Source organism: Gordonia phthalatica, assembly GCF_001305675.1.
Taxonomy (GTDB): domain Bacteria; phylum Actinomycetota; class Actinomycetes; order Mycobacteriales; family Mycobacteriaceae; genus Gordonia; species Gordonia phthalatica.
On record NZ_CP011853.1, the window covers coordinates 3,428,907 to 3,654,085 of the forward strand.

The window sequence follows — 225,179 nt, forward strand, 5'->3', positions numbered from 1 at the left end:
CGCTGGTCGCCGGTGGTGACGTCGAGGACGTCGCGCAGGTAGTCGTTCGCGCGAGCGGGATCGGCGGTCAGCATGGTGACGACGGCGCCTTCGGCGGCGGACTGCGCGGCACTCTGGTCGGCGAGCGTGGAGGCGAGGTCGTCGGCGGAGTTGTGGGCCCACCAGCCGATCGCCCCGAGGACCAGAGCTGCGACCAGCGCGGCGACGACGGCCAGTCGCACCATCGCGGCGCGACGCTGCGACCGCCGGAACCGTGCCGGTTCGGCGTCGGTCCGCGCCTGCGCTTCGGCGGCGACGGCGGCGGCGTACCGCTCGCGGGCCTGCTGCAGTCGCTTCGTGGCCTGCGGGTCGAGTGCCTGCGCGTCCGGTGTCGGCTGCGGTTCGGTCACTGCAGTTCCTCCAATCCGCTGAGGAGCCACTGGTCGCCTGAGCGGGTGAACGACGCCTGCACCGACTTGACGCGGCTCTCGCTGAGTCCGCTGCGGGAGGTCACGGTGACGCGCACGATGATCAGCGCTTCACCGCCGGAGTCGTCGGCCCAGGTGACGGCGACGTTCTGCGGCACCCAGTTCACCGAAGTCGCGCCGGCGGGCGGTGGACCGCTGAGGGCCTTGCTGGACGCGACCGACAGGGGCGGCGCCACCAGGGTGCGGGCCGTCTCCCGATCGCTGGTCCAGGAGCGGGCGTCGACGGAGAAGACGTCGGAGACGATGGCACCGGCCTTGTCCTGCAGGGCGGCGCGCGCGTCGAGGGTGCGGGAGTCGGTGTCGCGGGCGTCGAGGCTCGTCACGCAGAAGGTGACGGCGACGGCGAAGACGACCAGGGCCAGTACCAGACGGACGGTTCCGCCGAGTCCGCCCATCGGCTTCTCCAGGTAGGTGACGATGCGCTTCTTCACGGGACCAGCACCAGCCCGTCGATCTTGAGCTCCCCGCCGTCGGGGACCATGCTGACCACCAGGCGGAGACTGCGGATCGGGTTGTCGGCGTCGTCGCCGGACGCCGAGTTGCTGACCTGCACGCTGGCCGCGATGAGGATGGACGCGCCGTCGCTGGTACGCCATTGGACGGCGGCGGCGTCGACGGTGCCCTCACCGTGTGCGCCGGAGTCCTTGACGAAGGTGGAGTAGGAGTCCGCGGACTGGCCGAAGGCGTCGTAGAACGAGCCGGTGGCACCGGCGAGGATCTTCTTGGCGCGGTCGGGGTCGTCGGCATCGACGTTCAGCAGCAGCTTCACCTTGCTGGTGGCGGCTTTGAGGTAGTCGTCGTCGGAGAACCGCTGGGGTGCGGACGCGGCGTACCAGATGCCGACGCCGGCCACGATCAGGAGGACGGCGGCGAGCGCGGGCAGCACCAGGCGGGCGCGTCGGCCCATGGTTCGTCGCACGCCGGCCGATGCTTCGGCGTCGGCGAGCGCGTCGCGCGCGGCACGCACCTCGCGGCGGGCGTCGCGCCACTGTTTCAGTCGGTCGTCCGATCCTCGTGGCCCCACCCGGTCGACCTTAGTGGAACCGCTACTGGCCGATCCTTCTGCTGTAGTCAGATCGTGACTCGGAATCGGGGTTCAGGAAGATCTCCCCCGATCCGGTGGTCCGCAGGATGGCCCGTTTCAGCGGTTGCGGCAGGACCGGATACAGGTTCACCCAGCCCATCGACCGGGGTGCGGCCACGCGGACGCGGACGTCGGCGATCGACGCGAGCACTTCGCGGGCGACGACGTCGGTGTCGACCGAGGTGACCATCGCATTGGTCGCGAGACCGTCGATGAGGCCGGTGTTGGTGAACGTCGGCATCACCGTGGACACCCGGACGCCGCTGCCGGTCAGTTCGGAGTTCAGGGCCTCGGAGAATTCGATCACCCCTGCTTTCGCTGCGTTGTACACGGTGAGGCCGGGTGTCGGGAGGCGGCCGGCGACCGAGGAGATGTTGAGGATCTGTCCCGAACCGCGCGGCACCATGCGCGCGGCCGCCGCCTGGCTGCCGAGGATCACGCCGAGCAGGTCGATGTTCACCGTCGCGCGGATCAGCGATTCGCGGTAGTCCAGGAACGGTCCGACGGGCATGATCCCCGCATTGTTGATGAGGACGTCGACGGGTCCGACGCGCTCGGCGACGGTGTCGAGGAAGTGCTCGAACGACGCCTTGTCGGTGACGTCGAGCTCGATCCCCTCCACGCCCAGGTCAGCGGCGGCCTTGCCGAGTGCGTCGGCGTCGATGTCGCCGATCGCGACCCGCGCGCCGGCGTCGAGCAGCTCGGTCGCGATCTCGAAGCCGATGCCGCGGGCGCCGCCGGTGATGGCGACGACCTTGCCCGAGACCCCCGCTCGGATCCGCGCGTGCCGGTCGGCGGCCCGCCGCCCCGGGGAGAGAATGCTGGTCAATGACATTGCGTGGGGCGCTCCGGTCGGGTCAGTGGATCATCGGCGCCAGGTGGCGCGTGGCGAGGTGGCGGGCGTATTCAGGGGTGGCGCGGTCGGGGTCGCTGGCCGGGACCTCCAGGTAGCTCATCACCAGTCGAACCAGAAGTTCGACGGCTTCGAGGAGCTCGTCGTCGGGCATGGTGGTGCCGCCCTCGCGGAGGGTGCCGGCCACGCGCGCGGTGACGACTTCGATGAACAACCCGCCGATGCCGCCGAGGGCGTCGCGCACCGAGTAGTCCTCCAGCACGACGCGCCGCAGCAGCGGGTTGGTCTGCACCATCTCGGCGCCCAGCGCGAAGCCCTCGATGACGGCGTCGCGCGGCGGGAGTCCGGCGGTCGCGTCCTCGAGTCGGGTCAGCCCGGTCTCGAAGGTCTCCATCGCGACCGCTTGGAACAGCGCCTCCTTGTTGGGGAAGCGGCGGTACAGGGTGGAGCGGCTGACGCCTGCGGCGCGGGCCACCTCGTCCATGCTGGCCTTCCGCAGGCCGACGGCGGCGAACTCGTCGGCGGCCGCGGCGACGATCCCCTGCTCCTGCTCGGAGACCGACGCAGTGATCCGCGGTTTGCGGGTGGTGGGCACTACCGCCGCCGCATCTGCACCGGCAGCTTGTCCTTCGGCACCGGCAGCGCGCTGTAGTCCATCGGCATCGTGTAGCGGTCGGGCACCGACCACTCGTAGCTGCGAAGCAGGTGGTGCATCACCGTCTTGATCTGCATTTGCGCGAAGTAGAGGCCGATGCACTTGTGGACGCCGCCGCCGAACGGGGTCCACGCCATCCGGTGTCCCTTATCCTCCGCCCTTTCGGGCGAGAAGCGCTCGGGGTCGAAGACCTCGGGGTGCGAGTAGTACTGCGGGTCGCGGTGATTGATCAGTTGCGGGATCGACACCATGGTGCCCTTGGGGATGTAGAAGCCCTGCACCTGCGTGTCCTTGACCGCCATCCGGGGCTGCGCGGGGACCGGCGGGCACAGTCGCAGCGACTCCCGCATGATCAAGTCGATCACCGTCAGTTTTGCGAGGTCGGCGTACTCCAGGGTCTCGCCGAACTCGAAGGACTGGGCCCGCGCCTTCTCCTGCCATTCCGGATGCTTGGCCATCCAGTACGACATCTGCGTCATGGTGATGGTGGTGGTGTCGTGCGCGGCCATGAGAACGAAGATCATGTGGTTGACGACGTCCTCGTCGGTGAACCGCGCGCCGTCCTCACCCTCCGCGTGGCAGAGCACCGAGAACAGGTCGGGCGTCGCCTCCGCACGCTTGGCGGCGATGTGGTCGTAGAAGAACTCCTCCAGGATCTTGCGCGACCGGACGCCCTTCCACCAGCGCCCGCCGGGAATGGGCTTGCGGACGTAGGCGACGCCGGCGCGGACCGTCTCGATGAACGCCTTGTTGAGGCGGTCGGCTTCGGCCTGCTCCAGTTCCAGCCCGAGGAACACTTCGAGGGCGACGTCGAGCGTCAGCTTCTTGAACTCGGCCAGCATCTTGACGCGGCCGGTCGGGAATCGGGTCATGCGTTCGGCGACCATCGGTTGCAGTTCGTCGAGGTAGCCCTGCAGGACGCGCGGGGTGAACGCCTGCTGCAGGATGTGCCGGTGGTCGCGGTGCTCGTCGAAGTCGAGGAGCATGATGCCGCGGTTGAAGAACGGTCCGATGAAGTAGCTCCAGGCCGGACCGTTGGCGAAGGCGCGGTCCTTGTTCATCAGGATCTCGCTGGCCGCCGCCGCGCCCGAGCAGGTGACGAACGTGGTGCCGAACGCGTTCATCCCGGACACGTCGCCGAACTTCAGTCGTTTGCGGTCGGCGAAGCCGAACGGGTCGCGGCGCATCGTCAGGATCTCGAGCACCCCGTTGCGCTCGCTCATCGGAACCGCCTTGAGATCGCTGCCGGCCTCCGGCTGCGCAAGTAGTACCACCATCGTTGCTCCTCGAGTCGCGCCGCATCGATGTGATGCGACCCATACTTCGATTGAAACAAACTAATCGATGTGTGTCTACGGGTTCTGGGACGGAAACTTAAATTTGTCGCAACGGGATGGTCAGCGCCGCACCAGCTGGGCGTGGCAGCGACGCAGGCGGTCGTGCCACCACTGCGTGCGCTCCGCCGACGCGAGCGGCAGGTCGATGCCCGGCTCCACGCGACGCGGCTTCACCACACCGCCCTCGATCCGGAACGACGGGGCCACGTCGCGGCTGAACAACTCCCCCGTCCCGAGGCCGCACGCGCGGTGCAGGTTCGGCAGGGCGGCGGCCGCGTTGACGCCGGCGGCGATCCCGATCGCGGTGTCGAGCGCACTGGAGACGACGACGTCCATCGGCAGCTTGTGCGCCAGGTTGAGCAGCGCGCGCATGCCGCCCAGCGGCGCCACCTTGAGGACGGCGATGTCGGCGGCGTCGAGCTGGGCGACGCGCAGCGGATCGCCCGACCGCCGGATCGACTCGTCGGCTGCGATCGGCACCGACACGGCCTTGCGAACCTCGGCCAACTCCTCGGCGGTACGGCACGGCTGCTCCACGTATTCAACGTCGCCGATGGCAGTGATCGCTTCGATCGCCTGCGCCACCGACCAAGCGCCGTTGGCGTCGATGCGGACGGTCTCGACGAGGTCGCGGGCGGCGGCGACGCGCTCGACGTCGTCCTCCAGGCTCTGACCCGGTTCGGCGACCTTCACCTTCACCGTGTCGACGCCCGGGTAGCGCCCGATGAGCGCTGCCACCTGGTCGGCGGGCACCGCGGGGACGGTCGCGTTGACGCGCACCGAATCGCGAGTGGGGTCGGGCGCGCCGAGGTAGGCGGCCTCGATACCCGCGGCCAGCCACATCTTGGCCTCGGCGTCGTCGTACTCGACGAAGGGCGCGAACTCGCCCCATCCGGCGGGCCCCTGAAACACGAGGGCCTCGCGGACCTTGACCCCCCGGAAGCGGATGTGCATCGGGAGGGCCACGACCTTCGCGGTGTCGAGGAGGTCGTCGACGGTCGGCATCTTCGGTGGAGGCGGCGGCCCCTTGGGCTGCAGCCGGAAGGTCGGGATGGGCTTCTTGCGATCGTCGGTGGTGCCGAAGAGCGACTGCTTATTGCGTCCGGAGGGCTGCGAGAAGACCATGCGGCCAGGGTAGCCCGGAGCACTCGACACCCGAGTCGGCGCCGAACCTCCGCCTTGGAACAAATCTTTACATCTGTGTCATGGCGGGGTTAGAGTCGCTCCCATGACCACAGCGAACTTCGAGTCCGGCATCCGCGAGGCCGAACCCGCGTGCGTCGACCTCGACGTCGACTCCATCGATCTCCGACTCGGCGCCGACTCCCTGGTGTGGAAGTTCTACGGCGACGTCCGCGGCGTGCTCGGCTTCCAGCGTCTGGCGGGCACGGAGAACTGCATCGAGCAGTTGGCGCAGGGGGTGGAGGACCACTCGGTGATCTTCTCCGATTTCCTCGGCCGCGCCCGTCGTTCGGGTCCGCCGATCATGCGGACCGTGTACTCCGACCACCCGCACGAGTGGGGCCGCCGCGTCCGCGACTTCCACCGCGACATCAAGGGCACCATCAGCGACGGCTCGCGCTATCACGCGCTCAATCCGGAGCTGTACTACTGGGCGCACGCCACCTTCGTCGACCAGGTCCTGTTCATCACCGACACCTTCATCCGCCGGCTTTCGTACGAGGAGAAGGTGCAGATCTTCGAAGAGAGCAAGACCTGGTATCAGCTGTACGGGGTGTCGGCGCGGAGTCAGCCGCAGACCTACGAGGAGTTCTGCGAGTACTGGGAGTCGATGTGCGACAAGTTCGTTCCGACGCGGACGATCGTGTACGCGACCGGCTACCTCCGGAAGGGGATCCCGGGACCGAAGTGGATGCCGAAGCCGGCGTGGCGGGTGGTCGCGGCACCCCTGAACGGATTCCTGCAGACGGTGATCGTCGGGACACTGCCGCCGCAGATGCGCGAGGTGTGCGAGCTCGACTGGACCGAGACCAAGCAGCGTCGCTTCGATCGCTTCGCAGGCTTCATGCGCGCCGTCAACCCGATCATCAATCGGCTGCCGATTCGAATGCTGTACGTGCCGTGGGCAGCCGAAGGGTGGCAGCGCACGGGCGTCGATCCCCGCCCGCTGCACAACGCTCCCGCCGAGAGGACCGCATGACCGTTCCCACCGCCGACGACCTCCGCGCCGGACTGTCGCGCGCCGATGCCGAGCAGCTCTTCGACGCGTTGCCGACCGTCGCCGTCACCGAGACGCTCGGCCGCTGGCACGGCAGCGAGGTCCCCACCGGACATCCGATGGACGGGCTGCTGGCGATCTCCGGCTGGTACGGCAAGCAGTTCGACGACGCCGACCACGTCCACCCGCTGCTGTTCGGTGCGCCCGGCGCGTTCTACGCGGTGAACCCGAGACTGATCCCGATGTCAGCGCTGAACGCCGTGGGCCCCAAACTGCCGAAGCGACGGCTGCCCGGCGCCGACGTCGCCTTTCGCGGGCTGCGCACCCGGAAGCACCGCGCCCGGGCGCGCGTCGTCGAATATCGGGGGAAGGTCAGCGCAGCAATGGTCTACGACGACCTCCCGATCATCGACCACTTCCGCAGCCTCGACGACGACTGCGTGTTCGGTGCCATGGACCTCCGCGACTCCCCCGCCCCGTATTTCTTCCTGCTGGAACGGGACTGACGCGTTCGGCTGGCGGGCCGGGTCAGAATCTTGTCGTTCTACTGGGCGCCACGCCCAGTAGAACAACACTTTTCCAGGGTAGCTATCTCGTCAGCCCCAGCAACTCCGCCCCTCGCAATGCGAGGAACAGTTCCGCGGACGCGATCGGGTCGGTGACGTCGCGGCCGGTGAGGTCGCGGACCTTGCGGAGGCGGTAGCGGACGGTGTTGCGGTGGCAGTGCAGGCGGTCGGCGACGTCGGCGGCCGCGCCTGCGCACTCGTACCAGGCGGACAGAACCGAGAGCAGGTCGTCGCGTTCGGGCGCGGGCAGCGTCAGCACCGGGCCGAGGATCTGGCGCGCCATCGACGCGCCCGCCTCCGGAACGGTCGCGAGGAGGTGCGCGGTGGGGTCGGAGCCGTAACGGACCAGGCGATCGACGCCGGGCACGATGCTGCGCGCGGCGAGCCTGGCCTCGGCGAGGGCAGCGGGGATCCGGGCCGGGTTGGTGAATGCTGTGCTGACGCCGATGCGGCCGTCGACCAGTTCGCCGAGCCGGTCCACCGACCGGTCGGACTCGCGGATCGATGCGGTGCGCAGGAGTCCGACGTGCACGTCCACCTGCCCGTCCCAGACGGGGAGTGCACCGGTGTCGCGGAGCGCCACGTCGAGGCCGACGGGGAGGGCGGCTCCCGCCTCCGGCGGCACGATCATCACGACGACGAACACCCCGTCTTCAGGAATGCCGAGGGTACGCATCGCGGTGAACGGCCGGATGGGGCTGTCGGCATGGTCGTCGAAGAGGGTGCGAATGAGTCGGTAGCGCGCCTGCGCGTCGGAGTGCACGAGCAGGGACTCGGTGTCGCGGTACGACTGCACCGCGGCGTCGGAGTAGGTGTCGATCAGGTCCCACTGTCGTGCGACGAGATCGAGCAACTCGGGATCGGACGGCCCGTCCGCGAGGTCGGTCAGCTGCTCCCAGATCAGGCGACCGCCGAGCCGGAAGGCGTGCAGGAGGGACGAGATCGGAACTCCGCGTTCAGCTTTGAGCCGGCCGACCGCGTACGCGGGCTGCAGGTTCGGCTCGTCACCGGCCAGCGCGTGGATGATCTCGGTGAGATTCGCCCGGCATGCCTCGCGCAGTTCCTCCTCGGTGATCGGACCGGATTCGGTGTACGCCGAGTCAGCGGCGGCGATTCGCGCGGCGAGGACGCCGGCCACTTCATCGACATCGCTGCGGAGTCGGACCGCCAACGATGCCGCCACCGGTGCACTCACCTGTCGACTCCTCACCCCGGAACGATCTGCCGGATGTGACCCACGCTACCGGCCGTTTGTGCCCGCGCACAAACATCGTCCTGCAGACCCTGTGCCGCAGTCCGGTGCGCAAACCGTGCGCGGCGTCACACAATGGAGTCACTGATCGCCGCTGTCTGTCTGCGGCACCGTGGGAATGGAGCAATCGTGCAAGATCTGGATGTCCGAGCCGTCGACGTCGCCGTGAACGAACTCGTCGAAGGCGAGAAGCGCTGGGGTGCCACGACGCTCCCGCAGCGCCGCGATCTGTTGTTGAAGACCCGCGACCTCACCGCGAAGCACGCGCAGGAATGGGTCGACGCCGCAGTCGAACTCAAGAAGCTCGATCCGTCCTCGCCGCTCGTCGGCGAGGAGTGGCTGTCGGGCCCGTATGTGCTGGCGAACAGTCTCACCGCGCTCGCCGAGACCATCGATCGCCTGTCGAAGGGCCGCAGCCCGCTCGACGGCGCCAAGTTCCACGACGTCGGCAATCAGGTGGTGGTCGATGTCCTCCCCACCAGCATCTACGACGACCTCCTCCTCAGCGGCTTCAGCGCCCAGGTGTGGCTCCAGCGCGGCGTCAGCCGGGCCGCGGCGAAGGCCGACGCCGGGCTGGCGCAGCTGACGCCGTCGAAGACCGGCGGCATCGGTGTGGTGCTGGGCGCGGGCAACATCATGTCGATCGCTCCGCTCGACGTCCTGTACGAGCTCTTCGCCCACAACCGCGTCGTCGCGCTGAAGCTGAATCCGATCACCGATCTGCTGTTCCCGGTGCTCAACAAGGTCCTGGCGCCGTTCATCGAGGTCGGCGCGCTCCGCATCCTGAAGGGCGGCGCCGAGGTCGGCGGCGCACTGGTGAACCACGAGCTGGTTGACCACGTGCACATGACCGGCAGCGCCTTGACGCACGACGCGATCGTCTGGGGCGTCGGCGACGAGGCCGCCACCCGCAAGAGCGCGAAGGATCCGAAGCTGACCAAGCCGGTCACCAGCGAGCTCGGTGGCGTCTCCCCCACCATCGTCGTGCCGGGTGAGTGGAGCGACGCCGACCTCAAGTTCCAGGCCGAACACGTCGCCACCCAGCGCCTCCACAACGGCGGCTACAACTGCGTGGCGTCGCAGGCGCTGATCGTGTCGTCGGACTGGAAGCAGAAGGACGCCTTCCTGAACGAGCTGCGCAAGGCGATCGCCGCCGCGCCGGCCCGCACGCCCTACTATCCGGGCAGCGACAGCCGCGTCGCCACCGCGGAGAAGCAGTACCCGCACGCCGAGAAGCTGGGGCCGAACGGCGGTCGTCTCCTGATCGCCGACCTCAAGGCGTCGTCCGACGAGCCCGCCCTGAGCGGCGAGTACTTCGCTCCCGTCTACGGCGTGGTCGAGATCCCGGGCGTCGGCGCCGACTTCGCCGTCGACGCCACCCGCACCGCCAACGAGGAGTTCGCGGGCACGCTGGGCGTCAACATCATCGCGGATCCGTCGGACATCTCCGCGCTCGGCGACGCCTTCGACGAGATGATCGAGAAGCTGCGCTACGGCACCATCGCCGTCAACGCCTGGACCGGAGTCGGGTTCCTGACGCCGACCGCGTCGTGGGGCGCGTTCCCCGGCCACACCATCGACGACGTCCAGTCCGGCATCGGCGTGGTGCACAACGCGTGGCTGATGGACCGCATCGAACGGACCGTCGTGCGCGGACCGTTCCGTCCGTCGCCGCGGTCGGTGCTGAAGGGTGAGAAGTCCATCTCGCCGAAGCCACCGTGGTTCGTCGACAACGCGACCGCCGCCACCACCGGTCGTCGCCTGACCGCCTTCGCCGGCGATCACAACCCGCTCCGCCTGCCCGCCATCTTCGCCTCCGCCCTGCGCGGCTGAGCCCAGAGAGGAATCCATGAGCAACACTGAAGCCGATTACGTCGTCGTCGGAACCGGGTCGGCGGGTGCGGTCATCGCCGCCCGACTGTCCGAGCAGTCCGGCACCTCGGTGATCGCCCTCGAGGCGGGCGGCGAGGACAAGAGCCAGAACATCCACATCCCGGCCGCGTTCTCCAAGCAGTTCCAGACCGAGTTGGACTGGAACTACCTCACCGAGCCGCAGCCGAACCTCGGCGACCGCCGCATCTTCTATCCGCGCGGCAAGACGCTCGGCGGGTCGTCGTCGATGAACGCGATGATGTGGGTCCGCGGCTATGCCGCCGACTACGACGAGTGGGCCCGCCTGGCGGGCGACGGCTGGGGATTCGCGGACGCGGTCAAGTACTTCCAGCGCATCGAGAACGTCGAGGGCGCGTCCGAGGACGGCGAGGGACGCAGCGGCCCGCTGAATGTGTCGAAGCAGCGGAGCCCCCGCACCTGGACCGAGGACTTCCTCGAGTCCGCGGAGCATGCCGGGTTCAAGCGCGAGCGCGCGAACCTGCCGCAGCCCGAGGGCTTCACCCAGACCATGGTGAACCAGCGCGACGGTTCCCGCTGCAGCACGGCGGTCGCCTACCTGAAGCCGGCCCGCTCACGCAGCAACCTGACGATCCTCACCGGCGCGCAGGCCACCCGCGTACTGCTGGAGGGGACCCGAGCCGTCGGCGTCGAGTACCTGTCCGACGGCGTCAAGCGGACGGTCCGGGCCCGCAAGGAGGTCATCCTCTCCGGCGGCGCCATCAACACTCCGCAGCTGCTGATGCTGTCGGGCATCGGCGACGAGGCGCAGCTGCGCGAGCACGGGATCGGCGTGGTCCACCACCTGCCTGAAGTGGGCCAGAACCTCAGCGACCACCTGGTGTCGTTGATCGGCTTCGCCGTCGACGGCGGCACGCTGTTCGACGCCGAGAAGCCCCTGGAGCTCGTGAACTACCTGACCCGCAAGCGCGGCATGCTGACGTCGAACGTCGGTGAGGCGTACGGATTCATCCGCAGCCGGCCGGATCTGGAGCTGCCCGACATCGAGATCATCTTCGGCCCGGCCCCGTTCTTCGACGAGGGCATCGGCGAGGCCACCGGCAACGCGATCGGCCTCGGTCCGATCCTCGTCGACCCGCGCAGCCGCGGAACGGTGTCCCTCAAGTCCGCGGATCCGACTGCCAAGGCGCTCGTCGACCCGATGTACCTGTCCGATCCGGACGGGGTGGACCGCGAGGCCATGCTGTCGGGCCTGCGCGCGGCGTACAGCATCGCGTCGGCGCAGCCGCTCGCCGGGAAGATCGGCCGGTTCATGCAGCCCAAGCGGGAGCTGCCGACCATCGAGGAGACCCTCGAGGACGCGCTGACCTGGTACTCGCACACGCTGTACCACCCGACCGGCACCTGCCGGATGGGCTTGGACGACGCGAGCGTCGTCGCCCCGGACCTCACGGTGCGCGGCATCGACGGCCTGCGGGTCGCGGACGCGTCGGTGATGCCGAAGATCATTCGCGGGCACACGCACGCGCCGAGCGTGTTCATCGGTGAGAAGGCCGCGGACCTGATCAAGGGGTTGTAGTCGACCGTACGAACATTTGCGTCCCCGTGAGCACCCGCCGAGGGCTATTTGCCCTCGGACCCCGCTCACGGGGACGCATTTGTCGACAGTGCCGTTAGCGTTGTCGGTATGACACGCATCGGCGCCCCGAAGACAGCCCTGCTCGTGGCCCTAGCACTGCCATCACTCGCCGCGTGCGGCTCCGAGCCATCGGACCGGGACCTGCCCCAGGCAGACACCACCGTCGCGTACACCTACGTCGGGCCCGCGACCGCGCCGAACTACCACGACGAGTACGTCATCCAGTTCGCCGGGCAGCAGGCCACCGCACGCATCGGCGGCTACGGCGTCGTGAAGGGCGACGCCGAACCGGCACGGACCACCAGCAGCCGCGTCAGCCCCGAGCAGTGGAAACAGTTGGTCGACGGCCTCGATGCGCTCGACGACCTTAAGCCTCCGGCCGCGGGCTGCGTCGGCGGATCCACCTACGGCATCCACGTGAACAGCGGCGGCCGGTCGGTCGTCGACCGCACCGACGTCGCGTGCGGACCGACCGCGACCGAGGTCGCCGATCGGTACCGAGCGCTGATCGCCTCGATCGCGCCGGTGTTGCAGCTGCCGGGGTGACCCAGCTCGCGGCGGTTTCGACGCGCTCGTCCCTCGCTTGCTCAACCAACGTGAGAGGCGGCGGTTTCGACGCGCTCGTTCCTCGCTTGCTCAACCAACGTGAGAGGCATGCTCAACCAACGTGGGGTGCTACGCCGGCAGCGGATCCCGGATGATCGGGCAGGTCATGCAGTGGCCGCCGCCGCGACCGCGACCCAGTTCGGCGCCGACGATCGTGATGACCTCGATGCCCTCCTTGCGCAGCAGTGCATTGGTGTAGGTGTTGCGATCGTAGGCGAAGACAACGCCGGGTTCGACGGCAACGAGGTTGTTGCCGCTGTCCCACTGCTGCCGCTCGGACGCGTACTCCGAGCCGCCGGCCTCCACCACGCGCAGCACGTCCAGATCGAGCGCCTTGCGGACCACCTCGATGAAGTGCTCGGACTCCTCGATCACCTCCAGGCCCGGCTTCTTGTCCGACGGGACGATCGTGAACGGCTTGATCGCGTCGACGATCCGCGGGTACACGGTCACCACGTCGCGGTCGGCGAAGGTGAAGACGGTGTCCAAGTGCATGGCCGACCGCAGCTTCGGCATGCCGGCGACGATCACCTTCTGGACGTCGCCCGCCTCGAACAGCTTCAGCGCCACCTGGGTGATGGCCTGCCGCGACGTCCGCTCGCTCATGCCGATCAAGACCACACCGTTGCCGGGGACCATCACGTCGCCACTCTCGATGGTCGACTGTCCCCATGCCTGCTCCGGGTCGCCCCAGCGGACGGGTGAGCCGACGAAGTCGGGGTGGAACTCGTAGATCGCCTTCATGAGCAGGGTCTCGTCGTGCCGTGCGGGCCAGTACAGCGGGTTCAGCGTCAGACCGCCGTACACCCAGCAGGTGGTGTCGCGGGTGTAAAGGGTGTTCGGCAGCGGCGGCATCAGGTATTCGTTGACGCCGGTCGATTCGCGCGCGAGCGACATGTACGACGGCCGCAGCTCCTTGGGCAGGTCGCGGGTCGACATGCCGCCGATCAACAACTCCGCCAGTTCACGCGACGACAGCTCCTGCAGGTACCCGCGGGTCGCGTCGACCAGCCCGACGCCGACGTCGTTGGTCACGATCTTGCGGTCCAGCAGCCACGACCGCGCCGCCGGGTCGTCCATGGTCTCGGCGAGCACGTTGTGCAGTTCGACGACGTCGACGCCGCGGTCGCGCATCTTGGTGATGAAGTCGAAGTGGTCGCGCTTGGCGTTCTGTACCCAGAGGACGTCGTCGAACAGGAGGTCGTCGGAGTTTGTGGGCGTCAGCCGCTCGTGAGCGAGGCCGGGCGCGCAGACCAGCACCTTGTGCAGCTTGCCGACTTCGGAGTGGACGCCGTATGCGGCGGAGGGGCGGTCTGTCATGGGGAGGGTTCCTCTCGGTCGGAGACGGAGTCGTCAGTGAGGGCGGTCAGTCGACGGGGTCGGTGACGTAATAGGAGTGACGTTCCTGCTCGGGATGGTCGTAGATGTGCTCGCTGCCGGTCACGAGGTAGATGATTCCGGCGACGGCGCCCACGGCGATCACCCCGAAGATCACCGCCTCGAAGGGCTTGAACACTTTGAGGCCCTGTTCGCGGCGTGCGATGACGAACAGGATGGTGCCGAGCGCGTAGAGGACGCAGGCCAGCAGCAGCTTGTCGAGGCCCGCGGCGTAGGCGAGGAACGCGGTGTACAGGACCGCGAGTCCGGCGATCACCATGTCGCGGTTGTGGGCGCGGTCGTCGCCGTCGTAGGTCTCGCGTTTGATGACCAGGCGTAGCATGTACGCCGCGGACAGGAAGTACGGGACCAGGGCGAGGGCCGCGGTGAGGTCGAGCATGAAGTCGAGCGCGTCGTCGACGAAGAGCAGCAGGAGCAGCATGGCCTGCACCAGCGTGCTGGCGAGGATGAGCGCATTGATCGGGGCGCCCGCCTTGTTGGTGCGCTGCAGGAACTTCGGCATGTCCTTGGCGCGCGCCGGGATGTACAGGAGCTCGGCGGCCATCAGTGTCCACGCGAGGTAGGCGCCGAGGACCGAGACGATGACGCCGATCCGGATGAACACCGAGCCCCAGTCGCCGACGAGGTGGGCCAGGACCGACGCGACGGACGGCTGGTCGGCGGTCGCGAGGTCGCCCTGCGACATGGCGCCGTACGACACCAGCGTCACGAGCGAGAAGACGCCCAAGACGCCGAGGAAGCCGAACACGGTGGCGTTGCCGACGTCCTCGCGCTTGCGCGCGAACCGGGAGTACATGCTCGCACCCTCGATGCCCATGAACACGAACACGTGATGAGCATGGTGCCGGTGACCTGGTCCCAGAGTGAGCCGACCTCGATGCCGTTACCGCCCCAGAAGTTGTCGGAGAAGTAGCCGGCGTCGAACATGATCACCGCGAGCACGATGAAGACGATCAGCGGCACCACCTTGGCGATGGTCGCGATACGGTTGATGATCGCGGCCTGTTTGACGTCGCGGCTGATCAGGAAGTGGAACAGCCACACGCCGACCGACGAGAGCGCAACGGGGAAGGAAGGTGGAGCCGTCGCCGAGGTCGGGGAACAGCGCACTGGTGGTGGCCATGATGAGCACCCAGTACGACGTGTTGCCCGCGCAGGCCGACGCCCAGAAGCCGATGGCCGAGTTGAAGCCGATGTAATCGCCGAAGCCGTCCTTCGCGTAGGCGTACAGGCCGGCGTCGAGGTCGGGTTTGCGGGTGGCGAGCCGCTGGAAGACGAACGCCAGCATCAGCATGCCCGCGCCCGCGACCGTCCAGGCGATGATGGCGCCGAACGCGCCGGTCTCGGTGCCGAATCGCCGCGGGAGGAGGAAGACCCCCGATCCGACGACCATCGCGGTCAGTGTCGGAAGGCTGACTTTCTCGGTCTTCTCTGCGGCTTCCGCCACGTGTCACATCCTCTGCGTCGCCCCGCGTGTCGTGCTTTGCGAAGTTGACGCTACTCGGCGCATCCGCCTCGCGCGTGACCGCCGTCGGATTCAGTCGTCGAGGTGTGCGAGGAGTGCCGAGAGGAACTCCGGGCTCGCGTCACGGTGCACGCTGTGACCGGCTTCGATCCGGACGAAATCCGCGTTCGGCAACGCCTCCGCCACCGACCGGAGGTGATGCGCCGGCAGAAAACTGCGGGCGCCGCCGGAGACCACGAGGGTCGGTGCGCTGACATTCCGGAGCGACGCCCACCACTGCGGATCGGGCGTCTGGAATTGGGTCATCACCGGTTCGCCGAGTGCGCGGTCGTAGCGGAGGAAGGGCCCCGGGTTGGCGAGCAACGCGCCGAAACCGCGGATCCGCTCGCCGAACGACGCGGTCGGCGCGATGTCCTCGGCAGCATCGGCGTCGTCGCGCGGCATCGGCGGCACCTCTTCCAGGACGAGGCGACGCACGCGCGCGGGGCTGGTCATGGCGTAGCGGAGGGCGGCGTGTGCGCCGAGCGAGTGGCCGACGAGGTCGAATCGGGCGAGCTTCAACCCGCCGACCACGCGGTCGATGTCGGCGGCGAAGTCGTCGAGCCGGTAACTGTCGGAGCGGCCGCTGCGACCGTGCCCGCGGAGGTCGACGGCGACGGTCGGGCGACACGTGGCGCGGAGCGTACGGACGGTCGGTCCCCACGTGGTGTGGTCGCCGCCCATGCCGTGAACCAGGACCACCGGTGTCTGTCCGGTCAGGCAGCCGGAGACGTCGACGGCGAGGTCGGGAGCAGACGCATCAACCGAACGGATGAAATTCACCCCGCCAGCGTAACGCCGTCGGCGGAGAACCTGCAGGGTGGCCTGGGTTCGATCCAACGACACCACCCCCGACGAGGACCTACCGAATAGGAATACAAAGTGATCCCCTGCATACTCCTATGCGGAAGTAATCTACTTCACTTTCCATCGAGATCTCCCTCCCACTCGAAAGGTATCTTCATGTCAGGACTCGGCAGTCTCCTCGGCGGCGGCAGCAGCGACAGCAGTAGCGATCCCACCTCGGCAATCCTCGGACTCCTCGGCGGAGTCCTGGGCGCCGGCAGCAGTGACCCGGGAAGCTCCCTCGGGGGCTCGAACCCAGCCCCGTAGCTTCGGTTCACGCGGGAGGGCACGTCACGAAAACACGCGCCCTCCCGCCATCCCCTCAGACACCGAGCGGCCCGACCACGTGAACATCCTGCACGTCCTCGATGCTCACGTAATCCCTTCAGATGACACCTGAACACCCACGTCAGACCTATGTTGTGTGCTTTGCGGCAAATTCGCGCCTTAGGTGGAAATGTGTCGTGTTGTAATGCATACTTGACCGCGGACGTTAGGCCAATCACTTCCAGTCGGAAGTGCCCTCTCCCCCTTCGAAAGGACTACCCATGTCTTCAGTCGGCAACTCCATCTCCAGCGCCATCAACACCGCCATCGGCGACGCCGTCGGCACGCTGACCGCCGGAATCCTGAACGCCGGAAGCTCGGCAGGCAGCTCCAAGTAGCCGACCACGGCATCACTTCGTTCGAGAGGGCACGCGGCATCGTCCGCCTGTCCTCTCGAATCGGTTTCATGACCCTCCACACACGCAATCTGCGCACCGCCGACCTCGGCGAGGCGGTCGAACTCGTCATCGCCGCCATACCGGAGATCCCCCTCTACACCTGGGCCCTCGGCGACTCCGCCGACGACCCCGGCGTCATCGACTGGCTGGCTCGAGCGCTCCTTCGAGGCCATCTCGCGAACGGCACCGCCGTCGGCGCGTTCGCCGACGATTCACTCGTCGGTGTCGTGACGTGGGCCGCCGCCGAACGCGCCACCCCGCCGGTCGACGCCGACGCCGCCGCCCACGACGTCGCGGTGTTGAAGGCCCACCTCGACATGGCCAAGCGCCTCGCACTGACGATGCAGATGGAACGCGAGTCGCTGATGCATCCGGACCCCGAAGCGGTCCACGTCGAGATCGCCGCCGTTCGCGCAGACCACCGTCAGCGCGGTGCGCTGATGGCTCTCATGCTTCCGATCCAGACCATGTGCCGCGACGAGAATCGCCGGTTCACATGCGTGACCGGGAGCGCGACCCTCCGCCGCGTCTTCGCCGCCTCCTTGAACATGACCGAGTACCGCACGACCGCCATCGGCGACGTTCCCCTGTACTGCCTGACGTCAGCGGTTCCGCCGGTCGTGCGCCCGCGTAACCGCTGATTGTCGCGACCGATATCCTCTGGCGAATGCACTCTTCCACCGGTCGAAGCATCAGCACCGGCCTGATCTTCGCCGTCGTCTCCGCGATCTCGTTCGGCATGTCGGGCCCGTTCGCCCGCGGGCTTCAGGACGTCGGATGGTCTTCCGGTGCCGCGGTCACCGCGCGCATCGCCCTCGGTGCAGTCGCGCTCCTCGGCCCGGCCGCGTACGCGATGCGCGGACGGTGGGCGCTCCTCGCGAACGGTCGAACGCAGTGGACGTTGCTGGCGTACGGCCTCGTCGCCGTCACCGTCCCGCAGCTCTGTTACTTCTACGCGGTGTCGACGCTCGACGTCGGCGTCGCGCTGTTGATCGAGTACACCTCGCCGCTGGCGGTGGTCGGCTGGATGTGGTTCCGCTACGGGCAGGTCCCGACCCGCCTCACGTTCGTCGGCACGCTCATCGCGGCGGCCGGGCTGGTCCTGGTGCTGCAGTTGTTCGGCACCGTCTCACTCGACGCCGCGGGCATCGCGTGGGCCCTCGGAGCCATGGCGGGCAACGCCGGATACTTCGTCATGTCGGGCCGGTCGGGCACCGACCTGCCCGCGATCGCGATGGCCGCGATCGGCCTCCTCTACGCAGCGGTCCTGCTCGGCGTCGCCGGGCTGGTCGGGGTGCTGCCGATGACCGCGTCGCTCGACGACGTGACGCTGGCCGACCACCGGTTGGCGTGGTGGATCCCGGTCGTCGCGCTGGGTCTCATCACGGCGGCCTTCGCCTACGCGACCGGGATCGCGGCGGTGCGCCGCCTGGAGCCTCGACTGGCCTCGTTCGTCGCGCTCACCGAGTTGCTCGCCGCAATCGTCGCCGCGTGGCTGATGCTGGATCAGGTGCCCGACCGCATCCAACTGGTCGGTGGCGCCCTGGTGCTGGCGGGTGTGATCGTCGTGAAGCTCGGGGAACGTCCCACACCAGAGACCGAGATCCCTGTCCCGGGCTGACTCTCGCGGACTAGCGTTAGGTCATGTCCGATTCCCCGCGCGATGTCCTCGGTCCCCTCGCTCCGTTCGCCGGCCTCTGGCGCGGCCAGGGCGCCGGTCACTACGCCACCATCGACAGCTTCACCTACGACGAGGAGATCGAGCTGGCGCCGAGCGGCCGGCCGTTCCTCTTCTACCGTTCCAAGACGCGGGCGCCGGGCGGCGGTCGTGCGATGCACACCGAGACCGGATTCCTCCGCCTCGCGGGCCCGAACCACATCGAACTGCTGGTCGCCCAGCCCACCGGGTTCGTCGAACTGCAGCGCGCCGAGGTGGACGGGCCGTCGCTCCTGTTCACCCAGCACACCCTGGGCGTCTCCCCCGACGCGAAGCAGGTGCACAGCGTTCGACGGCGCTTTCAGATCAGCGGGGACACCCTGGTCTACGACCTCTGGATGTCGTACGCCGACGTCCCCGTCTCCCACCACCTGCGGGCCGAACTGCAGCGCGTGTAGCGACGTCGACCCGCTTCCCACATGAGGCGTTGCTTCCCGCTACATGTCGGACGTGTAGCGAGAAGCAACGCCTCATGTGGGAACGGTTACCCGGTGCGGGAGTGGTTACCCGGTGCAGGAATCCACAGCACGACGTCGAATCGCAGACCTGTGGACAACGGATGCGACAAACCGCCCGCTGATGGGTTCACTGAAGCCATGTGGCCCACAGACTCCATCGGACTGGTCCGACGCAGCAGAGCACTCGACGTCGGCATCACAGATCTCCAGTTGAAGCAGGCGTTGCGCGACGGCGAACTGACTGTCGCGGATCGGGGCAAGTACGCGATAACAGCTCTCCTCCCACCCGTCGACATCCTGGGCAGTGCCAGGTTCGACGACGAGCTGTACCGGCTCAAATGCATCGCCGCGGCCCTCGACGACCAATGCCGCCTCGCACTGAGCCATGAGTCCGCGGCCGCAGTACTGGGGATGGCCACTCTGCGGCCGAGTCGGGATGTCGTCCACTTCAGCAGTCCGGCATCAACCGGCGGCCGTAAGCTCCGCACCCGGCATGTTCACACCGGGCTTCCCGCCGGATCGACGATGGTCGTCGCCGGCATCGAGGTCACGACGCCTGCCCGCACTGCGATCGACATCGCTGCCGCCCGCGGATTCGCCGCGGGACTGGCCGCCTGCGACAGTGCCCTGCGCATGGGAGTGACGGTCGACGAACTGCTCGACGAACTGGGCAAGCGCCGCGTGCGCGGGGCCGCCGATGCCCGCGCCGCGATTCAGTACGCCGACGGTCGTTCAGCCAACCCGTACGAGTCGTGGGGCCGAGCGCAGATCATTCGAGCAGGACTCCCGGTACCAGACCTGCAGACGCACTTCGTCCTCCCCGACGGGTCGAACGCCTACTGCGACTACTCCTGGGACCGGAAGGTGGTCGCCGAATACGACGGCAAGCGCAAGTACTGGCGCGACCTCCGTCCCGGCGACGACCCCGGCGACGTCGTCTACCGCGAGAAGAAGCGCGAGGACGGCCTCCGCGCTCTGAAACTCGCCGTCGCGCGGTGGATCACCGACGACCTCCACGCCGAAACCGTCGTCACCAAGGTCCGTGAGGCATTGCTCGACGAACGCTTGATCTGACGTCGACTCGCTTCCCACATGAGGCGTTGGTTCCCGCTACATGTCAGACGTGTAGCGGGAACCAACGCCTCATGTGGGAACGGTTACCCGGTGCGGGAACGCCCCCCGCCGACAGCAGAACGCCCGCCCCGCCGAAGCGGGACGGGCGTTCAAAAAGCCGTCAGGCTAGATCATCACTTGATGATCTTGGTGACGCGGCCGGCACCGACGGTGCGGCCACCCTCGCGGATAGCGAAGCGCAGGCCCTCGTCCATGGCGACCGGCTGGATCAGCTTGACGCTCATCTCGGTGTTGTCGCCCGGCATGACCATCTCGGTGCCCTCGGGGAGGGTCACGACGCCGGTCACGTCCGTGGTGCGGAAGTAGAACTGCGGACGGTAGTTGTTGAAGAACGGGGTGTGACGGCCGCCCTCGTCCTTCGACAGGATGTACGCCTGGCCCTCGAACTCGGTGTGCGGGGTCGTGGTGCCGGGGGCAACGATGACCTGGCCGCGCTCGACGTCCTCGCGCTTCAGACCGCGGAGCAGCAGGCCGGCGTTGTCGCCAGCCTGAGCCGAGTCGAGGAGCTTGTGGAACATCTCGATGCCGGTGACGGTGGTCTTCTGCGACTTCTCGCGGATACCGACGATCTCGACCTCAGCGTTGACGTTGATCTCACCGCGCTCGACGCGACCGGTGACGACGGTGCCACGACCGGTGATCGTGAAGACGTCCTCGACGGGCATCAGGAACGGCTTGTCGGTCTCGCGGACCGGGTCCGGGATCGACTCGTCGACAGCAGCCATCAGCTTCTGGACCGACTCAACCCACTTCGGGTCGCCCTCGAGCGCCTTCAGTGCCGAGATCGGAACGACCGGAGCGTCCTCGTCGAACTCCTGGGCGGCCAGCAGTTCGCGGACCTCCATCTCGACGAGCTCCATGATCTCTTCGTCGTCGACCATGTCGGCCTTGTTCAGTGCGACGAGGATGTAGGGAACGCCGACCTGGCGGGCCAGGAGGACGTGCTCGCGAGTCTGCGGCATCGGGCCGTCGGTGGCGGCCACGACCAGGATCGCACCGTCCATCTGAGCAGCGCCGGTGATCATGTTCTTGATGTAGTCGGCGTGACCCGGAGCGTCGACGTGAGCGTAGTGACGCTTCTCCGTCTGGTACTCGACGTGGGAGATGTTGATCGTGATACCACGAGCCTTCTCCTCAGGCGCCTTGTCGATCTGATCGAAAGCGAAGCTCTCGTTCAGGTCCGGGTACTGGTCCGCCAGCACCTTGGTGATGGCAGCCGTCGTGGTGGTCTTGCCGTGGTCGACGTGACCGATGGTGCCGATGTTCACGTGCGGCTTGGTCCGCTCGAACTTCGCCTTCGCCACTGTGTGTCCTCCTGGACTGTTGTCGCTGCCGGGTGGTTCCCGACAGTGGGTTTGTTACTTCCTGCCGTCGGCAGGAGCAGTTTGGTGATTCGGTGTCAGACCGAAACCCGATTCTCATCGGGTCTGGCCGTCCACCTTATTCTCTTGTGCGCTCGGATTCGATACCCGCCTCCGACGCGAGGTCCGCCAATACGGCGAGCGAGACTACTCGCCCGTCGCCTTCGCGATGATCTCCTTCGAGACGTTCGCCGGAACCTCAGCGTACGAATCGAAAACCATGGAGTAGTTTGCTCGGCCCTGAGTCTTCGACCGCAGGTCTCCGATGTAGCCGAACATCTCCGACAGCGGGACCTGAGCCTTGACGACTCGTGCACCGCTGCGCTCCTCCATGGCCTGGATCTGGCCACGGCGGGAGTTCAGGTCGCCGATCACGTCGCCCATGTAGTCCTCCGGAGTCGTGACCTCGACGGCCATGATCGGCTCCAGGATGACCGGCGACGCCATCTTCGCAGCTTCCTTAAGGGCCTGCGAACCGGCGATCTTGAAGGCCATCTCCGAGGAGTCGACGTCGTGGTACTGACCGTCGAGGAGGGTGACCTTCAGGTTGACCAGCGGGTAGCCGGCCAGAACGCCGTACTGCATCGCGTCCTGCGCACCGGTATCCACCGAAGGGATGTACTCGCGCGGAACGCGACCACCGGTGACGGCGTTCGCGAACTCGTAGGTCGCGCCGTCCTCGGCGTCGACCAACGGCTCCAGCTTGATGATGACCTTGGCGAACTGGCCCGAGCCACCCGTCTGCTTCTTGTGGGTGAACTCGTGCTTCTCGACGGTCTTGCGGATGGTCTCGCGGTACGCGACCTGCGGCTTGCCGACGTTGGCCTCGACCTTGAACTCGCGCTTCATACGGTCGACCAGGATGTCGAGGTGGAGCTCGCCCATGCCGCCGATGACGGTCTGGCCGGTCTCCTCGTCGAGCTTGACCGAGAAGGTCGGGTCCTCTTCAGCGAGCTTCTGGATCGCGGTGCCCAGCTTCTCCTGGTCGGACTTGGTCTTCGGCTCGATCGAGACGTTGATGACCGGGTCCGGGAAGGTCATGGACTCGAGAACGATCGGGTTCGCGATGTCGCACAGGGTGTCACCGGTGGTGGTGTCCTTGAGGCCGATCATCGCGTAGATGTGGCCGGCCACCGCGTTGTCGACCGGGTTCTCCTTGTTGGCGTGCATCTGGAAGAGCTTGCCGATGCGCTCCTTCTTGCCCTTGACGGCATTCAGGACCTGGGTGCCCGGATCGACCTTGCCCGAGTAGACGCGGACGAAGGTCAGCTTGCCGAAGAACGGGTGCGCAGCGATCTTGAACGCCAGGGCCGAGAACGGTGCGTCCTGGTCCGGGTGGCGCTCGATGATCTCTTCTTCGTTGTCGACGACGTGGCCCTGGATCTCGCCGATGTCCAGCGGGTTCGGCAGGTAGTCGATGACAGCGTCGAGCATGGGCTGAACGCCCTTGTTCTTGAACGCGGAGCCACAGAGAACCGGGTAGATCTCCGAGTTGATCGTGAGCTTGCGGATGGCGCCCTTGATCTCCTCGATCGAGAGTTCCTCACCGGCGAAGTACTTCTCCATGAGGGCTTCGTCGGACTCGGCGACGGTCTCAAGCAGCTTCTCGCGGTACTCGGCGGCCTTGTCGGCGAGGTCGGCGGGGATCTCCTCGATGGTCGGCTCGGCGCCGATCTCGACGGTGCCGCGCCAGGTGATGGCCTTCATCTCGAGGAGGTCGACGACGCCGTCGAACTCGTCCTCGGCACCGATCGGAAGCTGCATGACGAGCGGCTTCGCGCCCAGGCGATCGATGATCGTCTGCACGGTGAAGTAGAAGTCCGCGCCCATCTTGTCCATCTTGTTGACGAAGCAGATGCGGGGGACGTCGTACTTGGTGGCCTGGCGCCAGACCTGCTCGGACTGGGGCTCGACGCCTTCCTTGCCGTCGAAGACGGCGACGGCGCCGTCGAGCACGCGGAGCGCGCGCTCAACCTCGACGGTGAAGTCGACGTGACCGGGGGTGTCGATGACGTTGATCTGGTTGTTGTTCCAGAAACAGGTCACGGCGGCGGAGGTGATGGTGATACCACGCTCCTTCTCCTGCTCCATCCAGTCGGTGGTCGATGCACCGTCGTGGGTCTCACCGATCTTGTAGTTCACACCGGTGTAGTAGAGGATGCGCTCGGTCGTGGTGGTCTTGCCGGCGTCGATGTGCGCCATGATGCCGATGTTGCGGACCTTGGTGAGGTCGGTGAGCACTTCCTGTGCCATCTAATCCCTCCGGGATTCTGTTCGCGCTTAAGTCTTGTTCAAAATGGGGGCCTACCGCCGAAACAGTAGTCCGAGTCGGGCGTCGGGGCTGGGTTTGCTTTCGCTCCCCCAGCCCGACGTCACGACCAGGCGCTCAGCCGCCCCCTTGAGGAACAGCCGTGCGCAGCAGTGCGGACTACCAGCGGTAGTGAGCGAAGGCGCGGTTGGCTTCAGCCATCTTGTGCGTGTCTTCGCGACGCTTGACCGAGGCACCGAGACCGTTCGAGGCGTCGAGGAGCTCGTTGGCCAGGCGCTCGACCATGGTCTTCTCGCGACGCTGGCGGCTGAAGGTGACCAGCCAGCGGAGAGCCAGGGTGTTGGCGCGACCGGGCTTGACCTCGATCGGCACCTGGTAGGTGGCGCCGCCGACGCGGCGGCTCTTGACCTCGAGGGTGGGCTTGACGTTGTCGAGCGCACGCTTGAGGGTGACGACCGGATCGGTGCCGGTCTTCTCGCGAGCCTGCTCGAGGGCTTCGTACACGATGCGCTCGGCGGTCGACTTCTTGCCGTCCAGCAGGATCTTGTTGACGAGCTGGGTGACCAGCGGCGAACCGTAGACGGGGTCGCTGATCAGCGGGCGCTTGGGAGCGGGTCCTTTACGTGGCATTTAGATCAGTTCCCCTTCTTGGCGCCGTAACGGCTGCGAGCCTGCTTGCGGTCCTTGACACCCTGGGTGTCGAGCGAGCCGCGGATGATGCGGTAACGAACACCCGGGAGGTCCTTCACGCGACCACCGCGGACGAGCACCATCGAGTGCTCCTGGAGGTTGTGGCCCTCACCGGGGATGTAGGCGGTGACCTCGACGCCACTGGTCAGGCGCACGCGGGCGACCTTACGCAGAGCGGAGTTCGGCTTCTTCGGGGTGGTGGTGTACACGCGGGTGCACACGCCACGACGCTGCGGGCTGCCCTTCAGGGCGGCCGTCTTCTTGGCGGACGTCTTGTCCTTGCGGCCCTTGCGGACCAGCTGGTTAATAGTTGGCACTGAGTTCTTTCTCGTTGCGGACCGGCTCTCGCCGGGCCTCGTTGTGTTCGTTGCGGTTTGTGCTCCGGGCAGGTAGATCACTGCGCTCACGCACAGAAATCGACTTCCGCAACCCGCCCCACCCACACATTTGTGCAGGTCAGGATTGAAACGTGCACCCGCTGTCGGGCGTGTCGCCCGCCGTATGCTTGAGCACGGTCCCACCACCGTTCGTCTCCGCGTGGGAACCGAACCGGTGAGCGGCGCCGAGCATGGCAAGGCACCGACGAAATACTTTACCGCCCCGATTTGGCTCGGTCAAAATCATTGACAGGCCTGAACGCGAGGCCTCCCGGCGGTGCCGAGCGGCTCTGCCCGACTACCTCTCGCCGACGCCCGCGAGCAGCGCGCGAGCCGCCCGTCGAGCACGGTCCGAATCGCCGTCGACGACGGCTTCCACGACCGCTGTGTGCTCCTGCTCGTACGAGAATCCCGGGCCGACGTCGTGCTGGCCGATCGAGTTCCGCAGGGCCGGCAGCAGCGAGTCGTAGAACTCGAGGTAGACGGCGTTGTGGCTCGCGGCCACCACCGCGCGGTGCAGCCGGGTGTCGTCTTCGATGGCGGCGTTCCGGCCGGTCTCGTCGACCGCGTCGTCGCGCCAGGACCGATTGCGCTGAGCCAGCAGTCTCCTCAAGGTCGCGATGTCGTCGGCGTCGCGACGCTTCGCGGCGAGCCCGGCCGCGGTGACCTCGAGCGCCTCGCGCAGTTCCAGGAGGTCTTGCCTGCGCGCGGCCGCGAAGAAGTCACCGAAGGCGACCTCCTGCTCGTCGACGGCGATCACATACGTGCCCGACCCCTGCCTACGCTCCAGCAGTCCCGCGTGCACCAGGGACTGCACGGCTTCGCGCACGGTGTTGCGGGCGGTGCCGGTCATCTCGCAGAGGGCGGGTTCGGTAGGGATCCGCTCCCCGACCGCCCAGCGGCCCGCGGAGATCTCGTCGCGCAGCTGTTGCGTGACCTGACCGATGAGCGTCTGCCGTTTGACCGTTTGCACGGCCGCAGTCTAAATCACTTTGCGCCGATACAACCATTCATCCTACGATTTCCTGTCATGACGGCCGAGACGACGACAGTTCGCGACATCACCCCACCGCGACCGACCCGCGGCGGCGAGTGGCGCGGGCGGATCATCGTGCTGGCCGCGATCATCATCTTCTCGCTGAGCCTGCGCACCGCGGTCACCTCGATCGCTCCACTGCTGACTCGGATCGGCGACGAGGTGGGCTTCGGGACGTCGATCATCGGCGTCATCGGGATGCTTCCGACGCTGATGTTCGGCGCCGCCGGCGTCTTCGCCCCCGCACTCGGCCGCCGTTTCGGCATCGAGCAGGTGACCCTCGCCGCCGTGGTCTTGACCGGTGTCGGCATCGCGACACGATCGTTGGTGCACGAGGTGTGGCCGTTCCTGATCCTCTCGTGTGTCGCCCTGTTCGGCATGGGTGTCGGCAACATCCTGATCCCGCCGCTGGTGAAGCGGTACTTCAGCGATCAGATCGCCGTGATCAGCACCGCCTACATCACGTTCGTGCAGCTCGGCACGGCCATTCCCGCGGCCATCGCGGTTCCCGTCGCCGACGCCGCGGGATGGCGGATGTCGCTGGCGATGTGGGCGCTGGTCCCGGCCGTCTCCCTGCTGCCGTGGGTCTGGGTGGTCCGCGAGCGTCGTCGTACCGTGCGCGCCGAAGCCGAGCTGCCTGCGGAGGCGCGCCCCGCGGCGGAGACCGCAGCACGACTGCCCGTCTGGCGCACTCCGATGGCGTGGGGCCTGACGCTGATGTTCGGTATGACCTCGCTGATGACCTACTCGCTGTTCACCTGGCTGCCGTCGGTCCTGAGCGACGCAGGCGGGTCGGAGGCGTTGGGCGGCGCGATGGTCGCGCTGTTCTCCGGTGTCGGCTTCGCGGGCACGCTGGTGGCACCGGTGCTGTGCACGCGGTTCGCGAATCCGTTCGGGTTCGCCGTCCTGTTCGCGGCGTCATGGCTGATCGGCTTCGCCGGTCTGCTGTGGGCGCCGCTGACCCTCACGTGGCTGTGGGTGATCTTGATCGGCATCGGCCCCACCACCTTCCCGATGGCGCTGACCCTGATCAATCTGCGCACCCGGACCAGTGCGGGCTCGGCGTCACTGTCGGGCTTCGGCCAGGGCGTCGGCTACCTGTTCGCCTGCTCGGGTCCGACGCTGTTCGGCATCCTGCACGACGCGACCGACTCGTGGGCGCTGCCGTTCGCGTTCCTCACGGTCACGGTCGGCGTCATGCTGATCGGCGCGTGGGCCATCTGCCGTCCGCGGTACCTGGAGGATCAGCTGAGCTGATCACGACAGCGGGAGCTCTGCCACCGGGGCCGAGATCATCTTGTCCGGAGTGGCCGAGTCGCCGACGGTGAACGCCACGGCCGTCGCCCCCCTCATGTCCGTGATCATCGCGGTGGTCGACGGTGAGACGTCGGCGTCCGACATGGTTCCCGCGAGCTTCGGCCCGCTCGGACCGATCAGCCACATCTGGTAGATGGTTCCGGGAGCCGGTCGCGGGACGTCGTTCATCACCAGGACACCCTCGCCCGTTGACGGGGAGTAGGTGACGGTCGCCTGACCGCCCGCGACCGTTCCGGTGGTCGTGCGGACGTCTGGCGCCGCGAAGATCTGTTCGGTCTGCGACGGTGCGGCCTGCTCGCCGCGTCCGGCGACCGTGTAGCCGATGACGCCGCCGGCGGCGAGCACGATCGCCGCGGCTGCCGCAGCGGCCACGAGTCTGAGTCGGCGACGATCGCGTACGGGCGATCCGACCGCATCATCCCGTGCGGACGGCTGTTCGTCGAGTCTCGACAGAACCCTGTCACGGAGCTGAGACGGCGGCTCGACGGCAGTCGCCTCGCTCATTCGCACGAGCGTCGCGCGCACTGCCTTCAGCTCGTCCTCGAATGCTCGGCGATCGGTCTCATCGGCCTGCGCCACCGCCTTCAGGATGCGCGCCCGCTCCACATCGTCCACCGCATCGAAGGCGATGAGCGGCGCGAGGTCGCGGAGGTCATCGTAGTCCTCACTCACTGCCCAAGCACCCCCTCAATCGCTTCAGACCGTCGCGGATGCGGCTCTTCACGGTGGGCAGCGCGACCGCCAACCGGTCGGCGACCTCGCGGTAGGTGAAGCCGTCGTAGTAGGCCATGCTCACCGCCTGTGCCTGCAAGTCGGTCAAGGTACCGAGGCAGTCGCGCACGCGACCGCCGGCTTCGCGCATCAGCACCTCGTCGTCGACACCTGCGACGACCTCGGCGAGCGACCGCAACCCGTACCGGTTCTCGCGAGCACTGGCAGAGCTCTCGGAACGCACCCGGTCGACGGCGCGCCGGTGCGCGATGGTCAGCAGCCACGACATGGCGCTGCCCTGCTCGGCGTCGAACCGACCGGCGTCCCGCCAGATCTGGAGATAGACGTCCTGCGTCACCTCTTCGCTGTACCCCGGGTCGCGGAGGACCCGCAGGACCATGCCGTATACGCGCGGCCCGGTGCGGTCGTACAGGTCTGCGAACGCTGCGCGATCGCCGGCCGCCACGAGTTCGAGCAGATGCTCCAGTCGATCCGCATCGACAGTCATCGGCCGCTCGCCCGCGGTTCGGAGGATGTCATCAGGTGACAGCCTAGCCGGAGCGAACGCGACGGTCATGACAGACGGTTCATCTACGGCACCGGCGGCTTCGTGAAGCCGAGCTGGTACACGTCCAGGTAGCCGGACCGGAAGCCGGCCTCGGAGTAGGCCAGGTAGAACGTCCACATCCGACGGAACACGGAGTCGAACCCGAGGTCGGCGATGACGGCGTCGCTACGAACGAACCGCTCGCGCCACAACCGCAGCGTCCGCGCGTAGTGGCATCCCATCGCCTTCTCATCGACCAGGTCGAGTCCGGTGTGGGCGGTCGTGACCTCGCGCAGCGCTTCGATCGAGGGGAGCTGGCCGCCGGGGAAGATGTACTTGTGCACCCAGGTGTACGTGCCCTCGGACGCCAGCATCCGCGCGTGCGGCATGGTGATCACCTGGACGGCGGCGCGACCACCGGGCACCAGCACCCGATCGAGCGTGCGGAAGTACGCCGGCCAGAATTCGCGACCGACCGCTTCGAGCATCTCCACCGAGACGATCGCGTCGTACTCGCCGTCGACGAGCCGGTAGTCCAGCAGGTCGACGCTGACCCGATCGGCGAAGCCGGCCGCGGCGACGCGCTCGAGCGCCAGCTCGCGTTGTTCGCTGGACAGGGTCAGCGATCGGACGTGCGCACCGCGCGCGGCAGCGCGGAGGCAGAGTTCGCCCCATCCGGTGCCGATCTCCAACAGCCGGGTTCCCTCGCCGACGCCCGCCTGGTCCAACAGGCGGTCGATCTTCGCGCGTTGCGCGTCGGCGAGCATCGACCAGTCCGCCGTCTCCGCAGCCGAATCCGAGCCGAAGTAGGCACTCGAATAGCTCAGCGTCTCGTCGAGGAAGGCTCCGAAGAGCTCGTTGGACAGGTCGTAGTGCCGGGCGATGTTGGACCGCGTGTTCGCGACGGTGTTCTGCTCGTCATCGGGGTGGCCAGGCAGCACCAGCGAACGGAGTCGCTGGAGCGGCGCGGGCACCAGTTCCGCGACGCGTTCGGCGAACGGGGTGAGCACGCCGACGAGGTCGTCGGTGGTCCAGTCCCCCGCCATGTACGCCTCACCGAATCCGATGAGCCCGGACGTGCCGAGCCGGTGGAACAACGACTCGGGGTCGCGCACGATCATCCGCGGAAGCACCGCGTCGGACGCGGCACCTCCCAGCCGTCCGTCGGGGTATTCGACCGAGATCGGGAGACGTCGAGTGGCGGCGGCGAAGAGTCGACCGGCGGCGAGGGCGCGGAGGCGGGACGTCGGTCGGTGTGCCACATCGGGCCACGCCCGAGGGTCCACGTGGATGTCGGCGGGCGAGTACGGGAGGCGGTGATCGGTGGTCATGTCACGAGTCCTTCGGTCGGCGAAGTGCATGCGGGGGGTCGGCGGGAATCGGGTCAGCGGGTCGATCGACGATGCGCAGGCCTCGCGCCCACAGCCACACACCGTGGATGCGGATGCGAGCGGCAACGAGCCACGGGGCGAGCGGGGCGGTGAGTTGCGCGGTGATCACCGCACCGACGGTGGCCGGTCGCGTTCGGCCGACGAGCGTCGCGGTGAACGGCGCCTGACCGGGCCTGTCCAGAATCACCGAGAGCCGGACGCGGCCCGCGGGATCCGGTTCGGGCAGCGCCAGACGGTAGCGGCCGGAGACGTCGTTGAACGGCGAGACGTAGAACTCCTTCTCCACCTCGGCACGACCGGCCGCGTCGGTGCGCACCAGGTAGCAGTGCCGACCGCCGTACGTGTTGTGCACTTCAGCGACGACGTACTGCAGGGCGCCCGCCGCGTCGTGGCACCAGAACACGGTCAGCGGATTGAAGACATAGCCGGCCACCCGCGGTGAGAGCAGCGCGGTCACCGCTCCGGTCGGGCGGGCGACGCCGACATCATCGAGGTGGGCGTCGAGACGACTGCGCAGGGTGTCGCCCGATTGCGCGGGCTGAGGGAAGTGGTCGGCCGCCCGGAAGCGCGCCGCCCAGCGCAGGGCTCGCGGGAGTTCCGGGAGCTCGTCGATGTCGACGAACCAACTCAGACTGCGGTGCGCGAACCGGTGGTCGACGGGCTCGCGCCGTACATGGTTGATCCGCGTCGCGACGAGTGACGGGGTCGAAGGCGCGGTCATCGCGCCGCCACCGCCTGGGTCTGCGTCGACGTGGGCCAGGTGCCGCCGAGGAGCTGCGCAGCGCGCGCCCCCGAGGCCGCGCCGTCCTCGTGGAAGCCCCACCCGTGGTAGGCGCCGGCGAAGACGACGGCCCGGGTGTCGATCTGCGACAGTCGCTGCTGCGCCGCCACCGAGTCGAGGTCGTAGATCGGATGCTCGTAGCGCATCTCCGCGAGGACCGTCGTCGGGTCGACCAGGTCGGTACGTCCCATCGTCACGAGGTGGCGTGGACCGTCGCCCGGCAGTCGCATCAGGCGGGTCATGTCGTAGGTGACGGCAATCCCGCTGCCGTCCGGCACGCTGTCGTCGCGGATCTGGTAGTTCCAGGACGCCCGCGCGTTCATCGCGACGGGGAGCAGGCTCTCGTCGGTGTGCAGGACCGCAGGCTTCTCGACGTAGCCGATGGCGCCCAGCACGTCGGCCTGCAGCGTCGTCGGCGCCCGGAGCATCGACAGCGCCTGGTGCGGGTGCGTCGCGACCACGGCGGCGTCGAACAGAGAGGTGGTTCCGCCGGCGGTCACCGCGACACCGGAGCCGATCTCGGCGAGGTCGTCGACGGGGGCGGACAGTCGGATCTCGCCGCCGTGCGCACGCACGTGGTCGGCGACCGCGCGAACATAGGTCGCCGAACCGCCGACCACTGTGCGCCACTCGGGTGAGCCGTGGACCGACAGCATCCCGTGATGGTCGAGGAAGGTGAAGAGATACCGGGCCGGATAGCGGGCGGCCGTCTGCTCATCGCACGACCACACGGCGGCCACCAGCGGCAACAGGAAGTTCTCGCGGAAGTAGCCCGACAGGCGGCTGCGGCGCACGAAGTCGTCGAGGGACTGGTCGTCGCCGGGATCGTCGAGCACGCGGCGCGCCAGCCGATGGAACCGACTGACCTCCGCCAGCATCAGCAGGTAGCGGCCGCGCACCAGATTTCGTGGGACAGGGAACAGACCCGACAGGCCGCGCGCGCCCGCGTACTCGAGACCGGTCAGTTCCGAACGGACCGACATCGACATGTCGGTGGCCTGGGTCGCGACGCCGAGGTCGTCGAAGAGTCGGCACAGGGTGGGATAGGTGCGGTCGTTGTGGACGATGAAGCCGGAGTCGACCGGCATCGGCGAGCCGTCGGCGGCGGTCACCTGGTGCGTGTGGGCGTGCCCGCCGAGGCGGTCATCGGCCTCAAAGATCGTCACCTGAGCGCTCGGTGCCAGGAGGTAGGCGGCCGTCAATCCGGCCACGCCGCCGCCGATCACCGCGACTCGTCGTGCCGTGGGCTGAAGGTCATTGGTTGCAGTCACGGAAGCCATTCGGAGCCACCTCGCGAGCGGATGGGTGGGCACACTGGAAACCATGAACTCAACGGCCATCGTCTGGTTTCGCCGCGATCTCCGCCTCTACGATCTGCCGTCGCTGTCGGCCGCGGCTGACCGCGCGGAGTCGGCGCTCGCCGTCTTCGTGCTCGACGACGCCCTGGTGCGTCCGTCGGGTGCACCGCGGACCACCTTCCTCGCCGGATGCCTGGAGGCTCTCGACGCCGATCTCGGCGGGCGGCTCCTGGTGGTGTCGGGCGATCCGGTTCAGGTGATCCCCGAGCTCGTCGACGTTCTGTCCGTCGACTCGGTGCATGTGAGTGAGGATTTCGGCCCGTACGGGCGTGCCCGGGACGAGGCGGTGGAGGCGGCCCTGCCGGCCTCGGTGCCGCTGATTCGGACCGGCTCCCCGTACGCGGTGTCGCCCGGGCGCGTCCGCACCAAGGCCGGTGGGCCCTACCGTGTCTTCACTCCGTTCAAGCGGGCGTGGCTCGACCACGGGTGGCATTCGCCCGCGCTGACGGGGCCGGACACCGTCGATTGGCTCGACCCCGATGCGGTTCTTCCGCGCGGCCGCATCGAACGTCTGGGGCGTGCCGCCGTCGCCGAGCTGCTGACCGAGGAGGCGAGTGATGCCGCGGCGTTGCCTGTCGCCGGGGAGAAGGCCGCGCTCGAGCGATGGCGCGCGTTCCGGGACGGCGGGACCAGCGAGCTGGATCGTTACGCTGACGACCGAGACCGGCCCGATCTCGACGCGACGTCACGCCTGTCGCCGTACCTGAAGTTCGGCTGCCTCCATCCGCGAACGATCCTGCACGATCTGCGGGCGCGGACCGACGACGGCGCAACCACCCTGCGCAGTGAGCTGGCCTGGCGCGACTTCTACGCGGATGTCCTCTTCCATCGCCCCGAGACTGCTCGCACCGGCGTCGACGCGAAGTTCGATCGGATGGAGTACGACAGCGGCCCGGACGCGGATGCGGCGTTCGACGCCTGGTGCCGCGGCCGCACCGGGTACCCGATCGTCGACGCCGGGATGCGCCAGCTGCTGGCGGAGGGCTGGATGCACAACCGGGCGAGGATGATCGTGGCGTCGTTTCTCACGAAGGATCTGCACCTGCCGTGGTGGCGCGGCGCGCGGTACTTCATGACGCACCTGGTCGACGGCGACCTCGCGTCCAACCAGCACGGCTGGCAGTGGACGGCCGGGTGCGGCACCGACGCCGCCCCGTACTTCCGGGTGTTCAATCCGGTGTCCCAGGGCGAACGCTTCGACCCGTCGGGCGACTACGTGCGCCGCTGGGTGCCCGAGCTTCGCGGCATCGCAGGCAAAGCCGTGCACCAGCCGTGGAAGCAGGCGGGCGGACGCACGGCCGAGCCCGCCCTGTTCGACGCCGCCGACGGCGACCGAGGCTACCCGCCGCCGATCGTCGACCACGCTGAGGAACGCGTGGTGGCCCTGGCTCGCTACCGCGATCTGTGACGCGCGACGCCCGTCATCCCAGGCGGGCGAGTACCTCCGGCAGACCGACGGCACCCCGCACCGCGGACCGACTTCCACTGCGTCGACGACAGGACCGGTGTTCTGGAGAGCACGAAGCCGGACGTCCGGGCGGGGTCGGTCACCAGCGCCCACGAGTAGTCCCTGCCGAGCGCCACGATCACACAGTTCGGCGGGTGGTGGCGACCGCGCTGCGGACGGTCACTCCACGCTGCTCCGACATCGTCTATTCTCCTGGTCTCCACAACGTTCCTGGTACGGACAGCATCGGCGCGCGGAGCGCACGCCCGCGGTGCGTCGTCCCGATCGAGACGACGCACCGCGTCGCCCGCTACCCCGCCGCCGATGCGCTCCTCACTTGTCGGCGGGCGGAGTGAGGACCTTGTCGATCAGGTAGACGGTCGCGTTGGCGGTGTGCACGCCACCGCAGATCACCCGCGCTCCGTCGACCGACAGATCATCGCCGCTGCCGGTGACCTCGACGGTCGCGCCCTCGACGGTCTTGTGCTTGCCGACGACCTGATCGGGACCGAGCTGACCGGAGACGACGTGATAGGTCAGCAGGGACTTGAGCGCGGGCGCGTCGGTCTTGAGCATGTCGAGAGTGCCCGGATCGACCTTGGCGAAGGCGTCGTCGACCGGCGCGAACACCGTGAACTCGCCGCCGTTGAGCGTGTCGACGAGGTTCACCTGGGGGTTGAGCTTGCCCGACAACGCATCGGTGAGCGTGGTCAGCATCGGGTTGTTCGACGCGGCCACGGCGACCGGTGACGTCGCCATGCCGGTCACCGAGCCCGGTCCGGTCGGCACCTTCTTGGCGTAGTCGGCGCAGCCCGGTCCCACCAGATCCGCGGCGGGGTCGGCGCTCATCGGCGACGAGTTCATGGCCGTGGTCGCCATCGGCGAGCTCGACGCCGCACTGTCCATGTCGTCACTCGAGCAGGCGGTCATCGACGCCGCGACAGCGAGGGCGAATCCCATCGCAGTCACCTTGACGGCCGTCTTTCTTCCTGCGCGCATCGTTCGTGTTCTCATCGGCTGCTCTCCCTTGTCGTGGACCGCGGCGGTTGCCTGGGTCATCAGCAGTGCCGTCAGTCATTCGGGGCCGTCGCGAAAACGGATGGGTCCGATGTCGACGCGTTCTCGGTCGAGCCTGCTAGACCCGACCGCGCGACCCATCCGGGACCGGTACCGCGCCGAATGACCTGCATGACCTCACTGATAGCGATCGGCTTCGTCGGCGGACTCATCACCGGGATCTCACCGTGCATCCTGCCGGTGCTGCCGGTCCTGTTCTTCTCGGGCGCCCAGAACGCGCGCACCGACGACGCAGACGGGAATGCCGAGGGTGTCGCCGAGGACGCAGGGGACGCGTCGACGCGACGGGACCGCCTCGCCGAGAGCTCCCGCCCCTACCGGGTCATCGCCGGCCTCGTGACGAGTTTCTCGCTCGTCACCCTGGTGGGGTCGAGTCTGCTGTCGCTGGTGCGCCTGCCCCAGGACAGCATCCGGTGGGCCGGTCTGGTGGTGCTGACCGCGATCGGGTTGGGACTGATCTTCCCGCGGATCGAGCAGCTCCTGGAGAAGCCCTTCGCACGACTGCCCCAGCGTTCGGTCGGTCGAGGTCGTTCCGGCTTCGGCCTGGGACTGGCGCTGGGCGTGCTGTACGTGCCGTGCGCGGGCCCGGTGCTCGCCGCGATCGTGGTCGCGGGCGCGACCGGTGAGATCGGGGCCCGCACCGTGGTCCTGACCTTGTCGTTCGCGATCGGCGCGACACTGCCCCTGCTGTTCTTCGCTCTCGCCGGGCGACGAGTCGCCGAGCGCGTCGGAGCGTTTCGCCGCAGGCAGCGCCTGATCCGCGTCGCAGGCGGCGTGGTGATGATCGCGTTGGCCGTCGGACTGGTCTTCGACGTTCCCGGCGCACTGCAACGCACGATCCCCGACTACACCGGAGCCTTGCAGAACTCCGTCGGCGGCGGCGATGATCTGAACCGCCGGCTCGATCTCGGCGGAATCGTGACCGACGAGAACCGACAGCTCAGCAACTGCACCGACGGCGCCGAGGAGTTGCAGAGCTGCGGCGCCGCACCCCGGTTGACGGGCATCACCGACTGGTTCAACACTCCCGACGGCCAGGCGCTGCCCCTGTCGCACCTTCGGGGGAAGGTGGTCTTGATCGACTTCTGGGCGTACTCGTGCATCAACTGCCAGCGAGCGATCCCGCACGTCGTGGACTGGTACCGCGCGTATCGCGACAGCGGTCTGGAGGTGATCGGCGTGCACACCCCGGAGTACGCATTCGAGAAGGTGCCGGCCAATGTCGTCACTGCCGCGCGGCGCCTGGGCATCGAGTACCCGATCGCGCTCGATCCGGCGTTCTCGACGTGGACGAATTATCGGAACAGCTACTGGCCGGCGCAGTACCTGATCGACGCGTCCGGGACCGTCCGGCACATCGACTTCGGCGAGGGCGGATACGAACAGTCCGAGCGGCTGATCCGAGAGCTGCTGACCGACGCGCATCCGGGGATCGATCTGCCCCGGCCCACCGAGCAGACAGACACCACGCCCACCGAGGCGACCACTCCCGAGACATATCTGGGAGTCGGCAAGGTCGTCAACTACGGCGGTTCCACGCCCTACCGTGCAGGCACCGCCGACTTCGAGTCGCCCCGCGAACTTCGCTCCGACACCTTCGCTCTCGGCGGTCGCTGGACGCTGGACTATCAGGGAGCGCGCGCCGACCACGACGCGACCATCACCCTCGACTACCGCGCGAAGGACGTCTACATCGTCGCGGGCGGCACCGGAACGATCAGCGTCACCGGCAGCGGCGGGACTGGCGACGGCGGGACTGTCGCCAGCGGGCCGGTCGCCTCGCTTCCGATCAGCGGACCGCCGACTCTGCACCGGATCGTGCACAGCTCGGCCGCCGAGCGCGGTCGCGTCGAGGTGTCGATCCCGGAGGGCATGACGGTCTTCTCGTTCACGTACGGGTGACGTCGGCCGGTCCGCGGTGCTCGCCGCGCCGCTCCCCTTCCCCGCTCGGCCGACGCCGATCATCCCAGGCGGGCAAGTTCCTCCGACAGACCGACGGCACCCTGTTCCAGCAGCCTGCGGACCGCGGGGCGCAGCAGCGGCGCAAGCAGGCCGAACACCCCGTGGAAGTCGAACTCCACCGCATAGGTGACGGCGGTGCCGTCCGGTCGCGGCTCGATCCGAATGGTGTCGACCGCGGTCACCGCGGGCTTCTCCCCGCGCAAGCGGATCAACATGTGCGGCTCCAGGTCGACGAGCCGGTAGTCGAGGTCGGTCTCGCGACCGGCGAACCGACTGGTGACGCGGTAGACGACGTCGCCGTTCGGCGTGCCGACGTCGTCGGACAGCCGAATCACCTTCACGGCGTTCGGGTCCCACTGTTCGGCGTTGGTGAAGTCCGCCAGGTAATCGAAGACGGCGACGGCCGGGGCGGTCGTCGTGACGGTGCGCTGCATGCTGATCATGGCTGTGTTCCTTCTCAGAGTCCGGCGGCCGCGAGGACGTCGTTCCAGACGGCGCGACGGTCGGCCTCGTTCGTTTCTCCCGACAGCAGTCGGTAGTTCATCGGGCGCGGGCGGCGGTCGTGCCAGAAGCGGCCGGTCGGAGGTCTCGGGGTGGTCGCCGCCAGCCAGATCGCGGTGTCAGCGCCCTGCTCTGCGGTGCGCAGCAGCGGACCCATCGCGCGGCCGAAGCGTGGCAGCGACTGGGCGACCCCGGGGGTGTCGACCCAGCCGGGATGCATGCCCGCCGTCATGACGCTCGCGTCGGCCCACCGCTCGGCGAGGATCGGCACCATCTCGGTCTGGATCCGTTTGCTCCGCGCGTAGGCCCGCGCGCCGCGGTATTCGCCGGACCGGTAGTCGATGTCACCGACCGGCAGCACCGCGGTGTACATGCCGCCGGACGACATGAAGATCACCCGCGCGTCCGAGCTCGCCGCGAGCTGCGGGAGCAGTCGTTCGGTGAGTCGGATCGGGCCGAGGACGTGGGTCGCCAGCGACAGTTCGTGCCCGTCCGGCGACTCGGTGCGGGTCCGGGGCATCACGCCCGCGTTGTGCACCACGACGTCGACGGAGTCTTCGGCGAGCCGGGCCGCGAGATCGTCGACGTCGTGGGGGTCCGACATGTCGCCGAGTTCGATACTGACCCGGGCATGTGGTCGTCGTGCCTCGAGGTCGGCGCGGACACGGTCGGCGCGTTCGCGATCTCGTCCCACCAGGATCACTCGACCGCCCAGCGCCAGCGCGCCGGCGGCGATGGCCGCGCCGATGCCGGAGGTCGCGCCCGTCACCACTACTGTCCTCCCGGTCAGCGCTTTCGATTGAGGATCGTCGTCGGGCCACGACGCCGCGCGCACCCGGTAGCCCACCCGCGAGTAGCCTGCGACCACCGCTCGGTCGAGTGCTGTGTCGAGCAGTTTCATCGGTGTTCCATGCCTTTCCGTTGTCCGAACACTGCAGTCATTCGGAGCGGTCGCCGATTCGGATCGGTCCGCGGTGTTCCAGGTGAATGACGTCAGGCGATCCGGGTGAGCATCGGCTCCGAATCACTCAACGTCATGACTCAGCGTCGAACCACCACTGGTAAGGAACCCAGATGAGCTTTGAGCACACCGCCCTTCTCGATGCCCCGATCGACGAGGTCTTCGCCTGGCACGAACGCCAGGGAGCACTGCTGCGGCTGCTCCCGCCGTGGCAGCCGATGCGGGCGGTCCGCGAGGCGTCGTCGATCGCCGACGGGCACGCGATCCTCGGTCTGCCCGGCGGATTGCGATGGCGCGCGCAGCATCTCGTCGATGAGTACGACCCGCCGCATCGGTTCGTCGACGAGCGGATCTCCGACGGGATCGCCACCCTTCCCGCCCTGCTGTCCGGTCCGTGGAGGCACGAGCACGAGTTCGCCGAAGAGAGCGCGACCACCACCCGCCTCACCGATCGGGTCCACACCGCCGTGCCCGCGACGCTGCTGCGGCCCACCTTCCGCTATCGGCACCGGCAGCTGGCCGACGACCTCGCCTCCCACACGTCGGCCCGCGCTGCGGGTCTGGCACCGTCGGTGGTGGCGGTCAGCGGCGCCTCCGGAATGGTCGGCTCCCAACTCTGCGCGTTCCTCACCACCGGCGGCCATCGGGTGATCCGCCTGGTTCGCCACGATCCGCGGAGCCGGGACGAACGTCGGTGGGACCCCGACGCCCCGGCCGCCGACCTGCTCGACGGAGTCGACGCGGTGATCCATCTCGCGGGAGCCCCGATCGCCGGCCGATTCACGGACCGGCACCGTGCCGCGGTGCGCGACAGCCGCGTCGGACCGACGCGCCGCCTCGCGGACGCGGCCGCCGGCGCCACGGACGGACCGACGGTGTTCATCAGCGCCTCGGCGATCGGCTTCTACGGGCACGAACGGCCTGACGAGACGCTCGACGAGAGCGCCGCCTCCGGCGACGACTTCCTCGCAGACGTTGTGCGGTCGTGGGAGGAGGCGACTGCGCCCGCAGCGCAGGGCGGTCTCCGGACCGTGCAGGTGCGGACCGGCATCGTCCAGAGCCCGCGCGGGGGCACCCTGCAGATCCAGCGTCCGCTGTTCACGGCGGGTCTCGGCGGTCGTCTGGGCAGCGGGAAGCAGGTGCTGTCGTGGATCGACCTGGACGACCTCGTCGACGTCTATCACCGCGCACTGTACGACGCCGAGCTGTCCGGCCCGGTGAACGCGACGGCTCCGGAACCCGTCGCCGGGACCGAGTACGCGAAGACTCTCGCATCGGTGTTGCGGCGGCCTGCGCTGCTGCCGACGCCCGCGCTCGGCCCACGGCTGATTCTCGGTGACCAGGGCGCCCGCGAGCTGGCGCTGGCCGACCAGCGCGCGGTGCCCGCAGCGCTCGCCGCCCGGGGACATCGGTTCCGCAGGGGATCGCTCGAGGCCTGCCTCCGGCACCAGTTGGGTCGCATGCACTGAGCCGCTGCACGCCGAGGTCGCCTTCACGACGACCTCGGCGTGCGACGGTCGGAGAGATCAGTCGCAGAGTCGGCGGATCTGCTCGAAGCCACCGGTCGTCGGCGACGTCAGATACAGGCAGTCGTCGTTGCCTGCTCGCGCGATGGCGCGTCGGACGGCGGACCATTGCTTCGAGGACAGCGACGGCGTACGGGAGAGGACGAACCCTGAGCCCCGGCGCGAATCGGTGACGTGCGCCCACGAGTAGTCCGGTCCCACTGCGGTCACGATGTAGTTGGCGCGCCCGCGATCCGGATTCGGGATGCCCGGGAAGCTCACATGCAGTCGTGCGTGGGTCTTCGTGTCCAGCACGGTGGCCGTGCCCTTGATCCGGTTCATCTGTCCGGTCCACGTGGTGCACGAATTGCGGACCGTGACATCGCCGCGCGGACTGAGCGAGTATCGCGCCTGGGTGTCACGTGCGCAGACCAGGTTGAACGCCTGCGGAACGGCCGCCAGCTGATGCCAGCTGCCCAGGTACTCCGACAGGTCGAACGCGGCGAACGGCGCGGGTGACGCCGCGTCTGCTGCCGCGGGGACGGCGGTCGCACAGGCGACGGCAGTGAGCATTATCGCGAGGGCGCGTCGTCTCACGCCGCCTCGGGCTCGACGAATGGTGACTGGTGCGGTCGGGGCTGACATGACGGTCTCCTGCTCCTGTGCTGCGGCATTTCCGTGGCGGCGTCGACGAAAACGAACGCCATCAAGGATTCGGAGACGGGTCTGATTCGGATGGGAGACGACTGCGCCGTCAGAGCTTCCCGAACGACACTCCCTTGTACGTCCACCCGGCGCCGGTCACGGCGTCCTGGATCGGCTCTTTGATCTCCCCGGTGCGGAACCGATAGTTGTACACCTGGCCGTACTGGCCCTGCTCGGTGAACGCGTACGCGGTCCCGAACGACGCCTCCACCTTCTGCCCGCGAAAGGCCTCGACCTTCATCGACAGCGACGGCACCCCCGCGCGCCATTCGACGGTCCACTCACGGTCGACGGCACGGACCTCGTTCTGCGCAGGATCCAGCTTCAGCAGGATCTGGAACACCGAGATCAGCGACGCTTTCGCGAAGACGTCGTACCAACGGGCGTCGACGATCCGCCATTCGGCGACGAAGTCGCAGCCCTCGTCGGGCCGGGCCGGTCGGATCTGGAAGGGCGCCGTCGGGCGGTTCACGGCCATGACGGCGTTCGCGACCTCCTGCGGACTGCGCGCCTGGGTTCCGGCGGCAGGTTTCTTGGTGCCGGTCAGCTTGTCGAAGAGTCCCATGGCCATGACCGTATCCACTGGTGACGGCTTTGGGCAGGGGTGTCGGACGACTGACCGACCAGCCGCTCAGTCGCCGATCGTGTGAGGCAGCTTCACCGAGCCTGCGGCAGGCTTCGACGGCCGCGACGGCGGCGGAACCACCGGCCCCACATCGCCGTCGGGTGCTACGTCCAGGTCGAGGAAGACCGGCGCATGGTCGCTGGGCTTGGTGCCCTTGCGCGCCTGCCGGTCCACCCACGACGCCTTCGCGCGCTCGGCCACCGAACCGCCGGCGAGGAGGAAGTCGATTCGCATGCCGAGGTCCTTGTGGAACATCCCCGCGCGGTAGTCCCAGTAGGTGTAGATCTGCTTGTCGGGCCAGTGGTCGCGCATCACGTCGTGCAGACCGAGAGCCTTGAGCGCCTCGAAGGCCTCCCGCTCCGCCGGCGTCACGTGGGTGTGGCCGACGAAGGCCTCCGGGTCGAAGCAGTCGGCCTCGGTCGGGATGATGTTGTAGTCGCCGCAGATGACGGTCGTATCGGCGTCGGGTTCGACGGCCAGCCGCAGCTTCTCCAGCCAGTTCAACTTGTAGTTGTAGTGGTCGGAGTCCACTTCGCGGCCGTTCGGCACGTACACCGAGTAGACGCGGACACCGTCGCACACCGCGGACACGGCACGCCCCTCCGGCTCGCCTGCGGGATCGGGGAAGCCCGGTGCGTCGGGGAAGGCGACGCGGACGTCGTCGAGCCCCACCTTGCTGAGGAGCGCGACGCCGTTCCACTGGCCCTGCCCGGCATGCGCGAACTCGTAGCCGCGGGCCGCGAGTTCGTCACCGAGTTCGGCGGCGAACGCCTCGTCGGACACCTTGGTCTCCTGCAGGCACACGACGTCGGGCTGACGGTCGTCCAACCAGGGCAGAAGTCGCGGTACCCGCTGCTTGACAGAGTTCACGTTCCAGGTCGCCAGGCGCATACCGGCAACCGTAGTCGTCCGGTCGGAGGAATCTGAACTCCGCAGGTCGAACACTCTTTTCACGGCGGCCGGACGGTGCTGGAATTGTTCATGACCACCATCCTGAAGCGTGCGGCCATCGCTCTCGCCGCGGTCGCCGTCACGCTCCCGGCTGTCGCCGCCGCACCCGCAGACGCAGCCACCACCAAGCAGTGGGCGGGATCGTATCGGTTCTCGATCCACGGTTCGCAGAAGACGGGGACCAGTCTCGCCGCGACCCAGCGCGAGGCGAACCAGTCCGCGGTCTTCCGGATGTCCAGCACCTGCACCACCGCGGCCGGGTGCAACGCCGTCGCCACGGGCCCCGCTCCGAGCAACCCGACGGTGCCCACCCCGCCGAAGTACAAATGGAACGGCACCTCCTGGGTCAACACCTTCTCGTGGCAGTGGGACTGCTACCAGGGCGCAGGCGTTCCGAAGGTCTGGGCGCCCGCTCAGTCGACGATGACCTACACGCCCAATCGCGACGGGATGTTCCGCGGCGTGTGGCAGACCACCATTGCCTCGGGCCCCTGCGCGGGCACCGTGACCATGCCGATCAGCGCAGTCGCGACCGTCGGGTTCCGCCGCTTCCTCGACGGGATACAAGCGGGCTGACCTGCTGGCACCGTCACGTAATCCGTGTCACAGTGAATGCGTGACCACCCAGCTCCCTCAGCGCGACGTGATCGCAGCATCGTGGCGACGCGTGCAGTCGTCGGGCCTGGAGCCCGACGATCGTCCCGTCCCGACGCTCTCCGACATCGCCGCCGCCGACCCGCTCCTCGACGCCGCGCGGCCCGTGCTCGCGCGCGCGGCCGAGGTCCTCGGCGGAACCAAGACGGCGCTACTGCTGGTCGACGACCAGAGTCGGATGGTGGCCCGGGTGTCCGCGGACACCACCCTGGAGCGGCATCTCGCCGACTCCGGTGCCGTCGATGGCGCCGCCTTCGACGAGGAGGCGATGGGCACGACCGCCCTCGGCACCACCGCGGAGGTCCGCGGCGACCTCGTCATCAACGGCGGCGAGCACTACCTGGAGCAGTTCCGGAAGCTGAGCTGCTTCGGCCGCCCGATCATCCACCCCGCCACCCGCCGCGTGGCGGGCGTGATCTGCATGACGGAGATCGCGCCCCGCATCAACCCGCTGTCGGTGCCGCTGGTCCGCGGGCTCGTCGACGACATCGCCGAGCGACTGCTGAACCGTTCCCACGCCGAGCACCGGGCGGTCGTCGCGGCGTTCGAGAAGGCCTCCCGGCGGCGCGACGTCGCGGTCGCCGCGGTGGGCGACGACCTGCAGCTCACCAACACTCTCGCGGCCGGTCTGCTGGGCCCGGGCGACTTCGGCACCCTGCGCATGATGGTCCACGAGGGTTCCACCCGCGACCGCACCATCACGCTCGTCTCCGGGATCGTCGCCGACGTCGCCGTCGACCGTCTCCCGGGTGTCCGGCACGCGGCCGTCTTCCGTCTGCGCCCGCGCTTGGATCACGACCAGGCTTCCGTCCTGGCGGCCCCCACGACCATCGACGTGGCGTCGATCGCGATCTGCGGCGAGCCGGGAACCGGTCGCAGTTCTCGCGCCGAGGCCCTGGTCCCCGCCGATCGAGTGCTGCTCGACGTCGCCGCCCGCCTGCTCGACGGCACCGTCCCGGACCTCGCCGGCGCGATCAGAGAAGCGCGTTCACGCGAGACCGGACTGGTGATCGACGGTGCCGACCTCCTCGACGACCGCTCGCTCCGTCTCCTCCAGACGGCGATCGCGACGTACGAGCCGGGCAGGCCGCCGATCGTCGTCATCTCGGAGCCGGCAACGGGCGGTTCGTCCTCCCTGGCCGCGGTGCTCGGCCGCTGCCGCAGCCGGATCACGCTGCCGCCGCTGCGCCAGCGGACCAGTGAGATCGCCGCCATCGGACAGCAACTCGTCGAGCGGATCGATTCCCAGCTGGAGCTCGGATCCGACGCCGCCGACGCCCTGGTCTGCCAGGAGTGGCCGGGCAACCTGACCGAGCTGTCGATCGTGCTCGACGAGGCCGCCGCGGCGGTCCTGGCGCGCGGCTCCCGCCTGGTGACCGCCGCCGACCTGCCCGCCGAGTACCGCGGATCCACCCGCGCCTCTCGACTGATGGGCATGGAGCAGGCGGAGCGGCAGGCGATCATCGACGCGCTCGACGCGTCGGCCGGCAACAAGTCGCACGCCGCGAAGGCCCTGGGCGTCTCCCGGACCACGCTGTACGCCCGCATCCGGGCGCTGGGCATCGGCCGCTGACCCGACCGTCCAGCACCGTCCACCCGCGCTGTTCAGTTTCTGCACACGCACACCCCCTGGAAACGGGCGATAAATGATGCACGCCGCGCAGTGGTCCACATCACAGGCGGCAGAACCATCACACGCGCACCAGGAGGGTCCCATGACCGCAACGCTCGACTCCGCCCTGCTTCCCGAAGTCGCCGACTTCGTCTCCCGCGACCGCCAGATGCTGATCGGCGGCCAGTGGGTCGACGCCGCATCCGGCCGCACGTTCGCCACGATCGACCCCGCCACCGGTCAGACCATCACCAACGTTCCGCACGGCGAGGCCGCCGACATCGACCGCGCCGTCGCCGCCGCCCGCGCCGCCTACGAGGGCCCGTGGGGTCGGATGAAGCCGAACGAGCGCGAGCGCCTGATCTGGCGCGTCGGCGACATCCTGTCCGAGCGCGCCGAGATCTTCGGTCAGCTCGAGGCCCTCGACAACGGCAAGTCCGTCGCCATCGCGACCGCCGTCGACGTCGGCTGGTCCGCCGACGTGTGGCGCTACAACGCCGGTCTGGCCACCAAGATCAAGGGCGCGTCGATCACCCCGTCGATGCCGTTCGCCGGCCCGGACGCCGAATTCCACGCCTACACCCGCCGCGAATCCCTCGGCGTGTGCGGGCAGATCGTTCCGTGGAACTTCCCGATCCTGATGGCCACCTGGAAGCTGGCTCCGGCCCTCGCCGCTGGCAACACCGTCGTGTTGAAGCCCGCCGAGCAGACGCCGCTCAGCGCCCTGATGCTGGCAGAGGTCTTCGAGGAGGCGGGCTTCCCGCCCGGCGTGGTGAACGTCGTCACCGGTTTCGGCGAGGCGGGCGCTGCGCTGTCGGCGCACATGGACGTCGACAAGGTGGCCTTCACCGGCTCCACCGAGGTCGGCAAGAAGATCGTCCAGGCCGCCACCGGCAACCTGAAGAAGGTCTCCCTCGAGCTCGGCGGCAAGAGCCCGAACATCGTGTACGCCGACGCCGACATCGAGGCCGCGGTCGCCGGCTCGGTGGCGGCGTGGATGTTCAACCACGGCCAGTGCTGCGTCGCGGGCACCCGACTGTTCGTGCAGCGCAGCATCTTCGACGAGTTCACGCAGGCCGTTGCCGACGCCGCGTCGCAGGCCAAGATCGGACCGGGACTCGATCCGACCACCGAGCTCGGCCCGCTGGTCTCGCAGGAACAGTTCGACCGCGTCTCCCGCTACATCAACGAGGGCCTCGCCGACGGCGCCCGCGCCCTCACCGGCGGCAAGCGCTGGGGCGATCAGGGCTTCTTCATCGAGCCGACCGTCTTCGTCGACGTGAAGCCCGAGTACTCCATCGTCGAGGAGGAGATCTTCGGACCCGTCGTCGCCGCGCTCCCGTTCGACGACGAGGACGACGTCGCCCGAGCCGCCAACAACTCGATCTACGGTCTCGCCGCAGGCATCTGGACCAAGGACATCTCGAAGGCCCACCGCACCGCCGCCCGGGTGAAGGCCGGTTCGGTGTGGGTCAACCAGTACAACGGCTTCGACACCGCACTCCCGTTCGGTGGCTTCAAGCAGTCGGGGTGGGGCCGCGAACTCGGCGACTCCGCGCTCGACCTCTACACCCAGTCCAAGTCCGTCAACATCGCTCTCTGATCAAAGGACCCCTCATGAAGACCAAAGCAGCAGTCCTCCTCGAGCCCGGCAAGCCCTTCGAGATCATGGAACTCGACCTCGACGGCCCCGGCCCCGGCGAAGTCCTGATCAAGTACACGGCCGCGGGCCTGTGCCACTCCGACCTGCATCTCACCGACGGCGACCTCCCGCCCCGCTACCCCATCGTCGGCGGTCACGAGGGCTCCGGAATCATCGAGGAGGTGGGCCCCGGCGTCACCAAGGTGAAGCCCGGCGATCACGTGGTGTGCAGCTTCATCCCGAACTGCGGCACCTGCCGGTACTGCTCCACCGGGCGGCAGAACCTGTGCGACATGGGTGCCACGATCCTCGAGGGCGCCATGCCCGACGGCACCTTCCGTTTCCACGGGAACGGCATGGACTTCGGTGCCATGTGCATGCTCGGCACCTTCTCCGAGCGCGCCACCATCAGCCAGCATTCGGTGGTCAAGGTCGACGACTGGCTGCCGTTGGAGACCGCCGTCCTGGTCGGCTGCGGCGTCCCCTCGGGGTGGGGCACCGCGGTCAACGCCGGTAACCTCCGCGCCGGCGACACCGCCGTCATCTACGGCATCGGCGGCCTCGGCATCAACGCCGTGCAGGGCGCCGTCTCAGCAGGCTGCAAGTACGTGGTCGTCGTCGACCCGATCGAGATGAAGCGCAACGAGGCTCTGAAGTTCGGTGCCACCCACGCCTTCGCGACCGCCGAGGAAGCGCAGGAGAAGGTCACCGAGCTCACCTGGGGCCAGGGCGCCGACGCCGCACTGATCCTGGTCGGCACCGTCGACGTCCCCGTGGTGCAGGCGGCGACGGCCGTGATCGGCAAGGGCGGCAAGGTGGTGATCACCGGTCTGGCGGATCCGGCCAAGCTGACTGTCCAGGTCTCCGGCGCCGACCTAACCCTGAATCAGAAGACGATCATGGGCACGCTGTTCGGCTCCATGAATCCGCAGTACGACATCGTCAAACTGCTCCGCCTCTACGACGCCGGCGAGCTGAAGCTCGACGAGCTCGTCACCCAGCGCTACTCGCTGGAGGATGTCAACCAGGGCTACCAGGACCTCCGTGACGGCAAGAACATCCGCGGCGTGATCATGCACGCCTGACCTCTCCAGACCCCGCGGGTCCGTCGGCGCAGTCCGCGTCGGCGGGCCCGCGGTTCCAAACGTCAGAGCGCCAAGAATCTCGGCCCCCGAATCCATCTGTGAGATGGATTCGGGGGCCGAAATCTTCAGTCCCAACGCCCTATGACGGATGACCGGGGGTCACGTCGTCCACATCGGCCAGACCGGCCCACGTTCCACGAGCTTCACGGCGATCGAGCACCTCACCGCCGTCGGGTTCGAGCAGGTAGCCGGTGTGGTCGCCGCCGAACTCGACACGGTCCACGACGCGACCCGCGAACCAGATCCCGGCGTCGGAGAGGATCGGCAGGCCGTGGGGTCCCTCGTGCCAGTCGCAGTGTGCGAACTTGTCGATCTCGTCGCCGGTCTCGCCGGCGAACAATCGCACCAGGTCCATGTGTTCTCGGCCGACGACGTGCACCGCCAGGTGATCGGCCGCTGCGGCGACCCCGTGCGTGTGGTTCGCCTTCGAGATCCCCACCAGGAAGCGTAGGGGTTCGATGCTGATCTGCGTGGCGAAGCCGACGAGACAGCCCGACCGCTCCCCTCCCGCAGCCGCCGTGACCAGGTAGACCGTCGAGTCGACGGAGTCCATCATGGCGTCGAACGCGTCGTGGTCGGTCATGCCGTGCCCCCGTTCGGTCAGTCAGCCCGTGCCGTCGTCAGCCCAGCGCCGTCTTCAACTGTTCCACCCACGCGGCGGCGACTCCAGCGCGACGCTTGGAGTCGTCGGTCAGGGTGTCGGCGAGGCCGAAGCCGCGGGCGAGGTCGAGCGTGATCTGTGCCAGGCGGTGCGCCTGCGGGCGGGTGCCGTCGGGGTCGAGTCCGGCGACGACGAACTTGTGGGCGGCCCGCCCGAGCTTCAACTCGAGCGGTCGGATGACGTCGCCGAGCGCGTCGTCCGACGCGGCGGCCGACCACACCTGCAGGGCCGCCTTGAAGGGCTTGCCGGTGTAGATCGCGATGGCCTGATCGACGACGACCGCGATGCGGTCGGAACCGGCGGGCACGTCGGCGAGGGCCTCGCCGGCCTCAGTCGTCATCGACTCGTACATCTCCTCGATGACCGCGGTGAACAGCGATTCCCGGGTCGGGAAGTGATGCTGCGCCGCCCCCCTCGAGACACCCGCCTCCTCCGCGACCCGCGCGACGGTCGTCGCCGCCCAGCCGCGGGTGGCGAGGAGGTCGACGGTCGCCGACAGGAGCCGCTCCCGAGTGGCGCGGGAGCGGTCCTGCTGCGGTTCGCGGACGGACGCGGTCATGCCCGGCTCGTGTCCCACTCGGGACGACGCTTGCTCAGGAAGGCGGTCATGCCTTCCTTCGCCTCATCGGACGCGAAGAGCTTCATGGACTCCTCGGCGCGGGCCGCGGCGGCCTCGTCGAAGCCGTCGAGCAGCGCAGCGGTGGTGAGCTTCTTGCTGACCGACAGACCCTGCGGCGAAGCCTTGCGGATGCCCTCCAGGACGCTGTCGAGCTCGGCGGCGAGCCCCTCCGCGGTGTCGGACGCCGCGGTGACGAGTCCGATCTGCTGGGCGACGTCGCCGCCGAACTTCTCGCCGGTCAGGAAGTAGCGACCGGCCGAGCGCGCGGTCATCTTCGCCAGCAGCGGGATCGAGATGATCGACGCGGCGAGGCCGAGTCGCGACTCGGTGAGCGCGAAGGTGGCGCCCGGGCCGACGAGCGCGATGTCGGCGGCGCCGACGAGCCCGGTGCCACCCGCGCGGACGTGGCCGTCGGCGACGACGATCACCGGCTTGTCGAGTTCGAGGATGGTGCGAATGAGCCCGACCATCGCCTTTCCGCCCTCGGCCGTCGCCTCCTCCGGGCTGAGTCCGCGCCGCAGCGCCTCACCGAGGTCGGCGCCCGCGCAGAACGTCCCGCCCGTGTGGGTGAGGACGACCGCGCGGATCGCCGCGTCGGCCGCCGAGTCGAACGCCTCCTGCAGCTGCCCGACGAGCGTCGAGCTGAGTGCGTTGCGGTTCGACGGCGAGTCGAGCGTGACCGTGAGAACGGACGCGTCGACCGCTGTCTTGACGAGGGTGTCGTCTGTCATGGGAACTCCTAGAACGATGGTGAATGCAGACCCAGCCCGCGGCGGTCTCGATACTCGTCGACGCTCACTCCGTTCGCGGCGTCGAACTCGACCAACCCGAAGGGCCGCCGCACCGAGCGAACGAATCTCAGTAGGACTTCGGGAGACCGAGGCAGGTTTGCGCCACGAAGTTCAAGATCATCTCGCGACTCACGGGGGCGATGCGCATCAGGCGGGAGAGCGGGAGCATCGCGGCCACGCCGTATTCGACGGTGAGGCCGTTGCCGCCGAGCGTCTGCACGGCCTGGTCGACGATCTTGGCGGCGGCTTCGCCGGCCGCGTACTTGGCCATGTTGGCGGGGACGGCGGCGCCCCAGTCGTCGCCGGCGTCGTACAGGGTAGCGGCCTTCTGCATCATCAGCTTGGCCATCTCGAGCTCGATCTTCCCCTGGGCCAGCGGGTGCGCGATGGCCTGGTGCGCGCCGATCGGCGTCTTCCAGACGGTGCGGTCGTTGGCGTACTCGACGGCGCGCTCGAGGGCGAAGCGGCCCATGCCGACGGCCGACGCGGACGCCATGATGCGCTCGGGGTTGAGACCGGCGAACAGCTGGGACAGGGCGGCGTCCTCGGAGCCGACGAGGGCGTCGGACGGGAGGCGGACGTCGTCGAGGAACAGGGTGAACTGCTTCTCGGGGTTCACCAGTTCCATGTCGATGACCTGGGCTTCGAATCCCTTGGTGTCGGTCGGGACGATGAACAGGGCGGGCTTGAGGCGACCGGTCTTGGCGTCCTCCATGCGGGCGACTATCAGGACGGCCTGCGCCTGGTCGACACCGGAGATGAAGACCTTGCGGCCGTTGAGGACCCACTCGTCACCGTCACGCGCGGCGGTGGTGGTGATCTGGTGGGAGTTGGAGCCGGCGTCGGGTTCGGTGATGCCGAAGGCCATGGTGATGGTGCCGTCGGCGAGACCCGGGATCCAGCGCTGCTTCTGCTCGTCGGTGCCGAAGCGGGCGATGATGTTGCCGCAGATGGCGGGCGACACGACCATCATCAGGAGTCCGCTGCCGCCGGCGGCGAGCTCTTCCATGACGATCGCGAGCTCGTACATGCCTGCCCCGCCGCCGCCGTACTGCTCGGGCAGGTTGACGCCGATGAAGCCGAGCTCACCGGCTTCCTTCCACAGTTCGTCGGTCTTGCGGCCCTGGCGCGCGCAGTCGGTGAAGTACTGCTGCCCGTACTTCTTGACGAGGGCGGCGACGGCTTCGCGGAGCGCTGTCTGTTCTTCGGTTTCGATGAAGCTCATGGGGGTCCTTCGGGTGGTGGGGTGGGTGCTACTCGGCCGGGGACTCTTCGTCCGTAATCACCGCGAGGACGTCGCCGACGGACAGCTGACGCCCCTCTTCGACGGCCAGGACGGAGACGATGCCGTCGGACGGAGCGGAGATGGTGTGCTCCATCTTCATGGCCTCCAGCCACAGCAGCGGCTGGCCGGCGGTGACGCGGTCGCCCTCGGCGACGGCCACGCGGATCACCGAGCCGGGCATCGGCGCGAGCAGGGAGCCCGGTCGTTGGACGGCGGCGGGGTCGACGAAGCGCGGCGCTCGGGTCAGGGTGACCGAGGCGCCCGGCCAGTCGACGAAGACCTGGTCGTCGACGATGCTGACCGTGTACCGGCGGGCGACGCCGTCGCGGACCAGGACCACCACGTCGGAGGTCACGGAGGCGACGTCGACGCCTTCGAGGTCGGGCAGTTCCACCGCTCCCCCGCGACCGACGCGGTAGCGCGCGGTGATCTCCGTGCCGTCGGCGGCGACGTACTGCTTGCTCTGGTAGTCGGAGAACAGGTTGCGCCAGCCGGACGGTGCGCCCGGGATCGCGGTGGCGGCGGCCCGGTTGCGGGCGGCCTGCGCGAGGGCGGCCGCGGTGGCCGCGACCAGATCGGCGCCGTCGCCCGCGAGCGGCTTCGACAGCTCCGCGACCCGCTCCTCGGACAGGTAGCTGGTGTCGGTGGCGCCCGCGAGGAAGTCCTTCTCCCGCAGGGTGTTCACCAGCATGTCGCGGTTGGTGACGAGGCCGTGGATCCGGGCGTCGGCGAGCGCGCGTGCCAGGATGGCGGCGGCCTGCGTGCGGTCCGGGGCCCAGGAGATCACCTTGGCGAGCATCGGGTCGTAGAAGGTGGAGATCTCGCTGCCGTCGACGATGCCGGAGTCGACGCGGATGCCGGGTCGTTCCAGCAGCCCGAACCGAGTCTTGGCGGGCAGGTCGATGTGCGCGACGACGCCGGACTGCGGCTGCCAGTCGTGCGCGGGGTCCTCCGCGTACAGGCGGACCTCGATGGCGTGACCGAAACCGCCCGCCTCGGCGGCGACCGGGGCCTCGCCGAGCGGCTGCCCCATGGCGACCAGGAGTTGCCATTCGACGAGGTCGACGCCGGTGGTGAGCTCGGTGACCGGATGCTCCACCTGCAGACGCGTGTTGGTCTCGAGGAAGAAGAACTTGCCGTTCTCGTCGGCGAGGAACTCGACGGTGCCCGCACCGCGGTACCCGATCGACTCGACGGCCTTGCGCGCGGCGGAGAACAGGCGTGCGCGCATGTCGCCGCCGACGCGTTCGACGAGCGGTGCGGGTGCCTCTTCGACGACCTTCTGGTGACGACGCTGGATGGAGCATTCGCGTTCGCCGACGGTCCAGACCTGGCCGTGCTCGTCGGCCATCACCTGCACCTCGATGTGGTGGCCGCGCTCGATGTACGGCTCGCAGAAGACGGTGGGATCGCCGAACGCGGACTCGGCTTCGCGGCGGGCCGCGGCGACGGCGTCGTCCAACTCACCGAGCTCGCGGACGATGCGCATGCCGCGTCCGCCGCCACCGGCGGAGGCCTTGATGAGCAGCGGGAGGTCGTCGGCGGTGACGGCGGCCGGGTCGATGTCCTTGAGGACGGGCACGCCCGCGGCGTCCATCAGCGCCTTGGCGTTGACCTTCGAGCCCATGGCGCGGATCGCGGCCGGCGGAGGTCCGATCCAGACCAGACCCGCGTCGGTGACGGCCTGCGCGAACTCGGCGTTCTCCGACAGGAAGCCGTAGCCGGGGTGGATGGCGTCGGCGCCGGCGGCCTGCGCGGCGGCGATGATCTTGTCGCCGCGCAGGTACGTCTCGGCGGAGGTGGAACCGGGCAGTCGGACCGCGGCGTCGGCGGCACGCACGTGCGGTGCGTCGGCGTCGGGATCGGAGTAGACGGCGACGGTGTTCAGGCCCATCGCCGCGCAGGTGGCGAAGACGCGACCGGCGATCTCGCCGCGGTTGGCGACGAGGACAGAAGTGATTGCGGAAGGCATAGCGGAATTCCTCGCTGTGATCATGTGTGACTCCGTCACATCCGGAAGACGCCGAAGTTGCTGGTGCCCTCGACCGGTGCCGACGCGATGGCCGACAGCGACTGGCCGAGCACCGCGCGGGTGTCGCGGGGGTCGATGACGCCGTCGTCGTAGAGCATCCCGGACAGGAACATCGGCACCGACTCGGCTTCGATCTGGGCTTCGATCATGGCGCGCATGCCGGCGTCGGCCTCTTCGTCGACGGTGCCGCCGCGCGCTTCGGTCGCGGCGCGGGAGACGATCGAGATGACGCCCGCCAGCTGCGCGGCGCCCATCACGGCGCTCTTGGCGCTGGGCCAGGCGAACAGGAAGCGCGGGTCGTAGGCGCGGCCGCACATGCCGTAGTGGCCCGCACCGTAGCTGGCGCCGACCAGCAGCGAGATGTGCGGGACCGTGGAGTTGGAGACCGCGTTGATCATCATCGCGCCGTGCTTGATGATGCCGCCCTGCTCGTACTCCTTGCCGACCATGTAGCCGGTGGTGTTGTGCAGGAACAGCAGCGGCGTGTTGCTGCGGTTGGCGAGCTGAATGAACTGCGTCGCCTTCTGCGCCTCCTGGGAGAACAGCACGCCCTGCGCGTTGGCGAGGATGCCGACCGGGTAGCCGTGGATGCGGGCCCAGCCGGTGCACAGCGAGGTGCCGTACTCGGGCTTGAACTCGTCGAAGTCGGAGTCGTCGACGACGCGGACGATCACCTCGCGCGGATCGAACGGGATCTTCAGATCCGGCGGCACGATGCCGAGGAGCTCCTCCTGGCTGTACCGCGGTTCGACGACCTCGGAGACGGGCGCGGGGCCGTCCTTGCGCCAGTTGAGTCGGGCGACGATCCGTCGGCCGATCCGCACGGCGTCCTGCTCGTCGGCGGCCAGGTAGTCACCGAGGCCGGAGACGCGGGCGTGCATCTTGGCGCCGCCGAGCTCCTCGTCGTCGCTCTCCTCGCCGGTCGCCATCTTGACCAGCGGCGGGCCGCCGAGGAACACCTTGGATCGGTCCTCGATCATCACGACGTGATCGCTCATGCCGGGGATGTAGGCGCCGCCCGCGGTGGAGTTGCCGAAGACCAGGGCGATGGTCGGGATACCCGCCGCCGACAGCCGCGTGAGGTCGCGGAACATCCGTCCGCCGGGAACGAAGACCTCCTTCTGCGTCGGGAGGTCGGCGCCGCCCGACTCGACGAGGGAGATCACCGGGAGCCGGTTCTGCATCGCGATGTCGTTGGCCCGCAGCACCTTGCGCAGCGTCCACGGGTTCGACGTGCCGCCCTTGACGGTCGGATCGTTGGCGACCACCAGGCATTCGGTGCCCTCGACGACGCCGATGCCGACGACCACCGACGCACCGACCTTGAACTGCGAGCCGAACGCCGCCAGCGGGCACAGCTCCAGGAACGGAGAGTCCTCATCGATGAGCAGTTCGATGCGTTCGCGCGCGGTCATCTTGCCGCGCTTGCGGTGGCGCTCCACGTACTTCTCGCCGCCGCCCTCGAGGACCTTCCGGAACTCGAGGTCCAGCTCGGCGAGCTTGGTGTTCATCGCCTCGACGTTGGCCGCGAACTCGTCGGACGACGTGTCGACGTTGCTGCGGAGGATGCTCATGACTGGTACCCCAATCGCTTGGCGGCGAGGCCGCTCAGAATCTCGTTGGTGCCGCCGCCGATGCCGATGAGCCGCATATCGCGGTACTGGCGTTCCACTTCGGACTCGCGCATGTAGCCCATGCCGCCGAACAGCTGGACGGCCTTGTTCGCGACCCACTCGCCGGTCTCGACGGCGGTGTTCTTGGCGAAGCAGATCTCGGCGATCATGTCGTCGTTCGAGTTCACCTTCCGCTCGACGACCGCGCGCGTGTAGGTGCGGGCGATGTCGATGCGGCGGGCCATCTCGGTGACCGAGTCCTGCACGGACTGGCGCTTGATGAGCGGCTTGCCGAAGGTCTTGCGGTTGCGGACCCACTCGAGAGTCAGGTCCAGGCAGCGCTGCGCGCTGGCGTAGGCGAGGATCGCGAGCGACGCGCGTTCAGTGACGAAGGCCTGCGCGATCTGCGCGAACCCGGAGTTCTCCGGGCCGACGAGGTTCTCGACCGGGACGCGGACGTCGGTGAACGACAGCTCCGCGGTGTCGGACGAGAGCCAGCCCATCTTGTCGAGCTTGCGCGCCACCTCGAAGCCGGGGGTGCCCTTCTCGATCACCAGCAGCGAGACGCCGGCGGCGCCGTCGCCCCCGGTGCGGACCGCGGCGACGATGAAGTCGGCGCGCACGCCGGAGGTGATGAAGGTCTTGGCGCCGTTGACGACGTAGTGGTCGCCGTCGCGCACGGCCTTGGTGGTCAGGTGTCCCACGTCGCTGCCGCCGCCGGGTTCGGTGATGGCGAGGCTGCCGATCTTCTCGCCCGCGAGGGTCGGCGTGACCCACTTCTCGATCTGCGCCGGGTCGTTCGCGGCGATCAGGTGCGGCAGGGCGATGCCGTGGGTGAACAGCGAGGCGAACACGCCGCCCGACGCGCCCTGGTAGGCGAGCTCCTCGGTGAGGATCGACGCGTCGATGAGGTCGCCGCCGGAGCCGCCGATCTCCTCGGGGACGCCGAGGCCGAAGAGACCGAGTTCGGCGGCGGCGCGGTGGGTCTCACGCGGGATCAGGCCGTCGCGCTCCCAGTCGTCCTGGAAAGGGAGGATGTGGCGCTGTGCGAAGCCGGCAACGGTGTTGCGGAGTTCGCGGCGTTCCGGGGAGTCCCAGATGTCACTGGCGATGGGCACGGGTCAGTTGCCTTTCTGGATGAGCGAGGCGGGGACGGCGACGACACGCGAGCGCAGCCATTCGCCGAGGCCCTTGGCCTGCGGGTCGAAGCGGACGTTCTCGGCGACGCCGCGGCCGAGGACCTCTTCGACGACGAAGTTGACGGCCCGCATGTTCGGCAGCGGGTAGCGGTGCACAGTGAGGTCGGCGACCTCGGGCAGCAGTTCCTTGAGCTTGTCGACGCTCATGGTCTCGTCGAGCCACGCGTACTCGGCGTCGCTGCGGACCCAGAGGCCGATGTTGGCGCTGCCGCCCTTGTCGCCGGAGCGGGCGCCGGCGAGGGTGCCGAGCGGCACGTCGACGGTCTCGCCCCAGTCGGTCGTCGAGGTCGACGACGGGACGCTCTCGTCGACGATCGGGTCGGTGCGCAGCGGCGACGGGTCGATGGACTCGGTGACGCCGGTCGGCTGGTTGACGCGGTGCGGCACCAGTGCGGCGTCCACGTAGCCGGGTTCGAAGACGCCGTACGGAGAGCCGTTCCCGGGAGGCGCGGTGAGGGTGAAGCCCGGGTAGCTGGCGAGGGCGAGTTCGACGGCGGTGCCGGTGAACTGGCGGCCGGCCTTCTTCGGGTCGGTGTCGCGGGCGACGCAGCGGAGCATGGCGCTGGCCTGCTCCTCGGTGTCGGCGTCGGCTCGGTCGAGACGGGCCAGCTCCCACGTGAGTTCGGCCGGGCGCTCGGGCAGCGCGGCCTCGAACTGCTTCTGGAACAGCTCCGCCTTCGCTTCGATGTCGAGGCCGGTGAGGACCACCTCGAACTCGTTGCGGATGCCGCCGAGGTGGTTCAGCGAGACCTTCAGGTTCTTCGGAGGGGCCTCCCCCTTCACCCCGCTGATGCGGACGCGGTCGACGCCCTCCTGCGTCAGCTCGACGGTGTCGAGGCGCGCGGTGGCGTCCGGGTTGTAGTAGCGCGGACCGCCGACCTCGTAGAGGAGCTGCGCGGTGACGGTGCCGACGAGGACGGCGCCGCCGGTGCCGTCGTGCTTGGTGATGACCGACGACCCGTCGGCCGCGACCTCGGCGATCGGGAAGCCGGGGCGGGCCATGTCCTCGATCTCGGTGAAGAACGAGTAGTTGCCGCCGGTGGCCTGCGCGCTGCACTCGATGACGTGTCCGGCGACCACGGCGCCGGCGAGCTGGTCGAGGTCGTCGTAGCCCCACCCGAAGCGCGACGCCGCGGTGCCCACCACCAGGGAGGCGTCGGTGACGCGGCCGGTGACGACGATGTCGGCGCCGGCGTCGAGCGCGGACTTGATACCGAAACCGCCCAGGTAGGCGTTGGCCGCGATCGGGGTGCCGAGGCCCAGTTCGGCGGCGCGACCGACGATGTCGTCGCCGTTGACGAAGGCGACGCTGCGGTCCACGCCGACCTTCTCGATCGCCGCGCGCAACGCGACGGCCAGGCCGTGCGGGTTGAGGCCGCCTGCGTTGACGACCACCTTGACGTCCTTCTCGGCGATGAGGCCGAGGTTCTGCTCCATCTGGCGCAGGAAGGTCTTGGCGTAGCCGAGGTCGGGGTTCTTGAGCCGGTCGCGGCCCAGGATCAGCATGGTCAGCTCGGCGAGGTAGTCGCCGACGATGACGTCGAGCTCGCCGCCCTCGAGCATCTCGCGGACCGCGCTGAAGCGGTCGCCGTAGAAGCCGGAGACGTTGCCGATCCGGATCGGTGTGTCAGACATGTTCTCCTCCAAGATCGTTGGCTGCCGGCTCCCGCCCGCCTCCGGGCGGACCGGCGAAGGCCTGCGCGATGGACGCCCACTGCTTCGCGTCGTCACCGATCACCTCGAGGGCGAGGTCGGCGATGTTGCGACGCTGGGTGATCAGCTCGCAGAAGTCGACGGCCGGACCGCGAACGATGTTGGTCGCCTCCTCGGGACCCCAGGTCCACAGTTCGCCGGACGGCGCGGTGATCTCGAAGCGGAACTCCTCGGCCGGCGCCTCCAGGCCGTTCACCATGTAGGCGAAGTTGCGGGTGCGGATGCCGAGGTGGACGACGTTCTTGATGCGATCCCCCACCGAGTGCGGCACGCCGAGCGCGTCGGCGATGTCGAGGCCGTGCGCCCACGACTCCATGAGTCGCGCCGTCGCCATCGACGCCGCCGACATGGGCGGGCCGAACCAGGTGAGCTTGGTGCCGTCGGGCACGGCCATGAGCGCACCGGCGAGCTTGGCACGGGTCTTGCGCCAGTCTGCGAGGAGCTCGGCGGGCGCCTTCGCTGCTTCGACCTCGGCCGCCTCGTCGACGAATCCGAGCGGGTTGGTCATGGCCGATGCGGCGAGTTCCTGGAAGCCGGCCGGATCGACGATCGACAGGAGCGAGACCTGATCGGTCCAGTGCAGGTGCCCGATCTGGTGCGCGATGGTCCACCCCTCGGCGGGCGTGGCCGTGGCCCACGCCTCCGCGGGCAGGTCCGCGACGAGATCGTCGACGGCATCGGATTCTTCCTGCAGGGCTTGAACGAGCTGGTCCACAATCGCCATGGGACCAGCCTCACACGGCCGCCGAAATAAATCAAGCGCGCATGATTGTTTTGATCGGGACGTGGTTCCGGTCTCACCTCCCCTTCGCAGCTACCGCCCATTCGGCCGCTGCTGATAGCAAGGAACGTATGACGACTTACGCCGAGTCCGACGCGACCACCGATCCGTTCACCGCCTTCGCGATCGGCCGCGAGCCCGGCGATCCGACGCCCGCCATGACCCAGCTGCTCGGCACCGACCTCACCGACCACCGCGGCCTGATCGAACTCCCCGCGCTCACCGTGCTCTTCGACGACCTCGGCGGACTGCCGTTCTTCCACGCCGATCCGGAGACGTCGTCGATGCAGGCACGGTTGTCGATGTCGATGCTGCACCGCCCCGCCGCCGACGACGTGCTGCGCGCGACCGCACGCCTCGCGATGTCCGACGCCGGATACGGCAGCACGACCGTCGAGATCACTCGCGGCGACGGCGCCGTCCTCTGCGTCGGCACCGCACGCAATGTGCGCGTGGGGCGGCCGATCGTCGACGCCACGGCCGCCGACGACTTCTCTCTGCCCGATCCGGTCGCGCCGAACACGCGACCCGTCGTCGCGCCGCCCGACCCGGAACTGTCGGGTGCGGAGGTCGTCGCCCGGTTGATCGACGGCACGCTGCCGCTCGGCCCGATCGCCGACCTCCTCGGCGCCTCCGTGGCGAGCACGGCCGACGACGGCACCGTGTCCGTGGAGTTCACGTCCGAACCGTGGATGGCGAATCTGATGGGCACCATGCACGGCGGCGTCATCGGCGCGATGCTCGCGCAGGCCTGCTCGTTCGGCGCGCAACGCAACGTCCGCGCGCACGGCGCGTACCAGTTGATCGACTTCACCTGCGAGTTCCACCGCTCCCCCGTCGTCGACGGCCGACGCGTCCGCGTCGAGGTGACACCGGTGAAGCTCGGTCGACGCCTGTCGATCTTCGACGCCCGCATGTACGACGGCGAGCAGCTGCTGGGCCGCGCGACGGCCGACGCGCGCTATGACGCCTGAGTGAACCCGCCCCGGCTCCACATCAGCACCGGAACGATCAGCATCGCGACCAGACCGCCGACCACGGCGAGGGTCCCGAAGCCTGCGGCCGAGGCCACCACTCCGGATGCCGCGCCCGCCCCGGCGCCGGCGAGCGCGATGAGCACGTCGACCGCGCCCTGAACGCGGGCCCGATCCGCGACCGCAGTGCCGTCGACGATGAGCGCCGTTCCCGCGATGAGGCCGAAGTTCCAGCCGAGTCCGAGCAGTGCCAAAGCCAGGATCAGGAGTGCCAGCGACTCCGGAGGCGCGAGCGCCGCGAGGATTCCGGCGGCGAGGAGCGTCACGCCGCCGCCGAGGGCCATCGCAGTGCGACCGATGCGGTCGACGAGTGTCCCGGTGACGAGGGACGGCAGGTACATGGCGCCGATGTGCACGCCGATGACGACGCCGACCTGGGCCAGCGAGTGGTCGTGGGCCAGCATGTGAACGGGCGTCATCGTCATGACCGCGACCATCATGATCTGCGTGAGGACCATGGCCGCGGCACCGGCGATCACGGTGCGCGACCGCCAGGGCGATCCCGTCGATTCGGTGCCGACGGCGTCGCGATGAGGCGCCAGTTCCTGGGCCAGCAGGTACGGGTCGGGCCGCAGGAGTGCGATGAGCACCGCGCCCGCACCGAGATACGCGACGGCCGCCAGGAGGAACGGACCGGCGAGGGCGGGTATCCCGATGTGGACTGCCAGCTTCCCGAGCGGGTCGATGAGGTTGGGCCCCGCCACCGCGCCGAGCGTCGTCGACACCAGGGCCACGCTGATGGCGCGTCCACGCTGTTCCGGCGAGGCCAGGTCAGCCCCGGCGTACCGCGCCTGCAGGTTGCTGGCGGTGCCCGCGCCGTAGACGACGAACGACGCGAACAGCAGCGGGACGTTGCCGATCACGGCCGCGACCACCACGCCGATCGCCCCGATGCCGCCGCCCGCGAAGCCGAGCCCGAGGCCGATCCGCCGTCCGCGCTGTTGAGTGAACCGCCCGATCAAATAGGCCGCGAACGCGGACCCGAGGGTGAACAGCGCCATCGGCAGACCGGCGAAGCCGTCGCTGCCGAGCATGTCCTTCGCCAGCAGCGCGCCCACCGCGACGCCTGCCGCCAGACCCGCTCCGCCGAGCACCTGGCTCGCCACGACGACCCGCAGGGTTCGCCGCTGCACGGCCTCGATCGATGTCATGGAAGGAGTTTACGGCTCGTAAATGAATCACCGAACGCCCGAAAAACGGGCCTTACCAGTCAGTAGACCTCGCCAGGGTGATTTATTTACGAGTCGAGCGCTACAGGACCGTCAGCGGCAGAGCCTTCGACGGCCCGCGGTCGGCGAAGGCGAACGTCGAGCCGGCGGAGAAGCGCACGATGGCGACCTCGCCGGCCTCGGGCTGCGGGTCGCCGCGCCGGATGGTGACGACGAGGTCGTCGCCGTCGACGACGCCCTCTCCCACCACCCAGGTGTCGTCGACCGCGCGGGCCGCCGCCTGCAGCGCGCTCAACCGCCCCTCGGCGAGCAGCCGCAGCCAGGCGCCGTCGTCGACGGCGGCGGAGTCGCGCGGAATCCGGACGCGCACGTGGTCGCCGACCACCTCGGCGACCACACCGGTGTACTGAACTGGCCCGAACACCGGGTGCACGGTGAGCACCGCGGCCAACGTCGCCGCGTCGCGGCCGCCGTCGAACAGCGCGGCTGCGAGCCGCTCGGCGGTGATGCCTGCGATGCCGATCAACTGCTTCTCGAGGATCTCGTCCGACTCCTCGGTGGAGGTCCGCCGCAACAGCGACAGCAGGAAGCCGAGCGCGAGGAACTGATGCTGCAGTGCGGTCTCCTCCGCGATCCGCCGCAGCGCGGACGATGAGAACTCACCGAACGCCAGGTCCTCCAGCAGCGGCCCGCGGTAGTCGCCGCGACCGCTCGAATCCGCCGGGTCGATGGGGCTCAGTGCGAGGTCGGCAGCCTGCGTCACCAGCATCGGCTCGGTGACCCGCGGCAGCGGCAGCTCTTCCCGATCTGGTTCGATCGTCACCGTCCACTCGCAGTGCGGTGTCCGATCCACCGGCGTGCGCGGAGGCCGGTGGACGGGTCGGATCCGCGCGCGGCGGTTGGTGGCGATGGCGGTCGCGTCGAAGGTCGGGTCCTCGATGTCGTGGCACATCGCGGTCACGTACTCGTCGCCCATCGGTTCCACGTCGAGCAGGGCGCCGCAGTGGTCGAGCACGAACGACCCGTGGTACCGGTCGACGATCGAGAAGCGGAAGTCCATGAACTGCGGCGGCGCACCGATGTCGAGTTGCAGACACTTGAACATGTCCTCGACGCCGTCGCCGTCGATGCCGAGCGCGGCCCGCATGCGCCGGGTGTAGATCGGGCTGGCGGCCATCCACTCCTCGATCGCCACCTCGGTCATGCCCTCGCGGCCGAACGCGCCGATCAGATGCGCCATGCCGGAGCGGTCGATCAGCTGCCCCGACAGCAGCGACTCGGGGACGATCGTGGCGAGCTGGTCGTGGTCCAGGTCGTGCAGGCTCACGGCAGTTTCCACAGCCCAACGGGCGACTTCCCGATGTCGTACCAGCCGGGCAGGGTGCCCGGTGCGGACCGTTCGATGCGCGCCAGCATCCCCTCGCTGCACGCCTGGTTCGTGAGCATCTCCAGGAACAGGCTCGAGACGTTCCCCATGTCGAAGAAGTCACGTTGCCAGCTGAACTGGAAGTCGCCGGCGTAGCGGAACCAGCTGCCGCCGAAACCGTGCACCGAGTACCGCGACCCGTCCGGGCGTTCAGCGTCGCTGATCTGCCGCCAGAATCCGATCATGTCGCCGGTCTGATCGTCGATCACCCACGCCAGATACGGGTAGGCCCACCCCTCGAGGCCCTCCATCTCCTGCCCGAGCGCGAGTTCGCGGATCTGTTCCCGCCCGACCGCCATGAAGTCCTTCTGCGGCCCGTAGTTCCAGCCGTAGGTGGCGTCCTCGGTGTAGAACGCGGCGAGCGGCTTCCAGTCGCCGACCTTCTCGGCCTCGGCATTGGCGTCGAGCCAACGCTGCTTCATCTCGTCCAGTTCGGAACGTTCGAACGGCATGTCAGTCCTCCACGATCGTCAGGGCTTGGGTGGGGCAGTAGCGAACGGCGGCCTCGACCTCGGCGCGCTGGGATTCGGGGAACTCCGGCTGCAGGATGGTGACGGAGTCCCGACCGGATTCGAAGACGTCGGGCGCCTCCATCTCGCACATCCCGTGGCCCTGGCACAGGTCGGGGTCGACGACGACGCGCATCAGTGCTCCCTTCTCCGGTAGGCGACGCGGCACGGCTGCTGCAGCTGCACCACCATCTTCGAGTGGTCGTTCCGGTAGCTGTCGGGGTCTTGCGCGAGCGAGAACTCATAGTTCCGCAGCAGCACCGAGAAGATGGCCTTGAGCTGCATCATCGCGAACTGCGCGCCGACGCACCGGTGCCGTCCGGCGCCGAACGGGATCCACGTCCATCGGTTGACGAGGTCCTCCTGGCGGGGTTCGTCGTAGCGTGCGGGGTCGAAGTCGTCGGGGTTGGGGAAGTCTTCGGGCAGTCGGTTGGAGACGGCGGGCGACACCGCGATCGACTGTCCCTTGCGGACGGTGACGCCGCCGACCTCGAAGTCCTCCTGAACCAGCCGCATCAGGATGATGAGCGGCGGATGCAGCCGCAACGCCTCCTTGATCGCGCCCTCCAGCTTCGGGATCTGCCGCATCGCCGCGAAGGAGTACTCGGTTCCATCCGAATAGAGGGTGTCCAGTTCGTCGACGACGTCCGCCAGGTACTCCGGGTGCTTGAGAAGCTCGATCAGCGTCCACGCCGCGGTGCCCGACGTGGTGTGGTGGCCGGCGAACATCATCGAGATGAAGATGCCGGTGACGGTGTCCGGACTGAACATCTGCGAGCCGTCGTCGCTGCGCAGCATCACCAGGACGTCGAGGAGGTCGCGGTCGTCCTTGTCCGCGGGCGGGTTCGCGATGCGCTTCTCGAGCACGCCGCCGATGAACTCCACCAGTTCCTCGCGCGCGGCGTCGCGGCGCCGGAAGCTCTCGATGTCGGCGTGCATGTCGACGTAGGCGATGGGATCGGTGCCCTGCTCCAGCTCGTGATAGAGGTGCGCGATGTGCCCGGACAGCTCCTCCCGGAACTTGCGGCCGATCAGGCATGACGACGAGGTGTAGAGGGTGAGTTCGGCGAAGAAGTCGAGCAGATCGATCTCCCCCTCGTCACCCCAGCCGGCGATCATCCGCTCCACCTCGTCCGGGATGGTCACGGCGTGCTGCTTCATGTGGGCGCCCTTGAGCGCCTGGTTGTGCAGCATCTCCGACCGCCGTTCGGGGCTGGTGTCGAAGACGACGCCCTCGCCGAAGATCGGTGTCATGAACGGATAGGCGGCGCCCTGGTCGAGGACCTCGTCGGGGGCGCGGAAGAACTCCTCGTTGGCGGCGGCGCCGCTGACGAGGACCACTTCGCGGTCGGCGAGCTGGAACATGCCGACTTCCCCGTGCTCGTCGCGGACGCGGCGGAAGAGTCCGATGGGGTCGGCGGCCAGCTCGTCCAGGTGGCCGTGCTCGCCGGTGCCGCCCGAGACGCGGGCCGCCGTGGTGTCGACGGTCATGCGGGAGCTCCTTCGGTCGGGACCGGTGCGGTCAGCTTTCCTTCGGCTTCGACGTCCACCGACCGCATGTGCGCGCCCGGCGGCATCGAGATCATCGCCATCACGGCGGCGGCCAGATTCTCGGGTCGCAGGAAGTGCCCGTGCCGCGCGAGGCCGAACTTGATCCAGTCGTTGAGCATGGCCTCGGTCTGCTTCTGGTCCAGGTTCATGCCCATCCCGGTGAGGGTCTGGCCGGGTCGGACGAGTCCGGTGCGGACGCCGGTCCCCTCCAGTTCCAGGCCGAGGGTCGCGGCGAGGCCCTCGATGCCGAACTTGGCGGCGACGTAGGCCGACGACCACGGCCGCGGATGCGCGACGACGTCGGAACTGATGAACACGATGTCGCCGCGCCGCCGCCCGATCATGGCGGGGGCGACGGTTCGGTAGACGCGGTAGGCGCCGACCAGGTGGACGTCGATCTGCGCGGCCCACTCCTCGACGGGCATCTCGTGGGCGAGACCGATCTGGAGATCCCCGGCACCGGTGACCACCACTTCCAGTGGTCCGAGCGACTCCTCCGCGGAGGCGACGGCGGCGCGGACGGAGTCGTCGTCGGTCACGTCCAGTGGGACGGCGACGGCCTCACCGCCGTCGGCGACGATCTGCGCGGCGATCTCCGCGCACTTCTCCTCCCGGCGGGCGCCGAGTGCGACGGGATGTCCCGCTGCGGCGAGCATGCGGGCGGTGGCCTCGCCGATGCCCGACGAGGCGCCGGCGACGAGGGCGGGTCGTCGGTCGGGGTGGGGTTGGAAGCGCATCACCGGGCCTGCACTCTCATCGGGAGCGAGGCGAAGCCCCGCACGTTCACCGAGTGGACACGGTCGGCGGCAGCCAGGTCGAGGTCGTAGTCGCGCACCGTGCGCACGAACTCGGCGAGGCCGACCTCCGCCTCGAGCCGCGCCAGGTGCGCGCCGAGACAGAAGTGGGTGCCGCGGCCGAACGAGAGGATGGTGCGCCGACTGTCGCGACCGATCCGATACCGGTCTGCGTCGGGCCCGAAGACCTCTTCGTCGCGGTTCGCGGATCCGATCAGGAGCAGCACGCGATCACCCGCGGGGATGGTGCGGTCGCCGACGTCGACGTCCTCGAGCACTCGCCGCAGCAGCATCTGGGTCGACGTGTCGTACCGGAGCGTCTCCTGCACCCAGTCCTGCACGCTCTCCCGCGGATCGGCGCCGTCGTGCACCGATGCGAGGATCGACGCCACCTGCTCGTGGTGGCGATGCCCCCAGTAGACGGAGTTGCCGAGGAGTTTGGTGGTGGTCTCGTTCCCGGCGACCACCATCAGCATCATGAAGCCGATGATCTCCTGGTCGGTGAGGCTGGTGAGTTCGCCGTCGTCGTCGCGGATCTCGGCGCCGATCAGCGCGGAGACGAGGTCGTCGGCGAGGTTCGCTCGCCGGTCGGCGAGCAGTGCGGTGTAGAAGGCGTGCAGTTCCAGATACGCGTTGATCGCCGCGTTCGGCACGTCTGTGACGCCCTCTTCGCGGTGGATCAGCAGGTCGGACTGCGCGCGCAGGTAGCGGCGGTCGTCGTGGCCGACGCCGAGGAGTTCGGAGACCACGTCCATCGGGAGCAGGCCCGCGTAGTCGTGGACGAAGTCGAACTCCCCCATCTCCAGGCACCGTTCCCAATGCCGCCGTGCCAGCTCCTCGATGCGGGGGCCGAGCTCACTGACCCGGCGCGGCGTGAAGCCGGTGGAGACCAGCTTCCGCAGTCGCATGTGCCGCGGATCGTCCATCGCCAGGAAGCTCATCGCGTATTCGGCGTTCTCGTTGTACGACGCCGCATCCATCGAGACGCCCCAGCTGTTGGAGAGCCGGACGTTGTCGCGGAAGGCCGCGTCCACATCGGCGTGCCGGGCGAGGGCCCAGAAGTCGCCGTCGTCGTTCCGGTAGACGGGGGCGTCGCGCCGCAGGCGCGCGTAGACGGGGTACGGGTCCTCGTGGAAGTCGTAGTCGTAGGGATCGAAAGGGATGCGGCCCTGCGTGCCGGGCGGCATGTCGGCGACGGTCATGACGGTCCCATCAGCAGTTGCGCGGCGGCGACGAGCCGCTCGGACGTGGCTTCGTAGGTCAGGTGGCCCATGCCCGCGGTCACCAGCCCGCCGGCGTAGAGCATCTGCAGTGCGTCGACCACCCGCTCGGCGTCGGGACGGTCGTGCCCGACCGCCGCGGTGAGCCGGTCGTGGATGAACCCGCCGATCCGCCACCGCAGATGTTCGGAGTCGGGGTCGTTGCCGAGTAGCGCGACGGTCACCGCGCCGCCGAGCTGTCCCTCCCCCGCGACCACCATCGAGACACCGCGCAGCACCTGCGCGACGCGATCGAACGGCGGGAGCGCCGGATCCGGCTCGGGCACCCCCGCGGCGAGCCGGCGCCAGAAGACCTCGGCCACCAGGTGGCTCTTGGAGCTGAAGTAGGTGTACGCGGTAGCGGGCGCGATGCCCGACCGCTTGGCGACGTCGCGGATGGTGAGGGCGTCGTACCCGCCCGCGGCGAGGATCTCGACGGCCACGTCGACCATCGTCGCGATCTTCTCGGCCTGCTGCGGACTCAGTCGACGACGCGTGGACTCCTGCGCGACTCCGGAAACGGCGGGGGTGGACATGTGACGCACGCTACTCTAGCGTTGAATCGAAGTCCAGACACTTGTCCAGATGGAGTTCCAAAGTATGGCTCAACCCCTCCCTCCGCTCCGCCCCGACACCGCCAGCAGGCTCCTCATCGACGGCACGCTGATACCCGGCTCCGGCGGCACCTTCGACGTTCTCAACCCCGCCACCGAAGAGGTCCTCGGCCGGGCCGCCGAAGCCACCGCGGCCGACATGGATCAGGCGATCGCCGCCGCCCGCCGCGCCTTCGACGCCACCGATTGGTCCCGCGATCACGCGTTCCGCGCCCGCTGCCTTCGTCAACTGCGCGACGCCCTCCTGCTCCACGCCGAAGAACTCCGCGAGTTGACCGTCGCCGAAGTCGGCTGCCCCACCTTCCTCACCCACGGCCCGCAGTTGATCGGGCCGATCACCGACCTCGGCTACTTCGCCGACCTGGCCGAGAACCACGACTGGACCGTCGATCTCGGCGAGGCCAGCCCCATGGGCATCAAGAACCGCCGCGAACTCCGGTCCGAGGCCGTCGGCGTCGTCGGCGCCATCACGCCGTGGAACTTCCCGCACCAGATCAACTTCGCCAAGATCGGTCCCGCCCTCGCCGCGGGCTGCACCGTGGTCCTGAAGCCCGCACCCGACACCCCGTGGTGCGCCGCGCTCGTCGGCCGGGTGATCGCGGAGGAGACCGACTTCCCGCCCGGTGTCGTCAACATCGTCACGTCCACCGACCACGGACTCGGCGAGCAACTGTGCACCGATCCGCGCGTCGACCTGATCTCGTTCACCGGCTCCACCGCCACCGGACGGAAGGTGATGGCCGCCGCCGCACCGACCCTCAAGAAGGTGTTCCTGGAACTCGGCGGCAAGTCGGCGTTCATCGTGCTCGACGACGCTGACCTCGGCGCCGCCTGCAGCATGGCCGCGTTCTCCGTCGTCACCCACGCCGGTCAGGGATGCGCCATCACCACCCGACTCGTGGTCCCGCGCGCGCAGTTCGACGACGCCGTCGCCGCCACCCGGAACGCGCTCTCCGGCCTGGCCGCCGACGACCCGACGAAGGCCGGCACGGTCTGCGGCCCGCTGATCTCCGCACGCCAGCGCGAACGCGTCGAGGGATACCTGCGGCTCGCCGTCGAGGAGGGCGGCACGATCGAGATCGGCGGCGGCAGACCGGCAGACAAGGAGAAGGGGTTCTACATCGAACCGACGCTCATCTCGGGCGTCGACAACTCCTCGCGGGTCGCTCAAGAGGAGATCTTCGGTCCCGTCTTGGTGATCCTCCCTCACGACGGCGACCAGGATGCGATCGACATCGCCAACGACTCCCCCTACGGGCTCTCCGGTGCCGTGTGGGGCACCGACCCGGGTCGCATCGACGCCGTCGTCAACGGCGTCCGCACCGGAACGATGAGCGTCAACGGAGGGATCTGGTACTCCGCCGACGTCCCCTTCGGCGGCTACAAGCAGAGCGGGATCGGGCGCGAAATGGGGGAGGCGGGTTTTTCCGAGTATCTCGAGATCAAGTCAGTTGCTCGTCCGGTGTGAGTCCTGAGGGTCGTATCCCGGGGTTGGGCGGGGACGTTGCTCCTCGACAGTCCTCGCTCCTCGGCTAGCGCCTCGTCACTGCGGAGAGCTCGTCGCAACCTCCCCGCCCAACCCCTGTCGCGTCGCTCCGCTCGTTCCAGCGCTGCACCCCCACCCGCTTACACGGACGGCTTGCCGCTATCGACCTTCCCGTTCCTCCACCCAGCGAAAGGATCGTCATGAATAAATTCGAAGACAAGACAGCCATCGTCACCGGTGCCGCCGGAGGCATCGGCGAAGCGTATGTGCGCGCTCTCGCGGCGGAGGGTGCGTACGTCGTCATCGCCGACGTCAACGACGAGGCGGGGCAGGCGGTCGCCGACTCCATCGGCGGCATGTACTGCCACACCGACGTCGCCGATCCCGACTCCGCCGCGGCGTTGGCGAAGGCGGTGGTCGACGAGCGAGGGCGGATCGACGCGCTGGTCAACAACGCCGCCATCTACGGCGGCATGAAACTCGACTTCCTCACCACCGTCCCGTGGGACTACTACAAGAAGTTCATGAGCGTGAACCTCGACGGCGCGCTCAACGTGACCCGCGCCTGCTACAAGCACATGCGGCACGGCGGCGCCATCGTCAACCAGTCGTCCACCGCGGCGTGGGTGTACAGCGGCTTCTACGGCCTGGCGAAGGTCGGCGTCAACGGTCTCACCCAGCAGCTGGCGGTCGAGCTCGGCGGGCAGCGGATCCGCATCAACGCCATCGCGCCCGGACCCATCGACACCGAGGCCACCCGCTCCACCACCCCGCCCGAGATGGTGAAGGACATGGTGTCCAAGCTGCCTCTCGGCCGGATGGGGACGCCGGACGACCTGGTCGGCATGTGCCTGTTCCTGTTGTCCGACGAGGCCTCGTGGATCACCGGCCAAATCTTCAACGTCGACGGCGGACAGGTCATCCGCTCATGAGCGAGACCCTCCGCCTCGGCTACGTCGGTCTCGGAAACATCGGCGGACCGATGGCCGCCCGCCTCGCCGCGGCCTCGCCGACGACCGTCTTCGACGTCTCGGACGACGCGGTCGCCCGCCTGGTCGACGCGGGCGCGACCGCCGCCGACACCCTCGCCGACCTGGCACAGCGCAGCGACCTCGTGAGCATCTGCGTGCGCGAAGACGCCCAGGTCCGCGACGTCGTCGCCGACCTGATCCCCCACCTTGCTCCCGGATCCCTGATCGCCGTCCACTCGACGATCGCCCCGGCGACCGCGTCCGAGCAGGCCGCACTGTGCGCCGAGCACGATGTGCTTCTCCTGGACGCCCCGATCTCCGGCGGCGCGCCGGGCGCCCAGCAGGGGCGCTTGGCGATCATGATCGGCGGCGACCGCGGCGCCTACGAGCGCGCGAAGGCGGCCCTCGCGCCGGCGGGCGACATGATCGTGCACGCCGGCCCGAACGCAGGCGACGGCACCCGCATGAAGCTGGCCCGCAACCTGCTGCACTTCGTCTCCTTCACCGCGACCGCCGAAGCCGCACGCCTGGCCGAGGCCGCGGGCATCGACATCGCGAAGCTGGGTCGGGTGGTCCGCCACACCGACGCCATCACCGGCGGCGCGGGTGCCATCATGCTGCGCGACACCACCGCCGCCATCGCCCCCGACGACTTCTGGTTCGACGTGTTCACGCACGTCCGCGATCTCGGCGAGAAGGACCTGAGCCTCGCACTCGACCTCGCCGACAGCCTCGGCGTCGACCTCCCGCTGGGCCGCCGCGCCCGCACCGACCTGGCCGCCGGACTCGGTGTGCCGCACACCGACTCCCAAGGAGACGAACGATGACCGATGACACCACCGCTCCCGAGATGACCGACCAGCGCCGCAAGGGCCTGCGCGTGATGTCGGAGGTGTACGGCTGGGAGATGTCCGACGGCCCCGGCGACTTCTTCGCGCACACCGCCGACCAGGTCTTCGGCGAGGTGTGGAGCCGCGAGGGCCTCACCCACCGCGACCGCCGACTGCTGCTGCTCGGCGCGCTGGCCGCGAACGGGCAGGTCGACATCGCTGAGATCCAGGCGGGCGCCGCCCTCGGCAACGGGGAGCTGACCCCGGAGGAGCTCAACGAGATCGGCCTGTTCCTCTGCTACTACGTCGGATGGCCGATGGGCACCAAGATGACGATGATGTTCGGCGAGCAGATCAAGAAGCACCGCCGATCCGGGAAGTGATCGCCCACTCGCCCCGTCGCAGGACTGCGACCTACCTAAGGTGACTCCATGGACTTCCGATTGACCGACATGACCGACGACGAGATCGCGCAGGAGCTCAGCGTCGTCGAACCGCTCACCGATTCGGTGCGCGACCTGATCGACGCGGTCATCCGCACCGAGGTGGACGACGACGTGCTGATCGCCGCCCGCGAGCAGATCGACGCCGTCGTCACCTCGCTGCGGGGGAATCAGAAGCCGGGCAGCTACGGAGTCCCGTTCACCAGGAAGCTGCACGGGATGCCGTACGGGAATGCGGCGGTCGGCAAGCGCAACGCGATCGCGCCGCCGCTGCGGGTGGAGCATCACGACGACGGCAGCGCCACCAGCGAGGTGGTGCTGGGCGCCGCGTACGAGGGGCCGGCGGGGCTGGTGCACGGCGGCATCTCCGCGATGCTCCTGGACCAGCTGCTCGGCGAGGTCGTCAGCGTGAGCCAGGGCGTCCCGTGCTTCACCGGGACGTTGACGGTGAAGTACCTGCGGCCGACGCCGCTCGGCCCGTTGAGTCTGCGCGCGGAGACCACCGGCAGCGAGGGCCGCAAGTTCTTCGTGCACGCCGAGATCAGTGATGCCGAGGGGCCTACCGTGACCGCCGAGGGCATCATGATCTCCCCCGCGAACATGCCGCGGCACGAGGAACTGAAGCGTCTGCGCGCCGAGCTGGCGGCCTCGGCCGAGTAGGAACATCCTCGACCGAGCGATCACTCGTTCGCATGTTCCGGGGACGCTCGAACCGCGCCCCGGTAGCGTCGAAGTCATGTGTGACGACCATGACCTGTTGCCCTTCTCGGCCGCCGAAGCCGAAGCGGTGCGCAACATCTGGCAGACGCTGGGCCTCCCCGGCCTGGTCGACGTCCACACCCATTTCATGCCGCGCCGCGTCATGGACAAGGTGTGGGCCTACTTCGACTCCGCCGGCCCGCTGGTCGGCCGCGAGTGGCCAATCGCCTACCGCGCCGACGAGGACACGCGCGTCGAGACGCTGCGCGGTTTCGGGGTCCGCGGGTACTCGTCGATGATCTACCCGCACAAGCCCGACATGGCGCAGTGGCTCAACGCGTGGGGCGCCGAGTTCGCCGCGGCGCACCCCGATTGCCTGCAGACTGCGACGTTCTATCCCGAAGAGGGCGCGGGAGAGTACGTCGGCGACGCGATCTCCGCGGGCGCGAAAGTTTTCAAGTCCCACGTCCAGGTGGGCGAATACTCGCCGATCGATCCGCTGCTCGACGACGTCTGGGGCCGGATCGCCGACGCCCAGGTGCCGGTCGTCATCCACTGCGGCTCGGGTCCCGCACCCGGCACCTTCACCGGTCCCGACCGGATCGCGACCCTCCTGGAGCGCTTCCCCACCCTGCCGTTGATCATCGCGCACATGGGCACCCCCGAGTACGAGGCCTTCCTCGATTTCGCCGAACGCTACGAGAACGTCCGCCTGGACACCACGATGTCATTCACCGACTTCTCCGAGGCGGACGCGCCGTACCCCAAGGAGTTGTACGGCCGAGTCCGCGACCTCGGCGGCAAGATCCTGTTCGGCAGCGACTTCCCGAACATCCCGTACGGCTACGAGCACGCTCTCGCGGCGTGCGTCCGCCTCGACTTCGGTGACGACTGGCTGCGCGGCGTGTTCCACGACAACGCCGCGAAACTGTTCGGCATCGGCTGACGCCCGTGCGGGTCGACACGACCATCGTCCGCGACCTCCGCGAGATGGGTGCGGCGGCGGCCGCCGCCGAGGCCGTCGGGTACGACGGCGTGTGGACGTTCGAGGGCGCGCACGACCCGTTCCTGCCGCTGCTGCTGGCGGCCGAGCACACCGAGCGCGTGCGACTGGGCACCTCGATCGCGGTGGCCTTCGCGCGCAACCCGCTGACCCTGGCGACGCTCGCCTGGGATCTGCAGGCCTACTCGCGGGGCCGGTTCGTCCTCGGTCTCGGCACGCAGATCAAGCCGCACATCGAGCGCCGCTACTCGATGCCATGGGGCAGGCCCGCCGACCGCATGCGCGACCTCGTCTCCGCGATCCGCGCCATCTGGAACAGCTGGGAGCACGGCGGTCGTCTGGATCATCGCGGCGAGTTCTATCAGCACACGCTGATGCCGCCGCTGTTCCGTCCGGACGCCACCGAGGTCGACGGCTTCGGTCCGCCGCCGATCTGGCTCGCCGGCGTCGGTCCGCGCATGACGGCGGTCGCGGGCGAGGTGGCCGACGGTTTCCTCTCCCATCCGCTGTGTCCACCGGAGTTCCTGCGCGGCACCACGATCCCCGCGCTGCGGGAGGGTGCCGCGCGCACCGGTCGACCGCTCACCGCGATCCACCACTCCGCCATGGTGATCGTCGGGCGAGACGACGCCGAGCGCGCCACCGCGCGGGAGGCCGTCAGGAAGCAGATCGCCTTCTACGGCTCGACGCCCGCCTACCACCCGGTCTTGGATTCGGTGGGCTTCGGCGGCCTCGGTCCACGGTTGCACGAGCTGTCGCGGTCGGGCGACTGGAACGGCATGACCCGCCTCGTCGGCGACGACCTCGTCGACGCGATCGCGGTGACGGTCGACGACGTCGATGCGGGAGCCGCCGAATTGCTCTCCCGGTACGGCGGACTCGTCGACCGGCTGGGCCTCAACACCCCGTACACCGCCGATCCGGATCTGCTCGCGGAGATCGCCGCCGCGATCCGCAGGCACTGACGAGACTTGCGTAGTGAAAACGACCCTGGAGCCACATTTCCGTACGCAAGTCTGCGGCGTACCTTTCATTCCGTGCCCACCCCCGCGAAACCGGTGCTCGTCGAGCCGCAGTGGCCGTCGTACGCGGCGCTGGCCCTGTACGGTCTGACAGTCCTCGCCGCGTTCGTACTGGCCCGCGACGCCGTCGACCGGTTCGGCCGCGGCTTCGGGGACTCCGACAGCGCGCTGCACACCTGGCTGCCGTTCCTCGGGATCGTCGCCGGGGCGGCCGCGATGCTGCTCTGCCACTTCGCGGCGCTCGGCGTCGCAGCCCTGATCCGTCGGCGCCTCCGCACGGTCGGCACGGTCTCCGACGGCACCGTCCACGAGATCAGCGCGGACCTTCGGAAGCCGCCGCGCGGTCCGGAGCGGCTGGTCGTGACGGTGACCGTCTGGTTCTCCGACGATCCGAAGAATCCATATCCGAGCGATCGCGCTCACGCCGCGCTGATGCGGTACTTCACGTTCCGACCGCGTGACACCGCACAGTCCGACGCCTTCCGCGATCGGTACCGGATCGGCACCGCGGTCCGCGTCTACCTGGGTCGGCGGCGGATCCTGTACACCACCGACCTGGACCCGACGCGGCTCGCGTGGTTCCAGCCGTGGTGAGTGCGCGTACATTCAGCCCGTGTCCAAGCGTCCCGAGCCCCGATTCGTGGAGCCTCGTTGGCCACGGGTCACGGCGGCGGTCGTCTTCGTCGCCGGCTGGCTCGTCACGGTCTTCGTCGGCTTCGGCGTGGGCATCGCGGGCGACTACGGGCTCGGGACGGCGTCCGGCCATCCGAACGGGGGCCTGTTCGGCACCTCGCTGGTGTTCGGCGGGCTGGTCGGCGGCGTCACCGGCGGCTTGGCGTATCGCCGCGCGACCCGATTCTGTGCCGCCGCCCTTCGCCGCCGACTCGCCCGCACCGGCCGGGTGTCACCCGGCACGGTGCGGTCCGCAGATCTCGACCACCGCTGCAACCCCCGCGGCCCGGACCGCATCGCGGTCACCGTGACCGTGTGGTTCCCCACCGACCCGGACGACCCGCGCCTGAGTTCCCGAGAGATCGCGGCATTGAAGCGGACGATGGCCGTCTTCGACTACGACCGCGACGAGGCCCTCGCCTACCGAGACCGATATCCGATCGGCACCCCGGTGCAGGTGTATCTCGGCCGACGCCGCATCCTGTACTCCACCGATCTGGATCCGACGCGATTCGCCTGGTATCAGTTCTGGTGAACCGAGATCACCCCTCCGACACCCGCACGACAGCCTTGCCGCGCACCCGCCCCTCGGCCAGGTCGGTCAGCGCCTGCGGCAGGTCCGCCAGCTCGTAGAGGTGATTGACCGGCGGACGCATGCCGTCGGCGACCAGCCGAACGATGTCGTCGTGCAGCTTCCCCGGAACGTCGGGGTGGGTGCGGATGTACTCGCCCCAGGCGGCGCCGACGATCGAGATGTTGCGGAAAAGGACCCGGTTCAGTTTGACCGTCGGGATGCCGCCTGCCGCGAAGCCGATGACGACGAACCGGCCGTCGGGCGCCACCGCGCGCAGGGCCTCGTCGAAGACCTCACCGCCGACGGGGTCGATCAAGACGTCGACGCCGGTACCGGTGAGTTCGAGGACCTTGTCCTTCCAACCGTCGGTCAGCTGCACCACCTCGTCGGCGCCGAGACCGCGGAGCATCTCCTCGTTGCCTGTCCTGTGCACCACGGCCACGACCTTCGCGCCCAGCGCCTTGGCGACGATGATCGATGCGACGCCGATGCCACCGGCCGAGCCGAGGACTCCGACGGTCTCACCGGGCTGCAGGTTCGCGCGCATCTTCAGCGCGAACAGGGCGGTCTGGAAGTTGATGCCGAGGGCGGCACCCTCGTCGAACGTCAGGGCCTCGGGCAGCGGGAACAGCTGCTGTTCGACGACGGCGATCTGTTCGCCGAAACCACCGAGCATCGACGCGACCACCACGCGGTCACCGACTGCGAACGCCCCGCCCTCGGGCGCCGCGGATACCACGCCCGCGACCTCGGTACCCGGCGTGAACGGCAGCGGCGGTCGGAGCTGGTACTTGCCCTGGCTCATCAGCAGGTCGGGGAAGCAGATGCCGCACGAGCGGACGTCCACCAGGTAGGTCCCGGGCTGCTGCTCGGGGTTCGGAATGTCTTGCAGCTCCAGCCCTTCGGGGCCGGTCTCGCTGACGATCACCTGTGCTTTCATGCGTCCCACCGTAACCGTCGGACAGGTGTCTATACGATCGATTCATGGCATCGACCTCCCCCTCGCAAGGCCTGTCCGAGGCACGACTGCGCGTCGCCGACGAGGCCCCCGGATTCATGCCGATCGACGAGGCCCGCGCCCTGCACGACGCTGCGGCGGGCTACCTGTCGCAGCCGGACTCGGTGGGCATCGGCGTGGAGATCGGAACGTACTGCGGCAAGTCGACGGTGTTCCTCGGAGCGGCCGCCGAGCCGGTCGGCGCGCTGATCGTGACGGTGGACCACCACCGCGGCTCCGAGGAGCATCAACCCGGGTGGGAGTACCACGACACCGCGCTGGTCGACGCGCACAGCGGCCTGCTCGACACCGCCGCGCGCTTCCGGCGCACGATGTTCGACGCGCAGTTGGAGTCGACAGTCCTCGGTCTGGTGGCGCCGTCGACCGCCGCCGCGCGGGTGTGGGGCCGCGAGGTGGACTTCGTCTTCATCGACGGCGGCCACTCGATGGAGGCGGCGCAGAACGACTACGACGGCTGGTCGCGCTGGGTGCGCCCCGGCGGCGCACTGCTCATCCACGACGTCTTCCCGAATCCGGCGGACGGCGGTCGGCCGCCGTACGAGATCTACCGGCAGGCCCTCGACTCGGGACGGTTCGTCGAGGCGTCCGTACACGGTTCCCTGCGAGTGCTCACCCGCGTCGGGTAACCGGTCGCGTCAGGCACCCACGTTCAAGTCGGGCCGGTAGTGGCGCAGCCACGCGCCGACCGTTCCCGACATCCAGTCCTCCTCGAACTCGGAGGGGAAGATCAGTCCCTGAGGCGCGATGTGGGCCTCGCCGCGGGCCAGGCGACCGCCGGAGAGCCGGTCCTGAGCCTGGAGCTGCTTGCGGTGAGCACCAGGCAGCGGCGTCAGTCGTGCGCGGCCGACGATGCCCGCCGCAACCCGACGCTGCGACGCCGCGATCGCCGCGTTGGCCGCCGCCCCGGCGGCACCGGTGCGCGCCACATTGGCCCCGGCCGACGGCAGCGCGGAGTTCATCGTCTCGATCCGATCGATCTGCGACCACGCCATCTCGGTCGAGAGATTTCCGTCGGTGCGACGCAGCCCGGCCGGTGAGAGCTGCAGGCGCTGCAGCTCGCCATACGTCCGGTCGAGCCGGGCCTTCAGGCGCCACCGCATCAGCAGGGCGATCAGGGCGCCGATGGCGATGCCGATCGGGAAGTAGACGGCCGGGTTCGGCAGCATCATCCCGACGATGACCGACGCGACCAGCGATGCGAACACCCAGGTGAAGAGGAACAGTGGAAGACCGCGACGCAGTTCCCTGTCCGATGTCAGGATGCACTTGAGCTCGATCGTGCCGGTGAAGTCGTGCAGCGGCTGCGGTGGTCCGGGCTGCAGGGGTCCGGGCTGAGGGGCCAACTGCTGGGATCGCGGCGGGTAGACGGGCGGGGGCATCGGCGGCTGCCAGCCGGCGGGCGGCACGGGTCGGTCGGCGTCGGGGAAACGGCCGAACGGCGGTCCCTGGGGTCCGGATGTAGTCACCTTCGGGACGCTATCGCCTTCGGGTCCGAACCGGAAACCCCCTTCATCTGTTCGACAGACTCCGCAGCGAGACGTCCCGGGGACGTCCACTTCCGGGCCTCAGAGAGTCAGCTTGCCCGCCAGCTTCCCCAGGTACGCCCGCGCGGTGTCGACGTCCTTGTCGGGGAGTCCGTACAGGACTCGGGTCACGCCGATCTCCTCCCAGCGGGCCAGCCGGTCGGCGTCGGGCCGCACGTCGAGGGCGACGATCTGCGGCGCACCATCGCGCCCCGCGTCGGACCAGATCTGCTGGAGCAGCGCGACCGACGCCTCGATGTCGGCCTCACCGGGCGTGGTGATCCAGCCGTCGGCGCTGCGCGTGATCCACTTGAAGTTCTTCTCCGTGCCAGCGGCACCGACGTTGACGGCGATGGTCCGCGACGGCTTCGGCCACGCCCAGCTGGGCCCGAAGTCGACGAACTCGCCGTGATACTCGGCTTCCTCCTGCGTCCAGAGCGCGCGCATGGCCTCGAGGTACTCGCGCAGCATGGTCCGACGGCGTCCCGCGGGCACGTGATGGTCGGCCAGTTCGTCGAGGTTCCAGCCGAAGCCGACACCGAGGCTCAGGCGGCCTTCGGAGAGGTGGTCGAGGGTGGCGATGGTCTTGGCGAGCGTGAGCGGATCGGACTGCACCGGCAGCGCGACGGCCGTCGACAGTTCGATCCTGGACGTGACCGCTGCCGCCGCGGCGAGCGATGTCCACGGATCGAGGGTTCGCGTGTAGCGCTCGTCGGGCAGCGTCTCGTCCCCGGTGCGCGGGTGCGCGGCCTCCCGTTTGGTGGGGATGTGACTGTGCTCGGGTACGTAGTAGGCGGCGAAGCCCGCCTCCTCGATCAGCGGCGCCAGGTGCTGGGCACGCAGCCCGCGGTCGCTGGTGAACTGCACGATACCGAAATCCACAGGTGCCTCCGAGGCTCGCAGCGCCTCGATCTGGACGCCAGACTGGACAACAGTCTACGAGCCGAGAAGACGAATTGGAACCTGTTCTAGTTCAGAATCGGCATCAGGTAGTGCTCCGACGAAAAGCAGGTAGTGACGGTGACGACCGTCGCTGGTTTCCACGGAACCCTGATCCTCACCGATCACGAGGCCAGGAGCCAGCCATGAACCTGACGAATCAGTCCCGCGCCCGACTGCTGGCCGCCGCGATCGGCGGTGCTGTCGCGCTGTCGATCGGTACCGGCCAGGCCGGCGCCGACACGCCGCCGGCGGACCCGCCGACCGCGACGGAACAGACCGAATCAACCCCGCCGCCCGAATCCACGCACGGCGACTCCACCCAAGCCGACAGCGCTCCACTCGCCGACGACACGTCGACGAACCCGCCCCAGATCACCGTCCCGAACGACCCAGACCCAACCGCGACCGGGCCGGACGCAACGGGTCCGGACACGACGGCATCGGAGACGTCAGGCGCGTCCGATTCCGACGACGAATCCCCGACCCCAACCCCGACCCCGCCCGAGGATCGACCAGCCACGGCTCCACCGCAGTCACCCCCTTCCGTGGTCTCGGACGGCAGCACTGGCGACGCCACGGAGACTCCCGAGGCCCAGTCGGGCGACTCTCTACCGCTCCCCGACTCGGGCAACAGTCCGACGGACGTCACCGACCCGTTCGGCCAAAGCACCTCGCCGACCTCGTCGAACGACGTGACCATCGAATCGGTCACTGTTTCAGAATCCGACGACACCCATGCTAAGACCACCGGCGACAAGACCGCCGATATCCCCTCGACCACGCCGACCACCCCGACCACCGCCTTCCTGACCAGTAAGAATCCGCCCGCGATCGGGCACGCGTACAGCGGTCCCGTCGCCGATCCGCCTGCAACATCAACGGCGCCGCCCGTCGAACTGCCGCCCGTCGTGGACGGCATCGCAGGCACAGTGCGCACGATGTTCGGCCTGCCCGCCGCTTCGACGACACCGGGAACCGGCAACGGCCCGGCTCCGCTGTTCTCACTCGGCATGCTGTGGTTCGCGTGGCGTCCCGAGCACGTCTTCTTCAACCAGTCGCCCGCGATCGGCGAACCCCCGGTCGTCGTCGCGACCGGCCCGAAGACCACAGGCACGATCACCGGCACCGACGCCGACGGCGACCGCCTCACGTATACCGTCGTCGACGGCCCGGACCACGGCACCGTGACGGTCTCCGACGACGGCAGCTTCGTCTACACCTCCACCGGAACACCGACCGACGACGCGTTCGTCGTCCGCATCAGCGACCGCGATTCCGGCCCGCATTTCCACGGTCTCGAGAGCCTGTGGGCGCTGTTCACCGGTGACTCTCCGCACGACACCGACGTCACTGTCTCGATCGTCGCACCGGTCGCCCCGTGGACCCTGTCGCCGCCCGCTGCGGACGGAACTGTCACCGGTGTCTCCGGCACTCACGCGGACGGCGACATCTACTCGGTCGACGGCGTCACTTCGAGCGCCCCGGACACGTACGTGCTCGACTCGGGTGCGACCGTCGTCTTCGCCACCGACCAGGATGGCGCATACACCGGCGCCTTCACCTACACCCCCTCGCCGTGGCAGCGCTGGACCGCCGGTGACACCGACGACGCGGTCACCGACCCCTTCACCATCGTCCACGGGCACGCCGACGGCACCGACACCGTCGCAGAGGTGGCTCCCGAGGTGTTGCCGTCTGACGAGTTCACCTTGGACATCGACGCTGCTTCGAGCAGGATCGGGAGCACGGCCGACCACATCTACTGGTCCGACAATCTGAATGTCGTGACGATCTTCGACCGCGCAACCGGCGACACGCGGACGGTGACTCTTCCCGATCCGGCAAGGGGTCTCGGGGGAATGATGCCACTGCCGACCGACAGCGACCGGTACGCGGTCTACGCGATGTACCAGGGACGCGAGCGAGGCGTCGCGGTCATCGACCTCGATACCGGCCAGAGCAGCTTCTACTCTCGCGGAGTCGACCACGATACCTACTCGTCCGCCGCCATCACCCAGGGTGGAACCGCACTGATCACCACGGTGTCCAACTCCGACGAATCGTGGTATGGAGTGGTCCGATTCCTCCTCGCCGATCCTTCGAACCCGCAGATCGTCCTGAGCGGGAGTGGTCATCCCGGCCACGCGGCCTACGACGAAGCACCCGACGGCACCGGGTTCGCCATGGTCGACGATGTCGAGTCGATCCGGATTGCACACGTGGACCAGGATGGTCGACAGATCCGAAGCTGGACCATCATCACGCGCGGGAACACGAGCAACGCGGTGTCCGCCGACGGCCCGGTGCCCTTCCTGGTGTCACAGGCCGGCGACACCGTCACGGTCTTTGTGCTCATCCCTGACACCACACCCGCCGGTGTCTCGATGCAAGCGACCGATGCGCTGATCGGCAGCGACGGGCAGTCCGTCTACCTGTTGAACGAGGGCGAGTCCACCACCCAGGTCGTCGCCTATCGTCCGGAGACCGGTCAGCCGAGCCCCGAGGTGACTGTCACCGGAACGGTGCTGGGCAAGGGCGTCACCGACGACGGCCGCGTGTGGTTGGCCACCGTCGACGCCACCGATCCGACCGTCGCGACCATCACCTACGTCGACGCCGACGGCGCCACGACCACCAGTACGCTGCAGGCCTCGGGCAGTCTCACCGACAGAGCGATCATCCGCATCGCAGACGTGTTCGCCGCGGTCGACCCCGATACCAACCGAAGCGGTCCGATCACCTTGCTCCGCCCGACCGCGACGGCCCCGCTCGCGCCGGTCGCCGTCTGAGTCGTCCCCGAGCGAAGCGGCCTCACACCGGCTCACTCACCGCGATCCGGCGGTCGTCCAGGTCGGCGAACAGTCCACCGGCCGGCGTCGCGCGGCTGATCGCGTCGGCGGCCAGGATCACCGCGGCGGACGTCCAGCAGCTGCGTTCCACGGGCCAGCGCTTCCCGTCGTCGTAGACCAGCCCGGTCCAGTACGAGCCGTCGGGATCGCGGAGGTGCTGGATGGACTCCACCAGCGTCGCTGCGCGGTCGGTGTCGCCGAGGGCGTCGAGCGCCAACGCGAGCTCGCTGGTCTCCGCACCCGTGACCCACGGTCGGTGGCCGACGCAGCGGATGCCGAGCCCGGGGACGACGAAGCGATCCCACTGGGCGTCGATGGCCGCGCGACCGGCGTCGCCGCGCAGCACGCCGCCGAGGACCGGGTAGTACCAGTCCATCGAGTGCTCGCCGGGCGGACGGAAGACGTCGTCGGCCTGCGTGAACGCCGCGGCGAGGTCCGCGCGAGCCCGCTCCCAGCGCGGCATCTCCGCGCCCACCGCGTCGGCGAGTGCGAGGCCGCAGCAGAGTGACGAGTAGATGCTGGCGTTGCCGGTGACGAGGGCGTCGTCGAACATCGAGCCGGTCGCGAAGTCGGCGGCCCAGCGGAAGGCGCCGTCGTCGCGTTGAAACATCAGCACGCGGTCGAGTGCCGCGCGGACCGTGGGCCACATGCTCCAGAGGAAGGCCTCGTCGCCGGTGATCAGATGGTGGTGTCGGACGCCGACCGCGACGTAGGCGCAGAAGTTGCTGTCGACGCCGGGATCGACGACCGCCCCGCCTCGCAGTTCCATCGGCCACGAGCCGTCGGCCCGCTGGGTGCGCGCCGACCACTCGTAGGCGGCGCGGGCCTCGTCGACGAATCCCGCGGCGGTCAGCGCCATCGCCGATTCGACGTGGTCCCACGGATCGGTCTTGCCGCCGGGGAACCACGGCAGTGCCCCTTCGGACTCCTGCATGCCGGCGATCGCCGCGCCCGTCGCTCGGACCTGGGCGCGGGTCAGGACGCCGGAGATCGACGGAACCGGCACGACTACCGCTGGTCCGTCTCGGGTTTGCGCAGGTAGATCGCGACCGACTTCCCGACCACCGGGTTCAGCAGCTGCTCGCCGACCTGCGTCACCCACGGCTTGCTCATCATGTCCCACACCAGCATGCGGTGATAGCCGCGGACCAGCGGGTTGCTGTCGTTGTCGACGCCGACCGCGCACTTGAGCCACCAGTAGGGAGAGTGCAGCGCGTGCGCGAACCCGGAGCCGGTGACCTCCAGGCCCGCGGCGACGAGCTTGTCCGCCAGCTCCGACGCCCGATAGATGCGGACGTGGCCGCCCTCCACCTCGTGGTAGGCGTCCGACAGCGTCCAGCACACCTTCTCCGGCCAGTACCGCGGGACGGTGACCGCGGCGAGTCCGCCCGGCTTCAGGATGCGGACCATCTCGGCGATCGCCGCCTCGTCGTCGGGGATGTGCTCCAGGATCTCCGACATCAGGACCACGTCGAAGCTCGCGTCGTCGTAGGGCAGCGCGAGGGCGTCGCCGACCGCGGTGCGGGCGACGCCGGACTCGGGGACCTCCCCCGCCGCGGCGAGGGCGCCGAACATCTCGGCGACGTCGGCCATGTCCTTCTCGTTCTGGTCGAAGGCGATCACGTCGGCACCGCGACGCAGCATCTCGTACGAGTGCCTGCCCTGACCGGCGCCGATGTCGATGGCGCGCACCCCCGGTCCCACGTCGAGGCGGTCGAAGTCGACGGTCAGCACGAAGATGTCCTCTCGCTCGGGGTCTGGTCGGCCGGAATGGGCGAGACGGCCTCGACGGCCGCCCGATAGCGCTCGACGGTGGCCTTCGCGACCGCCGACCAGCTGTAGCGTTCGGCGGCCCTGGCACGACCGCCGGCGCCGATCCGCGCGGCGAACCCCGGGTCGTCGAGGATCCGGAGCAGCGCCTGGGCCAGGGCACCGGCGTCGCGCGGCGGCACCAGCACGGCGGCCGTCTCATCGTCGCCGACCACCTCGGGGATCGCGCCCGCGCGGGTCGCGACGAGCGGGGTGCCGCAGCTCATCGCCTCCACGGCCGGCAGGGAGAAGCCCTCGTACAGCGATGGCACGCACGCGGCCTCGGCGCTCGCGAGGAGTTCGGCGAGCTCGGCGTCGTCGAGCCCGGACACCACGGTGACGCGGTCGGCGATCGCGAGGTCGTCGATCAGGGCGGCCGACTGCCCGTCCGGGTCGAGCTTGGAGACGAGCACCAGGTGCACGTCGCGTTCGGCAGCCGCCTTCGCGACGGCTTCGAGCAGGTAGGAGACGCCCTTGAGCGGGGCGTCGGCACTGGCGACGCACACGATCCGACCGGCGACTCGTGGGCCGCGCGGCGCGAAGAGGTCCACGTCGACGCCGAGCGGGATGGTCGCGAGCGCGCCGGGTGCCACGCGGAAGGCGTCGCGGATGTCGCGCTCGCTGCTGTTGGAGACGGTCAGCAGCGACGGGATGCGTCGTGCCACGCGCCCCTGCATGGCGAGGAACGAGTGCCACCGCCAGGCGGTGATCTTCTTCAGCCCCTTCGCGGCCTTGACTGCGAGCGCGCGGTCGCGGGTGATCGGATGGTGGATGGTCGCGACCAGAGGGAAGCCCTGCCGCTTGATCGAGAGCAGCCCGTAGCCGAGGCACTGGTTGTCGTGCACGACGTCGAAGTCGTCGCGCCGCCCCTTCAGGAGACGCGCCATCCGGAGGCTGAAGGTCAACGGTTCACCGAACGCCGCGGTCCACATGGCCACGACTTCCAGGACGTCGATCCAGTCGCGGTACTCGCGGAGCTTCGGGTTCCGGAAGGGCTCGGGTTCGCCGTACAGATCGAGGCTGGGCACCTTGGTCAGCGCGACGCCGTCGTCCAGGTCGGGGTACGGCTGGCCGGAGAAGACCTCGACGTCGTGGCCGAGTGCCGCGAGTTCCCGCGACAGGTGGCGGACGTAGACGCCCTGTCCCCCGCAATGCCGTTTGCTGCGGTACGACAGGAGTGCGATCCGCACTATGCGCCGCCGACGACGTCGGACTGGCGCGCCATCATCTGCAGCTGCTCGATCTTGGTGAACTTGATGCGCGGGCGGCCGGCGGTCGACCCGGCGTCCCGCTCGGCGGCGTCGATCCGCTTCCAGCCGTCGAGGTCCACGCGCTCGGCACCACGCCCCGTGACCAGGTCGGGCACATCACTCGAGTCCGCGGTCGGTGTCGCCAGCACTCCGCCGGCGAAATCCGCGAGGATCGCCGCCGCGGCCTGCTCACCGCAGAGCCGGTTCCGGCCGATGCCGCCGGTGGGACCGCGCTTGATCCAGCCGGCGACGAAGACGCCGGGCAGCGGGGCGCCGCCGGGACCGTCGAGGACGCGACTCTCGTCGTTGGGCACCACTGAGCGCTCGTCGTCGAACGGCAGGTCCTTGATGGGCAGGCTGCGGTAGCCGATGGAGCGGACGACGAGCCCGGCGGCGATCTCCGAGGTCTCGTCGGTGGGCTCGATCCGGCCGTCGCCGACGTACCGGTTCCGGACGGTCTTGATACCGGCCGCGGCGCCGTCGCCGATCACCTCAGTCGGCGAGGTGAGGAAGCGGAAGACGATGCGGCGGTTGCCCTCGGTCGGCGCAGCGGCCGCGTACTCGCGAGCGAGCCGGACCTTGGTGGCGGTCACCGAGTTCAGGGTGCCGTCGGCCTCAGCGGCGGCCGCCTCGGGAGACAGGGTCAGTTCGGCCTCGTCGATGACGACGTCGACGCCGGCGACGTCCACGAGCGACACGAACTCGGCGTTGGTGAACGCGCCGTGCTCGATGCCGCGGCGACCGACGATGATCACCTCTCGGATGTTCGATGCGCGCAGCACGTCGAGGGCGTGGTCGGCGATCTCGGTCTTCGCCAACTCCTCCGGGTCGGTGACGAGGATGCGGGCGACGTCGATGGCCACGTTGCCGTTGCCGATCACGACGGCCGTCTCGCCGGAGAGGTCGAAGGCCCGGTCTGCGTACTCGGGGTGGCCGTTGTACCAGGCGACGAACTCGGTGGCGGCGATGGACCCGGGGAGTTCCTCGCCGGGGATGCCGAGGTGGCGGTCGTTAGCGGCGCCGACGGCGTACAGCACGGCGCCGTAGCGTTCCCGGAGTTCGTCGTGCGTGATGTGCGTTCCGACTTCGACGCCCAGGTGATAGGTGAAGTTCCGCTTCTTCTCCACCAGCGCGAAGTGCCCTTCGACGCCCTTGGTCTGCTCGTGATCGGGGGCGACGCCCGCGCGCACCAGACCGTACGGGGTGGGCAGGCGGTCGTAGACGTCCACCTGGATCTGCGCCTTCTTGACCAGTTCCTGCGCGGCGTACATCGCGGCCGGGCCTGCGCCGACGATCGCGACGCGCAACTCGTCGGACGGCAGCTGCGGTGCCCGCGGGTGCCGGACGAGGCCGCCCTCGACGTCGTGGTCCTTGTAGTAGTCGGCGTTGATCTGGAGGAAGGGCTCCTCCTGCTCCGGCAGCTGATCGTCGGGGTAGATGGCGCTGACGGGGCACTCATCGATGCAGGCCCCGCAGTCGATGCAGGTCTCCGGATCGATGTAGAGCATCTCGGCCGTGAGGAAATCCGCTTCGTCGGGGGTCGGGTGAATGCAGTTGACCGGACAGACGGTGACGCAGGAGGCGTCATTGCAGCAAGCGCGCGTGATTACATGCGTCATCTTCTGATTCCCTCTCGGTTTCCAAGGGTGAACGTGTTCTAGTTTTGTTCAGAGTACCGTATCGAGCGTCACATTCTTCCGAGCGCTGAGGCGTCGGCAGCCGCGAGATCGAGGAGCTCACCCTTCCATGACAGCACCGCAGACCTACCAGCCGCTCGGCGATCGGAAGGTCGGTGCCAAGTTCTTCACGGCCGATTACCGTGTGCGCACCGGCGACATCGACCAGGACATGCGGGTGCGGCTCGACGGGCTGGCCCGGTATCTGCAGGACGTCGCGAACGACAACATCGCGGTCCTGCCCTTCGCGAAGACCGATCCGTTCTGGATCATCCGGCGCACCGTGATCGACGTCCTGGAGCCGATCACGTGGCCGTCGGACTTCAGCGTGGAACGCTGGTGCGGCTCGCTCTCGACCCGGTGGACCAACATGCGGGTCCGGATCAACGCCACCGCCGAGACCAACGAGTTCAATCCGGAGCCGCGGCCGAACGGCGTCGTCGAGACCGAGGCCTTCTGGATCAACATGAACGCCGACGGCATGCCGTCGCGGATCAGCGATCTCGCCATGGAGACGCTGCTGCCGATGACCGACGAGCACCGCCTGCGCTGGAAGGCGATGAACCCGGGCAAGGCTCCGGCCCCCGAGGAGCTGGACCTCCCCGACCGCGAGCACGTCTTGCGGATCACCGACTTCGACCCGTTCAAACACCTCAACAACGCCGCCTACTTCGAGGCCGTCGAAGACGAGCTGGTGGATCACGCCGACCTGCTCGCGGGTCCGCACCGCGCGATCATCGAGTACCTGCGTCCCATCAAGCCCGGGACCCGCGTCATGGTCCGACGGCAACGGCTCGACGACGTCCTGCTGATGTGGATCATGACCCCAGACGACGACGGCGCACTCGAGGTGGCGGCATCGGTGTCGGTGGCACGGATCCCGGCCTGACCAGCCGGTCCTAGACCGACGCTAGTTGGCCCCGCTGAGGATCAACTCCATCAGCTTGATCGGTGCGGCGCACGCATCCCCCTGCGGGGCGCTCTCGCGTTCCACCCACCAGGTGAAGATGCCGCCCGACTGCGACTTCGCGGTCACTCCGCACACGGCGGGCCGCTTCGGGTCCCGCTGGGTGAAGCCCGACTGACTGCGCACCTGAATGTTCTCGGTGGTGAAGCCGAGATGCTTCGCGGTCTCCTTCTCCAGGTTGTAGTCGCCCCATTCGAACCAGTTGAAGGTCACGTCGATCGTTCCCGGCTGGATGGTCCACCGGCAGTTGGCGCCGAAGAAGTTGGGTGCGGCGGTCGTGCCGCCCACGGTGCGGGCGATGGTCGACGCCGGGAGCACCTCGCATTCGGCGAGCAGTTTGTCGAACTTGCTGGTGTCGACGTGGCCGGTGTCCGAGCCGACCGCGCGCCCCTCCCGAACGGCCTGGCCGTCCACGGTGCAGGAGGCGAGCGTCCACGCGGCGACCGCCGCGATCATCGCGGCTCCGATCCGGGTCCTGATCGTGGTCATGACGGTGCTCCGTTCACGACCTTCTCGGTGATCCGCTTCGCGGAGTCGCAGAGTCGGTCCACCGGGATCGTCGCACCCTGGCCGGGAGCGATCGGCGACGCGAGGGAGATCTCGATGAAGTCGGCGTCCCACGCGATGCCGGTCTCGCAGATGCCGGCCGAGTGCGCGATGAACCCGGGCTTCCCCGCGACCGAGTAGTCCTGGGACCGGTCGCGCTGCAGCTGTTCGGTTCCGCGTTCGCGACCGATCGGCGAACCGCGGTACCAGTTGAACGAGACCGACCCGTTGCGTTCGGCACCGGCCCGCCACTCGCAGGTGGAGGTGTTGTCGATGACGAGCTGCAGCCCCGGCATGCCCGACATCTCGATGACGCCGTCGGTGGTGAGGCCGCCGCACCGGTCGAACTGAGGTCCCGTACCGGCCTTCGGCGTCTCGGTGGCTGCGGAGTCGCCGCCGTCGTCGGACGACGAGCATCCGACCAGCAGTCCCGCGGCCAGCGCGGCGAGCGCGATCACCATCGCTCCGGAACGGAACTGGTCCAGTTGCCGACGTTCGCGCTTGGTCGGTCGGCCCGCACCCCGGTCACGACGCGGGATGCTGGCGATCACCTCGCGCGACGGCGGCGGCGGACTGTGGTCGATGAAGCACTCGGCCGCGGCGGGTGCCGAGACGCGTTTGTTGATGAGCTTGACCACCTCGACGATGCGTTCGCGGCCACCGACGCGCAGGCTCACCCGATCGCCGACGGCGAGCGTCGCCGCGGGTTTGGCGGTCGCGTCGTTGAGCCGCACGTGACCGGCCCGGCACGCCGCACCGGCCGCCGATCGTGTCTTGGTCAGTCGGATCGACCAGATCCAACTGTCGATGCGGGTCGCCATCACTCCCCTTTCACGCCCTGTCCTTCGCACCGCTGCCGACTGAACGCCACGTCGGTCAGGAGTCCCCACCCAGACTAGTGACTGCCACTGATACTGCAGCCGAACGGCGACGACACGCCCGGCACACGTCATTCGATCGGTCGCAAACGGCAGTCCGGTCACCGACAGGAGGACGGCAGGAACCGGCGCGAACGCGCCCGGACCGGTGCCCGATCGCTGAAAGTACCTGGTCCGGGATTCGACTGACAGTTTTGGTTACGCTACCGTAATCGTCGTCGCAGACCGCAACCCCAGGAGATTCACCACTATGGCAGCTGTCATCCTCTACGGCACCGAAACCGGCACCGGCGAGCTCGTGGCCGACGCGATCGCAGACGTGCTTGCGGCTGACTACGACCCGTCGATCTACGACATGGCCGAGTACGCCGCCGAGGACCTGGACACCGACGACTTCCTGGTCGTCGTCTGCTCCACCTACGGCGAGGGCGAGCTGCCGTCGAGCGCGCTTCCCTTCGCAGACGAGCTCGACGAGGAGAAGCCCGATCTGACCGGCCTCCGCTTCGCCGTCTTCGGCATGGGCGACTCCGTGTACGACGACACGTACAACCGCGGTGGCGAGATCATGGCCGAGAAGCTCACCGGACTCGGTGCGACCCAGGTCGGCGAGCACTTCCGGCACGACGCCTCGTCGGCGATCAAGCCCGCGAAGGCCGCCGAGGAGTGGGCGCAGGCGCTGCCCGCCCTGATCGATCAGGCCTGACCCCCAGAACCACGAAGAGATCCCGGTCGCCGACACTGTCGGACGGCCGGGATCTCTCGTTGCGGTGTCGGGGACGGCGGTCTCAGGACGGCGGGCCCATCGGAACCGGTTCCTCGCGGATCCGGGCCGTCGCGTTGGCGGGGTTGGCCGCCTCCTGTGCCAGTCGGACCACCGCGGTGCCCGCGATGATCCCGACGACCACCAGCGTCACCGCCGAGGGCGCGCCGACGTAGACGTTCTCGCCGAGCAGGGCGATGCCCAGCACCATGGCGACGGCGGGCTCCATCACGTTCATCGCCGGGAACGAGGTCTGCAGGTCGCCTGCGCCGAACCCTCGCTGCTGCGCGACGATCGCGAGGATCACCACGACCACCAGCAGGTACACCTCGAAGTGCCCGAACACCGACATCGGGTCGTCGAGCACGCGCAGCGCCACCGCTTTGATCAGCAGCGCCGACACTCCGAACAGCGCGCCGGCCGCGATGCCGTAACTGAGAGCACGGAAGTGCGCGCTCCGGCAGCGTTCGGCGTTCACGACGATCGCGACCAGACCGACGACCAGGGTGCCGACGGTGATCGCCATGACCAGCATGTTGGGCCGACGATCGGTCGAGACCGGTCGGGCGAGGATCAGGAAGCCGGCCACGCACGCCACCAGGACCAGCCCCCACATCCATTCGTTGCGGCGGAGGCGTCGTTTGTCGATCCACGCCTCCAACGGCAACGCGAAGAGGACCGCCAGCACCACCAGCGGCTGCACCACCAGAATCGAACCGAGTCCCAGTGCCGACGCCTGCAGCAGGAATCCGCTGAGCGCGATCATCGCGCCCAGGCTCCACCCGGCGGTGATCGCACCGCTGGCCGCCGACGCCCGCTGCCGCAGGACGGTTCCGACGGCAATCAGGACGGCGGCGCCAATCGCCAGCAGTATCGGAGCCCAGGTATGCATCACTGATCAGATTAGTGGTTGACGGCCCCTTCCCGTCCCCCTACGGGCGCTGATCGATCAACGTGTGACGCGCAGCTCAGTGGTGACGGGCGTCGGATTCGCCGTCAGGTCCTGCACCGGGCAGTGCTGTTCGACGACCTCCTGCAGGCGGCGGTAGTCGTCGTCGGAGGCGGGTCCGCTGATCTCGACGGCGACTCGAACCGCAGTGAATCCGGGACGGACATCGGCGTCAAGCCCGAAGAAGCCGCGCACGTCCAGGTCGCCTTCGGCGGAGAGCTTGAGGTCGTCGACGACGATGCCGAGCCGTTCCGCCCAGAACCGGTAGGTCACCACCTGGCAGGAGAGCAGTGCGGCGAGGTAGTACTCGACCGGGTTGGCTGCGGTGTCGTTGCCGCCGAGGGTCGGGGGTTCGTCGACGGAGACGCGGAACGAGCGAAGGGCGATCTCGCTCGACACGCCCTCGCCGGCGACGGCCGATGCGCTGAAGACCACCTCGGCGTTGCTCGCCTTGGCGGCGACCGCGTCGGCCGTGGCGGAGGCGATCGCGTTGAACTTGCCGTCGGTGTCCGGGATGCTGATGAGCTCTGTTGTCGTCATGGCAACGACGGTAAGGACGCCGCCGGGTCCCGACCAGGATTGTGAGCGGAGTGAATCTAACCTTGTACGGCGATGTCGCGCGCCTGGCCTGAATTGTCAGACCCCCGATCTACCGTGGGTGCATGACCTATCGCAGGGACCTGGAACGGATGACCACCTTGTCGTCGCGGGACATCGGTGACGCCTGCCGCGGCGATCGACTCCCGGCACTCATCAACCTGTGCGTCGACGAACTCCTGGAGCTGACGGAGCTGGCCGACGAGGCGTTGGCCGCCGACCGGATCGAGGAGTATCTGATGTACACCCAGGAGGTGTCCGCGTGGCGCGACACCGCGCAGCTGCTGCGGTTGATGTCGGCCGACGGTTCGCTGCACGCTCCCGGACGGAGTGGCGCGGCATGACCTCCGACGCCCCGAAGCGGCTGTTGATCCTGATGCGGCACGGCAAGTCCGCCTACCCGGACGGTGTGTACGACCACGATCGACCGCTGAACGACCGCGGCATGAAGCAGGCGGCCTTGGCCGGGGAGTGGATGGCGGCCGACGGGCTGACGGTCGACGTCGCCCTGTGCTCCACCGCCACCCGAACCCGAATGACACTGGAGCAGACGGGGATCGATGCGCCCGTGGAGTACGTGGGCGATCTGTACGGCGGCACTCCCGCCGAGATCTTCGAGACGGTGCGGCTGTACGCACCGGCCGACGCGTCCACGGTGCTGGTGGTCGGGCACTTTCCGGGAATGCCCGAGACCGCGCTGTCCTTGGACCCCGCGGGCGAGATCGACAGCTTCCCGACGTCGGCGTACGCGGTGGTGGCGGTGTCCGTTCCGTGGGACCGGCTGGGCCTCGACGTCGATGGTGACGCTCACCTCACTGCGTTCCGGGTCCCCCGGTGAGGTCCGGGCCGGACAGGTAACGTCACGCGCATGACAGTCCCCGACCCGAGCGAACCCGCCGCGACGTACGCGGTGATCCCCGAACCGACCGAAGCCGACTTGGTCTTCCTGCGACGGTGCGTCACGCTCGCGCGTGAGGCGCTCGACGGCGGCGACGAGCCCTTCGGTTCGTTGATCGTCGACGCGGCGGGCGACGTCCGGTTCGCGGACCGCAACCGGGTCAGCGGCGGCGACCACACCCGTCACCCGGAGTTCGCGATCGCCCGCTGGGCGGCCAAGAACCTGACCGAGGAGCAGCGCGCGGCCGCGGTCGTCTACACCTCCGGGGAGCACTGCCCGATGTGTTCGGCCGCCCACGCGTGGGTCGGCCTGGGTCGGATCGTCTACGCGGCCAGCGCCGCCCAGTACTCCCACTGGCGTGCGACGTGGGGACTCCCCGAGGGACCGGTCGCCGCGCTGGCGATCAACGACGTCGCACCCGGCATCCCCGTCTCGGGGCCTGCGCCGGAGCTCGCCGAGGAGCTTCGGGAACTGCACGCCCGCTCGGCCGGCGTCAGACTCTGACCGGCAGCACCACCGTTCAGGGGTCGAGCAGTTCCAGCCTGACCGCCATCAACCGGATCGGTCGGTCGACCTCGAAGGCGTCGAGCAGTGCCGATGCGACCGAGATGATCGACGCGAACTCGGTCGACGGCTCGGACATCTTCCGCGTCTTGGTGCGGGTGAAGAAGGTCGCGGTCCGGACGGTGAGCCCCACCCGGAAGGGCATGCGTCCTTCCGCGACGACCTGATCGAGGACTTCTCGGGTGAGGGCGTGGACGGCGGCGAGCAGGTCGTCGTAGTCGGTCAGGTCCGTGTCGAAGGTCTTCGCTTTGGAATGCGATTTCGCGATCGACGGCTCCGACGAGATCCCGTCGTCTCCCCCGCCGCGACTGAGCACGTACAGCCACGTGCCCTGGTGCGGCCCGAACATCGCGATCAGCTCGTCGCGGTCGGTCGCGACGAGCTGCGCAACGGTGTCGATGCCGGCGGCCGCGAGCTTGGCCGCGGTCCGCGAGCCGACGCTCCACAGGTCGCGGCAGGGCCGCGAGTCCATCAGCGCGGACCAGTTGGTCTCGTCGAGGACGAAGATCCGCGCCTCGTCCGTCGCGCCGGGCTCGCGGATCGCGTGCTTCGCGAAGCCCGTCGCGGCCTTGGCTCGCTGCTTGTTGTCGGAGACGCCGACGCAGCAGGCCAGTCCAGTCTCCGCCAAGACGGTTCGACGAATGGTCTGCGCCACCTCGACGATCTCGTCGAGCGTGTGCGCCGACGGACCGGTGCGGTCATCGATTCCCCGTCCGTCGATTCCCCGTTCGTCTATCCCCCGGTCGTCTATCCCGAGGTAGGCCTCGTCCCATCCCCACACCTCGATCGCGTCGCCGAATCGGCGCAGCACGTCCATCACCGTCGTCGACGCGGCTTCGTACGCCGCCATGTCGAGGGGCAGGAAGACGGCGTCGGGCGCCTTCTTCCCCGCCACGCGCATCGGCATCCCGGCGCGCACCCCGCGGTCGCGGGCCTCGTACGACGCGCAGGTCACCACCTGTCTCGCCCGTGTCGGATCGCCGTCACCGCCGACGATCACCGCGCGACCGACGAGATCGCGGCGACGTCGCCGTTCCACTGAGACCTGGAACTGGTCGAGGTCCACGTGGAGGAGCCACCGGTAGCGCGTCGCCTCACCCATGAGGTCGATGCTATTGCCGATGCATCGACAACGACGGCCTATCGATTCGGCAACGACGCCCGTTTCGGTTTCACTTTCGTCACCCCCGCCCCATAGTGTCGGTCGTATGGGAGGAATCGCCACATCACGACGACATTCTGTTCAAACACTCCTCGCGGCCCTGTTCGCAGCGGCGTGCGCTGTGACGCTCGCGCCGAGTCCCGCAGCGCATGCGGCGCCTCGGGTCACCGCCGCACAGGCGCTGAGCCCCACCGTCTCGATGATCTCGGTGTACTCCCCGTCCATGCGGCGCACGGTCCGCAGCCATGTGCTGCATCCCGCGGGCAGTCCCGCGGGCCTCCCGGTGTTCTACATGCTTCCCGGTGCGGGCGGCGCCGAGGACGGCATCTCGTGGTTCAACAACACGCGGGTCCGCCAGTTCTTCGCGAACAAGCGCGTCAATGTCGTCCTGCCGATCGGCGGCCGGTTCTCGATGATGACCGACTGGCAGCACGACGACCCCGCCCTCGGCCGTAACAAGTGGCAGACGTTCTTCACCCGGGAGTTGCCCGCCGCGGTCGACAAGCAGTTCCGCACCAGCGGCGTGAACGCGATCTCCGGCGTCTCGATGTCCGCGGGCCCGGCGCTCGACCTGGCGACGCAGGTGCCGCGCCTGTATCGCGCCGTCGCGTCGTACAGCGGCTGCCCCGGCACCACCGATCCGCTCGGCACGCTCGCCGCCACCGCAGTCACGGCGCGCGGCGGCGGCAACGTCGTCAACATGTGGGGCCCGCCCGGAAGCCCGGCCTGGTTCCGTCACGATCCCGTCGTCAACGCGAACAAGCTGCGCGGCAAGGCGATCTATCTGTCCGCCGGGTCCGGCATCGCCGGCCCGGTCGACGGCGGTCTCCTCCAGAACGGCAGCGGCCTGGTCGGCGGCAACGTCATCGAAGCCGTCGCCCTGCAGTGCACCACCACCATGTCGAACCGGCTGAACGCCCTGCGCATCCCCCACCGCTTCGTCCACCGCCCCGACGGCGTCCACACCTGGGGCCTCTTCTACGCCGACCTGCGCAACTCCTGGCCGATGATCGCCCGCGCCATCGGCGCCTGAGTACCCGCACCACTTCCGGTGGTATCGCACCACTTCCGGGCGAGTCGCACCGGTTGTGTTTCCCGCACTCGGTCGCGACCGAGTGCGGGAGCTGGAAGTGGTGCGAGAGTCAGTAGAGACCGGCCCGGCGGAGATGCGGGATGACGCGGTCGGCGACGCCATGAGACGTGAGGACCGGCCAATCCCACCGCACCAGGTCGAAGCCCATGTCCTTCAGAGCGTTCTCCCGGTTCTTCTCCCGGATCACCGCCTGCGCGATGGTCTCTCCGGGACGGCGATTGTTCAGGTACTTGCCCTCACCGTCGAATTCGCCGATCACCAGCCCGTCCCACTCGAAGTCGCTGTAATAGAGGACACCCTCCACCTCGACTTCGCGCTGTAGAACCGCCGCGGGGAGGCCGTTCTGGATCATCTGCGCGCGACTCCAAGACTCACCCGGGTTCGCAGCCCCTCCGTCGGCGTGACGCAGGGCCTGACGCACGCGGACGGAACCGCGGCGTCGTCGTCCGTCGATGGCGGCTTCGAGGCTCTCGTGCGTCGCTCCGAGTCGCAGCGCTGAGTCGAAGACGGCGAGGGCGCCGGCGAAGTCGGAGACCAGTGCGACGTCGACCGCCGTGCGTTCCAGGCTCGTCACGGCCACGCCGTCGACCACCACGACGTCGTCCATGTCCAGGCCGCAGTGGATGTGGCGGGTGGCGCGCACCTTGCCACTCGAGCCTCTCGTGACACCGACGTGGATCCGCCGCAGGTCGGGATTCAGCATGGCGAGTCCGAGGATCGCCGCCGCCGACTGGTGGGTCAGAACAGCACCCTCCGCGGCCTCGCACAGGCATCGACGCCGATAGATCTCCTGTTCACGCTTCCACCGGACCTCGGGTAGACCGGCCGCCGGCACATAGCGCCCTCTGGCTGCGATGACGATCTCGCCGGATCGCACCGCGTTCTTGATGTCCGCGTCGGTCGAACCGGTGTCGAGCGCTTCGCTGCGGACGATGACGCCGTTCTCGTTGACTTTCAGCATGGTCGCCATACAAGTCGGACTCAGCATTATTGGCCAGTGCGGTATCCACAGGCTCCGGCAGTCCTATCCACAGCCCTCTTTTTTGCGCACCACTTCCACCTCCCGCACTCGGTCGCGACCGAGTGCGGGAACCACAACCGGTGCGACTCGACCCGAAGTGGTGCGACTCGACCACAACTGGTGCGATACGACGACGGCCCCGCCTCCCAGAGGGAGACGGGGCCGTGCGTGAGCTCAGGTCAGCGGAAGTCGCTGCCGAAACCGTAGTCGTCCAGCGGAACGGCGGCACCGCTCGGGGCGCCGAAGGCGCCGTCCGGGCTGTAGTAGGTGTCGTCGTAGGTCGGCAGAGCGTAGGCGGCTGCGCGAGCCTCCTCGGTCGGCTGAACCTCGATGTTGCGGTAGCGGTTGATACCGGTACCGGCCGGGATCAGCTTACCGATGATCACGTTCTCCTTGAGGCCGACGAGCTTGTCGCTGCGGCTGTTGATGGCCGCATCGGTCAGCACGCGAGTGGTCTCCTGGAACGACGCCGCCGACAGCCACGAATCGGTGGCCAGCGAGGCCTTCGTGATGCCCATGAGGACCGGACGGCCGGCAGCCGGCTCCCCGCCCTCGGCGACGACGGCACGGTTGGCCGCCTCGAACTCGGCGCGCTCGGTGAGCGAGCCGGGCAGGAACTCGGTGGCGCCGGAGTCGATGATCGTCACGCGACGCAGCATCTGGCGGACGATGGTCTCGACGTGCTTGTCGTGGATTGACACACCCTGGCTCCGGTACACCTCCTGGACCTCGTTGACCAGGTGGATCTGCACCTGGCGCGGGCCCATGACGCGCAGCACCTCGTGCGGATCGGCAGCACCCTCGAGGAGCTGCTCACCGACCTCCACGTGGTCACCGTCGGCCAGCAGACGCTCGCTGCCGTCCTCCTGCTTGAAGGCGCGCAGACGCTGACGCTTCGACAGCTTGTCGTACACGACTTCGTCGCTGCCGTCGTCCGGGATGATCGTGATCTTGTAGAAACGATCGTCGTCTTCCATGCGGATGCGACCGGACACCTCGGCGATCGGAGCCTTGCCCTTCGGCACGCGGGCCTCGAACAGCTCCGTGACACGCGGCAGACCGCCGGTGATGTCGTCACCGACACCACCCTGGTGGAACGTACGCATCGTCAGCTGGGTGCCGGGCTCACCGATCGACTGTGCGGCGATGATGCCCACGGCCTCGCCGATGTCGACGAGCTTGCCGGTGGCCATCGAGCGGCCGTAGCAGTAGGCGCAGACGCCGGTGCCGGTGCCACAGGTGAGGACCGAGCGGACCTTGACGTCGGTGATGCCTGCGGCGAGCAGCGCCTCGATGGCGGGGTCACCCAGGTCGGTGCCGCGGGCGATGACGACGTTGCCGTCGGCATCGATCGCGTCGGACGCCAGGGTGCGGGCGTACGCCGAGGTCTCGACGTGCGCGTCGCGGATGATGCTGCCGTCGGCCTGCTTCTCGCCGAGCGGAACCAGGATGCCGCGCTCGGTGCCACAGTCCGTCTCACGGACGATGACGTCCTGCGAGACGTCCACCAGACGACGCGTCAGGTAACCCGAGTCGGCGGTACGGAGAGCCGTGTCCGCCAGACCCTTGCGGGCGCCGTGCGTGTTGATGAAGTACTCGGCGACGGTCAGGCCCTCGCGGAACGAGGACTTGATCGGACGCGGGATGAACTCGCCCTTCGGGTTCGTCACCAGACCCTTCATGCCCGACAGGTTGCGGACCTGGGTCATATTGCCCGTCGCACCCGACTTCGGGATCATCGTGATCGGGTTGTCGTCCGGGTAGTAGTCCTCGAGCGCCTTACCGACCTCTTCGGTGGCCTGCTTCCAGATCTCGACGAGGGCGTCGCGACGCTCGTCCTTGGTGAGGCCACCGCGCTGGAACTTGCGCTCCAGACCGTCGGCCCGCTCCTCGTAACGCTCCAGGATCTCGGCCTTGGCCGGCGGAACCAGAACGTCCGACATCGAGACGGTGACACCCGAACGCGTGGCCCAGTAGAAGCCCACGTCCTTCAGCTTGTCGACGGTCTGTGCGACGACGATCATCGGGTAGCGCTCGGCGAGATCGTTGATGATCACGGCCTGGCGCTTCTTCGGCATCTGCTCGTCGACGAACGGGTAGTCCCGCGGGAGCAGCTCGTTGAACATGACCCGACCCAGGGTGGTGAAGGTCTCCCACGCCTGGCCGCGGGTCCAGCCCTCGGGGAACTGCTCGGCCTCGATGTCGGCGGGCGGACGCTGCTGCGTCAGCCGAACCTTGATGCGCGACTGGATGGTCAGCGCACCGCGGTCGACGGCCATGATGGCCTCGGCCGGGTTCGCGTACACGCCGCGCTCGACGTCGTCGGCGGTGGCCGGGGTGTACTCGCCCGTCAGACCCTCCTTCTGGGTCGTCAGGTAGTACAGACCGGTCACCATGTCCAGACGCGGCATGGCGAGCGGGCGGCCCGACGCCGGCGACAGGATGTTGTTCGAGGACAGCATCAGGATGCGGGCCTCGGCCTGCGCCTCCGCGCTCAGCGGAAGGTGCACGGCCATCTGGTCACCGTCGAAGTCGGCGTTGAACGCTTCACAGACCAGCGGGTGCAGCTGGATGGCCTTGCCCTCCACCAGCTGCGGCTCGAAGGCCTGGATGCCGAGGCGGTGCAGCGTCGGAGCACGGTTCAGCATGACCGGGTGCTCGGCGATGACCTCTTCGAGGACGTCCCACACGGCGGGGCGCTGACGCTCCACCATGCGCTTGGCCGACTTGATGTTCTGAGCCTGGTTGAGATCCACCAGACGCTTCATCACGAACGGCTTGAACAACTCCAGGGCCATCAGCTTCGGCAGACCGCACTGGTGCAGCTTCAACTGCGGGCCGACCACGATGACCGAACGGCCCGAGTAGTCGACGCGCTTGCCGAGCAGGTTCTGACGGAAACGACCCTGCTTGCCCTTGAGCAGATCGCTCAGCGACTTCAGCGGGCGGTTGCCCGGTCCGGTGACCGGACGGCCGCGACGACCGTTGTCGAACAGGGCGTCGACCGACTCCTGCAGCATCCGCTTCTCGTTGTTGACGATGATCTCGGGGGCGCCGAGGTCGATCAGTCGCTTGAGGCGGTTGTTGCGGTTGATGACGCGACGGTAGAGGTCGTTGAGGTCCGACGTGGCGAAGCGGCCACCGTCGAGCTGCACCATCGGACGCAGCTCCGGCGGGATCACCGGCACGGCGTCGAGCACCATGGCCTGCGGCGAGTTGCCGGACTGCTGGAACGCCGCGACGACCTTGAGTCGCTTCAGCGCACGCAGCTTCTTCTGACCCTTGCCGGTGCGGATGGTCTCGCGCAGCGACTCGGCCTCGGCTTCGATGTCGAATGTCTCCAGGAGACGCTTGATGGCCTCGGCACCCATCGAGCCGGTGAAGTACTCGCCGAAGCGGTCCTCGAGCTCGCGGTACAGGCGCTCGTCGATGATCAGGTCGCCGGTCGTCAGCTTGACGAACTTGTCCCAGATCTCGTCGAGGGCCTCGACCTCACGGTTCGCGTGGTCGCGCATGCGCTTGAGCTCACGCTCGGCGGCGTCGCGGACCTTGCGCTTGGCGTCGGCCTTGGCACCCTCGGCCTCCAGCTCGGCCAGGTCGGCCTCGAGCTTCTGCTGACGCTCGGCCAGAGCGGCCTCCACGTCGTCGAGGATCGCCTTGCGCTCCACACCGATCTCGGCCTCGCGGGTCGAGAGCTCGGCGTGACGCAGCTCGTCGTCGACGGCGGTGATCACGTAGGCGGCGAAGTAGATGATCTTCTCGAGATCCTTCGGCGCCAGGTCGAGCAGGTAGCCCAGCCGGCTCGGCACACCCTTGAAGTACCAGATGTGCGTGACCGGGGCGGCCAGCTCGATGTGGCCCATGCGCTCGCGGCGCACCTTGGCCTTGGTCACCTCGACGCCGCAGCGCTCACAGATGATGCCCTTGAAGCGCACGCGCTTGTACTTGCCGCAGTAGCACTCCCAGTCGCGAGTCGGTCCGAAGATCTTCTCGCAGAACAGGCCGTCCTTCTCGGGCTTCAGGGTGCGGTAGTTGATGGTCTCCGGCTTCTTGACCTCACCGTACGACCAGTTGTGGATGTCGTCGGCCGTCGCAAGGCCGATCTTCAGTTCGTCGAAAAAGTTGACGTCGAGCACTAGTTGCCTTTCAGTGTCTCTTGAAGTCAGGTGAGTGTCAGTTGGCAAGGTCGTCGACGGTCGCCGACTCGTTGCGCGAGAGGTTGATGCCGAGGTTGGCAGCAGCCCGCTCGAGGTCCTCGTCGTCGGTGTCGCTCATCTCGATCGCAGTGCCCTCGCTGGAGAGGACCTCCACGTTCAGGCACAGCGACTGGAGCTCCTTGAGGAGCACCTTGAACGACTCCGGGATGCCCGGCTCGGGGATGTTCTCGCCCTTGACGATGGCCTCGTAGACCTTCACGCGCCCGACGACGTCGTCGGACTTGATCGTCAACAGTTCCTGCAGGGTGTAGGCGGCGCCGTACGCCTGCATCGCCCAGCACTCCATCTCACCGAAGCGCTGGCCACCGAACTGGGCCTTACCGCCGAGCGGCTGCTGGGTGATCATCGAGTACGGACCGGTGGAACGAGCGTGGATCTTGTCGTCCACCAGGTGGTGCAGCTTGATGATGTACATGTAGCCGACCGCGACCGGGTACGGGAAGGGCTCGCCGGAGCGACCGTCGAACAGGGTCGCCTTGCCGTCCGCGCCGACCATGACGTCGCCGTCACGGTTCGGGAGGGTGGAGCCGAGCAGACCCGCGAGCTCGTCGTCCTTGGCACCGTCGAACACCGGGGTGGCGGTGTTCGTGTTCGGAGCCGCGGAGTGCATCTCCTCGGGCAGGCGCTTGGCCCACTCCTCCTCGAGCTTCTCCGTGTCGATGTTCCAACCGGCCTTCGACACCCAACCGAGGTGGGTCTCGAGGATCTGACCGATGTTCATACGACGCGGGACGCCGTGGGTGTTCAGGATGATGTCGACCGGGGTGCCGTCCGGCAGGAAGGGCATGTCCTCCTGCGGCAGGATCTTGCCGATGACGCCCTTGTTGCCGTGGCGGCCGGCGAGCTTGTCGCCGTCCTGGATCTTGCGCTTCTGGGCGACGTAGACGCGGACGAGCTCGTTGACACCGGGCGCCAGGTCGTCGTCCTCGTCACGGCTGAACGTGCGGACGCCGATGACCTTGCCGGTCTCGCCGTGCGGAACCTTCAGCGAGGTGTCGCGCACCTCGCGCGCCTTCTCACCGAAGATCGCGCGGAGCAGACGCTCCTCCGGGGTCAGCTCGGTCTCGCCCTTCGGGGTGACCTTGCCGACCAGGACGTCGCCGTCGCGGACCTCGGCGCCGATGCGGACGATGCCGCGCTCGTCGAGATCGGCGAGCACCTCGTCGGAGACGTTCGGGATGTCCCGCGTGATCTCCTCGGCACCCAGCTTGGTGTCGCGGGCGTCGATCTCGTGCTCCTCGATGTGGATCGAGGTGAGGGTGTCCTCTTCGACGAGGCGCTGCGACAGGATGATCGCGTCCTCGTAGTTGTGGCCCTCCCACGGCATGATCGCCACGAGCAGGTTCTTGCCGAGCGCCATCTCACCGTGATCGGTGCAGGGGCCGTCGGCCAGGACCTGACCGGCCTCGACACGCTGACCCTCGTCGACGATCGGGACCTGGTTGGCGCAGGTGCCGTGGTTGGAGCGCTCGAACTTGCGCAGGCGGAAGCTGTCGCGGGTGCCGTCGTCGGCCATGATCGTGATGAAGTCGGCCGAGACCTCCTCCACCACACCGGTCTTGCCGGTGACGATGACGTCGCCGGCGTCGACGGCGGCGCGCAGCTCCATACCGGTGCCGACCAGCGGCGACTCGCTACGGACCAGCGGCACGGCCTGACGCTGCATGTTGGCGCCCATGAGGGCACGGTTGGCGTCGTCGTGCTCCAGGAACGGAATCATCGCGGTGGCGACGGAGACCATCTGGCGCGGCGAGACGTCCAGGTACTGGACGGACTTGGCGGGGACGAACTCCACCTCGGCGCCCTTGATGCGGACCAGGACGCGCTCGTCGGTGATGTTGCCGTCGGCGTCGTAGTTCGTGTTCGCCTGGCCGATGAGGTAGCGATCCTCCTCGTCGGCGGTCATGTAGACGATCTCGTCGGTCAGCACACCGTCGTCGACGCGGCGGTACGGCGTCTCGATGAAGCCGAACGGGTTCACGCGGGCGTACACCGACAGCGAACCGATGAGGCCGATGTTCGGGCCCTCAGGGGTCTCGATCGGGCACATGCGGCCGTAGTGCGACGGGTGGACGTCACGGACCTCCAGGCCGGCGCGCTCGCGCGACAGACCGCCCGGGCCCAGTGCCGAGAGGCGACGCTTGTGCGTCAGACCCGACAGCGGGTTGTTCTGGTCCATGAACTGCGACAGCTGGCTGGTTCCGAAGAACTCCTTGATCGCGGCCACGACGGGGCGGATGTTGATCAGGGTCTGCGGGGTGATGGCCTCGGCGTCCTGGGTGGTCATGCGCTCACGCACCACGCGCTCCATGCGCGAGAGACCGACACGGATCTGGTTCTGGATCAGCTCGCCGACCGTGCGGAGGCGACGGTTGCCGAAGTGGTCGATGTCGTCGACCTCGACCGGGACCTCGACGCCGTCCGGAACGGTCATCATGGTGGTCTGGTTCGGGTCGGCCTCGTGCAGGCGCACCAGGTACTCGACCGTCGCGATGATGTCCTCGGTCGTCAGGGTCGACGCGCCGAACATCGGGTTCGCGGTGAGGCCGAGCTTCTTGTTGATCTTGTAGCGACCGACGCGAGCCAGATCGTAGCGCTTCTCCTTGAAGAACAGGTTCTCCAGCAGGCTCTCCGCGGACTCCTTGGTCGGCGGCTCGCCCGGACGCAGCTTGCGGTAGACCTCGAGGAGGGCCTCGTCCTGGTTGGTGGTCGAGTCCTTCTCCAGGGTCGACATCATGATCTCGGAGAAACCGAAGCGCTCGGCGATGTCCTCGTTGGTCATGCCGAGGGCCTTGAGCAGGATCGTGACCGGCTGACGACGCTTGCGGTCGATGCGGACGCCGACGGTGTCGCGCTTGTCGACGTCGAACTCCAGCCAGGCGCCGCGGCCCGGGATCACCTTGACCGAGTGCAGCGTCTTCTCGGTGGTCTTGTCGATCGAGGAATCGAAGTAGACGCCGGGGCTGCGGACCAGCTGGCTCACCACGACACGCTCGGTGCCGTTGATGACGAAGCTGCCCTTGTCGGTCATGATCGGGAAGTCGCCCATGAACACCGTCTGCGACTTGATCTCGCCGGTGTTGTTATTGATGAACTCCGCGGTGACGAACAACGGCGCCGCGTAGGTCATGTCCTTATCCTTGCACTCCTCGATGGAGGCCTTGACCTCGTCGAAGTGCGGATCGGAGAAGGAAAGCGACATGGAGGACGAGAAGTCCTCGATGGGCGACAGTTCGCGGAGGACTTCCTCAAGTCCGCCGACCGGGTTCTCCTCACCCCGCGCGATCGCCTTTGCGCGCCACTCGGGCGTACCGACGAGCCATTCGAACGAATCCAACTGCAGATCGAGCAGGCCCGGGACCTCGAGCGGCTCGTCGATCTTGGCAAAGGAAGCGCGATGTGGAGCGCCCGGGATGATTCCCGATGTGGTTGAGGTGGACTGGCGGTCGAGTGCCAAGATGCGTCCTTCCAACACGAAGTTTCTCGGTGCGTGGCCATGTGGCCTGCGGTGGTCGTGCAACCTGCACAAACATCACACCCGAGAGCCCTCCCGAAACGGGACGGCTGGAAGGATGATCGATCAGCGGACAGGAGGCAGCCAGCGCAACGTCCAACTGTATCAGATTATTTCAGGGTTGTGTACACCCCGGCGGAAGAAGATTTGCTGAAGGCTGCCTACCTCGCAGAATCGACTTGTCACAGCGTGCCGCGCGGAGGCCGGTACGTCAAGCGAAACGCGCCGAATCCAGGAGAAAGTCCTGGTGACGGGTCCCGATCAGAACCCGCCGATCGAGTTGATCCGCCACTTCCCGTCTTCCCGCTTCACGTCGTAGCGGATGTGCGGGAGGCTCTGCTTGATGTTGCCCTGGCTGGTCTCGCTGACGATGAGCGTCCCGATGACCGACGCGTGGTCGCCCTGGAGGCTCTCCACGCCCATCTGATCCACCTGGCACTCCGACGAGGACTGCGCCTGCTTGATGATCTCCGTGGTGACCTTCAGATTGTCCTCGAACTGCTTCAGCGCTTCACCGGTGAAATGGTCGCGCGTCGAGTCGATCCAGCGGTCGACGGTCTTGTAGTCGTACTGGAACGGGGCGCACGCCGCACTCCTGGTCTGACTGAGGACCTGGTCGGTCTCCGACTGGTCGATGAAAGCGCGGTTGTCCGAGACCTCCGCACCGGGGTGCAGGGCCAGCACTGTGGCGATCACGCCGAGGACGACGGCGATGGCGCCGACGATCGCGGCGGTGCGCAGCGTGGCCTCGGTACCGCGCGGCGGCTTGCCCTCGGCCGCGCGCGAGCGCTCCGCCTTCTCGCGGACCTCACGTGCGGCGGCAGCGCGGCGTTTGCGCTCCACTCCGGAAACGGCGCCGGTCGACGAGGTCGCCTCGTCGGCGGCCCCGCTCGCGACGACGTCGGCGTCCGACGCCGCGGTGTCGACCGTCTCCTCGAGAGCCTTCGAGACGGTCACGCGAGCGCTGCTGCGGCCGGCGACCTTCGGTGTCCGCTTCGACGGCGAGGACGTGGGCTTGATCGGGCGTTTCGCGGCCATCAGTTACCACCCTTCTGCGTCGGGTCGGTCGGAGCCGGCGCGGTGCCGGAGCCCGCATCCGAGAACTCGATCTCGTTCAACGCGACCACCTTGTTCACCTTGCGCGTGCCGTCGATGTCGACGACGGTCAGGGCGAAGCCCACCTGGTCGCTCGCCGGCCTACTGCCGCCGTCGGTCGCCGTGACGTTGGCGAAGACCAGCACCACGGCGCTGTTGCTCTCGGTGTCCAGCGACATCACCGCGCTCCGCGCGATCTTCGAATCGATCCGGCCGGGCTTGCTGCCCGCAGCCTGGCTGTTCTCGATCGCCGCCTTCAACTCGCTGATGTTCGCCTGCTTCAGTGCATCGCCGGTCAGCGACGACTTCAGCCGGTTCTCCCAACTCTTGAGGTCGGAAGGGTCGATGGCGGTGATGTTCAGAGCCGCCTGCTGCGCCACGTCGATCGACTGGTCGCGCAACTCGGTCCGCGCGGAGTCGGACGTGTAAGCCCGCGCACCGGTGTAGCCGAAGTAGCCGATGCACACGATCGCGGCGATGAGCGCGGCGACCGCGGCGGCCAACGCCATCGATGCGAACGGCGATCGCGCCGACGCCTCGTCGGTGTCCACGCGGACCGGCTTCTTCTGCTTCTTCGCCGCCGCGTCGTCGTCCGACGATTCCTCGTCGGAGGATTCCTCGTCGGAGGATTCCTCGGCGTCGACGTCAGCATCCGCGTCGGTCTCGTCGGCGTCCGTGTCGTCGTCCTCCGCGGACTCGGCCTCGTCGGTACTCGGTTCGTCGACCGATCCCGCGTCGGAGGCGTCATCCGAGGTGTCGGACGCGTCGGCGTCGCTCTTCTCCAGACTCACGGTCGGGGTCTGGGCCTGCGCCGTCGACTCGTCGTCGACCGTCTCAGCGACGTCGGCCGGATCCACCTCCGGATTACTGCTGTCATCGTGTGTCATCGAGCGCAACCTTAGTCATCGGGTGACCCACCTCGCCAATCTGCCGCCGCTGAATCAGCGGCGGCAGAGTGGTCGGGGCTACCGTGCGTGCACGCCCATCAGGCCTGCGAGCTGGGTGGCCAGCGGGTTCAGATTCAACTTGTCGGGATCCTTCTTCGGCGTGTTGTCCCACGGCTGCGGAATATCCGGGTTGGCCAGCGGGGCACGAGCTGCGCCGCGCACAGAGGTCGGGTTGCCGACCGGCACGTCACACTTCGCCTTGGTGTTCATCGGGAACTCATCGTAGTTGATGTCGAAGTTCGGATTCTTCTTCTTGATGTCCGCGATCATCTGCTGCGTGCTCTCGTAGCCGCGAGTACAGCTCACCGGGTTGCCGGTCTCGAGCACGATGCCGAAGTGGATCTGACCGTCGCCGGGGGTGATGCTGTGAGCACCCGCCGACAGTGCGGACAGCAGCGCGAACGTGACACCGGTCGCGAACGCGGCGGGCTCGACGTGATCGAGCGTCGCACCCAGCTGATGGATCAGCTTGGTCGCGTCGTCCCCGTTGTCCTGAATGAACTGCGACAGGGTGGTCGCCGTCCGCGGGGCGGTCGCGAGGATCCGACGGATGTCGGGATCCGACGCGCTCAACTGAGCGGCCACCAGATCGAGGTTCTTCGACCAGGCCAGGATCTCGTCCGACTGCTCGGCCTGCGTGCCCAGCACCACGTTCGAGTTCTTGATCAGGCTGACGATGGAATCGAGGTTGTCGATGCCGTGCTTCGAGATCTTGTCGAGCGACGTCACCAGTCGGGTGAGGTCGTCACCCTTGCCGTTGAACGCCTGACCGAGCTCGTTGATGACCTTGCTCAGCTGCTCCACCGGCACCGTCTTGGTGAGGGTGATGGTGTCGGCGATGACGTCCTGCAGCTTCGGCGGAACCTCGGCACCCTGGATGCGGCTGCCGTCCTTCAGGAACGGCCCCTGATCGTTCTTGGGCTGCAGGTCGATGAACTGCTCACCGATCGCCGAACGGTTCGCGAGGACCGCCACCGCGGAGTCGGGAACCTTCGGGCCGCCGGAGTTCAGCAGCAGGGTCACGTCGACCCCGCCCGACGGGACCATCTCCATGGGACCGACGAGACCCACCGGCACGCCGCGGTAGGTGACCTCGGCGTTGGTGAAGACGCCGCTGGCATCGTCCATGTGCAGGTTGACGTTGTAGGTCGACACTCCGACCAGCTTGTCGAGGCGCGCATACTTGGCGCCCACGTAGACGATCGCGAGGACGCCGATGACGGCGAACACGATCAACTGGACCTTGACCAGCCTGGTGATCACTGGCCTTCACCTCCCAGCAGCATCCGCATCGTTCCGTTCATGAAGTTCCCGTCGCGAGTCGGCATCATCGTGTACTGATTCTTCTTCGACGTGGGCTTCTTCTTCGACGTCGGGTTCATCGGGTAGGTGCCACCCGACGGCGGGGTGTTCGGACCCGGTCGCGAGTTCGGTGCCGGCGGCAGCAGCGAGATGGTCGGCCAGCCGTAGCGGGGACCGTTGCCGTTGACGTAGGGGTTGCCCTTGTACACCGGCGGCGGATTCACCGACGGCGGCTGGTACTTCGGCTTGCCCTGGCCGACGCCGAGCGCCTCCAGCTGGTTCAGCAGCCGCAGGTCCACCGTCATGAACAGGTTGGTCGAGTCACCGTGCACACCCGGAAGCAGGTCGTCCGGGAACGGGATGGTCGGGATCAGCGGAATCGCGGTGACGGCGTCCTGCGCGGACTTCGACAGCTCCGACAGGATCGGCCTCAGCGCCTTGAGATCGGTGATGATCTCGTCGTGTGCCTTGCCGAGGATCGCGGTGCCGACGTCGCCGAGGTCGTCGAGCTTGGTCAGCAGGTCCACGAACTGCGGCCGCTGCTCCTCGAGCACCTTGACGCCTGCGGGCAGCTCGTTCAGGATGCGCTCGATCTGATCGGTCTGCTGGTTGGCCCGGTCCGACAGGCGGCTGACGCCGTCGACGGCGCGAATGATGTCGTCGCGCTGACGATTCAGGTTGCCGATCAGGATCTCGGACTGCTTCAGCAGCGAACGGACCGCGGAGGGACGATCACCGAGCGCCTCGTTGAGCGAGGTGATGATCGGCTCCAGCTGGTTGATGCCGCCACCGTTGAGCAGCATCGACAGGGCGCCGAGGAGCTGCTCGATGTCGGTGACCGTGCGGGTGCGGCTCGACTGGATGGTCTGCGACTCTGGCTGCCGCGGGGTGGCCGGAGTGGCCTCCGGCGACTCGTTCAGCGCCACGAACTTCTCGCCGAGCAGGTTGGTCTGCTGCACCGAGGCCGACGCCTTGTCGGACAGATCCACGCTGTTCTTGACCTTGACGGTCACGACCGCGTTCCACGAGTCCTTTGGCACCTCGACCTTGGTGACCTGCCCGACGGGAATGCCGTCCTGCTTCACCACGGACTGCGGCACCAGGTCGAGGATGTCGTCGAACTGGATCTTGTATGTGCGCGGGTTGTCGCCCACGTCCACACCGCCGGGCAGCGGTACCGACTGGATGCCGGCGCAGCCGGTCAGCGTCAGGACCGACACGAGTGCAGCGCCCATGCCGGCGACGCGCGTGCGCGTCGACAACTTCACCTTCATCGCTGTCCTCCAGGCAGTCTCGGATCGGGGTTGCCGCTGTTGGTTCCCGGAGCCGGGTTCTTCTGCTCCTTGTCACCGCTCAGGATTCCGAACGGCAGGACCGGCAGCATCGGGGTCAGAACACCGTCGGTGATCTGCTTGCCGACCGCCTTGCAGTTGTTGACCAGCGGGGCCAGCTTGCGGCTGAAGTCCACGGCCATCGGGTTGCCCGGCAACAGCTTGCCGAGGTCGAGCAGCTTACAGGTGGCACCGAGCGGATCCTGAGCCTCCGGGAAGTTCAGGCGCATGGCGAGCGTGCCCGACTCCGCGTCGTAGGTGTTGATCAGGTTGCTGAGCACCACCGGGATCACCGTCAGGATCTCCAGCAGGTGATCCTTGTTGTCCAGGAGCGCCTGACCGGTCGGCTGCAGGTCGCGAATCGCGTCGCCGAGCTTCTTGTTGTTGTCGGCGACGAAGGTCGCGACATCGCCGAGCGCGTACGACAGGGTGTTCAGCGCCTGGCCGAGCTGATCGCGTTCCCCGGCGAGGAACGTGTTGAACGAGGCCATCTGCGTGTTGAACTGACGCACCTGGCTGTCGTTCTCGCGGAGTGCACCGACGAAGACGTCCAGGTTCTTGATGGTGCTCACCAGGTCGTCGCTACCGTTCGACAGCGTGCCCGCCGCCTTCGACAGGTTGGTGATCGCGTCACCGAGCTTGGCGCCGTTGCCGTCGAGGCTCTTGGAGAAGACGTCGACGAAGTCGGTGACCGCGCCGCGAGGCGACTCCGTGTCCTTCTTATTGGCACCGTCCGGGCCGAGCGACTTCGACAGCTTCTGCAGGTTGGCGTAGATCGCGTCGATCTCGACCGGGACTCGCGTCTGCTTGGTCGACAGCTCGATGTCGCTTCCGGCCTTCGCTCCCCCGGTGTACGCGGGAATCAACTGCACGTAGCGGTCGGCGACGATCGACGGGATGATCTGCACGGCCTTCACGTCGGCGGGGAGCTCCACGCCGCGGTTGACCCGCATCTGCACCTTCACGGTCTCGCCCTGCGGCTCCACCTTGGTGACCTTGCCGACGTCCACGCCGAGGACGCTGACGTTGCTGCCCTCGTAGATGCCGACGGCGCTGTTGAAGGTCGCCGTGATCTTAGTGGTGCCGATCAGGGTCGACGCCCAGTAGCCGCCCGCACCGATGATGAGGAGCAGGACCGCACCGAGTGCGCCGTAGACGATGTTCTTCTTGCTGAAGAATCCCGAGGACTGATCCGAGTTGCTCATCGGGGACCTCCATTATTGACATTCTTCTGCATGTTCGGCGGCCGCGTCGTGTTCTGCTGCGGCAGAGCCGGCGGCAGGAGGTTGGTCACGGTGGCCTCGAACCAGCGCCCGTTGCCGAGCACGTTGGCGTACAGCCGGTAGAACGGCGCCATGTAGGTGATGGTGTCGCGCACGTTCTTGTTCTGGCGGGTCAGCAGGTCGGTGACGCCCTTGAGGGAGTCGAGGGCCGGGCCGAGCTGCTTCTCGTTGTCCCGAACGATGCCGGTGAGCGCCTTGCTGAGCGAGGTGGTGCTGGCCAGCAGTGCGGAGATGTCCTTCTGCCGGTTGTTCAGCTCCTTCAGCAGCACGCCGGTACCGGCGATCAGCTTCGTGAACTCCTCGTTGCGGTCGGCCAGGATCTTCGACGAGTCCTTGGTGGCCTTGAGCAGCTTCTGCACCTCGGCGTCGCGGCTGGCGATGGTGTTCGACAGTCGCGAGATGCCGGTCAGCGAGGAGCTGATGTCCTTGGAGTTGGTGCCCGAGAAGGCGTGCGACAGTGCGCGGAGCGATTCCGCCACCTTGTCGGTGTCGACGTTCTCGATCTGATCCGCGGCGTCACCGAAGGCCTCGATGACGTCGTACGGCGACACCGTGTCGGTGAGGGGTTCGCTCGGATCGGCGAGATCGGTGCCCTTCGGGTTCAGTGCCAGGTACTTCTGGCCCAGGACCGTCTTGATCTGGATCGAGGCCTGCGTCTGGTTGCCGATCCACGTGTTGTTCGCGGTGAACTTCACGTCGACCTTGTCGCGGTTCAATGAGACGTCGGTCACTTCACCGACCTTGACGCCCGCGACACGGACCTCGTTGCCCGCCTTGAGGCCTGCGGCCTCGTCGAACACCGCGGTGTAGCGCGCGCCTGCTCCGACCAGCGGAAGGTCCTTCAAGTAGAAGGACGAGACCGCGGCCATGATCAGGATCAGCAGACCCATTGCACCGATGCTCACCGCGCTTCGCCGTCCGGCGAAGCGGCGACTCTTCTTCGGCGTCGTCGGCACCGGCGGCTTGCCGTCCGGAGTTTCCTGTTGGTCGCTCATGCGTTACCTCCCTCCCGGCTGGTTGTTCCGCCAGCAACGCGTCGCGGCGCTGGTGTAGAGAACGTGGTTGATGTTCGGCAGCGGAATCACCGGCTGGGTCAGCCTGGTGGACTTGCCGTTGCCTGCGACGACGTCGATGCCGCACATGTAGAACTGGAACCAGGAGCCGAAGGTCGCGGCGCGACCGATCCGCTGGAGCTTGACCGGCAGGTTGGTGAGCGCCTGCTCGATGTCGTCGGTCCGCGTGTTCAGCTGGTCCGACAGCGACTTGATCCCGGCGACGTCGCCCTGGATGGCCGGCCGCGTCTTGCTGAGGATGGAGCCGGTGACCGTGGTCAGGTTCGACACCGACGTGATGGCCGAGCCGACCGAGTCACGCTGCGCGGCCAGACCGGTGATCAGCTTCTCGGTGTTCACCAGCAGGCTGGTGAACTGGTCGTCGTTGCGGTTCACCGTGTCCAGGACCTTGGTCAGGTTGGTGATCATGTCGCCGATCACCTTGTCCTTGTCGGCCAGTGCGTTGGTGAGGCTCGACGTGTCGTCGATCAGGCTGCCGATCGTGGTGTCCATGTCGCCCTGGAAGACCTTGATGATGGTCTCCGCGAGCTTGTTCATGTCCTCGGGGGTGATCTGCTTGAACAGCGGGCGGAACCCGTTGAACAGTTCCGTCAGGTTCACCGCGTCGTGGGTGCTGGGCTCCTGGCCCGCCACGTTGCGGAACGTGAAGCCCTGGTCGACGGTGTCGCCGAGGGCTCCGGGGCCCTTCTCCAACGCCATGTACCGCAGGCCGGTCAGGTTCCGGTAGCGGATGGAGAGCTGGGTGCCGCGCGGGAGGCGGTCCCGGTCGACGCTGAAGCTGACCAGTGCCTTGTTGCGGTCGGTGATCTCGACGGAGTCGATCTGGCCGACGCGGACGCCCGCGATGCGGACGTCGTCACCGGGGTTGAGCATGGCGGCGTCGTCGAAGACGGCCTTGAAGTTCGAGCTTCCGCCCGAGCCGGCGTTGGCGATGGTCAGGCCGAGCATCGCGGTCGCGATGATCGTGATGACGGCGAAGACGATCAGCTTCACCAGGGGTGCGACGATGCCTCTCACTTAACAGTCACCTCCGCTCCCTGCAGCGCACCTGCGCCGATGTAGGTGATCCACGTCGGAACCTCTTCGGGGTTGATGCCGGAAGCAGCGGCGTACATGACCTTCAGCTGCTTCTGGTAGTCGGAATCGGAGATCTTCCCGCTGGGCGCAACGCTGAACTGCGGCTGCGGCAGGTCGGGCCAGGTGCTCGGACCGGCGTTGCGCGACGGCGGCTGGTACGAGCCGTCGGGAACGCTGCCGCCCGGGTACTGCGGGAACGGACGACCGTTGGTGGCGGGCTGGTAGCAGCGGGCCGGCGGGTTCTTCCAGTTCATCCGCGGCTCGTCCTGGTTCGGCAGGTAGCGACCGCGCGGGTTCACGAACTGCAGGTTCACGCGGACGCCGGGGTTGGCCGTGCCCTTGCCGACGATGGTGCCGATCTTCGGCATGATCTTGGCGAAGTTGTTGAACATGCACCCGAACGTCGGCGACTGCATGGCGAGTCCCTTCAGGAAGGGCTCCGAGTCGATGAACAGGTCGAGCATGTCCTTCTTGTTCTTCTTCAAGAACTTGGTGGTGTCCACCGCGGCCACACCCAGCGTCTGGATGGTGGAGCGCAGGTCGCTCTGCCGCTCGACGATCGTGTTGCCGGTGACGCGGAGGTTGTCGAAGGCGTCGATAATGTCCGGCAGTGCGGTCGCGTAGGTCTGCGAGAAGGTCGCGAGGCCGCGGATGGTGCCCTGCAGGTCGTCCATGTTCGCGTTGACGCGCTTGAAGATGGTGTTCAGGCGCTCGACGATCTCACCGATCTGGTGGCCCTTGCCGCCGATGGCCTGCGAGATCGCGCTCAGCGTGACGTTCAGGTCCTGCGGCGGGATGGCCTTGATGACCGGCAGCAGCGCGTCGAAGAGGTCCTCGACCTCGGCCGCGTTGCCCTGCTTGTCGGTCGTGATGACCGATCCCTCGTGCAGGGTGCCGCCGTCGGAGTTCTTCGGGATCTGCAGCGCGATGTAGCGCTCGCCGAACAGGGTCTTCGGCAGGACACGCGCGGTGGTGCCGTCGGGCAGGTTCTTCATCTGGTCCGGGGTGATCCGGAGTTCGACGGCGACCTTGCCGCCCGGCTGCACGTTCACGGCGTGGACGGCGCCGACGACGACACCGTTGGCCTTGACGTCGGCATTCTTGACCAGCGAGTTGCCTGCGTTGTCAGTGCGCAGGGTGATCGTCTTGTACGTGTCGAAGCCGCCGCTGAACTTCACCAGCGAGACGACCAACAGGCCGATCACGACGGCGAAGAACACCAGGCCCAACAGCCTTCGTTTCAGTGTCTTCACGCTTGCCTAACCTCCCACTCGGATCGACGTGGTCGTACCCCAGATCGCCAGGCCCAGGAAGAAGTCCATCACCGCGATCAGCACGAGGGCTGTTCGCACGGCGTGACCGACGGCCACACCGACGCCTGCCGGGCCGCCACTGGCGAAGTAGCCGTAGTAGCAGTGGATCAGGATGATGACGAACGCGAATATCAACACCTTGCCGAACGACCAGAGGACGTCGACGGGTGGCAGGAACAGATTGAAGTAGTGGTCGTACGAGCCGGTCGACTGGCCGTTGAAGACGGTGTTGACCACCCTCGACGCCAGGTAGGCGGCCATCAGACCCAGAACGTACAGCGGGATGACGGCGATGAAGCCGGCGATGACGCGCGAGGAGACGAGGAACGGGACCGACGGGACGGCCATGACCTCGAGGGCGTCGATCTCTTCCGAGATGCGCATGGCGCCGAGCTGGGCGGTGAAGCCGCAGCCGACCGTCGCCGAGAGCGCCAGGCCTGCGACCAGCGGCGCCACCTCGCGGGTGTTGACGTAGGCCGACAGGAAGCCGGTCAGCGCCTGGGAGCCGATCTGGTCCAGGGCCGCGTAGCCCTGCATGCCGACCACGACGCCGGTGAAGCCCGACATCAGGACCATGACGCCCACGGTGCCGCCGATGACGGCGAGACCGCCGGAGCCGAAGGCCACCTCGGCGAGCAGGCGCATCACCTCGCGGGTGTAGTGCACCAGGGTCTTGGGGATCCAGGCGAGCGTGCGGCCGTAGAACGACATCTGCTCGCCGGCGCCGTCGAGCAGCTTCAGCGGACGGCCGAGCTGCTTGCGTGCCTCATAGAGCAGGTATTCGGGCCTGCTCTTGGAGATCGTCACACCACGTGTCATGACTAACCAACCTTCGGCGGGACGATCTGCAGGAAGACCGCAGTGATGATCAGGTTTGCGAAGAAGAGCAGCAGGAACGTGACGACGACGGACTGGTTGACCGCGTCACCGACGCCCTTCGGGCCGCCCTTCGGGTTGAGGCCCTTGTAGGCGGCGACCACACCTGCGATGACACCGAAGATCACGGCCTTCAATGTCGAGATGTAGAGGTCGGGCAGCTGGGCCAGTGCGCCGAACGACGCGAGGTAGGCGCCGGGCGTTCCGCCCTGGACGACCACGTTGAAGAAGTAGCCTCCGCCGATGCCGACGACGGCGACCAGGCCGTTGAGCAGGACGGCCACGAGGACCATCGCCAAGACGCGGGGCACCACCAGACGCTGGATCGGGTTGATGCCGAGCACTTCCATGGCGTCGATCTCTTCACGGATCGTTCGTGATCCGAGGTCGGCGGCCACTGCCGAGCCCGCAGCACCGGCGACCAGCAGGGACGTCACCAGTGGCGAGCCCTGCTGGACGACGACGAGGACCGACGCCGCACCGGTGTACGACTCGGCGCCGAGCTGCTTGATCAGCGAACCGGTCTGCAGCGAGACGATGGCGCCGAACGGGATCGCGATGAGCGCGGTCGGCAGAATCGTGACGCTGGCGATGAACCAGGCCTGCTGGATGAATTCACGCAACTGGAACGGTCGCGCGAAGAGCTGGCGGGCTACGTCGACGAAGAGCTGGACGATGTTACCGGTTTGGGCGAGGGCACCCTCACCGGCATTCGCAATCTTGTCGACACCACGCGAAGTGGCGCTTGTCATGCCTGATTACTCCCCTTGTCCATCAGACTTGCGGACGGCCGTCTCGATCGCGGACGTGTCGATCGGCTGAGTCAGTGCGTCGTCGCCTGCGGTGGCGTAGACATCGGTCGGACGGTCGATGACCTCGGTCGGGCGGTCGGAGACCACGTTGGCCTGCGCGAGGGCAGCGTTGATACCCGCCTCGGAGCTGAAGTCCGTGTTCGCCAGGGCGACGAGCGTCGCGACCGACTCCGGAGACTCCGCGGCGCGCGCATCCTCCTCGGCGATCGAGGCGCGGATGGCGGCCTGCGCGTTGGGAGGGAGGGTCGGCAGCATCCGAAGGACGTTGGCGCGGTGACGGATCGAGGCCTTGCGGACCTGGACGCCCGGGTTCGGTTGCACCTGCGGGATGATCTCGGAGAAGTCGTCCTGCGTACCACCGCCGGAGATGCCCGCGGCCTGCATCGCGGCCTCGGCCGCGGCGATCGCCTCGTCCTTCTCCTCCGACATGCCGATGGGGCCGAAGCGGTCACCGGCGAGGAACTGCTTGACGACTGGCTGATCCGAGGTAAGGAGCTGCTCGCGCGGACCGAACATGACCAGTTCCTTGCGGAAGAGCATGCCGATGTTGTCCGGGATGGTGCGGGCGATGTTGATGTTGTGCGTGACGATCAGGATCGTCGCGTCGATCTCCGCGTTGATGTCGATCAGCAGCTGGGAGATGTAAGCGGTACGCACGGGGTCGAGGCCGGAGTCCGGCTCGTCGCAGAGGATGATCTCGGGGTTCAGCACGAGAGCTCGAGCGAGGCCGGCGCGCTTACGCATACCACCCGAGATCTCACCGGGGAGCTTGCCCTCGGCACCGGCCAGACCGACCAGCTCCATCTTCTCCAGGACGATGCGACGGATCTCATCCTCCTTCTTCTTCGTGTGCTCACGAAGCGGGAAGGCGATGTTGTCGAACAGGGTCATCGAGCCGAACAGTGCGCCGTCCTGGAACAGGACGCCGAACAGCTTGCGGATCTCGTAGAGCTCCTTGGCCGAGCACTCGGTGATGTCGGTGCCGTCGATGATGACCGAACCCTGCTCCGGATGCAGCAGGCCGATCAAGGTCTTCAAGAAGACCGATTTACCGGTACCGGACGGTCCCAGCAGTGCGTTGACCTCGCCCGCAGGCAGGGTCAGGGTTACGTCTCGCCAGATGTTCTGCGAGCCGAACGACTTGGTTAGCCCCTCGACTTTGACCTCAACACCCACAGTGTCCTCCAGACCTTTCGTATGTACCGCGTACGAGGTGCGAGGCGCGCCGCTCCCCCTACAGAGTTTCCGCTGCCACTCGCCCGGGAAGGCTGTGGCTGCGGTCACTCTAACGCACCAGGGTCTTTCGTCGTACTTCAGTACCCGAAGGTAAACCGGAGCAAAAGTACTTGTACCCGTCAGTAACGTATTGGTGTGCTGAGAATACATAAAGAAGCCGCGTGTTCCAAAGCGAACCGAACATCCGAAGGAGACCTTCATCACTCATGGGAATATCACGCCGCGGACCGGTTCGGCAGACCGTCGTAAGACCGCCTGTACGGCCTGCTGCGCGCCTTCCGTCCACCGACACACCCACGGGACCATCGATGCCGCAGACAGCGAATGAGGCCCACAGGTTTCCCTGCGGGCCTCATTCGACTTCGCCCGACGGCGAGAAGATGCGCTAAGCGCTCAGTCTCACTTGAGCGAGACCTTGGCGCCGGCCTCTTCCAGCTTGGCCTTGGCAGCCTCGGCGTCTTCCTTGCTGACCTTCTCCAGGAGAGCCTTCGGAGCGCTCTCGACGAGGTCCTTGGCCTCCTTCAGGCCCAGACCCGAGACGACCTCGCGGACGACCTTGATGACCTGGATCTTCTTGTCGCCTGCGCCCTCGAGGACGACGTCGAACTCGTCCTGCTCAGCGGCGGCCTCGGCGCCGGCGGCCGGAGCACCGGCAGCAGCGACGGCGACCGGAGCAGCGGCGGTGACCTCGAAGACCTCTTCGAACTTCTTCACGAAATCGCTGAGCTCCAGCAGGGTCAGTTCCTTGAACTGATCGATGAGCTCGTCAGCGGTGAGCTTCGCCATGATGGCGTCCTTCCGTTAATCCCTATGCGGGGAACCTGCGGTGCAGGTTGGTTTATGGGGTGGTGGCCCGCACGGCGGCAGCCGCTTGAACCGGGTGGAGTCAAGTCGACTACGCGGCGTCGCCGGCAGCTTCCTGCTTCTCCTGCAGAGCCGCGGCGAGTCGCGCGACCTGCGATGCGGGCTGGTTGAACAGCCCTGCGGCCTTTGCCAAGTTGCCCTTCATGGCGCCTGCCAGCTTGGCCAGCAGGACCTCGCGGGTCTCCAGGTCGGCGATCTGCTCGATCTCAGCCACGGACAGCGCACGGCCGTCCATGTAGCCGCCCTTGATGACCAGGTTCTTGTTGTCCTTGGCGAACGTCTTGATCGCCTTGGCAGCCACAACCGGCTCACCTTCGATGAAGGCGATCGCGGTCGGACCGGTGAACAGGTCATCGAGACCCTCGACGCCCGCCTCTGCGGCAGCACGCTTGGTGAGGGTGTTCTTGGCGACGGAGTAGACAGCGCCTTCGCCGAGCGAACGACGCAGCTCCTGGATCTGCGGAACCGTGAGACCGCGGTATTCCGTGATCACAGCGGCGGTCGAGTCCTTGAACTGCCCCGCAATCTCTGCGACGGCAGAAACCTTGTCAGCCTTAGCCATACTTCGCCTCCTCTCGTGTCACATTCGTTGCGTCCCGGCGAACCGGGGCGCGGGTATCCAGACTGTGCGGTGGAGGCGGGGCGCTCGACGAGGTGCCTGCAGAAAAGGAAAGCGCCCCGGGCAGGAGGCACGGGGCGCACAGATCCCATGACGGAGGACCGCCATGGGTGAAGTCTCACCACGTTCATCCTGCGTGGGCCGCCGACTCTCATCGGGCCTTCGATCGGAACACGTCCGACAACCAACGGTCTCTGGTTGAACTGACGCAGCGAGCATGGCTCACTGCACCGACGAATAGGCTACTGCCCATGTCCATCGAATCCAAATCGACGGTTCAGGACCGCGCGGCCGCCGCGCAGGTCGCGATCGCCTCCCGGAGTCTCCGCCCGCTGCTGGGTTGGGTGCCGGGCACTCTGATCGGCGCCGTCGCCTGGCCGCCCGTCACCCATCCGCGACGACGCGACCGGTGGACGGCGTCGTGGAACTACTGGTGGCAGGCGCACCTGGTGGACCTGCTCGTCGACGGCGCGATCCACCGCGACGACGATCGGTGCGCCGCCGACGCCGTCGCGCTCCTGCGCGGAATCCGGCTGCACAACGGCCTCCTCTGGACCAACGACTACTACGACGACATGGCGTGGATGGGCCTGGCGATCGAGCGTGTCGACCGCCATCTGCACCGATCGCATCCGTGCGCCCGGCGGGCGCTGTCGTCGAAGATGGTCGACGCCTGGTCGCCCGCGCTGGGCGGCGGCATCCCGTGGCGGACCACCGACACCTTCTTCAACGCACCCGCCAACGGGCCCGCCGCCATCCTCCTGGCCCGGACCGGGCACGGCGAGCGGGCCGTCGCGATGGCCGACTGGATCCACCGTGAGCTGCTGCTTCCGTCGGGGTTGATCGCCGACGGCCTGTGGGTGCGGCCGGGCGGAGTGCGCGAACTCGACGGGACGACGTTCACCTACTGCCAGGGCGTCGCGCTCGGCGCGGAGGTGGAGGCTTACCGGCTCACCGCCGACCGGATCCACCTCGATCGCATCGACGCGTTGTTGCGCGCGGTGCAGGACCGGATGACCACCGACGGCGTCGTCTCGGGCGCGGGCGGCGGCGACGGCGGCCTGTTCAACGGGATCCTGGCCCGATACCTGGCGTTGGTCGCGACCGACCTTCCGGGCGACGCCGCCGGCGTCGACGAGTTGCGGGCGCGCTCGAGCGAGATCGTCCTCCGCAGCGCGGAGTCCGTCTGGGAGCATCGGGCCGTCGCGCCCGACGGTCTTCCGGTGTTCGGACCGGACTGGCGCAAGCCCGCCCGGATCCCCGACGATTCGGGTCGCGGCGCGAGAAAGATCGGCGGAGCCGTCTCGTCCTCGCAAACTCCCGAGCGAGATCTGTCGGTCCAGATCTCCGCCGGATTTGTGCTCGAAGCTGCGGTTTCAGTCACAATCAGGTCAAGCGAGCACACCGGTTCAGCAAACTCGGATTAACAATCTGGCACCCAAACGTTTTAGATTGATGAGACGTCCGCGTGATGCAAGCCACAGCCGCATCGGCGAGGACCCGCGCAACCGCTTTCGTACATGGCAAAGGGGGGACCAGGAAATGACGCTCGACTACGACGTGTCTGAAGGTCGCTTCGCAGTACCGAACCACCGCCCGACGTTGATGCCGGCACCCGAGTACCGAGATGCGGCCGGTGGCGCCGCCGCCCTGGAATGGCGTCAGGCCGTCGACGGCGACAAACGGTACCCGCGCGTGCACATCGACCGCAGCGTCCGCCTGACGATGAGCGACGGCGTCCGCCTCCGCGCCACCGTCGTCCGCCCCGCCAATCGCTTCGGTCAGCCGGTCCGCACTCCCCTGCCCGCCGTCCTCAACGTCAACCCGTACAACCGCGCCCTCCTCGACGGCATCGATCACACGCTGCACGCACCGGTCATCGGCAGCACCGTCAAGACCGCGAGCGCGACGTTCACCACCGACGAGGGCTCACTCGCCGGCCTCTCCCGCATCACCCGCACCTTCTCGAAGGGCCTGTGGGACGTCTTCGGCGTCAACCGCGAACTGGTCCGCTCCGGGTACGTGCAGGTCCTGGTCGACGTCCGCGGCACCGGCACCTCCCACGGCAAGTGGCAGATCCTCGGTCCGCGCGAGCAGCAGGACAGCCTCGAGGTGATCGACTGGATCACCCGGCAGAGCTGGTACGAAGGCGGCGTCGGGATGACCGGCTGGTCGTATTCGGCCATCAACTCCCTGCAGGCTGCAGCATTGCGCCCCGAAGCCCTCAAGGCCGTCTTCGCGGTGGAGGGCAGCGAGGACATCGTCCGCGACATCTACATCACCGGCGGCATGCCGTCGGCGTTCATCCCGTTCTGGTTGGCCCTGGTGAACGGTCTCAAATGGGTGCCGAATCCGGCGACCGCCGTCGCCGACGTGCTCCGCGGTGACGGCTACCGCTGGCTCGCCTCCCGGATGAAGTCGCCGGCGACGGAGATGCCGTCGCTGATGTGGGGCTTCCTGACCGCCCGCGACGACCGCATCTTCGACGATCCGTACTTCGCCGAGCGCGATCCGATCATCGAGAACATCACGTGTCCCACGTTCACGGTCGGCGGCTGGCACGATCTCTTCGGCCGCAGCGCCACCCGCGTGTACTCCAAACTGCAGATGGAGCCGGGCCGCAAGCAGGTCCTCATCGCCGACGGCTACCACTTGGACCCCGGCTGCGACCACCAGCGGCCGTACAGCCCGCCGCGTCTGGACGTCTTGCAGCGCGCCTGGTTCGACCGGTGGCTCAAGGGCATCGAGAACGGCGTCGACGGGTACGGCCCGGTCACCATGGAGCAGCAGGGCGGTGGCTGGTCGTGCGGACCGGCGTTCCCCCGCCCCGAGGTGACTCCGCGTCGCCTGTTCCTCACCGAGGAGCCCACCGGCACCGCGATGCACACGCAGCACGACGGCAGCCTCCGCAACGGTCGCGCCTCGCGCAGGCGGTCGTTGCGGATCCGCCCGAGCCTTCGCGGCTTCGTCTCCCGCGACCTCTCGCAGGTCACCGCGGGCCTGTCGATCGTCCTCGGTGAGAAGTTCACCAAGGACGCGTCGTTCCAGGAGGAGTCGGCGCTCAGCTTCACCAGCGAGGCGGTATCGCGACCCACGCAGATCTCCGGTGCCATGAACCTGCGCCTCAACGTCTCCACCACCGCCCACGAGGGCATCTGGGCAGTCACCGTGAACGACGTCGCCGCCGACGGCACATCCACAGTGCTGACCAACGGCGCACTGACCGCATCCAACCGGGCGCTGGACCCGTCGCGGTCCACGTACGACGCCGACGGCGCCCTGCTGGACGCCTACCACTATCTGTCGCGTGAGCGGCGTCTTCCGGTGCCCGCGGACGAGCCGGTCCGGATCGACGTGGATCTGGTCCCGACCGATGCCGTTCTGCAGCCCGGCCACCGGCTGCGTGTGGACGTCTACGCGGCCAGCCTGCCCCGCTACCTGACGATCGTGCCGGACCTCATCAAGGCCCGCGGCCGCCGCCAGCAGTTGGTCCTGGACCCGGCCAAGCCGAGCTACCTGACCTTCCAGACCGACGGCGACCTCGGCGCCGACCCCGTCCCCGTGGTGACCGCGACCGCCGTTCGCTGACCGGTCGGCGCGGGAGCGTCCCAGCGGACCTCACGGGGTTTCGACTCACTGCGTCGCAGACAGCCCGCTGTCGCCGAAGATCACCCGGTAGACCAGGGCCGTCTCGGGCCCCATCACCAGGTCCACCAGGTCGATCAACGTGGCGACGAACGACGGCCCGTGCGCCGGATCGGCGATCTCGTCGAGGTGGTGCGCCAGTTCGTGCACGACCACCAACTCGCGCAGCGCCCAGCGCCCCTCCGCCGAGTCCGGGACCGCGATGGTGGTGCCGCCTCGCTCGTAGTGGGCGGCACGATGGCCGCGTCGCGCCCTCACGACCACCGGCAGCGCGGCTCGCTCGAACCGCTCCCCCACCGGCCCCAGCGCGAGCACGCGCTCGACGTAGGCGGCGACGTCGTCCACCGTCCCGAACCGCGCCTCGGCGGGCACCGTGAGGTGAGCACCGACGATCTGGACGGTGTGTGCGCTGCCCGCGCGGTCGAGCATCCGGTGCACCATCCGCTCTGCGTCGTATACGCGCGAGCGCGCGTGGTCCCGGCTCACCGGTCCAGTGCGCCTCGGGCACCGCCGAGCCGTCCGTCCGCCCCGATCCGGGCGCGTTTGCCTGCCCGGTCGCCGGCTTGGCGGGCCGCCGTCGAATAGCCCGCCCTGGCGCTGGTCGGCCGCCAGTGGCCGCGCGCCGTGGACTCGGCGCGGTAGAAGTCCTTGACCTCGATCTCCTTGTCGCGCATCGCGACGGCGGTCGACACCGATCGTCCCGCTCCCCCGACGGTCGACGTGGCGTCCTCCATGGCCTCCGCCTGCTGGGCGTCGCGGGCCTCCCGCAGGCGGGCACCGATACGACTGGCGAACGCCGACTGGAAGTTGAGGCGGGCGGTGATGGGTGAGAGCGCCTTCTCCTCCACCACGCGGCGTCGCACGTAGCCGTTGGTCCGGGTCACCACCTGCCGTGCCGTCTGGCCCTTGTACGCACCCGATTTCAGGTAGGCGTCGCTGGCGGCGACCATCTGGATCACCAGCGAGGTGTACAGCGCTTCGCAGGCGTCGATATCCGATTCGAATCCGTAGGCGATCACGAAGGTCGAGTTGGAGGCGACGTCGCAGGTGATGTCATTGGCCTGGGCGATCTGCACGAACAGCTGCACGTAGGTCCGCAGCCCTCGTTTGCCCGCCTTGCCGATGTGCACCTGGCGGGTGATCGGCGACGCCGCCTTCCGCGCGGCGGGGTCGTGCGCCCGGGCCAGGGCGAGGTCGATCGACGCGGCGGTGGCCAGTCGTTGCGCGGCCGCCATGAAGGCCTCGGCCTCGTGTTCGTTGTCGGTCCCCTCGGCCTGCCTCAGCAGCCCGCCGATCTTCGTCAGCAGTTTGTCGTCGCGCATGCTGCCACGGTAATGATCGGCCCTGATGTCTGGCGAACCGGTTGTCCACAGGTTCCGGCACGTTGTCCACAGTTCGCCGTACCACCCGTCTCAGGGCGCCGAAGTCCACTCAGTCGGGCAGGCGGCACTCTCAGAAACTGAAGAACCAGGGATTCGCTGAGCACACGAGTTTCGGATACCGCTGCGGGTCGAGCGTGTTCAGCACGATCGACAGCGCTCGAGGCGAATAGGACATCGAGATGTGATCGGACACGTCCTGCTCGCAGCCGTTCTGCAGCGTGATGTTCTTGACGTTGCGGCCACCGGGAAGGAAGGTCCGATCGTACGGGGTGCTCACCTCGTCGTATCGAGTCGCCACGATCGTGTACTGAACGTCTGGGTAGACCCGCTTCTGCTTGCTGTCGTGGAACGGTGCGCGGTTGTTCACATACTTGACGGTGGCCGAGTCGATCGTCTGGTCGATGCCTGCTGATCCGACCAGAAGCGTCACGGGTGCCAACACATCGAGGCCCGCGGTGGTGAGTGTCCGTCCGAGCCAGCCGATTCCGAGCAGCGTGGTGCCGTTATTGGTGGCGCCGAGGGTGACGAGGTTATTCACCTTCGTGTGACCGTTGTAGCGCTTCATCCAATAGCGCGCCAACAAGCCGCCCTGAGAGTGACCGATGAGGTCGATCTTCTTCGCACCCGTCTCGGCCAGGACCTTCGAGATGTACGGGGCGATCTGCTCGGCGGAACGGCTGACCTCGGCGACACCGCCCGTGTTGGGAAGAACCGTGCCGAGGCCGCCGACGTCGAGCAGATCGGTGCGCCCGTAATTCGGGGCGAAGACGCAGTAGCCGGCCTTCTTCAGCACCGGGGCGAGTGCAGCCCAGTTGTCATAGGCGTTCTCCCACGTGCCGTGCAGCAGTACTACGGGGTTCTGCCCCGACTTCGGCTTGCAGTTCCAGTCGTTCGCACCGGACGGCGCGATGCGGGGGTTGAGTTGACCGTGTGCGAACGCGGGCCAGAAGCCGCTCTGCGGCGGCCCGCCCCCGATCGTGCGCTGCACGGGCGGAAGCTTCTTCGTGGGGCCGGTCCAGTCGACCTGATGCTTCAAGCCGTTGACAGCCCGCCCCACGCCCGGTGAGGCGTTGATGAAGTCCGTCAGGCGTTGCGCCGCGTCCACCTCCGACGCCTGTTGAGGCGCGGCAGTTGCCGGCCCTGCGGCCACCACCGGACCGCACATCGTGATGATTGCACCGACCGCGACGAGACCGCGTCGCAGAGTCATCGACCAGACCTTCAAGACTCCCCCTCGAGTAAGAGACCGAATCGAGAGAATTCGCCCTCAAGCAGTACGGGGAGTATATGGACAAACGCCTCGTACGTCAACAATCAGGGGATTCAGGGGCGGGAAGGCCACCCCGAAGAAAGCGAAAGGCGCCTCCCGCCGAAGCGGGAGGCGCCTTTCGTCAACTGTTCTCGCGGAGCCGATCCGTCAGATCAGGCCTCGCCGGCGAAGTTGCGCGTCACCAGCGGGTCCACCTGGATGCCCGGTCCCGAGTTGGTCGAGATGGTGACCTTCTTGACGTAGCGGCCCTTGGCGGCCGACGGCTTCGCGCGCATGATCTCGTCGTACGCGGCACCGTAGTTCTGCGCCAGCTTCTCGGCGTCGAACGACGCCTTGCCGATGACGAAGTGCAGGTTGGCTGCCTTGTCGACGCGGAAGGTGATCTTGCCACCCTTGATGTCGCTGACGGCCTTGGTCACGTCGGTGGTGACGGTACCGGTCTTCGGGTTCGGCATCAGACCGCGCGGGCCCAGGACACGCGCGATGCGGCCGACCTTGGCCATCTGGTCGGGGGTGGCGATCGCGGCGTCGAAGTCCAGCCAGCCGCCCTGGATCTTCTCGATCAGGTCCTCGGCGCCGACCTCGTCGGCACCGGCGGCAGCGGCCTCGGTGGCCTTGTCGCCTGCCGCGAAGACGATGACACGTGCGGTCTTACCAGTGCCGTTCGGCAGGTTGACGGTGCCGCGCACCATCTGGTCCGCCTTGCGGGGATCGACGCCGAGACGGACTGCGACCTCGACGGTCGAGTCGGTGTTCTTCGACGAGGTGTCCTTCGCGAGCGCGACGGCCTCCAGCGGGCTGTACAGCTTCTCGCGATCGATCTTTTCAGCGGCGGCCCGGTAGGCCTTGCTCTTCTTGCTCATGTGCTCTGTTCCTTCTCCCCGCCTTCGGGCGGGAGTTAGTGGTTACTGGGCCGAGCGCGGCCCTCCCACGAGGGTTCGACGGGACTCACCCGCCGAAATGGATCAGCCTTCGACCGTGATGCCCATCGAACGCGCGGTGCCGGCGATGATCTTCGCGGCGGCCTCGACGTCGTTGGCGTTCAGGTCTTCGGTCTTGGTCTTGGCGATCTCGCGGACCTGGTCCATCGTGACCTTGCCGACCTTGTTGACGTGCGGCTCACCCGAGCCCTTCTGCACACCGGCCGCCTTGAGGAGCAGCTTGGCGGCGGGAGGAGTCTTGAGCTTGAAGTCGAACGAGCGGTCTTCGTACACGAAGATCTCGACCGGGATGACGTTGCCGCGCTGCGACTCCGTCGCGGCGTTGTACGCCTTGCAGAACTCCATGATGTTCACGCCGTGCTGACCGAGCGCCGGACCCACGGGCGGCGCCGGGTTGGCCTGGCCCGCCTGGATCTGGAGCTTGATGATCCCGGCGATCTTCTTCTTCTTGGGAGGCATCTCTCTTGTCCTTTTTCCTTACAAATCCGCGCACGCTGGATACGCGGAAGTCTTCGTGTGATGTCGCGGCACGTGGTCGGCCGCGGTGCATCCGTGCGTTAGAGCTTCTCGACCTGGTTGAAGCCGAGCTCGACCGGAGTCTCGCGGCCGAAGATCGAGACGAGGACCTTCACCTTGCGCTGCTCGGTGTTGACCTCGCTGATCGACGCGGGCAGGGTCGCGAACGGACCGTCCATGACGGTGACCGACTCGCCGACCTCGAAGTCGACCTCGACGAGGTTCGACGACGCGGCGATCGCGGCTTCGACACTCTCGCCTGCCGCGGCAGCGGCCTTGGCGGCCTCCGCCTTGCGGACCTCGGCGCGCGGCATCAGGAACTGAACGACTTCCTTGATCGTCAGCGGCGACGGACGCGAGGTCATGCCGACGAAACCGGTGACACCCGGGGTGTTGCGGACGGCGCTCCACGACTCGTCGTTGAGCTCCATGCGAACCAGGATGTAGCCGGGCAGAACCTTGCGGTTCACCTTCTTCGGCTGACCGTTCTTGATCTCGGTGACCTCTTCGATGGGCACTTCCACCTGGAAGATGTAGTCTCCGACGTCGAGGTTCTGAACGCGCGTCTCGAGGTTGGTCTTCACCTTGTTCTCGTAGCCGGCGTAGGAGTGGATGACGTACCACTCGCCGGGCAGACGGCGCAACTCGGCGCGCAGCTGCGCGACCGGGTCGACGGGCTCGGGAGCGGCTTCCGGTGCGGCCGTCTCCGGCTGCGTGGCCTCGGGGGTCTCGTCACCGATCTCCGGTGATTCGATCTCGTTCTCCGGGGTGCTCACTGCCCCACGCTCCTTCGTTGGTCACTCGGGCTGCTCGCCCTGTGGTAATTGCCTGTCAGCCGAACACCAGCAGGGTCAGCTTGGCGAACCCGATGTCCAGTCCCGAGATGAGCGCCGTGAGGAGCACGACGAACACGAAGACTGCGATCGAGTAGTTGATCACCTCGTTGCGCGTCGGCCAGACGACCTTGCGCATCTCCGAGACGACCTGCTTGAGGAAGATCCAGATCCGCACGAACGGGTTCCGGCTGACGCCGGTCGTCGTGTCGGTGGACTCCGCCGTTCGCTCGGCGACTGCCGTGGCAGCCCCCGTGCCGGCACTCCGACGGCCACGCGCCGAGCGCTTGCCGCTGGGACGCAGTTCCTCGGAGTCGGCGACGTCGACGTCGGCCTCGCGGTCGTCGTTGACATCGTCGGAAGCCTTGCGATCGTGCTTGGCCACCTTCTCACCGATCCCTTCGTCTGCTAGTGCCCTGATGGGCAGGGGCGACAGGACTTGAACCTGCAACCTGCGGTTTTGGAGACCGCTGCTCTGCCAGTTGAGCTACGCCCCTTTGCACGGACCCGTCGGCCCGCACTGTGTCCAACCCTAACAAGACCAACGCGCCACCCTCGGGCAGCGCGCAAGCCTGAACGATCAGACTCAAACGAGTGTAGAGCAAACGTGCCGCTCACCCCAACTCGCCCCCGTCGGGAAGCTCAGTTGAACTGAATCATCGCCTGCGCGCGGCCGAAGATCTTGCGGTCGCCCTGCTTGGCCACCAGCGCGATCACGCCGCGACGGGTCTCCGGGTCCAGCGACTTGATCTTGCCGCTGAAGTCGATGTGCGCGGCTCCGATCGTCGGCACGTAGACCGGGCTCGTGAAGCGCACGTTGAACTCGTAGATGGCCGCCGGGTCGCCCACGAAGTCGCCGATCACCGTGGCACCCAGGCCCATGGTCTGCATGCCGTGCGCGACGACACCGTCCAGGCCCACCGCCTCGGCCACCTCCCGCGAGAAGTGGATGGGATTGGGGTCGGCGGCCACACCGGCGTAATTCACCAGGTTGCCGAGCGTCAGAGACTTGCGGACCACCGGGAGCTCCTGCCCGACCTCGAGCGTGTCGAAGTCGATGGCACCGTACGCCAGCGGTTCCAACGCCGGCGGCTCGTCGGCCACCGGCAGGTCGGCGGCGGTCTTGCCTGCGACGCCCTCGTTGTCGACGTGCATCATGACGGCGTTCAGCTTGCCGATCAGCTCGGGATCCACCTCGATGGCCGCCCGCGCGACGATAGACGTCAAGGTCGTGACAACCGGCTCGCCGAGCTGGTTCGTCAGTTCGTTCCGGCTCACCAGCAGGTCGGCGCCCATCGACTGGCGGAACGACTCCAGCGAGACCTTGCAGGCGAGCTTGTCGCCCGGCTTCATCGGCTGATGCATGATCAGCCGCTGGTCGGTCTGCATGATCTGCCACATGTCGTAGCCGGTGATGACCTCTTCGAAGAGGCGGCGCTGCATGATCAGCCCCAGGACCGAGACGAAGGTCGGATGCGCGACGAGGGTGTCGTGGCCCAGCTCGGCCGCCTTCGCCTCATCCCAGAACACCGGGTGGTCGGACTGGACCGCGCGCGCATGCGAGCGGATCATCTCGCGACCGACCTCGTAGTAGTCGTCGGCGACATAGCTGTATCCGACCAGCGCCTTGGTGCGCTCAGCGACCTGCTCCGCACTCAACTCGTTCGCGACAGCCGCTTCCAGCTGCTCGTCGACGAACACATCTTCCACTGTCACAACCGCACGGTCTCCTTCACTCGGCCTCACCCGGCCGCACATGACCCTCGGACTGCCGACAGGCGTCCGACGGGAGAACTTCACGAAACTGATTCGTTACATTGTCCGCTGCCGACCGGGTGCTGACAAAATAAAGCGAGGCACCTCACAGGTGAGGTGCCTCGCTCTATTGAGTCTCTAGAAATCGCCCGAAGGCGACGCGCCTAGCGCGACTCCTTGTGCGTCTGATGCTTGCCGCAGTTCGGGCAGAACTTCTTCAGCTCGAGACGATCGGGGTCGTTGCGACGGTTCTTCTTGGTGATGTAGTTGCGGTGCTTGCACACCTCGCATGCCAAGGTGATCTTCGGCCGCACATCGGTTGAGGAAGCCACTTTGTTGCCTACTTTCAGCTCTTGCGGTACTTGCGGTCCCACGCTTTCGGGCCGAAGTCCCACCGGCGTAGGCGGAATGTGTAGCGGTGGGGGGACTCGATCCCCCGACCTCACGATTATGAGTCGTGCGCTCTAACCAGCTGAGCTACACCGCCCTGTTCAGTCCTGGTCGGTTGACCAAAACCAAGCGAGCCCCCTGACGGAATCGAACCGTCGACCTTTTCCTTACCATGGAAACGCTCTGCCGACTGAGCTAAGGGGGCGTTCGTCCTGTTCCCGAAGAAGAAGTTCTCCGTTCCCAGAAGCCTCAACGAGGTTACACATACGCATCCAGATTAACCAAAACCGCTGGTCAAGTCCATGTTCATCTGTGTCGATCTCGCGGTGGCAGATGAAGGATTCGAACCTTCGTAGCTTGCGCGACGGATTTACAATCCGCTCCCTTTGGCCGCTCGGGCAATCTGCCGTGTCAACTATCGCGAACGCACCGGGACCAGTCCCGACGGCTCGTGAAAGCAACGGGAATCAGAATACAACGTCCTCCCCCGGTACATGCAAATTGGCTGCTCAGGACACTGATAGTGTGAGGACATGGCTGATTCTTCGTTTGACGTCGTGAGCAAGGTCGACCGCCAGGAGGTCGACAACGCCCTCAACCAAGCCGGCAAGGAACTCTCGCAGCGATACGACTTCCGCGGCACCAACACCACCATCGACTGGTCCGGCGAGGAGAAGATCGTGATCTCCTCCGACGCCGAGGAACGCGCCCTCGCGGGCCTCGAGGTGTTCAAGGAGAAGTTGATCCGCCGCGACATCTCCCTCAAGGCGTTCGACGCCGGCGAGCCCGTCGGCTCCGGCAAGACCTTCAAGATCACCGGCGAACTGGTCCAGGGCATCGACTCCGACCACGCCAAGAAGATCTCCAAGAAGATCCGCGACGAAGGCCCCAAGGGCGTCAAGGCGCAGATCCAGGGCGACGAACTCCGCGTCTCGTCGAAGAAGCGCGACGACCTCCAGGCGGTCATTGCGTTGTTGAAGGGCGAAGATTTCGGCATTGCTCTTCAGTTCGTGAACTACCGGTAGTTCTTCTCCTTCCCATCAGCGCCCGCGGAGTCGGGGGTCGGCTGAACGGTTTCCTCGCTAGTCCTCGCTCCTCGCCCTTGGGGCTCGTCGCTGCGGAGGGCGAGGAACTCCGTTCAGCCGACCCCCGACTCCGCTTTTCGTTGCGGTTTTGTCGTCGCTGCGTCTTTTCTGTTCCCACTGCGAGTGACTCAGCCTCCTGGGCGTTTTGCTTCCAGCCCGCGGCGGCCTCGATGCGCTCGTCGCTCCGCTCCTCGCTTACTCGACCTGCATGGAGGGCTCCGTTACCACCCACGCTGGTCGAGTAAGCACGCGAGCTTGCGAGCCTGCGCATCGAGGCCGCCACAGGCTGGGTCGCCTGCCACATCCCATGACAAGCTGCCTTGACATCTCGTGACAAGTCGGCTTGACTTCTGACATGTCCGAAGCACCATCTCCCGTCAAGGCGGCACGCGGTCGAGCCGGGCTGCGGCAGGCGGATCTCGCGGCGGCGGTCGGCGTCAGTCGGCAGACCGTGGTCTCGATGGAGCGCGGCGACTACGCGCCGTCGGTCCATCTGGCGATCCGGATCGCCCGGGCACTGGACAGTTCCGTCGAAGAGCTTTTTCCCCTACCCGAGGAGCAGTGACATGACACCGCGAGCGAAGACGATCCCCGCGCTGCTGTTGGCCGACACCGACGACTCGTGGGGCGACGAGCGCGAACGATCCGTGATGCTCCAGGCGTATGCCTACGTGTTCATCCTGGCGAACGTCCTGCTGTGGACCCTGGCTGCGGCGGCCGCGTGGTTCGTTCCGGCGTGGGTGACGATCGCGCTGTTCCTCGCGCTGCTGATCCCGTCTCTGGAGTGGCAGCGGTACTGCAGGGCGCTCGGCGTCGACGCCAACACCCTGGCCTACGGCGGCGACTCGTGGCTCCGCGTCGCCCTGACCGGCATCTACTTCGGCGCCTGCGCGGTCGTGATGGCCACCGCGGTGATCGCGAAGCTCAACCCCGACGGCGGCGTCGGCGGAGCCGTCGCCGGAGGCGTCGTAGGCGCCCTGACCGCCATCGCGGCCGGCCGCTGGGCCGCGAAGCGCAAGAAGCAACAGCAGGCCACCGACGACTAGTCCACTCCCTTGGATCGAAGGCTGAAGTCGGCAGCTCGCCGGACGAGGCAGCCTTCCCCGCACCACTTATAGGTGAGTCGCACCACTTGTGTTTCTCGCACTCGGTCGCGACTGAGTGCGGGAGCCACAAGTGGTGCCGCTGGTCGACAGATGGTGCGGCAACCCCTTCGGGTGCAACCGCCCACCGCACCGCAACACCGGAACAGCACAACGCTGGGCAAAAAAGCGCTAAGGAAAGCGCGGCGCCGTGGCCGCCGGGGACAACGGAACGGAACTCAGCGCGCGACGACGAGGAACGAGGCGCGGCGGCGGGACCTGAGCGCTCGGAGTTCCGCGCCCTCCGCAGCGACGAGCCCCAAAGGGCGAGGAGCGAGGACTAGCGCGGAAACCGAGCGCTCAGGTCCCGCCGCCGCACCGGGGCAAAACGCAGCCGGAGCGGGCCGAGACTCAGTACCGCTGACCCCCATCGCGAGCCATCTGCTCCAGACGAGCGATCCGCTCTTGGGTCGGCGGATGCGTCGAGAACAGTCGCGACAGCTTCTCGCCGGAGCGGAACGGGCTCTCGATCATCAGGTGCGACTGGTTGGCGAGGTCGGGGGTCGGGGGCAGCGGGGCGGCTTGGATGCCGCCGGAGATCTTGCGGAGGGCGGACGCGAGGGCGAGGGGGTCGCCGGTGAGTTCGGCGCCGGACTGGTCGGCCTGGAATTCGCGGGACCGGGAGACGGACATCTGGATCACCATGGCGGCGATGGGGCCGAGGAGCGAGATGAGGATCATCGCGAGCGGGTTGGGGCCGTTCTCTCGGTTGCCGCCGAACATGCCCATCCACATGGCCATGTTGGCGAGGCCGCTGATGACGGCGGCCATGGCGCCGGCGATGGAGCTGATGAGGATGTCACGGTTGTAGACGTGCGAGAGCTCGTGGCCGAGGACGGCGCGGAGTTCGCGTTCGTCGAGGAGTTCCATTATCCCGGAGGTGCAGCAGACGGCGGCGTTCTTGGGGTTGCGGCCGGTCGCGAACGCGTTGGGCGATTCGGTGGGGCTGATGTAAAGCGCGGGCATCGGCTGGTGCGCCTGGGTCGCGAGGTCGCGGACGATGCGGTAGAGCTCGGGCGCCTGAACTTCGGTGACGGGCTGCGCGTGCATGGCGCGCAGTGAGAGTTTGGCGCTGTTGAAGTAGGCGTAAGCGTTGGTGCCGACGGCGAACAGCACCGACAACCAGAGGATCGTCGGGTTGTTGAACATGGCGCCGATGCCGACGATCACCGCCGACATCAGACCCATCAGCGCAGCCGTCTTCAGGCCGTTGAAATGCATGGCACCTCACTGTCAGAAATCAGTTACTCACAGTGGTCAACGCACCAGGGAGGCTCGGAAGTTCCTGGCGTAATCGTCGTCACTCGGACATGTCTCCCCGGCGACGATACGCCGTCGTCCGATCAGCCGACGCGGTCGACGGTGTAGCGGACCAGGGCGCTGAAGGCGTCGTTGGCGGGTCCGGCGGGGAGCCCGGCGAGGAGGCCGCGTGCCTCGTCGGCCATCGCTTCGAGGCGTGCCTGCGCTTCCTTCATGCCGGACGAGTCGACGAGCAGGTGCAGCGCTTCGTCGACTTCGGCGTCGTCGGTGAGGGCGCGCGGGGTGCCGGTCTCGGGGTCGACGAGGAGTTCGCGGAGGCGTGCCGCGTCGGGTCCGTCGCCGGTGAGGGCGAGGAGGACCGGCAGGGTGTGCACGCCTTCGCGAAGGTCGGTGCCGGGGGTCTTGCCGGAGTCGTCGGTCACCGAGGCGATGTCGATGATGTCGTCGGAGACCTGGAAGGCGGTGCCGACGACGTCGCCGAGCCGCGCGAGCGTGGTGACGGTCTGTTCGTCGGCGCCCGCGGTGTAGGCGCCGAAGCGCCCTGCGGTCGCGATGAGCGAGCCGGTCTTCTCCCACACCACCTTGAGGTAGTGCTCGATGGGGTCGCCGCCCTTGGTGACGCCGACGGTCTCGCGCATCTGGCCGGTGACGAGTTCTGCGAAGGTGTCGGCGATGATCCGGACGGCTTCGGGTCCGAGCGTCGACACGAGGTGGGAGGCGCGGGCGAACAGGAAGTCGCCGGCGAGGATGGCGATGGAGTTGGACCAGCGGGCGTTGGCGCTGAGTGCGCCGCGGCGCAGCGGGGCGTCGTCCATGACGTCGTCGTGGTACAGGGTGGCGAGGTGGGTCATCTCGAGCACGGTGGCGGAGGTGATGACCTCGTCGCTGGCCGGGTTTGGCCCGAAGTGCGAGGCGAGGATCGCGAACATGGGTCGGAAGCGCTTGCCACCGGCTTTGGCCAGGTGGGTGGCGGCTTCGACCAGGATGTCGTCCCCGGACGACAGTTCACTGATCAGCAGGTCCTCGACGCGTTGCAGCGCCTGCTGCAGCTGACCGGCGAACTCTCCGGTCCCGAGATCCAGTCCGGCAAAAGTGGACTTCACGTTTCTGGCCCAATCCCATCGGTGTTTGCTGAACGTCGCTGATTCGTCGTTCTGCGGCACCAGAAGCGTAACCGCTCCGGTCACCCGACATACTGGTCGGGTGACCAGCGCAACGCCCGGCGAGGCCATTGGAGATTCCGCCGACCTTCTCGTGGTGGGCGCCGGACCCGCGGGTGCGGCGGCCTCGGCCCGTGCCGCAGCACGCGGTCGCGACGTCGTCCTGCTCGATGCGCAGGTCTTTCCGCGGGACAAGACCTGCGGTGACGGCCTGACGCCGCGGGCGGTCGCAGGCCTGACCGAACTCGGCATGGGCGGCCTCCTCGACGACCGCCCACGCATCCGCGGCCTGGAGCTCAACGGGTGGGGTCGGCAACAGCGGGTCGACTGGCCTGGCGCGAACCGGTTCGGTCCGTACGGCAGTGCGATCGCCCGCGTCGAGTTGGACGATGCGATCCGCCGGTTCGCCGTCGAGCGGGGCGCCCGGATGGTGTCGGGCACCAAGGCGATCGGCGCGCACCTGGTGGGCGGCCGCGTCGAATCGGTGACGGTGGTCCGCGACGGTGAGCGTCACGAGATCCGGGTGCGAGATGTGATCGTCGCCGACGGTGTGCGGTCGGGGCTGGGACGCTCCTTGGGCCGGACCTGGCATCGCGACACCGCATTCGGGGTGGCGGCGCGCTCGTACGTGGATTCGGGCCGGGCGGACAGCGAGTGGATGGGCTCGCACCTGGAGTTGCGGGATCCCGACGGCGCGCTGCTGCCCGGGTACGGCTGGGTGTTCCCCCTCGGGAACGGAACGGTGAACGTCGGCGTCGGCGCGCTCGCCACCGACAAGCGACCCGCGTCGATGGCGCTGCGCCCGATCCTGGAGCACTACGCGACGATGGTCGCGGGCGACTGGGAACTCACGTCGAAGCCCCGCGGGGTCGCGTCGGCGCTGCTGCCGATGGGCGGCGCGGTGACCGGGGTGGCGGGCGCCAACTGGATGCTGATCGGCGACGCCGCCGCGTGCGTCAACCCGCTCAACGGCGAGGGCATCGACTACGCGATCGAGACCGCGAAGTCGGCCGTCGAGATGCTCGACGCCGAGAACGACTACTCCGCCGCCTGGCCTGCACTCCTGCGCGCCGAGTACGGGACCTCGTTCGCCGCGGCCCGTCGTGCCGCGGGCCTGCTGACGGTGCCGCAGACCGTTCCACTGCTGGGTCGGCCGGGCATCCGGTCGCCGAAGCTGATGTCCACGGTGGTGCGAGTGATGGGCAACCTGCTGACCGACGAGGACTCGGACCTCATCGCCCGCGCCTGGCGCAGCGCCGGCCGCGTCACCGCGGGCCTGGAGGACCGCCCGCCGTTCAGCTGAGCATCCGGCTCAACTCATCGTTCAGCTGAGCATCCGGCTCAACTCACCGTTCAGCTGACCTTCTTGATCCCCTTGTGGATCGCGACGATCCCGCCGGTCTGGTTCTGCCAGGAGACGTCGGAGAAGCCGGCCTCGCCGATGAGCTTCGCGAGCCCGGCCTGGTCGGGCCATGCGCGGATCGACTCGGCGAGGTACACGTAGGCCGCCGGGTTGCTCGACACCGTGGTCGCGACCTTGGGCAGCGCCTTCATCAGGTACTCCATGTACACGGTGCGGAACGGCCGCGCGGTGGGCGTCGAGAACTCGCAGATCACGACGCGGCCGCCGGGCTTGAGGACGCGGTTCAACTCCGACAGCGCCAGGGGGACGTCGGCGACGTTCCGCAGTCCGAACGAGATGGTGGCCGCATCGAACGACGCGTCGGCGAACGGCAGGTGCAGCGCGTCGGCGGCGACCTTCGGGACGTTCCGGTCGGCTCCCGCGCGGAGCATGCCGAGCGAGAAGTCCGCGGCGATGCAGGTGGCGCCCGAGGCCGACAACTCGACGGTGGAGACCGCGGTGCCCGCGGCGAGGTCGAGGACGATGTCGCGCGGCTTCAGGTCGAGGGCGCGGCGGGTGTTGCGGCGCCACCGGCGGTCCTGCGCGAAGGACAGGACGGTGTTGGTGATGTCGTAGCGGCGAGCGACGCCGTCGAACATCTCGGCGACCTCCGACGGGTCCTTCTCGAGGCTGGCGCGGGTTCCGGGGTCGCTGCTGTCAGTCATGCAGGCAATGCTAATCGCGTCGCGAGCGTCGACCGGTCTCGGCCACCCCCAGCATGAGCACGATCACCAACGCCCAGCCCGCGGCGATCACCGACAGGGCCGGGACCACCGACAGGCTCGCGTCACGACCGACCGGCCGTGCCAGGTTGTCGGGGTCGGTGGCGTCGTAGTCGACGAGGATCCGCTGCCCGGTCGAGAGATTGGTCGGGTACAGCAGTCCGAGTTTCGGGTTGCGCAGCACGCCGTCGGGCGTGACGAAGTTGACCGCCGCGTGCAGGCGGTCGGCGGAGATCACGTCGGCGACGGCCGTGGCCTTGTTGGCGTTGATCTTCGCGTCGTTGCGGTAGGCGCCGGCGATGATCACCGTCCCGATCAGAGCGACCAGCACGCCGAGCACTGCGAGGGCGATCTGGATCCGCCGCTGCACTGTCCGGGTCATGACTGACCAGGATAGCCGGGGCCGGCGTCGAGTCGAGCGCTGATCCGGGCGTGCAGACTGCGCAGCCCCTCCCGGTTGGTGCGGACCTCCAGGACCTCGATCCCGCCGTCGTGCGGCGGTTCGGCGAGCGCGGCGGGCAGTTCGACCAAACTCACCCGACGGTGCCCGATGTTGAAGCCCGCGCACATCGCCTCGAGATCGGTGCGGTGAGGAGTGCCGAAGATGCGGTCGTAGACGCCCAGGTAGGCGTCGCGCGCGAATCGCGGATCACCCTGCTCCAGTAGGCCGAAGATGCCGCCGCCGTCGTCGTTGGCGACCACGATCCGCAGGTCCGCGGGGCGGGGTTCATCGGGTCCGATGATCAGTCCGGTGGCGTCGTGGATGAAGGTGAGGTCGCCCATCAGCGCCACCGTCCGACCGTCGGTGCGGGCGAGCGCCGCGCCGATCGCGGTGGCGTTGGTGCCGTCGATCCCGGCCACCCCCCGGTTGGACATCACGTGGACGCCGTCCGCGACGGTCCCGGCGAGCGCGACGTCGCGGATCGGGTTCGACGCCCCCACCATCAGGGTGTCGCCGGGCGCCAGTGCTGCGGCCACGACCGCGGCGACGTGCATGCCGGTCGCCTCGTGGGAGTCGGCGAGCTCGTCGGCCACGGCGGTGACGATCTCGGAGTTCAAGCGGGCCGCCCCGTCGAGCCACGCCTGCCGCGGCGGTGCGGTCGCGACAGCCCGGGTGCCGGTCGCGTACACGTTGCCGGACACGTCCGGCCAGCGCGGTCCGGTGGTGAGGGCGAAGACGTCGACCGCCGGATCGGCGAGCAACCGCGACACCGAGCGGTGGAGGGTGGGGCGGCCGCAGATGATCGCCTGCTGCGGCGCCAGCTTTCCGAGGGCGAGGGGGTGCAGCGGATTCTGCACGTGCGGTGCGGTCGGCTCCGCGACGGTCGGCAGAGCCGCGAGCTCGGGATGCACGCCCGCACCGTGGCCGGACACCACGACCGTGTCAAGCGACAGGTCGATCTCGAGTGGGATGTCGAGCCTGCCGACCGGAGCGGAGGTCCACGGCGCCCCTCCCGGACGACCGGCGAAGCGTCCACCGTCGATCACCGCGAGATCTGTGTCGGGGAGGTCGCCGCTGTCGGGGACCAGCGGTTCGCGGAGCGGGATGTCGAACTGGACCGGCCCGGCGTTGCCGGTCCGGGCGCCCCGGGCCGAGGCGAGCACGCGGCCGACCGCCGACCGCCACTGCGAGTTGGTGTCCAGGTTCTCTGCCGCCAGCCCCAGGCTGATGGCGGCCCGCACCTGCGTGCCGAACATGCCGAACTGCTCGATGGTCTGGTTGGCGCCGGAGCCGAGCAGCTCGTACGGGCGGTTGGCGCTGACGACCACCAGCGGGATCCGCGCGTAGTTCGCCTCGAACACCGCGGGCCCCATGTTCGCGACGGCGGTTCCCGAGGTCATCACGATCGGCACCGGCCGCCGGCTCGCCGCGGCGAGGCCCAGCGCCAGGTAGCCCGCCGATCGTTCGTCGATCCGCACGTGCAGGCGGAGGCGGCCCTGCGCGTCGGCCGCGTGCAGCGCGAACGCGAGCGGAGCATTGCGGGAGCCCGGGCAGAGGACGGCTTCGGTGACGCCGCCGCGGATCATCTCGTCGACGATCACGCGCGCCTGCAGGGTGGACGGATTCATGACGTAGACACTATGTGTCCACGACGGTGAGACGCCGCTCGCACCCCGGCACTAGAGTCGATGCCATGGGCTTCTACGACGATCGTGTTCTGCCCCGGATCATCACCAAGACTTGCGGCATGCCCGCGATGAACAAGCTCCGACGCCGCGTCTGCGAGCCGCTGACCGGCGCGGTGGTGGAGATCGGCTTCGGCTCCGGGTTCAACGTCGGCCAGTACCCGCCCGCGGTCACGCGCGTCGCCGCCGTGGAACCGAGCGACGGCGGGTGGCGCCTCGGTGCGCAGCGGGTCGCGGCGTCGAGCATCCCGATTACTCGGTCGGGGCTCGACGGCCAACACCTCCCCTTCGACGACGACTCCTTCGACTCCGCCCTCTCCACCTTCACCCTGTGCACCATCCCCGACCTGCCCGCGGCCCTCGGCGAACTCCGACGCGTCGTCGAACCCGGCGGCGTCTTCGCGTTCCTCGAGCACGGCGACGCTCCCGACGACAGCGTCCGCCGCTGGCAACGCAGGCTCGAACCGCTGCAGAAGCGGATCGGCGGCGGCTGCCACCTGACGCGCGACATTCCGTCGCTCATCACCGACGCCGGCTGGGAGATCGTCCACCTGGACACCTTCTACGGCGCCGTCCCGAAGACCTTCTCCGCGTTCTCGCTGGGGTACGCCCGAAATCCCCGGTAGCTCGAAAGACACAGCGGGCTGTGTCACCATCTCGCCCGACTTGCCAGTAGGGTCGACACCATGAGTCGCGAGTTGGACGTCGTCGTCTATGGAGCAACGGGATTCGTCGGTGAGCTGACCGCCCAGTATCTGGCCGATCACGCGCCGGCGGGCACACGCATCGGCCTCGGCGGTCGGTCGGAGACCAAGCTGGCCGCGGTTCGACGACGGCTGGGCGAGAACGCCCGCGACTGGCCCCTGATCGTCGCCGACTCGGACTCCCCCGCCTCGCTCGACGCGATGTGTGCGCGCACGCAGGTCGTGTGCACCACTGTCGGCCCGTACCTCAGGTACGGCGAGAATCTGGTGATCTCCGCGGCCAACGCCGGCACCGACTACGTGGATCTCACCGGCGAGGTGCCGTTCGTCCGCTACTCCGTCGACAAGGCCGACGAGCTCGCCGCCGTCTCCGGCGCGCGCATCGTCCACTCCTGCGGTTTCGACTCGGTCCCGTCCGACCTGGGCGCCTACCTGCTGCACCGTGCGATCACCGAGGACGGCGCGGGCGAGATGACCGACACCACCATGGTCGTCACCTCGCTGCGCGGCGGGGTCTCCGGCGGCACGCTCGACTCGGTCCGGGTGATCTCCGAGCTCGCCAAAGACTCCGAGACCCGCCGCCTGCTGCTGAACCCGCAGGCCCTGTCCGGCGGTTCCGGTGAAACCCCGCGGGTCGGCATCAACTCCGAGCCCAGCGACATCACCCCGGTCGACGCCAAGAAGGTCGATCCGAGCCTTCGCGGCACCCTGGCGCCGTTCTTCATGTCCTCGTACAACACGCGCGTCGTCCGCCGCTCCAACTACCTGCTCGACGGCGCGTACGGCGACGGCTTCCGCTATCAGGAGACGATGTCGGTCGGCGGCGTCCCCGGGCTGTCGGCCGCGCTCGCGGGCGTCGTCACGGTCGGGACCGGCGCCTTCCTCGGCGCCATGAGCTTCGCCCCCACTCGTAAGGTCCTGGACTTCGTTCTCCCGAAGCCCGGCACCGGGCCCAGCGAGAAGAGCCGCGAGACCGGCAACTTCGTCACCCAGACGTTCACGACCACCACCAGCGGCCGCCGCTACCGCTCGCAGATGCGCGCCCACGGCGACCCCGGCTACAAGGCGACCGCCGTCATGCTCGGCGAGAGCGCCCTGGCGCTGGCCCTGGACCGCGACGATCTCCCCGATCGCGCAGGCGTCCTCACTCCGGCCGTCGCGATGGGCGATGTCCTCATCGACCGCCTCCAGGCCGCCGGTTTCGTCGTCGAGGCGCACGAACTGACCTGACCGCGAAACGATGGCTACCGGACCGTGCCCCAGACCCGGTCCGGTAGCCATCGTTCCCGCGTCACATTGCCCGGCGGAGCTCTATCGCCTCGATCAGCTCCCTCATGCACTCGTCGGGTTCGGTGGTGAGCCGCGCCCAGCTGAAACTCAGCGGCAGCCAGCTCATCAGCGCGAGCTGATTCGCCTTCTTCTGGTCCCTGTTCCAGCGGTCGTGCTGCTTATGGAACTTCCATCCGTGGATCTCGACGCTGATCTGTTCCTGCGGCCACGCGAAGTCCAATTCGTAGTCGCCGAACGGGATCTGTTGGAACCAGCCGTCGATCTGATGCTCGCGCAACAGTTTCGCGAACAGCCGCTCGGCCACCGACTCCGACGGGTCCTCTGCGGCTTCGAGGAGAAACCGTGCCCGCCGCATCCCGAAGGACCCTGCATTGCGTTCGAGACTTCGACGCAGATCGACCAGGTGGACACGCCGCTCCTGCAGTGCACGGTCCATGATCGCGATCCCGTCCTCATGCTCGGCAGCGACCTGCAACACCGTCAACGGGAGGTCGGTCACCGGTAGATCCCGAACCACAGTCAGGTCCTCGGAAGGGAAGGTCCGGCGTTTGGCTTGCACCGCGAAACTCAATCGCTGTTCTGTCCGTGTGGACCGGGGCACCGAGACGGTCAGCGGGCTGGGCAGCTCGTCGAGCAACCCGTGCCACCAGGCGGCTGTCGTACGGTCTGCGATTCCGCGGTGCGCAGCAACCGCGATCCGCACCTGCGCGGCGTCGGTCAGGTTGTGCTCGGCCGACAGGTAGACGGCTCGCGCCTCAGCGCTCCACAGACCGGACTCGATGCGGTGCCGAACACGATGCTCGGTCAGGCCGAGCGTGCGGGCCGCCGCACCGGTGATCACCCCGTCGTGGTCTGCGAGGTAGCGCGCAACGGCCAGATCCGGCCGCGTTTCGTCCGTTTTCGTCTCTCTCACATGAGATTGGACGCAGGGACTCCGAGTTCGGTTCCACGACACGCCGAACGATGGCTACGGGACCGGGTCTGGGGCCCGGTCCCGTAGCCATCGTTCTCAGGTGGATGAACTTCTACGCCTGTCCCGGCTTCAGCGCGATGAACAACGCGTCCATCTCGGCGCAGAGACGGTCGCCGTCGTGCAGGGTGCCGCGCACGAAGTACTTGCGGCCCTCGAAGCGCTCCACCCAGGTGCGCAGGGCGAGCGGCTTCTGCAGGGGAGTCAGCGAGCGGTAGTTGACGGTCAGGTAGCCGGTGCGGGCGACGCCGCCCAACTTCAGCGCGGCCGCCATGCCGCCGAGGTCGTCGAAGGCGATCGCGACGTGACCGCCGTGCGCCACCCCGTTGCCACCGAGGTGGAAGGGTCGGAAGGTGACGGTCGCGTCGACGCCGTCGGGGCCGCCGTCGCGGATCTCGTACGGCGGCAGGGTGATGTTGCCGCGCGACGGCAGGTCGATGCGCGTGCCGGACGGGGAGGTCCACTCGTCGACCAGCATGGTGTCGAGCTTCGCGTTGAGCTTCTTGAGGTCCTCGATCACCTCGTCGGCCAGCGCGGGGGTGGGACTCGCGTAGCGCACCTTGTCCATGAACAGCCGGACCTGCTCGATCATCTCGCCGTACGTCGGCCCACCGCGTTCGGTCGTCACCGCGAGGTCGGCGCGGAATCCACCCTCGTGCTGCGAGTTCTCGCCCGCGGGCACGTTCCACTGCTGGTCGGGGGCACCCTTCATCGGATCACCGTCTTCCTCACCTCCGGCCGCCACTGCCGTCGGCACGTCATTGCTGCTCCCGGTTTTCCAGGAGCAGGTCGAGCTTGGTCTCGATGCGCGTCAGCCGCTGTTCCGCGGCCGACGACCGTCCGCCGACCAGCAGGTCGACGAGCTGGCGTCCCACGTCGGTGGTGTCGACCGGCCGGCCGCCATAGCGCTGACCGCGCGCACTGTGTTCCAGCGTCCCGAAGATCATGTCGCGCGCGAGGGATGTCGGGAAGGCCGCGTCCAACTCACCGGACGCCTTCATCTCGTCGATGACGCCGGTGTACAGCCGCGTGTACCGACGGTTCGATTCGATCACGACGTCGGCGAGCTCGGTGCCCGGCGACGTCTGCGCGGCATGGACGTACGCCTGCACCAGATCCCATTTCTGCGCCATCATCGAGCACCAGTCGGCCACCAAGCGACGCAACCGGTCGGTCGGCGTCCCGTCACCGGTGACTGCCGCCTCGCCCTGCCGCTGCAGGCGGTCGTAGAACTCGCGGGTGACGGCGGTCAGCAGGCCCAGCTTGTTCGTGTAGTGCAGGAAGACGGTGCCCTCGGAGACGCCCGCACGGCGCGCGATCTCCGCGGTCGTCGTCGCCTGGAATCCGGACAGCGCGAAGCACTCCGCGGCGGCGGCGCGGACCGTCGCCCGCGTCCGCTCGCTCTTGGAGCCACCACTCGCGCGTTCCGTCATGCGGTCAGCGATGCGAGAAGTTCGGTTCGCGCTTCTCAGCGAAGGCGCTCATGCCCTCGGTCTGATCGGCGGTGGCGAACAGCGAGTAGAACAGGCTCCGCTCGGCGCGGACGCCCTCGGTGAGTCCCGACTCGAACGCGCGGTTGACGGCCTCCTTGCCGTACGACGATGCGATGAACGACTTGCTCGCGATGGTCGCGGCCACTTCGCGGGCCGTCGACACGACCTCCTCGGTCGGGACCACGCGAGAGACGAGGCCGAGTTTCTCGGCCTCGTCGACCTTCATCTGGCGGCCGGTGAGGATGAGGTCCATGGCCTTGGCCTTGCCGACGGCGCGGGTCAGGCGCTGGGAACCGCCGATGCCGGGGATGACGCCGAGGTTGATCTCGGGCTGGCCGAAGCGGGCGTTCTCGCCGGCGATGATGATGTCGCAGAGCATCGCCAGTTCGCAGCCACCGCCGAGCGCGTAGCCGGACACGGCGGCGATGATCGGGGTGCGGGTGCGGGAGAGCTCGTCCCAGGCGCCGAAGAACTGTTCGGTGACGACGTCGGCGAAGCCCTTCGACTGCATCTCCTTGATGTCGGCGCCGGCCGCGAAGGCCTTCTCCGAGCCGGTGATGACGATGGCGCCGATGCCGGGGTCCACGTCGAAGCCGCGGACGGCGGCCACGACCTCGCCCATCAGCTCGGTGTTGAGGGCGTTCAGCGCCTTGGGGCGGTTGAGGGTGATGACGGCGACGCGGCCGTCGGTCTCGGTGAGGATGGTCTGGTATTCGGTCATGTGGGGTTCTCCGTTCGGTGGCGGGTCAGGGTTCGACGATCGTCAGTTCGAGGCCGTCGGGCAGGGGTGCGAAGTAGGCGTCGACGTCGGCGGCTGTGACGGCGTCGATGCTCGCGGGGTTCCACGAGGGGTTGCGGTCCTTGTCGATCACCTGCGCGCGGATGCCCTCGGCCATGTCGTGGCCCCGGACGCACCGCAGCGAGACGCGGTACTCGCGATGCAGAGCCTCGTCGAGGGTCGGCAGCGGTTCCCGCAGGGTGCGTAGGGTGACGGCGAGGGTGGTCGGGCTCTTGGACCGCAGGGTCGACGCGGCCTTGTCCGCAGCAGCTTTGTGGGGCGACGACGGGTCGACGGCCTCGCAGCGGCGGACGATCTCGGCGACGGTGTCGGCGGCGAAGGCTTCGCGGATCCAGTCGCGCTGCGCGAAGAGCGCGGACTCGGGCGGGGTCTGCGCGTACTGCGCGATCGCCTCGTCGACCGAGGTGGCGGCGATCGCGGCGACGAACGCGTCGAGGTCGGCCGACGGGATGTAGTGATCGGCGACGCCGAGCGCGATGGCGTCCGCACCGTTGATCGAGGCCGCCGTGAGACCTAGGTACACGCCGAGGTGGTCGGCGATCTGCGACAGCAGGTGGGTGCCGCCGACGTCGGGGACGAAGCCGATGCCGGTCTCGGGCATCGCGAGGCGCGTGGTGTCGGTGACGATGCGGGTATTGGCGTGCGCGGAGACGCCGACGCCGCCGCCCATCACGATGCCGTCCATCAGCGCGACGTACGGCTTGGGGAACTTCGCGATCTCGGAGTTGAGCTGGTACTCCTCACGCCAGAAGACGGCCGACGGGCAGGCCGCCGCTGCGGCGTCGTCCGCACCGGCCTCCGACAGCGCCTTGGCGTCGCGGTGGATCGACACGATGTCGCCGCCCGCGCACAGGCCGCGCTCCCCCGCGCCGGACAGCACCACTGCGGTGATCGCGTCGTCGTCACGCCAGGCGCGCAGCGCCGTCGCCATCAGGTCGACCATCTCGTCGTTCAGCGCGTTGATCGCCTTGGGCCGGTTCAGCACCAGCCGTCCGACGCCGCCGTCCACCGACACCAAGACCGGCTTGTCCGTCACTACTTCTCCTACGTTCGCTCGTCAGATTCTCGAAAGTGAGTAGCACTCAGTTTCTGAAGTTAGCATCCGAACTGGACGGACAGAAGGAGGAGGGCGGCCCATCCCGACCAGAATTGAGCGATACTGCAGTCCTGACGGGATACCTCAGATCGGCTTGGTCCAGGTCAACGCGTAGCGGTAATAGAAGCGGCGGCGGACGCGGCTGCCGGGCAGGGTGGCCCGTGCGACGAGGCGGATCTGGGCCAACGAGTCCCTGGGCTGCGTGGTGACCATGCCGTCGTAGTCCGCCTCGCCACGCAGCCTGCTCATCACTCGGACCGGCACCACCAGCGCCCCCGACACCGCCCAGTCGACGGCGCTCCGATTCGCCGACAGCCCGATGATCCGGAGCTCACCGCCCGGAGCGACCAGATCGCGCAGCCGAAGGAGCGCCGACTCCAGCGGCAGGTGGTGCAGCGCGGCGACGCTCACGACGAGATCGAAAGACTCGCCGTCGAGCTCCGGCGACGTCATCACGTCGCCGACGACCACGCGGGCATTCGGACGGCCGTCGAGCCGCGCTCGCGCCTGCACGACCGCCGCGCGGTCCGCGTCGATCCCGACCACCCGGTCGGCGACCTCCGACATCCGAGCCAGCAGCAGTCCGTCTCCGCAGCCGACGTCGAGCACCGAGCCTCCGCGACGTGCCGCCGCGTCGACCAGTTCGCGGTGGTAGGCCACGTTGTGGTTCCAGTAGTCGGTCACGCCGTCGACGGTACTGACTACGCTCATCACCATGTTCGACGAAACCCAGTGGAAGTCGGTCGCCGGCTTCGAAGACCTCACCGACATCACCTATCACCGCCACATCGGCGAGGGGCGCGCGAACGGCATCGTCCGCATCGCCTTCGACCGCCCCGAGGTGCGCAACGCCTTCCGCCCGCACACCGTCGACGAGTTGTACCGCGCCTTCGACCATGCGCGCCGCTCCCCCGACGTCGGCACCGTTCTCCTGACCGGCAACGGGCCGTCGCCCAAGGACGGGGGCTGGGCCTTCTGCAGCGGCGGCGACCAGCGGATCCGCGGACGCAGCGGCTACCAGTACGCCACCAGCCACGATTCGGACGTGGAGCACGCGACGGTCGACGGCGTCGACGAGGCCCGCGTGAAGGTGGAGGGCGGCCGCCTGCACATCCTCGAGGTGCAGCGCCTGATCCGTACCATGCCGAAGGTCGTCATCGCCGTGGTCAACGGCTGGGCCGCGGGCGGCGGTCACTCGCTGCACGTGGTCTCGGACCTCACCATCGCCTCCCGCGAGCACGCCCGGTTCAAGCAGACCGACGCCGATGTGGGCAGCTTCGACGCGGGTTACGGCAGCGCCTACCTGGCCAAGCAGGTCGGCCAGAAGTTCGCCCGCGAGATCTTCTTCCTCGGCGAGGCCTACGACGCCGAGACGATGTACCACATGGGCGCTGTGAACCGGGTCGTCGATCACGCCGACCTGGAGAACACCGCGATCGAGTGGGCGCGGAAGATCAACTCCAAGTCGCCCACGGCGCAGCGGATGCTGAAGTTCGCGTTCAACCTGACCGACGACGGCCTGATGGGCCAGCAGGTCTTCGCCGGCGAGGCCACCCGTCTGGCGTACATGACCGACGAGGCCGTCGAGGGGCGCGACGCCTTCCTGGAGAAGCGCCCGCCGAACTGGGACGACTACCCGTACTACTACTAGACTCCCAGGTCACCGGCCTGATTAGGCCCATCCGTCCGCAGTGCGTCCGCAGCAGCTTCACTGACCATCGTCATCAGTCCAGCTGTTGCGGACCGCGTACGGTCCTCCGCAGAGGGCCACAGATGCGCGTACGTCGATAGTGTCGTCGTCGCCGTCGAATGACCCAGCGCCCGCTGCACCGTCACCACGTCACAGCCGGCAGCGATCAGACCCGAGGCGTAGAAGTGCCGAAGATCGTGGAGACGGCAATCGACGCCGGCCGCCGCTCGGGTCTTACGCCATCGCCAACCGACCCTGTTGTCGAACCACGGCACACCCTCGTCGTCCGTGAACAACCATCGGTCTGCAGGTCCCTCCGGCGTCCACCTGGCGACATGCCTCGACAGCGCCTCGACCAGATCCTCCGGTAGGTAGACAACACGCTCCGACCCGTACTTCGGCGGTGCAACCCGCGGCCTGTTTCCGTCGCGCTGAATCTGCCGAGCAACCGACAACTGCCGCCGCAGGAAGTCGATATCGCCGACCTGCACGCCCGCGGCCTCCCCGAGGCGCAGACCAGCGAACGCACACAATTGCACGTAGACGTCGAACCTGTCGACAGCGTGCTCGACCAGCTTCGCCACGTCCCCCGCCGAGGGAATCGTCATCGTGGCATCACGTCGCCGAGCGCGCGGCAAAGTGACATTCTCGGTCGGGTCGCCGGCCACGATCTTGTCGAGGCGCGCAGCCCTGAAGATCGACCTGGCGATGTTGTAGCGAGTCTTGATCGTCGTCGCCGCGAGCCCGGCGTCGACCATCGACTTCACCCACGCTTCGATATCCGATCGTCGGATCGCTGACATGGCCTTCGCCTTGAACGGCACGACCTTCGCCACGTAGTCGGCGTTGGTGCGCGTCGACGGCACCCACACCTGTCGTGCTGACCAGTCCTCGTAGAAGCGGGTGAAGGTGATCGAGCCGCGAACCGGGTCGACGTAGGAGCCGGTCACCTGAGCGCTCGTGATCTCGTTCAGCCACGCCTGCGCGTCAACCTTCCGCGTGAAGCCCTTGGAGTGCTCCCGCGCGTCATCGTCGACATACCTTGCGCGCCAACGCTTTCCCTTGCCATCGTTCGCCGAGGGAGTGCCGTCCCGCTTCCGCCAACGGTCCTCGACACTGGACCGGCGATTACGGCGCTGAGTCATCGTGCTGTTCGATTAGATTGGTCGCCGTACCGATCGCCGTCGCAAACTCCCCCGGACGATCGCCATAGTCAGTCACCTTGATCTCGGCAACGCACTCCTTGAGCTTGTCCACTGCGTGCCGCTCCCGCACACCAAGTTCGAGCAGTCGCTCACGCAGATCGACCACATCCGCGATAAGCAGCTCAAGCTGGTACAGCTTCTCTTCCGCTTCGTCGCCCGGAACTAAGTCTTGAACTTCTAGCCCGAGGATGGTCGCGATCGCCTGCGCCTCCGCAAGTTTCATTGGGCGGCTTCCGTTTTCGATCTTGGCAATGGTCTGCTGCGCCAAAGGGACCCCCATCCGCATCAGGAGATGGGCCAGGGATGCCTGAGTGTGCTTGAGCTTGACCCTCTGCTCCTGCAATCGCTCGCCGATGCCCTTGTTTAGGTCCTCTTCAAAAGACATGCAACAACGCTAAGCCGTTGCGCCCAACAACGTCAACGTGTACGGTCTGGTCTTGTAAGGCTCGACAACGAAATGGAGTACAACCGATGACTGCCCAGCAGCGCCAGGCATACCTGGACGTCCTCACCACCAAGCAGGTGTGCCAGGACTACCCGTTCTTGAACCAGAACACCATGCGCTACATGCGCCACAACGGGACCGGACCGGCATCGTTCGTGATCTCCGGCAAGGTGCTCTACCGGCGCAGCGAGATCGAGCGGTGGCTTGCTGAGCAAGAGGCCGCGACCACCCGCGGAGGTGCCGCGTGACCTGGCCGCAGGAAGCTCACGCCGACCTCGGCCTCATCGACGACGACAACACCGAAGACCTGCTTCCGAACGCAGAAATGCCCCCGACCGGATCCCGCCAAGAACCCCAGGTCGAGGGCAACCGCTTCAACCACCAACAGGAGATCGAAAGCTATGTCTAACGATACCAAGCACGTCTACGCCGACGGAGACCTCACCGCTGTCATGGGCGACGTGTCCGACGACGACTACACCGACCACCTGTACGAGGCCGACCTCGCCAACGAGCGCGACCGACTGGAGGCCGAGCAGACCGGCAACGAGATGGCCGCATACCGAGCCAAGCTCGCCGACCTCCCCGCCCCGATCCCCGGCAAGTACAGCGAAGCCACGACCCGCACCGACTGGATCCCCGGCGTCTACATCGGCAGCCGACACGACCCGAACCTCACCGTGAAGCTCTGGCGCGTCGCCGACCCCGGCGACCAGGCCGAAGGCTTCCCGCCCGACATCGAGTACGAGGTCCAGATCACCAACGACGAGATCCCGATCTCGCTGACCATCGAGGCCGCCCAGCTCCTCGGCTCCAGCCTCCTGCAGGCCGCAGCAACAGCGACCTGGGACCTCGTCGACAACCAGGAGTTCCTGCAGCCGTGACACACGGGGTCAACTGGGACGCGGTGCATCCGTACGTGCGCCGCGTCCTCGGGGGGAAGTACGGATCAGTGCCGATCCTCGGCACCACCGAATGGCAACAACTCGAAGACGACGACCCCGCCAAGGTCGCATCAATCATCGTGGCCGGCGACCGCTGGGCACTCGAAGAACACCTCCTCGAAAAGGCAGCGCAACGAGCCGCGCTAAAGGACGCCGCCGTCGAAGCCTCGCAAGAGCTCGACTGGGCGCGCGTCGCCAAGGGCATCGCAGACCGCGACGCCTTCTACCGACAGCATCCTGATCTACGGAGGAAGACAGCGTGAATGACACCCAGAGTTGCAACTCACCTATGGGTACGGTTGCAACTCTCCACACCGAGAGTGTCAACCCGGTTGCAACCGAGTTGTGCGGATACGTCAACGTCGCGGCGATCCTCGACGGCAGTGCGATCGAGCCTCCGGTCCCGTCGGTCTGCCTCCGCTCGGACGGAATCGGGCTGTTCTACGAAGGTCAGTTCAACGTTGTGTTCGGCGACCCCGAGAGCGGCAAGACCCTCCTGTGTGACTTCGCCACGGTCGAAGTCCTCGCCGCAGGTGGCCGTGTCCTTCGGCTCGACCTCGACCACAACGGTCCTCAGAGCACCCTGTCGCGCCTCATCGACTTCGGTGCTGACGAGACCACTCTCCGCGACGTCGACCGCTTCCTCTACGTCGAGCCTGCCGAGCGCGTCCAGATGCTCCACATCATCGAGCACATGGAGGACTGGCAGCCGACCCTGGTGATCCTCGACTCCATCGGCGAGCTCCTGCCCCTGTACGGCAGCAACTCCAACTCGGCCGACGAGTTCACCGACGTCCACACGCGGGTGATCAAGCCGCTCACCCGGACCGGCGCTGCAGTCGTTGGCATCGACCACCTCGCCAAGGGTGCCGACAGCCGCGCCTACGGCCCAACCGGCACCGCGGCCAAACGTCGAGCAATCGGAGGTACCAGCATCCGCGTCAAGGTCGACCAGGCCTTCACCCCCGATGCTGGCGGATCGGCATATCTGTCGATCCACAAGGACCGCCACGGTGGACTCCGGCGCCACTCACCTTCGGGTGACCGCGAACCGCTCGCCGGCAAGTTCTGCATTCTCGGCGACACGATCACCGTTCAGGCCCCACTGAGCACCGACCGCAATCCCGAGGAGAAGGCACCCGAGGCTGACATCGCCGAGATCGCCAAGCTCGACCCCGCACCGACGTCGGCACGCGAGACACGCGAGCGGCTGAGGTGGAGCGACAAACGCGCCCGAACAGCGTTCAAGTCCTGGCAGAAGGAGTCCGCCTGATGACCCGCAAGCGCCGCAGTCACAACTGCCTCGGATGCCAGCGCCCCACCAAGTCGGTCACCCGCTACTGCTCCGACTGCAGACCAGCAGCAGCACATCCCTACGTCCAGAAGGTCGACGGCCTCATCACCTTCGCCGGACAGACCTACACCACCGACCAAGCACGGCACCTCGCCGACGCAATCCACGACTGCATCGAGGAGACACCATGATCGACCACGACGACAACCTCATCCGCCTCAGCCCGACCGGACACATCAACCTCGCAGTCTTCGACGCGAACACCTCGATCGGACCAATCGAATGTCCGGTCCTCTCATTCACCGACCAACGACTCGGCGACTTCGCACTCCTCCTCGATCCCATCCTCGAGCAAGCCCAACACCTCCATGCCCTACTCGGTGCCTACCTCCAAGGCCACTACGACCGACAGGAGGAGGGATGATAGCCCGACCCTGCCGCACCTGCGGTGACCCCATCCCCACCGGCACCTACTGCAGCGAGTGCAAGCCCAACGACAAAGCCAACCGCCCCCGACACGACGCCCACCTCAACCGCACCCGATGGAAGAAGCTCTCCAAACGACTCCGAGCCATGCAAGCCTTCTGCTCCGCCTGCGGAGCAACAGAAGACCTCACCGTCGACCACATCCAACCCCTCCACCTCCGCCCCGACCTCGCCTACACCCTCACCAACCTCGACGTCCTCTGCCGCTCCTGCAACGGCGCCAAAGACGCTGACCTGGGGAGGAGGACCAAAAGCCCAGGTCAGCCGCCCCATGTCAAGGCACAGAAGGCGTTACACTTTGGACTGAGTCCAGAAAAGGATGGAGGTGAAGCGGCGTGAACTGCTCATGGGAAGGCTGTGACCGGGCGATTCACAGTCGCGGCTACTGCGGCTCGCACTACAACCGCGCGATCAAAGAAGGCATCCTCCTGCGTCGTCGGGACATGCCGTTCTGGGAGGTCGACGGTAGTGGCTGCTGGATATGGAACCGGAAGATCCGGCCCGACGGGTACGGCAGGAAGTCGCTGGGCAAGTACGTCCAGGTACCAGCGCATCGGTGGGTCTACGAACAGTGCGTAGGGCCGATTCCTGACGGCCTGGAGTTGGACCACCTGTGCAACGTCCGGGCATGCGTGAACCCCGATCATCTGGAGCCGGTGACGCACACCGAGAACATGTTGCGTCAGTGGCGACGAAAGAGGGCAGCCTGATGCGCGCCGGGCCCAAGGCTGCCGTATCGGCTGAGCCGCTTCCGTTCAGGCCGAGGTCGGAGGTGGAGTCGGAGCGCTTCCTGGCGTTCGCTGACAAGTTCTTGCGGGTGCCGAAGGGCACCAACTCCCGCGGGAAGCTGCACTTGCGGGATTGGCAGGTCGAGATCGCCGAGGACGTCCTCGACTCAGGTGCCCGCACGGTCGGCCTCATGCTTCCCCGAGGGTCTGGCAAGACCACGTTGAACGCCGCGATCGGCCTGTACGCCTTCTTCTGTTGGGGCGATGGTGCGAACGTCGTGGTCTTCGCTGTCGACGAGAGGCAGGCGGGCCTGGCGTTCTCTGCAGCCCGCCGCATGGTGGAGCTCTCTCCCGAGCTCGCCGAACGCGCCCAGGTGTTCAAGGACCGCCTGTACATTCCGGCGACCGACTCCAGCTTCGCGGTCTATCCGGCGTCGCCGGCCGCGGCCGAGGGCTTGGACTATGTTCTGGCGATCGTCGACGAGGCCGGCGTCGTGAACCGGGATCTGTTCGAGGTGGTGCAGCTCGCTCAGGGCAAGCGGGAGAAGTCGGTGCTGGTGGCGATCGGCACGCCTGGCCCGAACGTCGACGATCAGGTGCTCCTGTCGCTGCGGGACTACGCCCTCGCTCACCCCGACGATGAGACGATGCGCTGGAGGGAGCACTCGGCCGTCGGCTTCGAGGACCACCCCGTCGACTGCGAACACTGCTGGAAGCTCGCCAATCCCGCGCTCGACGACTTTCTCCATCGGGATGCTCTGGTGGCTCTCCTGCCTCCAAAGACCCGCGAGGCGACGTTCCGCCGAGCTCGTCTCTGCCAGTTCGCTACGGACGTCGACGGCGCGTTCCTACCGCCGGGTGTGTGGGACTCCCTCGCCAATGGTGAGCCGGTACCGGACGGCATGGACGTCGTGGTGGCCCTCGACGGCAGCTTCTCGGACGACACCACGGCCCTGCTCGTCGGCACCGTGTCGACCGAACCTCACGTGGACAAGATCAAGGTGTGGGAGCGCCCACCAGGTGATGACTCCTGGCGTGTCCCTGTCGCCGAGGTGGAGGACGAGATCAGGGCGGCCTGCCGACGCTGGAATGTCCTGGAGATCGTCGCCGACCCGTTCCGGTGGACTCGGACGCTGCAGGTCCTCGAATCCGAGCGCCTGCCGATTCTGGAGTTCCCTCATTCCCCGTCGCGGCTGACTGCTGCGACCGGCGACCTGTACAGCGCTGCGCTGAATGGTCGTCTCAGCCACTCGGGCGATTCCACGCTCGCCGCACACGTCGGTGCCGCGGTGATCGTGGAGGACGCTCGGGGAATCCGCCTCGCCAAGCAGTCGAGGTCGAGGAAGGCACGAAAGATTGACCTTGCTGCTTGCTTGGTCATGGCCCACAGTCGCGCTACCTGGCGCGCTACCCGCAAGACACGACGTAAGACTCGGAGTTTCAAATGACAGACACCTTGACCACCCTGTTGCAGCGCCTCGACGAGCCTGCAGCCCGCTACAGCGAGCTGGAGCACTACTACTCAGGCACACAGCCCCTCGCCTTCCTGGCTCCCGAGTCCCGCACGGCCCTCGGCGACCGCTTCGGCCGCATGGCCTCCAACATCCCCCGCCTGGCGATCACCTCCCTCACCGAGCGTCTGCGGGTGACCGGCTTCTCCGGCGTCGACGTTTGGGACGCCTGGCTTCGCAACGACCTCGACCAGACCTCGACGATCGCTCACCGTGAGGCCCTGCTCCTCGGTGCCTCCTACGCGATCGTGTGGGCCGACCACTTGGGCCGGCCGAAGGTGACCATCGAATCGGCAAAGCAGGTCACGATGCTCACCGACCCCGGCACCCGGCAGCCGGTCGCCGCCCTGAAACGGTGGGAGACCGCCACGACGACCGAAGCCGTCCTCTATGGTCCTGCCGAGATCGTCCGTCTGCGTGCCGAGCAGCCCGGCGCCACCACTCAGGGCTTCAAGGTCATCGAGACCCTGACCAACCCGCTGGGCGTCGTCCCTGTTGTCCGCCTCACCAACTCTGACCGCCTCCTCGACGATGGTGTGTCCGAGATTGAAGACCTGAAGCCGCTCGTCGACGCCCTCAACAAGACGCTGACCGACATGCTCACGACGTCGGAGTACGTTGGCCGGCCTCGCCGCTGGGCGACCGGCATCGAGCTCGAAGAGGACGAGCAGGGCGACGCGGTGAACCCGATCCCCGAAGGCAACCGGGCGATGATCTCGGAGAACCCCGACGCCAAGTTCGGGCAGCTCGACTCCGCGAACCTCGGAGGCTACGAGGCCGCGGTCCGCATCATCCTCGGCCAGATCATGGCGGTCTCGGCGCTCCCGTCGCACTACATCGGGCAGCTCACCGCGACACCTCCCTCGGCTGATGCTCTCCGCGCTGCAGAAGCCTCCCTGACCGCGAGGGCTCAGGCCCGACAGCAAGTCTTCGGCAGGGCCTGGGAGCAGGTCGCCCGCCTGATCGTCGCGGTCCGCGACGGCGCTGACCCGCACCGTGTCGAGCCTCGCATCGTGTGGGCCGACCCCGCCACCCGCTCCATCGGCCAGGAAGCCGACGCCATCGTCAAGCTCTACTCCTCGGGCCTGTTGCCAGCCGACTACGCCCTGCAACGCCTCGGCTACGGGGATGACGAGATCACCGCCATCCGCAAGGCCCGCCAGACCGCGGCCCTCGACAATGCCGCCGTCGACCTCTCGAAGCTGGTGTCCTGATGGCGTACCGAGACACGCTGCAGCAGTTGGCAACTGAGTCTGAGCGGACAATCTTGGCCGCGTACCGCTCGTTCACTGAAGGTCTCCTCGACCGGGAGGAGACCGTGAGGATCATCGCCCAGCTGATCGCCGAAGCGAATGGCCGCGCCCGCAACCTCGCCGACATGGCGATGGCCGCTCAGATGATGATCGAGCTCGGCGAACCGCTCCCAGTGCAGGGCGTCGACCACCCCGACGAGATCCCGCGGCTGATGAAGGCCGCGAACACCACCCTCACGGTCGCTGAGACGTCGGAGGTGTCGGAGGCCATCGTCGCCCGCCTCGCCCGTTCGGAGCCGCTGGAGGCCGCAGCGAACGCCGCCCAGGACGCGATGGTCCGCTCCGGCCTCACTAAGGGATGGATACGCCAGAAGTCCGCTGATGCTTGCCAGTTGTGCGAATGGTGGTGGAGGGAGGGCCGCGTCTGGCCTGCCGAGCACCCGTTCCAGCATCACAAAGGCTGCACCTGCAGCCCGAAACCCGTTCTGAGAGAAGGAATCAAGGAAACCATGAAGACCGCACGAGCAAAGGGAATCCGATGAACGACCCCCAAGACCAGACCGTCGACGAGGTTCCCGATTTGGAATCGGAGAACCTCGAGGAAGTCAGTGACACCGAGTCACCGACTTCCTCCGATCTCGAATCCGAGCAAGACGACACCTTCTCCCGCGAGTACGTGGAGAAGCTACGTCAGGAGAACGGCAAGTACCGTCAGCGTGCTCAGCGTGCCGACGACCTCGCCCACCGCTTGCACCGCGCGTTGGTCGCCGCCGATGGTCGCCTGCAGGATCCGACCGACCTCGACTTTTCCGATGATCACCTCACCGAAGATGGTGTCAGCCTGACCGAGGCCATCGACGATCTTCTGAAGCGTAAGCCGCACCTGGCAGCGCGCCGGCCGATCGGCGACGTCGGTCAGGGAGCGACCACGACACCCGGCGAGGTCAACCTCCTCGGCATCCTCGGAGGGAGGTGAACGACATGGAGTACGACCAGTTCGACGCCATCTGCAAACTGCTGGAGGAGATCAGCACCAAGCTCGACGACGTGGTCCTGACCATCCTCGCCACGGCACCCTCGTCATAGGTCTCGCGCCCGCGCGCGCGTGGAGCAGACCAGAAACTTCATAAGGCTCTGATCGGCGTCCCACTCGCGCCCGCGCGCGCGTGGAGCAGACACCTAGAACGAAATCTCACTATGTGAGACGATGAAGGGGCGCGTTTGAAACGCGCCCCTTCTTCTCGTCCTGGTGGCGATCTAGAAATTCTCAATTCGTAGATCGCCTTCAGGAGGCTCCTCATGGTCGAATCGACCGCCACCAATTCCACTCTGCTCGCCGAACAGGTCTCCAGCCTGCTCGTCCAGCCCCTCGAAGCCGCCAGCGTCGTCCTCGGCTCCGGCCCCCGCATCTTCGACACCGCCAGCGAACTCCGCATCCCCAAGCTCGTCAGCTCCGGCACCCCCGCCTTCGTCGCCGAGGGAGGCCTCATCGCCGACACCCACGACGTCGCATTCGACGAAGTGAAGCTCATGCCCACCGAACGCACCTCCATCAAGACGATCCTCCGGTACACCAACGAGCTCGTCCGGCAGTCCGTCATCGGCATCGACGCCGTACTGAAGGCCCGCCTCGTCCACGACGTCTCCGACCTCCTCGACGACGCCCTCCTGCAGGGCGCCGGCACCAGCAACAGCATCACCGGCATCACCAAGCAGACAGGCATCACCACCGGCACCCTCGACGTCGCCGACCCCGACAGCCTCCTCGACGCCATCGCCGCCCTCAACGCCAAGGAGATCACCCCGAACCGCTGGTTCCTCTCCGGCGCCGACTTCGCGGCCCTCCGCAAGCTGAAGGAAGGCACCAGCTCGAACCGCTACCTGCTGGAGCCCGACCCGTCGAAGCAGTCCGGCAGCACCCTGTTCGGCATCCCCGCCACCGTGACCAACAAGCTCGCCGCCGGCACCGCGATCCTCGCCGACATGTCGACCGTCGCCATCGCCCGCGACACCAGCCCGTCCGTCACCGTGCTGAACGAGCGGTACGCCGAGTACGACCAGGTTGGTCTGCGCGTCACCTGCCGTTACGACCTCGGCCTCCTGCACCCCGAGGCCGTCTCGGTCCTGACCGCGGTCACCCCGTAATGACCGCGCCGACCGGCGCAGACATCGCTGCATTCCTCGGCCAGGGAGACGACACCACGCTCGTCGCCCTGGCCGGGCAGCACGTCACCATCATCACCGCGATGGCACGCGCATACACCCGCGGTGAAGGCTTCACCGAAACCGGGCCGGCCGACGACCTCGCCGCCGTCATCACGACCGCCACGGCCCGCCTCGTCACCAATCCTGAGCAGTCCGAAGACCTCGCCATCGGCTCCTACCGGACCAAGGGAGGCTTCCAAGGCTGGACGCTCGCCGAGCTGTTCGTCCTGAACCGCTACCGGAAGAAGGCCCGATGATCTACCGAGACCGGGTGAAGCTGAAGATGCTCGTCGACACCGGAGAGGAAGACGCCCACGGCAACCCCGTCAAGAGCGTCATCGAGCAGTACGTCCTGGCGAACGTCTGGCCCCTCGGCACCGACCAGAAGGTCGACTCCACCCGCACCTACGTCCGCACCAGGTACCAGATGATCCTGGCGCCCACCGTGGACATTCCCGCGGGCATCGGCAATGACCTGTCGATCATCTGGCGTGACTACCTGGAACTGTTCGCAGACGGCAGCGTGGAACGGCACTACCGAGGGTCGAAGCTCCACCACTACGAGCTCATCACCAAGGCCATCATCGGATAGGTACGGGGAACCGAACCCCGTACCTACTTCCGTCCGCAGTGCGTCCGCAGTAGTTCCACGAGAGCCCATAACGCACCAACGACGACAACGCCTCTGACCTGCATATAGTCAAAGTCCCGTATCAGTCCAACGACAGCAAACGCCCAGGACACGGTTCCCGTACTACTACTGACGCCGGAGACCACCTCACCGGTGGCGGCGACCTCCGCTCGTCACGGCGGTCTCGTATGCCGCGCCGAGCGCGGTCGCCATCGCGGTGTCGCTGTACCGAGAGCGGAGGGCTCGGGTCGCTTCGCAGACTCTGAGTCGCTCCGACTCGTCTGCGAAGAAGGCGACGACCGTGGCAGCCACCTGCGACGGGTCCGAGCCCGCGTCGACATATCCCAGTGACCGCATGCTCTCGATCCCTCGGGCCACCACCGGCAGCCCTGCAGCCGCGGCCTCGAGCGTCGCCAGAGGCGAGCCCTCCCACGCGGCGGTGTGCAGGCAGAGATCAGCGTCCTCGAGCCACGCACGAACCACCTCCGGCCTCCGCCATCCGGTGATCTCGACACCCGCCGCTAGCAGGGCCTCCCGCCCCTCATCGCCGTCGCCGATCCAGATGAACTCCGCTCGGTCGCCGACCAACTGCGCGACGGCCGCGAAGAACGTGGGCCCCTTCTGCGCACAGATTCGCCCGATCGCCACGACCCGCCGCCCACCTTTGTGTCCCGCGTGCATCGGTGCCTGCCGCAGCCCGGCAGGCACCGCATTCGGCACGGTCACGACCACCGCGCGGTCCGTGAGTGCGCGCGCGAGTCGGCTCTCGCGGTCGCTCACCGCGAGCACGGTCTGTGGCCTGGCGCTCAGGGCCCGCTCGGCAGCCCAGTAGATCCTGCGTCTCCATCCACTCACCGACTCCGTCGCGTAGCAGTGCGGGGTGTAGACGATCGCACCCCGCGAGGGGATCAGTGCGCGCAGGACGCCGGCGAAACTCGAATGCAGATGAACGATGTCGAAATCGGCGTCCCACAGCATCCGTGCGGCCCCCGCGAGAAATCCGACGAGAGCGCCGTCCAACCGCGTCACCGCGACCCCGTCGGGAATCCGCGCAGTGTCCTGGCCGTCGCGGGCACGAACGATCAATTCGTGCTCGTACTGCGGCGTGGCAGCGATGTAGGCCGCGATCGCGGTCTGCACGCCACCTCCGTAGGCCTCCGCGACGTGGATGACACGGAGCGTCATCACTCGCTGCCGCACGTGCGGCCGAGCGGGTCGCCCGACAACCGATGCCCGATCCATTCCAGATAGGGGGTCGCGTCGACCTCCGCATCGGTTCGGTCGGGTTGGCTGACCTCCTGGATCAGCGAGCCGCTGTCGCACGCGCGCCGGATCGCTCGGTGCACGGTCGCGGGATCGGCGACGGTGTCGCGACCGCCGTAGTAGACGATCATCGGCGCGAGCGCACGCCTACTCGGCACATCCATTCTGGCGGCGATGTCCAGCAGACGCCGGCGGGCCTTGTCGTCGACCGGGACCAGGTCGTCCGCACTCACCGCAGCGAGCGCGCGCTTGCGCGCGTCGTCTGCGCCTGCACAACCTCCGAGCGACGACCAGACCTGAGATGCCCCGCCGCGGCGGTAATCGTCGATCTCGAAGCCGGGCGACGAGGCCTCGAGGCCCTTCAGGACCCACACGTACGCGAGCTTCTGTGCGTCGTTCAGCGTCCTCCCGGCGGCCCGCTGAACGAGGTCTGTCACCGACACGACAGGCGAGACGACCGCCGTCCCGACAAGCACCTCCCCCGGGATCTCGGAGGCCGATTCCGATGCGGCCCAGAGCGCACCGGCACCCTCGCCGACGCCGAACCCAACCCACACGGACCCGAGGTCGCTCAACGACGCTCGCGCAGCGCGCACGATGTCGAGCACAGTGCGCCCAGACGTCTGATTGTCCAGGTAGACGTGTCCGTCACCGGGGCCCGAACCGCGGTAGTCGGGCACCGCGACGGCGTATCCGAGCTGGAGATAGTTGCGGACGATGGGAGCGAGTCCCGCGAGGTCCGCGGACTGCGACGGTGCGCAGCCGACGTCGGCGCCGGCCCGCTCGTGGGCGACGACGACGAGCGTGCGACCATGCCGAGGCGGCGCTCCGATCGGTGCGAACAACGCACCGCCGACGACCGTCGGCGCACCGGTGATGGCCGACCACGACTTGTAGCGGACCCGAATGGCGGTCGCTCCGACCGCCCTGATCGACGAGTCGAGCCGCGGAAAGTTCTCTGCCGAGACGACGTCGCCGCCCGCGACGGGAAGGGACACACCCTCGCGGTCATCCGCAGCCGCCCCTCGACACGCCGTCAGCGCGAGGAGCACCGAAACGACTGCCGCCACGAACTTCGTCCACCGAGTCATGACGCTGCCTTAGACGGGCGTCGACAGAAGTCTCTCGGCGCCACACCCTCGAATCTGCTCCTCACCCAATCGATTGCGTTCGTCGATGCCGAGCCACCGAGGTTCTCGTGCCCTCCCAGCGGCAGCAGATACCACTCGATGACGGATCCGGCCCCGCACGCTCGGTCGAGCGCCCGTGCCACCGAGGCCGGGTCCACGTAGTGGTCCTGGCCGCCGTACAGGACGTACATCGGCGCGGTCAGCTTTGATTCCGGGCGCAAGGCCGCCAGGGCCTCCGACATCCGCGCCGCGTTCTCCGGGGTCGGCTTCACCACCTCTCCCGGTCCCACGCCCTGGAGCAGTCGTGCCGCCTCGGCCGATCGTGGCCCGGTGCACTTTCGGGCGAGGTCCTCCCTGCTGATCAGAGCTCCCCGGAAGTAGTCCCCCAGATCGATGGTCGGGCGGACCGTCCGCTTCAACTGCGCGACCGTGAAGTAGTAGAGGAGAGTCTCGTCGCGCATCAGAGTCCCTGCCGCCGCCCTCTGCGGGAGCTGGGTCAGGTCAACGGGTGGCACGAGCGCCACCACGCCGAGAAGGTCCTTGGCCAATTCGGTTCTGCCGATGGCCCCGTTCGCGCCCCACGCAGCCGTCGCTCCGAGGGACCTGCCGAAGATCGCGAACTGTCGCGTGACGTCCGGTGTCGCCCGCCGCACAGCGCGAACCGCGTTGATGACGTCCTGTCCCAGAACCGGAGCGTTGAGGAACGGCAGGCCCGGCGACGACCGGTCACCACCGATGCCCTGGTAGTCCGGCACCACGACCGCGTAGCCGTTGTCGAGCCACGCACCCACCGTCGAGGCCAGCTTGGCGAGGTCGGGTCGCAACGACGGGCCGCAGTCGTAGTCGACTCCAGTGTTCCCGTGCGTGTAGACGAGCAGCGGCCATCCGCCCTTCGGCGGGGTTCCGCCCGGAATCGACAGGACGCCGGTCGCGGACACCGATCGTCCGTCGGGATCGACAGTCCGGTAGACCATGCGCCAGGTATCCGCTCCGGTCTCGTACACCTTCGGGTCGATGTCACCGAACGCCGCGAGACTCAGCAACGCACCGGGGCCGACGCCCCCCAAGCGCGGAAACCCCTCGGGAAGCGGCTGGTCGGCGCGCGTCGGCGCCGTGATCGACGGCACGACCGTCAAGCCGGGCGGCGTCCGATAGTCGGAACCGGGCGCACACGCGACGAGGCTCAGTACCGCGACGATCACAGTGACCAGCTTCGTGGACCGGGTCATCGCCGTGTCCGACCGAATCGGCGGCGCGATGAACTCGCCTCGAGACCGCCCTTCCGCTGCACCACAGCACCGATCACGGTGACGCCCCCCTGACTGAGCCGCGAAGCGGCAGCGACGAGGTCCTTCCTCTCCGAGACCCCCAGCCTCACGGCGACGATCGCACCGGAGACGTCAGGCGACTCCGCCAATTCGACGACGTCCGCGCTGCTCGAAGCGGGGGCGCACGCGACCACGACCGCGGACCCCTTCGAATACCTCCCGATCACCGCCGCGGCGCGCGCGAGGAGCCTCGCAGGCACGTCGTCGTTCGCCTGGACCGCACCGATGTTCGGCGCAACCGTCACCAGTTCGCTCGGCCTACCGAACCGATCGACCTGGGCCGGGCGGGCGTGCGGCGCCAACCCCGGCATCTTCCGGTCGGTCTCCACGAGCACGACGGTTCGCCCGGATTCCGCCAGCCCGGTCGCCAAGTCCGTCGCACCCGCAACTGCAGCCTGATCGGACTCGCGCCCTACACCGGTCAGAATGACCGCGGACTTGCGCTCCTCCGACAGTCCGCGACTCAGGCGTTCCGCGGTACGGAAGCCTTCGACCAGAGCTGGGGAGTCAGCAGTTCCGGGTTCGCAGACGGCGAGGACCTGGCATCCGAGTCCGCGTTCCACCTCGCGAATGTCCCGCACCTTCGGGTCGAAGATGTCTCGAAGGAATGCAAAGACGACTCCGAGGATCAGCCCCGCCGAAAGGCCGAACAGGAGGTTTCTCACCGGTCTCGGCGAACTGCTGTTCGCCGGCAACTTCGCCCCGTCCAGAATCTGTGCGCTCGCCGCCGGATTTCCGCCGCGTTCACTGGTCTCGATCTTCATGATCAGCCGTGCCGTCTCAGCCGCCACCGTGTTCGCGACATCGCGCGCCTGCTCCGGATTCGAGCTGGTGGCAGTGATGTCCATCAACGCCGACTCGGGCACAGCCGCCGCGGTCACGTGTGATCGAACTTGATCGGCAGTCTCCTTCAATCCGAGCGTCCGCACGGTGGCCTCCGCGACTTGACGACTCGTCGCCAGCGCCTCGTAACTCACCATCCGCTGCTGGGTGAAGAGATTCCCTTGGTAGGCATCGGACACCGACGACCCACCAGGGCTCCGGAATGTTCGCATAGGGTCAGGTCAGGACTAGTTTCATAGCTTGATCTGCGTGTTTGTGGTGGTGCCGGAGTGCTGCTGCGATGTTGGTGACGTCGGCCAGGCGTAGGAGGCTGATGGCGGTGTTGCGCAGGCTCGCCATGACCCTGGGGGCTTGTCCGGTGCGGACCTTGGAGGCGTCTTCGCCGAAGGAGACGTCGCGGACCCAGTGAAGCTTGTTCTCGATAGACCAGTGCCCGCATGTCCATTCGGCCAAAGTCTCCGGTTTCGCGTCTGTGAAGGGCGCTGAGGTGATGATGTAAACGACTTCGCAGGTGCGCTTGGCGGTCTTACGGTCGGTGGCGGTGCGGCGGATCTGCGCGACCTGCGCGGCGCCGGGGAATTCGATCCACTTCGGTGCGTCGACGACCTTGATCGTCCGCCGAACACGCCGCCCGTGCCCGGTCTGAACACTCGAGGTGGCGGGCACGGATTTCCAGTCGATGTCCTTGAGGTAGGCATGCAGCGTCGGCATGTTTCCCTTCACGGTCAGCAGGTAGTCGGCGTGGCCGTCGAGGATCGCTTGGGCGGTGGCGGTCTGGGTGTGCATCGCATCGGCGGTCACCACGGTTCCGGACAGGTCTATTGACGCGAGAAGTGTTCGGGCAGCAGGGATCTCGTTGCTTTTCATATCGGCGCACACCTGCCCGAGAACGACACCGAAGTGGTGATCGAGACCAGCGACCAGGTGTGGTGCACGGTCATCATCGGTGCGGGCCCCGCGGACGGTTTTACCGTCGATCGCGATCACCCGCCGGCGGGCGCGGATGGTGGTGCGCGCGAACATCCACGACCCTACGATCGCGTCGAGGAGATCGGTATCGAGGCGCGCGAACAGTTTCCGCCACGTCGACTCCTCCGGTGACGTATCGCCGAGACCTAGCATCGCGCGTTCGGCTGGCGAGAGCGAGGCCACCGATTGAGCGAGAGCAGCGAACGAGCGGGCACCACCGAGGGTCGCGACCACGGCCGCCGCGAGCATCGGTGCCAGCTCGAATCGGCGGCCCCGCCTCGATCGTGGATCAGACATCCCGCCCAGTGCTGAGATCAGAGATTCCAGGCGGGTCGTGTTGGCGACAGTGCTTGCGGCGGGAGAAGATGACATGCGGGAGTGGCCTTCTGGGCTGGACGGTCTTTTGGCGATTTCCATCCAAACCCAGGAGCCACTCCCGCCACAGCCGACACACCGGCCCCACGGCAACAAACTTGCAGGTCAAACCCTTACGTTCCGAACATTCCGGAGCCCTGGACGACCCACCGGCGGTCTGCACAAAGATGCGTGACGTCGCCTGGTACTCCGGCACCGAGAGCGCCGTGACCACGCCTGCGACCGCTGTCGCCAGGACTGCGACGGCACCGATCAGCAGAATTCGACGCCGAACCACCGAGAAATAGTCCTGAATGTCCAAATCATTCCTCCCCGAATGCCGCGACAGAAGCAGTCGCCACGACGTCTCGACTGTCGAGATCTACATCATCGTCGTTACCGATTCCTCTGCGCCTCGACCAGATTCATGCGTTCAGACCAATTTGCCCGAACGTTGCTAACAGCCACTCGGACGACCTCGATATTTTGACAGAGATCGGCATTTCTACAGGGGGAGCACGACGAGTGAAAACTGCGCTTATCACCGGGATCACCGGGCAAGACGGCCTTTATCTCAGCGAGTTCCTGCACTCTCGCGGGTACCGAGTGTTCGGACTGGTCCGCGGTCAGAACAATCCCAAGGCCGAGGCCCTGGCCCGGACGCACCCGTACGTCACCGTGCTCCACGGAAACCTGCTCGACATCTCCAGCCTCGTTCGCGCGGTCGCTGTCGCCGCTCCCGACGAGGTTTACAACCTCGGAGCGATCTCCTACGTAGCCTATTCGTGGGACAATGCCCTGATGACGAGCGACGTCACCGGTCGTGGCGTCCTGAACATGCTCGAGGCCATCCGCCTTTACGAGGAGCACGCCGAGAAACGCGTCCGCTTCTACCAGGCGTCGAGTTCCGAGATGTTCGGCAAGGTGCAGTCGGTCCCACAGCACGAAGGAACGCTGCTGTGGCCTCGTTCCCCTTACGGCGTGGCCAAGACGTTCGGCCATTACATCACGATCAATTATCGCGAATCATATGGAATGCACGCGAGTTCAGGAATTCTCTTCAATCACGAGTCACCGCGGCGCGGGCCGGAATTCGTCACTCGCAAAGTGACCCGCGCCGTCGCCGAGATATCCCTCGGTCTCCGATCATCCATCGCGCTGGGGAACCTTGACGCTCAACGGGACTGGGGATTCGCCGGCGACTACGTCGAGGCGATGTGGCTGATGCTTCAACAGGACGTCGCCGACGATTACGTGATCGCGACCGGCGTCACGCACTCCATCCGAGATCTGCTCGACGTCGCGTTCCAGGAGATCGGTATCGCCGACTGGCACCCGTATGTGCATCAGGACCCCGCATTGATCCGTCCCGCGGAGGTGGACCAGCTGATCGGCGACGCGTCGAAGGCCAGAAGGCAACTCGGATGGCAGCCGCGCGTCTCGTTCGAGGAACTCATCCGCATGATGGTTCGCAGCGACCTCGACGCACACGTCTCCGCACAGGAGGCTGTGTGACAGGTCGGAGGACTGCGCTGGTCACCGGAGCCGAGGGGCAGGACGGAACCCTCCTCACCCGGGCTCTTCTGGACGCGGGCGAATGGGACGTCGTGGCGACGCATCTCGGCAGCTCAACCGATCCGTCGGACGAGCCCCGGCTCACCCGGGTGCACTGCGATCTCACCGATCCCGATGCTGCCCGACGACTGATCGCCGACCATCGCCCCACCCACGTCTTTCACCTGGCCTCGATGTCCTCCGTCGCACGTTCCTGGGCGGCGCCCGACCAGTGCCTCCGGGTGAACGCCATGACCACGGTGGACCTGCTGCAGTCGTGCGCCGACATCGTTCCGGACGTCGCGTTCGTCAACGCATCGAGCGGAGAGATCTTCGGCGACGCACCCGCACCTCAGAACGAAGGCACTCCGATCGCACCGGCATCGCCGTACGGCATCGCCAAGGCCGCCGCGCACCGGATGGTCCAGACTTTTCGAGCCAGAGGTCTGCGTGCGTCGAACGCGATCCTGTACAACCACGAATCCGTTCTGCGACCGACCACGTTCGTCACTCGAAAGATCACTTCGCACGTCGCAGCAATAGCGCACGGCTCACGCGAGCCGCTGCGTCTGGGAGACATCGGTGTCGAACGAGACTGGGGCTGGGCTCCGGATTACGTCGATGCCCTGCAACGGATCGCACGTCACGAGCCCGCGGACGACTTCGTCGTCGCGACCGGGGTCGGCCACACCCTCTCCGAGTTCGTCGCCGCGGCGTTCCGCGCCGCGGGCATCGTCGACTGGGGCGAGCACACCGTCACCGATCCCACCCGACGACGGCCGTCCGATCCCCGCACACTCGTCGGCGATCCTCGACACATCGCATCCGAGATCGGCTGGACCGCCACCGTGACCTTCGACGAAGTCGTCGCGCGCCTGGTCGACTACGACTTGAGTCTCTACGACCGGCCCCTGGATGGAGCGAACTGATGACGGACCGTATCCACCGACCCGACTTCAACGGAGTCCCGGTTCCGCGCAGAGTTCACCTCGGCGAACGCATCTTCAACTGGCTCGTCACGTGGTTTCCGTCGCACACCGTCCGACAGCGGTACCTTCGAGCATTCGGCGCACGGATCGGATCGGGCACGTCGATCATGATGGGGACCACCGTGCTCGCACCGAATCGCCTGTCCATCGGCGACGACTGTTCGATCGGCGGGCGCTGTCTGTTGGATGCACGCGGCGGGATTCAGATCGAGCACTCGGTCGTTCTGGCCTCGGACGTTCACCTGATCACCGCGAAGCATCTGGTCCACGCCGACGACTTCGCAGCATCGCTCGGGCCGATCACCGTCGGACACCATGCGTGGATCGCGAGCCGAGCAACGGTGTTGATGGACACCGAGGTCGGAGTCGGTGCGGTCGTCGGCGCGTGCTCACTGGTCACCGGCGACGTCGCCGAACGCGACATCGTGGTCGGTGTTCCCGCGAAGTCGGTCGGCAGTCGCCGGGGAAGCCTCGAGTACCGACCGGTGTTCAGGCCGGTGCTGTGCTGATGCCCTCCCCGCAACTCAGCGCCACCACGCTGGTCTACATCGCACCCGTCGAGGGCCGCAGCGGTGTCGGCGACTACGCGACTGACTTCCTCGGAGCAGTTCGTCCGCTGTTCAAGGACGTTGTCGACCACCGTATCCACACCGAGGGCGCTGAGTCCGTCCGCGATGTCGTCCGACACTGCCGAGAGATCCGCGACATCGTTCGACGGGCCGACGGCCCCGTGATCGTGCACACCGAACTCAGCGCCGGTTCGCTGTCTCCGTTCTGGGCGATCGCCGCCCTACCGCGGAACACGCTGGTGTCAGCGACGATTCACGATGCACCCCAACCCGTCTGGTGGCCGTCGAAGACCGCAGCCATCGGGCGCCACCGGGTCGTGAACCATGCGGTGCACTATCCGCTCCGCCCACTGACCGGCATCCTTCAGCGGCGCGTCATGGGTCGCCACACGATGCTCGCGCTGACATCGATCGGGGCCGAACAGACGCGACGACGATTCCCCGACGCGCACGTTTACGACGCCCGGATCCTCGTACCGCCGCGCGCTACCGTCGCCCCCGCGGAATCTCGACCGCTCGCGGTCGGGCTGTTCGGACACGTGTACAAGGGCAAGGGCTTCGATCTCATCGACACCCTGCGCGCGAGACTCCGGCCCGAGATCGAGATCATCGTCGCCGGGCGAGGGACCGAGCGGCTGCCGTCGGCGCCGGGCGTACGCATTCTCGGCGAAGTCAACGACGACGACGAGCGCGCCTTCTTCGAGTCGATCCGAGTGCTCGCCGTCCCGTATGCGAAGGCGAACCGCTACGGCACGGTCTGGGCGGCATCCAGCGCCGCGACGCGCGCCTACGCATACCGCACCCCGATCGCAGCTCTGCTCGACGGTGCACTTCCGGAGATCGTGTCCGAGGGCGGCGCAATCGGAGCCGACGACATCGAATCGCTCGCGGACCACGTGAACACGGTGATCGCGGACGACCGCGCGGTGGCCGCGCTCGGGGCTGAGGTCGATGCGCTGAGATCGTCGCGCAGCCCGCACGCGTGCGCGCAGCCCTTCGTCGCGACCTGGCAGACGATGCTGGCGGGTACGCAGTGCCGCTGAATCTGAGTCCACACGTGTGGCGGGCCGCCATCGCGTCGATGTGGAACTACTCCGGGCGCGCAGTGGGCCTCGTGTGGACCGCGGTGATGATCACCCGGCTCGGGTTCGACGGCTACGGCCACTACGCGATGGCCGTTGCGGTCGCGGCAATCACGAACGCCGCACTCGACAACGCCTTCTTCGTCCGTTCCGTCCGGGTCGGTCCTGACGAGTTCGCTCGGGAACGCGCCGCGCGGACGATTCTCGGGATCGCCGTCATGGTCGCGGGCGGACTCGCGATCAGCCTCTCCTACGTGGTCGGTGCGGCGGCGATCATCGCGGCGGGCGAGCTGCTGTTCAACACTCTCAAGAGCCCCCATCTCCGCAGGGCCCGGCCGGATGTGACGATGCGGATGGACACCGTCCGTCAACTCTCGAGCATCGCGCTGGCTGTCGGTTACCTCTTCGCGGTGCCCGATCCCACGGTTCTGGGCGCGACCCTCTGCTACGTCGCGCCGTACGGAGTGATCGCGGTTCTCTGTGTTCGTTTCATCCCCGGTCAACGCCCCGCTCGGCCCGGCGGCCCGCGCGAGTTCTGGCTCCTGACATCTGAGGCGCTCGCGGCAGCGGTGTACTTGCAGGCCCCGGTCGTCGCCGTCGGCTGGTTCCTCGGCGAGCGCGCGGCCGGCTACTACTCGACGGCATCGGTGACCGCCATGGCGCTCGCGATCCTGGGACAGAATTTCGCGAACACCTACGTCGACCGTCTGCGTGAGGCCCACGGGTCACGCGACGCCGGTCCATCGCTGTGGTCGATCGGAAGGCTGTCGGCGTTCACGGGCTTCGCGATCGCGGCGCTCGGCGCGGGAATCCTGCTGTTCACCGCTCAGCACGCCCTCGGTGTCATCGCTTTGATCCTCGCGCTGTTCACCGCGGCCCGAACTGCGAACCTCGTCTTCACGATGTTCCTCTTCACATCGCATCGGGATCTGCTCCGGGTGCGAGCGACCACCGCTGCCGCCCTCGCGCAGATCGCCGCGCTCTACCCCATGATCTTGATACTCGGGGTGTACGGTGTCGCACTCGCTTCACTCGCCTGCGAGCTCGTGCTCGCAGGCGTCTACTTCTCGGCGATCTACCGGACGAACGGTGTCGCCGCGCCCGTCTCAGAGGAGGCTCTGCCATGAGGACCACCTTCATTCTCGGCAAGGACCCGTCGTCCGAGTCGACCGGTGACATGACTCTCGCATCACTGATCATGCAGATCGCACGGGAGGAACACGAGGTCGACGCCATCTGCCTGTCCTCGACTCCCTCCTCGGAGCGAGACGGTCACACCCGCGTCGCGAAGCCGGAACCCGAACCGCTTCCCCTCCTCGTCCGTTCGGTGCTCAGCCACCGGAGCCTGCTCCACACCCGATTCGACATCGATGCTCTGGCCCGCGCCGTCGACGACCACGACACCGATCAGTTCGTCGCGGATCACTCCTACATGGCCGAGTGCGTCCTCCGGTCGAAACGCTACGACCCGTCGGTGCACCTGACCGTCAGCACCACCGTGTCGGAGGTGGAGATCTGGAAGCAGACACGAGGACTCCCCGGTCGGATCGACGCTCCGCGGATTCGTCGAGACGAACTGCGCGTGGCACGCCGTGCTCGATCCGTCGGCTGTTACGAGTCCGCTGAAACCGACGACTATCGGGCCAACGGAGTCCCGGCCACCTGGCTCGACCTGACGCTTCCCCCGAAGGCCCGCGTCGACCCGTCTGACACCCCGCCGCGCCTGCTGTTCCTGGGCGACCGCCGATGGGCCCCGAATGCCGACGCCGCCGAGCTGCTCATCGAATGGTGGCCTGCAATCGCAGACGGCATCGCCGGAGCCGAACTCGTCCTGGTCGGAGCACCCGACCCCGATCGTCCATTGCCTCCCCTCCCGGACGGCGTCCGGGACCTGGGCTTCGTCGACGATCTCGGCACCGCACTCGCGACCTGTCGGGCGCTCGCCGCCCCGATCCGCACCGGCGGCGGTGTGCGCGTCAAGATCCTCGACGTCGCCGCGCGAGGCCTGCCGGTCGTCGGAACGCGCGCCGCCGTCGGCTCGCTCGACAGTGTCCTCGGCCTCGGGGTGTACGACGACCGCGACGCATTCGTGAATCAATGCCGACAACTCCTGACCTCGCCTGCGCTCGCGCATCGGCTGGGAGACTCTCTCTACGGCGCGAATGCTGATCGTTGGAGGCTCCGCCTTCCGCACAGGAGTGTTCACGAGTGGCTGGAGTGAGGGCGCTGCGCGATGCCCCGCCATCGGTCGCGGAACCGACCGTCGCGCGACGGCAGGCCTGGCACGGTTCCCGAGCCGGCCATCGCCTCATGCTTCCCATCGCGGCCGCCGTCGCGGTGGCCGGAGGGGTTGCCGCGGGCACGGATCAGGGCCTGACTCTGCGGATCATCGTCGGCGGAGCCGTCGTGTGCCTCGTCATCGCAGGCACGATCGCCGCGCCCATCGCCGCAGCCCGCGTACTCATGGTCGTGTTCGGCGCCGCGCCGATGGCGGTCGTGCCGGGACTGGCTCTTCCGCTCTTCGTCTTCGTCGTTCTCGGCCTCTGGTTCATTGTGATCTCGCGTCCCTGGGCCTCCCGACACATCCACGGAATCGAGGTCGCGGTCCTGCTCCTCGTCGCGACGACCGTGACCAGCGCGATCATCACCGACAACGGTGGCCGCGCCGAGTACGAACTCGTCAAATGGATTCTCACGACGTCGGTCGTCTTCGTGTTCGGGTTCCTGTCCGCCGAGGAGTTGCGCGCCCTCGGGCGCGCCTTCGTGATCGGAGCGTCGATCGGCATGGCATTCGCCCTGTCGGTCATGGCTTTCGACCCCGGAGCCGGAGCGATGAACGCTCTCTCACTGATCGGCTACGGCCGGACCGGGAGCACCGGCACCCATGTACGGACCTTCGAGTCTGTGAGCGGAGACATCGTCCGATTGACCGGGACGTACGTCGATCCGAACCTCGCCGGGCTGTTCGCACTGGTCGCGTTGGTTCTCGTGCCCGTCCTCTTCGGCGGTGCCGCGCGGGCGATCATGGCCGCGATTCTCCTCGCCGGAGCCTTTGCCACCCTGAGCCGATCCGCGCTGCTGTCCCTGGTCGTCGCGGTGGTGGCGTACCTCATGTTCGCCCGCGTCAGCCGCATCACGCGGGCGAGGATCGCCTGCGCACTGCTCACCGTCACCGCCGCCTCTCTCGCGCTGACCAGCGTCCGGGAACGCGTGTTCGGTTCATTCGGCAGCGGAGATCGCGGCTCCGACGACCGCGGCGCAGCGCTCACGAATTTCATGCCGTCGATGAGCGGCCACTGGTGGTTCGGGCGCGGGTTCGGCGCACCGGAGTTCACCGACGAAGTCGCGGGTTGGAAAGTCAATTACGTCGCCAACGCCCCCCTGCTCACGACCTATCGCGCGGGATGGGTCGTCGGGGTCGCGTTCAGCGTGGTTCTCATCGTCGGCATCGTCTGGTCGTATCGCCTGCTTCGGCGCGGAACCCCGAGTTCGGGAGTCGTCGGCGCCGGCTTCATCGGCTTCTCACTCGTCGCTCTGCAACTGGACTTCCCCGTGGTGACCAACCCGCCGATCACCCTTCTGTTCAGCATCTTCCTCGGATACGTGATCGTCGCGCCGCGCCTGCGGACCTCGCCGACGCCATCGGCCGTGAGCAGTCAGGAAAGTCGATGACGCACCCGAGCACATCTGGACCGGCGCGGCGGCTCCCCGCCCTCGACAGCCTGCGCGCCGTCGCGACGGCCGTCGTCGTCCTCGTCCACGTGACGGCGATCTACTATCCGCCTGCGATCATCACCGGGCACATCGATCTGCTCGGCCAGGCACTGACGTTCTTCTTCGTCCTATCCGGCTTCCTCATCTATCTGCCGTTCGCGGAGCATCTCCTCGGCCACCGCCCGAGACCGAGTGCGCGCCGCTACCTCGGTCAGCGACTGCGCCGAGTGTTCCCCGCCTACGTCGTGATCCTGGCCCTGGCGAACTTCGCGATGCACGCGGTCTTCACCCGGAATCCGGTCCTGTCTGCGGAGAACGGGCTACCGGGGTACGGCGGAGGCATCCCCGGAACAGGGACCGATCGTGACGCGTGGCATCTCGTCACCCAGTTCACCCTCACGCAGAGCCTCTTTCCGAGCACCATGCAGACGGGCCTCAACCCGGCATGGTCGCTGACCGCCGAAGTGACCTTCTACCTTCTACTCCCCGCCCTCGTCGCATGTCTGCCCTTCCCCCGCCCCGGGATCCGTGCAGCGCTCCGCATGCCCGCAGTCGTCCTCGTGATCGGACTGGTGGGCACCGTCTGGTCGCTCGTCCTGATTCACCGCGGCGTCGGCACCGCGGAGTATCGGGCGTGGGGGCCGACGTGGTCCGCCGTCGTCTCACACAGCTTTCCGGCTGTGGCGACCCAGTTCGCCCTCGGCATGTTCGCAGCAGTCCTGTTCGCGACGGTCAAGTGGAACCCCGAGGCGCCACGCCCGTCCGATCGTCTCCTCGGGTTCCTGATCATCGCCGGTTTCGCAGCAGCGATTCTGTCGTACGCCGTCGCTCCCAACCTGCTCGGAAACGTGTCGGCGATTCCGTCCGCAGCCCTCATCCTCATCCTGGTCCTGCCAGGACGATCTCAACGATCGCAAACGGTCATGGCGAGTTTCGACCGAAGCCTGACGTGGCTGACCGAACCGACGCTGTCCGTGTACCTGTGGCACTACCCCGTCCTCATCATCGTCACCCGAACGGTCACGATCCCCCACACCCCGAGTGGTCTCGCCACAGCATTCGCAGCGGTCTTCGTGGTCACTCTGCTGCTCGCCACCATCACCTTCCGTCTCGTCGAGCAACCGGCGATGCGCTGGGGGCGGTCGACACGCGTTCGCGCTGCCCCGACCCGCCTCTAGGATCGACGTGGTGAGAGTCCGGAGACATGCGACTTCGAGACGGGTGGCCGGCATTCTGCTGTCCGTCCTCCTGGTCGTCATCGCGGTGCAGGCGGTGTCGACGAAGTCTTCTCCGTCCACCGTCGACTCAGGCACCGCTGCGTCTCCGATCAACGCGAAGGCGATCGGCTTCGCCGAGGGCTACAGCCTGCTCGACAAGGACACCGTGACGCTCGATCACGACTTCGACGCCATGCGATCGCTCGGCGGCACCTGGATCCGCGTGGAGATGAACTGGCGGACCATCGAACCCGTTCCGGGACAACAGGACTGGTCCGCGGTGGACCGTGTCGTGGCGGCGGCCACCCGCCACGGACTTCAGGTCGTCGGTCTGCTCACCGCCGCACCCCGTTGGGCCTCCGACCCGAATGCCGGTGATGCGCTGGGCAGTCGGCCGAATCGTCCCGACGCGTTCGGGTCGTTCAGCGGTGCCGCCGCGGATCGATACCGAGCGACGATCAGGGTGTGGGAGATTTGGAACGAGCCGAACATTCCCATCTTCTTCGTCCCTGCGCCGGACGTCGACCTGTATGCACCACTGCTCAAGGCGGCGCACATCGCGATTCATGCGGTTCGACCGGACGCGATCGTGCTGACAGCGGGCACTGCGGCGGCCAACGACACCGCTGTCACGATCGCCCCCACGACATTTGTGAACCGTCTGTACCGACTCGGAATGGCACCGTATTTCGAAGGCGTCGCCATGCATCCGTACACCTTCCCGTTCACACCGCAGAACGATCCGAACGGCAACTGGGACAGTGTGTCCGATGTTCGACGGATCATGGTCGCAAACGGCGATGAGAAGAAGGGGATCTGGCTCACGGAGTTCGGTGTCCCGACAGGAAGCAGCGGCGACGCGATGACCGAGGCCCAGCAGTCCGCGATCCTGGAGGACGCGATCCAGACGGCGGGCCGGATGCCGTTCGTCTACGGCCCGCTGCTGATCTACATGATCCGGGACATGGGCACCGATGCCTCCTGGCGCGAGAACTGCTTCGGAGTCCTTCGCTACGACTACTCCCCCAAGCAGTCTGCTCTGATGCTTCGTCGGATCCGCCCCGAGTAGCCGATTCCGGTCGGCCATCCCCTCTCGATCAATACGCCCCGGTCGGCGCGATCACCGCGCGCAAGGTGCGCAGGAGGATGACCCCGTCCATTGCCAACGACCAGTTCTCGACATACGACAGATCGAGTTGAACCGAACGCTGCCAGTCGAGATCGCTGCGACCCGAGACCTGCCACAGACCCGTCATCCCGGGCCTGACCAACAGCCGCCGAGTGACGACCGCGTCGTACCGGTCCACTTCTTCCCGCAACGGGGGGCGCGGTCCGACGAGGCTCATCGATCCGCCGACCACATTGAACAGTTGTGGCAGTTCGTCGAGGCTGTATCGCCGTAGAAAACGACCGACCTTCGTCACGCGAGGATCGTCGTGCATCTTGAACAAGACCTCGTTGCCGTCGTTCACGCTCTGCAGGCTCGGTCTCATCGCATCGGCACCGTCGATCATCGTGCGGAACTTCCACATCGTGAAACCGCGGTTCGCGGCTCCGACGCGCTCCGCACGATAGAACACCGGCCCGCGCGAAGAGCATTTGATGGCGATGGCCGAAACCAGCATCACCGGGCTGCACACGAGGATCAGAACCAGTGCACCGAGGCGGTCGAACGTTGCTTTGAGCACGCGATTCGCCCCTCGATACTGCGGCGAATCGACTTGCAGCACCGACATCCCGGCCAGCGGCCTCACGACCACCCGCGGTACTCCGACATCGATCGCCGACGGTGCGACCAGAAGGTCGACGTTGCGGTCCTCGACCATCCATGACAGTTCGCGGACGCTTTTGATCCCGAGGTCCGAGGTGTTCATGACACCGACGACGTCGACATCGAACCTGTCGATGTGCGCGCCGATTCTCGAAAGGTCCTCGACGATCGGCACCGAGCGCCCGCCCACGTCGAGCGTGGACGCGGATGCGGCAGCGGTCGGCACGCACACCGCGACGATCTCGTATCCCGCCTCCGGCGTGCGGAACGACCTGGCCACAATCCCGCGTGCCGATGCGGCGTCACTGACGAGGAGCACCCGGTGCAGCCATCGACCCGAGTCGCGGACCCTCACGACGTACTGACGCCACAGCCAGCGCCCAAGGACCAGAGCCGCCGTTCCGGCCACCAGCACTTCGCCGATCAACAGCCTGGGCGGATTCGCACCGAACACCAGCGTCGCCGCCGCGACGACACCGAATGCCGATACCGATGCCTTCAACACGGCCGTGTACTCATCGTGCCCGACGCCGAGCTCGCGCCGATCGTAACTCTGGGCGGAATGGAGGCAGATCACCCAGACCACGCCGAGTGCAACGCCGACTTTCGGCGAATACCAGAAATCGACGTTCCACCCTTCGACCAGAGCCGCCGGCCCGAGATGCACAGTCATCATGACGACGATCACTGCGACCAGGACGGTGACATCACCGATTCGAACGCCTCGCGCATACCAGTCGATCCAGCTTCGACGCCGGGCGGCGGCTTCGGCCACCCGAGAGAAGTCAGCCGATTCGTCGACCGCAGCGAGGCGTCGTCCACCCCGATCAGAGGAGGCACGGCCGAGTGCGACCGCAGACCCCACGCCACCGGAGCACAGCGGGTGATGATCCGACGATGTCGCCGACGCAGTCGAACGACTGCCTCCGCTTGTGGATTCGCGGTCCAATTGCACACCCCCAGGAAAAACCGACCCGCTCCCCAGAGAGCGCAGCGAGGTCGTAAACCGGGTTGTCCCGGACTCACCAGAGTTATCTCGAATTAAAAGGTGACCTGTTACACAAATCTATGACCGGTTTCCGGGATTGGACCGACTGGACGACACCTATTATTCGCAAACGGAACATCTCCGTATCAGCATCCGGTGACCGCCGCCTTTGCCATCCCGAACAACTGGCGAGCGCTGACGAGGTACCAGTCGACCAGCGTGTACCCGGGATGTCCACCGGGGACGGCGACCACGCTGACATCACCGTTCACACACCGCCGGAAGACGTAACGCGCACGATCCACGTGGTAGTCCCACGTCACGACGACGACTCGACGCCATCCCCGTCCACGGATCACGCGGGAGACGTGCGCAGCCTCCCCTTGCGTCGTCGAAGGGTCCGGGACGAAGCACTCCACATCGATTCCCGGAACGTCCGCGCGACAGACGGTGTCCATCACCGGATCTCCTGCACCATAGGGATCAGACAGGAGAACGCCCTTGGCACCCAGCGTCCGCGCAAGTTCGAGTCCGTAGTATTCGCGGCCGTCGTGCTCGCCGCCGAGAACCACGACCACATCAGCACTGCCGACTGCGTCGGAGTGGCCTCGCGAGAAGAGGACGTAGCCCACCGGCCCCACAGACACGACAAGGAACAACACACTGCCGAAGGCGACAAGCCACGTCGCCCTCCGACAGCGAGGTCTCTTCACACCGATCGAACCGTCGGTGCCTACCCGATCATCTCCGCGAGCACCCGCATGTCCTCGACACGCTGCTCATGGGTCCAGGCCGCGGGCGAGGCCAGGAGCACGCCGACACCGCTGTCGCGGAAGCGCTCCACCTGCTCGGCGACCGCGGACTTCGGACCGATGAGGCTCATGGCCTCGATCAGTTCCTGCGGCACGGCGGCGGCGGCCTCGTCCTTGCGGCCGTCGAGGTAGAGGTCCTGGATCAGCTTGGCCTCGTCGACGTATCCGTATCGCTGGACCAGGGAGTTGTAGAAGTTCTTGCCGCGGGCGCCCATGCCGCCGATGTAGAGCGCGCTGTGGTGGCGGACGGCGTTCTGCGCGGCGGCGATCTGGTCGGCGTCCTCGGTGATCAGCGCGCTGGCCTGAATGACGATCCGGAGATCGGGCAGCGACGGATCGCGCTTGGCCTTGCCCTCCGCGAGCGGCTCGCCGAACGCCGCGGCGACGTGATCGGGGTGGTAGAGGAACGGCTGGAGTTCCTCGAAGAGCTCGGCGGCGAGGGCGACGTTCTTGGGGCCGATCGCGGCGAGCAGCATCGGGATGCGGTCGCGGACGGGATGGTTGATGATCTTGAGCGCCTTGCCGAGACCGCTGCCGCCGTCCTCCTTGGTCAGCGGCAGCTGATAGCGCTTGCCGCGATACTCGACGCGCTCGCGGCGCCACACCTTGCGGCAGATCTCGGCGTTCTCGCGCGCCCGCCCGAGCGGGAAGTCGTACTTGACGCCGTGGAAGCCCTCGATCACCTGCGGACCGGACGCGCCGATGCCCAGCACCGCACGACCACCGCTGATGTAGTCGAGGCCTGCGGCGGTCATCGCCAGGTTGGTCGGGGTCCGCGAGTACATCGGCAGGATGCCGGTCTGCAGCTCCATGGTCTCCGTGCGCGCGGCGATGTAGCCGAGCTGGCTGACGGCGTCGAAGCTGTACGCCTCGGGGACCGTCACGCGACGCACGCCCACCCCCTCGAAGTCGCGGAGGTTATCGATGGTCTCGCGGAAATCGCCCGCATAGTTGATCGGCATTCCCAGCGTCATCTGCGTCATGGGCTGATTTTGGCACACGCCGCCCGGGGTCGCGTCCAGTCACGTCTCACCAGCCGTCGAATGCTGCCCAGCACACATTTCGCCGCGCTGATTCACCTGAGCTTCACCTGCGCGTCATCTAGCACCCCAACGCATCGATCAACGCTCGGTATCGGCCACTCCACCAATGGGTGAACATTCCGTTAACTTGGCCGAGTGCTCATCAAACTCCCAGGTCAGAGCGATAATGGCGAGGTTGCATCGAGTTGACGAGCAATACCGATCGACCGTCATAGTTATCGCATGACCGCAGAGATGCTCATCCTCGTATTGCTGATCGTCACAGCATTAGGCTTCGACTTCACCAATGGCTTCCACGACACCGGAAACGCCATGGCGACCTCGATCGCCACCGGTGCGCTGAAGCCCAAGGTGGCTGTAGGACTGGCCGCGATCTTGAACCTGGTGGGTGCGTTCCTGTCGGTCGAGGTGGCCGCAACCATCACCAAGGACGTCCTGAAGATTCAGGAGACGTCCGGCGACATGAAGGGTGAACTGGTCCAGGGCCTCGACGCCAACAAGGCGTTGATCATCATCTTCGCGGGCCTCATCGGCGCCATCCTGTGGAACCTCTTCACGTGGCTGTTCGGTCTGCCGTCGAGCTCCTCGCACGCCCTCTTCGGCGGCCTGATCGGTTCGGGTCTCGCGGCCATCGGCACCTCGGGCATCAACTGGCACGGCATCCTCGCGAAGATCATCGTCCCGGCTCTCTTCGCCCCGGTCATCGCCTGCGTCGTCGCCGCCTTCGGCACTCTGCTCATCTACGCCATCACCAACGGCATGTCGGAGATGAAGAAGGAGAAGGGCTTCAAGAACGGTCAGATCGCCTCGGCCTCGCTGGTCTCGCTGGCGCACGGCACGGGTGACGCGCAGAAGACGATGGGCGTCATCGCCCTGGCGCTGATCGCCACCGGCCACCTCGACGCGGGCAGCGTCGCTCACGGTCTCCCCTTCTGGGTGGTCTTCCTCTGCGCGGGCGCCATCGCCCTCGGTACCTGGCTCGGCGGCTGGCGCATCATCCGCACCCTGGGCAAGGGCCTCGTCGAGATCAAGGCCCCTCAGGGCATGGCCGCCGAAGCCTCGTCGGCCGCGATCATCCTGACCTCGTCGGTCGCCGGCATGGCGCTCTCGACCACCCACGTCGCCACCGGTTCGATCCTCGGTACCGGCCTCGGCAAGAAGGGCGCGGAGGTCCGCTGGGGCGTCGCGGGCCGCATGGCCATCGCCTGGGTCACCACGCTCCCCGCCGCCGCCCTCGTCGGCGCCCTGTGCTTCTGGCTCGCCAACATCATCGGCGGTGCCGCAGGCGCCATCGTCATCTTCTTGATCCTGTCCGCGCTGTCCGGCTACATGTACTGGCGCGCACAGCAGCAGAAGGTCGACCACAGCAACGTCAACGCCGACTGGGACGACGAGACCAACTCGCCCGTTCCGGCCGCCGACCCGGCCGCTCAGGCCTGATCCGCACCCGCGAGAAGGACAAGAACTCTCATGGACATCGTCTCCGCCATCACCAAGGTCCTCGCGGTAGGACTTCTCCTGGGCGCAGGACTCCCCGCCCTGTTCGCCGTCGGCATGCGTCTGGAGGCCATCGGCCACGGCGACCTCGGCAAGCCCGCCAACCCGACCTTCCGCGTCCTCGGCTACGCGATCTTCGCGTTGACCGCCGTCGTCATCCTCTTCGGCATCCTGTGGGTCACCCGCCAGACCCTCGACTACTACCTGGACCTCCGGGTCTTCCCCGACTTCGCTTACAAGTAGGCCCTCCGGGTCCTTCTCCCGGGTCTGAAAGGCACCGAGAAATACCATGGCACCATCGCTGTTCGACAACGTCATCAAGTGGATCCGCGCCGGCTACCCCGAGGGGATCCCGGCCTCCGATTACCCGCCGCTGCTTGCGCTGCTGACTCCGCTCCTGTCTGAATCCGAGATCACCGACGTCGTGCTGGGCCTGGCCCTGGAGCACGGCACCGACACCCCCGCCACCCCCGAACGGATCCGCGACGCGATCCACGCGGTCACCGAGCAGTCCCCGTCCGAGGATGCGATCCGTCAGGTCTCCGCACGTCTGGCCGCCGCTGGCTGGCCGCTGACCGATCACGTCAAGGTCTCGGAGTAGCGCGAGGCCATGGATCGTCCCACCTTCCTGAGCGGTGTGGTCCGCTGGCTCCGCGCGGGATATCCGGAGGGGGTTCCGCAGGGCGACTACCTCCCGCTGTTCGCGCTGCTGCGCAGGCAGCTGACCGAAGAGGAGATCGCGAAGGTCGCGACCGAACTGGTATCGACCTCCGAACGGGACAGCATCGACCGGATCGACGTCGGCGTCGAGATCTCCAAGGTGACGCAGGAACTGCCCCGCCAGGAGGACATCGACCGGGTGAGGGATACGTTGGAGTCGGCCAAATGGCCGTTCGACGACGCCCCGCTGGCCCCGAAGAACGACCCTGGCGACCACATCGACGACGATTCTGAGGAGTGACTCTGCGAGTCCTTCGACCGCTTGAACTCTCGGCAGATCCCGCCGCGCTGCATGCGCGGCGGGATCTGCTCGCTCTGCTGGCGGGCGACGCCGCGTATCTCCCCCTCCCCGTCGGGGACCCCAACGAGGTGGCACGACTGTCCGGAGCGCTCGCGCTCGGCGAACCGATCGACGACGAAGCCGCCCTCGTGGTCTCGACCTCCGGCACCACCGGAACCCCGAAGGGCGCCGTCCACACGGCGTCGTCACTGCGCGCGTCGATCGACGCGACCGCGAGCGTCCTCGGCGGTCCGGGCAGCTGGCTGCTGGCGATGCCGCCGCACCACATCGCCGGGCTGCAGGTGATGCTCCGCTCCCTCGCCGCCGGCTACGACCCGGTGATCCTCGACCTCGCGGCGGGGTTCGACCCCGCAGGCCTCCCCGCCCTGCTCGACGCGATGCCCGGCAACCGTCGCTACACCTCGCTGGTCCCGATGCAGCTGCGGAAGTCTCTGGACGACCCGAGTGCGACCGCCGCCCTCGCCGACGTCGACGCGATCCTCGTCGGCGGCGCCGCCACCGGCCCCGCTCTGATGGCGCGGGCTGTGGAGGCGGGACTGCCGATCGTCACGACGTACGGAATGAGCGAGACCGCGGGCGGCTGCGTCTACGACGGCGTACCCCTGCCCGGAGCGCGGGTGCGGATCATCGGCCCGAACGACGACGGCGTCGGCCGCGTGGCTCTGGGCGGCGCGACGCTCGCCAAGGGCTACCGGAATCGTCCCGACCATCCGGCGTTCGCCGAGCCCGGTTGGTTCCTGACCGACGACCTCGGAGCCGTCGACGACGGTGTGCTGCGGATCGTCGGCCGCGCCGACGAGGCCATCTCGACGGGCGGACTCACCGTGATTCCCCAGGTGGTGGAAGCGGTGATCAGCGAACTCCCCGGCGTCGCGGACTGCGCGGTATTCGGGTTGCCGGACGAACGGCTGGGCGAGCGCGTGGTCGTAGCGCTGGTCCCCCGCCCCGGGCACACGATCCCGGACGCGGCGGCCGTCCGCGCGGCGGTCGTCGACCGGCTCGACCGCTATGCCGCTCCGCGCGACGTCTTCGTCCTCGACGCGCTGCCACGACGAGGACCCGGCAAAGTGGATCGTCGAGCGCTGCGCGCATCGCTGGGCTGATCGACCCGAACCACCGGGCGCGTCGAGCGCGAACGCTGCTGCGAGCGATCGGCTCGCGGCATCAGGCCGTGGACCCCCGTGGTCTGCGGGGCAGCAGGCGTGAGCGGGACCTCTGTGACTTCGACCTTCGGATCAGCATTCTCAGCGGTGATCGCCTGCGTCGGATAGAAGGCCTCCGCACGGCGGTCCCAGTCGCGCATCTGTCGATCGGAAACTCGGAGCCCGATCGACTCCAGCGCCATCGCCGGGACCAGTGCCAGCGGATGGTAGGTGTCGTAGACCTCGTACGTGGTGTTGCCGTCTCGGCTCCGCAGGGTCTTGACGTGATCGACTTCGTCGAGGCGTGCATAGCTGGTGTCGCCGGTCCCCGAGTGAATCGCCACGAACCCTGCCGCCTCGACGAGAGCCGAGGCGGCAGGCCGCGTCGGATCCCACTGCGCGTGCGCGACCGGATCTCCCTGGAGGATCACCTGAACGACCTTCTCATCGCCGGTCGCCGCGGGATCGCGTACGCCGTCGTCGTTCACGCCCATCGGCGCGAGCAGCGGAGCCACGTTCGGCATCTCGCTCGCTCTGGACTTGATTCCCCACGGACCGCGGGGGTCCGACACCAGGAGGATCGTCGAGTTCCCCCGCAGGAGTCCCTGCCGCATGCCCTGTTCAGCAGCATTCCCGAGCGCGTCTGATCCTTGTGAGTAGCCCGTGTACACGACCGTCCGGTCAGAGCCCGTCAAGGCTTTCATCACCGCGAGGGTGTTGTCGGCGGCTACGGTGCGCGACCGGTTGTACGTCGGAGCGAGGAACGGCAGGGCTCGCCCCGACTTTCCGGAGATGATCGGCCAGAAGGACTCGGGATAATCGACGATCAACGAGTCCCGGCCGGCGACCAGTCCGTCGATCCTCGGAGATCGGTCGTCGTCGGTTCCCGGAACCACGACGACCAGCGTGTCGCGGTTCGCTCCCGGAACATAGTTGCCGAGGACGTCGTGGCTCGAGACCACAGCCGGGCCGTCGTAGGCGATCTGGTTTGCAACGGGTGAGGCACCGCAGGGAGCCGCCGCAATCGGGGCCACGACTCCGACACAGATTCCACCGGCGACGATCGATCTCGCGAGCGCGCGTTTCAAGACTGACGATCCCCCAAGACATCGAGCACAGTGCACACCTGCGGAGGCAGGCGGCATTCACCATCGTGACGTTCATGGAAGCAGCCGACGGCCCGCCTGAAAAGTCCCCGAGATCGTGACAATCGTTCAGATGACACCAGGTCAGGTGACAGATCGCGGGTTCGAACGCGGGGACGGAACCGTGGCCCGATGGCGTCGACCGCTATGCCGCCCCGCGCGACGTCTTCGCCGTCGAGTCGCTCCCACGACGAAGGCCCGCAAAGTGGATCGCCGGGCCCTACGCGCGTTGTTCGGTTGATCGATCAGGCAGCCTGTTCCAGCTCCACCGGATCATCGGCCGTGTCGCTCTCGGCCGGTGCCTCTGGTGCGACCGTCTGCGGGGCTGCGTCTCCGGCGTCTTCGGCGCCGCCGTCCACGACGGGAGCCTCCGGGGCTGCGGGAGCGAGATCGTCGACGGTGGTCGTCGGTCCATCTGCTTCGTCGGTGGCCGGCGCCAGGTGGCGCGGCCCGTCGGACTCGGTGGCGCCGATGAGCGGTGCGGGCTCAGCCCAGTCACCGGTGTTCTGGTCGATCAGGCGGCGGGTGCCCGGCGTGTAGCCGACCTGCGTGGTGGCGGCGTCGGCTTCCGGAGCAGGCGTCGACGCGTCGGGCGTGAGTTCGACCTCCGTCACCTTCGCCTTCGGGTCCGCGTTGTCGGCGGTGATCTCCTGCGTCGGGTAGAAGGCTTCGGCAGCCCGATCCCACGCCTGCATCTGCGCATCGGACACTGGGATGCCGAAGGCTTCGAAGACCATCGCGTTGAGCAGTGCGAGCGGATGGTACGTGTCGTAGATCTCGTAGGTGCTGTTGCCGTCTTCGCTCTGCAGCGTCTTCACGTGCTCGAGGTTGTCCAGGCGCGCGTAGGTGTACTTGCCGGTGCCCGAATGAATGGTCACGAATCCGGCGGCGTTGACCAGGAGCGACGACAGCGGGCGCATCGGATCCCACTGGGTGTGGGCGACGGGGTCGCCCTGGACGATCACGTGGACCACCTTCGTGTCACCGGTGTCGGCCGGGTTGCGCGCGTCGTCGTTGGTGACGCCGATGAGCGACAGCAGCGGCGTCGCGAACGGCGTGTTCGCCAGCTTCGACTTGACGCCCCACGGGCCGCGCGGGTCGGAGACCAGCAGGATCGTCACGTTGTCACCGAGGAGGCCGTCCTTGCTCGCCTGCTCGGCGGCGTTGCCGAGAGCGTCCGAGCCCTGTGAGAACCCGGTGTAGACGATGACCTGGTCGGCGTCCTTCAGTGCCTCCATCACCGTGAGGGTGTTGGCGGTGGCGATGCTGCGCGACTTGTCGTAGGTCGGAGACAGGAACGGCAGCACGGTGCCGGACTTGCCCGCGATGATGGGCTAGAACGACTCCGGGTAGTTCACGATCAGCGAGCCGCGGCCGGCGATCAGGCCGTCGATCCGCGGCGAGCGGTCGTCGTTGGTGCCGGGCACGACCACCACGAGGGTGTTGCCATCAGCACCCGGAACGTAGTTGCCGAGGACGTCGTGGTCCGACGGAACGCCCGGACCGTCGAACGCGACGTCGTCGGCGATGTTGTAGGCGGCGGCCGACGCGAAGGCCGGCGGGACGGCGACCGGAGCGACCATTCCGAGACAGAGTCCACACGCCGCGGCCGACGTCGCGATTTTGCGCTTCAAGCAGAGATCCCCCTGTGTGAACCGAGTGCACCGCCCCGTGAACAGGCACAATGCAGCATTGTGGGATTCATTCAAGCGACAGACGAATCGGCGCAAAAGTCCCAATCACCGTGACAATCGATCAGTTGACACCAGATCTGGGGACAGTTCCCAGGGATGGAACAATGGCCCGGTGGCAACCGTGAGTCAGTGGATCGAAGGCGCTCGTCCGCGCACCCTACCCAATGCGATCGCTCCGGTGATCGCCGGAACCGGCGCCGCCCTGCACCTGGGCGACGTGTGCTGGTGGAAGGTCGCCTTGGCGCTCGTCGTCGCGTTGGCGTTGATCGTCGGCGTGAACTTCGCGAACGACTACTCCGACGGCGTGCGGGGCACCGACGACGACCGCGTGGGTCCCCTGCGCCTCGTCGGTTCGGGCGCTGCGAGCCCGCAAGCGGTGAAGGTCGCGGCGTTCGCCTCCCTCGGCGTCGGTGCGGTGTGCGGCCTGGTCTTGGCGATCGCGACCGCCTGGTGGCTGGTCCTGGTCGGCGCGGTGTGCATCGCGGGCGCCTGGTTCTACACGGGCGGAAAGCGACCGTACGGGTACCTGGGCTTCGGTGAGATCGCCGTGTTCGTGTTCTTCGGACTCGTCGCCGTCCTCGGCACCCAGTTCGTCGCCGCGGATGCGATCGACTGGGTCGGCGTCGGCTGCGCGGTCGCGGTCGGCAGCCTCTCGAGCGGAGTGCTGATCGCGAACAATCTGCGCGACATCCCCACCGACGCAGAGTCGGGCAAGATCACCCTCGCCGTGCGTCTTGGCGACCGGAACACCCGCATCTTCTACGTGCTGATGTGCGCGGTCCCGGTGGTCGTCAGCGTCGTACTGGCCATCATCGCACCTGCGGCGGCCGCCGGTCTGATCGCGGTGATCCCGCTGGCGAAGCCGGTGAAGATCATTCTCGGCGGCACTCAGGGGCGCGGTCTGATCCCGGTCCTCGCGCTGACCGGCATGGCGATGCTGGTGTGGTCGGTCGCGACCGCGGTGGGACTGGCGTTCGCGTAGGCGCTCACCTCACGAGACAACAGTGTTCCCTGTTACCACGGGTTGGTAACAGGGAACACTGTTGTTTATCTGCCTAGCCGACCGCAGCCTCCGGCAGGAGGGCGCGGACCGCGTCGCGGAGCTTCTCGACGGTGGTCGCCGTTTCGACGACCGCGACGGCCGCCGGGTCGCCGCCGTCGAGGATGGCGAGCAGCGCCCGTTCGACGCTGAGGTCGCGATCGCCGGCGGCACGCGCCGACATCACGGTGCTGCGGATCGCGTCGCGGGCGGCGTCGGTCATCCGCCCGCGGCCTCGTCCACGCGGACCGCGGCGGCCGCGACCGCCATCCATCGGCCCGAACCAGACACCGTCGGGTCCGAACTGCATCTGCATGCCGGCCCCTCCCCATCCGCCCGGTCCGCCATGCGGGCGACCGCGGTGGGGTCCGCCGCGACGGCCCCGCTCGGGACGTCGTCCCCAGCCGTCGGCGAGGTCTTCGCCGAAGCGGTCGCCGACGGCGTCGCGCATCTTGTCGAGGTCGATGCCGATGCTGCGCAGGGCTTCTCGGTCTTCCTCGTAGCGGTCGCGGACGTCGTCGGCGGTGTCGCCGTGGGTGGCCTTCACCGCTTCGCGGGCCGCCGTCAGGGCGAGCCCCTGGTCGGCGAGGACCGCGAACAGCGGGCTGCGCGCGTTGCACAGCATGCCGAGGATCAGGTGGTCGGTCCCGAGCTCCGGGTGGCCGAGGTCTTTGGCTTCTTGCGTCGCGAACATCATCACGGCGCGTGCGTCTGAGTTGAAACGGTCAAACATCGTTGCCGTCCTCTCCGGCCGCTTGCGCGGCCTCTCGATAGGAATGTTTCTGATGCACGGCTTGACGGCTGACTTGGAGGACATCGGCGATCGCCTGCCAGCTCCATCCCTGCGACCTCGCCGAAGCCACATGAATGTCCTCGAGCCGGTCGGCGAGAGTCCGCAAAGCCCGAACGACGCCCAATCCGACCCCCGGGTCATCACTGACCGCGGCGGTGGCCATCGAATCGCCGTCGTCCACAAGCTCATCTCGTTCATGCATGCTGTCAATTTATCTTGACGATCACTGACTGTCAAGAATTATTGACACGTGCCCAACGCAAGAACACGCTGGAACCCTCACACCTAAAAAGATCGATCACCGATGAGCCCCCGCACCGACGACCCGACGCACCTGACGCTCCCGGCAGACAAAAGACGCTAAGACAAGAACACCCACGAAACAGCGTGACCAGGCAGCGCTGGGTCGAGGCCGGGATTGTTTACCGCGACCTCTCCGCAGGGACGAGGCGCTAGCCGAGGAGCGAGGACTGCGGAGCGGAAACAATCCCGGCCTCGACCCAGCGCTCCCGGGCGTTCAACGTCTATGCGATGAGCGCACACTCACTCAGCAGTCAACTGAGAAGAGATGTTCAACCGAGAAGCACGAACAGCAGGAACGAACGCACCGACCAGACAGAGAACAACGGGCACGGCAACGTAGCCGACAGCCGAAAGCACCGGCGAATAAGAGATGTCGATCGACGTCGTCTGGCTCAGTATCCGATCCGCGAGCAGGTGCAGTCCGCTGCCGAGGATGAGGCCGACGACGGCGCCGACGAGGGCGATGGCCGCCGCTTCGCTGAGGACCATGCGGGTGATGAAGCGGCGGGAAGCCCCCATGGCGCGGAGGACGGCCAGTTCGCGGCTGCGTTCGAGGACGGAGAGCAGGAGGGTGTTGAGGAGGGCGATGGCGGCGGCGCCGGCGACGATCCACTGGATGGCGACGGTGAAGGCGCCGGCCTGTTCGGCGCTCTTCTGGGTGGCGGCCAGGGCTTCGGGGCCGGTGTAGACGTTGACGGGTCGGTTGCCGAGGCCGGGGTGGCGGTCGGCGATGGCGGTGAGTTGCGCGCGCACCCTCTCGTGGTCGGCGCCGGGCCGGAGGGTCACTTGGAGGTAGGTGTCGCCGTCTCGCCGGAACCATTCGTGCAGGAGGGTGTTGGAGACGGCGCCGACGCCGGAGTCGATGGCGACGTAGTCGACGGTGTCGCGGACGACGAGTTGGTGGTAGCCGGTGGGACTCGCGAGGCGGATGGTGTCGCCGACGGACACGTCGAGCATGCGGGCGAGGACGTTGGAGAGCAGGACGCCGTCGCCGTCGAGGGTCTGGCGGACGGCGTCGTCGGACGCCTTCTTGATGAAGGGGGCGGAGGCGCCGGGGACGAGTCCCTGGATCAGCACCTTGGCGTCACCGATGTTGACCGACGCCCATTGGCCGCCGACGACGGTCTTCACGTCGGGCAGGGCGCGCACCTCTCGTTCGATCTCGGGGTCGAGGGCGGGTCCGAGCGGAATCGCTTCGGCGGTGCGAGAGGAGACGTAGAAGTCGGGTTCGGCGAGGCCGTCGAGGGAGCCGGAGATGGACCCGACGAGGTTGTTCAGAGATCCGGAGATGCCGACGCCGACGGCGATGGCGACGGCGACGGTCATGACGGTGGCCCAGACGCGTCGGGGTGCGCGTTCGGTGTTGACGGCGGCGAGCCGGCCGGGACCGCGCCAGCGTCCGGCTAGTCCGGAGACGCCGCGGACGAGGGGCGTCATGATGGCGAAGCAGAGGAGGAGGCCGCCGATGGAGTAGATCGCGCCTGCGAGGATCGCGGCCCGACCCTCAATGGTTTCGGCGGTGATCCAGGCGGCGCCGAGGAGGGCGGCGCCTGCAACGCCGCTTGCTATGAGGAGGCCGGTGGCGGGTGGTTCGGCGTCGGACGCCTCTCCGGGGACCATGGCTTCGACGGGGGCGACGGCGAAGACGGATCGGGCGGCGAGGGTCGTCGCTCCGATGCAGGCGACGATGCAGGCGGCGATCGCGACGACGGGAGCGTAGGCGGGCAGGTGGTAGTCGATGACGACGCCGACGGATTCGGACGCGTCGGGAAGGCGACCGATGATCCACCGGCCGGCGAGGATGCCGAGGGGCACGCCGAGCACTCCCCCGATGAGTCCGAGGACTGCGGATTCGGCGAGGAGGTCGCCGACGAGGTGGCGGCGTCGGGCACCGAGCGCGCGGAGCATGGCGAGGGACTGCCGGCGGGAGGCGACGGCCATGTTCATGGTGTTGAAGACGAGGAAGGCCGCGATGACCAGGGACACCATGGCGACGAGGAGGGTGGAGTCGTGGGTGACAGAGTTGGCGACTTCGACTTGCTTCACGCGGAAGGCGGGGTCGACGACGCTTGCCTGCCCGCCGACGACCTTCGCGACCTGACCGCGCAGGTCCGGTTGGGAGACTCCGGGCTTCGGGACGATGAGGATGGAGTCGACGGCGTGGTCGAGTCCGGTGAGCCGCTGGGCGAGGCCGAGGTAGGCGAAGACGAAATTCCCGCCGTTGAGCATGCGAGCCCGACTGTCGGGTACCACGCGAAGCACGGTGACGTCGACACCGGAGATGGTGGTGCTCTGACCCTCGCGGAGGCCGGTGGCGGCACCGACGATGACGCCGTCGTCGAGCCCGCCGGTGTCGAGTCCGTCACCGGAGGCGTCGACGGCGCTGCGGAGGTCGCTCGACAGCGATGTCACGTACATGTCGGAGCCGAGCAGGACGGCGGGATGGCCGCCGATCACGACGGTGCTGCGGACCAGGGGGACGACGGCCTTGGCGCCGGGAGTCTCGCGGCGGAGCTGTCCGGTGAGGTCTGCGTCGACGCCGGAGTCGGTGATTCCCGCGACTTCGACGGTCGCGTCGCCGGACAGGGCCGCATTGAACTGGCGGACCGATTCGGACATCGACCCGTAGGTGCCGAGGACGGCGACGAGCAGCGCCGAGGACACGAGCACCACTGCGAGGGAGGTGACGACGCGGAGCTTGTGACTGCTGAGTTCGCGGAGGTTGAGGATGCGGACGCGCGTCAGTCCGGCGAGGAGAGCGCGCATCTCACGCGTCCCGCTCGTCGATCCTGCCGTCGCGCACGGTCACGATGCGATCGCAGACGGCGGCGGCGTTGTTGTCGTGCGTCACCATGAGCACCAGTCGGTCGGGTTCGTCGTGCGCCACCTCGGCCAGCAGTTCGAGGACGTCGGCACCGGTCTTGGAGTCGAGGTTGCCGGTCGGCTCGTCGGCGAGGAGGATCTTGGGTCCCATGATCAGCGACCGCGCGATCGCGACGCGCTGCATCTGACCGCCGGACAGTTCCGCCGGTCGGTGGTCGACGCGAGCGCCGAGCCCGACGCGTTCCAGGAGTTCGACGGCGCGCGGTTTGGCCTTCGTGAACGAGCGGGAGTCGAGCAGCATCGGCAGTGCCACGTTCTCCCATGCGGTCAGGGTCGGGACCAGGTTGAAGAACTGGAAGATGAAGCCGACGCGGTTGCGACGGAACTCGGAGGCCTCGTCGTCTCCGAGGGCGGTGAGGTCGGTGCCGTCGACCCGGATCGTGCCGGAGGTGGGGGTGTCGAGAGCCCCGATGATGTGGAGCAGCGTCGACTTGCCTGCGCCCGAAGGACCGACCACGGACACGAACTGTCCGCCGTCCAGGGTCAGGGACGCACCGTCGAGCGCGCGGACCGTCTCGGTTCCCATGCGGTACTCGCGCACCAGGTTCGACGCTTCGACGACGGCCACGCTGCTCCCCCTCCGCGGCCGGCGCCGCTTCCTCTGTTCGAACGCTACCGGGTCTACTCCGGCCAGACGCCGGTGGCGAAGAAGTTCTCCAGCGCCGCGGTGTGCGGCGCCAGGTCGAGCTTCTGCTCGGCCACCCAGTCGTCGTTGAAGTAGGTGTGGTCGTAGCGGTTGCCGCTGTCACACAGCAGCGACACGACACTGCCGCCGCGGCCGCGTTCGAGCATGTCGGCGATCACCGTGCAGACGCCCCAGAAATTGGTTCCGGTGGAGCCCCCGACACGACGACCGATCCGCTGCGACAGGAAGCGCATCGCCGCGACCGATGCGGCGTCGGGGACGGGCACCATCGCGTCGATCACCTGGGACACGAACGACGGCTCCACGCGCGGCCGTCCGATGCCCTCGATGCGCGACGCGGTCTGGGAGGTCAGGGTCCCGTCACCGGTCCGGTAGGCGGGCAGGAAGACGGAGTTCTCGACGTCGACGACGGCGAGCCGAGTCGGATGCTGCCGGTACCGGATGTATCGGCCGAAGGTCGCCGACGTGCCGCCGGTGCCCGCGCCGACGACGATCCACTCCGGGACCGGATGCCGTTCGGCCTCCATCTGCTCGAAGACGGACTCGGCGATGTTGTTGTTCCCGCGCCAGTCGGTGGCGCGTTCGGCCATCGTGAACTGGTCGATGAAGTGGCCGCCCAGTTCTGTTTCGAGCTGCTGCGCGACGGTGTAGATCTCGGACGGAGAGTCCACGAAGTGGCAGACGCCGCCCTGGGCCTCGATGAGCCGAGTCTTGGCAGGCGACGTCCCCGACACCATCACCGCGATGAACGAGACGCCGATCAGCTTCGCGAAGTAGGCCTCGGAGACGGCCGTCGACCCCGACGACGCCTCGATGACCGTAGTGTCCTTGCGAATCCATCCGTTGCAGAGGCCGTACAGGAACAACGACCGCGCCAGCCGATGCTTCAGCGAACCGGTGGGGTGCGTCGACTCGTCCTTGAGGTACAGGTCGATGCCGTCGCCGCGAGAGGCCCAGTCGGGCAGGTCGACCTTCAGCAGGTGCGTGTCCGCACTGCGACGGGCGTCCGCCTCGATGAGCCGAACCGCCCGGCTCGACCAGTCGCGGTCGACGGCGTGCTCCACCATCCGGCTCGTCACGGTCAGTCCTCGCCGCGCAGGCGCGCCTGCAGGTCGTCGCGCTGCGCCGAACGCTTGGCGTCGATCTGCGCGATCTGGTCGTTCACCCGCAGCCGCAGCGACTTGAAGATCACGAGGCTGAGCGGCAGAGCGATCAGCACACCGAAGACGGCGGCGACGAGCGGCGGAACCGTGACCCCGAACGCCTGCCCGCCGAAGTAGACGGCGAGGGCGAGCACGACGACGAGGCCGATGCGCGCGACCGAGTAGATGACCACCGCAAGAATGAGACTCCCCATCGTCGCGGGAGCGTGGTCGGCGGACTGCTGAGCGTCCGGCTGTTCAACTGTCATACCGACAAGGGTACTGGCGAGCAGCCAGGACCTGCGAATACACCGTTCAGAGGACATCTTCGGACAGGGAGAGCAAGCGGCCGAATCAGACCTAATCCAACATTACGGACTCTTTACCAACCCCTGACTGTTCGAGCAACCAGCACATATGCGTGTACATGTGGTGTGTACCGGGCGAAACCGCCCTGTGACTCGATCAGTAACCGAAGGGGAGAGAAAATGACCATCGCTGATAACTCCACCGAAACGGGCCTCATCACGCCCGCGCTCGCCACCCAGCACAACCTGACCCCCGGCCAGGTCGCCGCGATGTTCAACGTCAACCCGAAGACGGTGGCCCGCTGGGCCTCCTCCGGCGTTCTCAAGTCCATCCGCACCCCGGGCGGCCACCGTCGGTTCCGCGAAGCGGATGTGGTCGAGCTGCTCAACCGTTCCTGAGCCTTTACGCGTCTTCGTCCGTCAGACCGACGGCGACGCGAAACACTGTTTCCTCGGCAGTCCTCGCTCCTCGGCTAGGCCGTGTTGCGAAAGTCCACTGCCTTGGATCGGTGGATCCGATGGACGGCTGGCAAGGCGGAGGAGGGAGGCATAGCGGTAGCTATGTCGACCGACGACAACGCAGCCAGGCGTTCATCGGGCCGCCGAGACAGGCAAAGGGACTTTCGCAACACGGCCTAGCGCCTCGTCACTGCGGAGAGCTCGGAAATCAGTGTTTCGCGTCGCCGTCGGTCTGACTCTTTTTCGGTAGGGTGGCGGTTGAGCTTCTCGTCTGAGATGTTTGTGGTTGTTGTCGGGTTGCGTCGTATCGTTACGGTTGCGATTCGCTGACTGGAGGTTGTGGTGCCGTACCTGTTCGTCGTGCTGATCGTGTTCGCGGCCGCGTACCTCGCGTGGCGGATCACGCGGACGCAGCCGCACCAGCATGCCGGGCCGTCGCGCGGACAGCAGCCTCCCGCACCGCGCGGACCCGACGACGATCCCGACTTCCTGCGGTCGCTCGACGACCGCTGACAGACTTCACATACGAGAGAAGCCCGGTCCCTCAGGGACCGGGCTTCCTTGCTGTCTGCGTCAGGCGACGATCACAGACCCGCGTACGAATGCAGGCCCGAAACCACCAGGTTGATTGCGAACAGGTTGAACAGGAGGGCGACGAAGCCCGCGACGTTGACCCACGCCGACGCGTTGCGCCAGCCGGCGGTCGCACGGGCGTGCAGGTAGGCCGCGTAGATCACCCACGCGATGAACGAGACCGTCTCCTTCGGGTCCCAGCCCCAGAACCGCCCCCACGACGCCTCGGCCCAGATCGCGCCGCAGATGATGCCCAGACCGAACAACGGGAAACCGATCACCGTGCACTTGTACGCCGTGCGATCCAGCGCCTCCGCGCTCGGCAGGTGATCCAGCAGGCGCCGCATCGACGCACCGAAGCCGGTCGACGTCTCGTCGATCGCACCGATCGTCGGCCACTTGCTCCGGGCCAGGTACAGCATGCTCGCGACACCGGCCACCAGCAGGATGCCGGAGGCGATCGAGATGATCGAGACGTGGATGGCCAGCCAGTACGACTTCAGCGCGGGCACCACCGGAGCGGCCTGCGTGTACAGGTAACGGCCGCCGATGAACATCAGCAGGACCACCGGAACCAGCACGAAGCTCAGGAGCGGACGCGACTCCTTCTTGCGGAGGACCACCAGACCGGCGCCGACGCAGGCGATGCAGGTCAGCGAGATGAACTCGTACATGTTGCCCCACGGGGCGCGATCGGTCGAGACACCGCGGAGCACGATCGACCCCAGGTGTGCTGCGAAACCGACCCACACCACCGGGTACGCCATCGCGGCGAGCTTCTCGCCGAGCGCCCGGCGCGGCGCAGGCCCCGCCACCCGCCCGGGAACCCGATCCGACGCCGCATCGTCGCCACCGGCACCGACCGTCACCAGCGCCTTCGCCGGCTCCTCGAGCTTCGCGTAGCGGGCCGCGGCCAGCGCGCCCAAGAACATCAGCATCGCGATCACGTAGACCGTGATACCGGTTGCGAACAGCTTGTCGGAGTAGCCCGCCAACGTCTCGTTGACGTAGCCCACAGCGTCGTTCATGAACGATTCCTCATCTTCTCTTCACTCCCGAGCAGTCAGAGCTTCGCTCGGTTCTTCGACGCGTCTCCGTCGAGCAGACCGCGTGCCTGCTCTTCGAAGCCGTCGCCCCAGCCCGCCTGATCCGTGCGGGCCAGGCCGGCCACCTCTACTACAGTACGTCGTTCACCGCTGTCGGCAACAGGCACGATTCGCGCCCAGATCCGACGACGGCGGATCATCAGCGAGACCACCAGGCCCAGCACCATGACGATGGCCGACACCAGGACCCCGGTCTGCGCAGGATCGTGCGACACCTGGATCGACACCCAACGTTGGAAGCCGTCGAACCGGACGCGCGTTCCGTCCGGCAGCACGGTGTCCGCGCCTACCGCCAGGTTCACCGACGCCTTCTGCTTCAACCGCCCCTGATCGATCAGACTCTGATCCAGCGAGTACACGTTCTGCGGACGACCGGTGTCCAGGCCGGTGTCGCCCTGATAGATGCGGATCGCGACGCTCGGCTTGTTCGGGACCGGCGACTGCGAGTCGAGAATGTTGCCGTGCGCGAAGACCGCGTCGGGGGCGAACAGCCCCTCGATCGCGATCTGGTTCTTACGTCGATCGTCCTCGTTCGGGAACATGCCCGCCGGAGTGTCCACGCGGACCGCGCCTTCCGACAGCATCGTCTGCGTCGACTGCGGGATGAACGGCGTCGTCTCGGTCCTCGTCTCACCGTTCTTGAACGTCACGGTGAAGGTCGGCGCGAAACCGTTGCCGAGCACATACACGCGGTCGCCGGCGATGCGCAGCGGCCGGTTGACCTGCACCTGCGTGGTCGGCCACTGATTCGCGGGCTTGGTCACGTCGGTGGTGTAGGCCATCTTCGCGTCGTACATGTCCGGCTGGCCGCTCGGCAGGAAGGTCGCCGAGAAGTCGTCGATCCGAATGCAGAACGGCTCCAGCCCCGTGCCGTCGATCATGGCACCCGACCGGAAGGAGTCGTAGACGGCGGTCGACGTGTTGCAGAGGACCTGGTCGCCGTCGGCCACCAGCGTTCGGGTGCCCTCGTAGCCCCACAGCTTGCCGACCGCAATGGTGATCAGCAGCGACAGCAGCGCGAAGTGGAAGACCAGGTTGCCGAACTCGCGCAGGTAACCCTTCTCCGCCGACACCTCGACGGCACCCTCCGGGTACCGGGTCGACGGCTCCACCGTCCGCACCTCGGTGCGCCAGCCCCGCAGGTTCTTCCGAACGCGCTCGCCGATCTCGTCGGGCGTGCCGTCGACGGTCTCCTCGATGTGCCGGGGCAGCCGCTTCAGGTTGCGGGGCGCCTTCACCGGCTTGGCGCGCAAGGCCTTGTAGTGCTCGACGGTGCGCGGAGTCAGGCAGCCGACCAGCGACACGAACAGCAGCACGTACACGGCGGTGAACCAGCTGGACTGGAAGACGCCGAACAGCTGCAGCTTGTCCATCACGGTGCCGAGGGTGCCGTGGTCCTTGATGTAGTCAAGGGTCTTCTGCTCGTTCAGCTCACGCTGCGGCAGGAGGGCACCCGGGATCGCGGCCAGCGCGAGCAGGAACAGCAGTGCCAGCGCGGTGCGCATCGACGTCAGACCGCGCCACGCCTTGCGGAGCGGCGTCACGACGAAGCGCTGCAGCGCTGCCGGGCGGGCGGACTCGGTCATACCTTCAACTCCCAGTCACTGATCATGGAGATTCGGATCCAGTCGACGAACTCGTTCCACCAACCCGTCACCAGCATCATGCCGACCGCGATCAGCAGGACGCCACCGACGATCTGGATGGTGCGGGCGTGCCGTCGGACGAAACCGAGGCTGCGGACCGCCCACGCGGACGAGAACGCCAGGATCAAGAACGGGATGCCGAGGCCCAGGCAGTAGGCGGTCACCATCAGCGCCCCGCGGATCGGGGTATTGCCCTCGGTGCTCATGGCGACACCGATCACGGCGCCGAGAGTCGCACTGCTGCAGGGGATCCAGCCGATCGCGAAGACCGCGCCCAGGATCGGGGCGCCGATCAGGCCGGTGTACCGGCGCGGGGTCATGCGGCGGTCGCGCTGCAGGAACGGGATCATCCCGATGAAGACCAGGCCCATCACGATCGTCAGGACGCCGCCGATGCGCTGCATCAACTGCAGGCGGTCGGTGTTGAGGAAGACGGAGGTGACACCGAACAACGCGGCCGTCGCCAGCACGTAGACGACGGTGAAGCCGAGGACGAACAGTCCTGCAGCGCCGACCACCCGCCAGCGGCCCGACTTGCGCTCCTCCCCCGCCGAGACCGCGGGAGCCTCCGCACCGACGAGTCCCGCCAGGTACGACAGGTAGCCGGGCACCAGAGGGACCACGCACGGCGACGCGAAGGAGATCAGACCGACCAGGATGCACACGCCGAGCGCGAGCAGGAGCGGTCCGCTGGTGACGGTGGAGACGAAGGCCTCGCGCGTATCAGCCAGGATCAGTTCGTTCATCACTTCGCCGGGCTCTCCGCCGCCACCTTCAACACGGCGTCGCGGAGCTCGTCTTCGGTGATGGCGCGCAGGAACAGCTTCGCGGGTCGATGCTGTCGGTCCAGCACCACGGTGGTCGGGACGACGCCGACCGGCACGCCCAGCGCGGCGAGCGTGGCGCCGCCGTAGTCGTAGATGGAGCGGTACGGGACCTTGCGGTCCGTGACGAAATCCTTCGCGCTGTTGCGGGAGTCGCGGAAGTCGATGCCGACGAAGTCGACGCCCTTGTCCTTGGTCTCCTCGTACACGTTCTCCAGGTCGCGGAACTCGGTCCGGCACGGCGGGCACCAGGACGCCCACACGTTGACGACGAGGACGTTGCCCTTGTACTCCGACAGCTTCACGGTGCCGTCGCCGAGGAGGTCCTCACCCTCCACGTCGCCGATGTCGCGGCGATCGCCCGGTGCGTACTCGATGACGGTCTTGCCGTCGGGCGAGACGAACTGGTTGCCGCGGTTCTGCGAGACGGCGTCGTTGCCGGTGCTGCAGGCGGTCAGCATCGACGCCGCAGCGAGGATCGCGCACAGCACGGCGACGATCCGCCGTCGCCCGCTGCCCACGCGCCGAAGGTCACCCATGCCGGTCACGCTCCGGTGATTCGCGGATCCGAAGCGCCGGCGGGTTCGGAGTAGACGATGTCGACGAGCGCGTCGTCGTCGTAGATCAGGGTGGTCAGCGACGCCAGCGAGCACTGCCGCACGCGGGGGTCGTGCCAGAGGCGCTGGCCTTCGAGGAATCGACGCAGCGTGTAGACGGGCAGCTGGTGGCTCACGCAGATGGCCTCGTGGCCGCGGGCCGCGTCGCGCGCGGTGTTGGCGGCGGCCAGCATGCGGTGCGCGATCTGGATGTACGGCTCGCCCCACGACGGGGTGAACGGGTCGCGCAGCTTGAGCCAGTGGCGCGGCTTGCTGAGGGCGCCGTCGCCCACGGCCACCTTGAGTCCCTCGAACTGGTTGTCGGCCTCGATGAGGTCGTCGTTCGTGGTGATCTGCAGCTTGTGCGCGGTGGCGATCGGCGTCGCGGTCTCCTGCGCGCGCTGCAGCGGCGACGCGAAGACGTGGCTGATGTCGTGGTCGGCCAGCACGTCGGCGACCGCCTGCGCCTGTGCGACGCCGGTGTCGGACAGGTGGTAGCCCGGCAGACGGCCGTACAGGATGCCCTCGGGGTTGTGCACCTCGCCGTGGCGCATCATGTGGACGATCGTCTTCATCAGGCTTCCTTCGCGGGGTCGGTGGCGGCGGCCGCGGCTGCGGCGGCTGCGGGGAGGGCGTCGGCGATGATCGAGAAGGCATCGTCGTCGAGCGCGGCGGATACGAACCAGGCTTCGAAGGCACTCGGCGGCGCATACACGCCGCGGGCCAGCAGCTCATGGAAGAAGGGCGCGAAACGCCAGGTCTGCGTGGCCTTCACGCCGTCGTAGTCGACGATCGGCTCCGTCGAGTCAGTGAAGAACACGCTGAACAGGTTGCCTGCGTGCTGAACGCGGTGCGCCACACCGGCTTCGGTGAGCGCCTCGCTGAACATCCGCTGCAGGCGCTCGGAGTTGGCGTCGAGCGCGGCGTAGACGTCGGCGGTCGCGTTGCGGAGTGTGGCGAGTCCCGCGGAGACGGCGACGGGATTCCCGGAGAGGGTGCCCGCCTGGTAGACGGGTCCGGTGGGCGCGAGGTGCTCCATGATGTCGCGACGGCCGCCGAAGGCCGCAGCGGGCAGACCACCGCTCATCACCTTGCCGAACGTGTAGAGGTCGCCGGCGACACCGTCGAGCCCGTAGTGTCCGGCCGGGCTGACGCGGAAGCCGGTCATCACCTCGTCCATGATCAGCAGTGCGCCGTTCTCGGCGGTCACGCGACGCAGGCCCTCGTTGAAGCCGGCGACCGGTGCGATGGCGCCCATGTTGCCCGCGGCGGCCTCGGTGATGACTGCGGCGATGTCCCCACCGTGTTCGGCGAAGACCCGCTCGACGGCGGCGATGTCGTTGTAGGGCACGACGATCGTGTCGTGCGCGGCGGCTCCGGTGACGCCCGGCGACGTCGGCAGGCCGAGGGTCGCGACGCCCGAGCCGGCGTCGGCCAGGAGCGCGTCGACGTGACCGTGGTAGCAGCCGGCGAACTTGACGATCTTGCTGCGGCCGGTGAAGCCGCGGGCCAGGCGGACCGCCGACATCGTCGCCTCGGTGCCCGAATTGACCAGGCGCACACGAGAGACGGGGTCGACGCGGTCGATGATCTCCTCGGCCAACTCGATCTCACCCGCGGTCGGAGCGCCGAACGACAGGCCGGTGGTCGCGGCCTTCTGAACGGCCTCGACGATCGCCGGGTGCGCGTGTCCGAGGATCATCGGCCCCCAGGAGCACACCAGGTCGACGTACTGGTTGCCGTCGGCGTCGGTCAGCTTCCAGCCCTTGGCCTCGGTGATGAACCGCGGCGTTCCGCCGACCGCCGAGAACGCGCGGACCGGGGAGTTCACGCCCCCGGGGATCGCTCGCGTCGCCCGTTCGAATAGTTCTGCACTGACGGCAGTGTTCACCGCGGGGACATCGAGAGGCTGGGACATGTCCTCCAGTGTTCCAAAACCTGGTCCCCCTGCCCAATCGCTGCCTCGTACATCACACCTCTGAGACGCCTCTGCAACGCTTATGCCGTACTCCTGTCCCAACATAGGGGACGGGAATACGGCATAAGCGCCTGGCGACGATCAGATGCCGCAGTCGGGACCGCAGCGCTTGACGTGTCCGGTCCAGCCGGCGTCGCGGAAGATCCTCCCGAGCTTCGCCGCCGTCGAACACGCCCGACCGAAGACCTGACCATAGCCCAGTCGTTGGGATCGCTTCTTCTCGAAGGCCGCCGCATCAAGGTCTCGCTCCATGTCCAAGTCGCGAGCACGGGCGTTGTCGTGGCACAGGCGGCCGTCGAGCTCGACGATCCAGTCCAACTCCGGGTATTCGACGTCGCGAAAACCGGAGCGCCCGGACTCGGTCGGTGTCTGGCGGATCCCTTTCGGCAGTCCGTGAGCGCGTTCGACCTTCGTCAGGTATTCGTGCTCGAGGACCGAGCAGGTCCCATCGCGGACGTTGAGCAGCACATCCCGCAGGAATTTCCGTCTTGGCATGCGCATCCGACGGTCGAGGGCGGCGATCAGCCGATCAGCCGTCGTCGTGCGTGCCTGAACCACATCAGCCAGGACGGCGATCGCCTCGAGGTCGTCGGCTCCAGCCGCTGCGACGTCGAGAGCCGCCTCCTCGAGCCGCATCCTCGGTGGATGCGTCCGCATCAAGGCGCGTTCGCCGAAGTGCCTGCTGTAGTGCACGACGATCCCCGGCCGGGCCGGTACCCGACGCGAGGCGTCGACGACGATGTGGATCGGTTCGTCATCGCGCCCTTGGTAATACTTCGGATTCGCAGCCCGAAGCGCCGACCGGTGACTCAACGCCGCCGGCTGCGCATCGAGTACCGCGCACCACGCCCGTTGACGCCACGTCAGCGGACCCGTGTGATTCACACAGACGCCCGGGTACACAGCAACCCACGCTCGTCGCCTGACCTGGCGCCGGAAATACGCCCGCCCGGGCCCCACTTCCATGACCTGCGCCTTGGTGATGACGCCGTCCTGCAGTCGCAGTATCCGATCGACTTCCGCTTCCTGATCCCCCATGAAACAATCTTCACGCAAAACGGACACCACTGCGGAGGGTTCCACTCCCCTGTGGATAACTCGGCAATTCGGCTTATGCCGTACGTCTGTCCCAACATAGGGGACGTCGATACGGCATAACCGCTCAGCGCAACACGCTCTCCACTGCGTCGGCGATGGCGCGCTGGCCGAGGACGTTCGGGTGCATGACGATCGGGGAGTCGGCACCGATCTGAGGTTCCACCCAGCGCATCCCCTTCGGGGAGCAGGCCTCGTGGCCGACGGAGCGGGCGGCCATGTCGACGAAGGTCGCGCCGGTCCGCTGCGCGGCGGACGAGATCGCGCGGTTGAGGGCGGTTTGAACGCCGTGGACGAAGGTGACGTCGCCGTCGGCGATCCCGACGGCGGGCCGGCACGACGTCCGCGCGGGCATCAGCCACGGATACCCTGCGACGACGACCTGCGCGTTCGGGGCCTTGGCACGGATCTCGCTGAGGCCGCGTGCGACGTCGGCCTCGGTCTTCTCCGCGATGGTCCGGACCGGTTCGGCACCGAATTCGGTCCGACACGGAGAACCGGTGGGATCATCGGTCGCCAGGCGCGTGCACTCCCCCACCATCGTCGCGTAGACGGCCGAGTCGTTGCCGCCGATCATCAAAGTCACATACGACGCGTCCGGCGTCACCGCATCGAGTTGCGGACGCACACCGTCGTACTGGGATCGCGTGAGATCCTCGGTGGTCGCGCCCGCGCAGGCGACATCTGTCACGCGCAGGTTGCGCCGCTGGGCCAGCAGCTCCCCGAAGTTCTGCTGCGAACGTTGGCAGGTGAACGGCGAGTCCTCGACGAGCGGCGACGTCCCGGCCCCGGAGGCGTAGCTGTCGCCGAGATGGACGAGCTCGACGCGAGCGTCGTGCGGCTTCTCGGCGCGGTCGACGGGCTGAGGGTCGCGGGGCGTCGCGTCGATCATCCAGATCGCTCCACCCACCGCCAGCGCGAGGACGGCCACCACCGACAATCCCAGCACCACAGCCTCGCGAAGTCTCCCCCAGTCAGCCAAACGCTACTTCTTCCCCTTCGGAGGCAACCCCATCTTGATGGCCATGTGCGCCTCGGTGAGTTCGATTCTCAATCGGCCGACGTCCTGCGCCCAGGCCTGCGCCAACCGGCCGTTAGCCAGCCGCACACCGATTCCCTTGCGTCGCCGCGGGACCGCGTGCAGCTCGCCGAGAGCGGGAGCGCTCTCCCAGTCCTGCGTCTCGCTGCCGTTGTTCTCCGGGAAGATCTTCACGATGTCGGCGATCTCGATGGTCTCGCGCCCCTGTCGCAGGGTCCGCTCCGTCAACCGCATCGACACGTGCTGCTCGGCCGCGACCTTCTGCATCCACGAGAACCCGACCAGGATGGAGCCGAAGATCAGCATCGCCACCCAGTGGATCGGACCGCCGCCGATGATCTCCATGATCAGGATCGTGGCGACCAGGCACGGGCCGATCGCCACCACCCACCAGCTGCCGCCGCGTTCGTACAGCAGCGTCTCGCCGGGGTCGACGGGCAGGTCGGACTTGTGCTTCTTCCGCGGATTCAGGGTCGCCGCGGCCGCCTCGTCGGTGGCGGCGTCAGCGTCCGCCGCGTCGGAAGCCGTGGTCTCGGACTCGATGTCCGCATCGTCGACGTCGGCGTCGACCGCGTCCTGGGTCTTGTCGTCGGGCGCGTCGGTCACCGGTCGGAGTCCTCCGGATCCTCGGGCGGGCAGTCGCCGAGCTTGCACTTGAACCAGCGGTCGGCCGGCGGGCGGTAGGCCAGCACCGAACCGAATAGGCCCACCACTGCGACTGCCAACACGATCGCGAGTCCCGCGCTCTGGAAGCCGATGGTCAACGGCAGCAGCATCGCCACGACGACGCAGGTCAGCGCCGACAGCGACGACCGCCACTGGACCGCACCGCGATAGGTCTTGGCACCGAGCAGCAGGTAGACGACGCCGAGGATGGCGATGAGGAAGTCGAGGGCAAGCACACCGAAGTCGAACCCGAGGCTCACCGCATCGGCGACGACGCCGAAGGCGCCGAGCGCGATCAGCAGTCCGCCGGCGATCATCCACAGGCGGAGTGCCCATACCACCTGCGTCGGCCGGTCCCTGGGGTCCGGTCGGGGTGGTCTCTGTCGTGCGGGCACTTCAATCATCAGAACCCATTCTGCCGTCTGCCGGCTCGGAATGCTGCTGCCTCACGGCAAAAGGTCGCGCTGTCGCGGTGCATCAGCGCGGTCAGAGCACCGACCGCGCACACGCCGCCGAGGATCGTCGGGACCATCGCCCAGGCCGGAGACTCCGGGAGCGACGAGTCGGTCTGCGTGTCCATGAACAGCGCGGCGACGGCGAAGACCAGGTTGACGGTGACGAAGGCGCTCGCCCACCCGAGCACCAGCCGCGCCCACGTGTAGCCGCGGTAGGTGAACCGCATCAGCACGCCCGCGATCGCCGTCAGGATCAGGGCGAGAATAACCATGCCCGCGATGAAGGTGGCGTCGGTGTTCGCGGCGAGGGCGGCGTCGTCGAGCTTCTTGCTCGCGTCGTCCATCTGCCGGTCGAAGTCGGCGCGCAGCACGTTCCAGTTCGCCACCATCGCGAGCAGTTGGAAGGCGATCACGCCGAACCACAACTGCACTGCGAAGCGGACGCTGTCGGGTCGTTTCGGCCTCGCGACAGGGTCTTCGCTCGGTAGTCCGGGAGCGGTCATGCCTCCAGCCTAATCACGCGCGCGACAGTCGCCGCGCAACGTCGGGGGCCGCGTACGTGAGAATGATCGACGCACCCGCGCGCGCGATCGACAGGAGCGACTCGTCGATCGCCCGGTCGAAGTCGATCCAGCCGCGTTCGCCCGCGGCCGCCATCATCGCGTACTCGCCGCTCACCTGGTAGGCGGCGACGGGTGCGTCGGTGCGGTCGGCGACGTCGCGGACGATGTCGAGGAAGCTCATCGCCGGCTTCACCATGACGATGTCGGCGCCCTCCTCGAGGTCGGCGAGCAGCTCGCGCGCCGACTCCAGGCGGTTGGCCGGATCCTGCTGGTAGGTGCGGCGGTCGCCCTGGAGCGACGAGCCGACCGCCTCGCGGAACGGACCGTAGAACGCGGACGCGTACTTGGCGGTGTACGCCAGGATCGTGGTATCGATGAAACCCTCGGCGTCGAGCGCGTCACGGATCACCGCCACCTGGCCGTCCATCATCCCGCTCGGGCCGACGACGTGCGCCCCGGCTCGCGCCTGCGAGAGCGCCAGCTCCGCGTACAGCGCGTTGGTGGCATCGTTGTCGACGACGCCCGACTCGGTCAGGACGCCGCAGTGTCCGTGGTCGGTGAACTCGTCGAGGCAGGTGTCGGCCATGATGACGGTGTCGTCACCGAAGTCGGCGCGCAACGCGGCCAAACCGCGGTTCAGGATGCCGTCTGGGCGGGCGCCGACCGAACCGGTCGCGTCCTTGTCCTCGGGCTTCGGCACACCGAACAGCATGAGTCCGCCCACGCCCGCGGCGACCGCATCCGCCGCAGCAGCACGCAGCGAGTCGACGGTGTGCTGCATCACGCCCGGCATGGAGCCGATCTCCTGCGGTGCGTCGATGCCGTCGGCGACGAACATCGGCAGCACCAGCTGCGACGGATGCAACCGTGTCTCCGCCACCAGCGCCCGCATCGCTGCGGACTGACGGAGTCGGCGAGGACGAACGATGGGGCCGGTCATCGAATCGCTCCTCACGAGCGTGAACGACGGGACTTCTTGCGCGGCGGAGGCAGCGTCCCCTCCGCACGCAGCTGAGCGGCGTGCGCGGCCAGCGCATCCACCAGTTCGATGATCGAGGCGTTCTCCGGGCGGACGTCCACGCGGAGCCCGAACTCGATCGCCGTCTCGGCCGTCTTGGGGCCGATGCACGCGACGATGGTCCGCGCGTGCGGCTTGCCCGCGATGCCGACCAGGTTGCGGACCGTGGAACTCGAGGTGAAGCAGACCGCGTCGAAGCCGCCGGTCTTGATCATCTCGCGGGTCTCGGCGGGCGGCGGAGCAGCCCGAACGGTGCGGTAGGCGGTGACGTCGTCGATCTCCCAGCCGCGGTCGCGCAAACCCTCCGAGAGCGTCTCGGTGGCGATGTCGGCGCGCGGCAGCAGGACGCGGTCCACCGGGTCGAAGACCTCGTCGTACGGCGGGAACACCTCCAGCAGCCCCAGCGAGCTCTGCTCGCCGGTCGGGAGCAGTTCGGGCTCCACACCGAACGAGCGGACCTTGGCCGCGGTGCCCTCGCCGACGCAGGCGATCTTGACGCCGGAGAAGGCGCGGGCGTCGAGACCGAACTCGGCGAACTTGTCCCACACGGCGCGGACCGCGTTGGTGGAGGTGAAGACCACCCACTGGTAGCGGCCGTCGACGAGGCCCTTGACGGCGCGCTCCATCTGCGCGGGGCTGCGCGGCGGCTCCACCGCGATGGTCGGCACCTCCTTCGGAATGGCACCGTGCGAGACGAGCCGCTCGCTCATGTCGACGGCCTGCTCCTTGGTGCGCGGCACCAGGACGGTCCAGCCGTAGAGGGCCCGCGACTCCCACCAGGAGAACTTGCCGCGCTGGTTGACGATCTTGCCGACGGTGACGATCAGCGGTCCGGTGAGGGCGTTGCCCTTCTCGTTGACGGTCGCGAGGGTGGCCTCGATGGTGCGCTGCGTGCAGGTGGTGCCGTTGACGGTGATCGCGACGGGCGTCTGCGCCGCCAGGCCGTGCTCGGTCAGCTCGCTGGCCAGCTCGGCCAGGTGCGCCGACGTGGCGTGCAGGACCAGCGGTCCGGGCGCTGCGGCGAGCGCGGCCCAGTCGATGTCGCCGCGGACGTCGGCGACGGTGTGCCCGGAGCCGAGGGGCATGCCCGCGAAGCTCGGGACGGCCGACGACGACGGGATGCCGGGCAGCACCTCGAACGGGACGCTGGTGCGGGCCACGGCGGTCACCTCGGCGAGCACGGCGTCCGAGCACATCGGGTCGCCCGCGACGACGCGGACCACGTTGACCCCGGTCTTGGCTTCGGCGACGAGGGTCTTCGCGACCTGCGTCGGATCACCGAGCGCAGGCCTGGTGACCTCGGGTGCCTCCGCGGCCTGTTCGGCGGCGGCCTTGCGGCCGGCGCGCGTCGGTGCGGGCTCGGCGGCGGCGTGCGCCGAACCGATCACCGCGAGAACACCGGCCGGCACGTCCGGGTCCACGTACGCGCTCGTCGCGTTCACCAGGACTTGTTGTGCTCGCACGGTCAGCAGATCTGGATTTCCGGGACCCGACCCCACGAACAGGATCCGGCCAGGATTAGCATTCTTCGTACGGCTCATGCGTTCGCACTCTCCTGCCCCGCCCCCGGGGCTGCAGTTCGTTCCTACCCCGCCACAGCGGGATAAAGGTTCTCCTGCGCGAGTTCGGTCACGCCGCGGCTTCTAGGCCCTCTTGGGCACCAGAGGTGCGGCGCCGAGCTCGAGCAGTTCGGCGGCGAGATTCCTTCCGAGTTCGTCGGCCCGTTCGACGGGGCCCACCGCCGAAGCGCGGATCGTCTCCGATCCGTCCTCGGCCGCCACCACCGCGCGGAGCGACAGTTCGGCGAAGATGCGCCCGTCCTCGTCGATCGACTCGACCACCTCTGCCAGCGCACCGACGGGAGCGGTGCACCCGGCCTCCAGGGCCGCGAGTACCGCACGCTCGGCGTCAACCGCTGCGCGGGTGGACGGATCGTCCAACTCGGCGAGAATTCTCACCAGTTCGGCATCATCGGAACGACATTCCACCGCTAGGGCGCCCTGCGCCGGCGCTGACAGCATGACCAACGGGTCAAGTGCCTCGGTGACGGCGTCGGCTCTGCCGATCCGCACCAGTCCGGCCCGGGCTACCACAATCGCGTCCAGCTCACCGCTCGCGACTTTGCCCAACCGAGAATCAAGGTTGCCTCTTAGGGGGCGAATTTCCAAACCGAGACCCAGTGCTCTAAGCTGCGCGGCGCGCCGCGGCGACGACGTGCCGATCACGGAGCCCGACGGGAGCTCGCCGAGGACCATGCCACCCTTGCTGACCAGCGCATCTCGGGGATCGACGCGGGTCGGAACGGCCCCCATCGTGAAGTCGGCCTCGGGTTCGGTCGGCAGATCCTTGTACGAGTGGATCGCGACGTCGCACTCCCCCGCGCGCAGGGCCTGACGGATGGCGGTCGTGAACACGCCGACGCCGATCTGCGCCACGGGGGCGGTCGAGGTGTCGCCCGCCGTGGTGATGATGACCAGTTCGGCCGGGTGACCGTTGGCGGTCAGCCGATCCGCGATGTCCTGGGCCTGCGTGGTCGCCAGCTGCGAACCGCGTGTGCCGATCCGGATGGTCCCGCCCGAGTAGCCGACGGGTCGGTCCGCGGAGTCTTGCACGATGTCGTCCTGTCCTTTGAGGGTTACTTCCGCTGCATCCGCTCCTGGGGGGGAGAGGCTCAGTGCAGCTTGTCGATTCCGGCTTCCGGCGCCGAAACAGCTTCGGCCGAACCGGGTTTCAGTTCAAAGAGTTCGCGGAGGGCTTCGGCGTAGTGGTCGCCGCGGCCCGTCGACGCGAGCTGCTTCACGCGCACGGTCGGCGCGTGCAGGAGCTTGTCCGCGACGCGTCGCACCGTCTTGGCGACCTCGTCGCGCTGGGTGTCGTCCAGGTCGGTCAGGCGGCCCTGTAGGCGCAGGATCTCGGCTTCGACGACCTCGGCGGCACGACGGCGCAGGGCGGCCACGGTGGGAGTCACTTCGGCCTGCCGCTGCGCGGCGAGATACTCGGCCAGTTCGCCGGAGACGATGTCGCGGGCGGCCAGGGTGTCGGCTTCGGCGGCGCGGGCGCGCTCGTCGCCGCGCAGCCTCTCGATGTCGACGATGTGCACGCCCGGCAGCCTGCCCGCGGTCGGATCCACGTCGCGCGGGAGACCGAGATCGCAGATCAGCAGCGGCGCGGTGTTGGTGCGCCTGGTGAGGGCCGAGTGGACGTCGCCGACCTGGACCACCGAGCTGATGGAGCCGGTGCAGGTGACCACGATGTCGACGTCGGCCATCGCGGCGGCGAGGTCGTCGAAGGTCGCTCCACGCGCCGTGATGCCGTACTTCTCGGCGACCGTCGCGGCCACCTCGTCGGCGCGGGCCGCGGTGCGGTTGACGACGGTGATGTCGGTGACGCCGTCGTGCGCCAGTTCGCTGGTCGCGAGGGAGCCCATGGCGCCGGCGCCGATGACGGCGGCCGACCGCATCGGCGGATGGTCGGTGCCGCGGATGCTCGCGGCGCGGCCGACGGCGACGGACACGACGGACGCACCGGCGCGGTCGATCCCGGTCTCGGTGTGCACCCGCTTGCCGACACGGAGCGCCTTCTGCGCCAGTTCGTGGAGGGTGCTGCCCGCCGTCTGGTTGGTGTCGGCGTCGGAGTACGCGGTCCGGATCTGGCCGAGGATCTGCTGCTCGCCGACCACCAGCGAATCCAGGCCGGCGGCGACGGTGAACAGATGCTCGACGGCGGCCTCGGAGTACCGGACGTAGGCGTGATCGGTGAGTTCGGCCACCGACAGCCCGCTGTGGTCGCCGATCACCTGGCCGACGGCTTCGAGGGCCGGGTGGAAGGCGTCGACGACGGCGTAGATCTCGACGCGGTTGCAGGTGGAGACGAGCATCGCCTCGGACACGGTGTGGGAGGAGAGGAGAGCGTCGACCAGCTTGGGACGGTCGTCGTCGGAGACGGAGAGTCGTTCGAGGAGGGATACCGGAGCGCTCCGATGGGACACGCCGAACAACAACACACTCACAACGACAAGCCTCCCGCCCGGGGGTTCCGGGAGCATCCTGATGCCCCGCAGACCACCTACCGGCGCTCTCTCCTCTTCCGAACTCGACCGGATGACCGAGTGGACATATCTTTCAGGCTAGATCAACCGCACCGACGAATGCACGCCACCTCGGTGTGGTGCCGACCGCTGCGGCCTCAGCGAAGACCTTCCAGGTCGCGGCGCAGACGCGGCTCGTCTACCTCCCAGTAGCTGTGCTCGACGCCGTTGACGACGACCACCGGGACCCGGTCCCCGTACTCGGCGCGCGGCAGCGGATCCCCCGCGTCTGCACGCTGATCGACGTCGACGACCGTCGCGGTGAGACCGAAGTCGGCGAGGATCCGGGTCAGGTCGGTCTCGGCGCGGGCGCACATCGCGCAGCCTGCGCGCGACATCAGTTCGATCGCTGCATCCATGTCCGCGAGTGTAGGAGAACTCACGGGTGTGACCGACGTCCACGCTCGACGCCGTCCACAAGGAGGCCGGGTGTCGGACTCCCGCGATAGGCTGGACCCCAATCGTTTCCACGGCGAAGGAGGTGGCCTGTGAGCCGCGATTCGATGGACCGTTCCGACTCGGACGACGAGGTGTTCACCGATTCCGACGACGAGGCGCTGACGCCCGACGAGGCCGACGAATTGGTCGAGCATCTCGCGGAGGGCGCCGAGTTGGAGGCCGAGCAGTTCGACGTCGAGCATCCCGAGGAGGTCCTGGAGGACCGCGACGGCGGCATCCTCGACGGTCCCGACGCCGAGGCCGAGGGCGACGACGCGACCGAGCCGGGCGAGGACCGCCGCGTCGGCGAGTGGCTCACCGAGCGCGCGGGCCGGTTCCGTCAGACCGCCGGCGAGCTCCGCCAGGTTCTCGCCGGTGAGGCCTCCGCGAAGGCTGCGATCGAGTCCCTGCGCGCCCGCACCCCGGACTCCGCGGACGGTCAGGTCACCGACCTCACCGCCGCCGCGTTCTTCGACGTCGACAACACCCTGGTGCACGGCGCGTCGATCGTCTTGTTCGCCCGCGGCCTGGCGTCGCGGAACTACTTCTCCTACTCGGACATCATGGAGTTCGCCTGGCAGCAGGCCAAGTTCCGGATCACCGGCAAGGAGAACGCCGACGACGTCGCGGAGGGCAAGGACAAGGCGCTGTCGTTCATCGCGGGTCGGGAGACCGCCGAGCTGGTTCAGCTGGGCGAGGAGATCTACGACGAGTACATCGCCGACAAGATCTGGCCCGGCACCGCGGCCCTCGCGCAGCGCCACCTGGACGCGGGTCAACAGGTGTGGCTGGTGACGGCCACCCCGCTCGAGTTGGCGCAGACCATCGCGAAGCGTCTCGGTCTCACGGGTGCGCTCGGCACCGTCGCCGAGAGCGTCGACGGCGTGTTCACCGGCCGACTGGTCGGCGACATCCTGCACGGCCCGGGCAAGGCGCACGCCGTCCGCACCATCGCCGTCCGCGAGGGTTTGAACTTGAAGCGCTGCACCGCGTACTCGGACTCGCACAACGACGTCCCGATGCTCTCCCTGGTCGGCACCGCGGTCGCGATCAACCCCGACGCCGATCTCCGCGAGATCGCCCGCGTCCGCGGTTGGGAGCAGTACGACTTCCGCACCGCCCGCAAGGCCGCCAAGTACGGCATGCAGACCGCCATGGTCCTCGGCGCCGCCGGCGGTGCCGCCGCCGTCGCCACGAAGGTCCTCCGCCGCGCCTGACCCCCGTCCACGGCAGACGCATCTGTCCACGGGAGACGCATCTGCGTGATTTCCACGTGTCTGCGTCTCCCGCCGACGCTTGCGTCGTCCCGGACGACGCAGATGTCGGTGGCAGACGCGGATGGTGTCGTGGGGAGACGCAGACACGCCGACAAGGCCCGATTTGGAACCGGTCCGGCTCCGCGTGCGTCCAATCAGCATGTGGATCAAAGATGAGCACGGGCTGATTTGGCGAAACCGGAATCTCGATGCGGGGATCACCGAACGACGGTTACGAGCGGCACTGCGGAGTGGTGAGCTCGTCGCCGTCGGACGCGGGGTCGCCGCGGAGACTGCGACTCTCGGCGACACTCCGTGGAAGCAAGCGACCGAGCGTTACCGACTGGCCTGCATCGCTGCGGCGATCGAGATCGGGCACGACGACCCGAAGGCCCTCAGCCACGAGTCCGCGGCCGCAGTCCTGGGTCTCCCGCTCCTCAAACCCCGTCGCGATCGGATCCACCTGACCAACGGCCGGAGCAGCGGAGGCGTGGTCCGCCCCAACCGCGTCATCCACCACGGCCTGCTCCCCGACGAGGACGTCGTCGAGGTCTGCGGAATCAGGGTCACGAGTCCGGCTCGCACCGCGATTGACCTCGCGCTTCACATGCCGGACTTCGCCCGAACCCTGACCGTCCTCGACAGCGCCTTGCGGATGAAGGTGAACCGCCTCGAACTCGAAGAACGGCTGGCCTGTCAGAAGCGCAACGTGGTCGCGGCCCGGCATGCACTGGGTTTCGCAAACGGGCTGTCGGCCAACCCCGGCGAATCCTGGGGCCGGGCGCAGATGATCACCGAGAACCTGCCGGTGCCGACTCTGCAATTCGAGTACCCGTTGCGGACCGGGAGACTCGCCATCGTCGACTACGACTGGGACGGGATCCTCGTCGGAGAATTCGACGGCTTCGTCAAGTACCAGCGCGAGACCCGCAGGCCGGGGCAGACCGTCGAAGAGGCCGTCTTCGAGGAGAAGCGCCGCGAGGACGCCCTCCGAGACCTCGGCCTGGACGTCGTGCGGTGGATCTGGGCAGACCTCGAAAACTACCGGCTGGTCCCGCTGCTCGTCAGCAAACTGAAGCGCAACGGGATCCTCGTCGCCTAGTTGCGTCTCCCCACGACACCATCCGCGTCTGCCGCCGACGTCTGCGTCGTCCGGGACGACGCAAGTGTCGGTGGGAGACGCAAGCACGTGAGAATCACGCAGACGGCGGGTCAGCCGAAGTAGACGCTGCCGCGGCGGCTGAGCATGCGGAAGAGGGTCTGCTGGATCTCTTCGCGGACGTGGTCGGTGAGGTCGAAGACGACCATCGGGTCGTCGGCGGCCGACTCGTCGTAGCCGTCGGTGTAGATCGGCTTGCCGAAGTGGATGTGCCACTTGGACGGCAGCGGAATCACGCCGAGGGGGCCGAGCCACGGGAACAGCGGAGTGATCGGGAAGTACGGCAGACCCAATGTGCGGGCCAGCGGCTTCAGATCGGCGATCATCGGATAGATCTCTTCGGACCCGACGATCGACACCGGGATGATCGGCGCCTTGGTGCGCAACGCGGTCGTGACGAAGCCGCCACGGCCGAACCGCTGCAGCTTGTAGCGATCCTTGTAGAGCTTGCCGATCCCCTTGTAGCCCTCCGGCCACACGGCGGTCAGCTCGCCGCGGCGCAGCAGCGCGTCGGCGTCGTCGTTGCAGGCCAGGGTGGCGCCGATCCGACGCGCCAGGTCGCCGACGACGGGCGCCTCGAACGCCATGTCGGCGGCCAGCAGGCGCAGGTACCGCTGGTTGGGGTGCTTGTCGCGGACCGCGAGCGAGGTGATCACGGCGTCGATCGGGATCGATCCCGCATGATTGGCGACGAGCAGGCCCGGGCCGGTGGCGGGCAGGTTCTCGATGCCCGTCACCTCCACGCGGAACCACTTCTCGTACACCTGGCGCACGGCCGGGAACCACACCGACTCGGCGAAGTGGGGGTCGAAGCCGAACTCGTCGACGGCGAAATCGCCCGTCATCCGCTCGCGGATGAAGCCACTGGTCGCGATGAGCGAATCGGCGATGGCGCCGCGGATCCCGCCCAGGCTGAACAGCGGGGAGTTCCGCACCGGCGCCACGGGCGCAGTCGGCTCGTCGTGCAGGTCGATGCCCTCGTGGATCGGCATCACATCGGCGTCGCGCAGGCCGAAACCGTCCGTGTTCGGATGGCCGGTGTTCGCCGAACGACGACGCACATTGGGGTCCGTGTAGAGCGCAATGACCTTCGCCGTGCGCGATTCACCCGGTTTCTCGGCAGCCGCCATGGTCAACACCTCCGCTCGGAGCAGTCAGCGGGTCCGAGTGTCCGAACCCTGGAATAGTCGTCCCACATACTACTTCGGCCACCCCCGTTCACTGCAGTCGTGTGGCGGTCGCTACAGCCCGCTGTTCAAGGCTGCGCCAGGCGTCCGCCGAGACCACCGGCTCGTTCTTACCGCGCGCGATGAAGTCGTCGAGCGTCTCCATCGAGGTGTACCGCGGCTCGAATCCGAGTTCGCTGCGCATGCGGGTGGTGTCGAGCACCCGCCCGTACGAGAGGTATGACGTGTGCTCGGAACGCATGCCGGGCAGCCGACCGTTCTGGAGCACGCTCACCAGCGGCGAGATGAGGGTCGCGGGCACCGGCAGTTTCACGTGTCCGGCGCGGTGCACCGATTGCGACAACGTGACGATCCCGTCGCCCGCGACGTTGAACGTGCCCGGACGCGGATTCAGCGTGGCGTGCGCCAGAGCGGCGAGTGCGTCCTCCTCGTGCAGGAATTGCAGACGCGGCTGGTACCCGAATGCCGTCGGCACCACCGGCATCGACAGGTAGGCACTCATCCGCGTGCGGATCCGCGGGCCCAGTATCGACTGGAACCGCAGGATCGAGACGCCGATGTCCTGCCGCCTGCGCGACAGGCCGCGCGCATAACCCTCCATGTCGATCAGGTCGCGCCCGTAGCCTCGTCGCGGCTCCTTCCGCGCGGGAGTGCCCTCCGAGAAGAATCCCGGGTCGCTGGGCCCCGCGCCGTAGACCCTCGCGCTGGACCGCAGCACCAGCCGCTTCACGGATGGACTCCGCTGGCACGCAGCGCACACCTGCATGGTGCCGACCACGTTGAGTTCTTTGATGGCCGCCGAGTGCTCCACCGAGTCCATGATCGACGGCGCCGCATGGACCACGGTGTCGACGTCGTAGCTGGCGATGGCCTTGGCGATCGCGGGTCGGCGGATGTCCAGTCGCAGGAAGTCGGCGCGGCCCATGCGGCGCATCAGGTTCTTGGTCGGGACCCGGGAGTCGACCGCGACGACCCGCTCGATGGCCGGGTCCGCGGCGAGGCGGGCCACCAGATATCCACCCAGAAACGTGGATGCACCGGTCACGAGGACGGAACGCGGCGGCGTCTGGCTGCCCTTGTCGTCGGTCATGGGTCCAGCCTATCGCCTGCCGGGCCGCCACAGCACCGTCCGACCCGGCCCGGAATGCACAGAACCCGCCTCGAGGAGGCGGGCTCTGGATCTATCACTTGCCGAGTTTACGACGCTGCACTCGCGTGCGACGCAGAAGCTTGCGGTGCTTCTTCTTCGACATGCGCTTGCGGCGCTTCTTGATAACGGAACCCATGGGGTCTCCCTCACGATCGGTAATGAACTCATGCGGCCTGGCCCGAGGACCTCCTGCCGGGCCGTCGCCGACAGGGGTTACAACCAGGCGACAGCGACCTGACGAGCAATCTTACCGACCAGATGAACCTGAGGCGAATTCGGCCCTTCACCGGCTGCGATCGACGCACCGTCGGACCCGCCACGGAGGTCGCACCACCCGGCCATCGGACCCAGAAGGCCCGACGACCCCCTCGACCGTCGTGGTCGAGGGGGTTCGCGGGTCGTCGCCTGCGTACGAGGAGAGGCCTAGCCTGCGTCGAAGTACGACGTCTCCAAGTACTCGTGAACCGCCTTGGCGTGAACACGGAACGACCGTCCGACGCGCACGGCAGGCAGTTCGCCGTTGTGCACGAGTCGGTAGACGGTCATCTTCGAGACGCGCATCAGCGCGGCGACCTCGGCGACGGTGAGGAACTGCGTGGCGGACGAGTTGTTGACGCCGCGAACCGCGAAGTCGTTCCGTTCACCAGGCTTTTCTGCTGCAGCCATGAAAATACCAACCTTCGGTGCACGCATCGCGGCCACCGGCTTCCCCTCCGGCGGACATCAGACACGTACGTGCTGCTAGCAGCCTAGCGTGACCAATGTGAAAAGTGCGACGTGAGTGGCGGAATCAAGTGGCTTCGACTCGCCGCGCCCACCGGAAATCCCGCATTCCTGCAGGCTGGGGCGCTACTGTTGCTCGCTTGCGGTCTCGGCGCCGACCTGAACTCCCTGGCTAGAACCCTCAACTTCCACTCGACGTGCAGTTTTGGCGCTGATCTCTGCGCAGGCCGCTGTCGCCTCGTTCACCGCGTGCCGCAGACCGGCTCGTTCGAACTCCTTCAACGCCGCCGCGGTGGTCCCGGCGGGCGAGGTGACCGCAGCCCGGAGCTCCACCGGCGACAGCCCGGACTCGCTCAGCAGCACGCCCGCCCCCTTGACCGTCTGGACGGCGAGCTCGCTCGCCAGCGGGCGGGTGAGACCGAGTGCGACGCCGGCGTCGATCATGGCCTCGACCATCAGGAAGAAGTAGGCCGGCCCCGATCCGGAGATCGCGGTGACGGCGTCCATCAGCTTCTCCGGAACCACCGTCACCTTGCCGACGGCCTCCATGAGCCGCACGGTCAGCGCCACCTGCTCCTCGCTCGCGTACCGGCCGGGGCTGATCGCCGACATCGCCTCGTTGACGAGCATCGGGGTGTTCGGCATCACCCGGACCACGGGTGAGCCCGCGGGCAGCGCCGCCTCGTACCGCGAGGTCGGGATCCCGGCGACCAGCGTCACCGTGATCCGCTCCAGCTCGCCGTCGTCGTCGGTCACCGACAGCGCCTGCAGGACGCCGTCGACCGCGTCGGGCTTCACCGCGATGACGACCACGCGCGCACCTTCGACGGCGTCGGCGATGTCGCTGGTGACGCGGATGCCGTAGTCGGCGACCAGCTCCGCCGAACGCTCCGCGGATCGCTCCGCGACGACGAGGTCCTTCACGGGCTTCCCCGAACCGATCAGACCGGCCAGCAGTGCCTCACCGATCTTGCCGCCACCGATAATCGCGACCCGTTCGGTCATGGCGATCACTACCTTTCACATGGTTGTACGAAGTGTTGAAGTGGTCGCCGCCCAGTGGCGACGACCGGTCAGCGCGGTGCGGGCAGGAGGGCCAGTTGCCGCGACTGCGCGACGGTGGCGCCCGTGGCGTCGACCGCCACGTGGTCTTCGGCGAACATGCCCTGCCCCACGTCCTGGCTCGACGCGGCGAATCTGAGCCAGCCCGCCGCGGGGACGCGGTTCACATAAGTCGTCAACTGGACCGTCGGCGCCCAGCCGAACATGCCGAGGTTCATCACCACCGGCGGCGACACGTCGCACACCAGCACCGGGAACAGGGCGTGCACGTCGGCGGTCACGTCGGTGCGCGGTCGCGCCCAGCCGCGGATCACCGGCTCCCCGGTCTCGCCGCGGAGTGCGGGGAACCGCTCCAGGTCCAGCACCACGTCCACCGCCGCGTTCAGGTGGAAGATGTCGCCGAGCGGCGACGAGGTCAAGTCGGCGATCCCGGTCGGCGGTTCCGGCGGCAGGTCGGCGACCGGGGTGAGGCCGCGGAACCGCGCCTCACCGTGATCGGGCCGCCCGAGCGTCACCGTGGAGGTGACCATCAGTCGACCGTTCTGCCGGACGTCGACGCGCACCAGCCACACCGTGCGGCCGGTCTTGATCAGCGCGACGTGCAGGTCCACCGCGGCCGGATCGGGTGCGGCCAGGTAGTCGCTGGCCACCGCGATCACCGCGGTCCCCACCGCGGGGTCGGCGAGCTGCGTCAAGGCCCGGCTCGCGGCCGCGGCCACCATCATCTGCAGGCTGCCGCCGTGCACCTTGGGGCCGATGGTGAAGACCGGATCGAGGTGACCGGTGTAGACGACGCCGTCGGCCGACACCGCGCCGGCCTCCAGTTCGGTCAGCGAAGTCAGGGAGGCGGACGGGGCTTCCGTCGTCATGGCGTCGGTTCCTTCAGATCTCGATGCAGATGGGTGCGGGCGAAGTCGAGGCAACGCGCGAGCATGGCGGCGCGCTCGTTCTTGGTGCGCGCCGAACCGGTGTGCACCTCCAGGACCACCGACCCGGAGAAGTCGCTGTCGGCCAGCCTCCGGCAGACCTCGATGCACGGCTGCGAGCCGTCGCCGGGGATCAGGTGCTCGTCGTGCGCCGCGCCGGTGCCGTCGGTCAGATGCAGGTGCTCCAGTCCGTCGGCCATGCGGGACTGCAGTGCCAGGGCGTCGACGCCCGCGGTGGCCGCATGCGAGAGGTCGAGCGTGTAGTGGTCGTAGCCGTCATCGGTGGGATCGATGGACTTGCCGAAGGCCGACGCGCTGGCCCCGGGCTTTCCGCCGCGATCGATGAGCCGACGCGCCGACCGCTCCCCCGCACCGAAGATCCGGTCGGCGCGCATCGGGAACATGTTCTCCACGGCCACGGAGACGTCCGACGACGCCTCCAGTTCCAGGACCAGGTCGTCGAAGGCACGGACGTAGTCGCGCTGCCAGCGGAACGGCGGGTGCACGACGACGGTCGACGCCCCGAGATCCTCCGCGGCCTGCACCGATCGCCGCAGCTTGGCTTTGGGGTCGCGGCCCCACACCCGCTGCGAGATGATCAAGCACGGCGCATGGACCGACAGGACGGGAACCTGGTAGCGCTGCGACAGGTGCGCCACCTGGGCGACGTTCTGACTCACCGATTCGCCCCACACCATCAGTTCGATGCCGTCGAACCCGAGGTCGGCGGCGTAGCCGAAGGCTGCCTCGGTGTTCTGCGGATAGACCGAAGCGGTCGACAGCCCGATCGGGATCGGGAAACGCATGTTCGCCACGTCGATCGGCTCAGGCCGCCAAAAGGACCAGCGGCCCGATCGTCACCAGCATTCCGACGCCGAGAGCCAGCAGCGTCGTCGGCAGGTCCCGCTTGCGCAGCACATGCGCAAAGGTGACGATCGCGAAGATCACCACGACGGCCAGGATCAGCGCGAGGTACACGTACCGCTTCCACAGTTCGGTGAAGCCCCAGAACAGTCCGGCGCCGACGGCCAGACCGAGCACCACCTCGCCGAGGAGCGCCAGCCAGCCGAGGAACGCCGACTTGCCGTGCGATTCCTTCTCGGACTTCTTCGCCTTCTTCTCGGCGGCACGCGCCTTCTTCGCAACTTCCGCGTCGGCCTCGTCCTCGGCCTCCTGCGCGGCTTCGAGGTCGGCCGACGACGCCACGCGGCGGTGCCCGGATCCGGGTTCGTCGTCGGCCACGTCGACGAGGGCCGCCGGGGCCGGGGCGGCGGGGACGTCGCCGACCGCCGTCGTCGTCTCGTCGTCGAAGGGCATCTCGGGCAGGTCGACGCCCACCAGGTCGTCGCCGGCGACGGGCTCCAGCGCCGTCGTGAAGTCATCGACGTCGTCGTCGCGGACGATCGGAATGATGCCGGTGACGGCGTTGGCTTCCGCTCCCGGTTCGTCCGCCGGTGCGTCGGGTTCAACGGACGGATGCGCGGGCATGCCGGAAGCTCCCGCACGGCGGAGCGAACGTCGATCCTCCTCCGATGCGGACTTCGGGAATGCTGAGCCGCCGGCCTCGGACCGCGCAATCAGTTCCGAGACCGTGATGGGCCTCGCGCGCGGTTCGGAATCCTTCGCCATATCTCCCTCGAACCCCCGTCATTCTGCGTTGATCTGTGTTCGGTGTCCTATTGCCCGATGTGGTCTCGCGCACTCCAGGCGAGTGCTCGTGTCGAGACTACTCGGCTAACCGGCGCTGACCATGACCCCCGCTGGCTCCGCGTCGAGTCGGCGAAGAATGACGCCTTCGCGCAAAGCCCACGGACAGATTTCCAGTGTATCCACACCGGTGGCGCGCATCGCCGCCTCGGCGACCAGCGCGCCCGCGACGATCTGCGACGCCCGATCGGAGCTGACGCCCTCGAGGTCGGCGCGATCGGCTGCGGTCATCCGCGAGATGAAGGCGATCAGCTGGCGCAGACCGCTGACGGTCAGGGTGCGGCGCACCCGCGGTCCGGCGCCCGACGGTGCGGCACCGGTCAGTCGCGCCAGGGAACGGAAGGTCTTCGACGACCCCACCGAGATGTCGGGCTTGCCCGCGGCCCGCAACTCCTTCGCGGGCTGCTTCAATTCGGCGTCGAGCCAGTCGCGCAGCACCGACACGTGCCGCTTGCTCGGCGGATCGCCGGGCAGCCATTCGCGCGTCAGTCGGCCGGCGCCCAGCGGCAGCGACAGCGCCACCTCCGGCTCCTCGTCGACCCCGCTGGTCAGCTCCAAGCTGCCGCCGCCGATGTCGAAGGTGAGGATCCGGCCGGCGCTCCAGCCGTACCAGCGGCGCACCGCGAGGGAGGTCAGCCGCGCCTCGTCGACGCCTTCGAGAACGTCGACGGTGAGGCCCGACGCCTTCTTGACCTGCGAGAGCACCGCGTCGGTGTTGGTGGCGTCGCGGACCGCGGAGGTCGCGAACGCCATCACCTGCTCGCAGCCCGACGCCTTCGCGATCCGGGTGAAGTCCTTGACCGTCGCGGTGAGCGAATCGGCACCCTTCTGGGTCATCTTGCCGGTGTCGTCGATCTCCTCGGCAAGACGCAGCACCGCCTTGGTCGAACTCATCGGGTTGGGATGACCACCCCGATGCGCATCGACCACCAACAGATGCACGGTATTGCTGCCCACGTCGAGCACTCCTAGTCGCACCCGATCAAAATTACTGTGCCGTCGGCCTCCACGCTAACCGAAGGGCTACGGTGGTTCGTTGAATTCATCTAAGGGAGATGAAAAATCCGAGGGGAGACCAGGTGACCGGGTCGAAGAAGAAATCCGGGGCTGCGCGGGGCACCGCCCCGGTCCCCGAAGTCCCCCTCGACTTTCCGCGCGAATGGTTCGAGTTCGTCGACCCCGCCGACGACGAACACCTCATCAGCGCCGATCTGACGTGGCTGCTGTCGCGGTGGAATTGTGTCTTCGGCACCCCGGCGTGTCACGGGATCATCGCCGGCAGGCAGTCGGACGGCTGCTGCACACACGGCGCGTACCTCACCGACGACGAGGATCGCGAGACTCTCGCGGCCGGCGTCGCCATGCTGACGGAAGAGGACTGGCAGTTCTACCGGGAGGGCTCCGGCAAGGATCCGCTCGGCAGGCGCGGCTACCTGGAGGAGGCGGAGGACCTCGACAACGAGCCCGCCCTCAAGACCCGCCTGCACGACGGTGCCTGCATCTTCCTGAACCGTCCCGGCTTCGCCGCCGGATACGGGTGCGCGCTGCACTCGATGGCGCTGCGCAAGGGTCTGGAGCCGCTGACGGTGAAGCCCGAGGTGTGCTGGCAGCTGCCGATGCGGCGCACGCAGGAGTGGGTTGAACGGCCCGACGGCACCGAGATCCTGAAGACCCAGCTCACCGAGTTCGACCGCCGCGGCTGGGGCGAGGGCGGCCACGACCTGGACTGGTACTGCTCAGGATCCCCCGAAGCCCACACCGGTGCCCGCCAGGTCTTCGAGTCGTACAAGCCCGAGTTGATCGCCCTCATCGGCGAACCCGCGTACGACGTCCTCGCCGCCGCGTGCCGCCGCCGCAACGAGCTCGGCCTGGTGGCCGTGCATCCGGCGACCGCCGCCGCGACGAGTCGTCGGGAGAACGACATCAAGTACGAGCAGTTGTAGGAACTAGCTCTCGAACTTGTACCCCAGGCCGCGCACCGTGATGAGGTGCCGGGGCTGCGAGGGATCAGGCTCCACCTTGGAGCGCAGACGCTTCACGTGCACGTCGAGGGTCTTGGTGTCGCCGACGTAGTCCGCGCCCCACACTCGGTCGATCAGCTGGCTCCGGGTCAGGACGCGCCCGGAGTTGCGGAGCAGGTACTCCAGCAGGTCGAACTCCTTCAGCGGGAGCGTCACCTCGTCGCCGGCGACGGTGACGGTGTGCCGCTGCACGTCCATGCGGACCGGGCCCACCTCGACGACGCCGATCACCGCGTCGTCATCCTCCTCCGCCGCTCCGCCGCGGCGGAGCACCGCGCGGATGCGGGCGATCAGCTCGCGCGCCGAGTACGGCTTGGTGACGTAGTCGTCGGCGCCGAGCTCGAGGCCGACCACCTTGTCGATCTCGCTGTCGCGGGCGGTCACCATGATGACCGGCACCGTCGACTTGGAACGGATGGTCTTGCAGATCTCCGTGCCCGAGACGCCCGGGAGCATCAGGTCGAGCAGGACGATGTCGGGGTTGATCCGCTCGAAGGTCGGGACCGCCTGTGCGCCGTCGTTGACGATGCTCGCCTCGAACCCCTCTTTGCGGAGCAGGAAGGCCAGCGGGTCGGCCAGCGATTCCTCGTCTTCGACAATCAGTACGTGCGTCAACTCGTCAGTTCCTCTGTGTTCGCCGACCCGGTGTCGCTGTCCGACGGGTCGATGGGGATGTACAGGCTGAACGTCGAACCGGTTCCCGGTCGACTCCACAACCCGATATGACCGCCATGGCTGGCCGCCACATGCTTCACGATCGCCAGCCCCAGTCCGGTGCCGCCGGTCGCGCGAGACCGCGCCTTGTCGACGCGGAAGAATCGTTCGAATACCCGCTGCTGATCGGCGGGTGCGATGCCGATGCCACGGTCGGTGACCGCGATGCACACCATGTCGACGTCGTCGACCTTCGAGACCTTGCGGCTCACCGACACCACATCGCCCGCGGACGAGTGGTTGATGGCGTTCACCAGCAGGTTCGAGAGCGCGGTCAGCAGCAGGGTCCGGTCGCCCTGGACGTGCAGTCCGATCGGGTCGTCGGTGATGAGGCTGATCTCGGCGACCTCCGCGCTGACGCTCGCCGCGGCAAGGGCGTCGTCGATCAGCGGGTCGACGTCGACCTGCGCGAAGTCCGGAATCCGGCCCTCCTGCAGGCGCGACAGGCCGATCAGTTCGTTGACCAGGGAACCCATCCGCGTCGCCTCTTTGAGCACGCGCCGCCCGAAGTGGTCGACGGCCTCAGGGTCGTCGCGGGATTCGAGCATCGCCTCGGCCATCAGGCTGATGGCGCCGAGCGGCGTCTTCAGTTCGTGGGAGACGTTGGCGGCGAAGTCGCGTCGCGTGGCCTCGACGCGCTGGTTGGTGGAGTCGTCGTCGCCGAAGATCAGCGCGTAGCGGACGCCTTCGAAGATGGCGAGGCGCGCGTTGCAGCGAACGTTCTCCACGGCGCGGGGCGCGGTGCGGCCGGTCGAGAGGAAACCGAGGGTCGACGACGGCGGCACGAAGTCGAAGTACCGGTCGACGCCGGTGATGAAGACTTCGGTGACCGCTTCGGCGATGCCGTCGGCGAGGGTGTCGCGGAACATGCCGAGATCGGTGGCGCGCTTGTTGTAGAGCACCACGTTGTGGAACTCGTCGACGGCGATGATGCCGGTCGCGGTGTGCGCGACGATGAGACCCAGGAGGTCCGGGCGCGACCGTCGCTCATCGACGATCACCAGATCTTCGAGAGGGGTGTCAGGCGCCACCGAGTCGTCGGATCGGGTGGTGACCGAATTCGGTTCTTCGCCCCGCACGACTCCCCTGCTCCGCTACAACGACATGGACACTTCGCGTGCCCGAAGGGCACACACGGATCTTACGTCCCGTCCACCTGAGTTCGCAGCCCGGGAGGACAGTGTTCGATGCCCGTTCACGCCCGGTTGACCTGGGTTGCACGGACATTAACGCGCGGCGTCCACGCCATGACGTCGACGCCGCGCGGGCGGTGTTCGGAGAGGACTCGGGTCAGTCGGAGATGAGGTCCTGGTACTCCGGGTGCTTCTCGACGTACTTCTGCACGTACGAGCAGACCGGAACCATCGTCTGCCCGTTGGCACGCACGTCGTCGAGCACGTGCTTCACCAACTGCGCAGCGAATCCGCGACCGCCGAAGCGCTCATAGACGACGGTGTGGGTCAACGCCAGACGATCGCCGTCCTGCGTGTAGTCGACATAACCGACCTCCACCGGGTCGTTGTCGTCGTCGATGAGATCAGCGCGGTAACGCTCCTGAACCGAGAGATGAGTTACCTCGAGAGTGCCGTCAGCCATGACATCCAATGTAGCGCAGGCCACACGGACGCGCACCCGGCCCCGACGATGCGGGACCGGGTGCGCGGGGTGTGCGAGGATGCGGCGTTTCGCTACTTGTTGCCCTGTGCCGCAACGGCTGCCGCGCCCGCGGCCGCCGCCTCCGGATCCAGGTAGACGCCGCCGACGGTGACCGGACGGAGGTTCTCGTCGAGGTCGTAGCGGAGCGGGTTCCCGGTCGGGATGTTCAGATGCGCGATGTCCTCGTCGGAGATGCCGTCGAGGTGCTTCACGAGGGCGCGCAGCGAGTTGCCGTGCGCGGCGACGAGCACGGTCTTGCCCGCGCGGAGGTCGGCCTCGATCGACTCGGTGTAGTACGGGATGAGGCGCTTCACGACGTCCTGCAGGCACTCGGTCAGCGGGACCTCGATGCCGGCGTAGCGGGGGTCGCCCACCTGGCTGTACTCGTTGTCGGCGTCGATGGCGGGCGGCGGGGTGTCGTAGCTGCGACGCCACAGCATGAACTGCTCGTCGCCGTACTTCTCCTTGGTCTCCGCCTTGTTCAAGCCCTGCAGCGCGCCGTAGTGACGCTCGTTGAGGCGCCAGTCGCGGACCACGGGGATCCAGTGGCGGTCGGCGGTGTCGAGCGCGATCTGCGCGGTGATGATCGCGCGACGCAGCAGCGACGTGTAGAGGACGTCGGGCAGCAGGTCGTGCTCCACCAGGAGTTCGCCCGCGCGGACGGCCTCAGCCCGTCCCTTGTCGGTGAGTGCGACGTCGACCCAACCGGTGAACTGGTTGGACGCGTTCCACTCGCTCTCGCCGTGCCGCATCAGAATCAGGGTGCCGTTGCTCATGTCGGCTAGTTTCCCACACGGATCGGCGAGGCACCCAGCCGCTCCGGCGCGATGCCGTCGGGATCGTTGTTACTCCGACGACTGGCTCGGCCCGTCGCCGACCGACCACACCGGAAGGGCGTCGGGGTCGCCGAGCGGGGCGATCTCGGGAAGGTCGTTCTCATCGATGAGATGCTCGAAGGCTTCGAGGTTGCGCATCGACTCGCCGCGTGCCTTGCGCCACGCCCACTCGCGCTTGATCGAGGTGAGGAAGCCGATCTCGAGGATCTGGTTGAAGTCGCCGTCTGCGGCCTCGAGGACCTGGCCGAGGATGCGGTCCACCTCGGTCGCGGTGATCGCGTCGACCGCGATCCGGCCGACGAGGTAGATGTCGCCGATGTTGTCGAGTGTGTAGGCGATGCCGTACAGGCGCCGGTTCCGCTTCAGCAGCCAGCGGTAGACGGCCTCGTGGTTCTCGTCGGGGCGGCGGCAGACGAAGGCCTCCACCCGCACACCGTGTCCGCCCGCGGTCAGCAGCACCGTCGTCTTGAGCTTCCGCTCACCCGGCAGCTCCAGCACGAAGTGCTCGGACTTGGCACCGCCCGACGACTTGCGGACGTACTCCATCTCGTTCTCGTCGAGCGCTGCGATCAGCGCGTCGACCGTCTCGTCGAGGTTCACACCATCATCCTTGCTCTGTTTCTCCACCGCCGGAGCCCGAAGCGTCCGGAGTCGGTCTGTGCATGTCGACCGAACGCCGACATCGCCCGCGAGTAGCTCGCCATCAACGCGTCCGTGGTGTGCTCCCACGAGAACTGGCTCGCGTGCACGGCCGCGGCCCGCCCCATGTCGGCACGACGGGCCGGGTCGGCGAGCAGCTCCGACAGTCGCCGGGTCCACTCGTCGATGCCGTGGCCGTCCACCAGCACGCCGGTCCGACCGTCCTGGACGGCCACCCCGAGTCCGCCGACGCGGGCGGCGATCACCGGGATGCCGCACGCCTGGGCCTCGATGGCGACCAGACCGAAGCTCTCCGAGTAGCTGGGCACCGCGACGACATCGGAGGCCCGGTACACGTGCACCAGTCGTTCGGGTGGTTGCGGCGGCAGGAAGTCGATGCGATCGGCGACGCCGAGGTCGCGTGCCAGGTCGATCAAGGCGGTCGGTTGCGCCAGCCCGCTGCCCGACGGTCCACCGACCACCATCACCCGCAGTCGTCCGGTCGCGTCGGCCTTGAGGAGCGGCGCCATCGCGGCCACCAGCACGTCGGGCGCTTTGAGCGGTTGGATGCGGCCGACGAAGGTGACGAGGACGTCGTCGGGCGCGAGGCCGAGTTCGGCGCGGGAGGCGGTGCGGTCACCCGGGGAGTAACGGTCCAGGTCGGCGCCGGGGACCACCACGTCGATGCGCGACGGGTCGGCGCCGTACATGTCGGTCAGTTCGGCGACCTCGGTGGCGGTGTTGGCGATCAGCCGGTCGGCCTCGTCGACCACCTGCTGCTCGCCGACCACGCGGACCATCGGCTCGGCGGCGTCGCCGTCGGCGAGCGAGGCGTTCTTGACGGCTGCGAGAGTGTGCGCGGTGTGGATCAGCGGGACGCCCCAGCGGTCGCGGGCCAGCCACCCCACCTGGCCCGACAGCCAGTAGTGCGAGTGGATCAGGTCGTAGTGGCCGGGTTCCTGCGCCGCCTCCGCGCGCAGCACGTTGGCGGAGAAGGCGCAGAGCTGACTGGGCAGGTCGCGCTTGTCCAGGCCGTCGAACGGGCCGGCGACCACGTTGCGGACGGTGACGCCGGGCGCGGCGTCGACCACCGGCTGGTCGGTCGACGAAGTGGCGCGCGTGAAGATCTCGACCTCCACGCCGCGGCGTGCCAGCCGGGTGGCCGTCTGCCACACGTAGACGTTCATCCCGCCGGCGTCCCCCGTGCCGGGCTGGGCCAATGGAGAGGTGTGCACGGAGATCAGTGCGATACGCCTCGGGGTGGGGCCAGCGGTCATGTTTCCAGAGTAGTGAATCGACGAAACCTGTGGCGGCCGCCCATCGCTTCCACGGTGCGGTCGCGATCCGTTTCATGCACGTATGCGCAGGCAGGCATCGCTTCGACAAGCGGGAGTCGCGGTTATACACTTGCCGGGAACGATTTTCATTATCCCTTCACCGGGGATACCGAAGGGGGATCCCCGCATGACCGAAACCAGGACCGCGCGACGCGCACTCCTGGCGCTCCTCGCGCTTCTCACCGCAGCGGTCGCGACCGCGTGTGCAGGCAGCGACGGGCCGGTCGCGACCGACAAGCCCGTCGTCGTCACGTCGACCGACGTGTGGGCGGCGGTCGCGTCGGCGGTCGGCGGCGAGCACGCCGACGTCCGCGCGCTGTACTCCTCCCCCGACGGCGATCCACACGAGTTCGAGCCGTCGAGCGCCGACACCGCGCGCGTGCAGGACGCGAACCTGATCCTCATGAACGGCGGCCACTACGACGAGTTCCTGGCCCAGGCCGCCGAGGGGGCCAAGGGCGCCAAGGTGGTCGCCGACGAGGTCCGCGTCGACAAGTCGCGCGGCAACGAGCACGTCTTCTACGATCTCGCCGCCGTCGCCGACACCGCGAAGGCCGTCGCCGAGGAGCTGGCGACCATCGCTCCGGTCAACGCCGAGCACTACCGCGCCAATGCTGCGAAGTTCGTCGAGCAGATCGACGGACTGCGCGCCTCGCTCGCCGACATCAAGAAGAAGCACGCGGGAACCGAGGTCGTGTCCACCGAGCCGCTGGCCGTCGCCCTGCTCACCGATGCCGGCCTGGTCGACATCGCTCCGTCCGGATTCGTCGACGCCGTCGAGGAGGGCCAGTCGCCGTCGGCCGCCGATCGCGCCACGTTCGACGACCTGCTGACGTCCCGTCGAGCACGGGTGCTGATCTACAACACGCAGGCCGTCGACTCCAGCACCAAGGCCGTCCTCGCGACGGCCGGGAAGGCCGGTGTTCCGGTGGTCCAGTTCACCGAGACGCTCCCCGAGGGCGTCACCGACTACATCGCATGGCAGCGCGCACAGATCGACGCGCTCGCCAAGGCCCTGAACTCGTGAGCGCGCCCGTCCTCGCATTCCGCGACGCCGGCCTCACCTTCGGCGAGCGAGTGCTGTGGCGCGACCTGAACCTGGAGATCGCGCCCGGCGAGTTCGTCGCCGTGCTCGGCCCCAACGGTTCCGGCAAGACCTCCCTGCTCCGCGCGATCCTCGGGCACACCGAGCTCAGCGAAGGCGAGATCGTTGCCGACGGTACCTTGGGCTACGTGCCGCAGCAGCACGCCGAGGACTCCGACACCATGATGCTGCGGGGCCGCGATCTGGTGGGCTTCGGCGTCGACGGCAGTCAGTGGGGCTTCGGGCTGCGCGGCATCGGTCGACGCCGCGCGAAGGTCGACGCCGCCATCGAGCAGGTCGGGGCGGGAGGCTTCGCTCATCGCCCGCTCGGCCTCCTCTCCGGCGGAGAGCAGCAGCGCCTGCGGATCGCACAGGCACTGACCCGCGATCCAGCGCTGCTGCTGTGCGACGAGCCGCTCGCCAGCCTCGACCTCGCCAGCCAGCGGACGGTCGTGGATCTGCTCGACACCCGCCGCCGCACCTCGGACACGTCGATCCTGTTCGTGACGCACGAACTCAATCCGGTGCTCCCATTCGTCGACCGCGTGCTCTACCTGGCCGGCGGATCGTTCCGGATCGGGACGGTGGACGAGGTGATGAACTCCCGCACGCTCACCGAGCTGTACGGCAGCCCGGTGGAGGTGCTGCGGATCGGCGGCCGCCTGGTGGTCGTGGGCGGCGAGGACGACCACCACTGTCACGTGCACGCTTATCCGGGCGACGTGCTCGGCACCGATGTCGGCTTCGCCGTCCCGGGAGAGGACTTGTGATCACACCTTCGACTACGGTTCTCGCCGCCGACCTCGGCAACTTCTGGAACTTCTCGCAGACCGGCGATCTGCTGTCGCGCGGTTTCGTGCAGCAGTCGCTGCTCGCGCTCGCACTCCTCGGTCTGATCGGCGGACTCCTGGGCCCGATGATCGTCGCCCGGCAGATGAGTTTCGCCGTGCACGGTGCGGCGGAGCTGTCGTTCACGGGTGCCGCGGCCGCGCTGCTGGTCGGGTTCAGCGTGAACATCGGCGGCGTGATCGGCGCCGTCATCGCTGCGGCGGTCTTCGGCGTGCTGGGCCGTCGTGCCCGCGAACGCGACTCGGTGATCGGCGTGGTCATGGCCTTCGGCCTCGGCCTCGGCGTCCTGTTCCTCAGCCTGTACGGCCGTGTCGGAACCGGCTTCGCGCTGCTGACCGGTCAGGTGGTCAGCGTCGGACGAGACGGCCTGATCGCCGTCGCCGTGACGGCCGTCGTCATCGTCACGGTCCTGGCCGCGATCTATCGGCCGCTGATGTTCTCGAGTCTGGATCCGCGGGTCGCGGCCGCCTCGGGTGTTCCGGTCCGCGCGCTCTCGATCGTCTTCGCGATCCTCGTCGGTCTCGCCGCCGCTCAGGGCGTGCAGATCATCGGCGCGCTGCTGGTGATGAGCCTGCTGATCACCCCCGCCGCCGCGGCCGCCCGGCTCACCGCGAACCCCACGACGGTCCTGATCCTGTCGGTGGTGTTCGCCGAGATCGCCGCCGTCGGCGGTCTCATCCTGTCCCTGGCGCCGGAACTGCCGATCTCGGTGACCGTCACGACCATCTCGTTCGCGATCTATCTCGCCTGCCGCGCGGTGGGGCTGCGCGCGCGAGACTAGGCCGTGTTGCGAGTTCGATCGAGGCCACCGGCGCCTTTCCCGGCTGGTCGAGTGCGACGCTGCGAGCCTGCGAGCAACGACGCGTATCGAGGCCACCGGCACCCGGGCAGGGTCAGCCCCTACTCCCCACGATCTCCGCGAACATCGCCTCCCAGTAGCCCAGCGACGGATCCGTCTCCGGATCGCGCGGGTGGAACGTGTATGCGAGGCGCGCACCGCGCATCGAGGTGATCATCACCTCGCGGGTCCGCACGTAGTCGGGCCGCGCCGTCACCTCCGCACCGAAGAGTTCATCGGCGCGGTCGCGGAGGATCCCGAGCATCCGGTGCTCCACACCCGAGAGCGCTTCGCGCAGTTCGGGATTCGCCGTCCTCGCCCCCATCCAGAGTTCCATCGACGCCCAGAAGCACGACTGCCCCGTGATGTTCCACATCGCCTCGACGGCGAATCGGATCCGGTCGGACAGGTCGTCGGGGATCGTCACACCGGCTGTCAACTCCGCGATCCGAACCTCGGCGAGGTGATGCACGGCAGCGGTGAGCAGCATCTCGCGCGACGGGAAGTGGTGCAGCAGCCGCCCCCTCGTTACGCCTGCGACCTGCTGAATGTGCAGGGTCGTCGCCGCCGAGTACCCCTCCTCGAACAGCACCTTGGCGGCAGCGTCGAGGATCGTGTCCCGCGTCTGCGCCGCGCGGTCCTGCTGTCGTCGTTCCACCAGACTCATTCTCCACACTTCTGCCGAGTCCACCATTGACAAAACAGTCACTTCTGACTGTATCGTGCTTCTCATGTCGCTTCCCGAGATCCTGCAGACCCCGCTCACCGTGCCCGTCGTCGCGTCTCCGATGTTCATCGCGTCCGGTCCTGCGCTGGTCAGCGCCCAGTGCCAGGCGGGCGTCATCGGCTCGTTCCCCGCGCTCAACGCCCGGCCGGCGTCGCAGCTAGCAGACTGGCTCGACGAGATCACCGAGTCCAACGCCGCCTACGCCGCCGCGAACCCCGACGCCGTCGTCGCACCGTTCGCCGTCAACCAGATCGTCCACCGCTCCAACATCCGCATGGAGGAGGATCTCGCGACGATCGTCGAGCACAAGGTGCCGATCGTCATCACCTCGCTCGGCGCGCGGCCCGACGTCAACGAGGCCGTCCACTCGTACGGCGGCATCGTCCTGCACGACGTCGTCAACGACACCTTCGCCCACAAGGCCGTGGAGCGCGGGGCCGACGGCCTGATCGCCGTCGCCGCCGGCGCGGGCGGCCACGCCGGAACCCTGTCACCGTTCGCGCTGGTCCAGGAGATCCGCACCTGGTTCGACGGCCCGCTCCTGCTGTCGGGTGCCATCGCGCACGGTCGCTCGATCCTGGCCGCCCTCGCCGCGGGCGCCGACTTCGCCTACGTCGGATCCGCGTTCCTCGCCACCGATGAGGCCAACGTGGTCGACGACTACAAGGACATGGTGGTCGCCTCCCGCGCCGACGACATCGTCTACAGCAGCACCTTCACCGGCGTCCACGGCAACTACCTGCGCGGCAGCATCGAGGCCCACGGCTTCGACCCCGCGAACCTCCCCAAGCCCGAGTCCGGCCCCAACCCGCTCAGCGGCGGCCTCGGCGAGGTCCGGGCCTGGCGCGACGTCTGGGGCTCCGGCCAGGGCATCGGCTCGGTCGCGAAGCGCACCACCGTCGCCGAGACCGTCGACCGTCTTGCCGCTGAATACCGCGCAGCGCGCGAGGGACTGCTCGAGCGAGTCGGCGCCGCTGTCTGACGCATCCGCTGAGGCTCCGCAGCATCCGAGTATTTCCTGCGCACACGAATACCGGCGATTCGCAGAACTGTGGATAACTCATTCCCGGTTTCACGCGCGTCTCCGTAAAGTGGACAGCCACCGGGCGAGACGGGGAAGGGGCCGCAGATGACAGTTCGAGTCGACGTCGAACCAGACCTTCTGCGCTGGGCCGCCGAGCGCGCAGGCTGGGACCGAGAAACTGTCGAACGCCGCGCACCACGATTCGAGGCATGGATCACGGGTACCGCCCGTCCAACGCTGAAGCAGTTGGAGGCGTTCGCCAAGGCGACGCACACCCCGTTCGGCTTGCTCTTCCTTCCGCGACCTCCGGTTGAGGAGGTCCCGATCCCCGACATGAGGACCATCGGCAACGATGACATCGCCGCTCCGTCCGCGAATCTCCTCGACACGATCTACACCTGCCAGAATCGCCAGGACTGGT

Annotated in this window: 228 protein-coding genes, 4 tRNA genes and 3 pseudogenes (2 of these 235 cut by a window edge); 85 read left to right on the forward strand and 150 right to left on the reverse strand. The window is 67.7% G+C overall.

Annotated elements, in window-relative coordinates; translation table 11 throughout:
- The 7 genes from ACH46_RS16030 to ACH46_RS16060 all read right to left on the reverse strand — a co-directional run.
- Positions 1-389, reverse strand: partial view of a hypothetical protein gene (locus ACH46_RS16030; protein WP_062393804.1) — the 5' portion only. 253 nt of this gene lie to the left of the window's left edge; the window shows 389 of its 642 coding nt (coding positions 1-389); it begins with the start codon at positions 387-389; its stop codon lies beyond the left edge, outside the window.
- Positions 386-898: a hypothetical protein gene (locus ACH46_RS16035; RefSeq protein WP_120298746.1), complete on the reverse strand. Its 513-nt coding sequence runs from the start codon at positions 896-898 to the stop codon at positions 386-388. Before ACH46_RS16035 ends, ACH46_RS16030 begins: the two co-directional genes overlap by 4 nt.
- On the reverse strand, positions 895-1,491 hold the full coding sequence (locus ACH46_RS16040; RefSeq protein WP_062393805.1) for a hypothetical protein: 597 nt from the start codon (positions 1,489-1,491) through the stop codon (positions 895-897). Before ACH46_RS16040 ends, ACH46_RS16035 begins: the two co-directional genes overlap by 4 nt.
- Before the next feature lie 22 nt (positions 1,492-1,513).
- The gene (locus ACH46_RS16045; RefSeq protein ID WP_062393806.1) at positions 1,514-2,386 is read right to left on the reverse strand and encodes an SDR family oxidoreductase; all 873 of its coding nucleotides are present in this window, start codon (positions 2,384-2,386) and stop codon (positions 1,514-1,516) included.
- Between the two features lie 22 nt (positions 2,387-2,408).
- Positions 2,409-2,999: a TetR/AcrR family transcriptional regulator gene (locus tag ACH46_RS16050; protein WP_062393807.1), complete on the reverse strand. Its 591-nt coding sequence runs from the start codon at positions 2,997-2,999 to the stop codon at positions 2,409-2,411.
- A complete protein-coding gene (locus ACH46_RS16055; RefSeq protein ID WP_062393808.1) occupies positions 2,999-4,336 on the reverse strand; it encodes a cytochrome P450 in 1,338 nt (445 codons plus the stop codon). Before ACH46_RS16055 ends, ACH46_RS16050 begins: the two co-directional genes overlap by 1 nt.
- Positions 4,337-4,456: 120 nt before the next feature.
- The gene (locus tag ACH46_RS16060; protein ID WP_062393809.1) at positions 4,457-5,521 is read right to left on the reverse strand and encodes an o-succinylbenzoate synthase; all 1,065 of its coding nucleotides are present in this window, start codon (positions 5,519-5,521) and stop codon (positions 4,457-4,459) included.
- Between the two features lie 103 nt (positions 5,522-5,624).
- Between ACH46_RS16060 and ACH46_RS16065 the strand changes: the two genes are divergently transcribed.
- Positions 5,625-6,557, forward strand: coding sequence for an oxygenase MpaB family protein (locus ACH46_RS16065; RefSeq protein WP_062393810.1), 933 nt, complete (start codon positions 5,625-5,627; stop codon positions 6,555-6,557).
- Positions 6,554-7,081: a DUF4334 domain-containing protein gene (locus tag ACH46_RS16070; RefSeq protein WP_062393811.1), complete on the forward strand. Its 528-nt coding sequence runs from the start codon at positions 6,554-6,556 to the stop codon at positions 7,079-7,081. The genes ACH46_RS16065 and ACH46_RS16070 overlap by 4 nt, the downstream gene beginning before the upstream one ends.
- An 82-nt stretch (positions 7,082-7,163) precedes the next feature.
- Here the strand turns inward: ACH46_RS16070 and ACH46_RS16075 are convergent, their stop codons facing one another.
- Positions 7,164-8,336 (reverse strand): PucR family transcriptional regulator, encoded by a 1,173-nt coding sequence (locus ACH46_RS16075; protein WP_062393812.1) that lies wholly within the window; start codon positions 8,334-8,336, stop codon positions 7,164-7,166.
- 186 nt (positions 8,337-8,522) lie between these two features.
- On the opposite strand from ACH46_RS16075, the gene ACH46_RS16080 reads away from it, so the two are divergent.
- The 3 genes from ACH46_RS16080 to ACH46_RS16090 all read left to right on the forward strand — a co-directional run bounded on the left by ACH46_RS16080 (position 8,523) and on the right by ACH46_RS16090 (position 12,429).
- Complete coding sequence (locus ACH46_RS16080) at positions 8,523-10,226, forward strand: aldehyde dehydrogenase family protein (protein WP_062393813.1); 1,704 nt, start codon at positions 8,523-8,525, stop codon at positions 10,224-10,226.
- A gap of 16 nt (positions 10,227-10,242) precedes the next feature.
- Entirely contained in the window at positions 10,243-11,823 is a 1,581-nt protein-coding gene (locus ACH46_RS16085) for a GMC family oxidoreductase (RefSeq protein ID WP_062393814.1), read from the forward strand.
- A gap of 108 nt (positions 11,824-11,931) precedes the next feature.
- The gene (locus ACH46_RS16090) at positions 11,932-12,429 is read left to right on the forward strand and encodes a hypothetical protein (protein ID WP_062393815.1); all 498 of its coding nucleotides are present in this window, start codon (positions 11,932-11,934) and stop codon (positions 12,427-12,429) included.
- A 129-nt stretch (positions 12,430-12,558) separates the two neighbouring features.
- Here ACH46_RS16090 and ACH46_RS16095 read toward each other — a convergent pair whose 3' ends face one another.
- The 3 genes and pseudogenes from ACH46_RS16095 to ACH46_RS16105 form a co-directional block, all read right to left on the reverse strand.
- Positions 12,559-13,809, reverse strand: coding sequence for an arginine deiminase (locus ACH46_RS16095; RefSeq protein WP_062393816.1), 1,251 nt, complete (start codon positions 13,807-13,809; stop codon positions 12,559-12,561).
- Positions 13,810-13,855: 46 nt separating this feature from the next.
- Positions 13,856-15,280 (reverse strand): annotated as a pseudogene (locus tag ACH46_RS16100) (basic amino acid/polyamine antiporter).
- A 144-nt stretch (positions 15,281-15,424) separates the two neighbouring features.
- The gene (locus ACH46_RS16105; protein WP_120298749.1) at positions 15,425-16,174 is read right to left on the reverse strand and encodes an alpha/beta fold hydrolase; all 750 of its coding nucleotides are present in this window, start codon (positions 16,172-16,174) and stop codon (positions 15,425-15,427) included.
- 796 nt (positions 16,175-16,970) lie between these two features.
- Here ACH46_RS16105 and ACH46_RS16110 point away from each other — a divergent pair.
- The 4 genes from ACH46_RS16110 (at position 16,971) to ACH46_RS16125 (ending at position 20,211) form a co-directional block, all read left to right on the forward strand.
- Positions 16,971-17,603 carry a hypothetical protein gene (locus tag ACH46_RS16110; RefSeq protein WP_062393817.1) on the forward strand — a complete coding sequence of 211 codons (633 nt, stop codon included), beginning with the start codon at positions 16,971-16,973 and terminating at the stop codon, positions 17,601-17,603.
- Between the two features lie 26 nt (positions 17,604-17,629).
- The gene (locus tag ACH46_RS16115; RefSeq protein WP_062393818.1) at positions 17,630-18,583 is read left to right on the forward strand and encodes an EamA family transporter; all 954 of its coding nucleotides are present in this window, start codon (positions 17,630-17,632) and stop codon (positions 18,581-18,583) included.
- Between the two features lie 23 nt (positions 18,584-18,606).
- Entirely contained in the window at positions 18,607-19,077 is a 471-nt protein-coding gene (locus ACH46_RS16120) for a heme-binding beta-barrel domain-containing protein (protein WP_062393819.1), read from the forward strand.
- 198 nt (positions 19,078-19,275) lie between these two features.
- Positions 19,276-20,211 (forward strand): hypothetical protein, encoded by a 936-nt coding sequence (locus tag ACH46_RS16125; protein WP_062393820.1) that lies wholly within the window; start codon positions 19,276-19,278, stop codon positions 20,209-20,211.
- Between the two features lie 173 nt (positions 20,212-20,384).
- Here ACH46_RS16125 and tuf read toward each other — a convergent pair whose 3' ends face one another.
- From tuf to ACH46_RS16150, 5 genes are all read right to left on the reverse strand, one after another.
- Complete coding sequence (tuf, locus tag ACH46_RS16130; RefSeq protein ID WP_062393821.1) at positions 20,385-21,575, reverse strand: elongation factor Tu; 1,191 nt, start codon at positions 21,573-21,575, stop codon at positions 20,385-20,387.
- Between the two features lie 204 nt (positions 21,576-21,779).
- On the reverse strand, positions 21,780-23,885 hold the full coding sequence (fusA, locus tag ACH46_RS16135; protein WP_062393822.1) for an elongation factor G: 2,106 nt from the start codon (positions 23,883-23,885) through the stop codon (positions 21,780-21,782).
- Positions 23,886-24,060: 175 nt separating this feature from the next.
- A complete protein-coding gene (gene rpsG / locus ACH46_RS16140) occupies positions 24,061-24,531 on the reverse strand; it encodes a 30S ribosomal protein S7 (protein ID WP_062393823.1) in 471 nt (156 codons plus the stop codon).
- Positions 24,532-24,536: 5 nt separating this feature from the next.
- Positions 24,537-24,908: a 30S ribosomal protein S12 gene (rpsL, locus tag ACH46_RS16145; protein ID WP_006894477.1), complete on the reverse strand. Its 372-nt coding sequence runs from the start codon at positions 24,906-24,908 to the stop codon at positions 24,537-24,539.
- A 358-nt stretch (positions 24,909-25,266) separates the two neighbouring features.
- The gene (locus ACH46_RS16150) at positions 25,267-25,941 is read right to left on the reverse strand and encodes a FadR/GntR family transcriptional regulator (RefSeq protein WP_062393824.1); all 675 of its coding nucleotides are present in this window, start codon (positions 25,939-25,941) and stop codon (positions 25,267-25,269) included.
- Positions 25,942-25,998: 57 nt separating this feature from the next.
- Here ACH46_RS16150 and ACH46_RS16155 point away from each other — a divergent pair, with 57 nt between their 5' ends.
- Positions 25,999-27,261, forward strand: a complete 1,263-nt coding sequence (locus ACH46_RS16155) for a CynX/NimT family MFS transporter (RefSeq protein WP_082399729.1) — start codon at positions 25,999-26,001, stop codon at positions 27,259-27,261.
- Here ACH46_RS16155 and ACH46_RS16160 read toward each other — a convergent pair whose 3' ends face one another.
- The 5 genes from ACH46_RS16160 to ACH46_RS16180 form a co-directional block, all read right to left on the reverse strand.
- Positions 27,262-27,993 (reverse strand): anti-sigma factor, encoded by a 732-nt coding sequence (locus ACH46_RS16160; RefSeq protein WP_062393825.1) that lies wholly within the window; start codon positions 27,991-27,993, stop codon positions 27,262-27,264. It lies immediately after the preceding gene.
- Positions 27,986-28,540, reverse strand: coding sequence for an ECF RNA polymerase sigma factor SigK (gene sigK, locus ACH46_RS16165; RefSeq protein WP_062395537.1), 555 nt, complete (start codon positions 28,538-28,540; stop codon positions 27,986-27,988). The genes ACH46_RS16160 and sigK overlap by 8 nt, the downstream gene beginning before the upstream one ends.
- An 83-nt stretch (positions 28,541-28,623) precedes the next feature.
- On the reverse strand, positions 28,624-29,910 hold the full coding sequence (locus ACH46_RS16170) for a class I SAM-dependent methyltransferase (RefSeq protein ID WP_062393826.1): 1,287 nt from the start codon (positions 29,908-29,910) through the stop codon (positions 28,624-28,626).
- Position 29,911: 1 nt separating this feature from the next.
- Positions 29,912-30,691 carry a DUF1365 domain-containing protein gene (locus ACH46_RS16175; RefSeq protein ID WP_062393827.1) on the reverse strand — a complete coding sequence of 260 codons (780 nt, stop codon included), beginning with the start codon at positions 30,689-30,691 and terminating at the stop codon, positions 29,912-29,914.
- Complete coding sequence (locus tag ACH46_RS16180; RefSeq protein ID WP_062393828.1) at positions 30,688-31,977, reverse strand: NAD(P)/FAD-dependent oxidoreductase; 1,290 nt, start codon at positions 31,975-31,977, stop codon at positions 30,688-30,690. Before ACH46_RS16180 ends, ACH46_RS16175 begins: the two co-directional genes overlap by 4 nt.
- Positions 31,978-32,074: 97 nt before the next feature.
- Between ACH46_RS16180 and ACH46_RS16185 the strand changes: the two genes are divergently transcribed.
- A complete protein-coding gene (locus ACH46_RS16185; RefSeq protein WP_062393829.1) occupies positions 32,075-33,517 on the forward strand; it encodes a cryptochrome/photolyase family protein in 1,443 nt (480 codons plus the stop codon).
- Here the strand turns inward: ACH46_RS16185 and ACH46_RS21985 are convergent.
- Entirely contained in the window at positions 33,502-33,855 is a 354-nt protein-coding gene (locus ACH46_RS21985) for a lipocalin family protein (RefSeq protein ID WP_417935258.1), read from the reverse strand. The genes ACH46_RS16185 and ACH46_RS21985 overlap by 16 nt on opposite strands.
- 34 nt (positions 33,856-33,889) lie before the next feature.
- Positions 33,890-34,516 (reverse strand): fasciclin domain-containing protein, encoded by a 627-nt coding sequence (locus ACH46_RS16190; protein ID WP_062395538.1) that lies wholly within the window; start codon positions 34,514-34,516, stop codon positions 33,890-33,892.
- A gap of 228 nt (positions 34,517-34,744) precedes the next feature.
- Here ACH46_RS16190 and ACH46_RS16195 point away from each other — a divergent pair, with 228 nt between their 5' ends.
- Positions 34,745-36,535 carry a cytochrome c biogenesis protein CcdA gene (locus tag ACH46_RS16195; RefSeq protein ID WP_062395540.1) on the forward strand — a complete coding sequence of 597 codons (1,791 nt, stop codon included), beginning with the start codon at positions 34,745-34,747 and terminating at the stop codon, positions 36,533-36,535.
- 59 nt (positions 36,536-36,594) lie between these two features.
- Here ACH46_RS16195 and ACH46_RS16200 read toward each other — a convergent pair whose 3' ends face one another.
- Positions 36,595-37,038, reverse strand: a complete 444-nt coding sequence (locus tag ACH46_RS16200) for an SRPBCC family protein (RefSeq protein WP_062393830.1) — start codon at positions 37,036-37,038, stop codon at positions 36,595-36,597.
- Between the two features lie 14 nt (positions 37,039-37,052).
- Positions 37,053-37,997, reverse strand: coding sequence for an SDR family NAD(P)-dependent oxidoreductase (locus tag ACH46_RS16205; protein ID WP_062393831.1), 945 nt, complete (start codon positions 37,995-37,997; stop codon positions 37,053-37,055).
- A 173-nt stretch (positions 37,998-38,170) separates the two neighbouring features.
- Here ACH46_RS16205 and ACH46_RS16210 point away from each other — a divergent pair, with 173 nt between their 5' ends.
- A complete protein-coding gene (locus ACH46_RS16210) occupies positions 38,171-39,526 on the forward strand; it encodes a TIGR01777 family oxidoreductase (protein WP_062393832.1) in 1,356 nt (451 codons plus the stop codon).
- 57 nt (positions 39,527-39,583) lie between these two features.
- Here ACH46_RS16210 and ACH46_RS16215 read toward each other — a convergent pair whose 3' ends face one another.
- From ACH46_RS16215 to ACH46_RS16225, 3 genes are all read right to left on the reverse strand, one after another.
- Complete coding sequence (locus tag ACH46_RS16215) at positions 39,584-40,135, reverse strand: lipocalin family protein (protein WP_062393833.1); 552 nt, start codon at positions 40,133-40,135, stop codon at positions 39,584-39,586.
- A gap of 181 nt (positions 40,136-40,316) precedes the next feature.
- Positions 40,317-40,832, reverse strand: coding sequence for a hypothetical protein (locus tag ACH46_RS16220; RefSeq protein ID WP_062395542.1), 516 nt, complete (start codon positions 40,830-40,832; stop codon positions 40,317-40,319).
- A 66-nt stretch (positions 40,833-40,898) separates the two neighbouring features.
- A complete protein-coding gene (locus tag ACH46_RS16225; protein WP_062393834.1) occupies positions 40,899-41,783 on the reverse strand; it encodes an exodeoxyribonuclease III in 885 nt (294 codons plus the stop codon).
- Positions 41,784-41,873: 90 nt separating this feature from the next.
- Between ACH46_RS16225 and ACH46_RS16230 the strand changes: the two genes are divergently transcribed.
- From ACH46_RS16230 to ACH46_RS16245, 4 genes are all read left to right on the forward strand, one after another.
- Entirely contained in the window at positions 41,874-42,419 is a 546-nt protein-coding gene (locus tag ACH46_RS16230; protein ID WP_062395543.1) for an Rv2253 family sensor-like surface protein, read from the forward strand.
- 40 nt (positions 42,420-42,459) lie between these two features.
- Entirely contained in the window at positions 42,460-44,070 is a 1,611-nt protein-coding gene (locus ACH46_RS16235; RefSeq protein ID WP_062393835.1) for a helix-turn-helix domain-containing protein, read from the forward strand.
- A 142-nt stretch (positions 44,071-44,212) separates the two neighbouring features.
- Positions 44,213-45,712 carry an aldehyde dehydrogenase family protein gene (locus tag ACH46_RS16240; protein WP_062393836.1) on the forward strand — a complete coding sequence of 500 codons (1,500 nt, stop codon included), beginning with the start codon at positions 44,213-44,215 and terminating at the stop codon, positions 45,710-45,712.
- A gap of 14 nt (positions 45,713-45,726) precedes the next feature.
- Positions 45,727-46,836 carry an NDMA-dependent alcohol dehydrogenase gene (locus tag ACH46_RS16245; RefSeq protein WP_062393837.1) on the forward strand — a complete coding sequence of 370 codons (1,110 nt, stop codon included), beginning with the start codon at positions 45,727-45,729 and terminating at the stop codon, positions 46,834-46,836.
- A gap of 139 nt (positions 46,837-46,975) precedes the next feature.
- Here ACH46_RS16245 and ACH46_RS16250 read toward each other — a convergent pair whose 3' ends face one another.
- From ACH46_RS16250 to ACH46_RS16290, 9 genes are all read right to left on the reverse strand, one after another.
- Entirely contained in the window at positions 46,976-47,479 is a 504-nt protein-coding gene (locus tag ACH46_RS16250) for a flavin reductase family protein (protein ID WP_062393838.1), read from the reverse strand.
- A 37-nt stretch (positions 47,480-47,516) separates the two neighbouring features.
- The gene (locus ACH46_RS16255) at positions 47,517-48,116 is read right to left on the reverse strand and encodes a TetR/AcrR family transcriptional regulator (protein ID WP_062395545.1); all 600 of its coding nucleotides are present in this window, start codon (positions 48,114-48,116) and stop codon (positions 47,517-47,519) included.
- The gene (locus ACH46_RS16260; protein WP_062393839.1) at positions 48,113-48,907 is read right to left on the reverse strand and encodes an enoyl-CoA hydratase family protein; all 795 of its coding nucleotides are present in this window, start codon (positions 48,905-48,907) and stop codon (positions 48,113-48,115) included. The genes ACH46_RS16255 and ACH46_RS16260 overlap by 4 nt, the downstream gene beginning before the upstream one ends.
- A gap of 127 nt (positions 48,908-49,034) precedes the next feature.
- Positions 49,035-50,192 (reverse strand): acyl-CoA dehydrogenase family protein, encoded by a 1,158-nt coding sequence (locus ACH46_RS16265; RefSeq protein WP_062393840.1) that lies wholly within the window; start codon positions 50,190-50,192, stop codon positions 49,035-49,037.
- 28 nt (positions 50,193-50,220) lie between these two features.
- Positions 50,221-52,224: an acetyl/propionyl/methylcrotonyl-CoA carboxylase subunit alpha gene (locus tag ACH46_RS16270; RefSeq protein ID WP_062393841.1), complete on the reverse strand. Its 2,004-nt coding sequence runs from the start codon at positions 52,222-52,224 to the stop codon at positions 50,221-50,223.
- A 35-nt stretch (positions 52,225-52,259) separates the two neighbouring features.
- Complete coding sequence (locus ACH46_RS16275; RefSeq protein ID WP_062393842.1) at positions 52,260-53,858, reverse strand: acyl-CoA carboxylase subunit beta; 1,599 nt, start codon at positions 53,856-53,858, stop codon at positions 52,260-52,262.
- Positions 53,855-55,015: an acyl-CoA dehydrogenase family protein gene (locus ACH46_RS16280; protein WP_062393843.1), complete on the reverse strand. Its 1,161-nt coding sequence runs from the start codon at positions 55,013-55,015 to the stop codon at positions 53,855-53,857. The genes ACH46_RS16275 and ACH46_RS16280 overlap by 4 nt, the downstream gene beginning before the upstream one ends.
- Positions 55,016-55,018: 3 nt before the next feature.
- A complete protein-coding gene (locus ACH46_RS16285; RefSeq protein WP_062393844.1) occupies positions 55,019-56,731 on the reverse strand; it encodes an acyclic terpene utilization AtuA family protein in 1,713 nt (570 codons plus the stop codon).
- Positions 56,724-57,533, reverse strand: coding sequence for a TIGR03084 family metal-binding protein (locus ACH46_RS16290; protein WP_062393845.1), 810 nt, complete (start codon positions 57,531-57,533; stop codon positions 56,724-56,726). Before ACH46_RS16290 ends, ACH46_RS16285 begins: the two co-directional genes overlap by 8 nt.
- Positions 57,534-57,661: 128 nt before the next feature.
- Between ACH46_RS16290 and ACH46_RS16295 the strand changes: the two genes are divergently transcribed.
- The gene (locus ACH46_RS16295; protein ID WP_062393846.1) at positions 57,662-58,564 is read left to right on the forward strand and encodes a PaaI family thioesterase; all 903 of its coding nucleotides are present in this window, start codon (positions 57,662-57,664) and stop codon (positions 58,562-58,564) included.
- Here ACH46_RS16295 and ACH46_RS16300 read toward each other — a convergent pair.
- The 8 genes from ACH46_RS16300 to ACH46_RS16335 form a co-directional block, all read right to left on the reverse strand.
- Complete coding sequence (locus tag ACH46_RS16300) at positions 58,552-59,775, reverse strand: MFS transporter (RefSeq protein WP_062393847.1); 1,224 nt, start codon at positions 59,773-59,775, stop codon at positions 58,552-58,554. The two genes, ACH46_RS16295 and ACH46_RS16300, sit on opposite strands and share 13 nt — an antisense overlap.
- Before the next feature lie 100 nt (positions 59,776-59,875).
- Entirely contained in the window at positions 59,876-61,120 is a 1,245-nt protein-coding gene (locus ACH46_RS16305) for a hypothetical protein (RefSeq protein ID WP_226995648.1), read from the reverse strand.
- Positions 61,117-61,671: a nuclear transport factor 2 family protein gene (locus ACH46_RS16310; RefSeq protein ID WP_062393849.1), complete on the reverse strand. Its 555-nt coding sequence runs from the start codon at positions 61,669-61,671 to the stop codon at positions 61,117-61,119. The genes ACH46_RS16305 and ACH46_RS16310 overlap by 4 nt, the downstream gene beginning before the upstream one ends.
- Position 61,672: 1 nt before the next feature.
- Positions 61,673-61,864 (reverse strand): ferredoxin, encoded by a 192-nt coding sequence (locus tag ACH46_RS16315; RefSeq protein WP_062393850.1) that lies wholly within the window; start codon positions 61,862-61,864, stop codon positions 61,673-61,675.
- Positions 61,864-63,219, reverse strand: coding sequence for a cytochrome P450 (locus ACH46_RS16320; protein ID WP_062393851.1), 1,356 nt, complete (start codon positions 63,217-63,219; stop codon positions 61,864-61,866). The genes ACH46_RS16315 and ACH46_RS16320 overlap by 1 nt, the downstream gene beginning before the upstream one ends.
- Complete coding sequence (locus ACH46_RS16325; RefSeq protein WP_062393852.1) at positions 63,216-64,016, reverse strand: SDR family oxidoreductase; 801 nt, start codon at positions 64,014-64,016, stop codon at positions 63,216-63,218. The genes ACH46_RS16320 and ACH46_RS16325 overlap by 4 nt, the downstream gene beginning before the upstream one ends.
- Positions 64,016-65,275, reverse strand: coding sequence for a cytochrome P450 (locus tag ACH46_RS16330; protein ID WP_062393853.1), 1,260 nt, complete (start codon positions 65,273-65,275; stop codon positions 64,016-64,018). Before ACH46_RS16330 ends, ACH46_RS16325 begins: the two co-directional genes overlap by 1 nt.
- A complete protein-coding gene (locus ACH46_RS16335) occupies positions 65,272-65,868 on the reverse strand; it encodes a TetR/AcrR family transcriptional regulator (protein ID WP_062393854.1) in 597 nt (198 codons plus the stop codon). The genes ACH46_RS16330 and ACH46_RS16335 overlap by 4 nt, the downstream gene beginning before the upstream one ends.
- A 64-nt stretch (positions 65,869-65,932) precedes the next feature.
- Between ACH46_RS16335 and ACH46_RS16340 the strand changes: the two genes are divergently transcribed.
- The 9 genes from ACH46_RS16340 to ACH46_RS16380 all read left to right on the forward strand — a co-directional run bounded on the left by ACH46_RS16340 (position 65,933) and on the right by ACH46_RS16380 (position 73,607).
- Positions 65,933-67,414, forward strand: a complete 1,482-nt coding sequence (locus ACH46_RS16340; RefSeq protein ID WP_062393855.1) for an aldehyde dehydrogenase — start codon at positions 65,933-65,935, stop codon at positions 67,412-67,414.
- A gap of 218 nt (positions 67,415-67,632) precedes the next feature.
- Positions 67,633-68,364 (forward strand): SDR family oxidoreductase, encoded by a 732-nt coding sequence (locus ACH46_RS16345; RefSeq protein ID WP_062393856.1) that lies wholly within the window; start codon positions 67,633-67,635, stop codon positions 68,362-68,364.
- Positions 68,361-69,230, forward strand: a complete 870-nt coding sequence (locus ACH46_RS16350) for an NAD(P)-dependent oxidoreductase (protein ID WP_062393857.1) — start codon at positions 68,361-68,363, stop codon at positions 69,228-69,230. Before ACH46_RS16345 ends, ACH46_RS16350 begins: the two co-directional genes overlap by 4 nt.
- The gene (locus ACH46_RS16355; RefSeq protein ID WP_062393858.1) at positions 69,227-69,616 is read left to right on the forward strand and encodes a carboxymuconolactone decarboxylase family protein; all 390 of its coding nucleotides are present in this window, start codon (positions 69,227-69,229) and stop codon (positions 69,614-69,616) included. The genes ACH46_RS16350 and ACH46_RS16355 overlap by 4 nt, the downstream gene beginning before the upstream one ends.
- Positions 69,617-69,664: 48 nt before the next feature.
- Positions 69,665-70,336 carry a PaaI family thioesterase gene (locus ACH46_RS16360; protein ID WP_062393859.1) on the forward strand — a complete coding sequence of 224 codons (672 nt, stop codon included), beginning with the start codon at positions 69,665-69,667 and terminating at the stop codon, positions 70,334-70,336.
- Positions 70,337-70,412: 76 nt separating this feature from the next.
- The gene (locus tag ACH46_RS16365) at positions 70,413-71,321 is read left to right on the forward strand and encodes an amidohydrolase family protein (RefSeq protein WP_062393860.1); all 909 of its coding nucleotides are present in this window, start codon (positions 70,413-70,415) and stop codon (positions 71,319-71,321) included.
- Positions 71,322-71,365: 44 nt separating this feature from the next.
- Positions 71,366-72,343, forward strand: a complete 978-nt coding sequence (locus ACH46_RS16370) for a TIGR03617 family F420-dependent LLM class oxidoreductase (protein WP_082399931.1) — start codon at positions 71,366-71,368, stop codon at positions 72,341-72,343.
- Between the two features lie 72 nt (positions 72,344-72,415).
- Positions 72,416-72,994 carry a hypothetical protein gene (locus ACH46_RS16375; RefSeq protein ID WP_157851077.1) on the forward strand — a complete coding sequence of 193 codons (579 nt, stop codon included), beginning with the start codon at positions 72,416-72,418 and terminating at the stop codon, positions 72,992-72,994.
- Positions 72,995-73,013: 19 nt separating this feature from the next.
- Positions 73,014-73,607: a hypothetical protein gene (locus ACH46_RS16380; protein ID WP_157851078.1), complete on the forward strand. Its 594-nt coding sequence runs from the start codon at positions 73,014-73,016 to the stop codon at positions 73,605-73,607.
- A 7-nt stretch (positions 73,608-73,614) separates the two neighbouring features.
- On the opposite strand, the gene ACH46_RS16385 is transcribed toward ACH46_RS16380, so the two are convergent.
- On the reverse strand, positions 73,615-74,586 hold the full coding sequence (locus tag ACH46_RS16385) for an NADPH:quinone oxidoreductase family protein (protein WP_062395547.1): 972 nt from the start codon (positions 74,584-74,586) through the stop codon (positions 73,615-73,617).
- A gap of 44 nt (positions 74,587-74,630) precedes the next feature.
- Between ACH46_RS16385 and ACH46_RS16390 the strand changes: the two genes are divergently transcribed.
- Positions 74,631-75,290 carry a class I SAM-dependent methyltransferase gene (locus tag ACH46_RS16390; RefSeq protein ID WP_062393864.1) on the forward strand — a complete coding sequence of 220 codons (660 nt, stop codon included), beginning with the start codon at positions 74,631-74,633 and terminating at the stop codon, positions 75,288-75,290.
- A gap of 9 nt (positions 75,291-75,299) precedes the next feature.
- Here ACH46_RS16390 and ACH46_RS16395 read toward each other — a convergent pair whose 3' ends face one another.
- Both ACH46_RS16395 and ACH46_RS16400 read right to left on the reverse strand, forming a co-directional pair.
- Positions 75,300-76,130: a hypothetical protein gene (locus ACH46_RS16395; RefSeq protein ID WP_157851079.1), complete on the reverse strand. Its 831-nt coding sequence runs from the start codon at positions 76,128-76,130 to the stop codon at positions 75,300-75,302.
- Positions 76,131-76,229: 99 nt separating this feature from the next.
- Entirely contained in the window at positions 76,230-77,069 is an 840-nt protein-coding gene (locus ACH46_RS16400; RefSeq protein WP_062393866.1) for an LLM class F420-dependent oxidoreductase, read from the reverse strand.
- 203 nt (positions 77,070-77,272) lie between these two features.
- Between ACH46_RS16400 and ACH46_RS16405 the strand changes: the two genes are divergently transcribed.
- A complete protein-coding gene (locus tag ACH46_RS16405) occupies positions 77,273-79,918 on the forward strand; it encodes an Ig-like domain-containing protein (protein WP_062393867.1) in 2,646 nt (881 codons plus the stop codon).
- 22 nt (positions 79,919-79,940) lie between these two features.
- On the opposite strand, the gene ACH46_RS16410 is transcribed toward ACH46_RS16405, so the two are convergent.
- Genes ACH46_RS16410 through ACH46_RS16425 form a run of 4 tightly spaced genes read right to left on the reverse strand, consistent with a single transcriptional unit; the run spans position 79,941 to position 84,656 of the window.
- Positions 79,941-80,984 (reverse strand): glucosidase family protein, encoded by a 1,044-nt coding sequence (locus tag ACH46_RS16410; RefSeq protein WP_062393868.1) that lies wholly within the window; start codon positions 80,982-80,984, stop codon positions 79,941-79,943.
- A gap of 2 nt (positions 80,985-80,986) precedes the next feature.
- The gene (locus ACH46_RS16415) at positions 80,987-81,712 is read right to left on the reverse strand and encodes a class I SAM-dependent methyltransferase (RefSeq protein ID WP_062393869.1); all 726 of its coding nucleotides are present in this window, start codon (positions 81,710-81,712) and stop codon (positions 80,987-80,989) included.
- Positions 81,706-82,977 carry a glycosyltransferase family 4 protein gene (locus ACH46_RS16420; RefSeq protein WP_062393870.1) on the reverse strand — a complete coding sequence of 424 codons (1,272 nt, stop codon included), beginning with the start codon at positions 82,975-82,977 and terminating at the stop codon, positions 81,706-81,708. Before ACH46_RS16420 ends, ACH46_RS16415 begins: the two co-directional genes overlap by 7 nt.
- Positions 82,977-84,656, reverse strand: coding sequence for an FAD-dependent oxidoreductase (locus ACH46_RS16425; protein WP_062393871.1), 1,680 nt, complete (start codon positions 84,654-84,656; stop codon positions 82,977-82,979). The genes ACH46_RS16420 and ACH46_RS16425 overlap by 1 nt, the downstream gene beginning before the upstream one ends.
- A gap of 127 nt (positions 84,657-84,783) precedes the next feature.
- Between ACH46_RS16425 and ACH46_RS16430 the strand changes: the two genes are divergently transcribed.
- Entirely contained in the window at positions 84,784-85,602 is an 819-nt protein-coding gene (locus ACH46_RS16430) for an acyl-[acyl-carrier-protein] thioesterase (protein WP_062393872.1), read from the forward strand.
- Between the two features lie 21 nt (positions 85,603-85,623).
- On the opposite strand, the gene ACH46_RS16435 is transcribed toward ACH46_RS16430, so the two are convergent.
- Complete coding sequence (locus ACH46_RS16435) at positions 85,624-86,169, reverse strand: DUF3558 domain-containing protein (protein ID WP_062393873.1); 546 nt, start codon at positions 86,167-86,169, stop codon at positions 85,624-85,626.
- Positions 86,166-87,047, reverse strand: coding sequence for a DUF3558 family protein (locus ACH46_RS16440; RefSeq protein WP_193392914.1), 882 nt, complete (start codon positions 87,045-87,047; stop codon positions 86,166-86,168). The genes ACH46_RS16435 and ACH46_RS16440 overlap by 4 nt, the downstream gene beginning before the upstream one ends.
- Positions 87,048-87,354: 307 nt before the next feature.
- Here ACH46_RS16440 and ACH46_RS16445 point away from each other — a divergent pair, with 307 nt between their 5' ends.
- Positions 87,355-87,807, forward strand: a complete 453-nt coding sequence (locus tag ACH46_RS16445; protein ID WP_062393875.1) for a flavodoxin domain-containing protein — start codon at positions 87,355-87,357, stop codon at positions 87,805-87,807.
- 82 nt (positions 87,808-87,889) lie between these two features.
- Here ACH46_RS16445 and ACH46_RS16450 read toward each other — a convergent pair whose 3' ends face one another.
- Positions 87,890-88,756, reverse strand: coding sequence for a DMT family transporter (locus ACH46_RS16450; protein WP_062393876.1), 867 nt, complete (start codon positions 88,754-88,756; stop codon positions 87,890-87,892).
- A 57-nt stretch (positions 88,757-88,813) separates the two neighbouring features.
- A complete protein-coding gene (locus ACH46_RS16455) occupies positions 88,814-89,353 on the reverse strand; it encodes an OsmC family protein (protein WP_062393877.1) in 540 nt (179 codons plus the stop codon).
- Positions 89,354-89,475: 122 nt separating this feature from the next.
- On the opposite strand from ACH46_RS16455, the gene ACH46_RS16460 reads away from it, so the two are divergent.
- Genes ACH46_RS16460 through ACH46_RS16470 form a run of 3 tightly spaced genes read left to right on the forward strand, consistent with a single transcriptional unit; the run spans position 89,476 to position 90,812 of the window.
- A complete protein-coding gene (locus ACH46_RS16460; RefSeq protein ID WP_226995649.1) occupies positions 89,476-89,754 on the forward strand; it encodes a hypothetical protein in 279 nt (92 codons plus the stop codon).
- Entirely contained in the window at positions 89,751-90,248 is a 498-nt protein-coding gene (locus ACH46_RS16465) for a SixA phosphatase family protein (protein WP_062393878.1), read from the forward strand. Before ACH46_RS16460 ends, ACH46_RS16465 begins: the two co-directional genes overlap by 4 nt.
- 30 nt (positions 90,249-90,278) lie before the next feature.
- Positions 90,279-90,812, forward strand: coding sequence for a nucleoside deaminase (locus ACH46_RS16470; protein WP_062393879.1), 534 nt, complete (start codon positions 90,279-90,281; stop codon positions 90,810-90,812).
- Positions 90,813-90,828: 16 nt separating this feature from the next.
- On the opposite strand, the gene ACH46_RS16475 is transcribed toward ACH46_RS16470, so the two are convergent.
- Positions 90,829-91,974: a DNA polymerase IV gene (locus tag ACH46_RS16475; protein WP_062393880.1), complete on the reverse strand. Its 1,146-nt coding sequence runs from the start codon at positions 91,972-91,974 to the stop codon at positions 90,829-90,831.
- Positions 91,975-92,080: 106 nt separating this feature from the next.
- Here ACH46_RS16475 and ACH46_RS16480 point away from each other — a divergent pair, with 106 nt between their 5' ends.
- Positions 92,081-93,067 (forward strand): alpha/beta hydrolase, encoded by a 987-nt coding sequence (locus ACH46_RS16480; protein ID WP_062393881.1) that lies wholly within the window; start codon positions 92,081-92,083, stop codon positions 93,065-93,067.
- Between the two features lie 109 nt (positions 93,068-93,176).
- On the opposite strand, the gene ACH46_RS16485 is transcribed toward ACH46_RS16480, so the two are convergent.
- The 16 genes from ACH46_RS16485 to rplJ all read right to left on the reverse strand — a co-directional run bounded on the left by ACH46_RS16485 (position 93,177) and on the right by rplJ (position 115,650).
- Complete coding sequence (locus tag ACH46_RS16485) at positions 93,177-94,088, reverse strand: hypothetical protein (protein WP_062395550.1); 912 nt, start codon at positions 94,086-94,088, stop codon at positions 93,177-93,179.
- A 239-nt stretch (positions 94,089-94,327) separates the two neighbouring features.
- Entirely contained in the window at positions 94,328-98,284 is a 3,957-nt protein-coding gene (locus ACH46_RS16490) for a DNA-directed RNA polymerase subunit beta' (protein ID WP_062393882.1), read from the reverse strand.
- A 37-nt stretch (positions 98,285-98,321) separates the two neighbouring features.
- Complete coding sequence (gene rpoB, locus ACH46_RS16495; RefSeq protein ID WP_062395552.1) at positions 98,322-101,822, reverse strand: DNA-directed RNA polymerase subunit beta; 3,501 nt, start codon at positions 101,820-101,822, stop codon at positions 98,322-98,324.
- A gap of 318 nt (positions 101,823-102,140) precedes the next feature.
- Complete coding sequence (locus tag ACH46_RS16500) at positions 102,141-102,917, reverse strand: hypothetical protein (RefSeq protein ID WP_062393883.1); 777 nt, start codon at positions 102,915-102,917, stop codon at positions 102,141-102,143.
- Entirely contained in the window at positions 102,917-103,861 is a 945-nt protein-coding gene (locus ACH46_RS21340) for a hypothetical protein (RefSeq protein ID WP_157851080.1), read from the reverse strand. Before ACH46_RS21340 ends, ACH46_RS16500 begins: the two co-directional genes overlap by 1 nt.
- 78 nt (positions 103,862-103,939) lie before the next feature.
- Positions 103,940-105,184, reverse strand: coding sequence for an MCE family protein (locus ACH46_RS16510; protein WP_062393885.1), 1,245 nt, complete (start codon positions 105,182-105,184; stop codon positions 103,940-103,942).
- Positions 105,181-106,497, reverse strand: a complete 1,317-nt coding sequence (locus tag ACH46_RS16515) for an MCE family protein (protein WP_062393886.1) — start codon at positions 106,495-106,497, stop codon at positions 105,181-105,183. The genes ACH46_RS16510 and ACH46_RS16515 overlap by 4 nt, the downstream gene beginning before the upstream one ends.
- Complete coding sequence (locus ACH46_RS16520) at positions 106,494-107,759, reverse strand: MCE family protein (RefSeq protein ID WP_062393887.1); 1,266 nt, start codon at positions 107,757-107,759, stop codon at positions 106,494-106,496. Before ACH46_RS16520 ends, ACH46_RS16515 begins: the two co-directional genes overlap by 4 nt.
- The gene (locus ACH46_RS16525; RefSeq protein ID WP_062393888.1) at positions 107,756-108,832 is read right to left on the reverse strand and encodes an MlaD family protein; all 1,077 of its coding nucleotides are present in this window, start codon (positions 108,830-108,832) and stop codon (positions 107,756-107,758) included. Before ACH46_RS16525 ends, ACH46_RS16520 begins: the two co-directional genes overlap by 4 nt.
- Positions 108,833-108,835: 3 nt before the next feature.
- Positions 108,836-109,927: an MCE family protein gene (locus tag ACH46_RS16530; protein ID WP_062393889.1), complete on the reverse strand. Its 1,092-nt coding sequence runs from the start codon at positions 109,925-109,927 to the stop codon at positions 108,836-108,838.
- Positions 109,924-111,240, reverse strand: coding sequence for an MCE family protein (locus ACH46_RS16535; RefSeq protein ID WP_062393890.1), 1,317 nt, complete (start codon positions 111,238-111,240; stop codon positions 109,924-109,926). The genes ACH46_RS16530 and ACH46_RS16535 overlap by 4 nt, the downstream gene beginning before the upstream one ends.
- 6 nt (positions 111,241-111,246) lie before the next feature.
- Positions 111,247-112,119: an MlaE family ABC transporter permease gene (locus ACH46_RS16540; RefSeq protein WP_062393891.1), complete on the reverse strand. Its 873-nt coding sequence runs from the start codon at positions 112,117-112,119 to the stop codon at positions 111,247-111,249.
- A 2-nt stretch (positions 112,120-112,121) separates the two neighbouring features.
- Positions 112,122-112,928 (reverse strand): MlaE family ABC transporter permease, encoded by an 807-nt coding sequence (locus ACH46_RS16545; protein ID WP_062393892.1) that lies wholly within the window; start codon positions 112,926-112,928, stop codon positions 112,122-112,124.
- 6 nt (positions 112,929-112,934) lie between these two features.
- Positions 112,935-114,164: an ABC transporter ATP-binding protein gene (locus ACH46_RS16550; protein ID WP_062393893.1), complete on the reverse strand. Its 1,230-nt coding sequence runs from the start codon at positions 114,162-114,164 to the stop codon at positions 112,935-112,937.
- A 459-nt stretch (positions 114,165-114,623) separates the two neighbouring features.
- Positions 114,624-115,010: a 50S ribosomal protein L7/L12 gene (gene rplL / locus ACH46_RS16555; protein WP_062393894.1), complete on the reverse strand. Its 387-nt coding sequence runs from the start codon at positions 115,008-115,010 to the stop codon at positions 114,624-114,626.
- 109 nt (positions 115,011-115,119) lie between these two features.
- Positions 115,120-115,650, reverse strand: a complete 531-nt coding sequence (gene rplJ / locus ACH46_RS16560; RefSeq protein WP_062393895.1) for a 50S ribosomal protein L10 — start codon at positions 115,648-115,650, stop codon at positions 115,120-115,122.
- Between the two features lie 308 nt (positions 115,651-115,958).
- Here rplJ and ACH46_RS16565 point away from each other — a divergent pair, with 308 nt between their 5' ends.
- A complete protein-coding gene (locus ACH46_RS16565; protein ID WP_062393896.1) occupies positions 115,959-117,134 on the forward strand; it encodes a glycoside hydrolase family 76 protein in 1,176 nt (391 codons plus the stop codon).
- A gap of 115 nt (positions 117,135-117,249) precedes the next feature.
- Entirely contained in the window at positions 117,250-119,295 is a 2,046-nt protein-coding gene (locus ACH46_RS16570; protein WP_062393897.1) for a CocE/NonD family hydrolase, read from the forward strand.
- Between the two features lie 45 nt (positions 119,296-119,340).
- Here the strand turns inward: ACH46_RS16570 and ACH46_RS16575 are convergent, their stop codons facing one another.
- From ACH46_RS16575 to ACH46_RS16635, 13 genes are all read right to left on the reverse strand, one after another.
- The gene (locus ACH46_RS16575) at positions 119,341-119,781 is read right to left on the reverse strand and encodes a TIGR04338 family metallohydrolase (protein ID WP_236995105.1); all 441 of its coding nucleotides are present in this window, start codon (positions 119,779-119,781) and stop codon (positions 119,341-119,343) included.
- A 53-nt stretch (positions 119,782-119,834) separates the two neighbouring features.
- Positions 119,835-120,674: a DUF2786 domain-containing protein gene (locus ACH46_RS16580; RefSeq protein ID WP_062393899.1), complete on the reverse strand. Its 840-nt coding sequence runs from the start codon at positions 120,672-120,674 to the stop codon at positions 119,835-119,837.
- Positions 120,675-120,804: 130 nt separating this feature from the next.
- A complete protein-coding gene (locus ACH46_RS16585) occupies positions 120,805-121,944 on the reverse strand; it encodes an esterase/lipase family protein (protein ID WP_062395554.1) in 1,140 nt (379 codons plus the stop codon).
- Between the two features lie 212 nt (positions 121,945-122,156).
- On the reverse strand, positions 122,157-122,867 hold the full coding sequence (rplA, locus tag ACH46_RS16590) for a 50S ribosomal protein L1 (RefSeq protein WP_062393900.1): 711 nt from the start codon (positions 122,865-122,867) through the stop codon (positions 122,157-122,159).
- A 102-nt stretch (positions 122,868-122,969) separates the two neighbouring features.
- Positions 122,970-123,404: a 50S ribosomal protein L11 gene (gene rplK / locus ACH46_RS16595; protein ID WP_062393901.1), complete on the reverse strand. Its 435-nt coding sequence runs from the start codon at positions 123,402-123,404 to the stop codon at positions 122,970-122,972.
- A 98-nt stretch (positions 123,405-123,502) separates the two neighbouring features.
- Complete coding sequence (gene nusG, locus ACH46_RS16600; RefSeq protein WP_062393902.1) at positions 123,503-124,237, reverse strand: transcription termination/antitermination protein NusG; 735 nt, start codon at positions 124,235-124,237, stop codon at positions 123,503-123,505.
- 55 nt (positions 124,238-124,292) lie between these two features.
- Positions 124,293-124,679, reverse strand: a complete 387-nt coding sequence (secE, locus tag ACH46_RS16605) for a preprotein translocase subunit SecE (RefSeq protein WP_062393903.1) — start codon at positions 124,677-124,679, stop codon at positions 124,293-124,295.
- 39 nt (positions 124,680-124,718) lie between these two features.
- Positions 124,719-124,791: transfer RNA gene (locus ACH46_RS16610), tRNA-Trp, on the reverse strand.
- 145 nt (positions 124,792-124,936) lie between these two features.
- Positions 124,937-126,052, reverse strand: a complete 1,116-nt coding sequence (locus ACH46_RS16615) for a fused (3R)-hydroxyacyl-ACP dehydratase subunits HadA/HadB (RefSeq protein WP_062393904.1) — start codon at positions 126,050-126,052, stop codon at positions 124,937-124,939.
- A 161-nt stretch (positions 126,053-126,213) separates the two neighbouring features.
- The gene (gene rpmG / locus ACH46_RS16620; protein ID WP_062393905.1) at positions 126,214-126,381 is read right to left on the reverse strand and encodes a 50S ribosomal protein L33; all 168 of its coding nucleotides are present in this window, start codon (positions 126,379-126,381) and stop codon (positions 126,214-126,216) included.
- An 81-nt stretch (positions 126,382-126,462) separates the two neighbouring features.
- Positions 126,463-126,536, reverse strand: a tRNA-Met gene (locus tag ACH46_RS16625).
- Positions 126,537-126,571: 35 nt separating this feature from the next.
- Positions 126,572-126,644, reverse strand: a tRNA-Thr gene (locus tag ACH46_RS16630).
- Between the two features lie 122 nt (positions 126,645-126,766).
- A tRNA-Tyr gene (locus tag ACH46_RS16635) sits at positions 126,767-126,847 on the reverse strand.
- A 125-nt stretch (positions 126,848-126,972) separates the two neighbouring features.
- Here ACH46_RS16635 and ACH46_RS16640 point away from each other — a divergent pair.
- The 3 genes from ACH46_RS16640 to ACH46_RS16650 all read left to right on the forward strand — a co-directional run bounded on the left by ACH46_RS16640 (position 126,973) and on the right by ACH46_RS16650 (position 128,570).
- Positions 126,973-127,464, forward strand: a complete 492-nt coding sequence (locus ACH46_RS16640; protein ID WP_062393906.1) for a YajQ family cyclic di-GMP-binding protein — start codon at positions 126,973-126,975, stop codon at positions 127,462-127,464.
- A 415-nt stretch (positions 127,465-127,879) separates the two neighbouring features.
- Positions 127,880-128,089 (forward strand): helix-turn-helix transcriptional regulator, encoded by a 210-nt coding sequence (locus tag ACH46_RS16645; RefSeq protein ID WP_062393907.1) that lies wholly within the window; start codon positions 127,880-127,882, stop codon positions 128,087-128,089.
- A gap of 1 nt (position 128,090) precedes the next feature.
- Entirely contained in the window at positions 128,091-128,570 is a 480-nt protein-coding gene (locus ACH46_RS16650) for a hypothetical protein (protein WP_062393908.1), read from the forward strand.
- A gap of 447 nt (positions 128,571-129,017) precedes the next feature.
- Here the strand turns inward: ACH46_RS16650 and htpX are convergent, their stop codons facing one another.
- Positions 129,018-129,887 (reverse strand): zinc metalloprotease HtpX, encoded by an 870-nt coding sequence (gene htpX, locus ACH46_RS16655; protein ID WP_062393909.1) that lies wholly within the window; start codon positions 129,885-129,887, stop codon positions 129,018-129,020.
- 122 nt (positions 129,888-130,009) lie between these two features.
- On the reverse strand, positions 130,010-131,029 hold the full coding sequence (locus ACH46_RS16660) for a polyprenyl synthetase family protein (RefSeq protein ID WP_062393910.1): 1,020 nt from the start codon (positions 131,027-131,029) through the stop codon (positions 130,010-130,012).
- A gap of 100 nt (positions 131,030-131,129) precedes the next feature.
- Here ACH46_RS16660 and ACH46_RS16665 point away from each other — a divergent pair, with 100 nt between their 5' ends.
- Complete coding sequence (locus tag ACH46_RS16665) at positions 131,130-132,389, forward strand: geranylgeranyl reductase family protein (protein WP_062393911.1); 1,260 nt, start codon at positions 131,130-131,132, stop codon at positions 132,387-132,389.
- A 50-nt stretch (positions 132,390-132,439) separates the two neighbouring features.
- Here the strand turns inward: ACH46_RS16665 and ACH46_RS16670 are convergent, their stop codons facing one another.
- From ACH46_RS16670 to menD, 3 genes are read right to left on the reverse strand one after another with little or no spacing between them, the layout of a single operon-like run.
- Entirely contained in the window at positions 132,440-133,153 is a 714-nt protein-coding gene (locus ACH46_RS16670; RefSeq protein WP_062393912.1) for a demethylmenaquinone methyltransferase, read from the reverse strand.
- A 10-nt stretch (positions 133,154-133,163) separates the two neighbouring features.
- Positions 133,164-133,592 (reverse strand): DUF3592 domain-containing protein, encoded by a 429-nt coding sequence (locus tag ACH46_RS16675; RefSeq protein ID WP_062393913.1) that lies wholly within the window; start codon positions 133,590-133,592, stop codon positions 133,164-133,166.
- Positions 133,589-135,280, reverse strand: a complete 1,692-nt coding sequence (gene menD / locus ACH46_RS16680; protein ID WP_062393914.1) for a 2-succinyl-5-enolpyruvyl-6-hydroxy-3-cyclohexene-1-carboxylic-acid synthase — start codon at positions 135,278-135,280, stop codon at positions 133,589-133,591. The genes ACH46_RS16675 and menD overlap by 4 nt, the downstream gene beginning before the upstream one ends.
- Before the next feature lie 65 nt (positions 135,281-135,345).
- Between menD and ACH46_RS16685 the strand changes: the two genes are divergently transcribed.
- Entirely contained in the window at positions 135,346-135,963 is a 618-nt protein-coding gene (locus ACH46_RS16685) for a class I SAM-dependent methyltransferase (RefSeq protein WP_062393915.1), read from the forward strand.
- A gap of 60 nt (positions 135,964-136,023) precedes the next feature.
- Entirely contained in the window at positions 136,024-137,271 is a 1,248-nt protein-coding gene (locus ACH46_RS16690; protein WP_062393916.1) for a saccharopine dehydrogenase family protein, read from the forward strand.
- A 61-nt stretch (positions 137,272-137,332) separates the two neighbouring features.
- On the opposite strand, the gene ACH46_RS16695 is transcribed toward ACH46_RS16690, so the two are convergent.
- The 6 genes from ACH46_RS16695 to ACH46_RS16720 all read right to left on the reverse strand — a co-directional run bounded on the left by ACH46_RS16695 (position 137,333) and on the right by ACH46_RS16720 (position 142,373).
- Entirely contained in the window at positions 137,333-138,244 is a 912-nt protein-coding gene (locus ACH46_RS16695) for a DUF559 domain-containing protein (RefSeq protein WP_062393917.1), read from the reverse strand.
- A gap of 112 nt (positions 138,245-138,356) precedes the next feature.
- Positions 138,357-139,013, reverse strand: coding sequence for a PaaI family thioesterase (locus tag ACH46_RS16700; protein ID WP_062395556.1), 657 nt, complete (start codon positions 139,011-139,013; stop codon positions 138,357-138,359).
- A 46-nt stretch (positions 139,014-139,059) separates the two neighbouring features.
- Positions 139,060-139,734 carry a TetR/AcrR family transcriptional regulator gene (locus tag ACH46_RS16705; protein ID WP_062393918.1) on the reverse strand — a complete coding sequence of 225 codons (675 nt, stop codon included), beginning with the start codon at positions 139,732-139,734 and terminating at the stop codon, positions 139,060-139,062.
- A 4-nt stretch (positions 139,735-139,738) separates the two neighbouring features.
- Positions 139,739-140,515, reverse strand: a complete 777-nt coding sequence (locus ACH46_RS16710) for an enoyl-CoA hydratase (protein WP_062393919.1) — start codon at positions 140,513-140,515, stop codon at positions 139,739-139,741.
- 25 nt (positions 140,516-140,540) lie between these two features.
- Positions 140,541-141,629: an enoyl-CoA hydratase/isomerase family protein gene (locus tag ACH46_RS16715; protein WP_062393920.1), complete on the reverse strand. Its 1,089-nt coding sequence runs from the start codon at positions 141,627-141,629 to the stop codon at positions 140,541-140,543.
- A 144-nt stretch (positions 141,630-141,773) separates the two neighbouring features.
- The gene (locus ACH46_RS16720; protein WP_226995651.1) at positions 141,774-142,373 is read right to left on the reverse strand and encodes a class I SAM-dependent methyltransferase; all 600 of its coding nucleotides are present in this window, start codon (positions 142,371-142,373) and stop codon (positions 141,774-141,776) included.
- Between the two features lie 31 nt (positions 142,374-142,404).
- Here ACH46_RS16720 and ACH46_RS16725 point away from each other — a divergent pair, with 31 nt between their 5' ends.
- The gene (locus ACH46_RS16725; protein ID WP_062393921.1) at positions 142,405-143,340 is read left to right on the forward strand and encodes a 1,4-dihydroxy-2-naphthoyl-CoA synthase; all 936 of its coding nucleotides are present in this window, start codon (positions 142,405-142,407) and stop codon (positions 143,338-143,340) included.
- Here the strand turns inward: ACH46_RS16725 and ACH46_RS16730 are convergent.
- The 3 genes and pseudogenes from ACH46_RS16730 to ACH46_RS16735 all read right to left on the reverse strand — a co-directional run bounded on the left by ACH46_RS16730 (position 143,337) and on the right by ACH46_RS16735 (position 144,969).
- Positions 143,337-144,245 carry a tyrosine-type recombinase/integrase gene (locus tag ACH46_RS16730; RefSeq protein WP_226995652.1) on the reverse strand — a complete coding sequence of 303 codons (909 nt, stop codon included), beginning with the start codon at positions 144,243-144,245 and terminating at the stop codon, positions 143,337-143,339. The two genes, ACH46_RS16725 and ACH46_RS16730, sit on opposite strands and share 4 nt — an antisense overlap.
- Before the next feature lie 141 nt (positions 144,246-144,386).
- Positions 144,387-144,524: pseudogene (locus ACH46_RS22025) on the reverse strand (site-specific integrase); the annotation flags it as partial.
- Entirely contained in the window at positions 144,508-144,969 is a 462-nt protein-coding gene (locus ACH46_RS16735; RefSeq protein WP_062393922.1) for a helix-turn-helix transcriptional regulator, read from the reverse strand. The gene ACH46_RS16735 and the pseudogene ACH46_RS22025, both read right to left, overlap by 17 nt.
- A gap of 86 nt (positions 144,970-145,055) precedes the next feature.
- Between ACH46_RS16735 and ACH46_RS16740 the strand changes: the two genes are divergently transcribed.
- The 16 genes from ACH46_RS16740 (at position 145,056) to ACH46_RS16805 (ending at position 154,042) form a co-directional block, all read left to right on the forward strand.
- Entirely contained in the window at positions 145,056-145,277 is a 222-nt protein-coding gene (locus ACH46_RS16740) for a helix-turn-helix transcriptional regulator (RefSeq protein ID WP_062393923.1), read from the forward strand.
- Entirely contained in the window at positions 145,274-145,438 is a 165-nt protein-coding gene (locus ACH46_RS21345) for a hypothetical protein (protein ID WP_157851081.1), read from the forward strand. The genes ACH46_RS16740 and ACH46_RS21345 overlap by 4 nt, the downstream gene beginning before the upstream one ends.
- Positions 145,431-145,913: a hypothetical protein gene (locus ACH46_RS21350; protein WP_062393924.1), complete on the forward strand. Its 483-nt coding sequence runs from the start codon at positions 145,431-145,433 to the stop codon at positions 145,911-145,913. The genes ACH46_RS21345 and ACH46_RS21350 overlap by 8 nt, the downstream gene beginning before the upstream one ends.
- Positions 145,910-146,236, forward strand: a complete 327-nt coding sequence (locus ACH46_RS21355) for a DUF2742 domain-containing protein (protein ID WP_062393925.1) — start codon at positions 145,910-145,912, stop codon at positions 146,234-146,236. The genes ACH46_RS21350 and ACH46_RS21355 overlap by 4 nt, the downstream gene beginning before the upstream one ends.
- Positions 146,237-146,262: 26 nt before the next feature.
- Positions 146,263-147,246: an AAA family ATPase gene (locus ACH46_RS16755; protein WP_226995653.1), complete on the forward strand. Its 984-nt coding sequence runs from the start codon at positions 146,263-146,265 to the stop codon at positions 147,244-147,246.
- On the forward strand, positions 147,246-147,458 hold the full coding sequence (locus ACH46_RS16760; RefSeq protein WP_062393927.1) for a hypothetical protein: 213 nt from the start codon (positions 147,246-147,248) through the stop codon (positions 147,456-147,458). Before ACH46_RS16755 ends, ACH46_RS16760 begins: the two co-directional genes overlap by 1 nt.
- Entirely contained in the window at positions 147,455-147,691 is a 237-nt protein-coding gene (locus ACH46_RS21120; RefSeq protein ID WP_062393928.1) for a hypothetical protein, read from the forward strand. The genes ACH46_RS16760 and ACH46_RS21120 overlap by 4 nt, the downstream gene beginning before the upstream one ends.
- Before the next feature lie 149 nt (positions 147,692-147,840).
- On the forward strand, positions 147,841-148,092 hold the full coding sequence (locus tag ACH46_RS21660; protein WP_226995885.1) for an HNH endonuclease: 252 nt from the start codon (positions 147,841-147,843) through the stop codon (positions 148,090-148,092).
- Positions 148,089-148,463, forward strand: coding sequence for an HNH endonuclease signature motif containing protein (locus ACH46_RS16770; RefSeq protein ID WP_062393929.1), 375 nt, complete (start codon positions 148,089-148,091; stop codon positions 148,461-148,463). The genes ACH46_RS21660 and ACH46_RS16770 overlap by 4 nt, the downstream gene beginning before the upstream one ends.
- Positions 148,463-149,929: a terminase large subunit domain-containing protein gene (locus ACH46_RS16775; RefSeq protein WP_062393930.1), complete on the forward strand. Its 1,467-nt coding sequence runs from the start codon at positions 148,463-148,465 to the stop codon at positions 149,927-149,929. Before ACH46_RS16770 ends, ACH46_RS16775 begins: the two co-directional genes overlap by 1 nt.
- The gene (locus ACH46_RS16780) at positions 149,926-151,206 is read left to right on the forward strand and encodes a phage portal protein (protein ID WP_062393931.1); all 1,281 of its coding nucleotides are present in this window, start codon (positions 149,926-149,928) and stop codon (positions 151,204-151,206) included. The genes ACH46_RS16775 and ACH46_RS16780 overlap by 4 nt, the downstream gene beginning before the upstream one ends.
- Before the next feature lie 104 nt (positions 151,207-151,310).
- Positions 151,311-151,787 carry a hypothetical protein gene (locus tag ACH46_RS16785; RefSeq protein WP_157851082.1) on the forward strand — a complete coding sequence of 159 codons (477 nt, stop codon included), beginning with the start codon at positions 151,311-151,313 and terminating at the stop codon, positions 151,785-151,787.
- Positions 151,784-152,221 carry a hypothetical protein gene (locus ACH46_RS16790; protein WP_062393933.1) on the forward strand — a complete coding sequence of 146 codons (438 nt, stop codon included), beginning with the start codon at positions 151,784-151,786 and terminating at the stop codon, positions 152,219-152,221. The genes ACH46_RS16785 and ACH46_RS16790 overlap by 4 nt, the downstream gene beginning before the upstream one ends.
- A 323-nt stretch (positions 152,222-152,544) precedes the next feature.
- Positions 152,545-153,390: a phage major capsid protein gene (locus ACH46_RS16795; RefSeq protein ID WP_062393934.1), complete on the forward strand. Its 846-nt coding sequence runs from the start codon at positions 152,545-152,547 to the stop codon at positions 153,388-153,390.
- The gene (locus ACH46_RS16800; RefSeq protein WP_062393935.1) at positions 153,390-153,707 is read left to right on the forward strand and encodes a hypothetical protein; all 318 of its coding nucleotides are present in this window, start codon (positions 153,390-153,392) and stop codon (positions 153,705-153,707) included. Before ACH46_RS16795 ends, ACH46_RS16800 begins: the two co-directional genes overlap by 1 nt.
- The gene (locus tag ACH46_RS16805; protein WP_062393936.1) at positions 153,704-154,042 is read left to right on the forward strand and encodes a hypothetical protein; all 339 of its coding nucleotides are present in this window, start codon (positions 153,704-153,706) and stop codon (positions 154,040-154,042) included. Before ACH46_RS16800 ends, ACH46_RS16805 begins: the two co-directional genes overlap by 4 nt.
- A gap of 186 nt (positions 154,043-154,228) precedes the next feature.
- On the opposite strand, the gene ACH46_RS16810 is transcribed toward ACH46_RS16805, so the two are convergent.
- The 6 genes and pseudogenes from ACH46_RS16810 to ACH46_RS21990 form a co-directional block, all read right to left on the reverse strand.
- Positions 154,229-155,266, reverse strand: coding sequence for a glycosyltransferase (locus ACH46_RS16810; protein ID WP_062393937.1), 1,038 nt, complete (start codon positions 155,264-155,266; stop codon positions 154,229-154,231).
- Entirely contained in the window at positions 155,266-156,414 is a 1,149-nt protein-coding gene (locus ACH46_RS16815) for a lipase family protein (protein ID WP_226995654.1), read from the reverse strand. Before ACH46_RS16815 ends, ACH46_RS16810 begins: the two co-directional genes overlap by 1 nt.
- A 17-nt stretch (positions 156,415-156,431) precedes the next feature.
- Complete coding sequence (locus tag ACH46_RS16820) at positions 156,432-157,703, reverse strand: alpha/beta hydrolase family protein (RefSeq protein ID WP_062393939.1); 1,272 nt, start codon at positions 157,701-157,703, stop codon at positions 156,432-156,434.
- Positions 157,700-158,824, reverse strand: coding sequence for a YveK family protein (locus ACH46_RS16825; protein ID WP_157851083.1), 1,125 nt, complete (start codon positions 158,822-158,824; stop codon positions 157,700-157,702). The genes ACH46_RS16820 and ACH46_RS16825 overlap by 4 nt, the downstream gene beginning before the upstream one ends.
- A gap of 37 nt (positions 158,825-158,861) precedes the next feature.
- Complete coding sequence (locus ACH46_RS16830) at positions 158,862-160,085, reverse strand: ISAs1 family transposase (protein ID WP_226995655.1); 1,224 nt, start codon at positions 160,083-160,085, stop codon at positions 158,862-158,864.
- A gap of 109 nt (positions 160,086-160,194) precedes the next feature.
- Positions 160,195-160,266: pseudogene (locus ACH46_RS21990) on the reverse strand (hypothetical protein); the annotation flags it as partial.
- 227 nt (positions 160,267-160,493) lie between these two features.
- On the opposite strand from ACH46_RS21990, the gene ACH46_RS16835 reads away from it, so the two are divergent.
- The 9 genes from ACH46_RS16835 to ACH46_RS16875 are packed head-to-tail and all read left to right on the forward strand — an operon-like array spanning position 160,494 to position 170,162.
- Positions 160,494-161,483 carry a GDP-mannose 4,6-dehydratase gene (locus tag ACH46_RS16835; RefSeq protein WP_062393942.1) on the forward strand — a complete coding sequence of 330 codons (990 nt, stop codon included), beginning with the start codon at positions 160,494-160,496 and terminating at the stop codon, positions 161,481-161,483.
- Complete coding sequence (locus ACH46_RS16840) at positions 161,480-162,451, forward strand: GDP-mannose 4,6-dehydratase (protein ID WP_062393943.1); 972 nt, start codon at positions 161,480-161,482, stop codon at positions 162,449-162,451. The genes ACH46_RS16835 and ACH46_RS16840 overlap by 4 nt, the downstream gene beginning before the upstream one ends.
- Entirely contained in the window at positions 162,451-163,020 is a 570-nt protein-coding gene (locus tag ACH46_RS16845) for an acyltransferase (protein WP_062393944.1), read from the forward strand. The genes ACH46_RS16840 and ACH46_RS16845 overlap by 1 nt, the downstream gene beginning before the upstream one ends.
- Positions 163,020-164,123: a glycosyltransferase family protein gene (locus tag ACH46_RS16850; RefSeq protein ID WP_062395561.1), complete on the forward strand. Its 1,104-nt coding sequence runs from the start codon at positions 163,020-163,022 to the stop codon at positions 164,121-164,123. The genes ACH46_RS16845 and ACH46_RS16850 overlap by 1 nt, the downstream gene beginning before the upstream one ends.
- A complete protein-coding gene (locus ACH46_RS16855; RefSeq protein WP_157851085.1) occupies positions 164,063-165,289 on the forward strand; it encodes a lipopolysaccharide biosynthesis protein in 1,227 nt (408 codons plus the stop codon). Before ACH46_RS16850 ends, ACH46_RS16855 begins: the two co-directional genes overlap by 61 nt.
- Positions 165,286-166,383 carry a glycosyltransferase gene (locus tag ACH46_RS16860; RefSeq protein ID WP_062393946.1) on the forward strand — a complete coding sequence of 366 codons (1,098 nt, stop codon included), beginning with the start codon at positions 165,286-165,288 and terminating at the stop codon, positions 166,381-166,383. The genes ACH46_RS16855 and ACH46_RS16860 overlap by 4 nt, the downstream gene beginning before the upstream one ends.
- Entirely contained in the window at positions 166,371-167,834 is a 1,464-nt protein-coding gene (locus ACH46_RS21125) for an O-antigen ligase family protein (RefSeq protein WP_157851086.1), read from the forward strand. The genes ACH46_RS16860 and ACH46_RS21125 overlap by 13 nt, the downstream gene beginning before the upstream one ends.
- A complete protein-coding gene (locus ACH46_RS21130; protein ID WP_062393948.1) occupies positions 167,831-169,054 on the forward strand; it encodes an acyltransferase family protein in 1,224 nt (407 codons plus the stop codon). Before ACH46_RS21125 ends, ACH46_RS21130 begins: the two co-directional genes overlap by 4 nt.
- A gap of 43 nt (positions 169,055-169,097) precedes the next feature.
- Positions 169,098-170,162, forward strand: coding sequence for a cellulase family glycosylhydrolase (locus tag ACH46_RS16875; RefSeq protein WP_062393949.1), 1,065 nt, complete (start codon positions 169,098-169,100; stop codon positions 170,160-170,162).
- A 28-nt stretch (positions 170,163-170,190) separates the two neighbouring features.
- Here the strand turns inward: ACH46_RS16875 and ACH46_RS16880 are convergent, their stop codons facing one another.
- The 3 genes from ACH46_RS16880 to ACH46_RS16890 all read right to left on the reverse strand — a co-directional run bounded on the left by ACH46_RS16880 (position 170,191) and on the right by ACH46_RS16890 (position 173,647).
- A complete protein-coding gene (locus tag ACH46_RS16880) occupies positions 170,191-171,639 on the reverse strand; it encodes a sugar transferase (protein ID WP_062393950.1) in 1,449 nt (482 codons plus the stop codon).
- Positions 171,640-171,998: 359 nt separating this feature from the next.
- Positions 171,999-172,499 (reverse strand): YdcF family protein, encoded by a 501-nt coding sequence (locus ACH46_RS16885; protein WP_226995656.1) that lies wholly within the window; start codon positions 172,497-172,499, stop codon positions 171,999-172,001.
- 86 nt (positions 172,500-172,585) lie between these two features.
- A complete protein-coding gene (locus tag ACH46_RS16890) occupies positions 172,586-173,647 on the reverse strand; it encodes an LLM class F420-dependent oxidoreductase (protein WP_062393952.1) in 1,062 nt (353 codons plus the stop codon).
- Positions 173,648-173,929: 282 nt separating this feature from the next.
- Here ACH46_RS16890 and ACH46_RS16895 point away from each other — a divergent pair, with 282 nt between their 5' ends.
- The 5 genes from ACH46_RS16895 to menE are packed head-to-tail and all read left to right on the forward strand — an operon-like array spanning position 173,930 to position 177,328.
- Positions 173,930-175,147 carry an inorganic phosphate transporter gene (locus ACH46_RS16895; RefSeq protein WP_062393953.1) on the forward strand — a complete coding sequence of 406 codons (1,218 nt, stop codon included), beginning with the start codon at positions 173,930-173,932 and terminating at the stop codon, positions 175,145-175,147.
- Positions 175,148-175,177: 30 nt separating this feature from the next.
- Positions 175,178-175,447 carry a hypothetical protein gene (locus ACH46_RS16900; RefSeq protein ID WP_062393954.1) on the forward strand — a complete coding sequence of 90 codons (270 nt, stop codon included), beginning with the start codon at positions 175,178-175,180 and terminating at the stop codon, positions 175,445-175,447.
- A gap of 46 nt (positions 175,448-175,493) precedes the next feature.
- Positions 175,494-175,805, forward strand: coding sequence for a DUF3349 domain-containing protein (locus ACH46_RS16905; RefSeq protein WP_062393955.1), 312 nt, complete (start codon positions 175,494-175,496; stop codon positions 175,803-175,805).
- 9 nt (positions 175,806-175,814) lie between these two features.
- Positions 175,815-176,165 carry a DUF3349 domain-containing protein gene (locus tag ACH46_RS16910; protein WP_062393956.1) on the forward strand — a complete coding sequence of 117 codons (351 nt, stop codon included), beginning with the start codon at positions 175,815-175,817 and terminating at the stop codon, positions 176,163-176,165.
- Between the two features lie 2 nt (positions 176,166-176,167).
- A complete protein-coding gene (gene menE / locus ACH46_RS16915; RefSeq protein WP_062395562.1) occupies positions 176,168-177,328 on the forward strand; it encodes an o-succinylbenzoate--CoA ligase in 1,161 nt (386 codons plus the stop codon).
- Here menE and ACH46_RS16920 read toward each other — a convergent pair.
- The 3 genes from ACH46_RS16920 to ACH46_RS21670 all read right to left on the reverse strand — a co-directional run bounded on the left by ACH46_RS16920 (position 177,232) and on the right by ACH46_RS21670 (position 180,146).
- Positions 177,232-178,401, reverse strand: a complete 1,170-nt coding sequence (locus tag ACH46_RS16920) for a PE-PPE domain-containing protein (RefSeq protein ID WP_226995657.1) — start codon at positions 178,399-178,401, stop codon at positions 177,232-177,234. The genes menE and ACH46_RS16920 overlap by 97 nt on opposite strands.
- A gap of 356 nt (positions 178,402-178,757) precedes the next feature.
- Positions 178,758-179,819 carry a PE-PPE domain-containing protein gene (locus ACH46_RS16925; RefSeq protein WP_226995658.1) on the reverse strand — a complete coding sequence of 354 codons (1,062 nt, stop codon included), beginning with the start codon at positions 179,817-179,819 and terminating at the stop codon, positions 178,758-178,760.
- A gap of 27 nt (positions 179,820-179,846) precedes the next feature.
- The gene (locus ACH46_RS21670) at positions 179,847-180,146 is read right to left on the reverse strand and encodes a hypothetical protein (RefSeq protein ID WP_226995659.1); all 300 of its coding nucleotides are present in this window, start codon (positions 180,144-180,146) and stop codon (positions 179,847-179,849) included.
- Between the two features lie 172 nt (positions 180,147-180,318).
- Here ACH46_RS21670 and ACH46_RS16930 point away from each other — a divergent pair, with 172 nt between their 5' ends.
- Positions 180,319-181,188, forward strand: a complete 870-nt coding sequence (locus ACH46_RS16930) for a 1,4-dihydroxy-2-naphthoate polyprenyltransferase (protein WP_062393957.1) — start codon at positions 180,319-180,321, stop codon at positions 181,186-181,188.
- A 73-nt stretch (positions 181,189-181,261) separates the two neighbouring features.
- On the opposite strand, the gene ACH46_RS16935 is transcribed toward ACH46_RS16930, so the two are convergent.
- From ACH46_RS16935 to ACH46_RS16960, 6 genes are all read right to left on the reverse strand, one after another.
- Positions 181,262-181,978, reverse strand: coding sequence for a Clp protease N-terminal domain-containing protein (locus ACH46_RS16935; protein ID WP_062393958.1), 717 nt, complete (start codon positions 181,976-181,978; stop codon positions 181,262-181,264).
- Positions 181,971-182,240 carry a hypothetical protein gene (locus ACH46_RS16940; protein ID WP_062393959.1) on the reverse strand — a complete coding sequence of 90 codons (270 nt, stop codon included), beginning with the start codon at positions 182,238-182,240 and terminating at the stop codon, positions 181,971-181,973. Before ACH46_RS16940 ends, ACH46_RS16935 begins: the two co-directional genes overlap by 8 nt.
- Positions 182,241-182,581: 341 nt before the next feature.
- Positions 182,582-185,107: an FtsX-like permease family protein gene (locus ACH46_RS16945; protein ID WP_062393960.1), complete on the reverse strand. Its 2,526-nt coding sequence runs from the start codon at positions 185,105-185,107 to the stop codon at positions 182,582-182,584.
- Position 185,108: 1 nt separating this feature from the next.
- The gene (locus tag ACH46_RS16950) at positions 185,109-185,792 is read right to left on the reverse strand and encodes an ABC transporter ATP-binding protein (RefSeq protein WP_062393961.1); all 684 of its coding nucleotides are present in this window, start codon (positions 185,790-185,792) and stop codon (positions 185,109-185,111) included.
- A 53-nt stretch (positions 185,793-185,845) separates the two neighbouring features.
- Positions 185,846-186,937 carry an L-cysteine desulfhydrase Cds1 gene (gene cds1, locus ACH46_RS16955; RefSeq protein ID WP_062393962.1) on the reverse strand — a complete coding sequence of 364 codons (1,092 nt, stop codon included), beginning with the start codon at positions 186,935-186,937 and terminating at the stop codon, positions 185,846-185,848.
- A gap of 14 nt (positions 186,938-186,951) precedes the next feature.
- Positions 186,952-187,281, reverse strand: a complete 330-nt coding sequence (locus tag ACH46_RS16960; protein ID WP_062393963.1) for a DUF4229 domain-containing protein — start codon at positions 187,279-187,281, stop codon at positions 186,952-186,954.
- A gap of 219 nt (positions 187,282-187,500) precedes the next feature.
- Between ACH46_RS16960 and ACH46_RS16965 the strand changes: the two genes are divergently transcribed.
- Positions 187,501-187,719, forward strand: coding sequence for a BldC family transcriptional regulator (locus ACH46_RS16965; protein WP_062393964.1), 219 nt, complete (start codon positions 187,501-187,503; stop codon positions 187,717-187,719).
- Between the two features lie 402 nt (positions 187,720-188,121).
- Complete coding sequence (locus ACH46_RS21505; RefSeq protein WP_193392915.1) at positions 188,122-188,292, forward strand: hypothetical protein; 171 nt, start codon at positions 188,122-188,124, stop codon at positions 188,290-188,292.
- Positions 188,293-188,363: 71 nt separating this feature from the next.
- Here ACH46_RS21505 and ccsB read toward each other — a convergent pair whose 3' ends face one another.
- From ccsB to ACH46_RS17045, 16 genes are all read right to left on the reverse strand, one after another.
- The gene (gene ccsB, locus ACH46_RS16970) at positions 188,364-189,380 is read right to left on the reverse strand and encodes a c-type cytochrome biogenesis protein CcsB (protein WP_062393965.1); all 1,017 of its coding nucleotides are present in this window, start codon (positions 189,378-189,380) and stop codon (positions 188,364-188,366) included.
- A 35-nt stretch (positions 189,381-189,415) separates the two neighbouring features.
- On the reverse strand, positions 189,416-191,044 hold the full coding sequence (gene resB / locus ACH46_RS16975) for a cytochrome c biogenesis protein ResB (RefSeq protein WP_062393966.1): 1,629 nt from the start codon (positions 191,042-191,044) through the stop codon (positions 189,416-189,418).
- Complete coding sequence (locus ACH46_RS16980; RefSeq protein WP_062393967.1) at positions 191,041-191,850, reverse strand: cytochrome c biogenesis CcdA family protein; 810 nt, start codon at positions 191,848-191,850, stop codon at positions 191,041-191,043. Before ACH46_RS16980 ends, resB begins: the two co-directional genes overlap by 4 nt.
- The gene (locus ACH46_RS16985) at positions 191,850-192,467 is read right to left on the reverse strand and encodes a TlpA disulfide reductase family protein (RefSeq protein ID WP_062395564.1); all 618 of its coding nucleotides are present in this window, start codon (positions 192,465-192,467) and stop codon (positions 191,850-191,852) included. Before ACH46_RS16985 ends, ACH46_RS16980 begins: the two co-directional genes overlap by 1 nt.
- Before the next feature lie 5 nt (positions 192,468-192,472).
- The gene (locus ACH46_RS16990; protein ID WP_062393968.1) at positions 192,473-193,099 is read right to left on the reverse strand and encodes a histidine phosphatase family protein; all 627 of its coding nucleotides are present in this window, start codon (positions 193,097-193,099) and stop codon (positions 192,473-192,475) included.
- A complete protein-coding gene (hemL, locus tag ACH46_RS16995) occupies positions 193,099-194,442 on the reverse strand; it encodes a glutamate-1-semialdehyde 2,1-aminomutase (protein WP_062393969.1) in 1,344 nt (447 codons plus the stop codon). The genes ACH46_RS16990 and hemL overlap by 1 nt, the downstream gene beginning before the upstream one ends.
- A gap of 141 nt (positions 194,443-194,583) precedes the next feature.
- Positions 194,584-195,585, reverse strand: coding sequence for a hypothetical protein (locus ACH46_RS17000; protein WP_226995660.1), 1,002 nt, complete (start codon positions 195,583-195,585; stop codon positions 194,584-194,586).
- A gap of 79 nt (positions 195,586-195,664) precedes the next feature.
- On the reverse strand, positions 195,665-196,549 hold the full coding sequence (locus tag ACH46_RS17005; RefSeq protein WP_226995661.1) for an SGNH/GDSL hydrolase family protein: 885 nt from the start codon (positions 196,547-196,549) through the stop codon (positions 195,665-195,667).
- Positions 196,550-196,582: 33 nt separating this feature from the next.
- Positions 196,583-197,242, reverse strand: coding sequence for a hypothetical protein (locus ACH46_RS17010; protein ID WP_062393971.1), 660 nt, complete (start codon positions 197,240-197,242; stop codon positions 196,583-196,585).
- The gene (locus ACH46_RS17015) at positions 197,239-197,643 is read right to left on the reverse strand and encodes a hypothetical protein (RefSeq protein WP_335334148.1); all 405 of its coding nucleotides are present in this window, start codon (positions 197,641-197,643) and stop codon (positions 197,239-197,241) included. The genes ACH46_RS17010 and ACH46_RS17015 overlap by 4 nt, the downstream gene beginning before the upstream one ends.
- A 62-nt stretch (positions 197,644-197,705) precedes the next feature.
- Positions 197,706-198,260 (reverse strand): hypothetical protein, encoded by a 555-nt coding sequence (locus ACH46_RS17020; RefSeq protein WP_062393973.1) that lies wholly within the window; start codon positions 198,258-198,260, stop codon positions 197,706-197,708.
- A gap of 13 nt (positions 198,261-198,273) precedes the next feature.
- Positions 198,274-199,260 (reverse strand): porphobilinogen synthase, encoded by a 987-nt coding sequence (hemB, locus tag ACH46_RS17025; protein ID WP_062393974.1) that lies wholly within the window; start codon positions 199,258-199,260, stop codon positions 198,274-198,276.
- Positions 199,261-199,271: 11 nt separating this feature from the next.
- Positions 199,272-200,879 (reverse strand): bifunctional uroporphyrinogen-III C-methyltransferase/uroporphyrinogen-III synthase, encoded by a 1,608-nt coding sequence (locus ACH46_RS17030; RefSeq protein ID WP_062393975.1) that lies wholly within the window; start codon positions 200,877-200,879, stop codon positions 199,272-199,274.
- A 102-nt stretch (positions 200,880-200,981) separates the two neighbouring features.
- Positions 200,982-201,950, reverse strand: coding sequence for a hydroxymethylbilane synthase (gene hemC, locus ACH46_RS17035; protein ID WP_226995662.1), 969 nt, complete (start codon positions 201,948-201,950; stop codon positions 200,982-200,984).
- 59 nt (positions 201,951-202,009) lie between these two features.
- Positions 202,010-203,347 carry a glutamyl-tRNA reductase gene (locus ACH46_RS17040; protein WP_062393976.1) on the reverse strand — a complete coding sequence of 446 codons (1,338 nt, stop codon included), beginning with the start codon at positions 203,345-203,347 and terminating at the stop codon, positions 202,010-202,012.
- A gap of 176 nt (positions 203,348-203,523) precedes the next feature.
- The gene (locus tag ACH46_RS17045; RefSeq protein ID WP_062393977.1) at positions 203,524-203,784 is read right to left on the reverse strand and encodes a glutaredoxin family protein; all 261 of its coding nucleotides are present in this window, start codon (positions 203,782-203,784) and stop codon (positions 203,524-203,526) included.
- Positions 203,785-203,913: 129 nt separating this feature from the next.
- On the opposite strand from ACH46_RS17045, the gene ACH46_RS17050 reads away from it, so the two are divergent.
- Entirely contained in the window at positions 203,914-205,080 is a 1,167-nt protein-coding gene (locus ACH46_RS17050) for an HAD family hydrolase (protein WP_226995663.1), read from the forward strand.
- A gap of 199 nt (positions 205,081-205,279) precedes the next feature.
- Positions 205,280-206,221 carry a type IV toxin-antitoxin system AbiEi family antitoxin gene (locus ACH46_RS17055; RefSeq protein WP_062393978.1) on the forward strand — a complete coding sequence of 314 codons (942 nt, stop codon included), beginning with the start codon at positions 205,280-205,282 and terminating at the stop codon, positions 206,219-206,221.
- Positions 206,222-206,331: 110 nt separating this feature from the next.
- Here ACH46_RS17055 and ACH46_RS17060 read toward each other — a convergent pair whose 3' ends face one another.
- From ACH46_RS17060 to ACH46_RS17095, 9 genes are all read right to left on the reverse strand, one after another.
- Complete coding sequence (locus ACH46_RS17060; RefSeq protein WP_062393979.1) at positions 206,332-207,408, reverse strand: lysophospholipid acyltransferase family protein; 1,077 nt, start codon at positions 207,406-207,408, stop codon at positions 206,332-206,334.
- A gap of 88 nt (positions 207,409-207,496) precedes the next feature.
- Entirely contained in the window at positions 207,497-208,555 is a 1,059-nt protein-coding gene (locus ACH46_RS17065; RefSeq protein ID WP_062393980.1) for an NAD-dependent epimerase/dehydratase family protein, read from the reverse strand.
- 94 nt (positions 208,556-208,649) lie between these two features.
- Positions 208,650-208,751: a 30S ribosomal protein bS22 gene (locus ACH46_RS20910; RefSeq protein WP_003402602.1), complete on the reverse strand. Its 102-nt coding sequence runs from the start codon at positions 208,749-208,751 to the stop codon at positions 208,650-208,652.
- Between the two features lie 287 nt (positions 208,752-209,038).
- Positions 209,039-209,281, reverse strand: a complete 243-nt coding sequence (locus ACH46_RS17070; protein ID WP_062393981.1) for a helix-turn-helix domain-containing protein — start codon at positions 209,279-209,281, stop codon at positions 209,039-209,041.
- A gap of 183 nt (positions 209,282-209,464) precedes the next feature.
- Positions 209,465-210,343, reverse strand: a complete 879-nt coding sequence (gene proC, locus ACH46_RS17075) for a pyrroline-5-carboxylate reductase (RefSeq protein ID WP_062395570.1) — start codon at positions 210,341-210,343, stop codon at positions 209,465-209,467.
- A 68-nt stretch (positions 210,344-210,411) separates the two neighbouring features.
- A complete protein-coding gene (locus tag ACH46_RS17080) occupies positions 210,412-211,269 on the reverse strand; it encodes a thioesterase family protein (RefSeq protein WP_062393982.1) in 858 nt (285 codons plus the stop codon).
- Complete coding sequence (locus tag ACH46_RS17085) at positions 211,266-212,132, reverse strand: sugar phosphate isomerase/epimerase family protein (protein ID WP_062393983.1); 867 nt, start codon at positions 212,130-212,132, stop codon at positions 211,266-211,268. The genes ACH46_RS17080 and ACH46_RS17085 overlap by 4 nt, the downstream gene beginning before the upstream one ends.
- A gap of 19 nt (positions 212,133-212,151) precedes the next feature.
- The gene (locus ACH46_RS17090) at positions 212,152-212,955 is read right to left on the reverse strand and encodes a hypothetical protein (RefSeq protein ID WP_062393984.1); all 804 of its coding nucleotides are present in this window, start codon (positions 212,953-212,955) and stop codon (positions 212,152-212,154) included.
- A gap of 105 nt (positions 212,956-213,060) precedes the next feature.
- The gene (locus ACH46_RS17095; RefSeq protein WP_062393985.1) at positions 213,061-214,011 is read right to left on the reverse strand and encodes a Ppx/GppA family phosphatase; all 951 of its coding nucleotides are present in this window, start codon (positions 214,009-214,011) and stop codon (positions 213,061-213,063) included.
- 101 nt (positions 214,012-214,112) lie between these two features.
- Here ACH46_RS17095 and ACH46_RS17100 point away from each other — a divergent pair, with 101 nt between their 5' ends.
- Positions 214,113-214,976, forward strand: a complete 864-nt coding sequence (locus ACH46_RS17100; protein ID WP_062393986.1) for a DUF3109 family protein — start codon at positions 214,113-214,115, stop codon at positions 214,974-214,976.
- Positions 214,977-214,979: 3 nt separating this feature from the next.
- On the opposite strand, the gene ACH46_RS17105 is transcribed toward ACH46_RS17100, so the two are convergent.
- From ACH46_RS17105 to mshA, 6 genes are all read right to left on the reverse strand, one after another.
- A complete protein-coding gene (locus ACH46_RS17105; protein ID WP_062393987.1) occupies positions 214,980-215,669 on the reverse strand; it encodes a response regulator transcription factor in 690 nt (229 codons plus the stop codon).
- Positions 215,666-216,847: a sensor histidine kinase gene (locus ACH46_RS17110; RefSeq protein WP_082399760.1), complete on the reverse strand. Its 1,182-nt coding sequence runs from the start codon at positions 216,845-216,847 to the stop codon at positions 215,666-215,668. Before ACH46_RS17110 ends, ACH46_RS17105 begins: the two co-directional genes overlap by 4 nt.
- 211 nt (positions 216,848-217,058) lie before the next feature.
- Positions 217,059-217,364: a GNAT family N-acetyltransferase gene (locus ACH46_RS17115; RefSeq protein ID WP_062393988.1), complete on the reverse strand. Its 306-nt coding sequence runs from the start codon at positions 217,362-217,364 to the stop codon at positions 217,059-217,061.
- A gap of 92 nt (positions 217,365-217,456) precedes the next feature.
- Positions 217,457-218,200 (reverse strand): phosphoglyceromutase, encoded by a 744-nt coding sequence (locus ACH46_RS17120; RefSeq protein ID WP_062393989.1) that lies wholly within the window; start codon positions 218,198-218,200, stop codon positions 217,457-217,459.
- 69 nt (positions 218,201-218,269) lie between these two features.
- Positions 218,270-218,860: a type III secretion system chaperone family protein gene (locus ACH46_RS17125; protein ID WP_062393990.1), complete on the reverse strand. Its 591-nt coding sequence runs from the start codon at positions 218,858-218,860 to the stop codon at positions 218,270-218,272.
- Positions 218,857-220,176, reverse strand: a complete 1,320-nt coding sequence (gene mshA, locus ACH46_RS17130) for a D-inositol-3-phosphate glycosyltransferase (RefSeq protein ID WP_062393991.1) — start codon at positions 220,174-220,176, stop codon at positions 218,857-218,859. Before mshA ends, ACH46_RS17125 begins: the two co-directional genes overlap by 4 nt.
- A 187-nt stretch (positions 220,177-220,363) precedes the next feature.
- Here mshA and ACH46_RS17135 point away from each other — a divergent pair, with 187 nt between their 5' ends.
- From ACH46_RS17135 to ACH46_RS17145, 3 genes are read left to right on the forward strand one after another with little or no spacing between them, the layout of a single operon-like run.
- On the forward strand, positions 220,364-221,263 hold the full coding sequence (locus ACH46_RS17135) for a metal ABC transporter solute-binding protein, Zn/Mn family (protein WP_062393992.1): 900 nt from the start codon (positions 220,364-220,366) through the stop codon (positions 221,261-221,263).
- Positions 221,215-222,090 carry a metal ABC transporter ATP-binding protein gene (locus tag ACH46_RS17140; protein WP_062395573.1) on the forward strand — a complete coding sequence of 292 codons (876 nt, stop codon included), beginning with the start codon at positions 221,215-221,217 and terminating at the stop codon, positions 222,088-222,090. Before ACH46_RS17135 ends, ACH46_RS17140 begins: the two co-directional genes overlap by 49 nt.
- The gene (locus tag ACH46_RS17145; protein WP_062393993.1) at positions 222,087-222,950 is read left to right on the forward strand and encodes a metal ABC transporter permease; all 864 of its coding nucleotides are present in this window, start codon (positions 222,087-222,089) and stop codon (positions 222,948-222,950) included. Before ACH46_RS17140 ends, ACH46_RS17145 begins: the two co-directional genes overlap by 4 nt.
- 112 nt (positions 222,951-223,062) lie before the next feature.
- Here the strand turns inward: ACH46_RS17145 and ACH46_RS17150 are convergent, their stop codons facing one another.
- A complete protein-coding gene (locus ACH46_RS17150; protein ID WP_082399762.1) occupies positions 223,063-223,674 on the reverse strand; it encodes a TetR/AcrR family transcriptional regulator in 612 nt (203 codons plus the stop codon).
- 64 nt (positions 223,675-223,738) lie between these two features.
- Between ACH46_RS17150 and ACH46_RS17155 the strand changes: the two genes are divergently transcribed.
- Both ACH46_RS17155 and ACH46_RS17160 read left to right on the forward strand, forming a co-directional pair.
- Positions 223,739-224,716 (forward strand): NAD(P)H-dependent flavin oxidoreductase, encoded by a 978-nt coding sequence (locus ACH46_RS17155; protein WP_062393995.1) that lies wholly within the window; start codon positions 223,739-223,741, stop codon positions 224,714-224,716.
- Between the two features lie 147 nt (positions 224,717-224,863).
- Positions 224,864-225,179 carry the 5' portion of an ImmA/IrrE family metallo-endopeptidase gene (locus ACH46_RS17160; protein WP_062393996.1) on the forward strand. Its footprint extends 839 nt past the window's final position, so 316 of the gene's 1,155 nt are visible here — the first part of the coding sequence; the start codon lies at positions 224,864-224,866; its stop codon lies off the right edge, out of view.

What these genes read in the sequence shown, in the direction of transcription:
- ACH46_RS16820 (WP_062393939.1), bottom strand. Translation starts at nt 157,703, where the DNA reads ATGACCCGGTCCACGAAGCTGGTCACTGTGATCGTCGCGGTACTGAGC.
- ACH46_RS16525 (WP_062393888.1), bottom strand. Translation starts at nt 108,832, where the DNA reads ATGAGCGACCAACAGGAAACTCCGGACGGCAAGCCGCCGGTGCCGACG.
- ACH46_RS16350 (WP_062393857.1), top strand. Translation starts at nt 68,361, where the DNA reads ATGAGCGAGACCCTCCGCCTCGGCTACGTCGGTCTCGGAAACATCGGC.
- ACH46_RS16465 (WP_062393878.1), top strand. Translation starts at nt 89,751, where the DNA reads ATGACCTCCGACGCCCCGAAGCGGCTGTTGATCCTGATGCGGCACGGC.
- ACH46_RS17045 (WP_062393977.1), bottom strand. Translation starts at nt 203,784, where the DNA reads ATGGATGCAGCGATCGAACTGATGTCGCGCGCAGGCTGCGCGATGTGC.
- ACH46_RS16065 (WP_062393810.1), top strand. Translation starts at nt 5,625, where the DNA reads ATGACCACAGCGAACTTCGAGTCCGGCATCCGCGAGGCCGAACCCGCG.
- fusA (WP_062393822.1), bottom strand. Translation starts at nt 23,885, where the DNA reads ATGGCACAGGAAGTGCTCACCGACCTCACCAAGGTCCGCAACATCGGC.
- ACH46_RS16215 (WP_062393833.1), bottom strand. Translation starts at nt 40,135, where the DNA reads ATGCTCACTGCCGTCGCCTGTGCGACCGCCGTCCCCGCGGCAGCAGAC.
- ACH46_RS16385 (WP_062395547.1), bottom strand. Translation starts at nt 74,586, where the DNA reads ATGAAAGCACAGGTGATCGTCAGCGAGACCGGCCCCGAAGGGCTGGAG.
- ACH46_RS16755 (WP_226995653.1), top strand. Translation starts at nt 146,263, where the DNA reads ATGGGTACGGTTGCAACTCTCCACACCGAGAGTGTCAACCCGGTTGCA.
- ACH46_RS16645 (WP_062393907.1), top strand. Translation starts at nt 127,880, where the DNA reads ATGTCCGAAGCACCATCTCCCGTCAAGGCGGCACGCGGTCGAGCCGGG.
- ACH46_RS16320 (WP_062393851.1), bottom strand. Translation starts at nt 63,219, where the DNA reads ATGACCGTCGACACCACGGCGGCCCGCGTCTCGGGCGGCACCGGCGAG.
- ACH46_RS16980 (WP_062393967.1), bottom strand. Translation starts at nt 191,850, where the DNA reads ATGAACGAACTGATCCTGGCTGATACGCGCGAGGCCTTCGTCTCCACC.
- ACH46_RS17085 (WP_062393983.1), bottom strand. Translation starts at nt 212,132, where the DNA reads ATGCGTTTCCCGATCCCGATCGGGCTGTCGACCGCTTCGGTCTATCCG.
- ACH46_RS21340 (WP_157851080.1), bottom strand. Translation starts at nt 103,861, where the DNA reads ATGACACACGATGACAGCAGTAATCCGGAGGTGGATCCGGCCGACGTC.
- ACH46_RS16455 (WP_062393877.1), bottom strand. Translation starts at nt 89,353, where the DNA reads ATGACGACAACAGAGCTCATCAGCATCCCGGACACCGACGGCAAGTTC.
- ACH46_RS16740 (WP_062393923.1), top strand. Translation starts at nt 145,056, where the DNA reads ATGACTGCCCAGCAGCGCCAGGCATACCTGGACGTCCTCACCACCAAG.
- ACH46_RS16675 (WP_062393913.1), bottom strand. Translation starts at nt 133,592, where the DNA reads ATGACCCGGACAGTGCAGCGGCGGATCCAGATCGCCCTCGCAGTGCTC.
- ACH46_RS16275 (WP_062393842.1), bottom strand. Translation starts at nt 53,858, where the DNA reads ATGAGCATCCTCCGCAGCAACGTCGACACGTCGTCCGACGAGTTCGCG.
- ACH46_RS21130 (WP_062393948.1), top strand. Translation starts at nt 167,831, where the DNA reads ATGACGCACCCGAGCACATCTGGACCGGCGCGGCGGCTCCCCGCCCTC.
- ACH46_RS17065 (WP_062393980.1), bottom strand. Translation starts at nt 208,555, where the DNA reads ATGACCGACGACAAGGGCAGCCAGACGCCGCCGCGTTCCGTCCTCGTG.
- ACH46_RS16475 (WP_062393880.1), bottom strand. Translation starts at nt 91,974, where the DNA reads ATGGGTGAGGCGACGCGCTACCGGTGGCTCCTCCACGTGGACCTCGAC.
- ccsB (WP_062393965.1), bottom strand. Translation starts at nt 189,380, where the DNA reads ATGAACGACGCTGTGGGCTACGTCAACGAGACGTTGGCGGGCTACTCC.
- ACH46_RS17115 (WP_062393988.1), bottom strand. Translation starts at nt 217,364, where the DNA reads ATGGCTGACGGCACTCTCGAGGTAACTCATCTCTCGGTTCAGGAGCGT.
- ACH46_RS17055 (WP_062393978.1), top strand. Translation starts at nt 205,280, where the DNA reads ATGTGGATCAAAGATGAGCACGGGCTGATTTGGCGAAACCGGAATCTC.
- ACH46_RS16230 (WP_062395543.1), top strand. Translation starts at nt 41,874, where the DNA reads ATGACCACCATCCTGAAGCGTGCGGCCATCGCTCTCGCCGCGGTCGCC.
- htpX (WP_062393909.1), bottom strand. Translation starts at nt 129,887, where the DNA reads ATGCATTTCAACGGCCTGAAGACGGCTGCGCTGATGGGTCTGATGTCG.
- ACH46_RS16985 (WP_062395564.1), bottom strand. Translation starts at nt 192,467, where the DNA reads ATGGGTGACCTTCGGCGCGTGGGCAGCGGGCGACGGCGGATCGTCGCC.
- ACH46_RS16425 (WP_062393871.1), bottom strand. Translation starts at nt 84,656, where the DNA reads ATGACGCATGTAATCACGCGCGCTTGCTGCAATGACGCCTCCTGCGTC.
- ACH46_RS17020 (WP_062393973.1), bottom strand. Translation starts at nt 198,260, where the DNA reads ATGACCGCTCCCGGACTACCGAGCGAAGACCCTGTCGCGAGGCCGAAA.
- ACH46_RS16120 (WP_062393819.1), top strand. Translation starts at nt 18,607, where the DNA reads ATGTCCGATTCCCCGCGCGATGTCCTCGGTCCCCTCGCTCCGTTCGCC.
- ACH46_RS16900 (WP_062393954.1), top strand. Translation starts at nt 175,178, where the DNA reads ATGGACATCGTCTCCGCCATCACCAAGGTCCTCGCGGTAGGACTTCTC.
- ACH46_RS16580 (WP_062393899.1), bottom strand. Translation starts at nt 120,674, where the DNA reads ATGCGCGACGACAAACTGCTGACGAAGATCGGCGGGCTGCTGAGGCAG.
- ACH46_RS16310 (WP_062393849.1), bottom strand. Translation starts at nt 61,671, where the DNA reads ATGCCGTTCGAACGTTCCGAACTGGACGAGATGAAGCAGCGTTGGCTC.
- ACH46_RS16360 (WP_062393859.1), top strand. Translation starts at nt 69,665, where the DNA reads ATGGACTTCCGATTGACCGACATGACCGACGACGAGATCGCGCAGGAG.
- ACH46_RS16545 (WP_062393892.1), bottom strand. Translation starts at nt 112,928, where the DNA reads ATGACAAGCGCCACTTCGCGTGGTGTCGACAAGATTGCGAATGCCGGT.
- ACH46_RS16710 (WP_062393919.1), bottom strand. Translation starts at nt 140,515, where the DNA reads ATGACCGAATACCAGACCATCCTCACCGAGACCGACGGCCGCGTCGCC.
- resB (WP_062393966.1), bottom strand. Translation starts at nt 191,044, where the DNA reads ATGACCGAGTCCGCCCGCCCGGCAGCGCTGCAGCGCTTCGTCGTGACG.
- ACH46_RS16860 (WP_062393946.1), top strand. Translation starts at nt 165,286, where the DNA reads ATGAGGACCACCTTCATTCTCGGCAAGGACCCGTCGTCCGAGTCGACC.
- ACH46_RS16725 (WP_062393921.1), top strand. Translation starts at nt 142,405, where the DNA reads ATGTTCGACGAAACCCAGTGGAAGTCGGTCGCCGGCTTCGAAGACCTC.
- ACH46_RS16315 (WP_062393850.1), bottom strand. Translation starts at nt 61,864, where the DNA reads ATGCGCGTCGTCGTCGACCCCGACCTGTGCCAGGGCCACGGGATGTGC.
- ACH46_RS16435 (WP_062393873.1), bottom strand. Translation starts at nt 86,169, where the DNA reads ATGACCACGATCAGGACCCGGATCGGAGCCGCGATGATCGCGGCGGTC.
- ACH46_RS16515 (WP_062393886.1), bottom strand. Translation starts at nt 106,497, where the DNA reads ATGAAGGTGAAGTTGTCGACGCGCACGCGCGTCGCCGGCATGGGCGCT.
- ACH46_RS21350 (WP_062393924.1), top strand. Translation starts at nt 145,431, where the DNA reads ATGTCTAACGATACCAAGCACGTCTACGCCGACGGAGACCTCACCGCT.
- ACH46_RS16960 (WP_062393963.1), bottom strand. Translation starts at nt 187,281, where the DNA reads ATGACAGTTGAACAGCCGGACGCTCAGCAGTCCGCCGACCACGCTCCC.
- ACH46_RS16650 (WP_062393908.1), top strand. Translation starts at nt 128,091, where the DNA reads ATGACACCGCGAGCGAAGACGATCCCCGCGCTGCTGTTGGCCGACACC.
- ACH46_RS16890 (WP_062393952.1), bottom strand. Translation starts at nt 173,647, where the DNA reads ATGACGCAGATGACGCTGGGAATGCCGATCAACTATGCGGGCGATTTC.
- ACH46_RS16295 (WP_062393846.1), top strand. Translation starts at nt 57,662, where the DNA reads ATGACGACTTACGCCGAGTCCGACGCGACCACCGATCCGTTCACCGCC.
- ACH46_RS16155 (WP_082399729.1), top strand. Translation starts at nt 25,999, where the DNA reads ATGACGGCCGAGACGACGACAGTTCGCGACATCACCCCACCGCGACCG.
- ACH46_RS16735 (WP_062393922.1), bottom strand. Translation starts at nt 144,969, where the DNA reads ATGTCTTTTGAAGAGGACCTAAACAAGGGCATCGGCGAGCGATTGCAG.
- ACH46_RS17080 (WP_062393982.1), bottom strand. Translation starts at nt 211,269, where the DNA reads ATGACGACGGAAGCCCCGTCCGCCTCCCTGACTTCGCTGACCGAACTG.
- ACH46_RS16690 (WP_062393916.1), top strand. Translation starts at nt 136,024, where the DNA reads ATGAGTCGCGAGTTGGACGTCGTCGTCTATGGAGCAACGGGATTCGTC.
- ACH46_RS21660 (WP_226995885.1), top strand. Translation starts at nt 147,841, where the DNA reads ATGCAAGCCTTCTGCTCCGCCTGCGGAGCAACAGAAGACCTCACCGTC.
- ACH46_RS16345 (WP_062393856.1), top strand. Translation starts at nt 67,633, where the DNA reads ATGAATAAATTCGAAGACAAGACAGCCATCGTCACCGGTGCCGCCGGA.
- hemL (WP_062393969.1), bottom strand. Translation starts at nt 194,442, where the DNA reads ATGTCCCAGCCTCTCGATGTCCCCGCGGTGAACACTGCCGTCAGTGCA.
- ACH46_RS17155 (WP_062393995.1), top strand. Translation starts at nt 223,739, where the DNA reads ATGTCGCTTCCCGAGATCCTGCAGACCCCGCTCACCGTGCCCGTCGTC.
- ACH46_RS16705 (WP_062393918.1), bottom strand. Translation starts at nt 139,734, where the DNA reads ATGACGGAACGCGCGAGTGGTGGCTCCAAGAGCGAGCGGACGCGGGCG.
- rplJ (WP_062393895.1), bottom strand. Translation starts at nt 115,650, where the DNA reads ATGGCTAAGGCTGACAAGGTTTCTGCCGTCGCAGAGATTGCGGGGCAG.
- ACH46_RS16370 (WP_082399931.1), top strand. Translation starts at nt 71,366, where the DNA reads ATGGGTGCGGCGGCGGCCGCCGCCGAGGCCGTCGGGTACGACGGCGTG.
- ACH46_RS16290 (WP_062393845.1), bottom strand. Translation starts at nt 57,533, where the DNA reads ATGGCGATTGTGGACCAGCTCGTTCAAGCCCTGCAGGAAGAATCCGAT.
- ACH46_RS16240 (WP_062393836.1), top strand. Translation starts at nt 44,213, where the DNA reads ATGACCGCAACGCTCGACTCCGCCCTGCTTCCCGAAGTCGCCGACTTC.
- ACH46_RS20910 (WP_003402602.1), bottom strand. Translation starts at nt 208,751, where the DNA reads ATGGGTTCCGTTATCAAGAAGCGCCGCAAGCGCATGTCGAAGAAGAAG.
- ACH46_RS16800 (WP_062393935.1), top strand. Translation starts at nt 153,390, where the DNA reads ATGACCGCGCCGACCGGCGCAGACATCGCTGCATTCCTCGGCCAGGGA.
- ACH46_RS16685 (WP_062393915.1), top strand. Translation starts at nt 135,346, where the DNA reads ATGGGCTTCTACGACGATCGTGTTCTGCCCCGGATCATCACCAAGACT.
- proC (WP_062395570.1), bottom strand. Translation starts at nt 210,343, where the DNA reads ATGACCGAACGGGTCGCGATTATCGGTGGCGGCAAGATCGGTGAGGCA.
- menD (WP_062393914.1), bottom strand. Translation starts at nt 135,280, where the DNA reads ATGAATCCGTCCACCCTGCAGGCGCGCGTGATCGTCGACGAGATGATC.
- ACH46_RS16390 (WP_062393864.1), top strand. Translation starts at nt 74,631, where the DNA reads ATGGCATCGACCTCCCCCTCGCAAGGCCTGTCCGAGGCACGACTGCGC.
- ACH46_RS16760 (WP_062393927.1), top strand. Translation starts at nt 147,246, where the DNA reads ATGACCCGCAAGCGCCGCAGTCACAACTGCCTCGGATGCCAGCGCCCC.
- ACH46_RS16440 (WP_193392914.1), bottom strand. Translation starts at nt 87,047, where the DNA reads ATGGCGACCCGCATCGACAGTTGGATCTGGTCGATCCGACTGACCAAG.
- mshA (WP_062393991.1), bottom strand. Translation starts at nt 220,176, where the DNA reads ATGACCGCTGGCCCCACCCCGAGGCGTATCGCACTGATCTCCGTGCAC.
- rpsG (WP_062393823.1), bottom strand. Translation starts at nt 24,531, where the DNA reads ATGCCACGTAAAGGACCCGCTCCCAAGCGCCCGCTGATCAGCGACCCC.
- ACH46_RS16115 (WP_062393818.1), top strand. Translation starts at nt 17,630, where the DNA reads ATGCACTCTTCCACCGGTCGAAGCATCAGCACCGGCCTGATCTTCGCC.
- ACH46_RS21120 (WP_062393928.1), top strand. Translation starts at nt 147,455, where the DNA reads ATGATCGACCACGACGACAACCTCATCCGCCTCAGCCCGACCGGACAC.
- ACH46_RS16055 (WP_062393808.1), bottom strand. Translation starts at nt 4,336, where the DNA reads ATGGTGGTACTACTTGCGCAGCCGGAGGCCGGCAGCGATCTCAAGGCG.
- rplK (WP_062393901.1), bottom strand. Translation starts at nt 123,404, where the DNA reads ATGCCTCCCAAGAAGAAGAAGATCGCCGGGATCATCAAGCTCCAGATC.
- ACH46_RS16910 (WP_062393956.1), top strand. Translation starts at nt 175,815, where the DNA reads ATGGATCGTCCCACCTTCCTGAGCGGTGTGGTCCGCTGGCTCCGCGCG.
- ACH46_RS16095 (WP_062393816.1), bottom strand. Translation starts at nt 13,809, where the DNA reads ATGACAGACCGCCCCTCCGCCGCATACGGCGTCCACTCCGAAGTCGGC.
- ACH46_RS16260 (WP_062393839.1), bottom strand. Translation starts at nt 48,907, where the DNA reads ATGACAGACGACACCCTCGTCAAGACAGCGGTCGACGCGTCCGTTCTC.
- ACH46_RS16775 (WP_062393930.1), top strand. Translation starts at nt 148,463, where the DNA reads ATGCGCGCCGGGCCCAAGGCTGCCGTATCGGCTGAGCCGCTTCCGTTC.
- rplA (WP_062393900.1), bottom strand. Translation starts at nt 122,867, where the DNA reads ATGAGCAAGAAGAGCAAGGCCTACCGGGCCGCCGCTGAAAAGATCGAT.
- ACH46_RS16430 (WP_062393872.1), top strand. Translation starts at nt 84,784, where the DNA reads ATGACAGCACCGCAGACCTACCAGCCGCTCGGCGATCGGAAGGTCGGT.
- ACH46_RS16945 (WP_062393960.1), bottom strand. Translation starts at nt 185,107, where the DNA reads ATGCGCGCTCTCCTCGCCGGACTGACGCGCGTCCGCATCCTCAACCTC.
- ACH46_RS16700 (WP_062395556.1), bottom strand. Translation starts at nt 139,013, where the DNA reads ATGAAGGGTGCCCCCGACCAGCAGTGGAACGTGCCCGCGGGCGAGAAC.
- ACH46_RS16125 (WP_062393820.1), top strand. Translation starts at nt 19,276, where the DNA reads ATGTGGCCCACAGACTCCATCGGACTGGTCCGACGCAGCAGAGCACTC.
- ACH46_RS16585 (WP_062395554.1), bottom strand. Translation starts at nt 121,944, where the DNA reads ATGACTCTGCGACGCGGTCTCGTCGCGGTCGGTGCAATCATCACGATG.
- ACH46_RS16445 (WP_062393875.1), top strand. Translation starts at nt 87,355, where the DNA reads ATGGCAGCTGTCATCCTCTACGGCACCGAAACCGGCACCGGCGAGCTC.
- ACH46_RS16540 (WP_062393891.1), bottom strand. Translation starts at nt 112,119, where the DNA reads ATGACACGTGGTGTGACGATCTCCAAGAGCAGGCCCGAATACCTGCTC.
- ACH46_RS16895 (WP_062393953.1), top strand. Translation starts at nt 173,930, where the DNA reads ATGACCGCAGAGATGCTCATCCTCGTATTGCTGATCGTCACAGCATTA.
- ACH46_RS17135 (WP_062393992.1), top strand. Translation starts at nt 220,364, where the DNA reads ATGACCGAAACCAGGACCGCGCGACGCGCACTCCTGGCGCTCCTCGCG.
- ACH46_RS16270 (WP_062393841.1), bottom strand. Translation starts at nt 52,224, where the DNA reads ATGCCTTCCGCAATCACTTCTGTCCTCGTCGCCAACCGCGGCGAGATC.
- ACH46_RS16565 (WP_062393896.1), top strand. Translation starts at nt 115,959, where the DNA reads ATGTCCATCGAATCCAAATCGACGGTTCAGGACCGCGCGGCCGCCGCG.
- ACH46_RS16795 (WP_062393934.1), top strand. Translation starts at nt 152,545, where the DNA reads ATGGTCGAATCGACCGCCACCAATTCCACTCTGCTCGCCGAACAGGTC.
- ACH46_RS16325 (WP_062393852.1), bottom strand. Translation starts at nt 64,016, where the DNA reads ATGCGCTTCCAACCCCACCCCGACCGACGACCCGCCCTCGTCGCCGGC.
- ACH46_RS16780 (WP_062393931.1), top strand. Translation starts at nt 149,926, where the DNA reads ATGACAGACACCTTGACCACCCTGTTGCAGCGCCTCGACGAGCCTGCA.
- ACH46_RS16225 (WP_062393834.1), bottom strand. Translation starts at nt 41,783, where the DNA reads ATGCGCCTGGCGACCTGGAACGTGAACTCTGTCAAGCAGCGGGTACCG.
- ACH46_RS16990 (WP_062393968.1), bottom strand. Translation starts at nt 193,099, where the DNA reads ATGAAGACGATCGTCCACATGATGCGCCACGGCGAGGTGCACAACCCC.
- ACH46_RS16570 (WP_062393897.1), top strand. Translation starts at nt 117,250, where the DNA reads ATGACGCTCGACTACGACGTGTCTGAAGGTCGCTTCGCAGTACCGAAC.
- ACH46_RS16450 (WP_062393876.1), bottom strand. Translation starts at nt 88,756, where the DNA reads ATGCATACCTGGGCTCCGATACTGCTGGCGATTGGCGCCGCCGTCCTG.
- ACH46_RS16255 (WP_062395545.1), bottom strand. Translation starts at nt 48,116, where the DNA reads ATGACCGCGTCCGTCCGCGAACCGCAGCAGGACCGCTCCCGCGCCACT.
- ACH46_RS16110 (WP_062393817.1), top strand. Translation starts at nt 16,971, where the DNA reads ATGACCCTCCACACACGCAATCTGCGCACCGCCGACCTCGGCGAGGCG.
- ACH46_RS16520 (WP_062393887.1), bottom strand. Translation starts at nt 107,759, where the DNA reads ATGAGCAACTCGGATCAGTCCTCGGGATTCTTCAGCAAGAAGAACATC.
- sigK (WP_062395537.1), bottom strand. Translation starts at nt 28,540, where the DNA reads ATGACTGTCGATGCGGATCGACTGGAGCATCTGCTCGAACTCGTGGCG.
- ACH46_RS16405 (WP_062393867.1), top strand. Translation starts at nt 77,273, where the DNA reads ATGAACCTGACGAATCAGTCCCGCGCCCGACTGCTGGCCGCCGCGATC.
- ACH46_RS16905 (WP_062393955.1), top strand. Translation starts at nt 175,494, where the DNA reads ATGGCACCATCGCTGTTCGACAACGTCATCAAGTGGATCCGCGCCGGC.
- ACH46_RS17060 (WP_062393979.1), bottom strand. Translation starts at nt 207,408, where the DNA reads ATGGCGGCTGCCGAGAAACCGGGTGAATCGCGCACGGCGAAGGTCATT.
- ACH46_RS17030 (WP_062393975.1), bottom strand. Translation starts at nt 200,879, where the DNA reads ATGAGCCGTACGAAGAATGCTAATCCTGGCCGGATCCTGTTCGTGGGG.
- rplL (WP_062393894.1), bottom strand. Translation starts at nt 115,010, where the DNA reads ATGGCGAAGCTCACCGCTGACGAGCTCATCGATCAGTTCAAGGAACTG.
- ACH46_RS16575 (WP_236995105.1), bottom strand. Translation starts at nt 119,781, where the DNA reads ATGCTCGACCGCGCGGGCAGCGCACACACCGTCCAGATCGTCGGTGCT.
- hemB (WP_062393974.1), bottom strand. Translation starts at nt 199,260, where the DNA reads ATGACCGGCCCCATCGTTCGTCCTCGCCGACTCCGTCAGTCCGCAGCG.
- ACH46_RS17120 (WP_062393989.1), bottom strand. Translation starts at nt 218,200, where the DNA reads ATGAGCAACGGCACCCTGATTCTGATGCGGCACGGCGAGAGCGAGTGG.
- ACH46_RS16470 (WP_062393879.1), top strand. Translation starts at nt 90,279, where the DNA reads ATGACAGTCCCCGACCCGAGCGAACCCGCCGCGACGTACGCGGTGATC.
- ACH46_RS16670 (WP_062393912.1), bottom strand. Translation starts at nt 133,153, where the DNA reads ATGACTGACAGCAGCGACCCCGGAACCCGCGCCAGCCTCGAGAAGGAC.
- ACH46_RS16500 (WP_062393883.1), bottom strand. Translation starts at nt 102,917, where the DNA reads ATGGCCGCGAAACGCCCGATCAAGCCCACGTCCTCGCCGTCGAAGCGG.
- ACH46_RS16935 (WP_062393958.1), bottom strand. Translation starts at nt 181,978, where the DNA reads ATGTTTGACCGTTTCAACTCAGACGCACGCGCCGTGATGATGTTCGCG.
- ACH46_RS16245 (WP_062393837.1), top strand. Translation starts at nt 45,727, where the DNA reads ATGAAGACCAAAGCAGCAGTCCTCCTCGAGCCCGGCAAGCCCTTCGAG.
- ACH46_RS16340 (WP_062393855.1), top strand. Translation starts at nt 65,933, where the DNA reads ATGGCTCAACCCCTCCCTCCGCTCCGCCCCGACACCGCCAGCAGGCTC.
- ACH46_RS16615 (WP_062393904.1), bottom strand. Translation starts at nt 126,052, where the DNA reads ATGTGCGGCCGGGTGAGGCCGAGTGAAGGAGACCGTGCGGTTGTGACA.
- ACH46_RS16060 (WP_062393809.1), bottom strand. Translation starts at nt 5,521, where the DNA reads ATGGTCTTCTCGCAGCCCTCCGGACGCAATAAGCAGTCGCTCTTCGGC.
- ACH46_RS16355 (WP_062393858.1), top strand. Translation starts at nt 69,227, where the DNA reads ATGACCGATGACACCACCGCTCCCGAGATGACCGACCAGCGCCGCAAG.
- ACH46_RS16200 (WP_062393830.1), bottom strand. Translation starts at nt 37,038, where the DNA reads ATGATCAGCATGCAGCGCACCGTCACGACGACCGCCCCGGCCGTCGCC.
- ACH46_RS16265 (WP_062393840.1), bottom strand. Translation starts at nt 50,192, where the DNA reads ATGAGCTTCATCGAAACCGAAGAACAGACAGCGCTCCGCGAAGCCGTC.
- ACH46_RS16790 (WP_062393933.1), top strand. Translation starts at nt 151,784, where the DNA reads ATGAACGACCCCCAAGACCAGACCGTCGACGAGGTTCCCGATTTGGAA.
- ACH46_RS16850 (WP_062395561.1), top strand. Translation starts at nt 163,020, where the DNA reads ATGCCCTCCCCGCAACTCAGCGCCACCACGCTGGTCTACATCGCACCC.
- ACH46_RS16205 (WP_062393831.1), bottom strand. Translation starts at nt 37,997, where the DNA reads ATGAAACTGCTCGACACAGCACTCGACCGAGCGGTGGTCGCAGGCTAC.
- ACH46_RS16480 (WP_062393881.1), top strand. Translation starts at nt 92,081, where the DNA reads ATGGGAGGAATCGCCACATCACGACGACATTCTGTTCAAACACTCCTC.
- ACH46_RS16285 (WP_062393844.1), bottom strand. Translation starts at nt 56,731, where the DNA reads ATGTCTGACACACCGATCCGGATCGGCAACGTCTCCGGCTTCTACGGC.
- ACH46_RS16845 (WP_062393944.1), top strand. Translation starts at nt 162,451, where the DNA reads ATGACGGACCGTATCCACCGACCCGACTTCAACGGAGTCCCGGTTCCG.
- ACH46_RS16365 (WP_062393860.1), top strand. Translation starts at nt 70,413, where the DNA reads ATGTGTGACGACCATGACCTGTTGCCCTTCTCGGCCGCCGAAGCCGAA.
- ACH46_RS16210 (WP_062393832.1), top strand. Translation starts at nt 38,171, where the DNA reads ATGAGCTTTGAGCACACCGCCCTTCTCGATGCCCCGATCGACGAGGTC.
- ACH46_RS16175 (WP_062393827.1), bottom strand. Translation starts at nt 30,691, where the DNA reads ATGACCGCGCCTTCGACCCCGTCACTCGTCGCGACGCGGATCAACCAT.
- ACH46_RS16220 (WP_062395542.1), bottom strand. Translation starts at nt 40,832, where the DNA reads ATGGGACTCTTCGACAAGCTGACCGGCACCAAGAAACCTGCCGCCGGA.
- ACH46_RS16190 (WP_062395538.1), bottom strand. Translation starts at nt 34,516, where the DNA reads ATGGGATTCGCCCTCGCTGTCGCGGCGTCGATGACCGCCTGCTCGAGT.
- ACH46_RS16460 (WP_226995649.1), top strand. Translation starts at nt 89,476, where the DNA reads ATGACCTATCGCAGGGACCTGGAACGGATGACCACCTTGTCGTCGCGG.
- ACH46_RS16485 (WP_062395550.1), bottom strand. Translation starts at nt 94,088, where the DNA reads ATGCTGAAAGTCAACGAGAACGGCGTCATCGTCCGCAGCGAAGCGCTC.
- ACH46_RS16805 (WP_062393936.1), top strand. Translation starts at nt 153,704, where the DNA reads ATGATCTACCGAGACCGGGTGAAGCTGAAGATGCTCGTCGACACCGGA.
- ACH46_RS16330 (WP_062393853.1), bottom strand. Translation starts at nt 65,275, where the DNA reads ATGACCGTCGCCGACATGCCGCCCGGCACGCAGGGCCGCATCCCTTTC.
- ACH46_RS17090 (WP_062393984.1), bottom strand. Translation starts at nt 212,955, where the DNA reads ATGGCGAAGGATTCCGAACCGCGCGCGAGGCCCATCACGGTCTCGGAA.
- ACH46_RS17070 (WP_062393981.1), bottom strand. Translation starts at nt 209,281, where the DNA reads ATGGCTGCAGCAGAAAAGCCTGGTGAACGGAACGACTTCGCGGTTCGC.
- ACH46_RS16300 (WP_062393847.1), bottom strand. Translation starts at nt 59,775, where the DNA reads ATGACATCGATCGAGGCCGTGCAGCGGCGAACCCTGCGGGTCGTCGTG.
- ACH46_RS17150 (WP_082399762.1), bottom strand. Translation starts at nt 223,674, where the DNA reads ATGAGTCTGGTGGAACGACGACAGCAGGACCGCGCGGCGCAGACGCGG.
- ACH46_RS16335 (WP_062393854.1), bottom strand. Translation starts at nt 65,868, where the DNA reads ATGTCCACCCCCGCCGTTTCCGGAGTCGCGCAGGAGTCCACGCGTCGT.
- ACH46_RS16085 (WP_062393814.1), top strand. Translation starts at nt 10,243, where the DNA reads ATGAGCAACACTGAAGCCGATTACGTCGTCGTCGGAACCGGGTCGGCG.
- ACH46_RS16070 (WP_062393811.1), top strand. Translation starts at nt 6,554, where the DNA reads ATGACCGTTCCCACCGCCGACGACCTCCGCGCCGGACTGTCGCGCGCC.
- ACH46_RS16640 (WP_062393906.1), top strand. Translation starts at nt 126,973, where the DNA reads ATGGCTGATTCTTCGTTTGACGTCGTGAGCAAGGTCGACCGCCAGGAG.
- ACH46_RS16170 (WP_062393826.1), bottom strand. Translation starts at nt 29,910, where the DNA reads ATGACCACCGATCACCGCCTCCCGTACTCGCCCGCCGACATCCACGTG.
- ACH46_RS16940 (WP_062393959.1), bottom strand. Translation starts at nt 182,240, where the DNA reads ATGCATGAACGAGATGAGCTTGTGGACGACGGCGATTCGATGGCCACC.
- ACH46_RS16185 (WP_062393829.1), top strand. Translation starts at nt 32,075, where the DNA reads ATGAACTCAACGGCCATCGTCTGGTTTCGCCGCGATCTCCGCCTCTAC.
- ACH46_RS16250 (WP_062393838.1), bottom strand. Translation starts at nt 47,479, where the DNA reads ATGACCGACCACGACGCGTTCGACGCCATGATGGACTCCGTCGACTCG.
- ACH46_RS16810 (WP_062393937.1), bottom strand. Translation starts at nt 155,266, where the DNA reads ATGACGCTCCGTGTCATCCACGTCGCGGAGGCCTACGGAGGTGGCGTG.
- ACH46_RS16965 (WP_062393964.1), top strand. Translation starts at nt 187,501, where the DNA reads ATGACCATCGCTGATAACTCCACCGAAACGGGCCTCATCACGCCCGCG.
- ACH46_RS17140 (WP_062395573.1), top strand. Translation starts at nt 221,215, where the DNA reads ATGGCAGCGCGCACAGATCGACGCGCTCGCCAAGGCCCTGAACTCGTG.
- ACH46_RS16045 (WP_062393806.1), bottom strand. Translation starts at nt 2,386, where the DNA reads ATGTCATTGACCAGCATTCTCTCCCCGGGGCGGCGGGCCGCCGACCGG.
- ACH46_RS16090 (WP_062393815.1), top strand. Translation starts at nt 11,932, where the DNA reads ATGACACGCATCGGCGCCCCGAAGACAGCCCTGCTCGTGGCCCTAGCA.
- ACH46_RS16195 (WP_062395540.1), top strand. Translation starts at nt 34,745, where the DNA reads ATGACCTCACTGATAGCGATCGGCTTCGTCGGCGGACTCATCACCGGG.
- cds1 (WP_062393962.1), bottom strand. Translation starts at nt 186,937, where the DNA reads ATGGTGGAGCACGCCGTCGACCGCGACTGGTCGAGCCGGGCGGTTCGG.